Origin of the sequence: Tenacibaculum sp. IB213877 (assembly GCF_034043975.1) — a bacterium.
Classification (GTDB): Bacteria; Bacteroidota; Bacteroidia; order Flavobacteriales; family Flavobacteriaceae; genus Polaribacter.
Genome location: NZ_JAXCHH010000001.1, coordinates 1 through 230,686, shown reverse-complemented (window position 1 = coordinate 230,686; position 230,686 = coordinate 1). Strand labels below are relative to the sequence as shown.

The 230,686-nt window shown below is 31.7% G+C and carries 206 protein-coding genes and 1 pseudogene (1 of these 207 cut by a window edge); 110 read left to right on the top strand and 97 right to left on the bottom strand.

The features are described from left to right. The 3 genes in view from pbpC to SLH33_RS01025 are tightly spaced (at most 33 nt apart) and all read right to left on the bottom strand, a layout consistent with a single transcriptional unit that may run on beyond the window. On the bottom strand, window positions 1-843 hold the 5' end (the start) of the coding sequence (gene pbpC, locus SLH33_RS01035) for a penicillin-binding protein 1C (protein WP_320417200.1). It extends 1,509 nt beyond the left edge of the window; only the first 843 of its 2,352 coding nucleotides appear in the window; the start codon lies at window positions 841-843; the stop codon falls past the left edge of the window. A 21-nt stretch (window positions 844-864) separates the two neighbouring features. Continuing rightward, entirely contained in the window at window positions 865-1,383 is a 519-nt protein-coding gene (locus SLH33_RS01030; RefSeq protein WP_320417199.1) for a hypothetical protein, read from the bottom strand. 33 nt (window positions 1,384-1,416) lie between these two features. Beyond that, window positions 1,417-6,918: an MG2 domain-containing protein gene (locus tag SLH33_RS01025; RefSeq protein ID WP_320417198.1), complete on the bottom strand. Its 5,502-nt coding sequence runs from the start codon at window positions 6,916-6,918 to the stop codon at window positions 1,417-1,419. Window positions 6,919-7,033: 115 nt separating this feature from the next. On the opposite strand from SLH33_RS01025, the gene SLH33_RS01020 reads away from it, so the two are divergent. Continuing rightward, a complete protein-coding gene (locus SLH33_RS01020) occupies window positions 7,034-7,615 on the top strand; it encodes a tRNA-(ms[2]io[6]A)-hydroxylase (protein ID WP_320417197.1) in 582 nt (193 codons plus the stop codon). Continuing rightward, window positions 7,615-8,052: a DUF4268 domain-containing protein gene (locus SLH33_RS01015; protein ID WP_320417196.1), complete on the top strand. Its 438-nt coding sequence runs from the start codon at window positions 7,615-7,617 to the stop codon at window positions 8,050-8,052. Before SLH33_RS01020 ends, SLH33_RS01015 begins: the two co-directional genes overlap by 1 nt. A gap of 63 nt (window positions 8,053-8,115) precedes the next feature. Here SLH33_RS01015 and SLH33_RS01010 read toward each other — a convergent pair whose 3' ends face one another. Continuing rightward, window positions 8,116-8,451: a DUF4870 domain-containing protein gene (locus SLH33_RS01010; protein ID WP_320417195.1), complete on the bottom strand. Its 336-nt coding sequence runs from the start codon at window positions 8,449-8,451 to the stop codon at window positions 8,116-8,118. 108 nt (window positions 8,452-8,559) lie between these two features. Here SLH33_RS01010 and mnmE point away from each other — a divergent pair, with 108 nt between their 5' ends. The 10 genes and pseudogenes from mnmE to SLH33_RS00960 all read left to right on the top strand — a co-directional run bounded on the left by mnmE (window position 8,560) and on the right by SLH33_RS00960 (window position 23,224). Beyond that, window positions 8,560-9,960 carry a tRNA uridine-5-carboxymethylaminomethyl(34) synthesis GTPase MnmE gene (gene mnmE / locus SLH33_RS01005; protein ID WP_320417194.1) on the top strand — a complete coding sequence of 467 codons (1,401 nt, stop codon included), beginning with the start codon at window positions 8,560-8,562 and terminating at the stop codon, window positions 9,958-9,960. A gap of 82 nt (window positions 9,961-10,042) precedes the next feature. Continuing rightward, the gene (locus tag SLH33_RS01000; protein WP_320417193.1) at window positions 10,043-10,354 is read left to right on the top strand and encodes a DUF6660 family protein; all 312 of its coding nucleotides are present in this window, start codon (window positions 10,043-10,045) and stop codon (window positions 10,352-10,354) included. Between the two features lie 94 nt (window positions 10,355-10,448). Then, the gene (locus tag SLH33_RS00995) at window positions 10,449-14,783 is read left to right on the top strand and encodes a CusA/CzcA family heavy metal efflux RND transporter (RefSeq protein WP_320417192.1); all 4,335 of its coding nucleotides are present in this window, start codon (window positions 10,449-10,451) and stop codon (window positions 14,781-14,783) included. 4 nt (window positions 14,784-14,787) lie between these two features. Further along, entirely contained in the window at window positions 14,788-15,993 is a 1,206-nt protein-coding gene (locus SLH33_RS00990) for an efflux RND transporter periplasmic adaptor subunit (protein ID WP_320417191.1), read from the top strand. 2 nt (window positions 15,994-15,995) lie between these two features. Then, window positions 15,996-16,408: pseudogene (locus tag SLH33_RS00985) on the top strand (Fur family transcriptional regulator). 59 nt (window positions 16,409-16,467) lie between these two features. Then, entirely contained in the window at window positions 16,468-18,420 is a 1,953-nt protein-coding gene (locus SLH33_RS00980) for a heavy metal translocating P-type ATPase (RefSeq protein ID WP_320417190.1), read from the top strand. A gap of 15 nt (window positions 18,421-18,435) precedes the next feature. Continuing rightward, complete coding sequence (locus SLH33_RS00975; RefSeq protein ID WP_320417189.1) at window positions 18,436-19,467, top strand: helix-turn-helix domain-containing protein; 1,032 nt, start codon at window positions 18,436-18,438, stop codon at window positions 19,465-19,467. A gap of 297 nt (window positions 19,468-19,764) precedes the next feature. Further along, window positions 19,765-19,995 carry a hypothetical protein gene (locus SLH33_RS00970; protein WP_320417188.1) on the top strand — a complete coding sequence of 77 codons (231 nt, stop codon included), beginning with the start codon at window positions 19,765-19,767 and terminating at the stop codon, window positions 19,993-19,995. A 268-nt stretch (window positions 19,996-20,263) separates the two neighbouring features. After that, window positions 20,264-22,633 (top strand): TonB-dependent receptor domain-containing protein, encoded by a 2,370-nt coding sequence (locus SLH33_RS00965; RefSeq protein ID WP_320417187.1) that lies wholly within the window; start codon window positions 20,264-20,266, stop codon window positions 22,631-22,633. Between the two features lie 6 nt (window positions 22,634-22,639). Then, window positions 22,640-23,224 (top strand): HD domain-containing protein, encoded by a 585-nt coding sequence (locus tag SLH33_RS00960; protein WP_320417186.1) that lies wholly within the window; start codon window positions 22,640-22,642, stop codon window positions 23,222-23,224. Window positions 23,225-23,555: 331 nt separating this feature from the next. Here SLH33_RS00960 and SLH33_RS00955 read toward each other — a convergent pair whose 3' ends face one another. The 15 genes from SLH33_RS00955 to SLH33_RS00885 form a co-directional block, all read right to left on the bottom strand. Continuing rightward, window positions 23,556-24,815: a SprB repeat-containing protein gene (locus SLH33_RS00955; protein WP_320417185.1), complete on the bottom strand. Its 1,260-nt coding sequence runs from the start codon at window positions 24,813-24,815 to the stop codon at window positions 23,556-23,558. A 49-nt stretch (window positions 24,816-24,864) separates the two neighbouring features. Further along, window positions 24,865-27,240: a hypothetical protein gene (locus SLH33_RS00950; RefSeq protein WP_320417184.1), complete on the bottom strand. Its 2,376-nt coding sequence runs from the start codon at window positions 27,238-27,240 to the stop codon at window positions 24,865-24,867. 33 nt (window positions 27,241-27,273) lie between these two features. Beyond that, a complete protein-coding gene (locus SLH33_RS00945) occupies window positions 27,274-28,629 on the bottom strand; it encodes a hypothetical protein (RefSeq protein WP_320417183.1) in 1,356 nt (451 codons plus the stop codon). A gap of 15 nt (window positions 28,630-28,644) precedes the next feature. Next, window positions 28,645-29,943: a hypothetical protein gene (locus tag SLH33_RS00940; RefSeq protein ID WP_320417182.1), complete on the bottom strand. Its 1,299-nt coding sequence runs from the start codon at window positions 29,941-29,943 to the stop codon at window positions 28,645-28,647. Between the two features lie 131 nt (window positions 29,944-30,074). After that, window positions 30,075-30,626, bottom strand: coding sequence for a hypothetical protein (locus SLH33_RS00935; protein ID WP_320417181.1), 552 nt, complete (start codon window positions 30,624-30,626; stop codon window positions 30,075-30,077). Window positions 30,627-30,640: 14 nt separating this feature from the next. Beyond that, the gene (locus SLH33_RS00930; protein ID WP_320417180.1) at window positions 30,641-31,225 is read right to left on the bottom strand and encodes a hypothetical protein; all 585 of its coding nucleotides are present in this window, start codon (window positions 31,223-31,225) and stop codon (window positions 30,641-30,643) included. Between the two features lie 103 nt (window positions 31,226-31,328). After that, window positions 31,329-31,811, bottom strand: coding sequence for a hypothetical protein (locus SLH33_RS00925; RefSeq protein WP_320417179.1), 483 nt, complete (start codon window positions 31,809-31,811; stop codon window positions 31,329-31,331). Next, complete coding sequence (locus SLH33_RS00920) at window positions 31,811-34,975, bottom strand: fibronectin type III domain-containing protein (RefSeq protein WP_320417178.1); 3,165 nt, start codon at window positions 34,973-34,975, stop codon at window positions 31,811-31,813. Before SLH33_RS00920 ends, SLH33_RS00925 begins: the two co-directional genes overlap by 1 nt. A gap of 139 nt (window positions 34,976-35,114) precedes the next feature. Beyond that, on the bottom strand, window positions 35,115-36,470 hold the full coding sequence (locus SLH33_RS00915; RefSeq protein ID WP_320417177.1) for a PKD domain-containing protein: 1,356 nt from the start codon (window positions 36,468-36,470) through the stop codon (window positions 35,115-35,117). After that, window positions 36,470-43,342 carry a T9SS type A sorting domain-containing protein gene (locus tag SLH33_RS00910; protein WP_320417176.1) on the bottom strand — a complete coding sequence of 2,291 codons (6,873 nt, stop codon included), beginning with the start codon at window positions 43,340-43,342 and terminating at the stop codon, window positions 36,470-36,472. Before SLH33_RS00910 ends, SLH33_RS00915 begins: the two co-directional genes overlap by 1 nt. Before the next feature lie 38 nt (window positions 43,343-43,380). Beyond that, a complete protein-coding gene (locus SLH33_RS00905; RefSeq protein ID WP_320417175.1) occupies window positions 43,381-44,787 on the bottom strand; it encodes a hypothetical protein in 1,407 nt (468 codons plus the stop codon). Between the two features lie 22 nt (window positions 44,788-44,809). Continuing rightward, window positions 44,810-46,693 carry a hypothetical protein gene (locus SLH33_RS00900; protein ID WP_320417174.1) on the bottom strand — a complete coding sequence of 628 codons (1,884 nt, stop codon included), beginning with the start codon at window positions 46,691-46,693 and terminating at the stop codon, window positions 44,810-44,812. Continuing rightward, entirely contained in the window at window positions 46,690-47,958 is a 1,269-nt protein-coding gene (locus tag SLH33_RS00895; protein WP_320417173.1) for a hypothetical protein, read from the bottom strand. The genes SLH33_RS00900 and SLH33_RS00895 overlap by 4 nt, the downstream gene beginning before the upstream one ends. A 10-nt stretch (window positions 47,959-47,968) precedes the next feature. Continuing rightward, a complete protein-coding gene (locus tag SLH33_RS00890) occupies window positions 47,969-50,074 on the bottom strand; it encodes a hypothetical protein (RefSeq protein ID WP_320417172.1) in 2,106 nt (701 codons plus the stop codon). Beyond that, a complete protein-coding gene (locus SLH33_RS00885; protein WP_320417171.1) occupies window positions 50,074-54,801 on the bottom strand; it encodes a hypothetical protein in 4,728 nt (1,575 codons plus the stop codon). The genes SLH33_RS00890 and SLH33_RS00885 overlap by 1 nt, the downstream gene beginning before the upstream one ends. 191 nt (window positions 54,802-54,992) lie before the next feature. Here SLH33_RS00885 and SLH33_RS00880 point away from each other — a divergent pair, with 191 nt between their 5' ends. From SLH33_RS00880 to SLH33_RS00865, 4 genes are all read left to right on the top strand, one after another. Further along, entirely contained in the window at window positions 54,993-56,273 is a 1,281-nt protein-coding gene (locus SLH33_RS00880; protein WP_320417170.1) for a DUF2254 domain-containing protein, read from the top strand. A gap of 96 nt (window positions 56,274-56,369) precedes the next feature. After that, a complete protein-coding gene (locus SLH33_RS00875) occupies window positions 56,370-56,771 on the top strand; it encodes a VOC family protein (RefSeq protein ID WP_320417169.1) in 402 nt (133 codons plus the stop codon). Between the two features lie 56 nt (window positions 56,772-56,827). Continuing rightward, window positions 56,828-57,094, top strand: coding sequence for a hypothetical protein (locus tag SLH33_RS00870; protein ID WP_320417168.1), 267 nt, complete (start codon window positions 56,828-56,830; stop codon window positions 57,092-57,094). A gap of 8 nt (window positions 57,095-57,102) precedes the next feature. Then, window positions 57,103-58,092 (top strand): DNA topoisomerase IB, encoded by a 990-nt coding sequence (locus SLH33_RS00865; RefSeq protein WP_320417167.1) that lies wholly within the window; start codon window positions 57,103-57,105, stop codon window positions 58,090-58,092. A gap of 98 nt (window positions 58,093-58,190) precedes the next feature. On the opposite strand, the gene SLH33_RS00860 is transcribed toward SLH33_RS00865, so the two are convergent. Together SLH33_RS00860 and SLH33_RS00855 are read right to left on the bottom strand one after the other, a co-directional pair. Further along, window positions 58,191-58,733 carry a type 1 glutamine amidotransferase domain-containing protein gene (locus SLH33_RS00860; RefSeq protein WP_320417166.1) on the bottom strand — a complete coding sequence of 181 codons (543 nt, stop codon included), beginning with the start codon at window positions 58,731-58,733 and terminating at the stop codon, window positions 58,191-58,193. 31 nt (window positions 58,734-58,764) lie between these two features. Continuing rightward, the gene (locus SLH33_RS00855; RefSeq protein ID WP_320417165.1) at window positions 58,765-59,067 is read right to left on the bottom strand and encodes an HPF/RaiA family ribosome-associated protein; all 303 of its coding nucleotides are present in this window, start codon (window positions 59,065-59,067) and stop codon (window positions 58,765-58,767) included. Window positions 59,068-59,263: 196 nt separating this feature from the next. On the opposite strand from SLH33_RS00855, the gene SLH33_RS00850 reads away from it, so the two are divergent. After that, complete coding sequence (locus tag SLH33_RS00850) at window positions 59,264-62,962, top strand: metallophosphoesterase (RefSeq protein WP_320417164.1); 3,699 nt, start codon at window positions 59,264-59,266, stop codon at window positions 62,960-62,962. Between the two features lie 3 nt (window positions 62,963-62,965). Here the strand turns inward: SLH33_RS00850 and SLH33_RS00845 are convergent, their stop codons facing one another. Together SLH33_RS00845 and SLH33_RS00840 are read right to left on the bottom strand one after the other, a co-directional pair. After that, entirely contained in the window at window positions 62,966-63,796 is an 831-nt protein-coding gene (locus tag SLH33_RS00845; protein WP_320417163.1) for an SdiA-regulated domain-containing protein, read from the bottom strand. 23 nt (window positions 63,797-63,819) lie between these two features. Then, window positions 63,820-65,571 carry an FAD/NAD(P)-binding protein gene (locus tag SLH33_RS00840; RefSeq protein WP_320417162.1) on the bottom strand — a complete coding sequence of 584 codons (1,752 nt, stop codon included), beginning with the start codon at window positions 65,569-65,571 and terminating at the stop codon, window positions 63,820-63,822. Between the two features lie 186 nt (window positions 65,572-65,757). On the opposite strand from SLH33_RS00840, the gene SLH33_RS00835 reads away from it, so the two are divergent. Then, window positions 65,758-66,312 carry a hypothetical protein gene (locus SLH33_RS00835; RefSeq protein ID WP_320417161.1) on the top strand — a complete coding sequence of 185 codons (555 nt, stop codon included), beginning with the start codon at window positions 65,758-65,760 and terminating at the stop codon, window positions 66,310-66,312. A gap of 7 nt (window positions 66,313-66,319) precedes the next feature. On the opposite strand, the gene SLH33_RS00830 is transcribed toward SLH33_RS00835, so the two are convergent. The 3 genes from SLH33_RS00830 to SLH33_RS00820 are packed head-to-tail and all read right to left on the bottom strand — an operon-like array spanning window position 66,320 to window position 68,757. Then, complete coding sequence (locus SLH33_RS00830) at window positions 66,320-67,588, bottom strand: hypothetical protein (RefSeq protein WP_320417160.1); 1,269 nt, start codon at window positions 67,586-67,588, stop codon at window positions 66,320-66,322. After that, window positions 67,585-68,610 carry an App1 family protein gene (locus SLH33_RS00825; RefSeq protein WP_320417159.1) on the bottom strand — a complete coding sequence of 342 codons (1,026 nt, stop codon included), beginning with the start codon at window positions 68,608-68,610 and terminating at the stop codon, window positions 67,585-67,587. Before SLH33_RS00825 ends, SLH33_RS00830 begins: the two co-directional genes overlap by 4 nt. A 12-nt stretch (window positions 68,611-68,622) precedes the next feature. Then, window positions 68,623-68,757: a YqaE/Pmp3 family membrane protein gene (locus tag SLH33_RS00820; protein WP_320417158.1), complete on the bottom strand. Its 135-nt coding sequence runs from the start codon at window positions 68,755-68,757 to the stop codon at window positions 68,623-68,625. Between the two features lie 167 nt (window positions 68,758-68,924). Between SLH33_RS00820 and SLH33_RS00815 the strand changes: the two genes are divergently transcribed. Next, complete coding sequence (locus tag SLH33_RS00815) at window positions 68,925-71,051, top strand: hypothetical protein (RefSeq protein WP_320417157.1); 2,127 nt, start codon at window positions 68,925-68,927, stop codon at window positions 71,049-71,051. Here the strand turns inward: SLH33_RS00815 and SLH33_RS00810 are convergent, their stop codons facing one another. The 11 genes from SLH33_RS00810 to SLH33_RS00760 all read right to left on the bottom strand — a co-directional run bounded on the left by SLH33_RS00810 (window position 71,052) and on the right by SLH33_RS00760 (window position 81,795). After that, window positions 71,052-72,296: a Pycsar system effector family protein gene (locus SLH33_RS00810; protein ID WP_320417156.1), complete on the bottom strand. Its 1,245-nt coding sequence runs from the start codon at window positions 72,294-72,296 to the stop codon at window positions 71,052-71,054. A gap of 33 nt (window positions 72,297-72,329) precedes the next feature. Then, window positions 72,330-73,691 (bottom strand): NAD-dependent succinate-semialdehyde dehydrogenase, encoded by a 1,362-nt coding sequence (locus tag SLH33_RS00805; RefSeq protein ID WP_320417155.1) that lies wholly within the window; start codon window positions 73,689-73,691, stop codon window positions 72,330-72,332. Window positions 73,692-74,082: 391 nt separating this feature from the next. Then, on the bottom strand, window positions 74,083-74,706 hold the full coding sequence (locus tag SLH33_RS00800; RefSeq protein WP_320417154.1) for a hypothetical protein: 624 nt from the start codon (window positions 74,704-74,706) through the stop codon (window positions 74,083-74,085). 21 nt (window positions 74,707-74,727) lie between these two features. Next, window positions 74,728-75,156, bottom strand: coding sequence for a hypothetical protein (locus SLH33_RS00795; RefSeq protein WP_320417153.1), 429 nt, complete (start codon window positions 75,154-75,156; stop codon window positions 74,728-74,730). Between the two features lie 42 nt (window positions 75,157-75,198). Continuing rightward, window positions 75,199-75,711 (bottom strand): Hsp20/alpha crystallin family protein, encoded by a 513-nt coding sequence (locus SLH33_RS00790; protein ID WP_320417152.1) that lies wholly within the window; start codon window positions 75,709-75,711, stop codon window positions 75,199-75,201. A gap of 101 nt (window positions 75,712-75,812) precedes the next feature. Continuing rightward, window positions 75,813-77,186, bottom strand: a complete 1,374-nt coding sequence (locus tag SLH33_RS00785; RefSeq protein ID WP_320417151.1) for an MBL fold metallo-hydrolase — start codon at window positions 77,184-77,186, stop codon at window positions 75,813-75,815. A gap of 4 nt (window positions 77,187-77,190) precedes the next feature. Then, window positions 77,191-78,030 carry a restriction endonuclease gene (locus tag SLH33_RS00780; RefSeq protein WP_320417150.1) on the bottom strand — a complete coding sequence of 280 codons (840 nt, stop codon included), beginning with the start codon at window positions 78,028-78,030 and terminating at the stop codon, window positions 77,191-77,193. A 6-nt stretch (window positions 78,031-78,036) separates the two neighbouring features. Beyond that, window positions 78,037-78,438: a hypothetical protein gene (locus tag SLH33_RS00775; RefSeq protein ID WP_320417149.1), complete on the bottom strand. Its 402-nt coding sequence runs from the start codon at window positions 78,436-78,438 to the stop codon at window positions 78,037-78,039. A gap of 142 nt (window positions 78,439-78,580) precedes the next feature. Continuing rightward, window positions 78,581-79,423, bottom strand: a complete 843-nt coding sequence (locus tag SLH33_RS00770) for a universal stress protein (RefSeq protein WP_320417148.1) — start codon at window positions 79,421-79,423, stop codon at window positions 78,581-78,583. A 68-nt stretch (window positions 79,424-79,491) separates the two neighbouring features. Continuing rightward, window positions 79,492-80,541, bottom strand: coding sequence for a response regulator (locus SLH33_RS00765; RefSeq protein WP_320417147.1), 1,050 nt, complete (start codon window positions 80,539-80,541; stop codon window positions 79,492-79,494). Between the two features lie 3 nt (window positions 80,542-80,544). Beyond that, complete coding sequence (locus tag SLH33_RS00760) at window positions 80,545-81,795, bottom strand: PAS domain-containing sensor histidine kinase (protein ID WP_320417146.1); 1,251 nt, start codon at window positions 81,793-81,795, stop codon at window positions 80,545-80,547. A gap of 168 nt (window positions 81,796-81,963) precedes the next feature. Between SLH33_RS00760 and SLH33_RS00755 the strand changes: the two genes are divergently transcribed. The 4 genes from SLH33_RS00755 to SLH33_RS00740 are packed head-to-tail and all read left to right on the top strand — an operon-like array spanning window position 81,964 to window position 85,258. Then, on the top strand, window positions 81,964-83,046 hold the full coding sequence (locus SLH33_RS00755; protein ID WP_320417145.1) for an efflux RND transporter periplasmic adaptor subunit: 1,083 nt from the start codon (window positions 81,964-81,966) through the stop codon (window positions 83,044-83,046). Continuing rightward, the gene (locus SLH33_RS00750) at window positions 83,046-84,308 is read left to right on the top strand and encodes an ABC transporter permease (RefSeq protein ID WP_320417144.1); all 1,263 of its coding nucleotides are present in this window, start codon (window positions 83,046-83,048) and stop codon (window positions 84,306-84,308) included. The genes SLH33_RS00755 and SLH33_RS00750 overlap by 1 nt, the downstream gene beginning before the upstream one ends. Further along, window positions 84,308-84,982 carry an ABC transporter ATP-binding protein gene (locus SLH33_RS00745; protein ID WP_320417143.1) on the top strand — a complete coding sequence of 225 codons (675 nt, stop codon included), beginning with the start codon at window positions 84,308-84,310 and terminating at the stop codon, window positions 84,980-84,982. The genes SLH33_RS00750 and SLH33_RS00745 overlap by 1 nt, the downstream gene beginning before the upstream one ends. A 42-nt stretch (window positions 84,983-85,024) precedes the next feature. Beyond that, a complete protein-coding gene (locus tag SLH33_RS00740) occupies window positions 85,025-85,258 on the top strand; it encodes a uroporphyrinogen decarboxylase (RefSeq protein WP_320417142.1) in 234 nt (77 codons plus the stop codon). A gap of 59 nt (window positions 85,259-85,317) precedes the next feature. On the opposite strand, the gene SLH33_RS00735 is transcribed toward SLH33_RS00740, so the two are convergent. Beyond that, window positions 85,318-86,493: a GlmU family protein gene (locus tag SLH33_RS00735; protein WP_320417141.1), complete on the bottom strand. Its 1,176-nt coding sequence runs from the start codon at window positions 86,491-86,493 to the stop codon at window positions 85,318-85,320. Window positions 86,494-86,569: 76 nt separating this feature from the next. On the opposite strand from SLH33_RS00735, the gene SLH33_RS00730 reads away from it, so the two are divergent. From SLH33_RS00730 to SLH33_RS00715, 4 genes are all read left to right on the top strand, one after another. Next, a complete protein-coding gene (locus SLH33_RS00730) occupies window positions 86,570-86,962 on the top strand; it encodes a 6-phosphogluconate dehydrogenase (RefSeq protein WP_320417140.1) in 393 nt (130 codons plus the stop codon). After that, complete coding sequence (locus SLH33_RS00725) at window positions 86,949-87,518, top strand: acyl-CoA thioesterase (RefSeq protein WP_320417139.1); 570 nt, start codon at window positions 86,949-86,951, stop codon at window positions 87,516-87,518. Before SLH33_RS00730 ends, SLH33_RS00725 begins: the two co-directional genes overlap by 14 nt. Beyond that, window positions 87,511-88,203 (top strand): cyclase family protein, encoded by a 693-nt coding sequence (locus tag SLH33_RS00720; protein WP_320417138.1) that lies wholly within the window; start codon window positions 87,511-87,513, stop codon window positions 88,201-88,203. Before SLH33_RS00725 ends, SLH33_RS00720 begins: the two co-directional genes overlap by 8 nt. A gap of 62 nt (window positions 88,204-88,265) precedes the next feature. Further along, complete coding sequence (locus SLH33_RS00715) at window positions 88,266-88,850, top strand: redoxin domain-containing protein (RefSeq protein ID WP_320417137.1); 585 nt, start codon at window positions 88,266-88,268, stop codon at window positions 88,848-88,850. Between the two features lie 64 nt (window positions 88,851-88,914). Here the strand turns inward: SLH33_RS00715 and carB are convergent, their stop codons facing one another. Together carB and rpmH are read right to left on the bottom strand one after the other, a co-directional pair. After that, a complete protein-coding gene (carB, locus tag SLH33_RS00710; RefSeq protein ID WP_320417136.1) occupies window positions 88,915-91,767 on the bottom strand; it encodes a carbamoyl-phosphate synthase large subunit in 2,853 nt (950 codons plus the stop codon). Window positions 91,768-91,883: 116 nt separating this feature from the next. Further along, window positions 91,884-92,045, bottom strand: coding sequence for a 50S ribosomal protein L34 (rpmH, locus tag SLH33_RS00705; protein WP_320417135.1), 162 nt, complete (start codon window positions 92,043-92,045; stop codon window positions 91,884-91,886). A gap of 208 nt (window positions 92,046-92,253) precedes the next feature. Between rpmH and SLH33_RS00700 the strand changes: the two genes are divergently transcribed. Continuing rightward, window positions 92,254-93,867, top strand: coding sequence for a CTP synthase (locus SLH33_RS00700; protein WP_320417134.1), 1,614 nt, complete (start codon window positions 92,254-92,256; stop codon window positions 93,865-93,867). 54 nt (window positions 93,868-93,921) lie between these two features. Here the strand turns inward: SLH33_RS00700 and SLH33_RS00695 are convergent, their stop codons facing one another. Beyond that, window positions 93,922-95,157: an ABC transporter permease gene (locus SLH33_RS00695; protein WP_320417133.1), complete on the bottom strand. Its 1,236-nt coding sequence runs from the start codon at window positions 95,155-95,157 to the stop codon at window positions 93,922-93,924. 5 nt (window positions 95,158-95,162) lie between these two features. Here SLH33_RS00695 and SLH33_RS00690 point away from each other — a divergent pair, with 5 nt between their 5' ends. The 3 genes from SLH33_RS00690 to SLH33_RS00680 are packed head-to-tail and all read left to right on the top strand — an operon-like array spanning window position 95,163 to window position 97,353. Next, window positions 95,163-96,419 carry a DUF1343 domain-containing protein gene (locus SLH33_RS00690; RefSeq protein ID WP_320417132.1) on the top strand — a complete coding sequence of 419 codons (1,257 nt, stop codon included), beginning with the start codon at window positions 95,163-95,165 and terminating at the stop codon, window positions 96,417-96,419. Next, a complete protein-coding gene (locus SLH33_RS00685; RefSeq protein WP_320417131.1) occupies window positions 96,412-96,825 on the top strand; it encodes a hypothetical protein in 414 nt (137 codons plus the stop codon). Before SLH33_RS00690 ends, SLH33_RS00685 begins: the two co-directional genes overlap by 8 nt. A 12-nt stretch (window positions 96,826-96,837) precedes the next feature. Next, a complete protein-coding gene (locus SLH33_RS00680; protein ID WP_320417130.1) occupies window positions 96,838-97,353 on the top strand; it encodes a DinB family protein in 516 nt (171 codons plus the stop codon). 8 nt (window positions 97,354-97,361) lie between these two features. On the opposite strand, the gene SLH33_RS00675 is transcribed toward SLH33_RS00680, so the two are convergent. Next, on the bottom strand, window positions 97,362-98,357 hold the full coding sequence (locus SLH33_RS00675) for a cysteine synthase family protein (protein WP_320417555.1): 996 nt from the start codon (window positions 98,355-98,357) through the stop codon (window positions 97,362-97,364). Between the two features lie 109 nt (window positions 98,358-98,466). Next, on the bottom strand, window positions 98,467-100,563 hold the full coding sequence (locus tag SLH33_RS00670; RefSeq protein WP_320417129.1) for a S9 family peptidase: 2,097 nt from the start codon (window positions 100,561-100,563) through the stop codon (window positions 98,467-98,469). A 135-nt stretch (window positions 100,564-100,698) separates the two neighbouring features. Between SLH33_RS00670 and SLH33_RS00665 the strand changes: the two genes are divergently transcribed. Beyond that, a complete protein-coding gene (locus SLH33_RS00665; RefSeq protein ID WP_320417128.1) occupies window positions 100,699-101,022 on the top strand; it encodes a YbaB/EbfC family nucleoid-associated protein in 324 nt (107 codons plus the stop codon). 89 nt (window positions 101,023-101,111) lie between these two features. On the opposite strand, the gene rocD is transcribed toward SLH33_RS00665, so the two are convergent. Next, a complete protein-coding gene (gene rocD / locus SLH33_RS00660) occupies window positions 101,112-102,356 on the bottom strand; it encodes an ornithine--oxo-acid transaminase (RefSeq protein ID WP_320417127.1) in 1,245 nt (414 codons plus the stop codon). 290 nt (window positions 102,357-102,646) lie between these two features. Here rocD and SLH33_RS00655 point away from each other — a divergent pair, with 290 nt between their 5' ends. The 10 genes from SLH33_RS00655 to SLH33_RS00610 all read left to right on the top strand — a co-directional run bounded on the left by SLH33_RS00655 (window position 102,647) and on the right by SLH33_RS00610 (window position 110,133). Further along, window positions 102,647-103,075 carry a c-type cytochrome gene (locus tag SLH33_RS00655; RefSeq protein WP_320417126.1) on the top strand — a complete coding sequence of 143 codons (429 nt, stop codon included), beginning with the start codon at window positions 102,647-102,649 and terminating at the stop codon, window positions 103,073-103,075. 100 nt (window positions 103,076-103,175) lie between these two features. Beyond that, on the top strand, window positions 103,176-104,627 hold the full coding sequence (gene rlmD, locus SLH33_RS00650; protein ID WP_320417125.1) for a 23S rRNA (uracil(1939)-C(5))-methyltransferase RlmD: 1,452 nt from the start codon (window positions 103,176-103,178) through the stop codon (window positions 104,625-104,627). A 3-nt stretch (window positions 104,628-104,630) separates the two neighbouring features. Continuing rightward, the gene (locus SLH33_RS00645) at window positions 104,631-105,089 is read left to right on the top strand and encodes a DUF6452 family protein (protein ID WP_320417124.1); all 459 of its coding nucleotides are present in this window, start codon (window positions 104,631-104,633) and stop codon (window positions 105,087-105,089) included. Beyond that, window positions 105,070-105,783 carry a DUF6048 family protein gene (locus SLH33_RS00640; RefSeq protein ID WP_320417123.1) on the top strand — a complete coding sequence of 238 codons (714 nt, stop codon included), beginning with the start codon at window positions 105,070-105,072 and terminating at the stop codon, window positions 105,781-105,783. The genes SLH33_RS00645 and SLH33_RS00640 overlap by 20 nt, the downstream gene beginning before the upstream one ends. Window positions 105,784-105,843: 60 nt before the next feature. After that, window positions 105,844-106,791, top strand: coding sequence for an isopenicillin N synthase family dioxygenase (locus SLH33_RS00635; RefSeq protein ID WP_320417122.1), 948 nt, complete (start codon window positions 105,844-105,846; stop codon window positions 106,789-106,791). A gap of 3 nt (window positions 106,792-106,794) precedes the next feature. Next, the gene (locus SLH33_RS00630) at window positions 106,795-107,118 is read left to right on the top strand and encodes a translation initiation factor (protein WP_320417121.1); all 324 of its coding nucleotides are present in this window, start codon (window positions 106,795-106,797) and stop codon (window positions 107,116-107,118) included. A 169-nt stretch (window positions 107,119-107,287) separates the two neighbouring features. Then, window positions 107,288-108,229: a DUF1835 domain-containing protein gene (locus SLH33_RS00625; RefSeq protein WP_320417120.1), complete on the top strand. Its 942-nt coding sequence runs from the start codon at window positions 107,288-107,290 to the stop codon at window positions 108,227-108,229. Next, complete coding sequence (locus tag SLH33_RS00620; RefSeq protein ID WP_320417119.1) at window positions 108,230-109,099, top strand: nucleoside phosphorylase; 870 nt, start codon at window positions 108,230-108,232, stop codon at window positions 109,097-109,099. It begins immediately after the preceding gene. After that, on the top strand, window positions 109,100-109,954 hold the full coding sequence (locus tag SLH33_RS00615; RefSeq protein ID WP_320417118.1) for a substrate-binding domain-containing protein: 855 nt from the start codon (window positions 109,100-109,102) through the stop codon (window positions 109,952-109,954). A gap of 23 nt (window positions 109,955-109,977) precedes the next feature. Next, window positions 109,978-110,133 carry a hypothetical protein gene (locus SLH33_RS00610; protein WP_320417117.1) on the top strand — a complete coding sequence of 52 codons (156 nt, stop codon included), beginning with the start codon at window positions 109,978-109,980 and terminating at the stop codon, window positions 110,131-110,133. 55 nt (window positions 110,134-110,188) lie between these two features. Here SLH33_RS00610 and SLH33_RS00605 read toward each other — a convergent pair whose 3' ends face one another. Further along, complete coding sequence (locus SLH33_RS00605; RefSeq protein WP_320417116.1) at window positions 110,189-110,830, bottom strand: protein-L-isoaspartate(D-aspartate) O-methyltransferase; 642 nt, start codon at window positions 110,828-110,830, stop codon at window positions 110,189-110,191. A 127-nt stretch (window positions 110,831-110,957) separates the two neighbouring features. Here SLH33_RS00605 and SLH33_RS00600 point away from each other — a divergent pair, with 127 nt between their 5' ends. The 3 genes from SLH33_RS00600 to SLH33_RS00590 all read left to right on the top strand — a co-directional run bounded on the left by SLH33_RS00600 (window position 110,958) and on the right by SLH33_RS00590 (window position 113,263). Then, window positions 110,958-111,917 (top strand): Gfo/Idh/MocA family oxidoreductase, encoded by a 960-nt coding sequence (locus SLH33_RS00600; RefSeq protein ID WP_320417115.1) that lies wholly within the window; start codon window positions 110,958-110,960, stop codon window positions 111,915-111,917. Between the two features lie 2 nt (window positions 111,918-111,919). Next, window positions 111,920-112,279, top strand: a complete 360-nt coding sequence (locus SLH33_RS00595) for a hypothetical protein (protein ID WP_320417114.1) — start codon at window positions 111,920-111,922, stop codon at window positions 112,277-112,279. 96 nt (window positions 112,280-112,375) lie between these two features. Next, window positions 112,376-113,263 carry a 3-hydroxybutyryl-CoA dehydrogenase gene (locus SLH33_RS00590; protein WP_320417113.1) on the top strand — a complete coding sequence of 296 codons (888 nt, stop codon included), beginning with the start codon at window positions 112,376-112,378 and terminating at the stop codon, window positions 113,261-113,263. An 81-nt stretch (window positions 113,264-113,344) separates the two neighbouring features. Here the strand turns inward: SLH33_RS00590 and SLH33_RS00585 are convergent, their stop codons facing one another. From SLH33_RS00585 to SLH33_RS00570, 4 genes are read right to left on the bottom strand one after another with little or no spacing between them, the layout of a single operon-like run. After that, window positions 113,345-114,439, bottom strand: a complete 1,095-nt coding sequence (locus SLH33_RS00585; protein ID WP_320417112.1) for an efflux RND transporter periplasmic adaptor subunit — start codon at window positions 114,437-114,439, stop codon at window positions 113,345-113,347. Window positions 114,440-114,472: 33 nt separating this feature from the next. Beyond that, complete coding sequence (locus SLH33_RS00580; protein ID WP_320417111.1) at window positions 114,473-115,711, bottom strand: ABC transporter permease; 1,239 nt, start codon at window positions 115,709-115,711, stop codon at window positions 114,473-114,475. 2 nt (window positions 115,712-115,713) lie between these two features. Beyond that, window positions 115,714-116,943, bottom strand: coding sequence for an ABC transporter permease (locus SLH33_RS00575; protein ID WP_320417110.1), 1,230 nt, complete (start codon window positions 116,941-116,943; stop codon window positions 115,714-115,716). Further along, complete coding sequence (locus SLH33_RS00570) at window positions 116,936-117,655, bottom strand: ABC transporter ATP-binding protein (RefSeq protein ID WP_320417109.1); 720 nt, start codon at window positions 117,653-117,655, stop codon at window positions 116,936-116,938. The genes SLH33_RS00575 and SLH33_RS00570 overlap by 8 nt, the downstream gene beginning before the upstream one ends. Window positions 117,656-117,813: 158 nt before the next feature. On the opposite strand from SLH33_RS00570, the gene SLH33_RS00565 reads away from it, so the two are divergent. Together SLH33_RS00565 and SLH33_RS00560 are read left to right on the top strand one after the other, a co-directional pair. Next, window positions 117,814-118,230 carry a thiol-disulfide oxidoreductase DCC family protein gene (locus tag SLH33_RS00565; RefSeq protein ID WP_320417108.1) on the top strand — a complete coding sequence of 139 codons (417 nt, stop codon included), beginning with the start codon at window positions 117,814-117,816 and terminating at the stop codon, window positions 118,228-118,230. Further along, window positions 118,230-118,892: an HAD family phosphatase gene (locus tag SLH33_RS00560; RefSeq protein WP_320417107.1), complete on the top strand. Its 663-nt coding sequence runs from the start codon at window positions 118,230-118,232 to the stop codon at window positions 118,890-118,892. The genes SLH33_RS00565 and SLH33_RS00560 overlap by 1 nt, the downstream gene beginning before the upstream one ends. A gap of 5 nt (window positions 118,893-118,897) precedes the next feature. Here the strand turns inward: SLH33_RS00560 and SLH33_RS00555 are convergent, their stop codons facing one another. Both SLH33_RS00555 and SLH33_RS00550 read right to left on the bottom strand, forming a co-directional pair. Continuing rightward, on the bottom strand, window positions 118,898-119,746 hold the full coding sequence (locus SLH33_RS00555) for a sulfurtransferase (RefSeq protein ID WP_320417106.1): 849 nt from the start codon (window positions 119,744-119,746) through the stop codon (window positions 118,898-118,900). Between the two features lie 15 nt (window positions 119,747-119,761). Beyond that, window positions 119,762-121,090 (bottom strand): dicarboxylate/amino acid:cation symporter, encoded by a 1,329-nt coding sequence (locus tag SLH33_RS00550; protein ID WP_320417105.1) that lies wholly within the window; start codon window positions 121,088-121,090, stop codon window positions 119,762-119,764. Between the two features lie 145 nt (window positions 121,091-121,235). Between SLH33_RS00550 and SLH33_RS00545 the strand changes: the two genes are divergently transcribed. Further along, window positions 121,236-121,874 carry a DUF937 domain-containing protein gene (locus SLH33_RS00545; RefSeq protein ID WP_320417104.1) on the top strand — a complete coding sequence of 213 codons (639 nt, stop codon included), beginning with the start codon at window positions 121,236-121,238 and terminating at the stop codon, window positions 121,872-121,874. Window positions 121,875-121,944: 70 nt separating this feature from the next. Then, window positions 121,945-122,268: a DUF6787 family protein gene (locus SLH33_RS00540; RefSeq protein WP_320417103.1), complete on the top strand. Its 324-nt coding sequence runs from the start codon at window positions 121,945-121,947 to the stop codon at window positions 122,266-122,268. Between the two features lie 30 nt (window positions 122,269-122,298). Here SLH33_RS00540 and SLH33_RS00535 read toward each other — a convergent pair whose 3' ends face one another. Then, window positions 122,299-122,583 carry a hypothetical protein gene (locus tag SLH33_RS00535; protein ID WP_320417102.1) on the bottom strand — a complete coding sequence of 95 codons (285 nt, stop codon included), beginning with the start codon at window positions 122,581-122,583 and terminating at the stop codon, window positions 122,299-122,301. A gap of 83 nt (window positions 122,584-122,666) precedes the next feature. On the opposite strand from SLH33_RS00535, the gene SLH33_RS00530 reads away from it, so the two are divergent. From SLH33_RS00530 to SLH33_RS00505, 6 genes are all read left to right on the top strand, one after another. Further along, entirely contained in the window at window positions 122,667-123,299 is a 633-nt protein-coding gene (locus SLH33_RS00530; protein ID WP_320417101.1) for a CoA pyrophosphatase, read from the top strand. Window positions 123,300-123,337: 38 nt separating this feature from the next. Continuing rightward, window positions 123,338-124,174, top strand: coding sequence for a lysophospholipid acyltransferase family protein (locus SLH33_RS00525; protein ID WP_320417100.1), 837 nt, complete (start codon window positions 123,338-123,340; stop codon window positions 124,172-124,174). 6 nt (window positions 124,175-124,180) lie between these two features. Next, window positions 124,181-125,272: a M42 family metallopeptidase gene (locus SLH33_RS00520; protein WP_320417099.1), complete on the top strand. Its 1,092-nt coding sequence runs from the start codon at window positions 124,181-124,183 to the stop codon at window positions 125,270-125,272. A gap of 179 nt (window positions 125,273-125,451) precedes the next feature. After that, window positions 125,452-126,723, top strand: a complete 1,272-nt coding sequence (locus SLH33_RS00515) for a phosphoribosylamine--glycine ligase (protein WP_320417098.1) — start codon at window positions 125,452-125,454, stop codon at window positions 126,721-126,723. Further along, on the top strand, window positions 126,708-127,157 hold the full coding sequence (locus tag SLH33_RS00510) for a GNAT family N-acetyltransferase (protein ID WP_320417097.1): 450 nt from the start codon (window positions 126,708-126,710) through the stop codon (window positions 127,155-127,157). The genes SLH33_RS00515 and SLH33_RS00510 overlap by 16 nt, the downstream gene beginning before the upstream one ends. Beyond that, the gene (locus tag SLH33_RS00505; protein ID WP_320417096.1) at window positions 127,150-127,701 is read left to right on the top strand and encodes an NUDIX hydrolase; all 552 of its coding nucleotides are present in this window, start codon (window positions 127,150-127,152) and stop codon (window positions 127,699-127,701) included. Before SLH33_RS00510 ends, SLH33_RS00505 begins: the two co-directional genes overlap by 8 nt. A 42-nt stretch (window positions 127,702-127,743) precedes the next feature. On the opposite strand, the gene SLH33_RS00500 is transcribed toward SLH33_RS00505, so the two are convergent. From SLH33_RS00500 to SLH33_RS00490, 3 genes are all read right to left on the bottom strand, one after another. Beyond that, window positions 127,744-128,550, bottom strand: a complete 807-nt coding sequence (locus SLH33_RS00500) for a hypothetical protein (protein ID WP_320417095.1) — start codon at window positions 128,548-128,550, stop codon at window positions 127,744-127,746. A 14-nt stretch (window positions 128,551-128,564) separates the two neighbouring features. Next, entirely contained in the window at window positions 128,565-131,051 is a 2,487-nt protein-coding gene (locus tag SLH33_RS00495; protein WP_320417094.1) for a PIG-L family deacetylase, read from the bottom strand. Between the two features lie 77 nt (window positions 131,052-131,128). Then, window positions 131,129-132,556: an ATP-dependent DNA helicase gene (locus SLH33_RS00490; protein WP_320417093.1), complete on the bottom strand. Its 1,428-nt coding sequence runs from the start codon at window positions 132,554-132,556 to the stop codon at window positions 131,129-131,131. A gap of 101 nt (window positions 132,557-132,657) precedes the next feature. Between SLH33_RS00490 and SLH33_RS00485 the strand changes: the two genes are divergently transcribed. The 7 genes from SLH33_RS00485 (at window position 132,658) to SLH33_RS00455 (ending at window position 141,619) form a co-directional block, all read left to right on the top strand. Next, a complete protein-coding gene (locus SLH33_RS00485; RefSeq protein WP_320417092.1) occupies window positions 132,658-133,392 on the top strand; it encodes a hypothetical protein in 735 nt (244 codons plus the stop codon). Continuing rightward, window positions 133,376-134,197 carry a DUF3822 family protein gene (locus SLH33_RS00480; RefSeq protein WP_320417091.1) on the top strand — a complete coding sequence of 274 codons (822 nt, stop codon included), beginning with the start codon at window positions 133,376-133,378 and terminating at the stop codon, window positions 134,195-134,197. The genes SLH33_RS00485 and SLH33_RS00480 overlap by 17 nt, the downstream gene beginning before the upstream one ends. Next, window positions 134,198-134,737 (top strand): RsmD family RNA methyltransferase, encoded by a 540-nt coding sequence (locus SLH33_RS00475; RefSeq protein ID WP_320417090.1) that lies wholly within the window; start codon window positions 134,198-134,200, stop codon window positions 134,735-134,737. A 53-nt stretch (window positions 134,738-134,790) separates the two neighbouring features. Beyond that, window positions 134,791-135,516: a sulfite exporter TauE/SafE family protein gene (locus tag SLH33_RS00470; protein ID WP_320417089.1), complete on the top strand. Its 726-nt coding sequence runs from the start codon at window positions 134,791-134,793 to the stop codon at window positions 135,514-135,516. Window positions 135,517-135,681: 165 nt separating this feature from the next. Beyond that, complete coding sequence (locus SLH33_RS00465; RefSeq protein WP_320417088.1) at window positions 135,682-136,986, top strand: sugar MFS transporter; 1,305 nt, start codon at window positions 135,682-135,684, stop codon at window positions 136,984-136,986. A gap of 1 nt (window position 136,987) precedes the next feature. Beyond that, window positions 136,988-139,312, top strand: a complete 2,325-nt coding sequence (locus SLH33_RS00460) for a GH92 family glycosyl hydrolase (protein ID WP_320417087.1) — start codon at window positions 136,988-136,990, stop codon at window positions 139,310-139,312. Beyond that, window positions 139,313-141,619: a GH92 family glycosyl hydrolase gene (locus tag SLH33_RS00455; RefSeq protein WP_320417086.1), complete on the top strand. Its 2,307-nt coding sequence runs from the start codon at window positions 139,313-139,315 to the stop codon at window positions 141,617-141,619. A gap of 26 nt (window positions 141,620-141,645) precedes the next feature. Here SLH33_RS00455 and SLH33_RS00450 read toward each other — a convergent pair whose 3' ends face one another. The 5 genes from SLH33_RS00450 to SLH33_RS00430 form a co-directional block, all read right to left on the bottom strand. Continuing rightward, complete coding sequence (locus SLH33_RS00450; protein WP_320417085.1) at window positions 141,646-142,599, bottom strand: MoxR family ATPase; 954 nt, start codon at window positions 142,597-142,599, stop codon at window positions 141,646-141,648. 125 nt (window positions 142,600-142,724) lie between these two features. Next, on the bottom strand, window positions 142,725-144,098 hold the full coding sequence (locus SLH33_RS00445) for a peptidylprolyl isomerase (protein ID WP_320417084.1): 1,374 nt from the start codon (window positions 144,096-144,098) through the stop codon (window positions 142,725-142,727). Then, window positions 144,064-144,927: a hypothetical protein gene (locus tag SLH33_RS00440; RefSeq protein ID WP_320417083.1), complete on the bottom strand. Its 864-nt coding sequence runs from the start codon at window positions 144,925-144,927 to the stop codon at window positions 144,064-144,066. Before SLH33_RS00440 ends, SLH33_RS00445 begins: the two co-directional genes overlap by 35 nt. After that, window positions 144,927-146,507 carry a peptidylprolyl isomerase gene (locus SLH33_RS00435; protein ID WP_320417082.1) on the bottom strand — a complete coding sequence of 527 codons (1,581 nt, stop codon included), beginning with the start codon at window positions 146,505-146,507 and terminating at the stop codon, window positions 144,927-144,929. The genes SLH33_RS00440 and SLH33_RS00435 overlap by 1 nt, the downstream gene beginning before the upstream one ends. Before the next feature lie 6 nt (window positions 146,508-146,513). Next, window positions 146,514-146,795 carry a DUF493 family protein gene (locus SLH33_RS00430; protein WP_320417081.1) on the bottom strand — a complete coding sequence of 94 codons (282 nt, stop codon included), beginning with the start codon at window positions 146,793-146,795 and terminating at the stop codon, window positions 146,514-146,516. 120 nt (window positions 146,796-146,915) lie between these two features. Here SLH33_RS00430 and SLH33_RS00425 point away from each other — a divergent pair, with 120 nt between their 5' ends. From SLH33_RS00425 to SLH33_RS00400, 6 genes are all read left to right on the top strand, one after another. Beyond that, window positions 146,916-147,446 carry an ATP-binding protein gene (locus tag SLH33_RS00425; RefSeq protein WP_320417080.1) on the top strand — a complete coding sequence of 177 codons (531 nt, stop codon included), beginning with the start codon at window positions 146,916-146,918 and terminating at the stop codon, window positions 147,444-147,446. Between the two features lie 3 nt (window positions 147,447-147,449). Further along, window positions 147,450-149,336, top strand: a complete 1,887-nt coding sequence (locus SLH33_RS00420; RefSeq protein WP_320417079.1) for an ATP-dependent DNA helicase RecQ — start codon at window positions 147,450-147,452, stop codon at window positions 149,334-149,336. Beyond that, a complete protein-coding gene (gene fmt / locus SLH33_RS00415) occupies window positions 149,337-150,281 on the top strand; it encodes a methionyl-tRNA formyltransferase (RefSeq protein ID WP_320417078.1) in 945 nt (314 codons plus the stop codon). Between the two features lie 187 nt (window positions 150,282-150,468). Further along, the gene (locus SLH33_RS00410) at window positions 150,469-150,741 is read left to right on the top strand and encodes an HU family DNA-binding protein (protein ID WP_320417077.1); all 273 of its coding nucleotides are present in this window, start codon (window positions 150,469-150,471) and stop codon (window positions 150,739-150,741) included. Window positions 150,742-150,859: 118 nt separating this feature from the next. Then, window positions 150,860-151,636, top strand: a complete 777-nt coding sequence (locus tag SLH33_RS00405) for a pentapeptide repeat-containing protein (protein WP_320417076.1) — start codon at window positions 150,860-150,862, stop codon at window positions 151,634-151,636. Between the two features lie 220 nt (window positions 151,637-151,856). Next, on the top strand, window positions 151,857-153,155 hold the full coding sequence (locus SLH33_RS00400; RefSeq protein WP_320417075.1) for a Fic family protein: 1,299 nt from the start codon (window positions 151,857-151,859) through the stop codon (window positions 153,153-153,155). 145 nt (window positions 153,156-153,300) lie between these two features. On the opposite strand, the gene SLH33_RS00395 is transcribed toward SLH33_RS00400, so the two are convergent. After that, window positions 153,301-154,473 (bottom strand): THUMP domain-containing class I SAM-dependent RNA methyltransferase, encoded by a 1,173-nt coding sequence (locus tag SLH33_RS00395; protein WP_320417074.1) that lies wholly within the window; start codon window positions 154,471-154,473, stop codon window positions 153,301-153,303. Window positions 154,474-154,585: 112 nt separating this feature from the next. Here SLH33_RS00395 and SLH33_RS00390 point away from each other — a divergent pair, with 112 nt between their 5' ends. Further along, window positions 154,586-155,311, top strand: coding sequence for a class I SAM-dependent methyltransferase (locus tag SLH33_RS00390; RefSeq protein WP_320417073.1), 726 nt, complete (start codon window positions 154,586-154,588; stop codon window positions 155,309-155,311). Continuing rightward, on the top strand, window positions 155,308-155,985 hold the full coding sequence (locus SLH33_RS00385; RefSeq protein ID WP_320417072.1) for a ZIP family metal transporter: 678 nt from the start codon (window positions 155,308-155,310) through the stop codon (window positions 155,983-155,985). The genes SLH33_RS00390 and SLH33_RS00385 overlap by 4 nt, the downstream gene beginning before the upstream one ends. On the opposite strand, the gene SLH33_RS00380 is transcribed toward SLH33_RS00385, so the two are convergent. Then, complete coding sequence (locus SLH33_RS00380; protein WP_320417071.1) at window positions 155,980-156,348, bottom strand: cupin domain-containing protein; 369 nt, start codon at window positions 156,346-156,348, stop codon at window positions 155,980-155,982. The two genes, SLH33_RS00385 and SLH33_RS00380, sit on opposite strands and share 6 nt — an antisense overlap. A 174-nt stretch (window positions 156,349-156,522) precedes the next feature. On the opposite strand from SLH33_RS00380, the gene yidC reads away from it, so the two are divergent. Together yidC and SLH33_RS00370 are read left to right on the top strand one after the other, a co-directional pair. Beyond that, window positions 156,523-158,403, top strand: a complete 1,881-nt coding sequence (gene yidC, locus SLH33_RS00375; RefSeq protein ID WP_320417070.1) for a membrane protein insertase YidC — start codon at window positions 156,523-156,525, stop codon at window positions 158,401-158,403. A 127-nt stretch (window positions 158,404-158,530) separates the two neighbouring features. Continuing rightward, window positions 158,531-160,984, top strand: coding sequence for a TonB-dependent receptor domain-containing protein (locus tag SLH33_RS00370; protein ID WP_320417069.1), 2,454 nt, complete (start codon window positions 158,531-158,533; stop codon window positions 160,982-160,984). Between the two features lie 280 nt (window positions 160,985-161,264). On the opposite strand, the gene SLH33_RS00365 is transcribed toward SLH33_RS00370, so the two are convergent. Continuing rightward, window positions 161,265-161,438 carry a hypothetical protein gene (locus SLH33_RS00365; protein ID WP_320417068.1) on the bottom strand — a complete coding sequence of 58 codons (174 nt, stop codon included), beginning with the start codon at window positions 161,436-161,438 and terminating at the stop codon, window positions 161,265-161,267. Window positions 161,439-161,586: 148 nt separating this feature from the next. On the opposite strand from SLH33_RS00365, the gene fumC reads away from it, so the two are divergent. The 6 genes from fumC to SLH33_RS00335 all read left to right on the top strand — a co-directional run bounded on the left by fumC (window position 161,587) and on the right by SLH33_RS00335 (window position 169,612). Beyond that, window positions 161,587-162,984, top strand: a complete 1,398-nt coding sequence (fumC, locus tag SLH33_RS00360) for a class II fumarate hydratase (protein WP_320417067.1) — start codon at window positions 161,587-161,589, stop codon at window positions 162,982-162,984. Window positions 162,985-163,138: 154 nt separating this feature from the next. Continuing rightward, entirely contained in the window at window positions 163,139-165,505 is a 2,367-nt protein-coding gene (locus SLH33_RS00355; RefSeq protein ID WP_320417066.1) for a TonB-dependent receptor domain-containing protein, read from the top strand. A 158-nt stretch (window positions 165,506-165,663) separates the two neighbouring features. Continuing rightward, complete coding sequence (locus tag SLH33_RS00350) at window positions 165,664-166,518, top strand: hypothetical protein (protein ID WP_320417065.1); 855 nt, start codon at window positions 165,664-165,666, stop codon at window positions 166,516-166,518. Between the two features lie 185 nt (window positions 166,519-166,703). Further along, window positions 166,704-167,936, top strand: coding sequence for an imidazolonepropionase (hutI, locus tag SLH33_RS00345; RefSeq protein WP_320417064.1), 1,233 nt, complete (start codon window positions 166,704-166,706; stop codon window positions 167,934-167,936). A 285-nt stretch (window positions 167,937-168,221) separates the two neighbouring features. After that, window positions 168,222-168,560 (top strand): GIY-YIG nuclease family protein, encoded by a 339-nt coding sequence (locus tag SLH33_RS00340; protein ID WP_320417554.1) that lies wholly within the window; start codon window positions 168,222-168,224, stop codon window positions 168,558-168,560. A gap of 38 nt (window positions 168,561-168,598) precedes the next feature. Next, a complete protein-coding gene (locus tag SLH33_RS00335; RefSeq protein WP_320417063.1) occupies window positions 168,599-169,612 on the top strand; it encodes a formimidoylglutamase in 1,014 nt (337 codons plus the stop codon). Window positions 169,613-169,621: 9 nt separating this feature from the next. On the opposite strand, the gene SLH33_RS00330 is transcribed toward SLH33_RS00335, so the two are convergent. The 7 genes from SLH33_RS00330 to SLH33_RS00300 form a co-directional block, all read right to left on the bottom strand. Next, window positions 169,622-169,813, bottom strand: a complete 192-nt coding sequence (locus tag SLH33_RS00330) for a helix-turn-helix transcriptional regulator (RefSeq protein ID WP_148870098.1) — start codon at window positions 169,811-169,813, stop codon at window positions 169,622-169,624. Next, complete coding sequence (locus tag SLH33_RS00325; protein WP_320417062.1) at window positions 169,803-170,222, bottom strand: hypothetical protein; 420 nt, start codon at window positions 170,220-170,222, stop codon at window positions 169,803-169,805. Before SLH33_RS00325 ends, SLH33_RS00330 begins: the two co-directional genes overlap by 11 nt. A 244-nt stretch (window positions 170,223-170,466) precedes the next feature. After that, a complete protein-coding gene (locus tag SLH33_RS00320; RefSeq protein ID WP_320417061.1) occupies window positions 170,467-171,222 on the bottom strand; it encodes a LytTR family DNA-binding domain-containing protein in 756 nt (251 codons plus the stop codon). A gap of 10 nt (window positions 171,223-171,232) precedes the next feature. After that, window positions 171,233-171,553: a 2TM domain-containing protein gene (locus tag SLH33_RS00315; protein ID WP_320417060.1), complete on the bottom strand. Its 321-nt coding sequence runs from the start codon at window positions 171,551-171,553 to the stop codon at window positions 171,233-171,235. Window positions 171,554-171,569: 16 nt separating this feature from the next. After that, complete coding sequence (locus SLH33_RS00310) at window positions 171,570-171,914, bottom strand: 2TM domain-containing protein (RefSeq protein ID WP_320417059.1); 345 nt, start codon at window positions 171,912-171,914, stop codon at window positions 171,570-171,572. A 4-nt stretch (window positions 171,915-171,918) separates the two neighbouring features. Further along, window positions 171,919-173,268, bottom strand: a complete 1,350-nt coding sequence (locus SLH33_RS00305) for a 2TM domain-containing protein (RefSeq protein WP_320417058.1) — start codon at window positions 173,266-173,268, stop codon at window positions 171,919-171,921. Between the two features lie 17 nt (window positions 173,269-173,285). Continuing rightward, complete coding sequence (locus SLH33_RS00300; RefSeq protein WP_320417057.1) at window positions 173,286-173,699, bottom strand: DUF2141 domain-containing protein; 414 nt, start codon at window positions 173,697-173,699, stop codon at window positions 173,286-173,288. Between the two features lie 450 nt (window positions 173,700-174,149). Between SLH33_RS00300 and SLH33_RS00295 the strand changes: the two genes are divergently transcribed. Genes SLH33_RS00295 through argH form a run of 8 tightly spaced genes read left to right on the top strand, consistent with a single transcriptional unit; the run spans window position 174,150 to window position 182,158 of the window. Beyond that, window positions 174,150-174,770: a GNAT family N-acetyltransferase gene (locus SLH33_RS00295; protein ID WP_320417056.1), complete on the top strand. Its 621-nt coding sequence runs from the start codon at window positions 174,150-174,152 to the stop codon at window positions 174,768-174,770. Beyond that, window positions 174,767-175,954 (top strand): argininosuccinate synthase, encoded by a 1,188-nt coding sequence (locus tag SLH33_RS00290; RefSeq protein WP_320417055.1) that lies wholly within the window; start codon window positions 174,767-174,769, stop codon window positions 175,952-175,954. Before SLH33_RS00295 ends, SLH33_RS00290 begins: the two co-directional genes overlap by 4 nt. Further along, a complete protein-coding gene (argC, locus tag SLH33_RS00285) occupies window positions 175,947-176,924 on the top strand; it encodes an N-acetyl-gamma-glutamyl-phosphate reductase (protein ID WP_320417553.1) in 978 nt (325 codons plus the stop codon). Before SLH33_RS00290 ends, argC begins: the two co-directional genes overlap by 8 nt. A 10-nt stretch (window positions 176,925-176,934) precedes the next feature. Further along, window positions 176,935-178,089: an aspartate aminotransferase family protein gene (locus SLH33_RS00280; protein ID WP_320417054.1), complete on the top strand. Its 1,155-nt coding sequence runs from the start codon at window positions 176,935-176,937 to the stop codon at window positions 178,087-178,089. 4 nt (window positions 178,090-178,093) lie between these two features. Further along, entirely contained in the window at window positions 178,094-179,029 is a 936-nt protein-coding gene (locus SLH33_RS00275; RefSeq protein WP_320417053.1) for an acetylornithine carbamoyltransferase, read from the top strand. 1 nt (window position 179,030) lies between these two features. After that, window positions 179,031-179,807 (top strand): acetylglutamate kinase, encoded by a 777-nt coding sequence (gene argB / locus SLH33_RS00270; protein ID WP_320417052.1) that lies wholly within the window; start codon window positions 179,031-179,033, stop codon window positions 179,805-179,807. Further along, window positions 179,786-180,877, top strand: coding sequence for a M20 family metallo-hydrolase (locus tag SLH33_RS00265; protein ID WP_320417051.1), 1,092 nt, complete (start codon window positions 179,786-179,788; stop codon window positions 180,875-180,877). Before argB ends, SLH33_RS00265 begins: the two co-directional genes overlap by 22 nt. 3 nt (window positions 180,878-180,880) lie before the next feature. After that, window positions 180,881-182,158: an argininosuccinate lyase gene (argH, locus tag SLH33_RS00260; protein ID WP_320417050.1), complete on the top strand. Its 1,278-nt coding sequence runs from the start codon at window positions 180,881-180,883 to the stop codon at window positions 182,156-182,158. On the opposite strand, the gene SLH33_RS00255 is transcribed toward argH, so the two are convergent. The 5 genes from SLH33_RS00255 to SLH33_RS00235 all read right to left on the bottom strand — a co-directional run bounded on the left by SLH33_RS00255 (window position 182,133) and on the right by SLH33_RS00235 (window position 186,571). Further along, window positions 182,133-182,825, bottom strand: a complete 693-nt coding sequence (locus tag SLH33_RS00255) for a lycopene cyclase domain-containing protein (protein ID WP_320417049.1) — start codon at window positions 182,823-182,825, stop codon at window positions 182,133-182,135. The two genes, argH and SLH33_RS00255, sit on opposite strands and share 26 nt — an antisense overlap. Further along, the gene (locus SLH33_RS00250; RefSeq protein WP_320417048.1) at window positions 182,825-183,274 is read right to left on the bottom strand and encodes a sterol desaturase family protein; all 450 of its coding nucleotides are present in this window, start codon (window positions 183,272-183,274) and stop codon (window positions 182,825-182,827) included. The genes SLH33_RS00255 and SLH33_RS00250 overlap by 1 nt, the downstream gene beginning before the upstream one ends. After that, window positions 183,274-184,116 carry a phytoene/squalene synthase family protein gene (locus SLH33_RS00245; protein WP_320417047.1) on the bottom strand — a complete coding sequence of 281 codons (843 nt, stop codon included), beginning with the start codon at window positions 184,114-184,116 and terminating at the stop codon, window positions 183,274-183,276. Before SLH33_RS00245 ends, SLH33_RS00250 begins: the two co-directional genes overlap by 1 nt. Further along, window positions 184,116-185,582 carry a phytoene desaturase family protein gene (locus SLH33_RS00240; protein ID WP_320417046.1) on the bottom strand — a complete coding sequence of 489 codons (1,467 nt, stop codon included), beginning with the start codon at window positions 185,580-185,582 and terminating at the stop codon, window positions 184,116-184,118. Before SLH33_RS00240 ends, SLH33_RS00245 begins: the two co-directional genes overlap by 1 nt. A 95-nt stretch (window positions 185,583-185,677) precedes the next feature. Then, the gene (locus SLH33_RS00235; RefSeq protein WP_320417045.1) at window positions 185,678-186,571 is read right to left on the bottom strand and encodes a MerR family transcriptional regulator; all 894 of its coding nucleotides are present in this window, start codon (window positions 186,569-186,571) and stop codon (window positions 185,678-185,680) included. 131 nt (window positions 186,572-186,702) lie between these two features. Between SLH33_RS00235 and SLH33_RS00230 the strand changes: the two genes are divergently transcribed. Then, window positions 186,703-187,185 (top strand): RNA polymerase sigma factor, encoded by a 483-nt coding sequence (locus tag SLH33_RS00230; RefSeq protein ID WP_413818248.1) that lies wholly within the window; start codon window positions 186,703-186,705, stop codon window positions 187,183-187,185. 4 nt (window positions 187,186-187,189) lie between these two features. Beyond that, window positions 187,190-187,804: a hypothetical protein gene (locus SLH33_RS00225; protein ID WP_320417043.1), complete on the top strand. Its 615-nt coding sequence runs from the start codon at window positions 187,190-187,192 to the stop codon at window positions 187,802-187,804. 33 nt (window positions 187,805-187,837) lie between these two features. Here SLH33_RS00225 and SLH33_RS00220 read toward each other — a convergent pair whose 3' ends face one another. After that, window positions 187,838-188,860, bottom strand: coding sequence for a GntG family PLP-dependent aldolase (locus tag SLH33_RS00220; protein WP_320417042.1), 1,023 nt, complete (start codon window positions 188,858-188,860; stop codon window positions 187,838-187,840). 36 nt (window positions 188,861-188,896) lie between these two features. Between SLH33_RS00220 and prfB the strand changes: the two genes are divergently transcribed. Next, a complete protein-coding gene (gene prfB / locus SLH33_RS00215) occupies window positions 188,897-189,994 on the top strand; it encodes a peptide chain release factor 2 (protein WP_320417041.1) in 1,098 nt (365 codons plus the stop codon). A gap of 11 nt (window positions 189,995-190,005) precedes the next feature. Then, window positions 190,006-190,347 (top strand): arsenate reductase (glutaredoxin), encoded by a 342-nt coding sequence (arsC, locus tag SLH33_RS00210; RefSeq protein ID WP_320417040.1) that lies wholly within the window; start codon window positions 190,006-190,008, stop codon window positions 190,345-190,347. A 28-nt stretch (window positions 190,348-190,375) separates the two neighbouring features. Here arsC and SLH33_RS00205 read toward each other — a convergent pair whose 3' ends face one another. The 10 genes from SLH33_RS00205 to dapA form a co-directional block, all read right to left on the bottom strand. After that, window positions 190,376-191,329 carry a glycosyltransferase gene (locus SLH33_RS00205; protein ID WP_320417039.1) on the bottom strand — a complete coding sequence of 318 codons (954 nt, stop codon included), beginning with the start codon at window positions 191,327-191,329 and terminating at the stop codon, window positions 190,376-190,378. Beyond that, window positions 191,330-192,106 (bottom strand): DUF3050 domain-containing protein, encoded by a 777-nt coding sequence (locus SLH33_RS00200; RefSeq protein WP_320417038.1) that lies wholly within the window; start codon window positions 192,104-192,106, stop codon window positions 191,330-191,332. 72 nt (window positions 192,107-192,178) lie between these two features. Next, a complete protein-coding gene (locus SLH33_RS00195; protein WP_320417037.1) occupies window positions 192,179-192,991 on the bottom strand; it encodes an enoyl-ACP reductase in 813 nt (270 codons plus the stop codon). A 52-nt stretch (window positions 192,992-193,043) separates the two neighbouring features. Further along, window positions 193,044-194,696, bottom strand: a complete 1,653-nt coding sequence (gene recN, locus SLH33_RS00190) for a DNA repair protein RecN (protein ID WP_320417036.1) — start codon at window positions 194,694-194,696, stop codon at window positions 193,044-193,046. Window positions 194,697-194,776: 80 nt separating this feature from the next. Beyond that, window positions 194,777-195,682 carry a DUF4835 family protein gene (locus tag SLH33_RS00185; protein WP_320417035.1) on the bottom strand — a complete coding sequence of 302 codons (906 nt, stop codon included), beginning with the start codon at window positions 195,680-195,682 and terminating at the stop codon, window positions 194,777-194,779. Window positions 195,683-195,729: 47 nt separating this feature from the next. After that, window positions 195,730-196,938, bottom strand: a complete 1,209-nt coding sequence (gene coaBC, locus SLH33_RS00180; protein ID WP_320417034.1) for a bifunctional phosphopantothenoylcysteine decarboxylase/phosphopantothenate--cysteine ligase CoaBC — start codon at window positions 196,936-196,938, stop codon at window positions 195,730-195,732. Then, a complete protein-coding gene (locus tag SLH33_RS00175) occupies window positions 196,938-197,258 on the bottom strand; it encodes a DNA-directed RNA polymerase subunit omega (protein WP_320417033.1) in 321 nt (106 codons plus the stop codon). The genes coaBC and SLH33_RS00175 overlap by 1 nt, the downstream gene beginning before the upstream one ends. A 2-nt stretch (window positions 197,259-197,260) precedes the next feature. Continuing rightward, window positions 197,261-198,079 (bottom strand): outer membrane protein assembly factor BamD, encoded by an 819-nt coding sequence (locus tag SLH33_RS00170; protein ID WP_320417032.1) that lies wholly within the window; start codon window positions 198,077-198,079, stop codon window positions 197,261-197,263. A 119-nt stretch (window positions 198,080-198,198) separates the two neighbouring features. Next, a complete protein-coding gene (locus SLH33_RS00165) occupies window positions 198,199-198,711 on the bottom strand; it encodes a ferritin (RefSeq protein WP_320417031.1) in 513 nt (170 codons plus the stop codon). A 100-nt stretch (window positions 198,712-198,811) separates the two neighbouring features. Then, entirely contained in the window at window positions 198,812-199,687 is an 876-nt protein-coding gene (gene dapA, locus SLH33_RS00160; protein WP_320417030.1) for a 4-hydroxy-tetrahydrodipicolinate synthase, read from the bottom strand. Window positions 199,688-199,819: 132 nt separating this feature from the next. On the opposite strand from dapA, the gene SLH33_RS00155 reads away from it, so the two are divergent. The 3 genes from SLH33_RS00155 to SLH33_RS00145 all read left to right on the top strand — a co-directional run bounded on the left by SLH33_RS00155 (window position 199,820) and on the right by SLH33_RS00145 (window position 201,943). Continuing rightward, window positions 199,820-200,569 carry a 5'-nucleotidase gene (locus SLH33_RS00155; RefSeq protein ID WP_320417029.1) on the top strand — a complete coding sequence of 250 codons (750 nt, stop codon included), beginning with the start codon at window positions 199,820-199,822 and terminating at the stop codon, window positions 200,567-200,569. 1 nt (window position 200,570) lies between these two features. Then, entirely contained in the window at window positions 200,571-201,485 is a 915-nt protein-coding gene (locus SLH33_RS00150) for a metallophosphatase (RefSeq protein WP_320417028.1), read from the top strand. An 80-nt stretch (window positions 201,486-201,565) separates the two neighbouring features. Continuing rightward, window positions 201,566-201,943, top strand: coding sequence for a DoxX family protein (locus SLH33_RS00145; RefSeq protein WP_320417027.1), 378 nt, complete (start codon window positions 201,566-201,568; stop codon window positions 201,941-201,943). Here the strand turns inward: SLH33_RS00145 and SLH33_RS00140 are convergent. The 7 genes from SLH33_RS00140 to SLH33_RS00110 all read right to left on the bottom strand — a co-directional run bounded on the left by SLH33_RS00140 (window position 201,938) and on the right by SLH33_RS00110 (window position 209,178). Beyond that, window positions 201,938-202,606 carry a lysoplasmalogenase gene (locus SLH33_RS00140; protein ID WP_320417026.1) on the bottom strand — a complete coding sequence of 223 codons (669 nt, stop codon included), beginning with the start codon at window positions 202,604-202,606 and terminating at the stop codon, window positions 201,938-201,940. The genes SLH33_RS00145 and SLH33_RS00140 overlap by 6 nt on opposite strands. Then, on the bottom strand, window positions 202,606-202,881 hold the full coding sequence (locus SLH33_RS00135; protein WP_320417025.1) for a hypothetical protein: 276 nt from the start codon (window positions 202,879-202,881) through the stop codon (window positions 202,606-202,608). Before SLH33_RS00135 ends, SLH33_RS00140 begins: the two co-directional genes overlap by 1 nt. Before the next feature lies 1 nt (window position 202,882). After that, window positions 202,883-204,880, bottom strand: a complete 1,998-nt coding sequence (gene ligA / locus SLH33_RS00130; protein ID WP_320417552.1) for an NAD-dependent DNA ligase LigA — start codon at window positions 204,878-204,880, stop codon at window positions 202,883-202,885. Window positions 204,881-204,883: 3 nt separating this feature from the next. Then, complete coding sequence (locus SLH33_RS00125; protein WP_320417024.1) at window positions 204,884-205,489, bottom strand: hypothetical protein; 606 nt, start codon at window positions 205,487-205,489, stop codon at window positions 204,884-204,886. Beyond that, window positions 205,490-206,077 (bottom strand): hypothetical protein, encoded by a 588-nt coding sequence (locus SLH33_RS00120; RefSeq protein WP_320417023.1) that lies wholly within the window; start codon window positions 206,075-206,077, stop codon window positions 205,490-205,492. It abuts the gene before it with no gap. A gap of 122 nt (window positions 206,078-206,199) precedes the next feature. Continuing rightward, complete coding sequence (locus SLH33_RS00115) at window positions 206,200-207,642, bottom strand: glyceraldehyde-3-phosphate dehydrogenase (RefSeq protein WP_320417022.1); 1,443 nt, start codon at window positions 207,640-207,642, stop codon at window positions 206,200-206,202. A gap of 153 nt (window positions 207,643-207,795) precedes the next feature. Then, window positions 207,796-209,178 carry a trypsin-like peptidase domain-containing protein gene (locus SLH33_RS00110; RefSeq protein ID WP_320417021.1) on the bottom strand — a complete coding sequence of 461 codons (1,383 nt, stop codon included), beginning with the start codon at window positions 209,176-209,178 and terminating at the stop codon, window positions 207,796-207,798. Window positions 209,179-209,313: 135 nt separating this feature from the next. Here SLH33_RS00110 and dapF point away from each other — a divergent pair, with 135 nt between their 5' ends. The 4 genes from dapF to SLH33_RS00090 all read left to right on the top strand — a co-directional run bounded on the left by dapF (window position 209,314) and on the right by SLH33_RS00090 (window position 212,416). Further along, window positions 209,314-210,090 (top strand): diaminopimelate epimerase, encoded by a 777-nt coding sequence (dapF, locus tag SLH33_RS00105; protein ID WP_320417020.1) that lies wholly within the window; start codon window positions 209,314-209,316, stop codon window positions 210,088-210,090. Next, window positions 210,090-210,617: a GNAT family protein gene (locus SLH33_RS00100; RefSeq protein WP_320417019.1), complete on the top strand. Its 528-nt coding sequence runs from the start codon at window positions 210,090-210,092 to the stop codon at window positions 210,615-210,617. The genes dapF and SLH33_RS00100 overlap by 1 nt, the downstream gene beginning before the upstream one ends. After that, window positions 210,607-211,632: an endolytic transglycosylase MltG gene (gene mltG, locus SLH33_RS00095; protein ID WP_320417018.1), complete on the top strand. Its 1,026-nt coding sequence runs from the start codon at window positions 210,607-210,609 to the stop codon at window positions 211,630-211,632. The genes SLH33_RS00100 and mltG overlap by 11 nt, the downstream gene beginning before the upstream one ends. A gap of 277 nt (window positions 211,633-211,909) precedes the next feature. Further along, on the top strand, window positions 211,910-212,416 hold the full coding sequence (locus SLH33_RS00090) for a peptidoglycan-binding protein LysM (protein ID WP_320417551.1): 507 nt from the start codon (window positions 211,910-211,912) through the stop codon (window positions 212,414-212,416). Between the two features lie 10 nt (window positions 212,417-212,426). Here the strand turns inward: SLH33_RS00090 and SLH33_RS00085 are convergent, their stop codons facing one another. Genes SLH33_RS00085 through dnaA form a run of 3 tightly spaced genes read right to left on the bottom strand, consistent with a single transcriptional unit; the run spans window position 212,427 to window position 215,019 of the window. Next, on the bottom strand, window positions 212,427-213,131 hold the full coding sequence (locus SLH33_RS00085; RefSeq protein ID WP_320417017.1) for an SAM-dependent methyltransferase: 705 nt from the start codon (window positions 213,129-213,131) through the stop codon (window positions 212,427-212,429). Further along, window positions 213,128-213,583, bottom strand: a complete 456-nt coding sequence (locus SLH33_RS00080) for a low molecular weight protein-tyrosine-phosphatase (RefSeq protein ID WP_320417016.1) — start codon at window positions 213,581-213,583, stop codon at window positions 213,128-213,130. Before SLH33_RS00080 ends, SLH33_RS00085 begins: the two co-directional genes overlap by 4 nt. Window positions 213,584-213,594: 11 nt before the next feature. Continuing rightward, on the bottom strand, window positions 213,595-215,019 hold the full coding sequence (gene dnaA, locus SLH33_RS00075; protein ID WP_320417015.1) for a chromosomal replication initiator protein DnaA: 1,425 nt from the start codon (window positions 215,017-215,019) through the stop codon (window positions 213,595-213,597). A 174-nt stretch (window positions 215,020-215,193) separates the two neighbouring features. On the opposite strand from dnaA, the gene SLH33_RS00070 reads away from it, so the two are divergent. The 7 genes from SLH33_RS00070 to SLH33_RS00040 all read left to right on the top strand — a co-directional run bounded on the left by SLH33_RS00070 (window position 215,194) and on the right by SLH33_RS00040 (window position 222,701). Continuing rightward, complete coding sequence (locus SLH33_RS00070) at window positions 215,194-215,592, top strand: thioesterase family protein (protein ID WP_320417014.1); 399 nt, start codon at window positions 215,194-215,196, stop codon at window positions 215,590-215,592. A gap of 38 nt (window positions 215,593-215,630) precedes the next feature. Beyond that, a complete protein-coding gene (locus SLH33_RS00065; protein ID WP_320417013.1) occupies window positions 215,631-216,203 on the top strand; it encodes a cob(I)yrinic acid a,c-diamide adenosyltransferase in 573 nt (190 codons plus the stop codon). Between the two features lie 101 nt (window positions 216,204-216,304). After that, complete coding sequence (locus tag SLH33_RS00060) at window positions 216,305-216,526, top strand: DUF2795 domain-containing protein (protein WP_320417012.1); 222 nt, start codon at window positions 216,305-216,307, stop codon at window positions 216,524-216,526. A 108-nt stretch (window positions 216,527-216,634) separates the two neighbouring features. Further along, window positions 216,635-219,985, top strand: a complete 3,351-nt coding sequence (gene secA / locus SLH33_RS00055; RefSeq protein ID WP_320417011.1) for a preprotein translocase subunit SecA — start codon at window positions 216,635-216,637, stop codon at window positions 219,983-219,985. A gap of 63 nt (window positions 219,986-220,048) precedes the next feature. Continuing rightward, window positions 220,049-220,558, top strand: coding sequence for a hypothetical protein (locus tag SLH33_RS00050; RefSeq protein WP_320417010.1), 510 nt, complete (start codon window positions 220,049-220,051; stop codon window positions 220,556-220,558). Between the two features lie 248 nt (window positions 220,559-220,806). After that, window positions 220,807-221,688, top strand: a complete 882-nt coding sequence (locus tag SLH33_RS00045) for a UDP-2,3-diacylglucosamine diphosphatase (RefSeq protein WP_413818247.1) — start codon at window positions 220,807-220,809, stop codon at window positions 221,686-221,688. After that, on the top strand, window positions 221,685-222,701 hold the full coding sequence (locus SLH33_RS00040) for a glycosyltransferase family protein (protein WP_320417009.1): 1,017 nt from the start codon (window positions 221,685-221,687) through the stop codon (window positions 222,699-222,701). The genes SLH33_RS00045 and SLH33_RS00040 overlap by 4 nt, the downstream gene beginning before the upstream one ends. On the opposite strand, the gene SLH33_RS00035 is transcribed toward SLH33_RS00040, so the two are convergent. Continuing rightward, window positions 222,688-223,353 (bottom strand): uracil-DNA glycosylase, encoded by a 666-nt coding sequence (locus SLH33_RS00035; RefSeq protein ID WP_320417008.1) that lies wholly within the window; start codon window positions 223,351-223,353, stop codon window positions 222,688-222,690. The two genes, SLH33_RS00040 and SLH33_RS00035, sit on opposite strands and share 14 nt — an antisense overlap. A gap of 34 nt (window positions 223,354-223,387) precedes the next feature. Here SLH33_RS00035 and SLH33_RS00030 point away from each other — a divergent pair, with 34 nt between their 5' ends. The 6 genes from SLH33_RS00030 to SLH33_RS00005 all read left to right on the top strand — a co-directional run bounded on the left by SLH33_RS00030 (window position 223,388) and on the right by SLH33_RS00005 (window position 230,549). Continuing rightward, entirely contained in the window at window positions 223,388-225,595 is a 2,208-nt protein-coding gene (locus tag SLH33_RS00030) for an endonuclease MutS2 (RefSeq protein ID WP_320417007.1), read from the top strand. Window positions 225,596-225,631: 36 nt separating this feature from the next. Further along, the gene (locus SLH33_RS00025) at window positions 225,632-226,717 is read left to right on the top strand and encodes a tyrosine-type recombinase/integrase (RefSeq protein WP_320417006.1); all 1,086 of its coding nucleotides are present in this window, start codon (window positions 225,632-225,634) and stop codon (window positions 226,715-226,717) included. Between the two features lie 148 nt (window positions 226,718-226,865). Beyond that, window positions 226,866-227,495: a hypothetical protein gene (locus SLH33_RS00020; RefSeq protein ID WP_320417005.1), complete on the top strand. Its 630-nt coding sequence runs from the start codon at window positions 226,866-226,868 to the stop codon at window positions 227,493-227,495. Window positions 227,496-227,646: 151 nt separating this feature from the next. Beyond that, complete coding sequence (locus SLH33_RS00015) at window positions 227,647-228,312, top strand: DUF4240 domain-containing protein (protein ID WP_320417004.1); 666 nt, start codon at window positions 227,647-227,649, stop codon at window positions 228,310-228,312. A 339-nt stretch (window positions 228,313-228,651) separates the two neighbouring features. Next, window positions 228,652-229,518 carry a hypothetical protein gene (locus tag SLH33_RS00010; RefSeq protein WP_320417003.1) on the top strand — a complete coding sequence of 289 codons (867 nt, stop codon included), beginning with the start codon at window positions 228,652-228,654 and terminating at the stop codon, window positions 229,516-229,518. 47 nt (window positions 229,519-229,565) lie between these two features. Further along, window positions 229,566-230,549 (top strand): hypothetical protein, encoded by a 984-nt coding sequence (locus tag SLH33_RS00005; protein ID WP_320417002.1) that lies wholly within the window; start codon window positions 229,566-229,568, stop codon window positions 230,547-230,549. Window positions 230,550-230,686: the final 137 nt, after the last annotated feature.

Here is a 230,686-nt window from a genome sequence, read left to right as displayed (position 1 = left end):
TACCTGACGCTGTACATGTACATCAATAGTAGAATGAATTCGCTCTCCCCTATGTTTCTGTCCTAAATGTTGTACAAAATGGGGTGCCGTTTGTGGCAGCGGATAAGGTTTTTGAGGTAATTCCTCCTCAATCGCCAACTCATACGTTAACTGATCTATTATTTTTTTATCAAAGAGTTTTTTGAGTAATCGATTTCTTTTTTGTTTGAGTCTTTGCTGATTCTTCCCTGGATAGATCAACGATGGAGCATTCGGCAACACTGCCAACGTAGCACTTTCTGCCCATGAAAGTTGATGTGGTTGCAACCCAAAATATCGCCACGATGCCATTTCTAATCCCACTACATTTCCGCCAAAAGGCGCATGAGAAGCATATAGATTTAATATCTTTTTCTTTGAATATCGAAACTCCAATCGGGTAGCTAACACCAATTCTTTTAGCTTCTCGAAATAGGAACGTTGTTGATTTTTGCGAGACAGACGAATAACTTGTTGTGTAAGTGTGCTCCCGCCTCTTACCACTTTTTTAGCTTTGATATTCTCCACCATTGCTTTTCCTATGGAAATAGGATTAAACCCTAAATGGTAATAAAAATGAGCGTCTTCAAACTGTAAAATACAATGTTCAAATTTGGTAGGAACCGAATCTAACTCAGGGAAACGCCACTGACCATCCTCAGCAATAATAGCTCCCAACAATTCATTATTACTGGCTGTAACGACTGTAGATGTTGGATTTTTAAAAAGTTGTTTGGGTAAGCATAAGTAATAGATAGTTAGCAAAAAACAAAGAATTACAACCTTTATTTTATGATTGACTAAAAAGTTAGAAACTCTTTGCATTTGCTATATTTTTTCAAAAATCTATTTTGCTTTCATTTTTTGATACAGCGTATTTCCTAAAATAAAGAACATCAACGCAAAGAAACCAATCGATAAATAACGAAACAGGTTTCTTTGATTTTGAAATACTTCAGCAGATTCTTCATAAGGTAAAAGCACTTCTTTATCATCCGACACTTGATACAAAGCATGTGTTTTTCTAAAAAGTCCTGCTTTTTCGCTTATCATAAGAGTGTAGTTTTCAGTTTTTTGTTTTATCCTTAAAAAATACTCATTACTACCAAGAATATTCAGACACTTCTTTTTATCAAGCTCGATACTTTTTATTTCTGTACCTTCATACCAAGCCGATAAATAGCTTTTATCTGATCTTTTTTTAAGCATACACTGCAAACTATCCGAAGGAATAGTTACCGTTTGCAAAGAGCTTTTTTCAGGCACTTTAAACGGAACGAAAAACAGAAAATAAACCGCTAATATTGAATACACTATAAATAATAACGATCCTTTAACAAGTGCTTGTAGGGGAATTTTTTTCATTTGAATTTAAATTGATTTATTCTTTATAAAAACCTACTTCACCACTTTAATCCATCGTCCTTTGGTACGTACCAAATAATCATTATCATACATGGCTTCGGCTTGAATACCCGGTAAATAATAATCACCTAAATACGACGCATTTAACAATACTCTAAACGTTTTAGACTCATTTCTATGCAATGTAAAATAGTTACTAATGCTCGCATCTCTGATATCGGTATAATCTACTTGTGAAGATGTTGTGTTATTACCAAAATCAGTAAAACGAGTATTCACAATTTCCCAACCAGACGGAATATATTGTGTTAAGGCTACATTTTCAATCTTGTTGGTTGTGTTGTTCTTCAACGTTACCTCAGCAATAAAATTGGTTCCTTGACTCAAATTATCGGGACTCATAACACTTCCATCTTTTGATTTGAAAGTAACCGTTGCTGATAGGTTCTTTTCAACTATTTTTTCTTCTCCTACTGGTAAAATTCCTCTGTTAAATACACGCGCATACAACACCCCGTTACCTTTATTGTTAATTTTAACTAAATTATCTGCTAAAACCTGACTCGTTTCCATACTGAATAACGATTTGTTCGTAGTAGCATCTTTAGTCATTCCGTTTAGGTTTATACTAGCATTGATACCTGTACTTCCGCCATTTTGCAATGCATATTGAGACATTGCTAATAAACTATAAGCCGTGGTTTGTGTACTCATCCACTGATCACTCGATAAATTAGTAGCTACCTCTTTCGCTAATTTTATAGCTTCTAATTCGTTATTCATCAACGTATAGGTTTCTAACGACATCGCCTTGTTTCGCGTTTCTGAACCGTACCCTGAATAGTAATTTTTGGTATAATCGACAGTTGACAGTGATTTCAAGATAGCTTCAGCAATAGAACGTTTACCAATCAATGCATACGCACTGGCCAAACGCATTTTTGACTCATTGGAAATACCTGCTGTTTCTCGTAAACGGTTCATTGATGCTAAATCTGCATTGTTCGCTAAAGTAAGTGTATACAGTCGGTAAGCTTGTGTTAAATCGTCATCATCATAATGCATTTTAGCTCTCCAATTTCTTGCTGCTTGTTTTTGATACGCAATCCATTTATCCGTAAAACCAATAGGCAATGCATATCCTTTTTTACTGGCTTCTAACATAAAATGACCTGCATACGAGGTTCCCCAATGACTTACATAATTTCCTCCTTGCCAATACGCCATCGCACCGTTAGACATTTGAAAATCGGATAAACGCTGAATGGCTGCTTTTATATTTCTTTCTACGGATGCTCTTTTATCGGGTGCTAAATCGAACAATTCCGGTAAATATAACTGCGGAAACACACTCGACGTAGTTTGTTCAACACAACCATGAGGATAACGGATCAAATACTGTAATCTACGCGAAAAATTCATAGGTGGTAAGGTAGAAAGCTCCACGGTAGCCGCATTAGTTCCTTTGGTACCAAAACTCTTGAAATTGATCTCACTATTTTCACCTGATTTTAATACTAAATCCAATGTTTCAGTAGTAACCGGATTCGGGTTTAACACATCAATTTCTACTTCGTATGATGCTTTTTCTGCTCCTGAACTGGCATCAACCTGCACTTTTCCAATTCCTTTAAAATCATTGATCTTTAATTGGAAATACGCCATTTTTTCATCGGGTTGTGCAAAAGACACATTTTGAGTAGCATTTCCTTCAATCGTAAATGCTTCATTCGGTTTTACTGTTACCTGTACATTTTTAATGTTCGGTTTCATGGCAAATACCGTAACCGGAAGTGTTACTGTTTCTTGTGGCGTTATTTTTCTTGGTAACGACGCTAATACCATAACCGGTTTACGTACAAATGCTGTTTTTTCATCACTTCCATACGCTTCACGTTCAGCATTACTTGCCACTACCATAGCTCTTACCGAACCGATGTACTTTGGAATTGTAATTTCATGGGACTCTGTTGCGCCCATTTTTAAATTAAAAGGACCTAAATAAGTTACCATCGGCTTGAAACGGTTGGCTTTTTTATTTTTACTTCCTGCTTCTGCCTCATCTCCTCCAATACTTAAAATCTGATTGATCTTTCCTCCGTAAGCTCCAATAACATCATCAAAAATATCCCAGGTTTTAACGCCTAATGATTGTCGTGCATAAAAGGTGTTCCATGCATTAGGTGTTTTAAATCGAGTTAGATCCAACAACCCTTCATCCACCAAAGCAATGGTATAGGTCATTGGCTTTCCGTTTTTCTCATTTACACGAATGGTAGCTTTACTTTCTGGCTTTAATTCATCTGCTAACTGAATTTGAGGCTCTAATTTGGTTTCAGTATTTTCCACCAAAATAGGCATAGAACCGTACATTCTTATTGGTAAATCGTTGACCGTTTGACTATGTGGCTGTAACAACGAAACATTTACATACACGTTAGGTGTGTATTTTGGTAAAATTGGGAAGCTGAATTCAGTTTGTTTATCCGTAGTATTTACCCAAAAATGATCTAATACTTCGGTACCGTTTTCAATAGTTAATAAAGCTCTAGCTCCGGCTGAAGACGGGAACTTAACTACCGCTTTTTCTTTTGTGGTATACTTTTCTTTGTCAGTAGTAAATATCAGCATGGTAGCGTTAGACTTGTCTTGGTCTGACTTTTTACGTCCGTACCATGAAGGCCAATCGAAATATACTATTTTTGATGTGGTATGTTTCCCTAATCTGTCGGTAACTTTTACCAAATAACGCCCCCAATCATTTTCATCAACTTTTAAAACAAATTGTCCTTTTCCGCTTGCATTGGTTTTGATATTGAACTTTTTATAGGGTTCATGGTAGCGTGTTCCGTCATAACTCGACAAACCTCCATCATCGGTATTCCACCACCAACGCCATGAAATTTTGTACACATTTACCTCTAAATTATTGGTTCCAACGCCCCTTCCATTTTCATTTACTGTAGCTACATCAAACGTGTAATTTTCATTGGTAAATAAATAGTTTTTAGATTCTTTTTCTATGGGAGATTGCACCCCAACATACGTTGGATACGGTGATACTTTTTTAGTAAAGACATCGGTACTGAAATCACCTCCATTTTCATATACTTTGGTAATAAAAGAGGCTTGTAACATTCCCGGTGCCTTGTTATCTAACCTTGGTTGCACCGAAAAACTCGTTGTTCCGTCCTGATTTAAATTACCTTGTAAAACACTAAATTCTTCAGTACCAAAGCGGCGTGTAACATCATCAAACTGATACTTTTCATAGCCTTTAAATGAGGTGTTGGTTTGACGGAATTTTCCGTTGATATCTAACTTCAATCCTTTGGCAATCGCCCCATGTAACCATTTTACCTCTACATTCCCTTTGATTGGTGAATTTGATGTAAACACCTCTTTATCAGTTGCTAACTTGATTTTTAATCGATTAGGTTTGATGGTTTCAATTTTTAGTGTTTTACTGAAAGTAGCTCCTCCAACACTTACTTTTAACTTCCAATTACCTGTTAAGGCATCGTCATTTGTTTTTGGAGCATAGCTATACATATTGTGGGTATTTTTGTATTGTATAGCACGATCAATGATTTTTCCTTGCGGATTGATCAATTCGAATTTGATAGGATGCTTTTCTGGAATCGGATTTGCTTTATCATTCAATATAAACGTTAAAAACAACTGATCTCCCGGTCGCCATACGCCACGTTCTCCATAAATATACCCTTTAATTCCTTTTTGAAGCTTTGTACCCGAAACATCAAACTTACTCATCGAGAGTGCGTTTCCATCCTCTAAACGAACATAGGTAGTGTTTTTATCTTTGGAAACTTGTGCAAAAAAAGAAGGCTTTACATCTGTAAACGTTGCAATACCTTCATTATTAGTAGTCGCTTTGGCTACTTCTTGCTGTTGTAAATTAAATAACTTTACTTGAGCTCCTTGTACAGGTTCTGTGGTTAAAATGTCCGTAACAGCAATAAACGTTGTATTATTACTTCCTTTTTTAACAATCACTCCTAAATTGGTGGCTAAAATATTGGTGCTAATCTTTTTGTTGTAGTAGTAAGATGATGTACACGCGTCTTCGCGTTCATTCCAATTATAATCTTCGTAATAGTCATCATAATAATATCCGGTTCTATCAAAAGAAGCTTCATTGATTTCTTTTTTGCCAAACGTTATTGGATTGTTAGGAGTAACTCCATCACAACTATAATTAGAATATTCTTTATTGAACGACAGTTCTACTCGGTACATCGCACCTTCTTCCACCTGAATAACATCAGCCAAATCAAAAGCAAAAGCGTTTATCTTATCTAACTGTAATCCTTGATTTGAAAGGTTAATAGTGTATTTTGCTACCGGACGCCCAACATAATGCAAATTAGCCTGCTGACTTAAATTATAGTTTTGTAAAAACTGTAAAACGTTGTTCTTGTAAATCTTATAAATAGTAGCATCAACCGCTCGTAAATTAGCAGCATTAAAGTTGATTTTTAAGTTTTTAGAATTTGGTAAAATAGCACCACTCTTAATAAAACTTACTTGAGGCTTTAACTCTTCAAAATATAATGAACGAGCATAATTTTCTTTTAAAGAATACCCTTCAGTATTTTTAATTCCCTTGAAAATTTCAATATCTACTTTATTTTTAAATTCTGTGCTTGGAAACAACGTCAACACATTGTTGTTAATTTTATAGGTAAATGTTTTTTTACTGCTATTGACAAACTGAATAAGTCCTTTTACATCTTGTGATTTGTGAATAGGATCAGAAAAACTGATTTCAATTTGCTGATTGTTACCGTTAACCACATTAACATCCAACACTTTAAAGTTGTTCTTTCCTGTAATATCGAGCGCTCTGTCTCCTTTAGAAGTAGATTGTATTGGTTTTCCGTTCCAGGTAACCACTAACTGTTTATCATCTTCAAATCGTTGTAAACTATCAATTTTAAAACTCACTCGTGACGCTAACTCACTTGAACTGGCAAATTTTACCGGTATATTTTTTCCGTTATACGTTGCCTTGACTACTTTGTTTAATTGATCGGTTTCAAACACATCGCTGGCATTTAAAAAACCCTCTACATAATTCCAATTTTTATCATACACGTAAGGTGATTGTAATGAAACATTATACAACAACTCTTTGGTTTTTACTTTCACCGTAAAATCCTTCAAATCCTCGTCAATATCATCATATAATTTTGATAAATGTAAGGTGATGGTGTATTCGGTATTCGCTTTTAATTTTTCCGCAGGTTTAAAAGAAAGCGTATTATCGGTCAAAGTTACTTCTCCCTTTACTTTTGGCTTTATACTAATAACATCTTTTGGTAATGGAGAAATTGTTACCGATTTCTTTAAATAAAACTGAATATTAGGATACACCGATACTAATTTCTCAGGAAAAACCGATACGTATTCGTTAAATTGTTGGATATTACTTTCTGCTGTTTTGCCTTTTTTACAGGCTTGAAAAACACTAAATACAATAAGTACAAGGAATAGTGAAAAGCTTTTTTTCATAATAAGTGAGGTTCTTTTTCAATAAAAGTTCGTAGGCAACCAAAGGTAACTATTTTGATAAATTAAATGGTAAACGCCTCAATATTTTTTACTTTTGCAACTCAATTACGCAATTATGTTAGGACTTAAATTTGAAACGGAAACTTCATGGGTAGATGTTGCTAAAAACGGATTACAACAGCTATTGACCGATCATGCTTTTGCTGAACAAAAAGCCGCTGCCAATGCTACTTCTATCATCATTAATTATTCTGAAGAAACTGAGCTAGTAAAAGATATGGCTGATATTGCCATTGAAGAAATGGAACATTTTAGAATGGTGCATAATATCATGATTGAAAAAGGTTTGGTGTTGGGACAAGCTACCAAAAATGACTATGCCCTAAAATTGCAAAAGTTCTTTCCACATACAGGTAACCGTACTGAAGCCTTGGTACACCGTTTATTGGTTGCTGCACTAATTGAAGCACGTAGCTGTGAGCGTTTTAAAGTTTTTGCTGATAATATGGATGATGCTGAACTTTCAAAATTCTATCTTGATTTAATGATTTCTGAAGCTAATCACTATACTTTATTTTTAGGCTATGCTCGTAAATATATGGATAGAGAAATTGTGGATAAAAAATGGAACGATCTACTAGCTTTTGAGGCTGATATGATGAAAAGTAGAGGTACTATTGCTAAAGTTCACGGATAATGTTTAGCAAAGAAGAATCAGCTCGTTTACGAAAAGAATTTTGGACTAGCTTCGGAAAATCCTTTCCGCGTAAATGGTTGTTATACAATACAAAAATCAAAGGTTTTGCTTTCAAGTTTCAAGCAGATAGAAAAACGGCTTCGGTATGTTTGGATTTTGAGCATCCAGAAGAAATAGCCAATCAACTGTTGTATGATCAATTACTTTCTTTGAAAAAGATTTTAGAAACCGAATACTTACCAGAAGTTATTTTCGATGATGCTTATGAATTGGAAAGTGGAAAATTCATTCACAGAATTTATGTTCCATATGAAAAGAAATTCAGCATTCATAACAAAAATACGTGGCGCGATTGTTATGAGTTTTTTGTTGAAATCATGACACAGTTTGAATTATTCTTTTATGAATATGAAGATTTTATAAAGCAAGCCATATAAAAAGAGGTTATCCACGTAGAACACGGACAACCTCCTTTTTTCATAATTAGTTATTTCTTTTTCTTAAAAAAATCGAATACTGAATGGGTAATTTGGTTTTTCTTCATTATTAGCTCTGATTGCATTGAGTATTGGAAAAATTGCGTAAAAAACCCCAATTACTAAGAACCCTAAAAATCCTAGTCCGAAGAAAAGAATTAACGGAACACATAACAGCAGATAAATAAACATGGTAATTCTAAAGTTTAAAATAGCTTTACCGTGCTCATCTAAATCTAACACTTCATCCTTTTTAATTGCCCATATCAATAACGGAACAATTAATCCGCCAATTCCAGTTACAAAATCTAACAGTTGACTTAGGTGTGTTAATACAATTAGTTCTTTATTTTTTTTCATCTTTTTTATTGATTAATGTATAAGTAAGACGATATATACTTCGTTTTGTTACAAATTGCTAATGTTTAACTAGAGTAACTGTAGTATATTTGCACAAAAATTTAACTTTTGCAAACAAACGTTGACGATACCATTATTGCATTAGCTACTCCTTCTGGTGTAGGCGCTATTTCTGTAATTAGACTCTCTGGTGAAAATGCTATTGAGCTAGTTGATACATTCTTCACATCAGTTACAAAGAATAAATCATTACTCAACCAAAAAACACATACCATTCATTTAGGGCATATAGTTGATAATGGGAAAATTTTGGACGAAGTTTTAGTATCTATTTTTAAAAATCCACATTCTTATACAGGAGAAAATGTTGTAGAAATATCTTGTCATGGCTCAATTTTTATTCAGCAAGAAATCATTCAATTGTTTCTAAAGAATGGTTGCAGAATGGCGGATAATGGGGAGTTTACCATGCGTGCCTTTTTAAATGGGAAAATGGATCTAAGTCAAGCAGAAGCAGTAGCGGATGTAATTGCGTCTAATTCTGAAGCTTCACACCAAATGGCAATTCAACAAATGCGCGGGGGAATTACTAATGAGCTTAAAGATTTACGTGGCCAATTGTTAGATTTTGCGGCGTTAATTGAATTAGAATTAGATTTTTCTGGAGAAGATGTTGAGTTTGCAGATAGAACTAAATTCCAAGAATTAGTAACCAAAATTTCAACAGTATTAAAACGTTTGATTGATAGTTTTGCATTTGGAAATGCGATGAAAAACGGAATTCCGGTTGCTATTATTGGTGAGCCAAATGTAGGGAAATCCACCCTACTCAATGCGCTTTTAAACGAAGAAAAGGCCATTGTCTCGGATATTGCAGGAACCACTCGTGATGCTATAGAAGATGAAATGATTATTGAAGGCGTCGCGTTCCGTTTTATTGATACTGCCGGAATTAGAGAAACCGAAGATGTAGTGGAGAGCATCGGGATTCAAAAAGCATACGAAAAAGCAGAAAATGCACAATTGATTATTTATTTGATTGATTCCAATAAATACATTCATTCTAGTGATATATTTTTAGAAGAGATTGAAACCATCAAAAACCGTTTTCCTAACAAACGTTTATTAGTGATTGCTAATAAAATTGATACCTTATCATGCCATGATTCTTCAATTTTACAGTCAGAAATTGACGATTTAATTTTACTTTCTGCAAAACAGAAAACTGGTATTGATGAACTTAAAGATGCTTTAATTTCATTGGTTAATATTGGTGCCTTAAGTAATAATGAAACCATCGTTACCAATTCTCGTCACTTTGAAGCCTTAAACAACGCCTTAGAAAGTATTCAGTCAGTACAACAAGGAATTGATATGGGTATTTCCTCTGATTTGTTTGCAATTGACATACGTGAATGTCTGCGTCATTTAGGAAATATTACTGGTGAGTACGATGTTGATAAGGATATTTTAGGACATATTTTTTCGAATTTCTGTATCGGAAAATAATGAAGTATTATATAATACTTCTTAAAACTTAAAGCAATTTTTTGCACAACCTATGCATTAAATATTTTTTATATTTGTGCGAATGAAACTTCTAACATTTATATTGTCAATCTATATCTTTGGGCTCAATTTAATGCCTTGTGAAGATAATGGTATGACTCAAAAAGATATACAAACAGAAATTTCACAAAAGCTAAACAATGACCATCAACATCAGGATTCAGATTTATGTTCTCCTTTTTGTCAATGTCATTGCTGTCATGTTCATATAACGCAATTTAAAATTGTAGATTACAGCATATCTACTTCCGTAATTTCAACACACATTTTTCTTAATTTTGAAGGAATAGAGAAAAATTTTAATACTACACTTTTACAACCTCCTCAAATTTAATGAATGCCTGCATAAGCAGGTAACTTATAAATTCTAGTAACCTATTCAAAATTGGTTGCTTATCTCTGTTTATAAATTCATTATATTTTTTTCTATGATTAATAAAATCATTGATTTTTCAATCAATAACAAATTCATTATTGGTTTGCTAACGCTTGCCATAATAGGAGCAGGTATTTGGAGTATAACAAAAGTTCCCTTAGATGCCGTTCCAGATATTACCAACAACCAAGTTCAGGTAATTACCCAATCACCAAATTTAGGTACAGAAGACATTGAACAGATTATAACCTATCCCATTGAAATTGCTATGAGCAATTTGCCCAATGTGGAAGAAATTCGTTCAATTTCACGCTTTGGTCTGTCAGTAGTAACCATTGTATTTGATGATGATATGGGTACATATCTGCCACGACAATTGGTTGCCGAAAAACTCAACGAACTCAAAGATCAAATTCCAGAAGGTTTTGGTAAACCTGCAATGGGACCTATTTCTACAGGGCTAGGAGAAATATACCAATACACATTAAAAGTAAAACCAGAATATCAAAATACATATTCTATTTCAGATGTGCGTACCATGCAAGACTGGATTGTACAACGACAAATGTCAATGGTTCCTGGTGTTGTCGAGGTCAACGCTATGGGAGGTAAAATAAAACAGTATGAAGTGGCTGTAGATCCAAATGAACTTAAATCTATAGGGATTACCATTTCAGATGTGTTTGAGGCTCTCAAAGACAACAACCAAAATATAGGGGGTGCTTATATTGAAAAAAAACATCAAGCTAATTTTATAAGAGGTGAAGGATTAGCAAGAAGTTTAGACGATATCAAAAGGATTACGGTTAAAACCATTAACAATTTGCCTATAACCATTGAAGATATAGCAACAGTGCAATTTGGTTCAGCCATTCGTTACGGAGCATTAACACAAAACGGCGAAGGCGAAGTTGTCGGTGGCTTGGTCATGATGCTTAAAGGTGCAAATTCAAATGAAGTGATTGCCAATATTAAAGAGCGAATGGTTCAAATTCAAAAATCGTTGCCAGAAGGCATTGTTATTGAGCCACTTTTAGACAGAAGTAAGTTAATTAAAGAAACAACAACTACAGTTGCAACAAACCTTATTGAAGGAGCTTTAATCGTTATTTTCGTTCTCATTTTCTTGTTGGGTAATTGGCGAGGTGGCTTAATTGTAGCTTCAACCATTCCACTATCATTACTGTTTGCATTTATTTTAATGAATGTATTCAATGTATGGGCAAACCTGATGAGTTTAGGAGCTATAGACTTCGGAATTATTGTAGATGGTGCAGTAATTATTGTGGAGTCTACTGTATTCCTTATCGCTTCCCAAATACTTAAAAAGAAAAAAATAACAACTAAGGAGCGTGATGAGGTTGCTGCATTGGCTTCCAAAAAAATGATGAATGCTGCCTTTTTCGGTCAGTTGATTATACTTATAGTATTTCTTCCCATTCTAGCCTTAGAAGGTATTGAAGGTAAAATGTTCAAACCAATGGCATTGACTTTCATTTTTGCTATGTTGGGAGCTATGGTGCTTTGTTTAACCTATGTACCAATGATGTCTGCTTTAGTATTGAGAACACCAAAAAATGATAAATTATCTTATGGTGATAAATTTGTGCATTGGGTTGAAAACAAGTACAAACCTTTAGTAGAAAAAGCCCTCTTAAAAGGCAAAGTAATTGTAGGAATTGCTGTGGCACTATTTGCTCTAACAGTCTTTATGTTTACCCGAATGGGAGGTGAATTTATCCCACAACTCGATGAAGGAGATATTGCATTTCACGCCATTTTAAAACCAGGTAGTTCACTATCTGAAACCGTAGAAACCACTACTAAAATAGAGCAAATAGTAAAGGCAAAATTTCCCGAAGTTGAAAAAATTGTGAGTCGTATTGGCGTCGCCGAAATACCTACCGACCCCATGCCTATGGATATTGCCGATGTATTCGTTATACTGAAACCTAAAAATGAATGGACTACGGTAGCAACAAAAGATAAGCTTATTGAAGCTATGAAAGAAGCTGTTGAAATGATTCCTGGAGTCAATTATGAATTTACCCAACCCATAGAAATGCGTTTTAACGAGTTGCTTGAAGGGGTACGTGAAGATATTGCCATCAAATTATATGGCGAGGATATTAATGTTCTATCCCAAAAGGCAGAAGAAATAACAAAAATAATTGCAGGAACACCCGGTATTGGTGATATGAAAGCCGAAGCCATAACAGGTTTGCCACAAATAACTATAAATTATAATAGAGATAAGTTGGCGCAATATGGACTGCATATCAACACGCTTAACAACATAGTACAATCGGCATTTGCAGGAGGAAATGCAGGCGTTATTTTTGAAGGCGAAAAACGGTTTGATTTGGTAGTTAGGTTACATCAAGACAACCGTAAGGATATATCTGATATTCAAAATCTGTTTATCAATTTACCTTCAGAGGCACAAATTCCACTTCGTGAAGTAGCTGATATATCTTATAAAGCGGGACCTATGCAAATAAGTAGGGACAATACCAACAGAAGAACTTATGTTGGTATTAATGTTAGAGGACGTGATGTAAAATCGTTAGTAGAAGAAATTAAAACAAAATTAGATGCAAAATTAAAATTACCCTCTGGCTATTTTGTACGCTATGGCGGTGCTTTTGAAAATTTAGAACGAGCCAGCAACCGTTTACAAACCGTAGTACCCATCGCCTTACTTCTTATTTTTATATTGATATACTTTGCTTTACAATCGATACCCCAAACCTTAATGATATACATTGCAATACCAATGGCAACTATTGGCGGTGTGGTGGCGTTGTGGTTACGCAATATGCCCTTTAGCATTTCAGCAGGTGTTGGTTTTATTGTATTGTTTGGTGTGGCCGTACTAAACGACTTGGTAATGATCAGTGGCTTAAATGAACTGAAAGAAGAAGGTGTTACCAGTTTAAAAGAACGGATTTTGGAAGGTACAAAACGAAGAATACGCCCCATTATGCTTACTGCTTTTACAGATGTATTGGGCTTTTTACCCATGGCAGTTTCAGCATCGGCAGGTGCAGAAGTACAGCGTCCGTTGGCAACAGTAGTTATTGGTGGATTATTAACATCTACACTACTCACCTTATTTGTATTGCCTATTTTATATCATTGGATTGAAAATAAGATCTTTAGATTAAAGTCAAACAAAAAAATAGTGAGTGCAACCGCAGTACTGGCTTTAATGTTGATGTTTACAACTCGAAGTAATGCACAACAAATCACGGATACCTTACCAAAAATTTCGTTGAACAAAGCTGTTGTTCTATCTAAAAAGAACTATCCACTATTGCAACAAAAACAATTGGAAGTTACCAAACAAGAACACCTAAAATCTACGGCATACGATTTTGGTTCTACTCAAATCTTTACAGGAGGTGAAGAAATCAAAGATGGAACAGGAATCTACACAATGGTAGGTGTTGGACAATCAAACATGAATGTGTTTGGAATCGGAGCAAAACAAAAATTACAACAACAACGCATTGAGTTATCACAAAAAATAGTACAATTATCTGAATTGGAGGTAGAACTGGAAGTGAAAAAAGCGTGGGCAAAGTGTTATCAGTCTATGCGAAATTTTCAGTTGTACAGAGAACTTGATTCCATTTACGGAAATTTTGAACAAGCAGTTACGCTGAACTTTGAAGTGGAAGCCATTTCTAAATTGGAGTATTCAGCAGCAAAAAACCAAGTATTTCAAATCCAGAATAAAAAAGAACAAGCCTACAGAGATTATCTTATAGCTATCCAACAATTGAATCTTTGGTTGTTTGAAGACGAAATTTATACTGTATCAGAAGAATTGGAAAACATTGCAGCGATGGAAACTGATAGCTTATCAACAAATGAACATCCAATGGTTATTGTTTCAGAAAATCAATTGAATGTTGCCGAAGCAGAATTAAGAGCGGCAAAAGCCGATAATTTACCAAAATTGAACCTTCAGGGTGGTTTACAAAAAGTTAATGGCAATTCAGGTTTTTATACCTATCAAGCAGGAATTTCCATTCCATTCTTATCAGGTTCAAACAAAGCCCGAATTAAATCGGCAAAAATTGACAATGCTATTGCAGAAAGTAATTTGTTATTCAAAAAACAAGAATTACAGTCACAATATGCACAAGCAAAAGAAAATTATGTAAAGTGGAAAACGTCTTGGGTGTTTTACGAAACACAAGTGTTACCGTTAACCAAAGACCAGAAATCAGGAGCATTGTTGGCGTACAAAGAAGGTGAAATTGATTATACCACATTTACACAATTGGTAAAAGAAGCGGTGCAGTCAGAACTGGAAGCTCAAAACGCTTTAATCAATTATTTAGAAAGCGCATTTCAATTACAATATTTCAATCAATAATATTATGAAAAAAACAGCATATAAACATATTACAACCATTTTCGTATTAATCTTTATAATGTCTTGTGGTAGTAAAGAAAATCACTCAGAAAATAATGGACATTCACACAATAAAACTGAACAAACCAGTGATAATGTAGAACATCACGAAAAAGGTGAAGTAACACTTAATCAACAACAGTTTGAAGCCTTAAAAATGAAAATAGATACGTTGAGCTTACGCAATATGAGTGGTTATGTAGAGGCAAACGGCACATTGGAAGTGCCACCCCAAAACGAAGCTGCTATTACTTCTGTAGTAGGTGCAAATGTAACCTCTATAAAAGTAATTGAGGGCGATAAAGTTGAAAAAGGTCAGGTTGTGGCTTATTTGTTACACCCTAACATCATTGCCTTACAGACCGATTACCTAAACGCTTATAGCAATAGTGAACTTTTAAAGAAAAATTATGAACGTCAAAAGAAATTATACAATGCAGGAGTAGGATCTGGTGCCAATTTTCAAAAAGCAGAAGCAGAATACAAAGGCTCAACTGCATTAGTAAATGGTTTGGCTGCTCAATTAAAAATTCTAAACATAAACACTGCATCAGTTCGTAACGGTACTATTGCACAGCAAATTCCATTAAAAAGTCCCATTGAAGGTTTTGTACAGAAAGTAGAAGTAAAAACAGGACAATATGTAGAACCACAAACCGAACTGTTCGAGATTGTGAATACGCATCACGTTCATGCAGATTTAATGGTGTTTGAAAAAGATGTGTACAAAGTAAACCAAGGGCAAAAGGTAACTTTTAAAGTTCAATCTATACCAAATTCAGAACTTACAGCTGAAATTTACTCGGTAAGCAAAACCTTTGAAAACAATCCAAAAGCTCTACACGTTCACGCCGAAATAGAGAATAAATCAGTAAATCTTATTCCTGGTATGTATATTCAAGGAAAAATACAAACCAACAATACGTTAACAAAAGCATTGCCAGAAAGTGCCATCATAAAAGAAAGTGACAAATTCTTTGTTTTTATAGCAGAAAACAAAGCAAAAACTTGGGCATTTACACCCATAGAGGTAATAACTGGAGAAAAAGAGGGTGACTGGAGAGCCGTTACTTTTTTAAAAGAAATACCTACTAATACCAAGTTTGCTTATAACAATGCATATTATCTTATAGCAGAAATGAAAAAAGGAGAAGCAGAACATTCTCATTAATTATGAAAAATATAGAACAACTATTAGAGTCAAAAAATATACGCGTTACAGCAATGCGTTTACTAATTTATAAGTTTCTTGCAGAAAAAAAGTTACTGTAACCTTGAGTGATATTGAAAATGCGTTTGAAAAAGCTGATAGAACAACACTGTACAGAACCGTAAAAACATTTGAGGAAAAAAGGATTGTGCATCAAATAGACGATGGTACAGGTATCATCAAATATGCCTTATGCGAACAAGGCTGTAGTTGTAATATTAAAACCGATTTACATTTGCACTTTCATTGTACTAATTGTGGTGAAACAGTTTGTTTAACAAATCATAAAATACCTCAAATTAAGGTTCCAGAAGGTTTTATTTCTGAAAATGTAAACTTGGTAGTAAAAGGTATTTGTGATAAATGTAGTGGTTAATAATGCACTTCTATTGCATCTCTTTTTTACGGAACTTTGAATGTAAGACAAATTAAAAAATGAAAAAAAAGAAACTCAATTTAAGAGATTTAAAGCCCGATTCTGATAACGGGCATAATCACAATGATGGGCACAACCACGGAAACCAACCTAATAATTTTAAAGCATGCATACCTGCTATTGTAAGCTTTACAATGCTTATAATAGGTATTGCATTCGATTATTTTAAGGTTCCTTTTTTTAAAGATTGGTTACGAATTATTTGGTATGTAGTGGCTTATGTACCTGTTGGTTTGCCCGTTGTTAAAGAAGGTTGGGTAAGCATAAAGAAAGGTGATGTTTTTACAGAGTTCTTTTTAATGTCTATAGCAACTATTGGGGCATTTATAATAGGTGAATATCCCGAAGGTGTTGCGGTTATGTTATTTTATGCAGTAGGCGAACTTTTTCAAAATGCCGCAGTTCATAGAGCCAAAGGAAACATTAAAGCTTTGTTGGATGTAAGACCCAAAGAGGCCAATGTTTTTCGAGAGGGTAGTTACAAAAGCATATCACCCGAAAGGGTCGAAATAGGCGAAAAAATCCAAATACGTGTCGGTGAAAAAATTCCATTGGATGGTATTTTGTTATCCGAAAAAGCATTTTTGAATACAGCTGCTTTAACAGGCGAAAGTAAGCCTGATAGCGTAAATAAAAAGTCAAAAGTATATGCAGGAAGTATCAATCTAGAAAATGTAATTGAAGTTGAAGTTACCAGTAAGTTTGAAGACAGTTCTATTGCACGAATATTAGATCTGGTACAGAATGCTACAGCAAGAAAGTCTAAGACCGAACTGTTTATCAGAAAATTCGCAAGAATCTACACCCCCATTGTGGTCTTCCTTGCTATAGGTGTTGCCCTTCTACCCTACTTTTTTGTAGATGATTATATCTTTAGAGAATGGTTGTATAGAGCATTGATTTTCTTGGTAATATCCTGTCCTTGTGCTTTGGTAATTTCTATTCCGTTAGGTTATTTTGGTGGTTTGGGAGCTGCTTCAAAAAATGGTATTCTTTTTAAAGGGGCTTCTTTTTTGGATGCTATGACTAAGATAAATACATTGGTAATGGATAAAACAGGAACGGTTACCAAAGGAGTTTTCAAAATCAAAAGCATAAAAACTTTTAATTGGGATGAAAAAGAATTTATGAACTATCTAATGGCAATAGAAGAGCAATCTACACATCCCATAGCCAAAGCTATTCTGGAATACCCACAAGAAACTAATAAGTTTCAAGCCAATAAGGTTTCTGAAGTTGCAGGAAAGGGCTTAAAAGGCATGGTAAATGGTAAAGAAATTTTGATTGGAAATAAAGCCTTAATGGAATCCAATAGTATAGAAGTCCCTAATGAAATTGAATCTATTGTAGAATCTATTGTTTTGGTAGCTATTGATACTTTTTTTGCTGGTTATGTAGTCATTGCTGATGAATTAAAAGAAGATGCAAAAAAAACTATTTCAAGTTTACATCAAGTGGGTATTAAAAAAATAATGATGCTTTCTGGAGATAAAGATTCGATAACTCAACAAGTAGCAAAGAATTTAAATATAGAAATGGCGAAAGGAGGTTTATTACCAGAGGATAAATTAAGGGAAGTAGAAGTATTAAAGAAAAATCCAGAAAATAAAATAGCCTTCATTGGTGATGGTATTAATGATGCACCCGTATTGGCAGCGAGTGATGTAGGTATAGCAATGGGTGGATTAGGTAGTGATGTAGCTATAGAAACAGCAGATGTTATTATTCAAACCGACCAACCTTCCAAAGTTGTGAGAGCCATTAAAATAAGTCGTTCTACAAGACAAATAGTTTGGCAGAATATTATTTTGGCTTTTGGTGTTAAAGCAATTGTGTTGATTTTAGGAGCTGGTGGTTTAGCCACCATGTGGGAAGCTGTTTTTGCAGATGTTGGAGTTGCCTTATTAGCAATTCTTAATGCAGTAAGATTACAGAAAATAGTTTGGAAATAGTATATTGCATTTCTTATGTTAAAAACCATTCAAATAATAGCGCTTGTTCAAGGGATCTTTTTATTATTTCTATTATTTCAAAATAAGAATAAATATAAAAAAGTAACTTTTTGGTTGTTTACATTTACTGTTATTTCTATTATATTTTTTATCATAGGAGATGATGATAATAACTTATTTCATACGCATGCAGATTGGTATTTATTTGATACAACTTTATTCAGTACATTCTTATTCTTATTTTTTAAGTACTTTAAATCTGGTGTAGAAAAATTTAATAAAAAAGATCTATTATTTTTTATACCTAATATAATTTATGTAATAATTGAACTGATAGAACTTAATACTTCAGAAAATAATTTAGCTATTGAAATTGTAGAACTTTTGGTAGAGTTTACCTTTTTAAGTTACTTAATATACATGTTAATTGATTTATTTAAAAATAAGAGTACTTATTGGATCTTGTATGTAGCCATACCTATTGTTCTTATATTAACCTTAGCATATACTAATGAAATTCTTTTACTTATTAATGTCCAACCAATTTTAATATCTAATGACGCATATTATAACAGCTATATGTTAATTATAATAGCCTTTCTGTTTTATTTTATAACGTTTTATTCAACCACAAAACCAGATGAGTTTTTACCAAAGAAAAAACAAAAAAAATATAAAACATCAAATCTTAACCATGCTTTAATTTCAGATTATAAAATTGCATTGATAAATGCTATGGAAAAAGATAAACTTTATAGAAACCCGAAACTATCAATTCATAAAGTATCAGAGCAATTAAATATTCCTCGTCAATATATTTCTGAAGTTTTAAATCTTCACCTTAATAAAAGTTTTTTGGATTTTGTTAATGAGTATCGTATAAACGATTTTATTGAAAAGGTACAAAACGACCAATATGCTCATTTAACACTATTAGGAATAGCTAATGAGGTAGGCTTTAACTCAAAGTCAACCTTCAACACTACATTTAAGAAAATCAAAGGATTAACACCTTCTCAATTTAAAAACTCTTTAAAGAAAGGTTAATAATTCGTCCATATTAATTAATCTGTACCTCTTCCCTATAATTACCGTTCAAAAAACAGCGTTCTTTGAATAACAATTATTAAAACAGCTGCTATAGAGTATTCATATATTTTTCGGTTTTCTTTTTGTTTGCGCAAATTAAATCTTAAAAAGCAATACTATAAGCGCATAATTCTATTTAATCATAAAAGCTATACCACGATTACTTATAGCAATTAGAATGCTAATGTTGTTTTATTAAATACATTATAAAAAATAAAAGTTATTCAATCAATGCTTAACTTTAAATTATAAATCATGAAAAAATTAAATGTTTTTACACTATTGGCTTTAGCCGTAACCATTTCATCTTGTGCACAAACTAAGAATGATAAGAAAACTCCACAATTGGTAATCTCAAGCTTTACCAAAAAGTTTCCCAATGCCAAAAAAATAGAATGGAGCAAGGAAAACGAAAATGAATGGGAAGCAGAATTTAAAATGAACCATATCGAGTATTCAGCTAATTTTTCAAATACAGGCGAATAGCTAGAAACTGAATATGAAATTAAAACAGCTGAAATCCCTTCTAACATTAAAAAAATATTAGATAAAAACTTTGAAGATTATGATATTGAAACTGCTGAAATATCAGAAACTTTACAAGGTAAATCTTATGAATTTGAAATTGAAGTAGAAGATCAGGAATATGAAGTAACCATTGATCAAAACGGAAACTTAACTAAAAAATTAGAAGAAGAAAACGAATCGGATGAAGATTAAATTTGCTCTAATAGTCATAACTAGCTTATGGTCTATGATAACGTGGTCACAAACTCAAAACGTAACAATATCTGGTAAAATTTTTGATGCCTCTTTAAACGAGCCTTTGCCATACGTTAACGTGGTTTTAAAAAATAACAATACTACCAACGAGTTTGTGAGTGGAGTTATTACCGATGAAAATGGAATTTTTTCATTGGAAAATATAGCTCCTAATAATTATAATTTAGAAGTTTCTTATATAGGTTTTAAAACCTATTCAAATACTATTTATGTTGGTGCTAATTCAAAATATTTAGATTTGGGCACCATTTCTTTAGAGGAAGATATATCTCAATTAGACGAAGTAGTAATTACCACTAAAAAGGATGCGGTTAGTAGTAAAATGGATAAGAAAACCTATGCTGTAAGTGCTAATATTTCACAAAGTGGCGGAACTGTGCTACAATCCTTAAAAAACCTTCCGGGAATAACTACCCAAGAAGGCAAAGTACAATTACGTGGTAGCGATCAAGTATTGGTACTTATTGATGGTAAACAAACGGCTATTACAGGTTTTGGCAATCAAAACGGATTGGATAACATTCCTGCATCTGCTATTGATAAAATAGAAATCATCAACAATCCGTCTGCAAAATATGATGCCAATGGTAATGCAGGTATTATCAACATCATACTTAAAAAAGAAAATCAAAACGGGTTTAATGGAACATTAGGTATAACCACTGGTTTGGGAGCTTTATGGAAACGTAAAGAAAATTTACCAGGTATAAGACCACAATACAAAATGACGCCAAAAATAAATCCGTCGGTTGCGCTTAATTACAGAAAGGAAAACATAAATTTCTTTTTACAAGCAGACAATTTATACACAGAGACTCTAAATAAAAATGAGTTTACAACTCGTAGTTATGATGATGGAACGGTGATAAATCAACAATTAAAACGTAACCGTAACACCAATTTTTTCACATCAAAAGCAGGATTGGATTGGTTTATAAACGATGATAACATCTTAACAATTTCTGGTCTCTTTAGTCAAGAACGTATAAAAGATTATGGAGACCAACCATTTTACAACCAACAATTAACAGAACAATTACGATTATGGCAGTTTTTGGAAGATGAAGTGCTAACCGCAGCAATGTTTTCGGCCAATTTTGAGCATAAGTTTTCGCAACCGGGTCATAAATTAAACGCTTCATTCAATTACACGTTTGATAGAGAGGACGAAAAATATTTTTTCACCAATACTACACCCAATTTTGTTACAGAAGAATCGTTTTTTCTTATTGCCGACCAAAAAGTAGTTGATGTGGCATTAGATTATGCTAAACCTTTAAAAAACGGACTTTTAGAAACAGGATTTAAGTTTAGAAACAGAGTCATTCCAACCGATATGCAATTCAATCCATCCGATGAGAATTCGGTTTTAGATACTGGAGCAGATGGTAAAGCAGAATATAGAGAAATTATTCCAGCAGTATATACCAATTACACGTATGAAACTGAAAATTGGGAAGCCGAAGCAGGTTTACGTGTAGAATATGTGAATTTAGAGTATCAAGTAGATCCAAATCACAACACCTACCAAAGTGATGGCTATAACTATTTTCAACCATTTCCCAATGCAAGGATTAGTTATAAAATTAATGATAAAAACAGACTTTCGGCATTTTATAACAGACGTGTAGATAGACCAGATGAAGTAGATATACGTATTTTTCCAAAGTATGACGATGCCGAAATTATTAAAGTAGGGAATCCTGCATTGCATCCGCAGTTTACAAATTCATTTGAGTTAGGTTATAAGAACCAATGGGAAAAAGGATATTTATATACAGCATTATATCATCGAATAACCGATGGAACCATAACACGTATAGCAACTACAGTTGATGATTCTAACTTAATTTATAATGTGTCACACAATGCTGGTAAAAGTTTTAATTCTGGTGCAGAAATTGTGGTTAATAAAAAATTGTCTGAAGTATGGTCTGCTAATTTAAACATGAACGGATATTATAATAAAATTGATGCTTTTACCGTAAATAATAAATATCCTATAGAAAATACAATTGCAATACAAGAACAAACAGCGTATTCAGGAAATATTAAGTTAAATATTTCAGCAAAATTACCTAAAAACATAGAAACGCAATTGTCTGCAATTTATTTAGCTCCAGATATTATTCCGCAAGGAAAAATCAAGTCTCGTTTTTCAATAGATTTTGGTATCAAAAAACCAATTCAAAATAATAAAGGAGAACTATTCTTAAATGCCACTGATTTGTTTAATACTCTGGTTGTTAAAAAAGAAGTGAATGGAGAAACGTTTAATTATACCAGTAATGATTATTATGAAACACAGGTGGTTAGATTGGGTTATAAATATAAATTTTAGTTAGATATGCTTTTAAATAAAGTTGAGTATGATATTACTAAAATGCTAAACCAACTAAATAATAAGTTGACTTTTCATAGTATTTATCATACCAAATATGTTGTAAATACTGCAAAAAAGATATGTGATTATGCTTGCTTATCCAAAACAGAAAGAGAAATTGTTATTATTTCTGCTTGGTTTCATGACATCGGTTATTTAGAGTCATATTTAGATCATGAATATTACAGTGTAAGAATTGCTGAAAACTATTTAAAAGAAAAACAACTTGATTCAGATATAATAAATGAAATAACCACGTGTATTAGTGCTACAAAAACACCTCAAAAACCTACAACTTTCCTAGCTAAAATAGTATGTGATGCAGATCTATCACACCTTGGAAGCACTAATTATTTTTATTGGCTAAGGTTATTAAGGAAAGAATGGAAAGTGTATTTAAATAAAACATTTAACAATTACGATTGGTATACATTAAACCATAGATTTCTTACTACTCATGTTTATCATACTTCGTATGGTAAAGATATATTATCGGTTAATATAAAAGAGAATGTCAATAAATTAGAAAAATTAATTAGTAGTAAGTAATGTAAAAACATAATTGTACAATAGACTACTCAGTACAGCTTTCCATAATTAATTATAAACATTTTCTTTTTGGGTTTACTTTTTATCTTTTTGAGTTAACCTTAACCATTTTACTGTCATACTTTTAAGGTTAAGAACCTTACTCATGAAAACGATCTTAAAATTTATTAATAATTGTTTTTGTTCTACTCTTTTTATACATTTTTTGTATCCTTCTTGTTACCTAAATGCTCTAATTCCAGTAAATATGAGAGTTGTTAAATATTATATCAGGAAGTAAATACCTAATTACAGAAAGTAATTAAAATTATTCTTAGTTAATTTTTTTGATTTATTCTTTTGCAGTACACCCGTTTGCATCTTTTACCTTCATTTTTTTAAGGCCTTGTGATAAGCCTGTTATAATTGATGTGCTTCTTGAAGTAAAAGGTATCCAAGTGCCTCCATTTACTTGATACTTAAAATTACCAACACCTCCAGAAGCATTAACTTGTATTGTACCGTCACTACTATCTTTACAATTCACATCATTAACTTTTGCTGCTGAAAAAACTACTGGTGGTGGATTACCAATGGTAAATCCATCTTCTGTTCCCTCTAAGCTATTCCATATCGGATTAGGTGTAGTAATATCGTATGTTTGATATCTTACCTTGTAATTCCCTGGAAATATTGGTGTATCACTAGGCCATTGATACGTATAAGTCCCATCTCCATTATCAGTAAGAACAGTAGTATCTTTTTGATCTAACAAATTAAAAACATTAGGGTTTGTAACAGGTTCAAATTCATAAAACAAACTCACTACTAACTTTTTACCTAGTTCTAAATCTCTGTTTAAAATCATACTAAAACTTCCATCATCAGAATAGGAGCATCGAGTATCTATTGGTGTAAAAGATAAAAGTTGAGGGGAACAAGGTATTATTGTATAAGTAATGACATTGGTTTCATTCGTATATGAGGAACCATTGTCATAACTTATATCTGCTTTAACAAAAAGATTTCCAGTATAACCATTTGGTAAAAAAGAACTTAAATTCGGGTTGGAATTACTTCCCCCAATCGTCGTCACTCCAACATAGGGAAAAGATGAACCATTAGTGGAATACCTCCATCTGTATCTGTAACTATTACAATCATTATGAGCACCTATCGAAAGAGTACCTTTATTACAGAATGTATTGTTTGCAGGCTGATTAAGAGTAGTTAAAGGAATCGATAATTTTGCTACTACATTCTGAGCGGAATTACTCACACAATCGCCTGATGATAAGGTTACTTCACCTGAATTTGTAAATCCAGAATAAGATCCCTCTAAAACTTGGCAATTGAAAACATGTTTTATTCGATGAGGACGAGTGGCAAAAATCCCTTTATATGAAGTTCGTACCACATTAGCGTCTGATGATACCTGGTCTAGTACATTGTTATTACTATCATAAATAGTAGTTGTATGAAAAAACTCAGAGTAATAAGCTCCTCCTGAGCAACTATAAGTACCTTCCCAATCAACATTTAGATAATATGTTTGTGAAAAACAAACTTCGTTAGTTAAAAAAATTAGAAAAACTATAATTATTTTTTTCATTTTCTAATATTTCACATTAAATACTACTATTTCATTGATACTACCGTTTCTAAAAAAACCTCTCTCTACTTTTTTCATGATACATTTTAGCAAATATTATTTCTAAGAAAACAGCAACTTCCGTTTTTGTTCTTCCATCATCTAACATCTTAAAAACTGTATTCAAATGTTTTTCTTTGAAATTATATAGCAATCCTTCTGATGCTTTTAAGTCTGTATACTTAATATCTTTTAGCTCTTCAAGCATATATTTATTAGCCAAGTAAGCGTTTTTTTTCTTTTCTAAATAAATATCAAATTTCTTATTTTCTTTTTCTTTATACTTTTTTTGTGCAGCTAATGCCTTTTCATATGTTTTTTCAACAGACCATTCTATTTTTTTTGCATCACTGTATAATTTTTTTAATCCATCAAAAGCTAAATCATAATATACCTCTAAAAAATCTTGATGCTTGTGTACATAATCCAAATAAGCAATAGCTTGTTTTTTATATTTATTTTTAGATTTTAGTTCTGCATCTTTGAGCTCTTGCTCAAGCTCTACTATTTTTTTATTTATAGTATCAATTTTTCTTAGCTCTTCAAATCTTTGATTTTTAGCTATAACTAAAATCTCAGGAGTAATCATGTTAGGCTCTCCAGAAAAAGTATGTTCTCTGTAAGAAAAACTAAACTTTCCGTCATTCTTTTTTCTTTCTCTTTTCTTTCTCGCTAAATCAAATGCATAATTATATCCAAAAGTTACAGTTAAGTCCTGAGTATTTCTTGAGGTATTCGCTCTAAATAATTGAATAGCATTTAAATTAAAATTGTGCTTTTCTTTATACGCATAATTAGCATTAACCCTAAAATTAGTTGCGCTTGCTTCACTTGTTTCACTTTTAGATTTGTTGTATGATGTACTAAACGTTGTATTTAATTTGTCTTTAAAAAATTTTTTATTAACGGCCAATGTTGGTCCCCAAGTATGAGATTCATCTCTACCAATAGTATTATATGTTCCGTTAATTGCTGAAGTTATATTAATTTTTTTATCAGGTAAACCTATGGTATAAGAAGCATTTACATTATGAAAAGTAGAACCATTTCCTAAACGCACTACTCCATTTTCTTCATTTGCTACTGTGGCTAGTGAATAATTAGCATTAAGATTTTGACTTCTTTTTTTACTACTTTCAATTATGTAATTTACATTTACATTTGCGTTCTGTGATAATTGCTTATAGTTAAATAATTCATCTTGATTGTCTAATAAATTATCATCATTTATAACTTCAAATTGATCTAATCTGTTATTCGTAAATGTGGTAAAATTTGAATAACTACCAGATATATTCACTTTTTTATTTAAGGCATAGGTAGCATTTACACTTCCTATAGTTCTAGTAGTTGCCGTTTGTTTTTGTTTAGCTAAATCGTCACGTTGAAAACCTATATTAAAAGACAAGTTTATTTTATTGTTGTACAAAGAAGTAACTCCATTTAAGGTAATATTTTCAAAATCGTTATTAAAATAATATGCTCCTAATGTTTGGTATCCAGGATCTATACGCTCATAAGCTACACCAAAACGATATTTATCAAAACTATATTCCATTTCAGTTTTAAAAGCTTCATAAAACTCAGTAGATGCTCTATTGTTAAAAAGTAAGCTTGCTAAACCATTATTATAATCTACTTTTTGGGCTCTTAAATCTTGTGTAATAGCGGTTGATGCATACTCTCCTTTAAATCGTAAGCCTTCCATTACTGTTACCGACCCTCCAATGCTTAGAACTAAATTCTCTTTAGGTAATATTTGTTTTTCTTCCGGTATACTACTTATTGAATTCATATCATCTTTTGCATAAAACCCTACCATATCAATACTATATTTTTCTTTTTGATATGATACTTTAGCTCCATACCCAATTCTTCTATATGCAGGTAACGTTTGTTCATTACCATCATCTTCAGTAGCTTTTAATAACCTACCATACATTGCAGAGAATGTGAACCCTCCTTTTGGTGTTAGATCTACTCCTCCACCAGTAAACTGATGTCCCGCTAGTGTGTAAGGAGAAAAACTCATACTCACATCTCCAATATGCCCTTGTACCCACTTATATTTTGGATGTAAACTTAATCGGTTAAAATTAAAGGGTAATTGGTACTCTAAATCTTCTCCTTGATTTGAATAACTATAACTTACTGGTATTGAAAATTCGTATATGTTAAAATTTAAACTTCCTTGTAAAAAATAGGTAAATGGTGCTCTTGCAGTATTTTGACTAGAATTATAAAAAACCGAATTAGCCGCAATATTACCACTTACTTTAAAGGGTTTTCCTCTACCAATGTTTCCAAAATCTATTTGCTGTGAATATGTTGTTTGTGAATATATAGCAATGGTAAATAATAATACTTGTAATAGTTTATACCTCATCTTAATTTTTAAAATGTACTTTTTCTTTTTTAATTATTTTTTTGCAAAACAACCCTGGTTGTCTTTAACTTTTATTCTAAATTTCTTGTTAGCTAAGCCTTCAATAATTATACTTCTTCCTGTAAACTCTGTCCAATTTCTATATAAACTAACACTGCTTCCATTCACCTCATATATTATATAAGAAAACTTCCTATCTTCCCCACTGGTAATATTAAGCCGAATTCTTCCGTCTCCTTTCTCAAAACAAGTTTCATCATTTAACTTTTCAACCTCAAAGTCAACAGCTTGTGCTGCTAATATTTCAAAATCTGGTGTTTTGATTAGCTTATCCCATGAGGAACCATCATCAATATTAGATGCTTCTATAATAGATAGGTCTATATTTTGTGTTTGATATAAAAAATAATATTTACCAGGAGGCAACTCATTTGGCCATGCATATATATAATTATCTATATCTAAGAACTCTAAAGAATCTTCTTTCACCTCCTGCCCCATTAATATTCTATCATCAACCCTATATAAGGTAACTACTAATCGTTCTGTTGGATCTAAATCTCTATCTAGCTTCAAAGAAATTTTACCGTCGTTTTTATAAAAACAAGAAGTTTTAGCTTGATTGTAATAACCCTTAAAGTTCGGAGAACACGAAATAACATTATATACTACTGCATTGGAAACTAATGAACATGAGCTTATTTGAATAAAAACATTACCTAAATGATTATTAAAAAATGACGAATTAAGAGTTAAAGAGCTATTTCCTTGATACGAACTAGGAAAATCAACCCAATTACTATCTCCTAAATGGTATTGCCATACATAACTATTGCTTGAAAAACCTTGACTAACTCCATTCGTATTAATAGTAATATCATTACAACCAATATCATTTTGTGTTTCTTGTACTACTGTAATAATTGGTTCTATTTGAATTTTATAATATGTTTCTATATTACTTCCACATGTATTATCTATGATTATTATTTCATTACAAAATAATGCTTTGTCAAACTCTCTAATTCGAGTAACACTTTTACTAATAAACTCAGGTCCACCACCGCCACTATTAATATCATCTACAAATATTTGTTCTTGTTCAAAGCCAATAACATCCGGAAATCCATCATTGTTACTATCTTTTAAATCCCATTTCGTTTTGGTAGTACCATCACATCCTGCTCCATAGACACAATTTCCTGTATAATTCATAGTCATTTCTTTTGAAAAATCTATATATTCATTTAACTGTACAATTGGCACACAATTATCCGCATCATCTTGGATACCATATTCAACAATTTTGACTTTTATTTTTTCATGCAATTGTTGTCCGATAACTTTTATTTGAATTAAACCAAAAATTAAAACTAAATACTTTTTCATTTCTTTAAATACACTCTATTCTTTCGCATAACAAGGATTACTGTTAGAATCTCTAACTTTTATTGTATACCTTGCTTTGGATAAACTGTTAATAGTTGTGGTATTATTAGCTCCTGTAAAGGGTAACCAACCACCATTAGTTCCAGCATTTTGGATTATATTATCTCTTTGTAATTGGTAAAAAAATGTACGACCACTTTCTCCATTAGCTTTTAATTCTATAAAACCATCATTTACCTCAAAACAGGTTTTATCTGCATGGGCTGTTATTGAAAAGGTTACAGCTTCTGAGGATTTTATTTCTAAGTCTACAGGAATCAAACTATTCCATGAAATATCATCAGGACTTATGTCAGATCCTTTCTTTCCTGTTTGATATTTTAGCTTATATATACCCTTGGGAAGAGTATTTGTCCATGAATGTCTATAAGTAGTTTCATCTATTTTCTCTAAGGTAGTTATATTCAAATTTTGATCTAAAATTATATCAAACTCATCTGTAAAATCATTTTTCCTATATAAAATTATTGCTAATTTTTCATTGGAATATAAACCTCTTTTTAAATCTATTCTAAAACTACCATCATTAGTATAAGCACATTTTGTTTCTTGAGGAAAAACACCTATCAATGGAGGTGAACACGATATAATAGTGTAAGCTTTTAAAGGTGAGAACACATCTCCAACTAACTTATATCTAAAAAAAATTGTTTTTCCTGTATTTTCAGAAAAATTAACTGCAAAGTTATCATAGTCTATAAAAACAGAACTTTTGTTTTGTGAATTATTTATCGTTTCTAAATTTCCATCGAATGAATATTGCCATTCTATGATATCGGAAGCTGCTACTGATGATGTGGCATTTAAATTTAGTCCATTACATTCAATTTCATTAATCTCACTAAGGTCTCTTTTTTCAAAATACAAAGCTCCAAACAGTGTTCCATCATTTCCTTTCTTTATTTCGTAATATGAATCTAAACTTTCATTTATAGTTATAGTATACCCTCCTAGACCAAATGTACTTCCACTACTAGGCCCTTCTAACCAACGACAACTTCCAAATGAAACTTTATAGTTTACAGGTCTTGTATCAAATTCAAACACACCTGATTCTTCAGAAAGAGTATCATTATTAACATCAATTATATTAATACTTCCTTTAGCTTGTATTGTAGCTAACGGATTAGCACCATAACAATTTGAAGCTGAAAGAGATATGAAATTAGTAGTAGAAGTATAATACTTATACTCTTGCCCATACCCCATACAAGCTACTAATAACAATAGTATGTTTATTATTTTCTTTTTCATGTACAATTATACTCCTAACAATTACTACGTTATAACAACAGTTTTAAACATGATTGTTATAACCTTACTTTTTCTTTTTCTTTTTTTGTTGCCTTGGTTAGCTACCAAAATAATTTTGTTTTAGTTGAAAACTACTCGTCTAAATATTTACGTAATGATGCCTTATTATCTTTTATAACTTGGGCTAGTTTTTCTATGTTTAGTACTCCATTAGCATCTTTTACCAAAGGTTTTAATTTGTTTATTTCTGGGAATTTTTCATCATCAATATCATTATAAAACTGCCAAAAAGAATTATTACTCAACTTAGATATATTAATAAATAATTCTAATAGCTTTTTGGATTCGTAAGAAAAAAAAATTAGCTTTTGATTTTCTTTCTCTTCTTTATAACTAACAACGGCTACTTCTCTGCCTTGAAAGTTTAATTTAATCATTGATAAAACCTCTAAAGACAAAGAATCTTGTTCAAATAAAGAGTTATCACTGTATTTTTCTTTCAAATCTTTTAAATAATTATTATTTTCGATCTTTTGTTTTGAAATTATATAATTGTTAAAACTACAATATGAAACATTCTTTATAGGATAACTAAAATTTACATTAACTAATTTTCCTTCAAAATTTTGCCCCATTAAATTCAGTGAAAAACTAACCATTATTGTTAAAAAAAGTGCCTTCATTATAAAATTATTCTTTATTTAAATATTCTTTTTGTATCAAGTATTTTTTCTAAATCCTTGTCTCCATTCGAAAAACCTTCTGCTAAATCAAATAAAATTCCGTTTAAGTCTAATACATCCATTTTATTTTTAGAGATGATGTTGTTTAATTTTTTGTTATTAGTAATTACTCCTTTAAAAATATTGTCAATATAATTTACATCAACCATCATCATAAAAAATGTTAATTCAAAGAAATTAGGTTCAGAAACAATAAACCATCTACTTCCTATCTTCTTCATAACTTCTGAATAACTCATTATTTTGTTATTATTGTGAAAATAATATTTAATTATAGCGTATTCAAAACCATTTGTCTCAAAACTAATTTTATACAAAAGCTCATCATAAAATTTTTTGGGTGAAATTTTTCTTATATACTCAAAATCTTGGGTGCTGCCTTTTCTTTTAACTTCTATATTATAATTATACCACTTCATACTTGAAGCAGATAAAGAAGACTGTATTATACCTTCAGGACTAGAACTATTTACCTCTTCAAAGGATTGTAGTTTCGGAAGAATTGTATTATTATATCTAAATACTCTTAAATTTTTCACATTAAGATTAAAAGATAAGTTACTTGCGCAATTAAATTTATCCGTTTGTTGCGAAAAAGTAAAGTTATATTGCATTAAAAAAAATAATACAATAAATAAATATCTAATCATTTTTTATTTTTTTTATTGTTAGAACAAGATTATATAAACAAAATATGCCTAATGAATTATAAATTAATATTTTAAACAGTGATAATATATCAAATGTATCTTCATTTATTGTTAATTCTTTCCATTTCAGAATTCTAGCAGTATTATTACTTAAAACTTTGATTTTAAGAGTATCATTAATTTGAACTTGAGCATAAAATTTTTTAATATTTCTAGGTATATTATATTTGTTAAAAATGGTCACTGATTCATATTCTCTTTTATTATAACTTGACGTTATTTTAAAATACACTTTATAACCATAATTCATATCTGCACTTTCTCTTTTTATTTTTACTACGTTTGCATTAATATGTTCTCCATAAAAAAGTATTTCATTAATTTTCATTTTGGTGTGAACAGCGCCAAATAATAATAGTAAAAAACCACATATTGAAAGTAGAAATATTTTTAAACTTGTAGGTATTATTATCATTAATCTTCTATTGTTCCTGTTTTCGTATTTAAAATTACTTCTTTTGACAAACGAGTGTCCCAAAGATTACCACTGTAAGGGAATGATTTGTCTAAAGGCCCTAATTTTACGGTAAGGTTAAAACTATACTGTAAAGGGTTTAAGAATGCTTCAAATGCAATTAAATCATCATTGTCTGAATAAGGGTAACTTACCTTTCCTCCTCCTGTTATTTGTACACCAGCAGCACCTTCAACCCCTATTAAAACATCTCCATTTTCATCTTTTATAGTTGGACCAGCAGAAATAGTAATAGAACCAGTAATTGTAAAGCTCCCATCGCCAAATTTTTCTTCTTTAAAAAGTTCTCCATTTTCATGGTAATATTTTTTATCCGTTTTTATTGAAGCACTTAAACCACACGAAATGCCTGCAGAAATTTTACCTAAACTAAGCTCTCTATTCCAATACTCAATTGATAATTCTTTTTTACAACTTATACCTGCCAAATCTGAAATACTTCCACTAAATTCAAATCTTTCAACATCAACAACATGTCTTGAATTTTCATCTTCTTTATTAAAATTTGCCCATTGAAATTTAATTCCTGTATCCAAATCTTTTATTGTAGTAGGAGTACAAGGAGCTACTTTTCCTATTTTTTCTGAGGCAGTATTTAATATTTCAAGAACTTTTAAAATATTATTTAATTTATTTCCTAGACTTTTAGTTTCAGAATTTTTATCAATCCATTTAACATCAATACTTTTTTTATTTTTTTCAGGATAGCCCGCTTCTAATGTAGTAGTTATAACATTATCACTTTCTGGTAGGTTTCTTTCAATGGTTTTTACTCCAAAATCATTGGCTTGGAAAGGAGCATAATCATAACTTAAATCTTTATAACTCCAAACAAAGCTTTGAGAGAATATTTCATCCTCAGCTAAATCATTATCAAGTAATGATTCAAACTTAACTTTCTTGTGAGTTTCTGAAAACCCAGTTGGGTTAATAAAATATAATATTTCTCCTGATAAAGCTTTTCTCTCTTCATTTTCTACTGCTACAGCACTAAGTTCCATTAGTTTAAAATCTTTCAAGTTTCTCTTTATAACAACTTTTATTTCTTTATCATTATAATTTGCCTTAGCACCTAATAAAATTTCACTTTTCATGTTAATTCCTAAATTATCATGAGTAGTTTCATTAACTACATAATTAGCTGTCACCTCTGTACCAGACTTAAATACTTGCCAATTTATTGTAGCCTCTTTAGGATAATTTTTTAATAATAAGGCAACATTATTTTGTTCTTCTGAGTAAGGTATTTCTATAATATCATTATTTATATACTCTTTACCGTTATGTACTATTACAACTTCATCAGAAGCTTCAGAAGAAGTATTACCCGATGAAGGATTATCTCCTGTATTTACATTGTCTGAACCTTGCCCTGTACCTGCAGTTGTTGTACCTCCATCATTTGTACTGTCGGTACTTGAAGTGCTATTATCAGAGTTATTAGCTGTATTACCTTCTTCAGTATCTCCAGTTGATGTATTGGTGTCATTATTTTCATCTGTTGAAGAATCAGTTGTTGTATCAGATGCATCAGCTACTTGCTCTTCTTCTTCTCCAAAAACATCTTCTATTATTTCTTTTATATCATCAATCACTTCATCTGCATCTACAATATTTGACCAATCGGCATCATAAGCTGTTTCAACCACACCTTGTGTTAGCTGGTAACTGGTATTAATTTGTACGTTTTGAAATTGTACTCTAACACGAGTGTACTTACCAATATCAATAGCTCCGTCTGAAGCGATATTAGCAGCATCAATAATTTCTTTTATATTCTCTAAAAACGGTAAGGTAATATACCCCCAACCACTAAATGAACCGTTACTACCCGTTACTTCACGTATTACTACCGGGAAATCACCCGCTGTAAAGGTTTCATTAATACCAATAGTAGGTAAAGGTTCATCATTGGTAATATTAATTTCGGGCATTAAACCACAGTTGTAATACGCTGCTTCATCATTAGTAGGCGTTATAAACTGTTGAATGTTTGAATAGGCAAAGCCTGATAGTTGTGTACACTCACCGCCTACTCTAAACTCATAAGTAGTACCGGGTTCTAAGTTATAAATAGTACCTTCATTGGTGTAACTTTTTACCTCAAACCAATCATCGTCTCCAAATCCTTGTTTACGGTACTGTATTTGATAACGCAAATGGTTAGACACTTGCCAGTTTACTTTTACCGATTGTGCATTTAATGCTTGCGAAATTACAAAGCTTGGAGCCTTACAATCTTCTAAATATTTAAACCAAAATATTTCACTTTTACCATCATTTTTAAACACCGAAATATCATCTACCCCATTATTTACAAACGCGCGCACTTGCCAACCATAAACTTTACCAGGTATTAATTGAGGTTCTGCAGGCCCTACTAAAAGGGTGGTTGAATATGTTGTTGTTTGATAAAATGGTACGCTGGCTAAAAATGCTGCTTGCGGATTCATTTGAGTGTCCCACAACTCTTTTAAGGTAAACTCATATTGTACATTGGTAGCATTACTGTGCCTTGGTGTCCATGTAAATAATATATTTTGCGGGTTGGTTGCGTTAACAATATTATCTCTAAACGGTAAGTTTAATATTGGCGGATCGTTTTGTAATAAGTATACTGTTGTACAACTTTTTGCTGATAATTTACGCCCCGTAAAATAATCGAACACTTCAAAGCAAAAATCATATCCTCCATTTGGTAAAGGTGTGTTGTATTGCTGTGGGGTAATACCTTGTAAATTATTTAATTGAAAATGCGATTGTAAATCTAAATTAGATAAACGTAAGTTAATTCCTCCATCTAAAAACACAGGAAGTTCACCTACAACTACGTCTGAGGTTGTAATTGCTAGTCCTTGACCTTCTATATACATTTTTAGCTTTACCCTGCGCCCTACTTCGTTAACATCGGTTAGCAATACGTTAACGAATAATTTTTGGCTTGAGGTAGTACCATAATCTGACACCTTTAAACTATAAGGAGGAATTAATTGAGTATTAACCTGAACAGGATAGGTTTGTGAAAATAAAATAGTATTAAAAAATATACTTAGTACTAAAAACAATTTTTGTAGCATACTTTTATAGTTAGGGGTAGTTTTCATCTATTTAAAACTTTTGGTTGCTGAAAATGAAAGAACTAAAAAGTTTCTTCACATTCAGGAATTCGCATACAAAATTTAATTATGTTGGTTGGTACACTATGATGAAATTTATGCATGCTCATTTTATATATACTTTTTCTTATCTAGCTTCTTTTTGAACTTTAATATCTATTGTTATATAAGAGTTCTCGTTGCTGTTTACAAATTCTTTTATTTTAATAGCTCCTTTTCTACCATCTGCTGTTTCAAAAATGACAATTCTTGGTACTTGTGTATTGTCAAACTCTTTAAGTCCTTCTTGGGTTGCATCAATAACTAATGAGGCTAATGTTGCATCATCTTGCATAGCATCAAAGTCAGACACTGTTATGTTTGCTGTACAATTACAAACTTCCAACGAATTAATGATTTTTGTAGTTGTGGCATTTGGTATTTCTTGAAAGGAATTTAATTGAGCTTCATCCGGACTTACAAACTTGTTATAAATAAAACTTTCATTAAGTCCAAAAAACACTATATCTATTGTTGAACCTATTTCTTCTGTTATTTGGTTTGCTGTGTATACTTCTCTTGTTACTGTTGAAAAGAATGAACCAACTGTATTGTTTTTATGTGCAGTATTTATACCTAGTTTAATATTTTCAAACGTTCTTATATTGGTGTTATCAACTACTGTTATTGTTTTGATTGCTGTTTTTTCTTCTTTACCATTAGTTGCTTTTAGTTGCAACGTATAGGTACCCGGTGTATGTAAAACTATTTCAGGGTTTTCTACTGTACTTGTTTCTGGTGTTGCTCCGGTAAAAGTCCATTCATACTCAGTTGCACTTATACTGTTGTTCTGTAAACTCACTTTTACGGGTACTTGTAAGTCATCATCTTCAAAAGCAACGGTATAATCAAAATTGGCTACTAAGTATGGGTTTACTTCTATAAACTCTTCTTTTACATACTCTTCATCACCATTACTAACAGTTAAGCTTATTGTATGTGTACCCGGTGTTTCAAAAAACACATTTTCTGGATACTGTTGTGTTGAAGTTGCAGGTTCTCCTCCTTCAAAAACCCATGTATAGGAAGTAGCACCTACTGTAGTGTTTGTTATTTTTACTTCTACCGGTGAAAAATTATCGCCTACAACATCTGCTATAAATCCAATATTTACTGCTGGTTTTGCTACAAAACTCTTTTCGTAAAAATCTTCACTTTCATCTCTATTAAATGCACTTAACCTGATAGTATACTCTCCCGGAGTATCGTATATAATAGTTCCCGGATTTCTACTTTGAGAGGTGGCTGGAGTTGCTCCTTCAAATTCCCATTCAAAAGTATCTGCACCTTCTGTAAGATTGGTAATTTTTACTTTTACAGGTACTGTGTAATCTTGATTTTCTACTTCAAAATCAAATTCGGCATTTACCGGTAATGCAACTTCTTTTACACATGAAGAACTTACCAGTAATATAACTGTTAGAATACTAAAAAATCTTCTCATTAGTTTATAATTACTTTACTAATTCTACTTCCTTTCGATGTTTCTAACAACAATAAATAAATACCTGATGGCACGTTAATGTCATAATCAACTTCATACTCTTTTTGACCATTTAATTTTTGATCTTTTACGATGCTGTTTGCACTTAAGTTATAAAGTCTAAGAGATATTTCGGCTTCTTTTTCAAGGTCAACACTTGCTTTGAATTTCCCGTTATTTGGATTAGCGTACACTTTAAATTCTTTGATAAAAGGATTTTTACTATCTCCTACATCTGCCAAGTTTCTTGCTTTTTGTACTATTACTGTTTTAGTGAGTGTTTTTTTACAATTCCCTTCAATAGATGTTAATGAAATATCATAATCTCCAGGAGCATTGAAACGAAGAACCACTCCTTCGTTAGTTTCTTGGATGATCTCAACATTTGAAGGAATTTTCCACTCAATTATAGACCCTACAGGATTTGATACATTAATTAAAACTATGTCTTCACCAGCAAATGCTTGAGAGGCAAGGATAAACTGAACATCAATTACAGCATCCGATTTTTGTACCAGTACTTCTTTAAAAATTTCACAACCTTCATTGGTTGTTACTTTTAAAGTATACACTCCAGCTTCAACTAATTCTACTATACTATTATTACTTGAAAAACCATTATCTGAAGTCCATTCATATGCTTGTATACTGTTCATGGTTACATCATATTCTATAGTTTCTCCTTCACAAAGCGTAACTTCATTTGGTACTATTTCAAAAATATATTCTTCAGCATTGTTAATAGTAATTACCTTTTCAATTGAACATCCTTTTTGATCAGTTACCGTTACTGTATAATCACCATGACATAAATTATCAATGAAGTCAGTAGTTTGACCTGTATTCCAATGTATATCATAAGGAGCCATACCTCCTTCAATAGTTAAATCAATACTTCCTGAACATTTATTATAACATATAATTTCATTTATATTGGCTGTAATAGTTAATGGATTTGGTGTAGTTAATGAAATATTTTCGGTTACTTGACAACCATTAGCATCTCTTATTACTACAAAATAATTTCCTGTTGAAACATTGGTTAAATCCTTAGTATCATCACCAGTACTCCAAAAATATGTGTATGGAGCTGTACCACCAGACACGGTAGAAATAATTTCCCAGTCATCATTTCCTCCACAACCAGAACTAACACCTTGTAATTGAACGGTTAATACATCTGGCTGTGCAACAATAAAATCTTCACTTTGTGTAATATTATTGTTGGCATCAGTCACTATTACATAATACGAACCTATACCTATGTTTACTAGTGTACTATTTGTGCTTAAAACAACATCTGAACCACTTCTATACCACTCATATTTATAAGGATTACCATTTACAAAAGGTACTCCTCCTGTTACTTCTGTATTTAAACTTGCATTTTGATCTCCATTACACAATACTATATTTTGCTGATTTATTAATACTTCCAATTTATCTGGCTGTTCAACTACAAAGTCTTTATTAATTATACAGTTTTGAGCATCTTCAACAATTAATGTATAGATTCCTTTTTTAACATTGTTTAAACTGCTACTTGTAGAAGCTAAAATATTTCCTAGCTCGTCCTTCCATTCATAAATATAAGGCTCTGTACCTCCAGTAACCGTAGTTATTATGTTTCCGTTTGTAAGTTCAAAACCTGTTACATCAGTTACCTCTCCTTCAATAACTAAAAGGTCTGGTTGTGTTAATGATACCTCTATTACTTTTGTAATATCATTTTCAACTAAAAAACAATCTTTTTCATCTCTTACCTGAATTTGATAATTACCTTTTGATAAATTTTCTATTGAAGTATTATTGTCAGCTAGAAAAACCTGCCAATCTCTATAAGATGCGTTATCTTTTTTAATTCGATAGTAGTAATTTCCTGTTCCTCCGCTAGCTTCTAAAAATATTTTACCATCTTCACTCTCAAAACACGATAAATCTTCTTGGGCGTAAGATACTTCAATTATAGCAGGTTGAGTTATTGTATAGAGTTCACTAACAGCTTCAATCCCGTTAGCATCTACTACCTTTACGTAATAAGTACCCGCGGCTAAACCAGATTTTACAACTGAACTACCAATTTCAGAATCATCAAGTGTATTATACCATGTATAGATATTACCACCTACACCTCCTTCTGTTACTAATTGTAATGCTCCTGATAGATCTCCATTACATGAAATTTCTTGAATTTGCTGTATTGATATCATCAAGGGTTCAGGTTCTTGTAACAATAAATCTGATTCAATTAAACAACCAACACTATCACGAACTATAACCTTGTACTCTCCAGTAGGTATATTATTTATTTGATTGGTTTCACTTAGTAAAGCTCCACTTTCATTAAACCATTGGTAAGTATAACCTGGAGTTCCACCAACTACACTAATAGCTATTCTACCGTCTGATAATCCTGCTCCTGTTGGTTCTTGAAAGGTATCTACTAAAATCTTATATTCCTCAGGTTGCGTAATTGTAATGGTTTCCTCAATAAAACAATTATTGCTATCTGTAACCGTAACTTTATATACACCTGAATGTAAACCCGTAAGATCTTCTATTTTTTCTCCATTACTCCAACTATAACTATAAGTACCATCAGGAAATGTTGTACCTCCTGTTACTGTTATATCTATGCTTCCTGTATTTTGATCATAACATTCAACATCAATTTGCGTATAGCTAATTTTTAATTCCTCTGGTTCTGTTAAAATAGTATCTCCATATTTTGTATTATTATTTGAGTCAGTTACTACTAACCTATAAATACCTGCTTCAACATTTAACAGCGTTCTTGTATTTGTTATCTCTGTTCCTAAATCTAGGATATTATACCATTTATAATCATAATCAGCACCTTCTTCTAGGTATCCACCTTTTATTGATGTTGGTCTTAACGAACCTACATTACCATTACAATCAATTTCTAATACTACCTCGAAACCTTCTATAATTAAATCTTCAGGTTGTTTTATAGTATATTTTTCAGTTTTAAAACATCCTTTAGCATCAGTTACAGTCATAATATATGTAATACCATCAATAGACCCTTCTATATCATCTAGATATATGGACTGTACCCCATCTGTATTAATAGTACTTATGGAATTCTTTACTTCTGAGCCATCTTCTTCCTTCATTAAAGTATACGTATAATGTGCTGTAGTTGAAGGATCAATTTTTGTACCTCCATTTATCACTATAGAAATAATACCGTTACCTAAATTATGTCCTGTAACATCTTTTACTTCTATATTGGTAATTAATAGTTCATCAGGTTCGGTAATTGTGATGTCTACTATTTTTTCAGAACCATCTGCTTCTTTAACTACACAGTCATAAGCATCACTAATTTTAACTTTGTAGTTTCCTGCATATAAATCTGAAATTAACGTTGAAGTAGCTGATGTAAACGCTTTTTCAGTACTAAATGTGTTTCCGCCATCTGTACTAATAAAATATTTATAAGGCTGTGTTCCTCCTGTAGCAGATATTTCTATTGATCCTGTATTTGAATATTTACAATCGACATGTGTTATTACTGATTCTCCATCAATTAGCAATGCTGGTTTCTCTTCTAAGCTTATTACTTCTTCTTTATAATTTCCTTTAGAATCTATTACTTTTAACTTGTAGGTTCCGGCCTTAACTTTTAATGTTGCTTCGTCTCCTATTATTGTGTCTACGTCGTCAACATTATACCATTGATAGGTGTAAAAATCATCGGTTACCTCGGTTAAAGACCCCCATCCACCTGTAACATTTGAGCTTAATTCACCTTCATACCCATTACATTCAACTATGGATGCTACTGAAAGCTCTACCAATAAATCTTTTGGTTGTTTTATTGTATAGTCACTGGTTTTTGTACATCCTTTGGCATCAGTGATTGTCATTTCATAGGTGATACCCTCAAAAGAACCAACAATGTCATCTAAATAGACTGATTGTTTATTTTCAGAATTCTTTACAGTTTGTCCACTTTTTATAATTACATCATCTGGAGTTCTAGTTAACGTATATGTATAATGGGCGGTTGTAGAAGGGGCAATTACTGTACCTCCTTCTATCTCAATAGAGATGATACCATTATCTGAATTATAACCCGTGGCGTATGTTACTTCTAAATTATTTATCTCTATATCTTTTTCTGGTTGAGTAATAGTTATTACTCTTTCTAAAGGAGTATTTGGACAATTATTGGTATCTTGAACTAGAACTCGGTACTCTCCAACTTCTAAACCAGTTAATATTTCGGATTCTTGAGTTATATATGGTGTTCCATCTTTATACCATTCAAAAATATAATTTCCTGTTCCTCCTTCAACATTCATAATTATCTCTCCTGTAGCTTCTCCAAAACAATCTACATACTGTACCACCGGATCTAATATATGTACTTGTGCTGGTTCTTCTAAAGGAAAATCTTCTAATGGATAATTTTTTATTTCTATTCCATTTCTATTCGTAACAGTAACTTCCACACCGTAGGTTCCTGCAGCTAATCCATGAATCTCTGTATTGTTAGCTCCAGAAATAAAATTTCTTGTTCCGTCTGCTTCTTTCTTGTACCAATGATATGTATACGGTTTGGTACCAATACCATTTAAAACTTCTACCTTTAAGCTTCCATCTGTATCACCATTACAATATAATTTACTAGTTGGATCAGTAAGATTTATTGTAATACCTAAACTATTTGGCTGTGTTAGTACAATATTAGATATTGTTTCTGCACAACTAGTTCCATTATCATCTGTAACGGTTACCGAATAAATACCATCTCCGACATTATTAAGAACATTACTGTTTGTTCCAACACTTACCCCTGTAATTTCATTTTTCCAAGCATATACATAGTTGCCCCAACCGTTGGATGCTGAAATACTTATTCTTCCATCTGGTGCTGTACCATTTAAATCGCTTTTATTAATAGTTGGGTGCAGAACATCTGTACCTTCATTAAAACTTATGGATAAACTTTCTGATGGCTCAGGTATAATAATAGCATCTTTTTCAATAACACAATTATTTTCATCAGTGACTATTACTTTATAAGTACCCGATCCTACACCTGTTAAATCTTTTTTATCTTCTCCTATAACAATGTCATTTACATCTCTCCATTCGTAGGTATAACTTCCTGTTCCACCTGAAACTTCAAGGCTAATACTACCATCATTACCTCCTTTGCAAGATACTTTTTTAACGTTGGGTTCTCCAATAGTTAGCGGACTTGATGGTTGAGTAATTATTATAGAATCTGGATCTTTATTATAAACATTTTCATCAACCTCTACCCCTGTGGCAAGTATAACAATTACTTTTACTTTATATTCTCCAGCACTAACTTCTGCTTGGTAATATTCATCATTTATTTTAACGGTTGATATATCATTTACCAAATCCCAAGTAACTCCATTCTTTTTATACCATAAGAATTTATATGTATTGGTTGCACCCCCTGTTACTTTAACATAAATTACACCATCATTACCATTATGGCAATTAACATTTGAACTATTATCAAATGTAACATCAAGTGGTATTGGAGCTTCTATTACTACACTTTCTGTGTTTTTACAACCATTCTTATCAGTAACTGTAAAGGTATAAGTACCTTTGGCTAGACCTTCTATGGTTACTTTATCTCCATCATTTTCAATATTTCCTTTTCGTTCAATTGACATTCCTGAAAAAATGTATGAATAGTCCTCAGTTCCTCCACTTACAGTTAACTCTGTAGAACCATCACTCCCATTTTGACTAGTAGTTTTTGTAACTGTTCCTGGATTTATAGTTAATGGGCTCGCTGGTTGATTAATAACTACTATTTCGTCAGATGTTATACACCCTCTACTATCTTTAACATTTACAAAATAGGTATCTGCATATAAATTAGAAATTTCTATACTATTTGAAAATGCAGTACTATAAGTACTTCCTTCTGGAGTAGTTCCTACATAAACACTATAGGGACCTTCACCTCCTTGTGGTGTTACCGTTATTGAACCATCTTTATTCCGATTATTACCTGTTTCTCCATTATTACAGGCTACGTGTGTTACATTAATATCATCAGTAGCAGTAAGTGTAAGTAAAGAATCTGGTTCTGTTAAATTTAAATTCTCATCAACAGTTTTAATTATATACCCATCGTGTACTTCAATTTTATAGCTACCTGCTTCTAGGTTTTCAAAAATAAATTCTTGATCTATATCTTTACTATAAGGCAAAGTTCCTCCCTTATCTGACATCAGAACTCCATCTTTAAATAGTTCAAGGGTATATACACCAGAATTTGGCTGTTTACCGCCTTTTACAAAAGCTTTAATGCTTCCTTGTTCTCCTTTACATTTTATTATTTGGTTTACTGAAGCATTTACTTCTAAAACTGGAGGATTAAATAATTCTTTTATTCCGCTAGTTACTTTATTACACGACAAGCCTGAAGAAAATTTTTCATCTCGTATTTCAACTTTATACTTACCAAACTCTAGGTTATTCAGTACCTTTTCTCCTCCATCTGTACTAGTAATATTTCCTCCTCCTGGTGTCGGATTCATTAAAACATTATCCTTATAAACCACGTAAGTATAATATGGCCACCCTCCTTCTACTTGAATTCTCAAACTTCCAGTGCCTCCGTTAACTTGAATTTCATTTTCTTCGAGTAAAGTAACACTTAATATTTTATCTGGACCATCTATAACTATTTCAACCTCTTTATCAGCTGGCTCCTGAGAAAACACATTAATTCCACAAAGGAATAAAAACATTATAAAAAATGCTTTAAATAACTTATTCATAACATGTAAATTATTTTTCTTCATAGTCATTTATTTTATTTAGCTAAACTTGCCTTTTACTTTTATTCATTTTTAGCGTAACAAGTATTAGAGTCTCTAACTTTAATCTTATAACTACCTTTATCTAACATATTTATTATTGTTGAATCACGTCCGATAAACGGAATCCAAGTTTCTTCAATGTCACCTTCAGAATATTCATCCCAACTTATTCCATTGAATACTTGAGGTACTCCATTTTTTTTAAGTTGATAATAATAATCTCGATCTTGCTCTCCTTGATTAATTTCTACTTGTACCTGTCCGTCACCACTTTCAAAACAGGTTTCATCATTTAATTTTATAACTGAGAAATCAATTGCTATAGCTGTTGGAATTGTAAAAGGATTCGATTCTAAAGCTCCAGTCCAACTGGGGTCTGTACTTGGTAAACTATCACTCACATCTTTTAATGCTTGGTATTTAACTTTATATTCTTCTACCGGATCCAAGAAACCATCATTCAAACCTAACCAAGTATAACTATAAGTTGCGTTTCCATTATCAACCAAGTTTACTGTGTCTTCTTGCTTATAAAACTCAAAATTGCCACTATCGAAATTTTTAAAATAAACAGAGATAATTAGCTTTTCATTTATTAATTGTCTGTCAAAATTAATTTTAAAACTACCATCTGAAGTATAGCTACATCTTGTTTTTATTGGAGTAGGAGTTTTATTAACCAGCTTTGGAGGGCTGGCTATAATAGTATATATGATGATTTGTGTTGTGAAATTTTCACATGTTTTTACCCTAAAATAGATTTTTTGACCAATATAATCTTCACCTCTTAAAAAGTCGTTAATAGATTGTGTTAACAAGTAACTACTTGAATTGGGTATAGAGTGCCAATCACGATCATCCCGACTTAAGGAACCTACTTGATACTCCCAGTTGTACATTGATGCATCAAAGCCACTAGTTACTTCAGCATTTATAGATTGATCTGTCATCATCGTATTATCTTCTGGTTGAATTATTGAAATGTTAGGTCCAAAACTATAATTGAAATTAATATTAACTGGATTATTATTATATGATGTACTGTTTGAAATACAAGTATTATTTAAATCTACTTGATGATCATAATAATTATTCCCTCCACTACATTCATAATCCATTGTTGAGCTATACTCGCTAACACTTAACCAAACTCTAATAGAACTTATTACTTTATCATAACCACTATTGTAAACTATACTTTTACTCAAGTTTGCTTGACCATTACTGCTAGAAAGGTTTTCTCTATAAACCTCACTCATATTTCCATCAGGATCATAAATAAAAAATCTTACTTCAGCATTAGAAATATGACAAAACTGATTAACAGTTATGTCTAAGTTATAAATAGATAAATAATACTTATCATCTTGTTGAGAATAAAATTTAAAAGTGATGAATATTAGTATTAGAATTAATTTGATTTTCATTAATTGGTATTTTGTTTATCTATTATTCTTTTGCATAACACGCATAAGAATCTCTAACTTTAATCTTATAACTACCTTTATCTAATTTATTTATCACCGTTGAATCACTTTCAACAAACGGAACCCAAGTTTCTTCAATATTACTTCCTAAATATTCATTCCAGCTTGTTCCGTTAAAAACCTGAAGTTTTTCATCTTTTTTAATTTGATAATAATAGGTTCTCCCTTCTTCTCCTTGTGTAATCTCTAATCGTATTCTTCCATCTCTTCTATCAAAACAGCTTTCATCATTTAGTTTTGTGGCTATAAATTGTATAGGTTTTGCTATAGGAACTGTAAATTCACGTGATTCATTAGCACTTGACCAAGTTTGGTCTGTATGTGGTAAACTATCTCTCACATCTCTTAAAGCTTGGTATTTAACTTTATACTCTTCTACCGGATCTAAGAAACCATCATTCAAACCTAACCAAGTATAACTATATGTTCCATTTCCATTATCAACCAAGTTTAGTGTGTCTTCTTGCTTATAAAACTCAAAATCACCACTATCAAAATTTTTAAAATAAACAGAGATAATTAGCTTTTCATTTATTAATTGTCTATCAAAATTAATTTTAAAACTACCGTCTGACGTATAGCTACATCGAGTTCTTATAGGTTCTGGCTCATCTACAAGCTTTGGTGGACAAGGAAAAACAGTAAAACTTGTTGCTTCAGAATACAGGTAAGGATGAGTAGTATAATTACCGCTGTTATAATATTTTATTCTTATTTTAACAGTTTGAATGTCAGTTCCTTCTAATTGAGCATAATCAAGATCGAAGTAACTCTCCCTTCTTGCATAGGGCAATAATGTTTTAAAGTTTAAGTTATCGGTAGAATATTCAACTGCATAACTTGAAGTTTCATTACAATCGTTCACATACACTCTAAAAGGTTCACATATTTTTAGTTCTGGATTATTAGTTACAAAACTTCCTTTGTTTTTCTCTATGTTAAATAAGTCTTTATGAATTCTATATATATTAAAATATTGTATTTCTGCTGTACTACACATAGGAAATAAATATTTATAAGGCATACACCCCCCTGGGTCTCTAATTGTTGAATTTTCAGTAGCATCTATATAACTAAAATTACCAAAATCTTCTTCTACTTGATCTTCACATTTAAGCATTGAATTAGACCTAAAACGAACATTCATTCTACCTTTAGAAGCTGTTAATGCATCTTTAAACCTAACTATACTATCATATTTAGTATTCTTTATTGATACACCACTAACTAAAGAAAAAACTGATTGATTATAAATGGTTTTATTCTCTACTCCTGTAGTTAACTGTAAAATATAGTTCCCTGTATAATTTTCAAAATTCATAAATGGAGTTGTAGATTGATTATATAAATCAATATTATATTCAACTTTATAATTGTAATTTTTCTCGACTGGGACTACTTCATAATCAAACTCAACATCAATAATAGCTTGGTTTCCTCCATTATCATACAAAGATATTGAACCAGTAGCTATACCATTATTATAAACTAAATCTTTATTATCAGAAACACTTGCTGTATGACCATTACACCACCCAACAGAGTCTTCTTCATGAATAAATGAAGAAAAATGAATACTTTTTACTTTCTTAACCAAAAATCTATCTACTAATAAAGTATTATTTTCTGTTGCTGGTTTACTTTTATAATAAAGTTGAATTGTTGTATTATCCTCATTTGTTATCCATAATTTAATATGTTTTGCATCACCACATAAACCACTAGATGCCCTCATATAGTAATCATAGTTTTTGATCATTATTCGATAATTATATTGTTGTGCTTTCACTGAAATAGCAACAAATAACAACGAGATAATAATTATGTTCTTTATAATTTGTTTCATTTTGCTAAACAACCTAAATTATCTTTTACTTTTATTCTGTATTTATTTTTTCCTAAACCATTAATAGTAGTATTATTACCGCTAAAGTTTGTCCAATCTTTGTATATCTCCATTGAGTTATCTGTGTTCACTTTAAAAACTCTATATAAAAAAGTTCTTCCATCCTCACCATCAACATCATATAATTGAATTTGTCCATCACCTCTTTCAAAACAGATTTCATCATTTAGTTTTTGAGCAAAAAATTGAACTGGATCAGAAGGATTTAAAGTAAAATTTTCAGACTCCAAACTTGCCCAACTAGAATCATTTGGAGAAATTGTTCCGGAACCTTTTAAAGTTTGATACTTAAGTCTATAATTACCTGGGGGCAAGTCTCCTTGCCAAGTATAACCATATGTTCCATCTGTATTTGAAGTTAAACTTGTTATTACTTCTTGTGGATTTGTAGCTAAGTCATACCCTGTGGAATATTCATAAAACAAGGTAGCTATTAACTTTTCGGTGTCAACTAAATCTCTATCAACACTAAAAGTAAAACTACCATCTTCAGAATAATTACATTTTGTTTTATGGGGCACTAATGATTGTAGTTCTGGAGAACACTCTGTAAGAGTTATTGTATAATTTTGAATAGAATAAATCACATCACTTGTAAACGATGCTGTAAACTTGAATCTTAATTGTAAATTCCCATTAAAATAATTCCGCCAATTCGATCCAAAAATATCTAATAAACTCACATTTAAAGGATATCTATTTTTAAAATTTGGTAATTCTTCCCATTGACCTAAATTATTTACATATTCCCAAACAAGCCCATTTACATTATGATTAATACCATCTGAATGTTGTGGAAATAACTCTTGACGCTCACATCGTCTATCAGCGGGAGCAGTTATCTTAGGTAACAAAACAGCACGGTAATCTAAGGGTAAACATTCATCAGGTTTTGATATTAAAAAATCTTGAAAATACTTAATATTTATATCTATTTCAACACCTTGACAATGGTCTTGATATTGTCCACAAGGCCCACCACATCCATAACTAGGATCATCATTATAACCATCATAAAAATCTATAATAATTGTTGTTTCACTTGAGTTAATTTCATGAATTCCTTGACGATAGAGTAATGTATCATAATTCCAATCACCATATCCACTAGAGGTCCCATCTGTAGATATAACGTACAACTGCGATTGAGAAAATCCCAAAAAATATAGCAACAAAAAAAGAAGTAAGAGTAGTTTTCTTTTCATAGGTTAATACTTAATATTTAACCTCTATTTTTTTTATTTGCCCTAAGCTTCCATCTTTAAATACAGGTCTTATGATATACGTATAAATGTTATTTGGATTAACATCTTCATCTATAATCCTATCAATGTTTGGTAACACATTTCTTAACAGGCTAGTTTTAGCTTTATCGGTTCCTTTATATACCATTATTTCTGCTATGGTACTTTCGTTTAATACTTTCCAGTACAATTCAATAAAAGCATTTGTTTTATCTACATAACTACCCACATTTTTTATGCCTGACAATAGCTCAAACCTCGGTACTTCAATAGTAACTGGCTTAGTATCTGTTGATGATAAGTTACTATCATCAACCGCTTTTATTAAATATTGGTAGTCAATTCCTCCCTCAATATTGGTATCTTTCCAATCAGTATAATCTATTTGTAACGTATCTTTAGGTAAAGTTGCTATCAAATTCCATTGAATACTATCTCTAACCCTTCTGTAAACCTCATGTTTTACAACATCATTACTTTGACTATTCGCCCAAGTTAAAAACACATTTTGCTCTTTAACTTCATATGAAGTTATAACCGGTGAAGCCGGTGGAATATAATCAGGTTTGTCTAATGTTAATACATCAGAGTATTCAGACATGTTATACCTTTGATCTACTGCAACAATTTTATAATACACTTTATCATTCAAACTCTTAACAGAGACACTATCATAGAAAGTAGTAGCTTGATGAGGATTTACGGTTATTTGACTATATTCTTCATTTTTAACATTACCCTTAAAAACTCTATATCCCAACATATCTAACTCTTTATTAGGAGTCCATTTTAATGTAACAACACCTAAACTATCAACTTTTCCTTCTAACCCTACCGGTTTAACAGGAGGCACTGAATCAACTGGCTGTACTAAAACAGGATATGAGGTTCTATTACCTCCTTCTTTACCTAAAGCTGTAATTGTAAAATAATTAGTAGCATCCAAGCCATTGTATCTTATATTTCGAGTTTTCGGAGAAATATTTTTTATGACAGTTTTATAGTCTCCATCAGCCTTATTACTTTTATTCAACTCAAAACCATTAATAAAATCATTCCCTTCTTCTAAAAACTCCCATTCTAGGATTACGCTTTTGTTATTATTAACAATTTCTTTAGTAGAGATTTTAGGCACATAAGACAATACTTTTTCTCCTTTACCTGATACAATATCAGATGGAGGACTTAATTCTCCAAAAGGAGTTCTTCCTTTTACTCTATAATAATAAGTTTTATTATTACTTATTGAATCTATATAATAAATTCTTTTTGTATCAACTTTTCCGCCACTATTTAATGTAGTATAAGGTAGCTTGTTAATAGTTTCAAATACTTTTCCATCTTCAGATTTTTCAATAAAATAACTATTATACTCTCTTACATGAATTGCATAATTCCAATTTAGCATTACTTTTCTATCTGAAAAAATTGCTGCTAAATCAAGAGGTTTCGGTAGTTGTTGATAATCTTGCATCCCAACAAATACACCTCCATCTTTTATTTTCATTTCATTTTCAGGCACCAAAGATGTTACTTTGTAAACATACTTTTCATTTACTTTTATATCAAGATCTTCATACCCTAAACCAGCTAATTTGGCTACTTCAAAATCCTGATCTGCTACATAAAGCGCCCATGTAAAACGTTGTTCTTGCTCTTGAGACATATTAATAATTCCCTGCATGGTACCTACGCCTTCAACATCAAAGCTTTCACCGAAAATGGATTGCGCCATTACTGCTGCGTTATTATTGGCATCTATAACTTTCATCCATTCTTCAGGTTGTCCGGGTTTAAAAACTCCTAAATCCTTTTCTATAGGTTTCGAAATAGTTTGTCCTGCAATACTAATAGTGTAGCGTTTAAGTCTAAAACCATACTTATTAAGCTTTCTAAACGACATTGGAGTATTAGAAGCCCATCGTAAGAGTATTTTATTACTAGAGTGAGGTCTTGCTAATACTTTTATTTCATCTTTTTCTTTTTTTTGTTGTGAAAAGCTTTGAAGTCCTACAAAAAAAATCGATAAAAAAAGTATAAAAAATCGTAATATATTCTTTTTAAAATTTAATATCATTAGAAGGGATTTTTGTATTTGAATATAGCACTTGAACCTGATACATTACCTGGCATCATGTATTGCATTTTAACCTTATACTTTCCTGATCTTATTGATGGAAAAACTCCATTTATTATGTAATTGTATTTCTCTATTTGAGATGCAAATTGAGTTGGATTATTTAAATACTTGTTAACAACTTTATATTGTATATCTATAAAGTCTCTTTTATAATAATAAGGTAAATGATATCTATAAGGTATTCTTGAACTTAACAAAGAAAAGTTAGGTTTTTCTCTTAAATAAGGAACATACCAAGTTAAAATATCTACTCCTTTTTTAGGAGGTAAGCCTAACTCTTCAATATTTCTATCTACAGTGAAATCTGCTTCAAGTGGATAACCTTCATAAATCAGTGGATAAATCTTGTCCTCATAGTAAGAATCATCTAGAACTGCCTCTACAACTACTAATGGTTTGTTATCACTGTACTTACCACCTTCTAATTCTTCTATCCCAAATCTTTCTGAATCTTTTACATCTGTTTGTATTGCATGTACATCAGAATATATAGGTTCTAAGTAATGCTTAACTATACTTTTATCTTTAATTTTTTCTGCAAAAGTATTATAACTACTAGTTGTAAAACTATATTTTAATATTTCTGTTTCTGCCGAATCATTAACTACATTTTGAACATTTTTGTTCTTAACTTTGACAGTATTTCCTTCTTGACCCGTATCATGGGTTGTATAAGTTTCATTATTTTCAGAAATTCCTTCACTTTCTGGTGCACTAACAATTCTTAAAGTGTATTTTTTATTGTTATTGAAGTTGCTAAACTTAAAATTAACTTGTCTGTTATCTCTGTCATATGAAACAGAATTATTAGAATTAAAACCTTCTTCATTTGAATATCTAATGGTTTGTTTCCATTCTGACTCTGGAGCAAATAAGTATGGCTGCCCTCTTTTTAACTTCACATAGCCCGATTCTCTTTCCTTTTGATGAAAATAAGATTGGTCCATTATTGGATAGGTGTAAACAATATTATTAACTGGTATATAATCTGGAGCTTCACCAGTTGTAAATGTTCTTTCTTCTATTTCTTGGGCTTTCTTTCCATCATCCATTATAGTTATCCACGTTCCTGATTTTAATTCTTGGAAACTAACAGCTACTTTAACTTTAATTGTTGATTTTGGAGGAAGCACATCAAAAGAAACAAAATTTACCACATCATTTGACTGACTCCACTCAAATTCTCCTTCAATATTATTTCCATCCTTAGTTACTGAAAACTCATCTAATAAAATCCTATAAGTCTTAACTCCCTCGTCATCTTCTAACTCAAATCGCTGATTAATTTTCATATTAAAAGCAGCTTGTGGAGCTGTAAAAACATCAACCCCTGCCGAGTCATTATTTGGTGTGATTCCAGAAATAATCTTCAGCCCACCTAAAGGAGCTCCTCCAATAATTTCGCATTCATCACCCAATTCAACTTTAAATCTAAATTTTCCACTTACTAGCCCTCCTAAAATATTGAAATTACCTCCTACATATCCTCTAAACCATGCTGGATTAGGTAACTTTGCTTGCAATAACACAGCAGCACCGGCTTTAATTATTGGTATTTTCTTTTTAACAAACCATAAGCTAATTTTTATACCTAATTCTCCTTCTAAATAAGCATATGCTTGTCCATTTGCATACCATCCATCAATTCCTATTTGTCCACTTCCTTTACACGCTGTCTTTCCATAATCTTTTATCATGATATCAAAACCTAAACCTGCTCTAAAACGCGCATAGAACATTAAGAAAGTCATATCACCAGTATCCATACTAAAATCCATCCCTATTGCAAAGCCTCTTCCATCTCCTAAAGCATTAAGGTCTCTCATATAATCAAGACTATTTAGATCAACATCTAAAATATCTGCAACAGCTTGTGGTGGTGGTGGACTACCTGGGATTTTATCTCCTATCATTAAGTAAGTGGTTGCTTGAACACTAAAAGATCCTATACCAACTCGAAGTCCAATTCTATCTTTTGGCGTTCCCATATGTAAGTACCAACCATCTGGACCTGTATGGAAAACTGCCCATCCTGCTCTACCTCTTGATCCAACTCCACTAATAAAATTACCAGGAGTATTTAAATATACTTCCATTTCACTATGAAATGAATGATTTTGAAAATCCATTTCCATAGAAAAATGAGCATCAATACCAACATCAAAGGTCAAACCATCTTGAGGAAAAGCAACCTTACTATATTCTACTAAATTTTTCTCTTTTAATTTTTGAATTGTAGCATTCTTTTCTCCGAAACCATTTATTTTATCTTGCATTGCGGTAAGTTTATCTTTAAACTTATCGCCAAACTTAAAATCAATAGCTTTCATTATATGTCCTTCCCCAAAGAAAAGTATGTTATTCAAGCCTCCATGAGTATTGAAGTTGATTTCAAAACCTACTTTTCCATTAAAAGCTTTTTCATTACCTAAAGCAAAGCCTAACATAGCTCTAAAACCTAGGCCTGATTTAGCGTCAGGAATATAATCCATCCCTGAAGGAGGCTTAGGCGTTTTTACAGAGATAGTGTTCCCATACTCATCTACTTCACCTTGATAAACCAACTTAGGAGGATTTGATGTTTTAGTCATGTGATAATAGGCCCCTCCACCAAAGCCGTTTACCTCAACTGGACCAATCATTGGTTTTGTTTCCATAGCAGATAAATCGGCATAAGCATCCACGTACCAATATCGAACCTCTGTTTTACCAAACCATGCAGTAGCTTTAACATTTATACTATTAAAATCTGCTTCTAACTCACCATAAAAACCATTACCATAAACAGGATCATTATCTTTAATATCAACTAAACCTTTGAATTTTACACTTCCTAGGTTTGCAGCTATATCTATTTTATGAACTTTTAATCTATCATATTTCCACCTTTGCTTATCTCCACCTTTATCAAACTTCCCTATAATTTCTAATTTAGTATTACCTGTAAAACCTTTGTTCATTAAATTAACATCTATGGCAAAACTCAATGAAATATTATTTTCATTACTTGTTACTCCAATATCAGAAATAGTAACTGGAAACCTACCTAACTTAACATCATCATCATACCCCATGTAATCAACAGAAAAATATGGAGACTCGGTTTGCAATTGCATGTTTTCAAAAGTAATTCCTTTAAAATCTACTAATCCTTTTTTATTATTTTCTAATCTAGAATTACTTGCATTAATATTCAAATTACCAAACAAGTTTGCCTTAGGTCTAAAACTACCTTTTACAACTTTTAACTCAACTTTAGAATTCGATTTCAAATGAGCTTGCGCCATAAAAAGAGGAACATCTAAACCTTCTTTACTCAAGGGCTCTAAAGCCAAACTATATTCTTCATTTTCTACATCAACCAAAGCAGTATATTTGATGGCTTTTGCTAATCCTTTTATATTAGAAGGATTTTTCACTTCTTCTTCTGTTACTTTTTTAGAAATTGGCAATACAATATGACCGCCAAATCCTCCTCCTATAAGTTTATTTGCTTCTAGTGAAACATGTAAATCCTTAACTGAGAATTGCCACCCTGAAGCATTACCCTTATCTAATGAAAGTACATTCTCAGCAAAAAACCTACCTGACAACCCCTCACCATCTAATAATAAATCAACAGCTCCAATACTAATTCTTTTATTACTATCATTTTCTTTAAATTCTTTAGGTAACCCTACTTTTAAAGATTGAATATATACACCTCTCCACAACTCTTCATTTCCAGAAATTAAATATTTACTTTTATAACTATCTGAAAACTTCACATTAGGAGAGTTTCTTACATCACTAAAATCAAAAACAGCTTTACTTACTTCAAATACTAAACCTGCCTTTCCTTTTCCACTATTATTTTTCTTGTCTGTAATTTGAAAAGGAGTCAAACTCACTTCTGCTAAAATATCATTCCAATCCCTAACCTTCGTTTCAAAAGAGCCTTTAACCCTAGCATTATTATCTTTTACAATCTCATAATTTGAGTTTAATGGTTCTAATAAATTTCTTGAAAACAATACATCAGCAGCAACACCTATTTCTTTTATTCCAGAGCAATCAATTGTAACATATGTTTTATTTTGAATTTCTCCAGTTTTCATATTAAAACCTCCTTTAAGCTGCAACAATGCATTACCTCCATTAAAAGGAATTGCCACATCACCGAGCAAAGAGATGTTCATATCACCATAAATACCTCCTGTATGTGATATTTTTATATTATCCGCTCCAAAAAACAGTTGTTTTTGTTCACCAGTAACACTAGACTGGGGGATAAGTAACTTTATAAAAAGAGTAACTTCGGTATAGTTAGGGTAAAACTTAGCTTTACTAACCCCCATTATTGTAGTTAAATTCCCAAGTTTCTTTTTAACTCCAACAGGCAAGCTAATCATATCCTCTGCTCCTAACAAATCAACATAGTTCCCTTTTTCTTCTAACTCATTGAAAACTGTAGTTGCTTTACTTATTAAACTATCAATCTTAGGATTGTTTTGATAATTCTTTAATATAAAATCTTTGTTGAATTCTGATTCTATTTCAGATAAAGAAGTTATTAATTTATCATCTACATTTGAAGTATTTAAGATACTGTCCTTTACAGAGGAAGTATTACTTAATAAAATTTGAGATAATAAAAAAAACGCTAGTAGTAATTTATATTTCATAGACAAAGGGGATTAACATAGCGCCACAAATTTAATTTTTTTTGCATTATGTAAAAATATTTTTTTATTTTTTTCCAATTTCTGTATTGGAAAGTAAATATCGTATGTTTTCTTTTTGGGTTTACTTTTTATCTTTTTGAGTTAACCTTAACCATTTTACTGCCATACTTTTGAGGTTAAGAACCTTACTCATGAAAACGATCTTAAAATTTATTAAAATTTGGTATCAAAAAGTACTTTCAAGTATTGCTTTTTATCCTATTTTAATTGGTTTTTTATTCTTTTTACTAGCCGTAGTATCACTATCTCTTGAAAGTATAAAGTTGATTTCTGAATTTAAATCAAACTTTTCTTTTTTGTTCATTCAAGATAAAGAAACCTCGCAAACCATACTTTCTACATTAATAGGCGGAATTTTATCTCTCACCGTATTTAGTTTTTCAATGGTTATGGTAGTGCTTAACCAAGCTTCTGCTAATTATTCTCCCAGACTTTTACCGGGGCTGATTTCCGACAAAAGAAATCAGTTAATCTTAGGTTTTTATATAGGTACACTTACCTATTGTATGATTATATTAATCTCTCTAGGAGCATATGGTGTTAAAACAAATAGTTTTGGTCTTTCTACCATGATTTCAGCTATGTTAAGCATTGCTTGTGTAGGCTTCTTCGTATATTTTATTCACTCTATATCTCGTACAATTCAAATAAACACCATCATTAAAACTCTTTTCAGAAAAAGTGATAGAAGTCTAAATAAAGCGATTAAAGAACAATCAAAGGAAAATACAATAGCTATTCCAAAAAATATTCAAAATAAAGAATCTATTACTGCTAATACAACAGGATATTACAAAGATTTTGATAGTAGTTTTTTAGAACAATCGTTTATAAAAAACAACAATATTCTGGAAATACTCGTCCATCAAAATCAAAAGACTTGGGAGGGTGAAACTATTGCAAAAATCAATACTAATCTTTCAGAAGAAGCTATTAAAGAAATTCGCTTATGTTTTAATATTGTAAATGATAGGTTAGAAAGTGAAAACAGCGTGAGTAACATGGTAAAACTCACAGAAATTGCTGTAAGAGCCCTTTCTCCTGGAGTTAATGATCCTGGTACTGCTATAGATGTTATTAATTATGTAGGCATTCTTTTGAAAAAAGCAGCACAATTAACCGATACCTATTGTATCAATCCTAAAGGAAACTTAAAAATAATTCACCATAACGTTCCTTTTAAAGAAATCTTCAGAAAAGTTATTCAACCTATCCGTTTGTATGCTAAATCAGATGCTTCTGTAATGTATGAACTTATCAGCATGCTTACACATTTAATGAAAACTGCTAAAAGCGCAACTACTAATTATGAGCCTATTGTTACTAACGAATTAAACAATATTAAAAACGATATAGAAACTCATATTTCAAATCCTGATGATTTAAAAAACCTGCTACAAGCAATGAAATAAGTATTACTATATCAAAATCTATTGTGTTAATCATTCTTTCAAATGAGCAAACAGATGGCGATTTTCATTTTTAATTTTGTCAAAAAACAAGATATTATGAAAGTTCAAGCCTATTTAGCCTTTAGAGGCGAATGCCAAGAAGCATTAAATTATTATGCAGATTTGTTTGATGCACAAATTGTAAACAGACAAACTTACGAAAACTCAAAACGTGATATTCCGGAAGACTATCGACACAATTTAGAACATGCCGAATTAAAAGGAAAGGGAATTCATCTAATGGCTTATGATGCCTCTCCAGACACTCCTTTAAACAACGGAAATAACATTCATTTAAGTGTAGATTTAGAAGATGAGCAAAAAGCTTTAAAAATCTTCAATAAATTATCTGAAGGAGGAATAATCCATGAAGAATTCAGAGAACATGAATGGAATGCTTTGTACGGTCGTTGTACCGATAAATACAAAGTAGATTGGATGGTTAATTGTAAACTGTAACAGTTTACAATTAGCTTCAACACTTATCATTAACATAACCTTAAAACTCAAACACAATGGAAAGTTCAGATAAAAAGAAGTATAATTCTGATGTTACAAAAGAAGAATTACAACGTTTAAACGATGATCATATCAGAAACGATGGTGGCGATGACTCTATTTTAAAGAACAGAAAGAAACCAGTTGATTTTACAGGGAAAGATTTAGATATTCCTGGTAGAAAATTACCGAAAAACACTACTAAAAAGACCTTAAAAGATGAAGAAAATCAGCTTTATAGTCAAGGTAGTGAACACAATGAAAATTTAGAAGATTCCATTTAACACAAAACATGTACTTCAGAAAAAAACATGGAAGAGGTTTTACTATTAAAAATAACCAAGGTAAAACAATTAAAAACCAAAAAATAAGAAGTTGGATAAACTCTTTGGTAATTCCTCCTGCTTGGACTGAAGTAGAAATAAGCGAAGATCCAAATGCTGATTTGCTAGTAACAGGTCGTGATGACAAAAACCGAAAACAATACATTTATCATCCAAATTATATAGAGAAAAGAAATCAAAAAAAGTTTGATCGTATAATTGATTTTGCTGATAATCTTGAACACATGCGAAGAGTTACAGGTCAGCATCTTCGTACTAAAAAAATGAACCGAAACAAAGTACTTGCTGTAATGGTTCGTCTTTTAGAAACTGCTTTTTTTAGACCCGGTAATGAATACTACTCAAGTGAAAATAATACGTATGGGCTCACCACTATTAGGAGCAAACACTTAACTATTCATGGCAATGAAATGATTTTTACGTATACCGGAAAATCAAATAAAGAACAAGAAAAACATATTGTTGATGCTCGTTTAACAAAAATTGTTCAGGAATTGGATGAAATTCCCGGATATGAAATCTTTAAATATTTTGATGAAAATAACAATAAAGTTGATGTTAAAAGTGACGATTTAAATGCCTATATAAAAGAACATATGGGAGAAGAATTCTCTGCTAAAGATTTTAGGACCTGGGCAGGAACTATTATTGCTGCCATAGCTTTGGATGACATTGGTGCTGTAGACAAGAAGGATCAAAAAGTAATTGATAAAAATATTAAAGAAGCAATTGTTACAGTTGCAGAGAAACTTGGTAACACACCTGCTGTTGCTAGAAGTTCATACGTTGATCCTAGAATAGTGGATGAATATGTAAATGGTAAAACCATTAATTACTTTAAGAATGAAGTTGATAAATTGCTTTCCGAATCAAAATCTTTATCTAGAGAAGAATTGGGTGTATTGGTCATGCTAAAAAACAGTTTAAAGAATAATTAAAATTCCCTATAATTTTTAATCCAACGTATTTTCAGCCTAACAAAAACGGTACTCTGTAATTATACAAAGTACCGATAGATTTTTATTTAATTTTAATTTTAGTGTTTTCCTTCTTTTATTTCTTCAATAAGTTTACTATTAAAATCCGGAAGATCATTAGGATTTCTACTAGTTACCAATCCCTCATCACAAACCACACTTTTATCATGCCAATTTGCTCCTGCATTGATTAAATCATCCTTAATACTATTATACGAAGTCACATCTCTTCCCTTTACAACTTCAGAACTTACTAATAACCAAGGCGCATGACAAATAGCTCCCACAGGTTTTTTAGCTTCAACAAAAGATTTTACAAAATCTAATGCAATTTTTTTAGTTCGTAATGTATCGGGGTTCAATACTCCTCCTGGTAATACTAAAGCGTTGTAATCATTAGCAGTTACTTCGTCTAGCGTTCTATCAACCGTAATTGAGTCTCCCCAATCACCGTCCTTCCATCCTTTAATCTCTCCTTTTTCTAAAGAAACTATGTGCACATTTGCTCCTTCATTTTTAAGAGCTTTCATAGGTTCAAATAATTCTGACTGTTCAAAGCCATTGGTAGCTAAAATTGCTACATTTTTAGAATTTAATTTCATAATTTTAAACTTTTAGGTTATTGTACTTTCTTTATAAATGAGGATTCATTTTTGATTTCTTTTTCTCAAGTTGATCTTTTAAATCACGTACCGTTTCATTAATAGCTTCTTCAAAACTACCTTCATCTGACGAAGCATACATCCTTGGTCCGGGTACACTCAAACGAATTCCGCAATGATGTTGCTTTCCAATATCTTTATTATCTTTTTTCAAAAAAACATCACCTCTTATAACAAACGAGAAGCGCTTTTCTATTTCATTTAAATGTTCCTGTATAATTTGTTCTAAACGATCACTTTGACTCACGTTTACATATTCATAAACTATTTCCATTTTTGCTATTTTTTAAATTATTTGGATTGTAAAATTATTTGATTTCACACTCAATCATTTGCTCAAAACCTAATAGTTTTAGCTCATATCAATGCTTGATCTAATTTTATTTTGTGAGTAAATGAGTTAACTTTAAACTTCTTAGAGCTAATTTTTACAATGCTTTAAAATTATTTTTGAACTCAAATGAGTTACTATGCCTAAAAATTATTTTACATCAATTCTATTCTCTGTTCTCTTTCTTTTATCCTCATGTGCTTCTTATAAAGCGCAATACCAAGAGGAAAAATCAAAAAATGTAACTATACCCAATAAAGAAGTTCTTAAAACCATTTATTTGATAGGAGATGCAGGATATTCACCTACTAATGACTATTCCTTAGGACTTACTGCTTTCAAAAACCATATAAAGAATAAAAAAACTGAGGGAGACTTGCTTTTATTTTTAGGAGACAATATTTACCCTGTAGGATTACCCAAAAAAGATTCAAAAAAAAGAAAAGCAGCTGAAAACAACTTAAATGCACAGTTGAATGTTGCAAAAGATTTTAACGGAGAAACCATTTTCATTCCTGGAAATCATGATTGGTATAATAACGGATTAAAAGGTTTGAAACGAGAAGAAAAATATGTTGAAGATGCATTAGGCAAAAACACTTTTTTACCCGAAAATGGCTGCCCGTTAGAAAGTGTAGATATTGATGAAAACATACAACTAATTATTATTGATACTCAGTGGTATCTTGAAAACTGGAATAATCATCCAACTATTAATGATGATTGTGAAATTAAAACTCGCGAACGCTTTTTTGAAGAAGTGGAAGGAGAACTAAAAAAAGCTCAGAATAAGACTATTGTTTTTGCCTTACACCATCCTATGTATACAAACGGAACTCATGGCGGATTTTACGGAGCATCAAAGCATTTATATCCGATGCAAAACAATATTCCTATGCCTGGTCTCGCTTCATTAATAGTACAAATCCGTTCTCAAGGTGGAGTTTCAATTCAAGATAGATATAACGAGCGTTATAATGAATTGATGAATCGATTAGAAGCTTTGTGTATTGGTGTAGAGAATCTTGTTTTAGTTTCTGGTCACGAGCATTCATTACAATACATAGAAAATGAAGGTATAAAGCAAATTGTATCAGGTTCAGGATCCAAAAAATCAGCAGCAGCATTAAATAACAACGGATTATTTTCGTATGGTGAACAAGGATTTGCAAAACTAATTATTTATAAAGACGGTAGTAGCTGGGTAGAATTTTACAGCCATAAAAACACCTCTCCTCTATTTACAAAAGAGGTTCACCCTCCATATAAACATTACGATGTTTCTCACTTACCCAATACATTTCCTTCAACAATAAAAGCATCAGTTTACTCTAAAGAAGAAACAAATGTTAGTGATTTTTTTAAAACTTTTTGGGGTGAACATTATCGTGATATTTATAGTAAAAAAATTGAAGCTAAAGTAGCTACTTTAGACACCTTGTATGGTGGATTGGAAATTGTAAGAAAAGGAGGTGGTCATCAAACAAAATCTTTACGTTTAAAAACCAAAGATGGTAAAGAACTTAATATGCGAGCACTAAGAAAAAGTGCGAATCAGTATCTTCAAACGGTATTATTTAAAGACAAAAACATTCAAGATAATTATGAAAAAACAGCGGTAGAAAGGCTGATTTTAGATTTTTACACAGCAGCACATCCTTATGCTTTTATGGTGGTTCCTGAATTATCGAATGCTATAGGAGTACTTCATACCAATCCAGAAATTTTTTATATCCCTAAACAAAAATACTTAGGAGAATATAACAAAGATTTTGGCGATGAACTTTATTTAATTGAAGAGCGTCCTGAAGAAAATTATAGTGAAGAGCGCACTTTTGGATATGCCGATGATATTGAAAGCTCTCATGATATTATTGAAAAAATAAGAAAAGACGAAAAATATAAAATTGATGAAGAAGCCTATATAAAAGCAAGGTTGTTTGATATGCTTTTAGGTGATTGGGACAGACATCAAGATCAATGGCGTTGGGCACAGTTTGATCAGACGAATGGTGATAAATTGTACCGTCCTATCCCTAGAGATAGAGATCAGGTTTTTGCAAATTTTGATGGTGGTGTATTAGATTTTATGCGTTTTATTTCAAGTTCTTCTAAACAATTACAAGTATATGATGATGATATAGAGGATGTGGAATGGATCAACAATGCAGGTATAAAATTAGACCGAACATTGGTACAAAATTCTGATGAGCAAACATGGGTTAAAATGGCCAAGTTCATTGAAGAAAACATTACAGATGAAGTAATAGAAAAAGCTTTTTTACAAGTGCCTGAAGAAGTAAGAGATACTACTCTAGAAGAAATTAAACAAAACTTAAAAGGCAGACGTGGAAACTTAGTTGATATTGCTAAAAGATATGCAGATTTTTTAAATACACTCGTCATTTTAACAGGTACAGATAAAGATGATTTTATTGATATTATTAGAGAAGAAAAAAATAAAACACACATTATTATTTCTAGAAACAAGAAAGGAAAAAGGGGCGAAATAGTAGTTGATAGAACATTAGAGAGAAAACAAACTAAAGAAATTTGGGTGTATGGCTTAGACGATGACGATCAGTTTTTTGTAAGCGGGAATCCACAAAATCCTATAAAAATAAGACTGATTGGTGGTTTAGGGCATGATAAATACACCATAAAAAATGGAAGAAAAATAAAAGTATACGATCATAAAAGTAAAGCGAACACTATAGAAAAAAATAAAGGAGCCGATATTAATTTTACCGATGTTTATGATTACAATTTGTTTGATTATAAAAAATACATCACAAAATCGGGTATGTTTGCCCCTTTAGTTGGTTACAATCCTGATGATGGATTCTCAACCGGTATTACCATTTCTAAAACGAAAAGTGGTTTTGAAAGAAATCCGTTTACTTATAAGCATCAAGTAGCAATTGGTTATTATTTTGCAACCAATGGTTTTGATATTCGATATAAAGGAGAGTATAGCTTAAACGGCCAATGGAATCTTCATTTAAACGGAGTGTACACCACAAATAGCTTTACCAATAATTTCTTTGGTTATGGAAATGAAACTGAAAATTTTGATGATGATTTAGGTTGGGATTATAACAGAGTAAAAACCAGTATTTACAGTCTAAAACTAGGTTTGTTAAAAAAAGCTCCTTTTGGTAGTGATTATGGCGTGCAAACAACGCTTGAAGGTATTAAAGTAAATCCTACAGAAGGAAGGTATATAACAGATCTATATCTTGATGAAAATAACGAATTTTATGAACGTCATTATTTTGGAGGAATTGAAGCTCTTTACACCTATAAAAGCTTTGATGATAAAATGAACCCTACAAAAGGAATGAATTTTAACTTAGAAATAGGCGCAAAAACACAATTTGAAGATACAGATTATACTTTCGGATACATCAATTCTGGAATTGGATTTTACAACAGTCTTTCTAAAAACAGAAAGCTGGTCTTAAAAACAGACGTAAACACCCAATTGCGTTTTGGTGATGATATTTTCTTTTATCATGCAGCTAATTTGGGCGGTAGAAATGGCTTACGTGCCTACAGAAATGAACGTTTTACTGGAAAACATTCTTTAGTAGGAAGTGCAGATATAAGATATAGTTTTAATCGTTTTAAAACTAGATTGATACCCATTCAAATAGGTGTTTTTGGAGGCGCTGACACTGGAAGAGTTTGGGCTGAGAATGAAACCTCAACCCAATGGCATGCTTCTTACGGTGGTGGTTTTTGGGTAACTGCAGCAGACTCTGTTTCTGGTACCTTTAATTTCTTTACAGGAAAAGAAGGATTACGCTTCTCTTTCGGATTTGGCTTTAATTTTTAAACCTTATTCATCTAAACTGAAATAATATATCTTACCTCCTTTATGCTTTGTTTTTTCATCAGCAATAAGAATTGTAGAGTCATCTTTAAAACTCATTCCTTCTTTTTGTGAATTGTGGTTAAACATTATTTCTTTTACAGAACTTTTGTGGAACTCATCATTCTTAAAATTGGTAAGTAACAATATACTTTTATGAGTAAGTAGTGCTATTTCTCTACCATTTGTAGCTATATCTGCAGCCGTTATTTCGCTATGTTTTCTTTTTAGTTTTAGCTCACCTAAATATGTAGCTTCCTGCTCTCCTACTCTATTTTCAACCTTAAAAATCTTTGTTTCACCATTTTCTTTACTAAAAACATAGAAATGATTATCCCGTATAAAAAAAGCTTCAAAATCATATGATTTTTTCTTTTTTGGTAAACTAAAGCTAATCACTTCAGCTTTAACAGTGCTATTTTCTACATTATCTAGTACAATTTTATAGATTGAATAGGTTTTTCTTTTTCGAGAATTATCTCCAAAGTCACCTATATAAAGAGTTCCGTTTTTATCTGCTGTAATATCTTCCCAATCGTTATTTTTTACATTAGTTATCCTAATTTCCTGAACTTTATTTCCATTTTCATCTAATCCGTATAAAATGGGTTTATTTCCTGCATCTTCTATCACCCAATACAAATTACTATTTGAAACTAATTGCAAGCCAGAAACTTCTTTTAAATCCTTATCTACTTTGGTAATGACTTCAATGTTTTGTGTATGTACACAGCTTATTGACATGAAAAATGTAAAAAATAATCCTAACCATTTTTTTATAGTATATACTCTCATCATAACTCTTTAAATTCTTTATTTTATTATTTATTTTTAATTTTATTTTCAGATAGTCGCTTTACCACTCCTCTAGCCCATAGTATCTGACGGTTTCCAAAACATTCAGAAATAGCATCGACTCCAAATACGCTTCCTATTGTTAATCTGCCTAACATAGATATATTTTTATATTCTGACTCATTATTGGAAACCGCTACTGCATTTTTTAAGATTTTAGTTCCTAATTTTTCATGAACACTTTTTAAAATTCCTTTTTTAACCAAATTTTTAATTAGTGGTGTTTTAACTTCCAATAAAGTGGGATTGTCTAACACAGTGTTGATCATAATATTGGCTGTAATTTCTGTATCCTCAGCATCTAACTCCCATCCTTTTTCAGTAAGTGCAATATCCGGATCATCAATTACTCTTACTGTAAGAATCTTTGCATCCATTAACGCAATTAACTGTTGTAAACTTGCTACTGGCGGGCCAAAAGTTAAACGCTTACATTTTTGATCTAACGCTATAATATCTGCCATAATTTCTGGTGGAAAATTGGTATGAGAAAGCTCTTGATATAAAGTAGGGTGAAAATGCCTCCATACTTGCCCAATACAATAATCTAGTGTTATATTGGCTTTACCGCTAGCCATTAACACATACTGTTCTAATTGAGATTTAATGGGTGTTTCTGGTGACATACATAACTCATTATTCTTATCATGCAAAACCCAGTCCACAATAAGGTTTTCAATAGATACTTCTTTTAAATCTACATACAAATGGTTTTCTAAATTAAGATAAACCTCAGCTATTATAGGTGCCATTGCTTTAACTAAAAAATCAGGAGATTGTACTTTATCTATATTCTCTTTGGCTTTTGTTATTTGGCTTATCAGTTGATTTTTTTGTTTTTTACTAGGTAAAAACCAAGAATCGACAATTTCATTGAATGGTTTAGGGTGCATGGGTAACCCGTTTAATGAAAACGGAATTAACTTCTTTGGTGTATTTCTTCCTGAGATGTAAATCATTTTATCACCTGGCTCGTTAACATGACTAAAATTTCCTCCTGATTCTACTGCAATAGCTCTTACCACATCCATCATTGACAACCCAAAGCCACGAAGAGCTATTTTACTCTGTGCATTGATAATTTTACCATTTAAGAATTCATTAATCGGGTAAGGTTTTTGAAAAAATGAGGTAGAATCATTCTTATTCGCATACTCAGTCCAACGCTTTATTTGTTCATGAGTTTCCGTGTTTTGATGACCAATTGTTAACAATACCTCATCTGCCAAGTACTCATTTTTTTGAGATGTTAGTAATTTGACTTGGTTATTCTTACATTCTATGTCTATTACCTCTTCTTGTTGTTTCTGTATTACTCCTGCTTTTGAAAGTCCTTCATACAAAGTAGTAAAACGTTCATTTAAGTAGGTTCCTAACTCACTTCTTTTTGGATAATAATCAGCTTTTGTTTTATCAGTTTTTTCTAAGTTTAACCAGTCTTGAAAAGAAGGAAAACTTGGTATTTCATTCTGATTATAATTAAAAGATTCTCGCTTTTCAATAGCAACTTCTCTACCTGCTACGTTTAACCAATTAGCTGAATTTTGCTCACAATTATACACTTGTCCATTTCCGAAGTTACCTGTACGCTCAAAAACAACTGTTTTTACAAGAGTTGAAATGGTGGATTTTGATAGCTCAGAATATAAGCTTTCTAAAGCTGAAAGTCCGCGAGGTCCACAACCTACAATAGCTATTTTTTTTTCAGTAGTGCTCAAAAGTGAAGATTAAAAAATTGAGTTACTAATTTACTTATAATTTCATGTAAGTAATTGACTCATATAGTTTAAAAAGTAACTATAAAGAATTACTCCAAATGTGTTAATATTTTTTTCTTTAGGACAAATAAAACAGCTTAATAAGCATAAAATTTGTATGATTAAGAAAAGTTAAATATGTAAAAAATGAATTTATCATTAAAATTAACCAGGTATATGAAACGAGCCATTTTAGGCGGAGTCATTGCTTTAGGCGTACTGAGTGTGGGTGCCTATATTATAGGACATGTTAGTGGCTACGAGGCTAAAGTACTTCTTCAAAAATCTTTATCGGGTATCAATGTACTTTCCAACACTATTATTCTTGCGTCTGCAACTATACTCGCTTTACTATTAACTGTATTAGGATTAAGTTCAAATATCAACAATAAACTTAAAAAAGCACATTATCATCATATTCTTTTGGTTGCCAAATTTGATACTGTAGTTTTTATCGCTTCTTTGGTTAGTTTTTTAATTTTTAATCTTCCTATAACCGAATCTGATAATGTGCCTCAAAACTGGTTTACTATTATTTATTACACCACATTAGGAGTATCAAGTGTTCTAGGTTCTTCTTTAATTGTTGTAGTTATCATGTTGTACAACACTATTTCTAGTATGATTAGAACTATTGGTTTAAACGAAAGTATTCTTATTCATGCCGAAGAAGATGAGGATGACGAAAATAATGAAAGGTAACATTGTTCTAACACTCAAAACATTTTAAAAGATTCTCATCAACATCTTTTCTTTCGCATCCTTTTAATGGCGAATTTAACAATGGCTTTTTATCAATAGCTCTTTTGAATCTTTTTGAAATATTGATAAGGTTATCTCTTCGTGTTTTTATTTTATGAATAATACTTGCTCCATCATGTTTATACAATTCTTCATTCCAGACTGAAAAAGCTTTTTCAATAGCCTCATCGGTCAACAGCTCTTGTAATTTTTGCGCTTGTTGGATAAATTCTATTTCGGATGTTTGGTATAAAAAATACACATCAAAATCATACACTAAACCATCAATATGCTCTATTTTTTCATCAAAAGGTCTTAACTGTTCCAGTACATTCTTATTTGATATGATAGACGGAACAAAACCATCCATCTTAAAAAAAGCATTGTCTCTATCCGTTGCAATAGGATATGCTGTATATTTTTCATTTATTTTTTGCACTGCCCATCCCCACTGTTTTGCATGTCTATCCCAATCGCCAATTATAAGATCAAACAATCTAGCTCTTATGAGAGTTGGCTTATGAATGTGTAAATTCTTTCTGCTTTTCATTTTTAACTCCTGAAGATCTTCTGTATCAATAATGGTAAAAATACTGTCAATAGTGGTCCAGTTCACACTTCCTTTGTTTTCATACTCTAAATAATATAATCTATTTCCATAATTATCATTGTATTCTTTTAATGATTCTTGCTTTGGAACAAAAAACATTTTAGGATGTGTATGTAAAATTTTAGCATTATTGGCTAACTCAGCTACCACAGGTGCAGCATAAGGATGTTGTGAAGAAATACCGTCAATAACAATATTTTGCAATCCCAACGTTTTAGCAAATTCTGGTATTAATGGTGCCGGATTTTTATTTATACTTCTTAACGTATAGATTATTCCGTTGTTAGCTTGTAATCGCAACGATTGCGTTTGGTGTCCGCCTCCTTCTTTTAGTATTTGTATACCTCCATAAAGTGTATCCAGAAATAAAATGGGAGTTTTTACCGGTGTGTTCCATGCATCTCTATAATTTTCTCCTTGCATCAGTTTTTTAATAAAACCCGCTTCATATAAATTACTGGCACTAACAGTAACGGTTTTATAATTTTTAAAATTTACAGTATCAATTTGAGAGAAGTTTAATATATGGCAGGTATCTTGTTTTTTTGAAGTACTTCCTACAGATATGTATAACAATACAATTATTAAAATTATAGCAATTGCCAGTATGCCTACAACCTTTTTCATACCGTAGTAATTAAATTATTTTTTGCAGCATGTTCTATGGCTTCCTCAGTATTTTTAATAAGCTTTACTTCTACATGGGTATTATTTTCAATGAGTTTTTCAATTACCTCCATTTTCTTTTTATCATTTACCGTTCGTATATAAATGACTTTGATTCGGTTTGGAAATTGTTTTGCTACTTCAATATAAATTTCGCTATCAATATCCACAGCATCTCCAATAAGAATAAATGGTAAATAAGGGTAAGCATTGAGTATATGTGAAATTTTTAAAAATTTATTCCTTTCTAAAAAAGAGCTTTTTCTTTTGTTTTCAAAGCCAATGTCTCTGAGAAGTAACGGACCTTTAGGAAAATGATGATACGCTAAAAAACGAGTTAAATATTCATGAAGATTCCAAGGACTGTTTGAAAGATAAAAAAACGGATTTTCTTTTCCGCCTGTAGATCCTTTTGATAATTTCTGATAAAACTCTTGCACTCCTTGTAAAGGTAGTCTGGCATTACTATGTTTAAAAAAAGAATTGACAATTACTTTCCATTTAAATCGAGAAGTGAGCCCTGTTTCAATAACAGTTTCATCCATATCGGTAATAATACCGTAAGAAGCGTCTTTGGATGGATATAATACGTAATCTACTACTTTAAAATCAGGTTTGTTATTGAGGTAAAGTTGATAAGTAACAGGAATCCATTGATTTTTATTCTGATTGATCAGCTCAAGATTGTGCGGACTTTCTAAATAGATGTAACCTTCTTTATCTGAATGTAAGTCAGCAATTTTTTTCTTATCGATTAAAACTTTCACATTTGAGTCCGGAATTTCATCCGTTTCAAATCGTTTGTAAGAATTGTATACGTTTCTTATACATCCTCTGTCTTCTTTATCTTCAATTCCCTCATCTTCAAGTACGCGTGCCTGTGAAAAAATATGTGTATCATTAGCATATCCTCCAAAAGGCATGATGATAATAGGATCATTATCTTTAAATAAATTAGATATGAATTTAAACACTTTTTCCATTAATACTATTCGTTATAAACGGATGAATAACTCCCTATAAGCAAGTAGGTATTGTAAATAAATAAGCAATGTTATTGTTAACCCATGCTTTAAGCCCACTACCAAAGGAGGAAAAATTATATTTAATATAATACTAAACAATGACATAGTTATGAGTTTTAATATCATTTACAAAATTAATGAGCATTTAAACAAAAGATTAACTCAAAACATTTGAGTTTTAACTCTATCATTCTACAGAAAAAAATCTGGTTTTAAAATGATTACATTTGTAGTAAGAGTGTTACTAGTAACACTGCAAATAAAAACTGACTATGTTAGAACTACCCTTTGTTATTGATTTAGAAGCACCTACAAACATTGAAAGTTTATTTCCGGAGGCGCTATCTGATTTAGAAATTAAAATGGCGGGAGCTCCGTATAATAATCACTATGTACATGCCACTAAAGCTTTTCAAGGTGTTTTTTTATCAGAAAACAAAATTCTCGATTTAAATTATGTAAATAAATCGCCTGCTCAATTATATATTGATGCATGTAGCTTAATTTTAAGTAAGTACTATCAACAAAATGCTCAAATTTTTGATGATGCTATCGTAGTAATTAAAAATGGAAGTTTTAAAACCTTTTACAAGGTATCTTTTATACATGAATTTGCTTCCATTCAGCCTCAAAACAAAACTATACCTCTTAGTAATGAAGATATAGCATTATTAATGCAGAATTATGATAATATTGATTTATGGAAAGAAAAATTCCCTATTAAAAGCTATATTTTTAAAGGCTTTAGTATTCTGAATTTTACAGATATTACGGATCAATATTACAAAAACAAACTTTCAACTTTATTACTTAAAGACGGTAATCATACAATACAAAAAATTGAGTCTATTTTAAAATCTTTATTTAAAATAGAGAATTTTTCATTGGGTGTTTCTGTATTTAAACTGAAAAAAAACAAGTGGATGTATTCTCCTTTTAATACGGATGATAGTTTGCTTTTCAATCCCAATACTAAAGAAATTGAAAATTACTATAATAGCACTATTGGTTATCAGCTTTTTGATGTTTTTAAACCTTTAATAATACAGACCTCTAATAAAACTTATCATACCACAGAAAATGAAGAGTTTTTAAATACAGTTGCAGATAAAAAGCTAAAAAGCATCGTGTTAATTCCGCAATTATTTCACAATAAAAAGCATGCATTTGTAGTGGAATTAGGTTTTAATAATGATGAATACCTAACTAGTAAACAGTTGTTTTTGATAGAAAGCTTTTTACCTTTATTAAAAATTAATTTTGAAAGACAACTACAAAAATATGATTACTTGATAGATGCTGTAATACAAAGAGAATGTACTGCAATACACTCCAGTGTAAAGTGGAAATTTGATGAGGCTGCTAAAGAATTTATAGAAGAACAAGAAAAATATGGAAGTGTTGTAGATTTTAAAGATATCGTTTTTAAAGATGTATATCCTCTTTACGGACAGATAGATATTAAAAGTTCTTCAAAAAAAAGAAATATTGCTGCTGCTAAAGATTTTATTCTACATTTTAATGTTTTGGATAAACTGTTGGATAATTTGAATGAAAAACATTTGCTTATAAATTATAAGTATTTAAAAAGAAATATTAAGAAGCTAAAGAAAGAACTCAATATTAAAATAGATGCTCAATTAGAATCAACTATTCATGAGTTTTTAAATGAATATGCACACCCTACTCTAATTGATTATTTGAAAAATTATGAAAAAGACAGCCATGAAATCCTTTCATATTTTGAAAAGCTTGATGATACAGATTCCGTGTATTATTACCGAAAGAATTATGATAAAACAGTGAATGTTATTAACAAAAGATTAGCTACTTTTTTAGATACAAAACAACAAGAAGCACAGTTAATTCATCCACATCTTTTTGAACGTTATAAAACAGATGGTGTAGAACATAATATTTACATAGGAAGTTCCATTAATGAGGATATAAAATTTAAACCCGAACATTTAGAAAAACTTCGTTTATGGCAACTTAGAACAATGTGCCAAATGGAACGTTTTTTTAATGATAATAAGCATCAATATCCTGTTTCTTTAGAAATGGCTTCTATGATATTGGTATATAACAAAACACTTGACATTCGTTTTAGAAAAGACGAAAAGCTTTTTGATGTTGACGGTTCTTATAATGTTCGTTACCAAGTAATGAAAAGTCGTATTGACAAAGCCTTTATTAAAAACACCGAAGAAAGAATTACTCAACCTGGAAAAATAACTATTATGTTTGATCATACAGATGTTGAAGAACTATACAGAAAATTCATCAATATCTTACAACAAGAAAATCTTTTAAAAGATGAAGTTGAACTTTTAGAAGTTGAGCAATTAAGAGGTATTTCAAGTTTACAAGCTTTACGTGTTTCTATTGCCTATAGTTAATTATAAAGTAATGGTATTTCTTAGGAAAAAAGCCAAAGTAAAAGCCAGTACTGAAATAATGATACCAGACATAAACGTTAAATAGGTATACCTAAGCAATCGGTATTTTTCATTTAAAACCACACCTAAGTAATATAAATCTTGTGTTAAAGTATTGTACACATTCTCTTTCTCTTCTATCATTGCATCAAAAGCTTCTTTGAATTTATCAAATTCCATTTTATGAAAATTTCCAAAAAAAGCTAAATTTACTTTTTGTCTTTCCAGTTCTTCTTCTGTAAACTCTCCTCTGGTTACATTTGGTTGTGTCGCTTTAATAGACATGATCATAGACATGATTGAAAAGAACACAAAAATAATAGTAGGTAGTAATAGATACCTATTTGATGGGTCGTTAAGTTGTGATAATAAATTGGCAATGATTAATGATATAATAATAGCATTTACTGAAAGTAAGATATTTGCTTTTGAATCTGCTATATCACTTAATTTTATATGGTTTCTTAAAGCTACCCTATACAACGTTTGAATACTTCTTTCTGGGTTTTCTTTTCTGAATTTTTCTTTGTAGTAAGCCTTTTTTTTCTCCTTTTCTTCGTTCTTTTTTTCTTTTTTGCTGTCTTCTATAAGTTTACTGATGTTTCGTTGCTTTCTATTTTCCCAATTCTTGACCGCGTAAGTACTGTAAAATCGATGTTCTTTAGTATAAAATGTAAGTTGTTTTTGTCTCCATTCAACATCCGAAAAAGATTCATTAGCATGCACTTCTAATTCACTTTTTATCAGTTCATTAAAATCTTCAAAACGTTTATGAGCCACTGCAAAATGCTTCACATCTTTACAAATATTTTCTAATTCATTAGAAGACGGTTTTAATTCATCGGATGCTTTTATGCATTGCAAAACAGTATTTTTTACTTCTTCTTTAATATCTGTTGATTGTAAATAGCCTTTTGCTATACCAATACTTTCTTTTGTAGGCTCTTTAAAAGAAGCTATATAACCCGTATCTTGAAACAACACAGCAAGCCTTAAAATACGCTTCTCTTGCTCTGTAAAATCTTCTTCTTTAAATATGTCTTCTAGCCTTTCTAAACTTCTCTCTGTATGTAAATAATTATGATACAACATAGTTGTAGGTAACGACTTTTTGAACAACTCAATGATATATTGTTGAGCATTAAGAAAAACTTTATCTTTAATAATTTCTTTTTCTTCATTGTTGGGAGTAGTTTCTTTTGCCATTATCTACAATTTAGATTAGTAATTACTTATGATTTATTTAATATATACCGTTTTTTTGTTTACAAACTCATGAATCCCTTCTCTTGAAAGCTCTCTTCCGTAACCTGAGTTTTTAGTCCCTCCAAACGGTAATCTAGGATCTGATTTTACCAGTTCATTGATAAAAAAAGCTCCGTCGTTAATATCTCCTATACGTTTTCTAGCTGTTTCTATATCTTTGGTAAACATCATAGTTCCTAATCCGTATTTTGTATCTGAAGCTATTTCAATAGCTTCCTCCAAATCTTTAACTTTTATTATGGCTGCAACGGGTGCAAAAGTTTCTTCATCATAAATTGGCATACCTGGTTTTACATTGGTAACTATTGTTGGTTCAAAAAACGACTGAGATATTTTTCCTCCTAAAACCACTTTAGCTCCTTGTTTAACGGATTCTTTTACTTGTTTTTCGGCAGTTTTTAATGCTTTTTCGTTTACTAAAGGTCCCATATCTGTATCATCATCCATAGGATTTCCTAATTTTATTTTTTCAGATTTCTTTTTAAACTCTTCTAAAAAACGATCATAAATTCCCTCAGTAACTATAAACCTTTTAGCTGCAATACAACTCTGTCCCGCATTTTGCATTCGCGCATTTACTATTGTGTCTATATGCGTATCTAAATCAGCATCATCTAATAGTATACAAGCATTATTCCCTCCTAACTCTAACACACATTTTTTAAGATTTTTAGCTGCTAGAACTGCCATTTCCTTACCTGCTTTTTCGCTACCTGTTAAAGATATGGCTTTCACAATATCACTTTCTACCATACTTTCTATAGATTTATGATCTGCAACTACTGCTTGATACACAAAATCTGGATAACCTGCTTCTTTAAAAAGAGATTCTATTGCTAACGAGCACCCTGTTACACTGCTAGCATGCTTGACAATAACCGTATTGCCCGCCAATGTGGTGGGGATAGCAAATCTAAATACTTGCCAAAAAGGATAATTCCATGGCATAACGCCTAAAATACAACCTAACGGATCATAGCTTACAAAACTTTCTTGCGCTTCTGTTTTTATAAGTTCATCAGATAAAAACTGCTCTCCATTCTTTGCATAAAAATCACATAACCAAACACATTTATCTATTTCTGCAATGCTTTGTGATAAAGGTTTTCCCATTTCTTCAGTAATGAGTTTTGCATAAGTTTCTTTTTTATCATTTAATAGCTCTGAGAGGCTATTTAACAATTCAACTCGGTCTGAAATGCTTACATATTTCCAATCCTGAAAAGTGCTATCTGATTGTTCTAAAATTTGATTTAGATCTTTATTGGTATAAGTAGAATATTGTTTTATCTCTTTATTTGTAAAAGGATTTATGGAAGCGATCTTATTTTTCATTACGTAACGTTTTGTGTGTATAAATTAACTAATTATATAGAAATGCTATATAAAATACTGACTACAAATTTATTTTTGTTGTCTTTTATGAATTGACTCATTTAAAAATATTATTAACGCTTTTATAATTCTTGACGTAATAAGAAATAATTAATCATCTTTCAATTTTAAATAGTCCACGACTTAAAAAACTCCAAAAACATCTTATACAAAGAGGTCAGTGGAGTTCCTTTATCTTATCCTGTGCAAACTTATAAATGATGTTAAAGTTAGAGTGTTTTTACAAGAAAAGAATCATTTTTTTGATCGTTTGTTCTATGGTTCTGAAACCATAAAAACTACAAACAACAACTTCATTTCTATGTTAGTTTTTTATGTAAATCTATAAAAATTATTCAACTACATGTATTAAGTTTTGTTCATCCATTGCTAATACTACCAAATTTACATAATCTGAAACAGTATCTTCTATAGATATAGGATCCGTAATATCAACATAACCTTTCCAAATTAATCTTTTAGCTTCTGTTTCACATACACAAAATAATTCAGTTTCTGCATGGTATATTTGGTAGTTTTCATAATACTCAGGATTATGAATAATATCTTGGTAACTGTAATATTCTTCTTTAAAATCTCTGTAAGTACCTTCTATGTTTTTGTAGGATTGAGCTAATCTAGTCTTACTATCAGAACCAATTACTTTAGTAAATAAAATAGTATCAAAACCATCATTAATTATTTGTTGTTCCATTTTATCAATATCTTGTTCTGTTTTCTTTTCAGAATTAAAATATTCATAACTTGCTACTGCTATAATACCTCTACGCTCATATTCACTTTTAAGCTCATTTTCAAATTTCTTACGTGCATTATCATTGGACGTTAAACCTATAATCAACACTTTATTAGGGGTATAAACCTCAATATCTGGGTTTTTCCAATTGTTGATTAAATCAGCGCTTGAACAACCAAAAAGTAAAACGAAAGCAAGCAAAAATTGTAAGTTTTTCATATTGATAAGTTTCTTAATTATTTATGGATTTAATGATTTTTTATCTAAAAAAGGTTTTACCGTTTTAAATAATTGTTTTTTGTAGTTCTTATGATTTTTAAAATGTTCCTTTAACTGAAAAGCAAGCTCTTTATGATGAATTTTGTATTCTTTTTCTTTTTCAAATTCATCTACTCCATCTACCAATATTTCAAGCTTATTTTTATGCTTAATTACTTCTTTTTTGAGTTCGGAATTTTCCTTTTTCAAGTTGCTTAAAAGCTCTGCTAAGTCTCTACTAACTGAAAAATCTTCATTTTTTAACAACTGTAATGTAAACAGCAACATTAATTCTTCAAAAAAATAGTGTTCATCTTCTATAAATTGAAGTTCAGACTCCCATTCAATAGTAGCTACATGCATATCCTCTGGACTCATCCATTGAATATATTTGATAGTATTTGTAATCATAATGATAAAAAAAGCAGGGATAAACTCCCTGCCATTTTGTTTTTAGTTTACTTTAATTACTTTTTTAACCGGAGTTTCATCATCTTCTTCTCCTTTTATCAACTTCAACTTTAAAATTCCGTTTTCGTAATTTGCTTCAATATTCTCGTCTAAATCTACTGAATCTGGAATAGATATTGAACGTTTGAAAGACCGATAACTAAACTCTTTTCTTGAGTATTTTTCTTCATCTTTTTCTTCTTTCTCTTCCTTTTTTTCTGCACTTACTTGCAACACATCATTTTCTACTGACACCTCAAAATCTTCTTTAGAAAATCCTGGAATAGCAAATTCAATTTCAAAATTTTTCTCATTCTCTTTAACGTTCATTGCTGGCATTTGAGTTTCTTTTTTAAAAAACTCATCATTAAACATACTATCTAATTTCATGAAATCTGGAGAAAAGAAATTATCTCTTAAAGAAAATAGTAGGTCATTGCTCCAAGGAGAACGAAAACGGTTACTCCATGGAGATACATTTTTATTTGTGCTCTTTCTTTTAGCTAGTGTACTCATTTTTTCTTGTATTTAGATTAAACTTACTTTTTTATATTAGTACCTCTAATTTACGCTAAGAACATTGAATTTTAAATGATAATTATCAGTTTAACAGTATTTTAAACATAAAATTCTACTGCTTCAAAAAGTTTAGGTATAGTTGTTTTCCAGTTATATGTATCTTTAATTTTTACTCTAAAAGCATCACATGCGGGTAATTCTCCATGAATTAAAAAAACATTCTCTGGAATGTTCTTAATTTCACTCATCCAATCTAACAATTCACTTTGATCTGCATGTGCTGATAAACTTTCTAAAAGTTCTATTTTTGCTTTTACAGGGTAATATTTTCCGAAGAATTTTATTTCATGTGCGCCATCTTGTAACTGTCTTCCTCTGGTACCTTCAGCTTGATACCCCACTAATAAAACCGTTGTTTTAGGTTCATCTATTAGTTGTTGCAAATAAGTTAATACTCTCCCTCCGGTTACCATACCGCTACCCGCAATTACAATTTTAGTTCTAGGATCGTCAATAGTTTCCCACGTTTCTCTGTAGGATTCTATAATATTTACATGATTACACATGGCATTATATTCTTCCATAGATAGTTTGTGCCATTTCGGAAACTGCTTGAAGACCTCTAAAACATTATTTCCCATAGGACTATCAATAAAAATAGGAATAGCCGGAATTTTATTTTTTTTATACAACTTCCATAAAACATAAATTAACGTTTGTAACCGCTCTACAGCAAAACTCGGAATAATTAAATTTCCCTTTTTATGGATGACTTCATATATTATTTCAGATAATTTCTCTTCTACGTCTTCTGTTGGATGCAGTTTATAACCATAAGTACTTTCTACAAATAAATGATCTGCCCACTCTGGTTTTTGTGGCGGATGTAACAAATAATCTTCTTTTCTACCAATATCTCCAGAAAATACAAATCTTCTTTTATTTATCTCTAATTCAATAAAAGTTGCACCAATAATATGACCGTTATATTGAAATCGGAAAGATATTTCATCAGTATATTGAATCCATTCATCTTTATTAATTGACTCAAAATGCTTAATGGCTTTTTCAGCATCATGTGTATTATAAAACGGTAATGCCGGTTTATGACTTGTGTAGTGTTCTTTATTTGCTTTTTCTGCCTCTTCTTCGTGTATTTTAGCGCTATCTCTTAAAATAATTTCTGCTATAGCTAAAGTTGGTGCTGTTGCTAAAATCTTTCCTTTAAACCCTTGCTGAACCAATTTTGGCAAATATCCAACATGGTCTAAATGTCCGTGAGTTAACAATACAATATCTATATCTTTTACAGAAACAGGCAACGGACTCCAGTTTAATTCACGTAATTCTTTAAGCCCTTGAAACATGCCACAATCAATTAAAATTTGCTTGTCAAAAGCTTCTACCAAAAACTTGGATCCGGTAACAGTACCCGCTGCACCTAAAAAATGAACTTTAACTTTATTTCTCATAACTTTAAATACCACACAATGCACTAATTTCGTTTAAAATTCTTTCTTTTCTTATTTCAGAAACTCCCAAATGATCTAAAAAGAAAGCATCTCCAATCAGTTGTCTACACAAAACAACATCTCTACTCAATAAAAATTGTTTTTCTCTTTCTGTTAACAAAGTTGAAACAGTTATGGGATACAATCCTAATCTATCAATTCGGTCTTTAATTGCATTTCCTTCGGGAAAGTCCCAACTAAGTAAATACAGTCCTACACAATTGCCATACTGAATTGCATCTTTAGTAAAACGAGTGTTAGTTACCACCCAACCATCTCCTAAATTGGTAACATTATTAGCGTTTTTTTTCCAATGTTGTTTTACATCATTATATCTGGAATGAATATAAAGTGGAATTTTAACGTTACAGGTTATTCCTTCTTCGCTATGAAACTTACATTCTATAATATGAGTTTCATCTTCTTTTTGTGCAACCACATCAATTTCATGGGTAACACAATTTCCTTGCACTATTGCATTGAGTTGTGTTTTATACCCAGAATATTGCAATATTGCTGCTACAAAACGTTCAAAAGGAAAACCTGTAGGTCCTAACTCATAAATAGCTCTTTTTAACTTATATTTTGAAGCAAAATGGCTTGCTTTTTTTTTCAATAAAGCAAATGCTCTGTTATAAATTTCTTTGGTTGAAATACCTTGATACAACTCATCTCTAACCGTGTCAAGTATTCTTTCAACCGTTTTTTTATCTGCTCCAGATCGTAATAAAGAAGCGCGTAATTTTGTTAATGAAAACTTTACTTTTTCACCCGAAGTTTTTATGATTTCTATAGATGAATTCATGTTAGGCTAATTGAAAAAATTTCTTATCAACGCTTTCACTTGATTGTGAGTCATACTATCAACTACAGATACGGTTTTTACCTTTTTATCTACATCTTTATAGTTGGACTCCAGCTCTTTTTTGAATTTCATTTGCGTTTCTGCTGGTCCATAAATAGCAATAGCATCTGCATCTTTTATTTCTTGGACTAAATTTTTGAAATAGTTTTTTAACTGATGCTTTTCTCTCTCTAAGTACTTACTGTCTTGAACTACATCTTGTGGCCCTCCTTTCATACGAGTACCTGATCCACCATGTACATGAAAATTTTCAACCTCGGAAGAGATGGTTTTAAAATCTTCATTTCCGTTTTCTAAAGTGACTAAATGTGCTTTTTCCTTGTCTAACCAAATTCCTAAATTTTTCATAATGTAAAGTTTTAAGTGTTAGCAAATATTTACTGATTGATGGTATACTATATTTATAAAGGAAATAAGTATTCTATCAATTGAGTTAAAATTAGGATTACTCACCTATACTTACAATGATAATTGTCAGATTTTAAAATGGTTACTCATGTAAAACCAAGAAAGGAACATCTACATGGTAACTTATTTTTTCAATTCTTGGATGGAAAAGAATTTGTTGAAAATAATTAAGATTTTTAGCTACCATTACTATCAAATTTATATCTCTACTTTCTACAAAGCATTGAATAGCATCTTCAATTTTTGAATTAGTTAAATAATGAAAACTATACGAAAGTTCAGCAAAGAAATCTTCAATTAATCCTTTATTTTCTAACTGGTTATCATTCATATCTTCTCTATTCTCTGTTACATGAAGTATGCGCATAGAAGAATGATGATCTCTCATTATTTTATGTAACGGATTCAATGTTTGAATACTATAGGATAGCGAAAAATCTGTAGGAAATGCAATTTCTTTTATTTGAGTAAAATTGGCATTTTCAGGTACAATTAATGTTTTGCACTGTACCTTTCTAATAACATCTCCAGTATTTGTACCTATAATTACTTCTTTAGCTCCTGTAGCACCTTTGGTACCCATAACTATATAATCAATCTTTTTATCGGCTACATGTTTTCTTATAGACTCTATAAAGAAATTATAATCGGTTAGTGTATAAAACCTATGGTTTTTATTATCGGGTAATTCAACAGCTATTTTCTTTAAAATTTCTTTTAACTGGTTTTTAGCTGGTTTTATATAATAAGTTTCAATCTCTTCTGGCGTAGGTACGTAAGTTGAATTACCATCTGTAATGGTAGTTAATCTATTTACATGAAGTAAATAAAAATTACATGCCTCATTTTCAAAAAAATGTAATGCATATTTGATAGCGTTCCACGCGTTATCAGAAAAATCTGTAGGTAATAATATATTCTTCATCTGTAATAAAGCTTAAAGCAAAACTAAGATGAAGAAACATGATGAAAAATGATTTTCATCATGTTTAGTTAATAAACTTGTTGAAGTTTATGTATATCTAAAATTTTAATGTTCCTTCCTTCAATTTCTATCAAACCTTGTTTTTTGAAATTAGACATGGTTCTTATGAGTGTTTCTGTTGCTATTCCTGCTACACTTGCCAAATCACTACGTGATATTTTGATTGGATCTTCTGGTTTCCTATTCAATTTTTCAGCAAATTTTAAAATAGTTGTTGCTGTTTTTTTGGTAACAGAACTGTACGCCATTTCTAACAATTGATCTCTTACCGAGCTTAAGTCATCTGCTAAAAGCTTTACCAATTCAAAAGTTAGTTTAGGGTTTTTATCAAGTATTATTTTTAGTTCATCTTTTGATATTCCAACTAATTCTACATCTTTAATAACTGTTGCTGTTTCTTGATAAGGGATGTTTTGCATGAAAGATGTATACCCAAATAAATCATCTTCTTTATATAAACCTGTAGTAAGTTCTTTTCCTTGCTCATCTAACTTATGACATTTTACTACACCTTTATTAATCAAAAAAATGTAATTTGAATTGTGTCCTTCTGAATAAATAATTTCATCCTTTGTATATGAAAATTCTTTACCATTATCATCAAAGAAATTTTTAAGATCATTTAAAGAACTTAATTGATCGTCATTTTCTTCTGTTTTTGGCTCTGCACCTCTTTCTTCTTTTAAAATAGCTACTTTGGCTAATCTGCTTTCAATAGCACTAATCAACTCCTCTTCTTCAAAAGGTTTTGTAATATAATCATCAGCTCCTAAATCCATTCCCTTTCGAATATCTTTTCGTTCTGTCTTTGCTGATAAAAAGATAAATGGAATATACCTGGTGACTTCATTTTTAGATAATGCTTCTAAAACGCCATAGCCATCTATTTCTGGCATCATAATATCACAAACAATAATATCTGGCATTTCTTTTTCTGCTTTTTCAATACCTACTTTTCCATTAGGAGCTGTTTTTACCTCATAATTTGATAATTCTAACAACTCAGCAGTATTCTCTCTTAATACAGCATCGTCTTCTATAAGCAATATTTGTTTCATTTTTTAAAGCTTTGTTTGATATTTATTGGGTAAACTAAACCAAAAAGTTGTACCTTGATTTTCTTTACTGTTGAAATAGATATTTCCTTTTAAATTTTCAAGATGACTTTTTACAATATTAAGTCCTATACCTGTGCCTTGAGTTAATAAAGCATTTTCTGCTCTATAATAACGTTTAAATATGTTTTTTTGATCTTTTTCTGGAATACCTATTCCGTTGTCTTCAACAATAAATGTTGTTGAATCTAAATTTTGTTTGATTTTAATATCAATTACAGTATTTTCAGAAGAATATTTTATGGCATTGTATACTAAATTAGATAAAGCTAATTCTACTATTTTTTCATCTTGATAAATTGAATAGTTATCTATATTTTCAGGATAATTAATTATTTGTCCATCTTTTAGCATCATATTAGCATTGTATATTACTTCATTTACTACTTTACTAATTTTAAACTGACTAGGATTGTATTGAATTTTTCCTCTTTCTAACTTTTCAATGGATAAAAAATCATTTAATATATTGTTTAAATAATGTACTTTATCTGTAATTGTTTTAATATGTTTATCTCTTCTTTGTTGCTGTTCTTCCAATTTATACTTACTAAGTAACATTGCAGATGTTAAAATACCACTTAACGGGGTTTTAAATTCATGTGATACCAAGGATAAAAATTTAGTTTTCAACTCATTTAGTTCTTTTTCTTTTTTTAACGCTTCTTTAGCTTTATTCTCTGCTTTAAGTCTTTTTTTATTTTCATCATCTAGCTCTGCATTAACTTCCTTTAATTTATTAACTGCTTCACTTAATTCTTTGGTTCTTTCTATAACTTTTTGCTCTAGTTTGGCATTTAATTCTTGAATTTGATCTTGGTGCTGTTTTCTTAAGGTAATATCAACCACCAACGCCATTACAAAGGTTTCTCCTCTAACTGTAAAAGGATTTAGCCCTACTTCTACAGGAAAAATATCACCATTTTTTTTTATTCCAAACAAGTCTCTTCCTACTCCCATTTGCCTGCTTTCATTCTTCTTCATAAAACCATTAACATATGTATGGTGATTATGATGGTAATTTTTCGGAATTAATTGAATTAAAGGAGCTGTTTCTAATTCCTTTTTATTATAGCCAAACATGTTTTCGGCTGATTGATTTGTAGCCACTATATTTTGTTGAGTATTTACAACAATAACTCCTTCTGAAACTGCTTCAAATAAAATAGAAAAAAATTCTTTTTCTTTTGTAAACATAAATAATAAACCAAGTAAATAATTAAAGCTTAAAAATATAAATAATTATTAGCAAAATTAGTATCCTGACCAATATCATTATTCTATTTATACCTTCTGAATATTTTTGTAGTTAACAACAAAATGTTGAAGTGATTAACTTCCTTAAAAAATTAATTCATTTTGCTTATGAGAAAGCTTACTATATTTCTTGGTGTTTTGCTCTTCTTTATTTCTTGTGGTAAAAAGAAGGACAGAATTTTACCTGTTGAAAAAAACTTAACAGAATCGGTGTATTCTTCAATAACTGTTCAACCTGATAGTTTATACCAAGTTTATGCAATAGTATCAGGAATTTTAGAAAGTAATCTAGTAGAAGAAGGTGATATAGTTAACACAAACACACCTTTAATTCACATTACCAACAATGCTCCTAAATTAAATACAGAAAATACCAGATTAGCATTACAATTAGCTAAAGAAAACTACAGCGGTAGTGCAGATATTTTAGGAAGCATTCAAGATGAAATTGATGCAGCAAAGCTCAAATACCAAAATGATTCTATCAATTTTTTTAGACAAAAGAATTTATGGGAACAAAACATTGGATCAAAAGTTGAATATGATACTAAAAAACTGAATCATGAAATAGCATCTAACAATTTAAAACTATTAAAAAACAGGTATTACAGAACTAAAAATGAGCTTTATACAGCAGTGCAACAAGCACAAAACAATTATCAAACTGCACTAATTAACACCAAAGATTTTACTGTAAAAAGTAAAATAAACGGTAAAGTGTATGCACTCTATAAAGAACCGGGAGAAATTGTAAATACCATGGAACCTATTGCTTCATTAGGTAGTAGTAACAGCTTTATTATTGAAATGTTGGTTGATGAAGTAGATATTGTAAGAATTTCTAAAAACCAAGAGGTAATAATCAAGTTAGACGCCTATGAAAATCAAGTTTTCAAAGGAAAAGTTTCTAAAATATATCCTAAAAAAGACGAACGTAATCAAACTTTTACAGTAGAAGCTACCTTTATAAATGCTCCAGAAAAATTGTATCCCGGATTATCTGGAGAAGCTAACATTATTATAGCCACCAAAAACAATGTACTTACCATACCAAAAGATTACCTAGTTAATAATTCTCAAGTACAAACAGATGACGGACTGGTTAATATTACCATTGGTTTACAAAATTTAGAATACGTTGAAATTATTAACGGAATAACCAAAAACACATACATTTATAAATCTGAATAATGATTAGCTGGAGGATTATTTTAGGCATAGCCAAAACTCATTTGCTTTCAAAAATTAAGCAAACTGCTACCGCTGCACTTGGTGTAACCTTTGGTATTGGTGCTTATATTACCTTGGTGTGTTTTATGACCGGACTTAACAATATGTTAGACAATCTCATATTAAACCAAACGCCCCACATACATATTTACAATGAAATTGAACCCTCTAAAAAACAACCTATTTCTTTGTATGAGGATTTTGAAAACAGCTTCAATGTAGTTCATTCCATCAAACCTAAATTAAGTCAAAAAAAAATACACAATGCCTTACCCATAATTAATTATTTAGAGGAAAAAGACAATGTAAAAGGTGCTTTACCACAAGTAAAAACTCAAATTTTTTATATAGCAGGATCTATAGAGATTGGAGGAAATTTAACAGGAATAAATGTTATTGATGAAGCCAACCTTTTTAACTTGAGTGATTATATAGTTAAGGGATCTCCAGAGGCATTGCACAATAGTGATAATGGAATTTTGTTGGGAATTGGAATTGCCGAAAAAATGTCATTAGATATTGGAGACAGAATACAAATAAGTACTATAAAAGGTGATATTTTTCCTTTAAAAATTGTTGGTATATATCAAAGTGGTATTGCAGATTTAGATGCTATTCAAAGTTTTGCCAATGTTAAAACTGTTCAACGTATTTTAGGGGAAGCTGAAAACTACATAACAGATATTAACGTTAAATTACATAATATTGAAGATGCTCTACCGCTTTCAAAAAAAATAGAGCAACAATTCAACTTAAAAGCTATTGATATTAAAACCGCCAACGCACAGTTTGAAACAGGAACCACTATCAGAAACCTAATAACCTACGCAGTTTCTATAGCCTTATTAATTGTTGCCGGTTTTGGTATTTACAACATTTTAAATATGCTTATTTATGAAAAAATGAATGATATAGCTATTTTAAAAGCAACGGGGTTTTCTGGTAAAGATGTACAATTCATTTTTTTAAGTCAAGCAATGATTATTGGTTTAGTTGGTGGTGTTTTAGGTTTAATAATTGGGTTTAGTCTAGCAAGTATAATTGACACACTTCCCTTTCAAACACAAGCACTTCCAACGGTAGAAACTTTTCCGGTAAATTTCAATCCATGGTTTTTTGTTATTGGATTTACCTTTGCAATGATATCAACTTTTTTTGCAGGCTATTTACCTTCAAAAAAAGCAAAGAAAATAGATCCTGTTAAAATAATTAGAGGTCAGTAATGAGTGTAGTTTTAGAAGCAAAAAACATTAATAAGTACTTTAGAAAACCTGTACTATTTCATGTTTTAAAAGACATAAATTTTACAATAAAAAAAGGTGAATTCACCTCTATTATGGGAAAATCGGGTTGCGGTAAATCTACATTGTTGTACATTTTATCTACCATGGACACCGATTATGAAGGACAACTTTTTTTAAATAATGAGCTAATTACAGGACAAGATCATGATTATTTATCCTTTATCAGAAACAAACACATTGGTTTTGTTTTTCAGTTTCATTATTTGCTTTCTGAATTTTCTGTGTTGGAAAATGTGATGTTACCCGCTAAAAAACTAGGAGAAAAATCGTTTAAAGAAATTGAACACGATGCTTATGAAAAACTTAAAATGCTAAAAATTGAACATTTAGCTAAAAAAAGAGCATCCCAAGTTTCTGGAGGGGAAAAACAACGTGTTGCTATTGCCAGAGCATTGATTAATAATCCGTCAATAATTATGGGAGATGAACCTACCGGGAATTTAGACAGTCATAACTCTGAAAACGTTTTTAACATCTTTAAACAATTATGTGTCGACCAAGATTTATCTTTATTAATTGTAACTCATGATGATGATTTTGCTAAAAAAACCGACAGAATTATTACTATGGAAGATGGTAGAATTATAGCATAAACAATTTCTTTCTTGTTTCGTGTAAAATTCTATTTTTGCGCCATGGATTTATCAGCAATAACATTTACAGATTGGGTGGGCTATTTAGCCTCTGCACTTTTAATCATTTCTTTTATGATGAAGAATGTAAAAACTTTACGAATTATTAATTCGTTTGGGTGTGCAGCATTTATTTATTACGGAATTTTATTAGGAAATGATTTACCTATTATTATTACCAATAGTTTTATTGTAGCCTTTAACCTTTATTATTTATTCATCAAAACTGATGCATAAAAACAAAAATTAACTACATAAAAAAACCTCATTTCAGCTGAAATGAGGTTTTCTTTTATTTAATAGTTTCTGTATTCTTTGGTTTCTTCAAAAACGGCGCTTAAAATTCGTTGTTCAACTTCATCATATTCTATATTTCTACGTTTCATAACTACATCTACAACTTCATTTACTTTATTCAATTTATACTCTGTAAACCCAGAAGCTCCTCCCCAACTAAACGACGGAACGAAATTTCTTGGAAAACCACTACCAAAAATATTAGCAGATACTCCAACTACAGTACCGGTATTAAACATTGTGTTAATTCCACATTTTGAATGATCTCCCATAATCAAACCACAAAACTGTAAACCTGTTTTGGCAAAGCGCCGTGTTTGATAACTCCACAATCTTACTTCTGCATAATTATTTTTAAGATTAGAATTGTTAGTATCTGCTCCTAAATTACACCACTCGCCTAACACTGAGTTACCTAAAAATCCGTCATGACCTTTATTAGAATAGCCAAGTAATACTGAGTTACTAACCTCTCCTCCTACTTTACAATATGGGCCTAAAGTGGTAGCTCCGTAAATTTTGGCGCCTAATTTTAACACAGAATGCTCACACATGGCTAAAGGACCTCTAACAACACAACCTTCCATAATTTCAGCATTTTTACTGATGTAAATGGGTCCTGTACTAGCATTTAAAGTACAAAATGTAAGTTTTGCTCCTTCTTCAATAAAGATATTTTCTTTTCCAACGCACTGTACAGTATCTGGTATGGGGTCAGATTTTCTTCCTTCAGTAAGCAGTTCAAAATCTGCTTTTATAGCTTTATCATTCAATGAAAAAATATCCCAAGTATTTTTTACCTGAATAACTTCTTCTTCAAACTCTATTTGTTTATAGGCTTCAAAATCAACCTCTTCTTGATTTTCGGTAGTATAAAAAGCAATAACATCTTCTCCTTTAAAAACAGCTTCGTTCTCTTTTAAATTTTTAACCATTTCAACCAACACCAGATTAGGCAAAAAAGATGCATTGATCATAACATTTTGTTCCGTTTCTACCATTGGAAATTTTTCTTCTAAATATTCCTCAGTTATGGTTGAAGTGGTAAAACCTAAGTACTTTTCCCATTTTTCTCTAATGGTTAAAATACCAATTCTAATATCTGCAACCGGACGTGTAAAAGTTAGTGGTAACAATGCATTACGTACATCTCCATCAAATAAAATATAATTCATTTTTTGTGTTTTTTGAAGCTTTACAAACTTACTATTTTCGTGTTCAAGTAAAAATATAAATCTTATTTTTGTTACTATGAAAAAAATATTAGGACTTATTTTACTGGGTATCTTGCTAGTAGCAGCTACCTATTATGCTTTTATTTATTATGCTACTTATAGTGAAGGGATAAGATCTGGAGAATTGATAAAATTTAGCCGAAAAGGAATGTTAATAAAAACTTGGGAAGGTGAAATTAGCCAAGGAATTTCGGGAGCTCAAATTTTTAAATTTTCGGTAGAAAACAATCAAAAAGAAGCTATTTATGATCTTCAAAAGCTTCAAGGACGCTATGTAAAAGTATATTATAAAGAACGATACGGAACGTTTTTTTGGCTAGGAGACTCTAAGTATTTTATTACCAAAGTAGAAGAAGAAAACTCACCTCATTTTAGAGGTTCAAGTTCAACTAAAGATGAAGAAGAATAAATACAAACACGTTGAAGAAACTCGTATTTCTATTTCCGAGTTAATGCTTCCTTCTTTTGCCAATTTCAGTGGTAAAATTCACGGTGGTTATATTTTAAGTTTAATGGATCAAATTGCGTTTGCCTGCGCCTCAAAACATTCTGGAACTTATTGTGTAACAGCTTCTGTTGATACGGTTGATTTTTTAAATCCGATAGAAGTTGGAGAATTGGTTACTATGAAAGCTTCTATTAACTATGTTGGAAAAACTTCAATGGTTGTAGGCATACGTGTTGAAGCTCAAAACATTCAAACAGGAAAAGTTAAACATTGCAACTCATCTTATTTTACTATGGTAGCTAAAAATGATAAAGGAAATAGCATTCAAGTTCCTGGGCTGATTGTTAATGACGATTTAGAAGTACGTAGATTTTTAAAAGCGGTTAAAAGAATTGAAATGAAAAGAAACCGACAAGATGAATTTGATAGAGAAGACTTCATGTCTGAAAATTACCTTAAAGATTTAGAAAACTACAACGTTAAGATAGAACTCAACAATTCAAAAATAAATGGTTGAAATTATTGATCTAAGTCAAGAAATTTATGAGGGAATGCCTGTATATAAAAGTCTTCCACAGGTAAAAATTTCAGTACACAACACTCATGAAGAATGGGATAATATTAAAAACCCTACTACCTCCACTCCTGCTGTTTATAAATTAGAAATGGGAGAGCATACTGGTACTCATGTTGATGCTTTAAATCATATGGCAAAAGAGCATGTAGAAAAATCAATAGATACCATGCCTCTTTCTATGTTTTATACCGAAGGTATTTGTTTAGATTTTTCTCATAAAACATTTCAAGAGTTAATTACGTCAAAAGAACTAAAAAACGCTCTTAAAAATGACGATTTAGAGATTAAAAAAGGAGATACTGTGCTAATTTATACAGATCATTACAGAAAAGCGTTTCATACAGAAAACTGGAGCAAAGGCCCTGGTATAACTGCTGAATGTGCCAGATGGTTGGGGGAACAGAAAATTGCAGCTTTTGGCGTAGAAACCATGTCTCCTGGGGTTCCGGGTATTTCAAATAAAGAAGTGCATCATATTTGTGGTGAATTAGGTTTTACTCATTATGAAAATATGATCAATCTCCATAAATTAATCGGTAGAGGTCGTTTTAGGTTTATAGGTCTTCCTTTAAAAATAAGAGGAGGAACAGGTTCTCCGGTAAGAGCTGTAGCTATTTTTGAATAATTAAAAAATAAGTGTTGTAAGGTATTTTCTTTTTACTGACTAAAACGGAAAATATTTTTACAATGAAACAATTATTATCAATTACTGCTTTTTTACTTGTTTTTCAATTTTCAAATGCACAAATTGCTACATCTGCAGAAGATGTTTCGCCTTTATTAATCGGTGAAAAAGTGCCAACCACTGAGGTGTTAACTTCAAAAAACGAAAAAACTACTACTAATGAACTTTTTAAAAAGAAAAATACGGTCTTAATCGTTTATAGAGGTGGATGGTGTCCCTACTGCAACCGACAATTAGAGGGATTACGAAAAATTGAAGACAATTTAATTGCATCAGGATATCAAATCATAGCTGTGAGTCCGGATGCTATACCAGAGGAAGCCAACAAATATTCTTCAAAATATCAGTTAATTTCAGATAGTTCAACCAAATTAATTCAAAACTTAGGAATCGCTTTTCAAGCTCCCACAAAATATGGTGATATTTTAAGCAAAGCATCAAAAGGAATGAATTCTTCAGTTCTTCCAGCTCCGTCAGTATATATCATTAATAAAAAGAGTGAAATTTTATTTGAGTACATCAGTCCCGATTATAAAAACAGAATTGATGAAAAATTGTTATTAGCAGCAGCGAAAGCTTTAAATTAAAATTTCACGCCCCTTGTCTAGAGAAAATCCGAAGTCAGCTTACACTAACTTCGGATTTTTGTTATTATTTACTTAAGTACATTTTTCTTCTTGCATACAGCTCATAAAAAGCATCGTCTCGCAAACTTTCTATAAACAAGATACTTTCACCAGTACTCTTCATCTCAGGTCCTAGTTTCTTATTTACATTCGGGAATTTATTGAATGAGAATACCGGTTGTTTGATTGCAAATCCTTCCAATTGCGGATTGAATGTAAAATCGGTTACCTTATTCTCTCCTAACATAACCTTGGTTGCATAATTTACATACGGTTCTTTATATGCTTTCGCTATGAATGGAACCGTACGTGATGCACGCGGATTTGCCTCAATAATATATACTTTATCATCTTTGATAGCAAACTGAATATTGATCAATCCAACCGTATTCAATGCTAATGCAATACGTTTAGTATAATCTCTAATTTGCTCCATTACCAACTCACCTAAGTTAAATGGTGGTAAGGTTGCATTTGAATCTCCAGAGTGTACTCCACAAGGTTCAATGTGCTCCATTATACCGATGATGTATACATTTTCACCATCACAAATCGCATCTGCTTCTGCTTCAATAGCGCCTTCTAAATAGTGATCTAATAATAACTTGTTGTTCGGAATTTTACGTAGTAAGTCAACCACATGCTCTATTAATTCCTCTTTGTTGATGACAATTTTCATTCCCTGACCTCCTAATACATATGATGGACGTACTAAAATTGGAAAATCTAATTCATCTGCCAACGCTAAAGCTTCATCAGCATTTGTTGCTACTCCAAATCTTGGATATGGAATATTGTTTTCTTTTAATAATGTTGAAAAGCTTCCTCTATCTTCAGCTAGATCTAAGGATTTATAGCTTGTTCCGATGATTGGAATACCGTATCTATCAAGCTTTTCTGCTAATTTTAAAGCGGTTTGACCACCTAACTGAACAATTACTCCTTCTGGTTTTTCATGCTTGATGATGTCGTAGATATGTTCCCAGAAAACAGGCTCAAAATATAATTTATCTGCTGTATCAAAATCGGTTGAAACCGTTTCTGGGTTACAGTTGATCATTATGGTTTCGTAACCACATTCTTTAGCCGCATAAACTCCGTGAACACAACAATAATCAAACTCAATTCCTTGTCCGATTCGGTTTGGACCAGAACCTAACACGATTATTTTTTTCTTATCAGTTACTATACTTTCGTTAGCCGGCAGCTTATTACCGTCAGCAGTTTCAACTTCATTTTCAAACGTTGAATAGTAATATGGTGTTTGCGCCTTAAATTCGGCAGCACACGTATCTACTAACTTGTAAACACGCTTAATTTTTAATTCTTCACGCTTTTTATACACCTGACTTTCTAAACAACCCAACATATGCGCAATCTGACGATCACCATATCCTTTTTGTTTAGCTTCTAGCAACAACTCTCTATCAAGCGTATCAATTGTGTATTTAGAAATTTCTTTCTCTATTTCATAAAGCTCTTCATATTGCTTTAAGAACCACATATCAATCTTAGTTATTTCGTGGATTTTACTCAACGGCATTCCTATTTGAATTGCGTCATAAATAGCAAAAACACGGTCCCAAGAAGCATATTTTAACTTGTCTTTAATTTGATTGTAATCTCTGTAGCTTTTACCGTCTGCACCAATTCCGTTACGTTTAATTTCTAACGATTGTGTTGCTTTGTGTAATGCTTCTTGGAACGAACGCCCAATTCCCATAACTTCTCCAACAGCTTTCATTTGTAACCCTAACGTTCTGTCAGAACCTTCAAACTTATCAAAGTTCCAACGAGGAATTTTTACGATTACATAATCTAAGGTAGGCTCAAATAATGCTGATGTTGACTTGGTAATTTGGTTATCTAACTCATCTAATGTGTAACCAACGGCTAATTTTGCTGCAATTTTTGCAATCGGATATCCCGTTGCTTTTGATGCTAATGCTGATGAACGCGATACACGCGGATTGATTTCAATGGCTATAATATCTTCTTTTTCATCTGGAGAAACCGCAAACTGAACATTACATCCACCTGCAAACTCACCAATAGAGCGCATCATTTTTATCGCCATATCACGCATTTTCTGATACGTTCTATCAGAAAGTGTCATAGCCGGAGCAACGGTGATAGAATCTCCTGTGTGGATTCCCATCGGATCCATATTTTCAATAGAACAGATAATAACAACGTTATCATTATCATCTCGTAAAAGCTCAAGTTCAAACTCCTTCCATCCCATCATTGCTTTATCTATCATTACCTCGTGAATAGGAGAAATTTCTAATCCTCTTGATAATGATTCTTCAAACTCCTTTTCATCATAAACAATTGATGCTCCTGCGCCTCCTAAAGTAAATGATGCTCTAATACACAACGGAAAACCATACTCTTGCGCAATTTCTTTTCCTTTTAAAAATGAAGTTGCCGTAGCTTGAGGTGCCATTGGCACACCAATTTCTTCCATTAACAAACGGAACTTATCCCTATCTTCAGTAATATTAATAGCATCAATATCTACTCCAATAATTTCTACTCCAAAATCTTCCCAAATCCCTTTTTCATCTGCTTCAATACATAAATTCAATGCTGTTTGTCCTCCCATAGTTGGTAAAACGGCATCAATTTGAGGGTGCTCTTTTAAAATTTGAATGATTGATTTGGTGTTTAATGGTAATAGATACACATGATCTGCCATTGAAGGATCGGTCATAATCGTTGCAGGGTTAGAATTGATTAAGATAGTTTCAATTCCGTCTTCACGTAATGAACGCAAAGCCTGAGAACCCGAATAGTCAAATTCACATGCTTGACCAATAACAATTGGTCCAGATCCAATAATTAAAATAGATTTAAGGTCTTGTCTTTTAGGCATTGTTATTATTTAAATTGTGTGTTGTTTGGTGTATAAAAATACTATTATTTAATAGTTATAAAAAAAGGTGTTACTAAAAAATAGTAACACCTCTAAATATTAACGTTTGTTAATCATTATTTCTTTGGTCTTGGAGCTGAAGATACTGTTAATGCTTTTCTTCCTTTTGCTCTTCTTCTAGCTAATACTTTTCTACCATTAGCAGAAGCCATTCTTTCGCGGAAACCGTGTTTGTTTCTTCTCTTTCTCTTCGATGGTTGATATGTTCTTTTACTCATTTTAAATTATCTTAAAATCTTAAATAAATATGATACTTGCTAATAGTGAAATTCCGACTGCTAAAAGCGATTGCAAATATACAATCATTTTTTATTCTAACAAGTCTATTTTTTGAATTTTTTAAATATTTTTTTGAAGCTAATTTTTGTCACAATTTATTTGAGCTTATTGTCAAACTCCTTACTTTTGCCCAAACCTAACAACACCATGAACAACACTAAATATGTATTTGTAACGGGAGGCGTTACATCATCCTTAGGTAAAGGGATTATAGCCGCTTCGTTAGCAAAACTACTACAAGAAAGAGGTTACTCTGTTACCATTCAAAAGCTTGACCCTTATATTAACATTGACCCCGGAACTTTAAATCCGTATGAACACGGAGAATGTTATGTTACCGATGATGGTGCAGAAACCGATTTAGATTTAGGGCATTACGAGCGTTTTTTAAACATTCCAACCTCACAGGCTAATAATGTTACTACAGGTCGTATCTATCAATCGGTAATTGATAAAGAGCGTAAAGGTGAGTTTTTAGGAAAAACGGTACAAGTAATTCCTCATATTACTGATGAGATTAAACACCGAATTCAAATTTTAGGAAATACTGGTGATTACGATATCGTAATTACAGAAATTGGAGGAACGGTTGGTGATATTGAATCGTTACCATATATTGAAGCTGTACGTCAGTTAGAATGGGAACTAGGTGAACACAACACCCTTGTTATTCATTTAACCCTTGTACCCTATTTAGCAGCTGCTGGTGAATTAAAAACAAAACCTACACAGCACTCAGTAAAAATGCTAATGCAAAGTGGTGTGAGTCCTGATATCTTGGTATGCAGATCAGAACATGAGATTTCTGATGATATTAAGCGTAAATTGGCTCTATTCTGCAATGTTAAAAAACAAGACGTTATTCAGTCTTTAGATGCTGAAACTATTTATGATGTACCAAATTTAATGTTGAAAGAAGGATTAGACAAAGTAGTTCTAGACAAACTAAAATTACCATCTGATGCTTTACCTCACATGGAAAAATGGAACAACTTTTTACAAAAACATAAGAATCCAAAAAATTGTGTAGAAGTTGGACTGATTGGTAAATATGTTGAATTACACGATTCATACAAATCAATTACTGAAGCTTTTATTCATGCAGGCTCTACGCATGAAACTAAAGTAAACGTTCGCTGGATACACTCTGAAGAATTACAACCAGAAACAATTCCTGAAAAATTAAAAGGATTAAACGGAATTTTAGTAGCTCCTGGTTTTGGAGACAGAGGAATTGAAGGAAAAATAGCTGCTGTACAATATGCGCGTGAAAATAACATCCCTTTTTTCGGAATTTGTTTAGGAATGCAAATGGCTGTTATTGAATATTCTCGCAATGTATTAGGACTTGCGGGGGCAAATTCAACTGAAATGAAAAAAGGCACACCACATCCTGTTATCAGCTTAATGGAAGAGCAAAAAGATATTACCAATAAAGGCGGTACAATGCGCTTAGGTGCCTGGGATTGTGAAATAAAAGAAAACTCAAAAGTTTTTGATGCTTATAATTCAACAATGATCAGTGAGCGTCATCGTCATAGATATGAATTCAACAACGAGTATAAAGAGCAAATTGAGGCCGCTGGTATGATTGCTACCGGAGTAAATCCAAAAACAGGTTTGGTAGAGATTGTTGAAGTACCTTCACATCCTTGGTTTGTGGGAGTTCAATATCATCCAGAATACAAGAGTACAGTATTAAATCCGCATCCGTTATTTGTTAACTTTATCAAAGCTGCTTTAGAACAATCTAAAAAATAAAGTCAACTAAAAATCTATAAAAAAACCTTAATGATTTTCATTAAGGTTTTTTATTTATGCGAATTTTATCGACTTAGACGGATGAATTTTAGCTATAATCATTGATGGAATAATCAACATGATCAAACATAAAATCAACGTTCCTACATTCAACAGTAAAATGTGGAATATATTGAAATTCACTGGAACTGTGGATACATAATAGGTTTCCGGATTTAAGGTAATTACTTTAAAAAAGTGTTGAATTAGCAATAAAGCTATTCCGATTAAATTTCCCCAAAATAATCCTTGAAGTATCAAATAACCGGCATTATATAAAAATATCTTTTGAATACTCCAATTTTGACTTCCTAACGCTTTTAAAATACCTACCATTTGCACGCGTTCTAGAATCAACACCAGCAATGCAGTAATCATATTAATTCCTGCTATCAATATCATAATAGCTATAATAAACCAAACGTTATTATCAAAGAGTTTGATCCATTCAAAAATGGCTGGATATTGATCGGTAATGGTAGTACTGTTTAGTGTTGCTCCAATATTTGAGTATATTTCATTTCCTTTCTGCTTTAACGTATCAAAATCATCAATCAATACTTCAAAACCACCTACTTGATTTTCTGTCCAGCCATTTAAACGCTGTACTTCTCTAATATCTCCTAAAACAATTGTATTATCAAACTGCTCAAAACCAGTTTTAAAAATACCCACCACAATAGGTTTACGTCTTTTAAAAGGAACTTTAGAGTTTTCTGCACTAAACCACACCTGAATAGAATCGTTAAGATGCAATTGCAATCTGTTGGCTACCGATTTTGATATAATAATTTCTCTGTTTCGCTCTTGATTAAAATTAGGCAACCTTCCTTCTACCAAATACTCATTAAAAAAGGAAAAATCATATGCTTCATCCACCCCTTTTAACACAACCCCTTCAAAATCGGTATCAGTTCTTATAATTCCTGCTTTGTTAGCAAAAACCTGAACATTTTTTATGCCGTCAATAGTTTTAAACTCCGGATAAAAATCTTGATTGATATCAATGGGTACGGTAGAAACATCCGAGTTATTATTATCGTAGTTTGTTATTTGAATATGCCCTTTAAATCCAGCAATTTTATCGCGTATTTTTAATTGAAATCCAGAAGCAATAGCTACTGCAATTAACATAATAACAATACCCAACGCAATAGCAACAATAGCAATTTTTATTATTGGAGACGATATACTATTTTTATACTCTTTGCCAGCAATGATGCGTTTGGCAATAAACAACTCGTAATTCAAGGTTTATGATTTTAAACAACATCAAAAGTACATATTTATTCTTGTTTATATGGATGAATTTTCAACTGGTTTCTTGCGCACAACAAGCAAAATCTACTACTAAACCGGTAGAAAAAACTCAAACCGCTTTAAAAACTGGGGCAGATAGAACGAATGTATACCTACCTAAACTAAAAGGTAAAAACGTAGCCATTGTAGCAAACCAAACCTCTATTTTACAAGTTTTACAACGTGCAGAAGTTTCACTAAACGTAATGGGGTCAAAATTGGTAACGCATCATTTAGTTGATTATTTACATAATTACAGAGGAATTAATGTGCAAAAAGTTTTTGCTCCAGAACACGGTTTTAGAGGAAAAGCTGATGCCGGAGAGACCATTAAAGATGGTGTTGACACCAAAACAGGATTACCGATTGTATCGTTATACGGAAAGAATAAAAAACCATCTCAAGAGCAATTAAAAGGAATTGATGTAGTTGTTTTTGATATTCAAGATGTGGGAGCTCGTTTTTATACCTATATCTCTACGCTTCATTATGTAATGGAAGCTTGTGCAGAAGCAGGAATTCCACTGATAATTTTTGACAGACCTAACCCAAACGGACATTATGTTGATGGACCTTTATTAGAACCTGAACACAAAAGTTTTGTAGGCATGCATCCTATACCGATAGTTTACGGAATGACCATTGGTGAATACGGACAAATGATTAACGGTGAAAAATGGTTAAACAACGGAATTCAATGTGATTTAACGGTAATTCCGTTAGAAGGTTATACGCATGATTACCAATACAGCTTGCCTGTAAAACCATCACCTAATTTACCAAACGATAAAGCTATTAACCTCTACCCTAGTTTGTGCTTTTTTGAAGGGACCAATGTTTCAGCAGGAAGAGGAACCGATACTCAGTTTCAAATTTACGGATCGCCATTTTTACAAAAATCAGCGTTTAGTTTTACACCTCAACCCAATGAAGGTGCTAAATATCCAAAGCATGAAAACAAACTGTGTTATGGCGAAGATCTAACGGATGCTGAACATTTGAATAGCTTAAACTTATCTTGGTTACTCAAAGCGTATCAACAAACCGAAAACAAAAAAGAATTTTTCAATTCCTTTTTTACGAAGTTAGCAGGAACAACCAAACTACAACAGCAAATTGAACAAGGATTGACCGAAGAACAGATTAAAGCCAGTTGGAAAGATGATTTGGAAGCTTTTAATACTATTAGAAAAAAATATCTGATTTATGAATAATCACTACAACCTTTCCGACACTGAATTCGAAATACAGTTTAAAAACTGCGCATTAGATCCGTCAATTTTTAATCACGAAGCGCATTTACGTTTGGCATGGATTCATATTATCAAATACGGAATTGAACAAGCAGAAGAAAATATTCATCATCAGCTTTTGGCTTATGTCAAATCGCTTGGAGCTGAAGAGAAATACAATAAAACACTCACTATAGCTGCTATTAAAGCAGTCTATCATTTCATTCAGAAATCAACTAGCACAGATTTTGAAGCGTTTATTAGTGAGTTTCCACGGTTAAAATTCAACTTTAAAGAGTTAATGCAATACCATTATGGTTTTGATATTTTTACTTTAGAAGAAGCAAAAACAACTTTTTTAGAACCTAATTTAGTTCCTTTTAGTTAAAAATACCATAAAATGAAACAGGTAAATTGGTTTGAGAGAAAATTTGATTTCTCTTTTCAACAAAATATTTTCCCTTCAATTATTGAACGCTTAGAAGGGACTTCTATTAGACTTGAACATAAAATTTCTCAAATTCCTACTGAATATTTGACCGTAAAACCAGACAATAAATGGTCAATTAAAGAACACATTGGACATTTAAGTGATTTAGAACCTCTTTGGCAAAACAGATTAGATGATATTTTAGCCAACAAAGAATTTTTACGAGAAGTTGATTTAACAAATAGTAAAACAGATTTAGCGAATCATAATAGTAAAAATGTTTCTGAATTGTTAGAAGAGTTTATTAAATTGAGAAAAAATACTCTTAACAAGTTAAAAAACCTTACTGAAGAAGACATCTATAAATACGGACTACATCCAAGGTTAAAAACACCCATGCGTACTATGGATTTATTTTTATTTGTTGCAGAACACGACGATCATCATCTATCAAAAATGACTGAAATTGTTACTTTATTAAGCTAACGTACTTCTTAGATAAACCCTTGCTCTTTCATCCATTCATCTGAATAGATTTTATTAATGTAACGACAACCGTGATCTGGAAAGATCATAACTACAAAACTATCATCAGTAAAATAGTTTTTAGCAGCATATTGCTTCGTAGCTTGAATTACAGCACCACTTGTATACCCCGCAAAAATACCTTCGGCTTTTACCAATTTACGTGCTTCTAATGCAGCATCTTTATCAGTTACCTTTTCATATACATCTACAGCATCAAAATCGGTAGACGTCGGAATTAAATTCTTCCCTAATCCTTCAATTTTATACGGAGCTATTTCACGCTTATCAAACTTACGTGTTTCATGATACTTTTTAATGACAGACCCTACAGCATCTACTCCTAAAATTTGTATATCTGAGTTTTGTTCTTTTAAATAGCGTCCAACTCCAGAAATTGTTCCTCCGGTACCACTTGCCACTACTACATGCGTTACTTTTCCTTGGGTCTGCTCCCAAATTTCCGGTCCAGTAGTAGCGTAATGTGCTTCAATATTTAATTCATTAAAGTATTGATTTATATAGATAGAGTTAGGAGTCTCTTGTTGAATTCTCTTTGCGGTTTCATAATACGAACGAGGATCATCTGCCGGTACATTTGCAGGACACACGTGCACCTCTGCCCCCATTACTTTTAAAATATCTATTTTATCTTGTGAAGATTTATCACTCACCGCCAAAATACATTTATAACCTTTTACTAAACTAATCATTGCTAAACTAAATCCAGTATTTCCTGAAGTAGTTTCTACAATAGTATGCCCTGGTTTTAGTATTCCTTTTTTTTCAGCGTTTTCAACAATATGTAGTGCAATTCTATCTTTAGCAGAGTGCCCAGGATTAAATGCCTCAATTTTAGCATAAAAATTACCTGGTAAGTCTTGTATAATTTTATGTAATTTAACAATAGGGGTTTGCCCAACTAATTCTAAAATATTGTTTTTAATTGTGGTGTTTTTCTCCATTTTATAAATTAAAAATGTCATTTTGAACTGAAGAGAAGAACTGTAAATAATGACAGATTTTTCGCTTCGCTCAAAATGACAATTCCTCAATTCGAGGGCAAAAGTAATATTATTTTTCTAACTTATCCTCTAAAGCTAAAAAGAAGGTATATTCTCTTGCTGTTTCTTTAAGTGCATCAAATCTTCCTGATGCGCCTCCGTGACCAGCTTCCATATTGGTGTGCAACAATAATAAATTATTATCGGTTTTTAATTCACGTAATTTAGCTACCCATTTTGCAGGCTCCCAGTATTGCACTTGACTATCGTGTAAACCGGTAGTAACCAACATATTTGGATATTTTTTTGCCTCAACTTGATCGTATGGTGAGTAGGATTTGATATAATCATAGTACTCCTTTACATTCGGATTTCCCCACTCATCATATTCTCCTGTAGTTAACGGAATACTATCATCTAACATCGTAGAAATTACATCTACAAATGGTACAGCAGCGATGATTCCGTTATACAATTCCGGATTCATATTCACTACAGCTCCCATTAACAAACCACCAGCAGATCCGCCCATAGCATATAAATGTTCTGGTGAAGTGTAACCGTTATCAATTAAGTATTTTGAACAGTCAATAAAATCTGTAAACGTATTTTTCTTATTCAACATTTTACCATCTTCATACCACTCACGTCCTAAATATTCACCTCCTCTAATATGTGCTAAGGCAAAAACAAACCCTCTGTCTAATAAGCTTAAACGAGTCGTTGAAAAGCCATCAGAAACCGTGTATCCGTAAGAACCATAGGCATACTGTAAAATAGGCGTATTCTTGTCTATTTTAGTGTCTTTATGATGTACAATTGATAAAGCAACTTTTTTACCATCTCTTGCAGGAACCCACAAACGCTTACTTATGTAATTGTTTTTATCAAATTTCCCTCCTAAAACCTCTTGCTCCTTTTTAACATCTTTGGTTTTATCTTTCATGTTAAAATCAATTACCGAATTTGGAGTGGTCATTGAATTGTATGAATAACGGAAAACATCAGTATCAAACTCAGGATTGTTATATACGCTTGCCGTATACGTTTCTTCACCAAATGGTAAATAATAATCATCCGCTCCGTCCCAACGCTTAATTCGGATTTTGATCAATCCTTCGTTTCTTTCTTCTAAAACCAAGTACTCTTTAAAAATGGAGAAATCTTCTAATAAAGTATCTTCTCTATGTGGAATCACATCTACCCAGTTTTCTTTTCCTGTTTTATTTTCAGGAGTTTTCATCAACTTAAAGTTGGTTGCTCCATCTTTGTTGGTTTTAATGTAAAAATCATTCTCAAAATGCGCAATTTCATATTCTAAATCGCGTTCACGAGGTTGAATAACTCTAAACTCTCCATCAGGATTATCAGCTTCCAACACTCTGTATTCTGTAGAAACTGTATTGTAAGAACCAATTACTAAGTATTTGTTTGACTTTGTTTTATAGACAAAAGTTCCAAATGTTTCATCTCCTTCTTCATACACCAACTCATCCAAAGAAGCATCAGAACCTAAAGTATGCTTATAAATTTTTGAAGAGCGTAATGTTACAGGATCTTTTTTTGTATAGAATAATGTTTTATTATCATTTGCCCATACGCTTCCTCCTGTAGTATTTTCAATAATATCTTTATAGATCTTACCAGTTTCTAAGTTCTTTATTCTGATAAAATATTGACGACGACTTACCGTATCTGTAGCAAAAGCAGCTAGCTTATTGTCTTCAGAAACATTTAACCCACCTAACTGAAAATAATCAAAACCTTTTGCTTCATTATTTACATTGAACAAGATTTCTTCTTCAGCTTCTAAATTTCCTTTTTTACGCGAATAAATTGGGTATTGCTGACCTTTTTCATAGCGAGTAATATAGAAATATCCATTTTTCTTATACGGAACCGACTCATCATCTTCTTTAATTCTACCTTTCATTTCTTGAAATAAATCCTCCTGAAACTGTTGGGTATACCCCATTACATCATCAAAATATTTATTTTCAGCATCTAGGTAGTCATATACTTTTTGGGTTTGCTTGTCTTTTTGAGTAGCATTTTTTTGCTCATCAGTCAAACGCATCCAAAAATAATTATCGGTTCTTACATCACCGTGAATTTCTAGTTCCTTAGGTTGCTTTTCAGCTACAGGAGCTTTTATGTCTTTCTTCATGTTTTTTTCTTTGCAGGATGCAAAAATAATACATAATAATAAACTAGGCAGTAGTAGTTTTCTCATTTTTTAATTTGTTTTTAATACTGGTAAAATACTAATTTTGCAATTATTAAATCTTAAAAATTATAAATTATGTTTGGAGATTTATCAGGAATGATGGATAAGCTGAAACAAGCTCAGCAAAAGGTTGAAGAAACTAAACAACGTTTAAATACTGTTTTAATTGATGAAAGCAGTGCAGAAAATAAAATTAGAGTAACCGTAACTGCTAACAGAGAAATCAAAGAAATTATTATTGATGATTCTTTATTAAATGATTCTGAAGAATTAGAAGATTACTTAGTTCTAACCTTAAATAAAGCGTTGAAGAGAGCCGGAGAAATTAACGAACAAGAAATGGCTACTGCTGCTAAAAGCGGAATGCCAAATATTCCGGGAATGGATATGTTTAAGTAGTTTTTCTCTTAAAGAAATAAAAAAAGCGACCTTTCGGTTACTGAGCGTAGTCGAAGTAAGGTCGTTTTTTTACTTTCCTATATTTAAAATTACTTTGTAAATTCAGTAATTGTCTTTTTTATAATTTCAATACAATCTCTTAGTTGCTCTTCGTTCATTACCAACGGTGGCGCAAAACGAATAATGTTTCCGTGTGTTGGTTTAGCTAACAATCCGTTATCACGTAACTTCATGCAAATGTTCCAAGCGGTATCACTATCTTCAGTATCATTAATTACCACAGCATTTAACAACCCTTTTCCTCTTACTAAAGTTACCAATTTGTTTACTTCAACAAATTTCCCTAGTTCTTCACGGAAAATTTTACCTAAACGTTCAGCATTTTCTGCTAATTTCTCATCACGAATTACTTCTAACGCAGCCATTGCTACTGCTGCTGCAACTGGATTTCCTCCGAATGTAGATCCGTGGTTCCCTGGTTTAATTACATTCATGATAGCATCATCAGCTAATACTGCCGATACAGGATATGCTCCTCCTGATAATGCTTTTCCTAAGATCAACACATCTGGTTTTACATTTTCATGATCCACCGCTAATAATTGTCCTGTACGTGCAATTCCTGTTTGCACTTCATCAGCAATAAATAACACGTTATGTTTTTCACATAAGGCTTTAGCAGCCGCTAAATATCCTTCTGAAGGAACATACACTCCTGCTTCACCTTGAATTGGTTCTACTAAGAAACCCGCAACGTTTTTATTACTTTCTAAAGCTTCTTCTAACGCTTTTAAGTTGTCATATTCAATTTTGATGAATCCTTTGGTATAAGGCCCAAAGTGTTCACGAGCTACAGGATCGTTAGAAAATGAAATAATAGTAGTCGTTCTTCCATGGAAATTGTTTTCGCAAACAACAATTTCAGCTTCATTTTCATGAATTCCTTTTACCTCATATGCCCATTTTCTACAGATTTTTAAAGCTGTTTCAACAGCTTCTGCACCTGTATTCATTGGTAATAGTTTATCAAATCCAAAATATTCAGAAGCAAACTTTTCATAACGCCCTAACATATCGTTATAAAAAGCACGTGATGTTAAGGTTAAAGTTTGTGCTTGATTAACCATTGCTCCAACAATTTTTGGATGGCAATGCCCTTGATTTACTGCCGAATATGCAGAAAGAAAATCATAATATTTTTTACCTTCTACATCCCACACATACACACCTTCTCCTTTACTCAAAACCACTGGAAGTGGATGATAGTTGTGTGCTCCATACTTGTTTTCTAAATCGATCGCTTGTTGCGAAGTTAATTGGTCTAAAACAGCCATTTTAATAATTTTTAAGTGAATAAAATAACCATTCCTTATCTACCTTTATCCTTTCGTTTCTCCGAAGTATCGGGACGAAAATTCAGCGTGGGAAAGAAATCATCCCTATGAGGGTGCAAATTAGTAAATATTCAGAATGTTATAAAATGTTCTTCTATATTTTATATAAATACCTATAAACACCTACTAATCAATATATTTTAATACTCAAAAAATACTTTAAAAACCATGATAAATGTTAGCCTTTTGAGAAAAACATCAAAATAGTTTTGTCAAAAATCTTTTTAATCATGAAAACCTTTATCTATTCAATAGTACTAAGTATAACTTTTGTGCTATTTAGTTGTAGTAATAAAAAAGAAGCTCCGGCATACGGAAAACCTTCAACAACCACAAAATCTACATCTAACAAAACTGAGCCTTCGAAAACGGAAAACAATCAAATTGCAGAAGGAAAGAAATTATTTACTGAAAAAACCTGTACTACTTGTCATCAAGTAGACACAAAAGTAATTGGTCCTTCTATCAAACAAATTACAAAAGTGTATAAAGCAAAAGATGCTAACATTGTCGCTTTTTTACAAAGCAAATCAGCACCTATAGTTGACACGGATCCAGGACAAGTTGCTGTGATGAAAGCTAATTTAGATAGTTTTGTGAAAGAAATGAGCGAAAAGGAGTTGAAAGCCATTGAAGCTTATATGCTGAGCATTCAATAACAAATCATTTTATCCATTTATTTTAAAAAGCACCTTTGTATAAGGTGTTTTTTTATACTTAGTTTTCATAGCTTTGCAGTTGAAAATTTAATACTGTAAAATGCCACGTAGAGAACGTAATAAATTTGTAAAAAGAGGCGGAATTATTGAAATCTTGATTGAAGACTATGCCTTTGGAGGAAAAGGAATTGGACGCATTAGAAATGAACATGGAGAGTTTGTAGTTTTTGTTCCTAATACACTTCCGGGGCAATTAGTAAAAGCTAGAGTTGAAAAATCGAAAAAGAAATATGCCGAATGTAAATTAATAGAGGTTTTAAAAGACTCTGAAGATGAAGTTTCGGTTCCTTATCAACAAATACCTGGTGCTCCATACATAAAATTACCTATTGAAAAACAACATGAGTACAAATACACTAGTACCATGAGTTTGTTCAAAAAAATAGGTAAAGTAGCCCATATTGAAGAGCTTTTTGATGAATTTGTGTCATCTCCTAATGTATTTCATTATCGAAATAAAATGGAATATAGTTTCTCTGCTATTGGTTTTGATAGCGAAAACAATACTGATGTTGACGAATTTACTTTAGGTTTTAAGAGACGTGGTACTTGGTGGATTGGAGAAAATTTAGATAAAGACAGCGGGCTTTTTGATGCTGAACTTGAAAACAAGTTAAAAGATATTCGTAAATATTTTGAAAATACAGATTTAACACCTTGGCACGCGCCAAAAAGATATGGCTTTTTTAGGTATTTTGTAGTTAGAAAGTCATATAAAACCAATGAGTTACTTTTTAATTTAGTAACTACTTCTGAAGATTTACCTAACTTTGATTTACATAAATTTGCTGAGTTTTTAGTAGAACAATTTGGTGACAGAGTTGCTGGTTTATTACACACCATTAATGATGAAACTGGAGATAGAACTATAGCAACCTCTGGAAGTATTAAACTGGTTTACGGAAAAGATAAAATTGTTGAAGAGTTGTTGGGATTGAATTTTGAGATCAGTATGAAAAGCTTCTTTCAAACCAACCCAAAATCTGCCGAAAAATTATACTCAAAAGTTATTGATTATGCACTCGAAAACAAAGAAGCCATTGACAACACCGTGGTAATGGATCTTTTTTGTGGTACGGGAACCATTGGTCAAATCTTAGCTTCAAAAAGTAATAACACTAAAATTATCGGAGTTGACATTGTAGCGTCCGCTATTAAAGATGCTAGAGAAAATGCTAAGAGAAATAACATTGAAGGAGTAGAGTTCTTTGCTGCTGATGTAGGTAAATTCTTAACGGAGCATCCGCAGTACCAAAACAAAATCAGAACCATAATTTTAGACCCTGCACGTGCAGGAATAGCGCCAAAAACATTAAAAAAAATCATTAACCTAAAAGCAGATAGAATGGTTTATGTATCTTGTAATCCGGCAACTCAAGCCAGAGATACTGAGCAATTAATGGAAGCTGGCTATAACATAAAAAAGATTAGTTTAGTAGATCAATTTCCACACACTGCACATATAGAAACTGTGGTATTATTTGAAAAATAAGTTATGAAACGAATAGCAATCACCTTTTTAATACTCACTGTAATAATCATTTCTTCTTGTGAAAAAGATGATTTTTGCACACAAAATCCGGTAACACCTAGTTTGGTTCTCCGTTTTTACAGCAAGGATACTGTAGCTGACACCAAAAAAGCAGATTCTTTATATGTTTGGGTTGATGGTAAGGATAGTATTTATAAAAATTTAAATACCGATTCAATAGCACTTCCTTTAAACACGTTAGCACAACAAACAAAATTTAACCTATCAAAAGGAACCTTGCAAACAGCTACATTAACTATTAACTATACAACAGAAGATGAGTATGTATCAAGATCTTGCGGGTATAGAGTTCTATTTAATGACGTTTCTTTTGAAAAAACAGGATGGATTGACAGCCTATCAGTAACAGAAATACCAACAATAAATAATCAAAGTAGCGCACATGTTAAAATTTATCATTAGTATTTTTTTCCTTTTTGTAGTTTCTTTTGGTTTTTCACAAGAAAATAAACCTTCCAAAGAAACTAAAAAAGACACCATTGTATATAAAACAGGATATGGTTTACGATTGGGCATAGACGTTAGTAAGCCTGCGTTACAACTAGTTGATAAAAGTTACACAGGTTACGAAATAGTTGGAGATTATCGCGTTTCAAAAAGATGGTACATAGCTGGTGAAATTGGTCATGAAAAAGAAATTACGTTTGAAGATTACACAAAATCTACCTCTAAAGGAAATTATATTCGCTTAGGAGCTAATTACAACACTTATAATAATTGGCTAGACATGAATAACGAAATTTATGTAGGAGGACGTTACGGATTTGCCATTTTTGATCATACACTAAATAGCTACACTCCTAACGTAAGTAATCCTGATTTCCCTGGATATTACCCATCGCAGCCAAATAATACTCCTATGAGTGATACCGGTTTAAAAGCACATTGGTTAGAATTACAAGTTGGAATTAAGGTTGAAACCTTTAAAAATTTATTTATTGGCTTTAGCGGCTCTTATAAAATAGCTGTGAGTATTGATGATCAAGAAAACTTTAAAACTTTATACGCACCTGGTTTTAACAGAGTATATAGTAGTGATACTGGTTTTGGCTTTAATTATACTATTTCTTATTTAATTCCTTTTGTTAATAAATAATTTTCGAGGATAGTATTGATTTTACTAACTTTACAAATCGAAAAATAAAACTTATTAACAATGGATAAAATACCAAGCGTAAATTTACAAGACTTTTTATCAAATGATCCTGCTCGTAAGCAAAAGTTCATTGATGAAATAGGTCACGCTTATGAAAACATTGGTTTTGTTGCTTTAAAAGGTCATTTTTTAGACGATAAACTAGTGGATAATTTATATGAAGAAATTAAAAACTTTTTTGAATTACCAGTAGAAACCAAACAGAAGTACGAAATTCCTGGGATTGGAGGACAGCGTGGTTATGTTTCCTTCGGAAAAGAAAGTGCTAAAGGCAAAAAAGAAGGTGATTTAAAAGAATTTTGGCACTTTGGTCAGTACGTAGAAAATGATCCAAAGTTAGAAGCTGAATATCCTGCAAATGTTGAAGTTGAAGAATTACCACATTTTAATGAAGTAGGGAAACAAACCTACAAAATGTTAGAAAAAACAGCTAAATACGTTTTACGTGCATTAGCTTTACATTTAGGGTTAGAAGAAACTTATTTTGACCAATACATCAAAAACGGTAACAGTATTTTACGTCCAATCCACTACCCTCCTATTAAAGAAGAGCCAAAAGGAGCTGTAAGAGCAGCTGCTCATGGGGATATTAATTTAATTACCTTATTAATGGGAGCTCACGGACGCGGATTACAAGTTCAAAACCATAAAGGAGAATGGATTGATGCTATTGCACAACCCGATGAATTAATGATTAACGTTGGAGATATGTTGTCTCGTCACAGTAACAACAAATTAAAATCAACCATTCACCGTGTGGTAAATCCACCTAAAGAATTATGGGGAACTTCTCGTTACTCAATTCCGTTTTTTATGCACCCGGTTTCAGAAATGAAATTAGATGTGTTAGAAAATTGTATTGATGAGCAAAATCCTAAACAATTTGAAGACATTACAGCAGGAGAATTTTTAAATGAACGTTTACGTGAACTAGGGTTAATCAAATAATCTATGGATTTACAAGATCAATTAAAAAACCTTTTTCCTGAACATAAATTTGAAGAGCCCGCTGCGGAGAAAAAACCAGATGTATGGTTACAAGATGAACCTATCATTTGTAAATACGAAAAACGCAAAGGAAAACCTATAACCATTTTAGAAGGTTACAATGGCGCTACTGAAGATTTTAAAAAATTAACCAAAGAAATTAAAACTAAACTTTCTGTTGGAGGTAGCTTTAAGGATGAAAAAATTATCATTCAAGGAGATTATCGTGATAAAATTATGGAGCTACTTAAAAACAAAGGGTTTAATGTTAAAAGAGTTGGCGGATAACACATAATAAGTTGCTAAAATTTTCACATTTTTAGCAACTTATTTTTTAAAAGCGATGTTTTTTTAACAGTTCATTTTATAGATATTTAAAAATAAGCTGTTTAAATACTAAACATTTACTATTCAACGTTTTTTTTAGTATAATTGGAAGTTAAATCCCCAATTAATTATGAATTCTATTTTACACATAACCAACGGCGACACTACCACACAATTATTACAAAGCTTAGGTGTGGAAGGTGAAATTATCACCTGGAGAGAAATGTTGTGCGAAGGAAAAACTATTACAGAAGTAGGAAGTGAATCTTTTTGGAAAACACGTTTTGATTTTTTAAAAAGCTCATACAAAATAACCAAGAAAAAGTTTATTGATTATACTTTAAAGGAATACAGAAACCTTTGCCAACAAAAACAACAAGATGAGATTGTTTTATGGTTTGAATACGACCTTTTTTGTCAAATAAACATGTTAGCAGTTATTAGTTGGTTAAAACGCTACAGAAGTGATCGAAAAATATCCTTAATACAAGGTGGAAAAACCAAAAATAATTCTAAACTTAAAACACTATCAGAGTATACTCAAAAACAACTTTTAAATCTTTATGAAAATAGAGTTGAACTAACTCAAGATGATATTGAGTATGCCGATTATATTTGGCAATTGTATTGTTCCGACAGTCCGCTACGCTTAGAAACTGTATACAAATTCAATCCGATGTCTCCTTTTATCTATCTAGAAGAAGCCATTAAAGCACATTTGCTACGTTTCCCATCTATAGAAAACGGATTGAATAAAATTGAAAATGATATTTTAGTATTAGCTCAAGAGAAAACTTTCAGTTCAAAAGATGCGTTTGTATCAGAAATTATTAAAACCCATGGTGTGTATGGTTTTGGTGATATTCAATACGAAAACAGACTTACAGAACTTAAAAAACTTTTCACCTCTTTTAATCCAGTAAAATTAAGTAAAGTTGGTAAAAAGGTATTGCACAATCAAATGAACTATTACGGTCAAATTCGCTCTGAATTTTCGTATCTTGGCGGTGCTAAAAAATACAGCTATTTGTACGTTAATGAAAACGATAAATTGCTGAAAATATCTTCTTAAATGAGTATTAAACAATCAGAACTTATTTTAAATCCAGATGGTAGTGTATATCATTTGAATTTAAAACCAGAACATATTGCTAACGATATAATTTTTGTGGGTGACCAATATAGAGTTGATAAAGTTACCAAACACTTTGATGCTATTGAATTTACCACTCAAAAAAGAGAATTCAAAACTACTACTGGAACCTATAAAGGCAAACGCTTAACAGTTATTTCTACAGGTATTGGACCAGACAATATTGATATAGTTTTTAATGAGTTAGATGCTTTAGTAAATATTGATTTAGAAACACGACAACCTAAAGAAAAACTTACAACGTTAAACATTACTCGTATTGGTACTTCGGGTTCATTGCAATCAGATATACTTGTTGATAGCTTTTTATTAAGCACACACGCTATTGATTTAAACGGAATGTTACATTTTTATCAAATAGATGCAGTTTCACATCCAGAAATTGAAAATGCTTTTGTAAAACATACAAATTGGTCTAGTAAAAAAGCACATCCTATTGTATTATCTGGTTCTAAAACTTTAGAAAACAAATTGTCTTCTGAAAATGTTTACAAAGGAATGACAGCTACTGCGGGTGGATTTTACGGTCCGCAAGGGCGTGTTTTACGCTTACCCTTACAAGACGCTGAATTAAACCATAAAATAGATAACTTCAATCATAACGGAATACGAGTTACAAATTTAGAAATGGAAACTTCTGCAATTTATGGTTTAGCAAACTTGCTAGGTCATAATTCCTGCTCTATGAATGCTATAATTGCTAATAGAGCCAATGGTACTTTTAGTAAAGATCCAGGAAAAATAGTTACCCAATTAATTGAATATACGTTAGATAAACTAGTAGAATAAATGCTGAATTTAAAAGTTGGCGGTGTTCCTGAGCATTTTAACTATCCGTGGTACATCACCTTAAAAAATAAAGAATATACTAAAAAAGGAATCAATTTACGTTGGACAGATTACCCAGGAGGTACAGGTCAAATGACCAAAGCTTTACGTAATGGTGACGTTGATATTGCTATTGTACTTACCGAAGGTATTATTAAAGATATCATCAACGGAAATCCTTCAAAAATCATTCAAACCTTTGTAAAAAGTCCTTTAATTTGGGGAATTCATGTAGGAGCAAAATCTACATTCAAAACCATTTCAGATTTAGAACATGCTACTGTGGCTATTAGCAGGTTTGGTTCCGGATCTCATCTTATGGCTATTGTAAATGCTTACAATCAAGGTTGGGATATTAGTAAACTAAAATTTAAAGTTATTGATAATTTAGAAGGAGGAATTGAAGCTTTAACCAATGGTGAGGCTGATTATTTTATGTGGGAACATTTTACCACAAAACCGTTGGTTGATAACGGTACTTTTAGACGAGTTGGCGACTGCCCCACTCCTTGGCCTTGTTTTGTAATAGCTGTAAGAGAGGAAGTTTTAGAAAATCATCCGCAGGAAGTAAAAAAAGTTTTAGACATTATAAATAACTGTACTAAAGACTTTAAAAATATTGAAAATATAGATAAAACACTATCTATCAGGTATGAACAACAATTAGAAGATATTCAAGAATGGTTATCAATTACCGAATGGAATGACGGAAAACCTATGACCAAAAATTTATTGACCCGCATTCAAAATAAAATGGTAAACTTTAACGTTATTGAAAAGAAGATAAATTCTAGTGAATTAATTAGAAATTTGTAACTTTGACCTTTAAACTTATTAAAATGAAGAGAGTAGTATTTATTGTAATTTGTATCGTTGGTTCATTAGGATTTACTTCATGTGGTAGTACAAGCCCATGTGGTCTATCACAAAACACTAAGCAAACTCAACAAAACCATCAACCAGAAGTGTTAGTTGCAGATGCAACTGCCGAATAGTTGATTGTTCTTTTTTCAAATTCAATAAATCCGCTTTTTTCCAAGGCGGATTTTTTTAGTTCTTCTTTTCCAACATAGGTACAAATCTAAAGTTACCTAATTCGTGTTTTTCAAACTCTTTTGCCGACTTTCTAATAAACAAGGTCATTATTTGAGTACTTTTACCTACCGGTATAAGCATTCTCCCTCCTATTTTTAACTGTCCTAGTAGCATTTTGGGCACAAATGGCGCCCCTGCAGTTACTATAATTTTATCAAATGGAGCTTCGTCTGCTAGCCCTTTATAGCCATCACCAAAAATTAACTTTTTAGGTTTATACCCTAATTTTGGTAAGAATAAGGATGTTTTTTTAAACAGTTCATGCTGACGTTCAATAGAATACACTTCAGCATTCATTTCTAATAAAACTGCTGTTTGATAACCAGATCCTGTACCAATTTCTAGCACTTTATCTCCCGGCAAAACCTCTAAAGTTTCTGTTTGAAAAGCTACTGTATAAGGTTGAGATATGGTTTGTTCTGCTGCAATAGGAAAAGCCTTATCTTGATACGCATGTGCCTCAAAACTACTATCCATAAACAAATGACGTGGAATTTTTCTAACAGCCATTAACACTTTTTCATCAGTAATACCCTTAGCTTGTAAAACGGTAGCTAATTGATTTCTAAGTCCTTGATGTTTGGTTGTATCTCTCACTAATTCTCATTTTTTCAGCAAGCTAAAAGTAGTAATATTTGCCAAAAAAAAGCCATAAAAGTGTATCTTTGTTAGCGTTGATTTTAAAAATTTGATAATCAACCCATAATAAATAACTTATCAAAATATGTTAAAAGCTGGGGTTTTAGGTGCAGGCCATTTAGGTAAAATACACTTGCGCTTGTTACAACAATCTGAAAAATATGATTTAGTAGGATTTTATGATCCTTTTCAAGAAAATGCAAAAAAGGTAGCTAAGGAGTTTGGTTATAAATTATTTAATTCTGTAGATGAATTAATTGAGGCAGTAGATGTAGTAGATATTGTAACTCCTACTCTTTCTCACTTTGACTGTGCTAAACAAGCTATTGAAAAAGGAAAACACATTTTTATTGAAAAACCAATTACCAATACGGTACAAGAAGCAGAAGCTATTAGAACGTTAGCTAGCCAAAACCATGTTCGTGGTCAAGTAGGACATGTTGAGCGTTTTAATCCGGCGTTTACTGCTGTAAAAGATAAGATTGACACACCAATGTTCATTGAAACTCATAGGTTAGCAGAGTTTAACCCTAGAGGAACGGATGTACCAGTAGTATTAGATTTAATGATTCATGATATTGACATTATCTTATCTGTGGTAAAATCAAAAGTAAAAAATGTACATGCCAGTGGAGTATCCGTAATTTCAGAAACTCCGGATATTGCCAACGCAAGGATTGAGTTTGAAAACGGATGTGTTGCCAACTTAACAGCAAGTAGAATTTCAATGAAAAACATGCGTAAGTCTCGTTTCTTTCAGAAAGACGCTTATATTTCAGTGGATTTCTTAGAGAAAAAATCGGAAGTAGTACGAATGAAAGATGTTCCAAGACATCCTTCTGAATTTGCTATGATTTTACAAAATGCTGAAGGTGTTAAAAAACAAATTTATTACGACAATCCTAAAGTGGTACCAAACAATGCTATTTTAGATGAATTAGAATCATTTGCAGATGCCATTAATAATAACACTACACCTATAGTTTCATTAAAACAAGGAACGGAAGCATTGCGTGTGGCGCATCTAATAATTGATTGTTTTTAAAGATGAAACATATCAAGTCAGCACTAATTTTTTGTTTTGTATTAATATTTAATTTGGGGTGCTCAGCTCAAACATATGAATCTAGCAATACAAATTCTGTAATTTTAAACAAAAGTGTTGCTGAAAAATTCATTAATAAATACATAGAATACATCAATACATCTTCAACCATTTCAATTAACGAATGGTTGAGTACTCAAAAACTAACTACAGATAAATTCAATAAAAAAATAAAACAACTATCTGATCAAAATACTGGATTTGATCTTATTTTAAATGCTCAAGATTATCCTGAAAAAGGATTTAAGTTGATTAATCATAATTTAACCAATAATACATTTATATTTCAGGGTAATGATTGAAAAGAATTTACTTTAGAAGTTAAATTAAAGCAAGTTAATAATATCTGGCTTGTTGATGACATTACAAATACAACTAAAAAATACAATAACTAAATCATGAAAAATATTGCAGTAATTGGTGCAGGAACTATGGGTAACGGTATTGCGCATACCTTTGCACAATTTAACTACAACGTACAATTATTAGACATTTCTCAAGCAGCTTTAGATAAAGGTTTAGCAACTATTGCTAAAAACTTAGATCGAATGGTTGCTAAAGGAGCTATAACCGAAGAAGATAAAGCTAACACTTTAAAAAACATTACTCCCTATACTTCTATTCAAGATGGAGTTCAATATGCTAGTTTAGTGGTTGAAGCAGCTACAGAAAATGTTGATTTAAAACTGAAAATTTTTAAGCAGTTAGATGAAGTATGTCCTGATGATACTATTTTAGCCACAAACACCTCATCAATTTCTATCACGCAAATTGCCGCTGTAACTTCAAGACCAGAAAAAGTAATTGGAATGCACTTTATGAATCCGGTGCCAATTATGAAGTTAGTAGAAATTATTAGAGGTTACAACACTTCTGATGAAGTAAATGATTTTGTTGTTAATTTAACAGAGAAAATCAATAAAGTCCCTGTAGAAGTTAACGATTACCCAGGATTTGTGGCCAACCGTATTTTAATGCCAATGATTAATGAAAGTATTGAAACACTTTACAACGGAGTTGCCGGTGTTAAAGAAATAGATACAGTGATGAAGTTAGGTATGGCGCACCCAATGGGGCCTTTACAATTGGCTGATTTTATTGGCTTAGATGTATGTTTATCTATCTTAAACGTTATGTACGACGGATTTAAAAATCCGAAGTATGCTCCATGTCCGTTATTGGTAAATATGGTTACAGCGGGGAAATTAGGAGTAAAATCGGGTGAAGGTTTTTACGATTATTCAGAAAGCAGAAAAGCGGAAAAAGTGGCTAAAATGTTTAGTTAATCTTACGTTTTAATAAGCATAAAAAAAGGAACTCAATTGAGTTCCTTTTTTTATATAATCAGAGCACAGTATTTTAATTGTCTATTTATCTTTTGATGCTTTGTTCCAAATTTTAATTTCGTCTTCGGCAGTAATACCCTCAACAACCTCAATATTTACACCGTCAGAAACTCCTAATTTCAACTCGCGTTTTTCAAATTCATCTTCTCCGGTTTTAATCTCAACATACGGATTTTCAGTTTTTTTATCAAAACGCAATAATGCTTCTTTAATTGCTAAAACGCTGTCTTTTTTCTCTAAAACAATATCTGCATTTGCAGAATAACCCGCTCTAATAAAATAGTTATCGTCTAGAGTAACATCTGCTTTTATTTTAAATTGTACTGCTCCTCCTTCTTCTGTTCCTTTAGGTGCTATAAAATTTAATTTAGCTGGAAACTTTTTGTCTTCAATAGCTCCTAAAGATACTTGTAATTCGGTTCCTTTAACTAATTTACCTACTTCAGACTCATCTACTTTTCCTTCAAAAATCATTTTATTCATATCTGCAATAGTAGCAATGGTTGTGCCCGCATTAAAACTGTTGGCTTGAATAACTTGGTATCCTTTTTTAATAGGAATTTCTACCACCATACCTGTTGTTGTAGCTCTAATATTGGTATTCGCTTCTGATGATCCTGCAGAGCCTCTTTTAATGATTTGATAATCATTTTGAGCATTACGCAAATCGTTTTGTGCTTGATTGTATGATAATTGAGAAGCCTCAAACTCTTGGTTAGAAATTACTCCATTTTCAAACAATGCTTTATTTCTTTCATACTGTGTTTTGGCATTATCTAACTGTATTTTAACCGAATTAATTTTACCTCTTGCACTTTGTAAAGATTGTTCATTAGGCACCACTCTAATAGTCGCTAACAAATCTCCTGTTTTAACAATTTGCCCTTCTTCTGCAATTACCTTGTCTACAATACCAGCAATTTGTGGTTTAATTTCTACTTCTTCCAACGGAATTACTTTACCGGTTGCTACTGTTTTTTTTACAATTGTAGTTTTAAACGGTTTTTCTGTTTCATATTGAACAGCATTTTTTTTGTTCTTTTGTCCGAACCAAATTAGTACTGCTGCAAATAATACACCTACAACTATTAAAATAATTTTTGCTCTTTTACTCATTTTGTTTATTTATAAAGTCTGATTATTATTTTTTTATTCGTCTCTTAATGCTTCAATGGGTTTAACCATAGTTGCCATAAATGCTGGAATTAAACCAATTAGGGTTCCTAATATCATTAACAAGAAAAATGCTATTAAAATAATAGGAATATTAACTGTTGGATTCAATAAGGTGGGGTCGGGTCCTGATCCTAAAAAATAATCGATTAAGAAAAGTACGAAACCTCCAAACACAATACCTAACATACCTGCAATAGTGGTTAAAAAAACTGATTCTAATACTACTTGCTGACGTATTTCTCTTGGGGTTGCCCCAATAGCTCTTCTAATTCCAATTTCTTTGGTACGCTCTTTTACTGTAATTAAAAGAATATTACCAATAGCAAATACACCTGCAATTAATGTTGCAATACCTACAAACCATGTTAAGAACTGCATTCCTGTTAAAAATCCAGTAATTTTTCCTATTTCGGTACCCATATTAAAACTACCAAAAGCTCTATTATCTTCTGGGTCTACTTTGTGCAAGTTCTTTAGAGTTAATTTTAAATCATTTTCAAATTGATTGATATCTACTCCTTCTTGGGCAGTAACCATCATCCAACTAATTTGATTTCCTCTGTTGTACACTTGTTGAAAAGTGGTGAAAGGAATATAGGCATCATCTCCAAAATTTATATTTCCTTTTTTATAAACACCTATTACTTTGTAATTTATATTGTTAGAAATAATATACTGACCTATTGGGTATTCATCTTTTTCGAATAGCTGTTTATACATTTCTTCATCAATAACAATAACTTTTGATTTTCCTAAGATATCATTATCGTTAATGAAACGTCCGTATATTAAATCTTTCTTCTGTACTTTATCTAACACCGGATAATCTCCGCTGATATTAAAATCTCCTGATTTAATGCCATTAATTATGGTACTATTTGCTTGACTTCTTGGAGCTAAATACTTTATTTCTTTAAATTCTCTTTTAAGAATATCAATATCTTTTGTGGTTAAACGAATTGATCTTCCTTTTTGAAATCCTTTAAAAGGTTTTTCTGTACGTTGTGCCCAAATAAAAACACTGTTGGTGGCAAAGTCTCCAAAAATATTTTTAAAGTTGTTTTCCATTCCTCTTGCGGCACCTAAGAGAACAACTAAAAGAAAAATTCCCCATAAAACACCAATAATTGTAATTATAGTACGTGTTTTATTTTTACGAATTCCTCCGTAAATTTCTTGCCAAGTATCTGAATCAAATAAAAATTTAAACATAATTAATCGGCTCTTAAAGCTACAATTGGTTTTATTTCTGCGGCTTTCTTAGCGGGTAAATATCCTGCTATCAAACCTGCTACAACTAATATAATGGTAGCTCCCATTACAATTCCTGTATCTACTCCCGGATCTTTTATAAAGTACTTTTCTAAACCATCTCCTATTTGGTTAAGAATATATGTTCCTAATAAAAGCCCTAAATACCCTGCAATAGCTGTTATTAGCAAAGATTCTTTAACTACCATAGATATAATTGAAGATGGTTTTGCACCCAATGCTTTTCTAATACCAAATTCTTTAGTACGTTCTTTAATTGAGAATATCATAATATTACTAATACCAATAATTCCTGCTATTAAAGTTCCAGAACCTACAAAAATTACAATAAAATAAAGGGCTAACATAAATTGACCAACACCTTTATTTGCTTCTGCCATATTTTGCACAGAAAGTGCACTTTGGTCATCTGGATGAATCTCTAATTGTTGACGTAAGTCTCTTTCTAAACGATTTCCAAACGTAATAGCTTGGTCTAAACTTAATTTTGGATCGTAACCAATATTAATCTGACTTATATAGTCATTATTTCCATATAATTTTTGTGCTGTGGTTACGGGCATATAAGTTAATCTTTCTTCATTATCACCTCCATCATCAGAAAAAACACCTATTATTTTATATGATATTCCGTTTACATTTACCTGCTTACCAAGAGCTGGCCTTTCACCAAATAAATCTTGTTTTACCAGTCTACCAATTACAATTACTTTTGCTGCTTGATCTAAATCAAACTGATTAATATATCTTCCTTCATCCATCATTGTTTTTTCTAAAAACTGATGATCTGGATGTACCGCTCTTAAACTGTAATTATCTTGATTATTTTTATAAGCTATATTTACATTTTTATAAATACGAGCAGTTTGATATTGAATTTTATCAGCATATTTATCAGCTACATAATTGTAATCTTTATTTTTCAATTGAATTTCTCTACCTGTTTGTAAGCCTTTGTATGGTTTTGAAGTTTTCCACACACGAACAAACATAGCATTAGCAGCATCATCTACAAAGGCTTCTGCAAATGTATTTTTAAGTCCGCTAACAATACCGAATAAAAGTGTAAACAATAGAATAGCAAATGCTACTGTAAATCCTGATAAAACAGAACGTAGTTTATTTTTATTAATACTTTGAAATATTTCTCTCCAAGAGTCTACATCAAACATGATTTACATCTTTTATTTTAGCTTTCTTTTTTCCTGTTTCTGTTAATTCATCACTAATTATAACCCCATCTTTCAATCTTACAACTCTATCGGTTTGTTCAGCAACATCTTCTTCGTGTGTAATTACAAAAACCGTCATTCCTTCATCGTTAATTTCTTTTAACAAATCCATTACCGAATCGGTTGTGGTTGAATCTAACGCTCCTGTAGGTTCATCTGCAAGAATAACTTTGGGTTTAGCAACCAATGCTCGGGCAATAGCCACACGTTGTTTTTGTCCTCCTGAAAGCTCGTTAGGTAAGTGATTTGCCCATTCTTTTAATCCTACTTTTTCTAAATACTCCATAGCTATTTTTAAACGTTCTTTTCTTCCCATTCCTTTATAATACAAAGGTAAAGCAACGTTTTCTAAAGCTGTTTTGTAAGAAATTAAATTAAATGATTGAAAAACAAACCCGAGGAATTTATTACGTAAAATTGCAGCTTTCTTTTCATTTAAATTTTTAATGAGTTGTCCATTTAAAAAATAGTTTCCTTCATCGTGTGTATCTAACAAACCAACAATATTTAATAAAGTTGATTTTCCAGAACCCGAAGATCCCATAATTGACACAAACTCACCTTCCTTTATATGTAGATCAAGTCCTTTTAATACGTGAAGAGAATCCTTTCCTATTGGATAAGACTTGTGTAAGTTTTCTATTCGAATCATTTCGTTAGTTAATTTTATACTAAAGTAAATATAGATTTGTTAATTTTTCCAAAATTGATGTTAAATCCAATTTACTTACACACACAAGACGCTTTATTGTGAATTATGTTACAAAAACTTGTTGTAATTTTGACTAAATTATTTTGAATAGTGTATTAATGACTGATTTTCCTACCAATAAAAAAATAATTTTATTCGATGGTGTATGTAACTTATGCAATCATGCAGTTCAAAAAGTGATTCAGTTTGATAAAAAAAATGAGTTTGTATTTGCAGCTCTTCAATCTGAAACAGGAAAAAAAATTACCGATTATTTGGGTATAGACACAATCAAAACTGATTCTATTGTACTTTATGTTCCTAATCAAGCTTATTACACTAAATCTTCCGCAGCATTGAAAATAATGAATGAATTGGGCTTTATTTGGAAATTAACTCAAGTCTTTTGGGTATTTCCTGCTCTTCTCCGTGATATTATTTATGACTATATTGCAAAAAATAGATATAAATGGTTTGGTAAAAAAAAGCAATGCATGATACCAACACCAGAACTAACCGCAAAGTTTTTAGATTAATGATAAAAAATTTACAATGTGTAATTTTTGATATGGATGGTGTTATTATCGATTCAGAATTGATACACAAAAAAGCATATTATGGTACTTTTGAATCGTTAGGAATTACGGTTTCTCAAGAAATTTATGACACTATTACCGGATCTTCCACCATCAATGCTTTCCAAAAATTAGTTCGTATTTTTAACCTAACTGAAAACCCTGAAGATTTGGTACTTCAAAAACGAAAAAGATATGTTGATTTTTTTGAAAATGATCCGAATTTACATTTGGTAGAAGGCGTTGAAGACATTATCAAATATTTTTATCAAAAAGGAATTACGCTAGTGTTGGCTTCCTCATCTGCAATGGTAAACATCAACCGTGTTTTTGACAGATTTGATCTTCATCAATATTTTAAAGCAAAAATTAGTGGTGCCGATTTAAAAGAATCAAAACCTCATCCTGAAATTTTTGAAAAAGCAGCTATTTTAGGTGGTTTTCCAAAAGAAAATTGCATTGTAATTGAAGATTCTGACAACGGAATTAAAGCTGCAAATGATGCAGGTATTTTTGTTTTTGGCTATAAAAATCCGGAGGTTCATAATCAAACCTTGCAAAATGCTAATGCTGTTATTGAAAAATTTGATGAATTAAAGCATCTTTTTCAAATGATTTCTTAGCAAAATCAACTTGTTATAATAGGCAAATTTGGGTTGCTACCCCACTCTGTCCATGATCCGTCGTATATAGAATATTGTACTTCAGAATCAATAAGCTCAGAAGCCAATGCTAAAATACAAGCTGTTACGCCAGAACCACAAGTAAAAAAATATGGATAATTATTTTTGTTAATATTTAAAAAGATAGTTTGTAGTTTTTCTTTTGATAAAAAAGTACCATCATGATTGAACAAAGAAGTATAAGGTAAATTTACCGAATTAGGTATATGTCCACTTCTCAGCCCTTTTCTAGGCTCTGGAACTATACCCGAAAAACGATCTTCAGAACGTGCATCAACAATACAAAAATCATTTTTAATGGCAGTTAAAACCTCTTGAGTATTAACTAACAAATCAGATTTAAAACTAACCTTAAAATTTCCTTTCTTAATTTCTTTTTTTGAAGGTTTAACAGTAGAAAAACCTAATTCTTTCCATTTAGGTAAACCTCCATCTAAAACAGCAATATTATTAAATCCGAAAGTTTTAAATAACCACCAAACTCTAGCAGATGAATATATACCCCAATTATCATAAACCACAATAAGACTATCAGTATTAACTCCTAATTTTTGAGCCTTTAATTCGAATTCTTCAGGAGATAATATTGTATTCGGAAATTCTGATAATGTATTTGAAAACACGTTTTTTATATCAAAAAAAAGAGCATTTGGTAACTGCTCTTTTTTTAACTCTTCATTTCCTGACACCTTAGGTATTGTAGCATCTAGGATAATTAAATTTTCATTGTTCAACTCCTTTTGCAACCAATTTACAGAAACTAATGGATTTGATATGTTTTTTATGGGTGTCATTACATTTTTATCTTTTTATTTTACCTCATCATAATGATCGTCCCAATCTTTAGCTTTAGGATGATCATGTAATTTACCTACTGATTTAGCTACAATCATAGATACCGTAGCATCTCCAGTAACGTTAATAGTGGTACGCAACATATCTAAAGGTCTGTCTACCGCAAAAATCAATGCCAAAGCTACCGGATATAATTCTTTTGGAAACCCTACAGATTCTAATACAATTACCAACATTACCATACCTGCTCCAGGTACAGCTGCACTACCAATGGATGCCAATAAAGCTGTTAATACAATTGATATTTGATTTGCAAAACTCAATCCTTCAGGCCATAATACTTGCATAGCAAATACGGCCGCAACTGCCTGATATAAACTGGTTCCGTCCATATTAATAGTTGCACCTACAGGTAACACAAAACTCGATACTTCTTTATCAACTCCAATATGTTCTTCTACTCTTTCCATAGTAACTGGTAATGTTGCTGCACTTGAACTGGTTGAGAAAGCTAATAACTGTGCAGGGCTTAACTCTTTTAAAAACCAAAGCGGATTTTTTTTGGTAAAAACACTTACTAAAACACAGTAAAAACCAATCATTAATAACAAACCAGTTACCACAGTTCCAACATATTTTAATAGTGCTACTAAAATTTCAGGATCACCAGATGTTACCACTACATTTGCTAATAAAGCAAAAACTGCATAAGGTGATATTAACATAATTAAATCTACCATTTTTAAAACCACGTCATTCAAACTATCAAAAAACTTTTTAAGTGGTTTTGCATTCTTTTCTCCAATTAATAACATTGAAATTCCAAAGAAAATGGTAAAAAAGATTACTTGAAGCATAGCTTTGTTGTTGCTCATAGCATTCATAGCGTTATCTGGCACCATATCTACCAAAAACTGTAATGGGCCACTACTTTTCTGTTTGGCAGCTTCAGCTACTTTAGATGTTACTCCCGAACTTGATGCGTACGTATTTGTTAACTTATCAACTGTAGCTTCAGAAATACCCTCTCCAGGTTGTAAAACATTTACCAACAACAATCCTAAAGTAATAGCAATAACTGTAGTTCCTATATAAATTAAAATAGTTCTAACTCCTATATTTTTAAACTTAGAAATATCTTTTAGATCAGAAATTCCTTTAATTAGCGAAGCAACAATAAGCGGAACCGCAATTAATTTTAAAAGTTTAACAAAAATGGTTCCTAAAGGTTTTATCCAGTTTCCAACAAATTCCGCCCATCCAAATTGTAAAGCGATAAAACCAAAAAGTAATCCGGCAAGCATTCCTATTAAAATTTGCCAGTGCAGTGCTAATTTCTTCATTCTAATAATTGTTTGTTTTGTGTAGGACGGTAAAGATAGAAAATCAATATCAATTGATAAAAATTAAAACTTTTGTGTGACTTTATTTTCGTATATTGGGTCTCACTATTAAAAACACATTAATTAATCTATAAAAAATCAGAAAATGGAAGGAATTTTAGACTTATTAAACAGCCCTATGGGTAAAACTATTATTAATGGTGTTGCGGGTTCTACTGGAAACGACAGCAACAAAACCAGTAGTGTTTTAACCATGGCTTTGCCTGTTTTAATGAAAGCTATGCAACGTAACGCTGCTACCCCACAAGGTGCAGAAGGTTTAATGGGTGCTTTAAATAAACATGATGGTGGTATTTTAGACAACCTTGGTGATTTATTTGGAGGTGGTGTAAATTCTGATGTTCTTACTGATGGAGGAAAAATTTTGGGTCATGTATTAGGTGGTAAGCAACAAGGGGTACAACAAGTAATTGGCCAAAAAGCCGGTATGGATGCTAGTGCTGTAGGTGATATTTTAAAAGTTGCTGCACCAATTTTAATGGGAGTTTTAGGTAAACAATCTCGTCAAAGCGGAGTGAGTAGTGCTGGTGATTTAGGTGGTTTGTTAGGAGGTTTATTAGGCGGTAATAGCGCACAACAAGATCAAAGCTTTTTAGAAAAAATATTAGACGCTGATGGAGATGGAAGTGTTATTGATGATGTTGCTGGAATGGTTTTAAATAGCGGTTCTAAAAAAGGCGGGTTATTAGGCGGGTTATTAGGCGGAATCTTCGGAAGAAAATAATTTTCTAATTAACAATATATTATAAGGGCAAACTTTTGTTTGCCCTTTTTCTTTTCGATATTTTTGTTGTATGGAAAAATTAAAACAAAAATGGGGGTTAAAAACCAATTGGGATATTACAGCAGTATTATTAGTTTTTGCTATTAATGGTTCTTTTTCTGCTTGGGTTGCCAAACCTGTAACAGAATTTATTGGACTGTCATCAGAAACTCTAAATCCTTGGATTTACTATCCTATTAGATTTTTATTAATATTTCCTATTTATCAAACTACCTTACCCATAGTGGGCTGGTTATTTGGTAAATTTGACTTTTTTTGGGAATTTGAAAAGAAGTTTTTGTCTTTATTAGGGCTGGGTTTTTTATTTAAAAACCAAAAAAAAACACGTTCATAACGTGTTTTAATTTTATAAATAAACAGTATTTTAAACCTCAATAGTTTTTTTAATTTTCTCTGCAGTTGCCCCTTTAAAAACATAAGTATACACCCACATAATAGTAAAAGTAGGTATTACATCTAAAAATGGCAAAGCCTCTTCAATAAAAGAAAAAACTGCTGCAACCTTACCTTCTTTTCCTTTATACATTTTAGCCATTAAATAGGCAGATGTAGGTGCCCATACTATATCTAAAAACGGAATGAAACCAATGGCATCAAAAATTAAACTTAAAGCTAGTTTTTTGTATTTATCTTCTATATTCATTTTCATAATTTAAGTTACACTACTTTCAAATCAAAATTCAAGCCAAAAACAAAAAATTAATTAATATGTTTGTGACAAATGCTTTTTGAATGAAATTTACGAATTTTATTAATAACATATCATTATTAGAATCAATTGAGTTAGGAGGACAAACCTCTCAATTTAAATTAGTGCCTCAAATTCGCATAAAATTTTCAGAAGAAAAAATAAAAAATAGTAACCCAAGGCAAGCCTCTGTTTTAGCTCTTTTTTATCCAGATGAATATCAGCAAACCCGTTTTTTATTAACACAAAGAGCCAGTTACAACGGAACACATTCTGCACAAATAAGTTTTCCGGGAGGTAAATCAGAACCTAATGAAACCCTACAACAAACAGCATTACGAGAAACAGAAGAAGAAGTAGGTGTGCAAAACACTCATATAAAAATTATTAGAAAATTATCAGAAACTTATATCCCTCCCAGCAATTTTTTGGTAACACCTTATATTGGTTTTACAAATACAAAACCTATTTTTACACCCAATCATGAAGTATCAAAAATCATTGAAGTTCTAGCTACCGATTTAATTGATGATGTAAACATATCATCTGTAGAAATGCAGACTTCATACATGAAAAACATTGAGGTTCCGTGCTTTACCTTAAACTCACATGTGGTTTGGGGGGCTACAGCTATGATACTGTCAGAAATTAAAGACCTGCTTAAAGAAGTACAATAAAAACTTTTGTATTTTTGTTAATCTTAAACCTAATATATATGCCTTTATTTAAAAGGAATCCTTTTGGACATATTTTATTTTTAAAAAGAATTATTATTCAAGTTATGGGAGTAATTTCCCATAGCAGATATCGTAAGTTTAACAACTTACAAATAGAAGGTTCAGAAATTATACGTCAATTACCCGATAGAAATGTACTATTTATATCTAATCATCAAACCTATTTTGCAGATGTTGCTGCCATGTTTCATGTATTCAATGCAGCGTTAAAGGGAAGAGATGATAATATAAAAAATGTAGGGTATTTATGGAAACCTAAATTAAATTTATATTACATAGCTGCCGGTGAAACTATGCGTTCTGGTTTACTTCCTAAAATATTTGCCTATGCAGGATCTGTATCTGTAGAAAGAACATGGAGAAATGCAGGACAAGATATTAATAGACAAGTTAAAATGTCAGACATTTCAAATATAGGTAAAGCTTTAGATGATGGTTGGGTAATTACGTTTCCTCAAGGCACCACAACGCCATTTAAACCTATTAGACGAGGTACAGCTCATATTATAAAAACTTACAAACCCAAAGTTGTTCCTATTGTTATTGACGGTTTTAGACGTTCTTTTGATAAAAAGGGACTGATGATAAAAAAACGTAACGTTTTACAATCTATGGTTATTAAAGAGCCATTAGAAATTGATTATGAAAACGAAAATATTGATAGTATTATTGAAAAGATAGAATTTGCTATTGAGCAACATCCTTCTTTTTTAAAAGTACTAACTCCAGAACAATTACGAGAACAAGAAGAATTTATAGAAAGTAGAAGCTTTTGGGGAAGTGATAACAAAAAAAAAGAAACAAAGAAAGCATAATAAATTATGGCTACACAAAAATCAATATTAAATAAAAAGTCGTTAGATTTCTTAGAAAAATACTTAAATAATGCAGCTCCTACTGGTTATGAATGGGAAGGTCAAAAAATATGGATGGATTATTTAAAGCCGTATGTAGATGAATTTATTACAGATACTTACGGGTCTGCTGTTGGAATAATCAATCCAAAAGCTAAATACAAAGTAGTTATTGAAGGGCATGCCGATGAAATTTCTTGGTACGTAAATTACATTTCTGAAAACGGATTAATTTACGTGATTAGAAATGGTGGAAGTGATCATCAAATAGCTCCAAGTAAAGTGGTAAATATTCACACTAAAAATGGTATTGTTAAAGGCGTTTTCGGTTGGCCAGCTATACATACCCGTAATAAAGCTAAAGAAGAAGCACCTAAGCCAGATAATATTTTTATTGATGTGGGTTGTGAAACCAAAGAAGAAGTAGAAGAATTAGGAGTACATGTGGGTTGTGTAATTACCTACCCAGATGAGTTTCATGTATTAAACAAAAACAAATTTGTTTGTCGTGCTTTAGACAACCGAATGGGTGGTTTTATGATTGCTGAAGTTGCTCGTTTATTACATGAGAACAAGAAAAAATTACCTTTTGGGTTATATATTACTAATTCTGTACAAGAAGAAATTGGGTTACGTGGTGCAGAAATGATTACACAAACTATAAAACCAAATGTTGCTATAGTTACAGATGTAACACATGATACTACTACGCCAATGATCGATAAGAAAAAAGAAGGTCATTTAGAGTTAGGAAAAGGTCCAGTTGTTGCCTACGCACCAGCAGTACAACAAAAGTTACGCGATTTAATTACTGAAACCGCAGAAGCTAAAAAAATACCTTTCCAGCGTTCAGCCTTATCAAGAGCCACAGGAACCGATACCGATGCTTTTGCTTATAGTAATGGTGGAGTTGCCTCTGCATTAATATCTTTACCTTTACGTTATATGCACACCACGGTTGAAATGGTACATCGCGAAGATGTTGAAAATGTAATTAAAATGATTTACGAAACATTATTAAAAATAAAAGACGGAGAAACATTTTCATATTTTAAATAACATAAAAAAATCCTGTTTTAAGAACAGGATTTTTCTTTTTATACCATATTTTCATATTAAATAATTTAGTAATTTTGATATAGATTTTAAGTCACTAAAAAACTATATGGTTACACTTTTTTGCTAGGTCTATGGCGTCTTCAAAAACAAACAAAACAGACCTAAAAACAACTAAAAAAATGAATTTTTTAGTTGTTTCTAAGTGGGGAGAATCGCTAGATATTACCTACAAGATTAAACAAGAAGGACATCTTGTAAAAATGTTCATTGAAGATAAGTCTTCTAGAGAAATTGGCTACGGCTTTGTACCAAAAGTAAACGACTGGAAAAAACACATTGATTGGGCTACTATTATCATTTTTGACTATACAGGTTATGGCAAAATTTGTGATGAATTAAGAAGCTTAGGAAAATTAGTTTTTGGAGGCTCTGAATACACCGATTTACTTGAATTAGATAGACATTTTGGGCAGGAGGAACTTAAAAAACATAAAATTAAAATTCTCCCATCAAAAGAGTTTTTCAATTTTCAAGATGCTATTAATTATGTTCAAAAAAATCCAGATGCCTATGTGGTAAAACCTTGTGGAGAAACACAAGATTTAAAGCAATTACTGTTTGTAGGAAATGATGATAAAGGTTTAGACGTAATTCGAATGCTAAAAGCCTATGAAAAATCATGGGGAGATAGCTTTGGCAACTTTCAATTACAACGAAAAGTTAAAGGAGTTGAAATTGCTGTTTCGGCTTTTTTTAATGGAAAAAACTTTATAAAACCTTACAATATTACTTTTGAGCACAAAAAATTCTTCCCAAAAGAATTAGGTGTTTCTACAGGAGAAATGGGAACTAGTATGTTTTGGTCGAAAGACTCTCCTATTTTCGATCTTACATTAAAAAAATTTGAATCCACCTTATCTAAAAAAGGATTTGTAGGTCATATAGACATTAACTGTATTGTAAATGGTAACGGAATTTATCCGTTAGAGTTCACTTCTCGTTTTGGATATCCGCAAGTATACATTCAAAGTGATGGAATTAACGAACCTTTAGGCTATATGTTTTACAAAATTGCCTCAGGAAAAAGTTTTACAATCAATACTAAAAAGGGTTTTCAGGTAGGTGCCTATATGGTTGTACCTCCTTTCCCTTTTAAAGACAAAAAAAGCTTTGAGTTATTTTCAAAAGACTCGGTTATTCTCTTTAAAAAAGAAATGAAAGAAGGTGTACACCCTATTCATATAAAACAGGTAAATTCTGAATGGTTAATAACCGGTAATGATGGTATTGCTCTTTTGGTTACAGGTGTTGGTGTTACGATGAAAGACGCTCAAAAAATGATGCAAAACAGAATAAACAACATCATTATTAACAACAGTTATTACCGAACAGATATTGGAGACAGATGGTTAGAAGATTCTGACAAGCTATGGGCATGGGGACTTTTATAAAACCTATTTCTAACCAAACCGAGCTTTTTTCAATACTTTCTGATGAATGGAAAGAGTTAATAACTCCTGTTTGGCAACTCCATGCTTCGTCTTCAAACATATACGGTTTGTTTTTAAACGATCAGCTTATAGGTGGCGGTATTTTATTTTACAAAATGCCGCCTTATGCTACATCCTTCGAATTAGAAAATGAAAACTTATTTAAAAAGGGTTATGTATATTTAGGGTATGTTTGGATAAGTGAAAATCATAGAAATAAAGGATACGCAAGTAAATTTTTAACTTTATTAAAAAAAGAAAATCCTTCTCAAAAATATTGGCTAACTATTGAAGAAGAAAACTTACGCTATTTTTATGAGCAAAATGGTTTTACAATGTATGCAGAAAGCGAAAACGAATACCCAAAAGAATGGATCTTAACGTATAATGGATGAATTAATAGACATTGTTGATGAATTTGGTAAGTACACAGGTAAAACCTGTTTAAAATCGGTTGCTCATAAATACGGATATTTTCATCCCACCGTTCATATTTGGTTGTATACCATGGATGAGAAAATTCTGTTGCAAAAACGTGCCTTGACTAAAAAAGTATTTCCAGGTATGTGGGATATTTCGGCTGCAGGTCATGTAGCTGCTGGGGAGGATGTTGTAGTTTCTGCGGTTAGAGAAGTAGAGGAAGAAATAGGCTTTCAAATTTCGACCAATGAGTTGATTAAAATTGGTACACGCAAGCACATGGTTAACCACCCAAACGGAATTATTGACAATGAATTCCATCATGTTTTTGTTGCTGAATTAACCACACCCATTAATAAACTTATCATACAAGAAGAAGAGGTTGCTGCGCTACAATTATTTGATTTAGATACACTTTTAAACACAAAAAATCTCGATAATATACTACTCCCGAGATTTCATGATTATTATTGTTTTGTGTATGATGAGATTGTAAGCAAAATAACGTTATTGAAGTAGAGTTTTAATCATGAGTAAGATACTTGCGCTAGCGAGAGTTCATTATTTATTGAGATAACTTAATATTTTATTTTTCTGCTTTTCTAAATATTTTAAATCTTCATTCAAGGTAAAATATTTACTATTTAATATATCCTCTAATGAAAATTCCCCAACACCTCGATAACCAGAAAGAACCGTACCATTTATAAATATTTTATCTGGAACCTTACATTTTAAATCAACAATAAAATAATGTAATGCATTTAAATTTCTTGTAGACAAACAGAAATAAACAATATTTTGCATGTAATTTTCTTCATCATTATTTTCGTTTAAATCTATTTTTTCAAGCTTAGTTGTCAGCAATCTAAGTATATCAATACAACATTGTTCTGTATCATAATCATTGAAAAACATGATAGTCTCAAATAATGGGTCATAATGACCTGAATTACAAATCCTAAAAAAGCCAGGGTTTAAGTTTACATCATACTTCAATAACTCTTCTATAAAAAACAAATCGCAATTTTTATTAAGTCTAATAGCTGTTATTATTGGACTAAAGCAATTGTCAACACTGTAATAATTAGGATTAGCACCCAATTTTAATAACTCTTTAAATGCTTCTTTTTTATCATTTGCTATTGCAAGAGTCAATAATGTCTTATCATATTTATCATCAGTCAAATTAATTTTAGCTTTTTTTTCTAAAACTTCTTTTCTTATACCTTTTAAATCATTATTCTTTACAGCTTGTGCTAATTCATATATCTCCGAATTTTTAAAATTAGAAAAATTATAGGCAGGAAGTTGATGTTCACAAGATGAAAATATTATACAGATAAGAATAGATAAGATAAATCTCATACATTATTGTTTTATTACTCTCTCTTTACTGACAATAAATTAGCAAATAGCTTATACGCTCCGGGTACACCTGCGGGTAACTCTCTAAAAAAGCTTAAACCGGTATACACATAGTTTCCTTTTCCGTATTTAGCGACTAACAAACTTCCTTGTTTTGGTGTTTCGTCTTTATCATTCATGGATAAAATTGGCGTAAATTCTTGTCCCCATTTATCAGGAAAATAGAGCCCGCGTTCTTGTACCCAACCGTTAAAATCGGCTTCGGTAATTGTATTTGGATAATTTAAAACAGAATGTTCTTTGGCTAACAAGGTTACTTTAGCATTTTCATCGGTTACTCTGTCGCGAGACAAGTGTAATTCAAACGGGGCTTTAACATCTACCCTTCTGCTGGTATTATATTGCACCACTAAATTTCCGCCATTTTTTACGTAGTCTAACAAATATTTTTGCTTGAACTGTAATTCTGGTTGCGTGTTATAGGCTCTAATTCCTAATACCACTGCATCAAATTTTGCTAAGCTTTGAGTGTTAATATCCTGCGGAAGAATTTCAGTAACACTATACCCAATTTGTCGTAAACTTTCTGGAATAGCATCTCCCGAACCCTGAATATAACCAATAGAACTTCCATTCTTTTTAATATCTAATCTAACCACTTTGGCTTCTGAAGGTAATAACACCGATTGCTTTGGAATATGGTTGTAATCAATTTCAATCAATTCTTTATCAAATGTTTTTCCTTCGGAAGTTGCCACAGCTTTTATACTTCCTTCCGACTGATTTTTAGGTGGCGTTACCGAAAAACTAACAGTACGTTTATCTCCTTTTTGACTGATTGTAAACGGAGCTTTTTCAGGAGTTACTTTCCATCCGTTAGGTACTTGCAATGCTACTTCACCACTTACATTTCCTGCTCCTGAGCGAACATCTACCAAAACAGTTTGTGGTTTGTCATCAGAAAAAATAACAACCTTATTTTTAAGTTGTGTAGTCACTTTTGGTAACACTTCAAACGGTTCATAAATTTCTCCCTTATCTCCTTTGGCATATCGATACACCACATCTTTAAAAATACTTACAGATTGATCTTCAATAATCATATCAAACTGAATTTGCAACGGTCTGTTACTTTCAGGATTACCAATCAGTTTTTGGTCATTTACCTTATACATACCTAAATCCCAAGGTTGTTTTAACCAATATGGTGCGGAATAAGTAGTAGTGGTAATAGGAAATGATTCTGTAAAATTTTCTTTTTTATTAGGTGCTAAATCTAAATTCTTTTCTACTACTTTATGGTTTAAAAAATCAATAGTATTTAGCTCAATAGAAGCAGAACTTCTGTTTAAAGCCTCGACCGTAATTTCAACGGTTGAATTTGGAGTTACTGAAGATGCATTAGCAGTTGCCTCTATATACAAACCTGAACATGCTTCAATAATTTGAGTAATTTCTTTTAGCTTGATCTTTTTCCAGTGCTCATCTTGCAAATCTTCAATCAAACTATAAGCTTTTAATAACTTTGGTAAGTGTTTAGATGGATTTACAAAATCGAAATTATCTTCAACTTCGTATAAAATATCACCAATTTCTCCTCCGCCTTCTACTCTATTCCACGTAGTATTAATGCCTGAAAAAATATCTTTTTTGTCTTTCGGAAAATCACCTTTTAAAAACTCAACATATTCTGGTTGACTTCCTCGAGCACTTAATCTACCAAACCCTTGACATAAATGCTGACTACTAGCTATAGACGCTAATTCATTGTTCGACAATCCTTTTAACGGATAATACACGCCAACATCTACACTCAACATCTTGCTTTTATCGGCTTTTTCAAATGCTTCTTCGCTACCATAAAACCACCAAGATGTATTAAAAAACAATCTTTTGGGTTGCCACACATCTGTATATTTTAACTGACTTGAATATTTAGATTTATCGTTCACCAAATCAAAAGCTTCCATACTCAACATAGCTGAAGAAGTGTGATGTCCGTGCGTTCTACCAGGAGTTCTATGATCAAATCGGTTGATGATCACATCAGGTTTAAACGTTCTGATAGCCCAAACTACATCGGCTAATACTTTGTCTTTTTGCCAAATCTCTAAGGTTTCATCGGGGTGTTTTGAATATCCAAAATCATTGGCACGTGTAAATAATTGTTCTCCTCCATCTACTCTTCTTGCAGCTAATAATTCTTGTGTACGAATTACCCCTAACAATTCACGCATTTCTGGACCAATTAAATTTTGACCTCCATCACCACGAGTAAGCGATAAATATCCGGTTCGTGCATGCATATTATTAGCCAAATACGCTATTAGACGTGTATTTTCATCATCTGGATGCGCTGCTATGTACAATGCTGATCCTAAAAAATTCAGTTTTTGGATCTTTTCATAAATAGCATTTGAGGATAATTTTTGAGGTTTTTGAGCAACAACTGATGAACATATCAGCAATAAAGAAAGAAAAACAAGTGATTTTGTTTTCATAAATTAATAGTTTGATTGGTAAACAAATGTAGTTTTTTTGTTAAAAGAACAAATCAAATTAACAAAATACTAACATTTTAGCCAACAAAACTATCGTCTTTAAATCCTATTAAATACAGTTTTTCTTGGGCACGTGTAACAGCAGTATATAACCAGCGTAAATACTCAACGCTTTGTCCGTCGGGTAAATACGGCTGTTCAATAAATACTGTTTTCCACTGACCTCCTTGAGATTTATGACAAGTCATGGCATAAGAAAATTTTACCTGAAGTGCATTAAAATATTTGTTCTTTTTAACTCCCATAAACTGCTTGTACTTCGATTTTTCATGTGCAAAATCTTCTTTTACGGCTTCGTACAATCTATTACTTTCTTCATAAGTCAACGCAGGACTCTCACTTGTTAACGTATCTAATAATAAAACCGTTTCAAAAGGTTTCATATCCGGATAATCAATCATACGAATAGTAACTTCTGCAAACTTAAATCCGTATAACTCTTTAATGGCATTGATACGCATAACCTCACAAATATCTCCATTGGCAATAAAACCTGCAGAAGAAGATTCTTTTAACCAGAAATAGTTGTTTTTAACTATCATTACATAATCTCCTGTCGAAATCTCATTTTCTTGTCCGCGAATTTTAGTACGTATTTGTTGATTGTATTGGTTAGCTCTTTTATTAGAACGTACAATAATGGCAGTATCCTCTACTCCTATTTCACCGTCATAGGATGAATTTATTGCATCTTGAATATCGTACCCATCTTGCAGTCGAATGATATCAGGATAATTCACATCAAACTTAAATTGTTGTCCGTCATTTTGAATCAGCAATCGTAAATCGGTAGCATTGGCTAAAATGCCTGAATCTGCTTCTTGACGTACCACTTCATCTAATTCAATTTCGGTAACATCTTTGTTATATTGAAACGAAACGGTATCAGCATCCAAAGCTGGACTTACCGATAATTTTACAGGTGGCAACTGTGCCGTATCACCTATAAAAACAATTTTGCAGTTTTTTCCTGAATACACATACGAGATCAGGTCATCTAATAACGAACCGTTTTCGAACAACTTTGCACTCTGTGATTGGTCAGAAATCATAGATGCTTCATCTACAATAAAAATGGTATCGTTATGTTTATTAGGTTGCATTACAAAACTAACACCTCCATTACTTTGCTTTTTCGGGAAATATATTTTTTTATGGATAGTAAACGCTTGTCGATTTGAATATCCTGAAATTACCTTAGCGGCCCTACCTGTTGGTGCTAATAAAACTGCTTTTTTACCTACTCTCCACAAATTATTTACTACAGTACTTATAACCGTAGTTTTACCGGTACCTGCATATCCTTTTAACAAGAACAAGGCACGATTGTTGTTATCAAAAATAAACTCAGTCAGCTGATTTAAAAGTTCGTTTTGTTTTTGAGTAGGTTCGTACGGAAACTTTTTTAGAAGCTCTTTGTAAAAATCACCAGTGTTTTTAAGCATATTTTCATTGGAAATGGAACACAAATGTATTTATAAATATTTGTTTTAAGAATAAAAAAAAATTGTAGATTTGCGAATATCATATATTAAAAACTAAAAAAATGAATTTATTATTGATGATTTTAGCAGCAGTAGTTGTTGCAGTTCTTTTAGCTTACGTAATAGTTAAGTTTATTCCGTTAAAACTGAGATGGTTAGTTTCTATACTATTATTAGTTGCTGCAGGATATTTAGCTTATTTAATTTATGGCGGCATAATGGAGCCTATCAATTTTAACAAAGCTAAAAAAGTACGCTATGCTAAAGTTATTAAAAACTTAAAGCTAATTCGTGATGCCGAAGAAAAATACAATGAGGTTCATGGTGCTTATGCAAGTAATAAAGATAGTTTAATTGCTTTTATTGAAAAAGGTAAATTAGCTATTACTCAAACTTCTAACATAGAAAAAGAAGTTAATGTTGGTGGTGGAATTACTAAAAAAGTTTCTGTTAGAAAAGTAGATACTATTGGTTACGAGCCTGTAATTTCTCATTTTGAAGGAAAAGATTATCAAAACATGTTTAAAGTACCAGGAACTGATAAAGAATTTACGTTAGAAACTGGTCAGGTAGAAAAAGTTGCAGGGTTATTAGTGCCAGCTTTCATTGCTAAAGTTGATAAAGAATCAATTTTAAAAGGAATGAACCCACAATTAGTAAAGCAAGAATTAGAAGCTGTAGAAACAGATCAAATTAAAGGTGCATATGTTTCTGTAGGATCTTTAGAAGAAGTAAGTACTGGTGGTAACTGGCCTCCTTTTTATGATAAAGCAGACGCTATTGCAAAGAAAGAATAAAAATAGCAGTGTAGAATCACATAATAAAAAGTTATCCATCCAATTTAGTTTGGATGGATTTTCTTTTTGTATTGAAGACCTAGCTTCAAAAGATATCATCACTTTTACTGAATATCCTTTTGAAAAGACACTCTCTACACCAGAGTTACTGTATGACAATGTTTTGCAAATTTTTGCAGATGACAAAGATCTACAACAAGATTTTTCTCAAATTACCGTAGTTCATCAAAATAACCTATCCACTCTAGTTCCTGATGAATTCTTTGACAAAACAAAGCTAAAGTTGTATTTAGATTTTAACGTCAAAACTTTGTCAAATGACCATATTGTATTTGATGATCTACAAAACTTACCAGCTAAAAACGTATATATACCATTTGTAAATATTAACAATTATTTATTTCAAAACTTTGGTGAGTTTGAATACAAACATCATTCTACTTTGTTAATAGATAATCTTCTAAACCACAGCAAAAACAATCCACAAAAGCAGTTCTTTGTGAATGTTTATGGTAGTAACTTAGACATCATTGTTATAGAAAATGAACAATTATTGTTATACAATTCGTTTTCATTTACCACTAAAGAAGACTTTATTTATTATATATTATTTGTCGCGGAGCAATTACAATTAGACCCAAATAGTTTTAAGTTGGTGTTTATTGGTACTATTAACAAAGAATCTGAACTATACAGCATCACCTATAACTATGTTAGAAATATTGATTTTATCAAACCTAAATCAGTTTTTTTAGCAAATACAAATCAGTTTTCACACCATTCAAACTTTATATTGATTTCTTAAATGAGAATTATATCAGGAAAATACAAAAGTAAAAGAATTAGCGCTCCTAAAAACTTACCTGTACGTCCCACTACAGATATGGCAAAGGAAGCGTTATTTAACATACTTAATAACCTTTTTTATTTTGAAGGTATAACAGTAATTGATCTGTTTGCAGGAACTGGTAATATTAGTTATGAATTTGCTTCTAGAGGGACCGAAAATATTCATGCAGTAGATGCTAATTATGGATGTATAAAGTTCATCAACCAAACTGCTAAAGATTTAAATACTGAAATTAACACCTATAAAAGTGACGTTTATAAGTTTTTAGAGAAAACGCCTTTAAAAGCCGACATTATTTTTGCAGACCCTCCATATGATTTTAAAGAAGATCAGTTCTTAAAAATTGCAGATACAGTTTTTGAACGTGATTTATTGAATGAAGACGGAGTTTTAATCATTGAGCATTCAAAACATACTGATCTTACAAAACACCCAAAACATAGTTACGATAAACGTTACGGCGGAAATGTGTTTAGTTTTTTTGAATATCATTAAAATCTTCTAAAAGTTTATTTTACCTATTTTAGCATTACAAATAGTGGGTAAAATTGAAAGTAAACTACATTTTTATACTATTAGCTTTAGTAGCTGAAATTGTAGGAACCATAGGTGGTTTCGGGTCATCTGTTTTCTTTGTACCTATAGGTAATTTTTATTTTGATTTTTATTCGGTTTTAGGGTTAACTGCCGTATTTCATCTATCTAGTAACCTTAGCAAAATAGTATTATTTAAAAAAGGACTGGACAAAAAATTATTACTATATATTGGAGTTCCTTCTGTTGTATTTGTTATTATTGGCGGTTATTTATCTAAAATCATAAAATCTAATTTACTTGAAACTATCTTGGGTATTTTTTTAATTACTTTAAGTTTGCTGTTCCTATTAAAAAAAGACCTAATTATAAAACCCAATACTAAAAATGCTGTTTCAGGTGGAGTATTATCTGGTTTTTCTGCAGGTTTATTAGGAACTGGAGGAGCCATTAGAGGTTTAACCATGGCTGCTTTCAACTTAGAAAAAAGTGTATTTATAGCAACCTCCGCATTTATAGATTTTTTAATTGACTTTACCAGAACCTTTGTTTACTACCAAAACGGATACATTAAAACCAATGTATTAATTTACTTACCATTTTTAATTGCTATTGGAATTATAGGTACTTATATAGGAAAAAAGATACTTCATTACATTCCGCAAGAACATTTTAAACAAATATCACTTATTTTAATCCTTTTAATAGGGGTAATTACTGTTTTAAATATACTTAGATAATAAGATTTCACCATAAGAATCATATTATTTTCAACTAAAATCACACTATATTTTTTGATTATTAAACGTTTTTTACAAAAGCTTGAATATTAAGTGAATTCAAAATTCTTTTTTGTCAAAATTTTAAGTTTTTGCATATTTATAGCTTAACCATAAACTACAAATATGAATCAACAAAAATCGTATCGTTCCTCATTTATTTTATTAACCGTTTTATTTTTTTTATGGGGTTTTATTACCGTTCTGGTAGATTCTTTAATTCCAAGATTACGTGAATTATTCACTTTAACATATTTTCAAGCGGGCTTAGTTCAATTTGCATTTTTTGGTGCTTATTTCTTACTTTCTATACCTGCCAGTTATATTCTTTCTAAAATTGGTTATAAAAAAGGCATCATCTTAGGTCTCTCAACAATGGCTTTAGGTTGCTTACTTTTTTATCCGGCAGCTAGTTACCGTATATTTGGTATTTTTATGTTAGCTTATTTTATTCTAGCAGGTGGCATTACTATTTTACAAGTAGCTGCAAATCCATATGTGGCAGTATTAGGAAGTGAAGATGGAGCGTCGAGCCGCTTAAACTTATCACAAGCCTTTAATAGTTTAGGTACAGCACTTGCGCCTGCAATTGGTGCTTTGTTTATTTTAAGTGATAAAATCAAAACTAAAGACGAAATTGCTTCGCTTACCGAAACCGCAAGAGAAACATATTTAACTACTGAAGCTTCTGCTGTACAAACTCCTTTTTTAGCATTAGCAATATTTATAGTAATAATTGCCACCATATTTTCCTTTGCGAAGCTCCCTAAACTTATTAGCGAAACCTCTACCGGAACTTATGCAGATGTTTTTAAGAATAAAAACTTGATGTTAGGTGTTTTAGGTATTTTATTTTATGTAGGGGCAGAAGTGTCAATAGGTAGTTATTTAGTAAACTATTTTCTAGATATGAATATGGTAGATGTTATTAAAGAGAATGGTGTGATGAGATCTATTGCCGAAGGAATTCTAAACTCAGGATTAGCAGAAAACGATAATAAAGCTATTGTAGGTGTTTTTGTTACATTTTACTGGAGTGGCGCTATGATTGGACGTTTTATTGGATCATATTTAACTAGAATCATGAATCCAGGGAAAGTACTAGGAATTTTTGCTACAGCAGCAATTACATTAATTTTAATTTCAATAAGCACTACCGGTTTGGTAAGTATGTGGACTATTTTAGCTGTAGGTTTATTCAACTCAATCATGTTCCCAACCATTTTCACTTTAGCTATTGATGGTATTGGCGATTTAAAACCAAAAGGTTCAGGGTTATTGTGTACCGCAATTGTTGGTGGAGCTATTATTCCGCCTTCATTTGGTTTCTTAACCGATAATGTAGGTTTCAAATCAGCTTTACTACTGGTTATTTTATGCTACGGTTATATTTTATGGTTTGGTTATAGAAACTCTAAAAAAACAGCGTAACATGTATAAAAAACTAAGCATACTACTAGGACTTGTTAGTTTAATAAGTTGTAAAAACGAACAATCTACCTCAGAAAACACTACTACCTCAATACAAACAGACTACACCCAGTATGTAAATCCGTTTATTGGAACCAGTAAAATGGGACATGTGTTTCCGGGAGCTACGACTCCTTTTGGGATGGTACAATTAAGTCCGCAAACCAACTTTGAAGTAATGTTTCAAGAAGATGGAAGTTACAACAAAGAAACTTATGAGTACTGTGCAGGATATCAACACAGAGATTCGACCATTATTGGGTTTGCACATACCAATTTTAGCGGTACCGGACATTCAGATCTAGGCGATATGTTGGTAATGCCCACAGTGGGAGATTTGGTGTTAGATCCGCTTAAAACCTCCGATGATAAAAAAGGCTTCTACTCTATTTTTTCTCATGATAAAGAAGAAGCTTCTCCAGGATATTACAAAGTAGATTTAGACAGCTATAATGTTAAAGCAGAACTTACTGCCAGTGAACGTGTTGGCTTTCATCAGTATACATTTCCAAAATCTGATAACGCGCATATTATTTTAGATATGGTATACAACGTATATCATCATGACAATAAAAATGTATGGACTTTTATTAGAGTTGAAAATGATTCTTTAGTTACCGGGTATCGACAAACCAAAGGTTGGGCAAGAGACAAAAAAGTGTTTTTTGCAATGCAATTTTCAAAACCTTTCAAAAGCTACGGGCATAAGAAGTATGATAAAATCAAGTACGATGGATTTTACCGACGCTTCAAACAAGACGAGAACTTTCCAGAAATGGCAGGTAAAGATTTGAGAGCTTACTTCAATTTTGATACCGAAGAAGGAGAAAACATCAAAGTAAAATTTGCCTTATCTCCAGTAAGTTCATCAGGAGCTTTAAAAAATATGGAAGCTGAAATTCCGCATTGGGATTTTAACAAAACCAAAGAGCAAACCAAAGATAAATGGAACAAAGAACTCTCTAAAATAGAAGTTGAAACACTTACTGATGCCGATAAAATCACGTTTTACACAGCCTTATATCACACCAACCTCTCTCCTATTTTATATGAAGATGTTGACGGACAATACAGAGGCTTAGATCAAAACATCCATATTTCAGAAGGTTTTACCAATTACACCATTTTTTCTCTTTGGGACACTTATCGAGCGTTGCATCCGTTGTTTAACATAACACAACCCAATCGAAATAACGACATGATCAAATCTATGTTAGCACATCACGATCAAAGTGTGCATAATATGTTACCAATCTGGAGCCATTATGCCAATGAAAACTGGTGTATGATCGGGTATCATGCTACCTCTGTCATTGCAGATGCCATAGCTAAAAATGTAGGTGATTTTGATAAAAAACACGCTTTACAGGCCTCTGTAAATACAGCCAACGTACGTTATTTTGATGGTTTAGGCGATTATATAGATTACAAATATGTACCAGATGACAAAAGCCATTCTTCTGTTTCAAAAACATTAGAATACGCTTATAACGACTGGTGTATAGCACAAATAGCAAAAGAAGTTGGCAATACATCCACAGAAAAAGAATTTTTAGCTCGCTCAGAATACTACAACAACGTATACGATCCAACTATTGGATTTATGCGACCTAAATTAAGTGACGGAACCTTCCGAAAGAATTTTGACCCTATGGATACTCACGGACAAGGTTTTATTGAAGGAAATGCATGGAATTACGGTTTATACGTTCCGCAAAACATTGATAAAATGGTGACTATGATGGGCGGAAAAGAGCGTTTTACTCAACATTTAGATTCGCTGTTTACTATGGAAATTGCTGATAAATACATAGAAAAACACGAAGATATTACCCGTGACGGAATTATAGGTAACTACGTACAAGGAAATGAACCTGGACACCATATTCCATATTTATACAACTGGACAGGGCATCCTGAAAAAACTCAAGCTAGAGTAAGAATGATCATGGATACTATGTATGGTCCAACAGTAAACGGTTTGTGTGGTAATGACGATGCAGGGCAAATGAGTGCGTGGTATATTTTTAGCAGTTTGGGCTTTTACCCTGTAACTCCGGGGTCTGTAAACTACGCATTAGGAAGTCCGTTAGTTAAAGAAGCAACCATTCATCTTGCTAATGGTAAAAATCTAACCATTAAAGCAGAAAATCAGAGTAAAGAGAATGTGTATGTAGAAAGTGTTTCTGTAAATGGAAAAACTCTTGAAAGCAACTTACTCACTCACGATGCCATTGAAAATGGTGGTACTATTGTATTTAAAATGTCTAACAAACCTGCTAACTAAATGAGATATTTAACCCTACTACTTATATCGTTTTTAGCAGTTTCATGCAAAAATGAAACTCCACAAAAATCAGAAAAACAACAAACTTCTTTAGTGGATTATGTAAATCCTTTAATGGGTACCGATTCCAAATACAGTTTATCTAACGGAAATACATATCCTGCTATTGCAACCCCTTGGGGAATGAATTTTTGGACACCTATGACCTCAAAAATGGGTGATGGTTGGACGTACAAATACAACGAAAATAAAATTAGAGGAATTAAACAAACCCACCAACCTAGTCCCTGGATTAATGATTATGCTGCTTTTTCATTTATGGCGGTTACGGGTAAATTGAAATATAAAGAAGAAGAAAGGCAATCGTGGTTTTCTCATAAAGCGGAAACTGTTAAACCTTATCACTACAAGGTATATTTAGCAGATTATGACACCAACGTTGAAGTAGCTCCTACCGAACGTGCAGCGCATTTTAAATTTACTTTTCCAAAGGCAGATTCATCCTATATTATGTTAGATGCTTTTTACAAAGGCTCTATGGTTAAAATCATTCCGGAAGAACGAAAAATAATTGGTTATTGTCGAAACAATCGAGGTGGTGTTCCCGATAATTTCCATAATTATTTTGTGGCTGAATTTGATAAAGATTTTGAGATAACTCATACATGGACTGATGATTGGAAATTACAAGAAAATTCAAAAAACAGTGAAGGAGAGCATGTGGGTGCTATTATCGGATTTAAAACCAAAAAAGGAGAAATAGTTCATGTAAAAGTGGCTTCGTCTTTTATAAGTCCAGAGCAAGCTCAGTTAAATTTGGATAGAGAGATTGGTTCTGATTCTTTTGAAACCACCCAACAAAAAGCCAAAAATGCCTGGGAAAAAGAGTTGAATAGAATTCAAATTGAAGATGAAAATACAGACCATATCAAAACTTTTTACTCTTGTTTGTATAGAGTGTTGCTTTTCCCTCGTAAATTTTATGAGATCAATGATAAAAATGAAGTAGTACATTACAGTCCGTATAACGGAGAAGTAGTACCGGGATATATGTTTACCGACAACGGATTTTGGGATACTTTCAGAGCTGTTTTTCCATTCTTTAACCTCATGTATCCAGAGTTGAACAGTCAAATTATGGAAGGACTTGCCAACACGTATAAAGAATCGGGTTGGTTACCGGAATGGGCTAGTCCCGGACATAGAGATTGTATGATTGGTTCTAACTCCGCACCTATTATTGCTGATGCTTTTTTAAAAGGAAATGTTGCTTCAAAAGATGAAAAAACTCTTTTAGAAGCTATTTTAAAGAATGCTACTATTGAAGAAGGAAGACCTGCTACCTCTGTAGGTAGAGAAGGATTGGATTATTACAACAAATTAGGTTATGTACCTTACGATGTTAAGATCAATGAAAATACTGCAAGAACTTTAGAATATGCCTATGCTGATTTTACGATTGCTAAAATGGCTGAAAAACTAGGTAATAAAGAACTTGCTGATAAATTTTATAAGCAATCATTCAACTATAAAAATGTGTTTGATGCTTCCACCAATTTAATGCGTGGTAAAAATGAGGACGGAACTTTTCAATCTCCTTTCAATCCTTTAAAATGGGGAGATGCTTTTACCGAAGGCAACAGTTTACATTACACATGGTCTGTTTTTCATGATATAGAAGGTCTTATTAATTTAATGGGCGGAAAAGACACTTTTGTAAAACAATTAGATACTGTTTTTAGTATGCCTCCTGATTTTGACGATTCTTACTACGGAATAACCATTCATGAAATTAGAGAAATGCAAATTGTAAATATGGGCAATTACGCACATGGTAATCAACCTATACAACACATGATTTATTTATATAATCATGGACAAACACCCTACAAAGCACAAGAAAAAGTGAGAGATGTGTTGACTAAATTGTACACTGCTACACCAGATGGCTATTGTGGAGATGAAGACAACGGACAAACCTCAGCTTGGTATGTGTTTAGCTCGTTAGGTTTTTATCCAGTTACTCCGGGAGTAGATCAATATGTTATTGGAAGTCCGTTGTTTAAAAAAGCTATGCTTCACTTAGAAAACGGAAATACTTTTACGATTGAAGCTGAAAATAATTCTCCAAGCAATTATTACATCCAATCTGCAAGTTTAAACGGAAAGGAATACAATAACAGTTTTATAGAATATAACGCTATTCAAAACGGAGGAAAACTTGAGTTTAACTTGGGAAGTAAACCTAATAAAGATTGGGCAAGTAAGGAAGAAAGCGTACCTTACTCTTTAAGTTTAGAAAACTAGTGTTTACTAGTTTTCTAAACTTTTTATTAAAATAATGAAATAATAATGTCTTTAACTGTAATTCCTTCAGCTTCTGCTTTATAGTTTTTAACTATTCTGTGAGATAAAATAGGAATAGCAACTGCTTGTACATCTTCAATATCTGGTGAATATTTACCATTTACTGCCGCATGTGCTTTGGCTGCTAAAATTAGATTTTGAGATGCACGCGGACCCGCACCCCAATCAATATACGATTTTACCATTTCAGTAGCATAAACTGAATTAGGACGCGTTTTTCCTACCAAACCAACTGCATATTCTACCACGTTATCTGCAACAGGTATTTTACGAATCAATTTTTGAACTTCAATAATTTCTGAACCAGAAAACAATGAATTAACGGTTTGATTTGCAATAGAAGTTGTGTTTTTAACCACTTCTACCTCTTCTTCAAAGGTTGGGTATTCTAAATAAATTGAAAACATAAAACGGTCTAATTGAGCTTCTGGTAAAGGATAGGTTCCTTCTTGCTCAATTGGGTTTTGTGTTGCTAAGACAAAAAATGGTAGATCTAATTTATAATGATGACCAGCTACAGTTACCGAACGCTCTTGCATAGCCTCTAATAAAGCTGCTTGTGTTTTAGGTGGTGTACGGTTAATTTCATCTGCTAAAATAATGTTAGAAAAAATAGGTCCTTTAATAAATTTAAAATGACGATTTTCATCTAAGATCTCACTCCCTAAAATATCTGAAGGCATTAAATCGGGAGTAAACTGAATTCGCTTAAAATTCAATCCTAGAGCGCTAGAAATAGTATTTACCAATAATGTTTTTGCCAATCCTGGTACACCAATTAATAACGAATGACCTCCACAAAAAATAGATAATAATGTAAAATTTACCGCATCTTGCTGACCGATGATAACCTTACCTATTTCTTGTTGTAATTGTGAATATTTTTGAACTAAATTGTTGACTGCAGTTACGTCTGACATAGTTGATGATCAATTTTTGAATTTAAAAAGCTAAAATTTTAAAGCCTTTTCCTTTTTAGCTAAAATAGCAATATTATTATAATAAAAAATCCCGCCGAAGCGGGATTTTTTATTTTATGATATTTTTAGTTGATATCTTTTTTCCAATTATCTTTAAACGTACATTTTTTATAATCTTCTCCTAATTTAATATACGTTTCTTCAATCTTTTCTTTAGTCCATTTTTTAATGGTCTCTTCTTTCTTTTTTGCTAAGGCCAATTGCTGAATTTTAACATAATCTTCAACCAAATCTGCAGTATGTGTATTAGTACGATCTCTCATTAAAATCATTTTATACATCTTCTCTCCTCCTCTGGTTTCATCATAAAATACTTCAGAAAGTTCTTCTTTTTGCAATTCATTTACTCTACCATACAATGCAGGATCCATACGAGTTAGTTCGAATGTTGGTTCCATTGTATATGGATTTACAATTGTACCTCTATTATTTTTGGTTTCTTCATCTTCAGAATATTTTTTAACAGCCTCATCAAAAGTGATTTTCCCTTCTGTTATATCTACTCTTAATTTCTCTAATTGCTCTTTCGTTTCTTGTAACTTTTCATCTGCAATTTCTGGCTGCAATAATATATGTGAAACTTCACGAGCGTTTCCTTTTATTTTATGTAAAAAGATAATATGATACCCGAAAATAGTTTTGAACGGCTCTGATATTTGTCCTTCATCTAATGAGAAAGCTACTTCTTTAAACTCTTTAATAAACGGGCTATCTTTTGTTAAAGCCCCCATATTTCCACCATTTTGTGCTACTGATGGATCATCAGAATTTATAATTGCCTTTAATTTAAAACTTGCCCCTTCTTCAACTTCTTTTTTAATTTCGTTTAATTTAGCAATTACACGTTCTGTTTCTTCTTGTGTTGGTTCTGCATTCAATACAATTTGCGCTAACTGTACTTCGGCTTCAAATTCTGGCAATTCATCTTTTTCTTTTAATCCGTTAAAATACAAACGAACTTCTTCCGGAGTTACATCAACATCTTCTGTTATTTTCATTCTTTCTTTTTCGGTAAGAATGTTTTCTTTTTGAACGCGACTTAATTCTTTTTTTAGATCTTCAATATCATTAAATCCGTATGCAGCTACTACCTTATCAGTACTACCATATTCTTGTTTAAAAAATTCTATAGATCTACTAACTCTTGCATTTACCTCAGCATCTGTTATTGCAACACTATCAATAATTGCGTGGTGTGCTAATAATTTTTGCTGCATTAACTCCTCTAACATTTCACAATCAGAAAACTGAATTTTTCCTTCAGATCGAACTTCAACTTCTTGTTTAAATTTATCAATATCAGAATCTAAAACCACGTTTTTACCAACTACCACGGCTACTCCGTCTATTTTAACTTGAGCATTGGTGGTAAAAATTGCAGTTACTACTAAAATTGTGGTTAGGCTAATATTCTTTAAAAATGTTGTTTTTAATTGCATCGTCTATCAACGTTTTTTCTATCTCTCTAATTAATTCTAATTTCCTTTTGTGTAATATCAATTGTTTGATGTTTGGTTCAATATAACTTAAAGGAGCTATATCATTTCTCTTCAAAACATCTTTTACAGCGACCAAATATACTCCTAAACTATCTTCTTTTTGTATGAATTTTGATATTTTTAACAGTTTTTGTTTCGATTCTGTTCTAAATGGTGGAATTTTTTGTAAAACTTCTTCAAAAGGTATCCAAGTAGAATCGCGTAAATGGTAATCTTTAAAATTGATGGTCAAGTTTTCCAGGTCTTGTAAGTCTTCTTCTTTATCTGATTGAAATTTTTTAATAGTTTCTTTTTTATCAATAAAATCTTTACCAAAGTGAATGTATTTTAGCTGCAATAATTCTTCATTGAGCTTAAAATTCTCTTTGTTTTGCTCATAATATAATGTTATTTCTTCCTCAGTTATAATAGTATCTAATTGTTGTTTTACCAATCGTTCTTTATAATCGTTGATATATAAACTTTGCCGATAGTTTTTTACCAATTGTTCAATTTCATTACTCTGACCTTCAGAAATATTTTTTTCTGCTTTTTGTAAGAATAATTGTTGTCTTGCCCAAGAAGTTATATAACTTTTTGCTAAAACTGTGCTATCTTGTTTTGAAATACCTTTAGGCACTACTCCTTCTAATTCTGATTGGTATAATTTTTCATTTCCAACACTAGCTACAACAACTTCTTGTTGTACTTCTTTTTTAGGTTGAATTTTAATAAAATCACACGATGTAAATACTGCTATAGGAAATATGATAAATAGTTTCTTAAACATTATAGATTATATGTTTTTTTTAATTTGATTAAAGCCTTTTTTCTAATTCTCACAGCATTTTTTTCACGTAAGTCTTTTATCCAATTATCTTCTAAAAACTCTTGATAATCACTAACAACTTTTCCTTTTATTTCTTCTAATTTTTTAGAGTATTTAGATGGATTCGCTTTATAATAATTAGTCAAACCTATGGTATCGTTCATAGATTTGTTCCAAATTTTTTGCTGCATTAAATCAAACAACAACAAACCATCTTTGTACTCTTGGTACGTATATTTAAAATCAAGATTTGTTTTTTCTAAATTTTCTTTAAAATAGACTAACACTTCAGCATTGGTAAATTCTTCAAATAACTTTTGAGTAGGCGTTTTTCCTTTATTTTGAACATAAGCATGGAACTTATTTTGAGGTATTTTTTTATCATTTATAGTTAAAATTACCTCTTCTGTAACTTGTTTTTTTAATGCTTTTTGTAAAACTTTATCCCTAACTTTAATAGAGTATTTTGTCTTCAATTTAGCAATCATAGCTTTGTTTGAAAGATTGCCTAAAACTCCGCTTTTCACTTTACGTTCCAACTCTAATTGTAAATTTTCAAAAGTATCTACTGGATGATTTTTAATTAACTTAACAATATGCCATCCAAATTGTGTTTTGAAAGGTTTACTGTAATCTCCTTCATTTTTTAAAGCTAAAACAACATTTTCAAAAGGAGCTACCATTTTACCAGCACCAAATCTGGGTAATTTACCTCCTTTTACCCCTGAACTTTTATCATCAGAATATTTTTTTGCTACTTCTTCAAAAGCAATACCTGATTCTAACTTTTGATATAGCGAGTCTATTTTAGCTTTTCCTGTATTGGTTCTATCCGCATTAAAAATATGAGCAACTTCAAATTCTCCTTTGGAAGGTCTTTTATCTGTTACTTTTAAAATATGATAACCAAAACGAGTTTTAAAAGGCTCAGATAGTTGTCCGACTTCTGTGGTGTAAGCAGCTTCTTCAAAAGGATATACCATTTTAAATGCTGAAAAATAGCCTAAATCTCCTCCATTCATTTTTGCAGATGGATCTTCAGAAATTTCTTTGGCTACTTTACTAAATTCTTCACCGTTTTGTATACGCTCTCTGGCTTCGTTAAGCTTAGCAATCATAGCAACCGTATCAACTGACTCTCCTCTTTTAGGAAATGTTAATAAAATATGGCTGGCTCTTACTTCTTGCTTCATTCTATCATAAGCTTGCCTTACCATTTTGTTTTGGTATTCCTTGTCATGTAAATACGGAGCCATCAATTGTTGTTTGTAAGAATTTAATTCTTGCTGATAGCTTTTAACAGTATCTAACTTAAGCTTATATGCCTCATTTACTTTGAGTTTGTAATTGATATACAAATCTAAATTAGCATCAATGCTCTTAGCTTCTTCATCATCTACCAAATCTAAATTCTTCTCGTATATTCGTTTAAATTCCCCTACAGTAGTTGGTTGCTTATTAATTGTAAACAAAACTTCGTTTTGCGCCAGAGCTACAAAATTAATAAACACAAAAGCAATAACAAATAAGCTATTCTTCATGAAAAATTACAATGAAATGATTCCCTTTATAACTTCTGCTTTTTGGTAATATTCAATTACCTCATCAGCATTTACAACTTTTAAACGAATAGATACGCTGACATATTTTCCTGTTTTTGATTTTTTTGTATCAATTACAGCTCCCCCTTTATCAAACAAATTTTGCACTTCTTGTACTTGATTTGCATCTGTAGGTACTATAAACTTATACATATAGTCTGCCGGAAAATTAGTAGTATCTTCTAATTGTGATTTTAATTTGGTATAAAATGCTTCTCTATCTGTCATAATTCTCTTTTAAATTCAAATGTTCCAATAATATGTATCAGAAACTATACCCAATTTAAGTGGATGACAAAATTACACTATATTCTTATATATATAAACGGAAACCGCTATTTTTGCCAGATGCAACAGAAAATTGTTTTTATTGGAGGTCCAGGTACTGGAAAATCAACTATTTTAAACGAATTAATGGGTAACGGACATACATGTATGCCTGAGATCTCAAGAGAAATTACACTGCAAGCTAAAAAGGATGGCATTGAACAATTATTTTTAACAGATCCTTTACTTTTTAGTCAAAAAATATTAGAAGGTAGAGAACAACAGTACATCCAATCCAACGATTTTAATACTGATGTGGTATTTTTTGATAGAGGAATACCTAGTGTGCATGCTTATTTAAGATATTTTAAAACAGAATTTCCTGCTGTTTTTCTTGAAAAGAGCAAGCAATATAAATACACTAAAGTTTTCCAATTCTTACCTTGGAAAGATATTTATACTTCAGATAACGAACGTTATGAAACCTATGAAGAATCGGTGATAATCAGTAAATTTTTACACGATGCTTATACGGAACTAGGATATCATATTATTGAAGTTCCGTTTGGAACTATAAAAGAACGCTACGATTTTATTTTGAATTCGCTGTAAACCATGTTTACACCGCTACAAATACTGAATCAATACTGGGGATTTTCTTCTTTTAGAGAGCCTCAAGAGGAGATTATTAACAGTGTTTTAAGCGGTGGAGACACTATAGCTTTATTACCCACAGGAGGTGGAAAATCGGTTTGTTTTCAAGTTCCGGCACTAGCCAACGATGGGGTTTGTATTGTTATTTCTCCTTTAATTGCTTTAATGCAAGACCAGGTTACTAATTTAACTGATAAAGGTATAAAAGCTACAACAATACCTTCTGGAAGCTCGCAAGATGAAATTATTACTTTGTTTGACAATATTAGGTATGGTTACTACAAGTTTTTATACCTATCTCCTGAGCGTTTACAATCAAAATTCATTCAAGAAAAGATAGCGCAACTAACCGTTAGCTTGATTGCGGTTGATGAAGCACATTGTATTTCTGAATGGGGACACGATTTTCGTCCTTCCTACTTACATATTTCAGTATTAAGAAAAATACATCCTTCAGTACCAATTATTGCTTTAACTGCTTCTGCAACACAAAAAGTAATAAATGATATTTCAACGTTATTAGAGCTCAAAGATCCTTCAACTTATAAGAAATCATTTTTCAGAAAGAATTTAGCTTATCAAATTATTTTTACTGATGATAAACTATATAAGCTTAAGCAGATCTTTACCAAAACCAAAGGTTCTGCTATTGTATATGTAAACACTCGTAATAAAACTCAAAAAATAAGTGCTTTTTTAAACGCCAATGGTTTCAAATCGGGGTTTTATCATGGTGGATTATCATCTGTGGAAAAGAAAATGATCTTTAATGACTGGATGAGCGAACACACACCCATTATGGTTGCCACCAATGCTTTTGGTATGGGAATTGATAAACCCAACGTACGGATTGTAGTCCATTTAAATTTACCTGCCTCTATTGAAAATTACGTACAAGAAGCAGGACGTGGCGGGCGCGATGGTAAAAAAGCGTTTTCTGTAGTATTAACAAACAATTCAGATATAAGGAAAACAATAGATATTCAACAAAAATCTTTACCTACAATTATTGATATAAAAGATATACATAAACGATTATATCAACATTTTCAAGTGGCAAAAGGAGAGTTGATAGAATCTTCTTTTGATTTCAACTTTTTAGAATTTTGTAGTAAATATCAATTTGTGCCTAATAAAACCTTTGTTGGTTTACAAATTTTACAGAGTAATGGTATTATTCAGTTAAATGATAATGCACAACAAAAATCAACTATCCAATTTTTAGTAAGTAGCAATCAAATACTAGCCTACGCTTCAAACAATCATCATAAAAAGAATTTTATCAATTCTTTATTAAGAATGTATGGTGGTTTATTTGAACAAGCTGTTAAGATTGATGAATTTTATTTAGCTAAAAAAGCAGAGATTACATCGTGGAAAACCATTGAATATCTTGAAAAAATGTCTTTAGAAGGACTGATAGAATATAAAAAAGCAAACGATCACAGTGAATTATTCTTTTTACATCCCAGAGAAGATGATAAAACCATTAATCGAATTTCGAAGAATATTGACCGTTATTTACAATTAAAACAACGTAAAACTGATGAACTTATCGCTTTTATTGAAAACAATACAGTTTGTAGAAGCATTCAATTATTAGAATATTTTGGCGAAAAACATGCCAACAAATGTGGTATTTGTGATGTATGTATACAAAATAAGAACACCATACAAAATATAACCGGTGAAATCATATCGGTATTAAAAACAGGAAAAGAATTAAGTGCAAAAGAAATAAACGAACAACTTCCGCACAAAGAAACTGATATTTTAATAAATTTGTGCTACTTACTTTCCGAAGAAAAAATAGGATTAACAAATTACAATAAATACTTTTTGAGATAAATGAAAGATGTACGTATCGTTTTTATGGGAACTCCAGATTTTGCAGTTACCATTTTAAAACACTTAGTTGACAATGATTATAATGTAGTAGGTGTAATTACCGCACCCGATAAACCTGCAGGCAGAGGTAGAAAAATACATCAATCTGCCGTAAAAGAGTACGCTTTATCTCAAAACTTGCCTATTTTACAACCTACCAATTTAAAAAATGAAGGTTTTTTAGAAAATCTAGAAAAATGGAACGCTGATGTGCAGATTGTAGTTGCGTTTAGAATGTTACCAAAATCCGTTTGGGCAATGCCAAAAAAAGGCACCTTCAACTTACACGCTTCTCTCCTACCAGAATATAGAGGTGCTGCACCTATTAACTGGGCTATTATAAATGGTGAATCCAAAACAGGAGTCACCACTTTTTTCATAGATGATAAAATTGATACCGGTGAAATTATTCTTCAGCGTGAAATTGACATTAAAGAAGATGAAATTGTAGGCGAGTTACATGATAAATTGATGTATGTAGGCGCAGAATTAGTAGCAGAAACTGTGGATCTAATAGAAAAAGGAGGCGTAAAAACCACCAAACAACCCGAATTAGAAGAAAAGTCGGCACCAAAATTATTTCCGCACAACTGTAAAATAGACTGGACTAAACCTTTAAATGATATTTACAACCATATTAGAGGATTAAATCCATATCCTGCTGCGTGGACAACCATAAAAAATGGTGAGGAGGAAATATCAGCAAAAATTTACGGGGTTTCAAAAGAGTTTGATTCGCATGATTTTTCTACTGGAAAGATCATCACCTCAAAAAAAGAACTAAAAGTGGCAGTATCAGACGGTTATTTAGTAATAAATGAAATTAAACTTTCTGGCAAGAAAAAAATGGATGCAGTAAGCTTATTAAACGGTTTTTCGTTTGACGAGAATGCTATAATGCTGTAGCCCTTTGTTTATGGGCTTTACAAAGATTCTAGCTATTTTTTAACTGAGGTTATTAACAAAAGCACCCTATTTATTAACAAAATGCCTGTTTTTTTAGGGTAATACTTGCGCAATTCCGCATTAAATCTATATTTGTTGAGCTATTAAGCAAGAAAAACATTAATTAATTTTAAAATCTATTACAATTATGAACAAGTCAGATTTAATCGACGCGATGGCTGCTGATGCAGGAATTTCTAAAGCTGCTGCAAAAGCTGCATTAGATTCTTTAACTGGTAATGTAACTAAAGCTTTAAAAAAAGGAGATAAAGTTGCATTAGTAGGATGGGGAACTTGGTCAGTATCTAAAAGATCTGCTAGAACAGGTAGAAACCCTCAAACTGGTAAAGAGATTAAAATTGCTGCTAAAAACGTTGTAAAGTTTAAAGCAGGAGCTGGTTTAAGCGATTCAGTAAACTAATCTACTGTATAAAACATAAAAAAGCGTTCGAGCAATCGAGCGCTTTTTTTATTTCCAAAACTGTCACAACTTCGTTTTTACTTTGTCTCTTATATAAAACGATTTAAACTTTGTTATCATGAAAAAAATAATTACTACACTAGCATTTTGCATTTTAGTTGCTACCTCTTTTGCACAAAAATCTGTAAATGCTTCTGATCTGTTACGAGATATTAAAGCAGGAAAAGATGTTGTGATCAATAACGCTGTAATTGACGGTATTTTAGACCTTACTTACATGGATGAAGCCTTACCTAAGTTACCTAAGCGTAAAAAATGGTGGAACAATGGAGGCTCTAACACCGTTGAAAAACAAATTACCGGTAAAGTAGTATTTACCAACTGTACATTTAATGACGATGTATTAGCTTATATACCAGACGAAAGCAGCGGATATACATTTGTCGCAAATTTTGAAGATGAAGTAGCTTTTAAAGATTGTACGTTTGAAAGAAAAGCCATGTTTAAGTATTCTCATTTTGAAAGAGATGCAGATTTTTCCGGAACCAAGTTCCAAGATGATAACACTTTTAAATATGCAAAGTTTGAAAAGAACAGTTCTTTTAAAAACACCTTTTTTGATGAACCTGCAACCTTTAAATATGCTGAATTTAGCCACTTTGTAAGTTTTGCCAGCTCTATTTTTAAAGACACGGCTATTTTTAAGTACACCGAGTTTAAAGACGGCGTTTCTTTTAACAATACCAAGTTTGAAGAAGACCTAAATATAAAATACACCAAAGTACGTGGTGAATTTGACATTACCAATATGGAAGTAGCCTATGATATAGACTCTAAATACACCGAAATTAACGGTAAAAGTTTTAGCAACTATTTATTAAAAAGCAGAAAATAAAGAACTCTATACAACTTTATAACAACTCGTTACCTAACCGTAACGAGTTTTTTTGTTAAAAACTTAGTTTGATTCTTAATTTAAAAATAATAACTTAGTATCGGATGATATCTATCATTGAAACGATGGATAACATAACTCGTTGGTAATAACACCCAAAATGTTTTGACAATCAATATAAATATGTTAATTTTGAATTCATATTTAACATATTTACACAATGAAGTTCGAAAATCCACCTCAAGCATTAATGACTAACCAATTAATTGACGATTACTTTGATAAGAAATATGCGGACTTTTTAAAAGCTTCTGATGATAGATATTTTTATTGGGACGAGCTTAAGCACAGGAAAAAGTTACCTTATAATGATCCTCACAAAGCGTGGAGTCTAATTAAACTTCATAGAAGAGGTAATTTTAAAAGAGTAAAGTTTGGTAATACTGAATTCAATTATTGTTTGACTGAAAATATTCAGGAAAACCTTCACGAATTTGATTTAAAATTAATAGGAGGTTTATACAAAAACCCAATAACACCATTTCATAAGGCAGAATATCTAAAAAACTCAATATTAGAAGAAGCTATTTCAAGTTCACAAATCGAAGGTGCCGCTACAACAACTAAAGTTGCATTCGAGATGCTAAAATCTGGCAGAAAACCTAGAAATGAATCAGAACAGATGATTTTCAACAATTTAAGAAGTATTAAACTTATAACTGAAGAAATTGATAAACCTTTAGATTTTACACTTATAATAGAATTACATAAAACTATGACCGCAAGTACCAGTGCAGAATATTGTGCAGGTGATTTTAGAGATAAACAAATCTATGTTCAAGACCACGTGGATGGGGAAATAGCACACACACCACCAGATCCCAAGTTAGTTAAAAAATTTATGGAAGATTTATGTGAATTTGCAAACTCGGAGAAACCTTTTATTCACCCAATCATAAAAGCTTCAATAATCCATTTCCAAATTGGTTACATTCACCCTTTTATGGATGGAAACGGGAGAACAGCAAGAGCTTTATTTTATTGGTTTTTAGTAAAAAAAGAATATACATTAATTAAAAACATTTCAATATCAAGAGCAATTCTTAATTCTCGAATTCAATATGATAAAGCATTTCTGAAAACGGAAAATGATAATAATGACATGACTTACTTTATCAATTATTCAATTAAAAGTTTACGCGTTGCTTTCGAAAGTTTAATTAAGTATCGTGATAAAAAGAAAAAAGATATCGAACAAGCCAATCTGATTTCATATAAAATTCTTGATAAAGGATTAAACAAACGACAAGCTGATTTAGTTGGTTTTTTATATTCTAAAGAAAATGCTAAAATTAACATTTCTTCATATTCTAAAAAACATGATATTGTTCGACAAACAGCACGAAAAGATTTAAATGAATTGGTTAACGCTGGTTTAATTATTGAAGATAAAGACGGGAGAAACGTAGTATTTAAAATAAAGACAAAAGAAAACATTGATAGGTTTTTAGAACAATAAGTACTACTATCAACAAAGATGTATAGAAAATAACCGTTTAACAACTTATTATCAAAACCAAAAAGCAAAAGACTAAAACACGTTACAAACATAATAGAAAAACATCTTTAAAAACAACAAAAAATCCGCTTTTCAGCGGATTTTGTTATTCTTCAAAGGTTGGTTGTTTACTGGCTTTTTTACTACCTTCATACAACTCATATTTTACAAATCGGCAATCTAAATCGGCGTTTTTAATCGGTACTCGTTTTGACGTTCGTAAGCCTACAAACTTCAATGCTTGTATATCCGAAGTAATTAACCATGCTGTAGAATTAGGATAATTATGTTTTAAAGTATCTCCTATTTTTCTATAAAACTCTTCTACATCAATATTTAAACGCTCTCCATACGGTGGATTGAATAAAATAGTGGTTTTACCAAATACCTCTTTTTTAGAATTGAAAAAGTTAACATGGTGTACCCCAATAAACTCTTCTAAATTGGCATTGATAATGTTTTGACGTGCTTTCTTAACTGCTGATGGCGCTTTATCAAAGCCCATAATTTTAAAATGAGAACTCTTGATCTTTTTGAGTAATGAATCTTGAATAATGAAGTACAGATCTTCATCATAATCCTTCCAATTTTCAAACGCAAAATGCTTACGGTTAATATTTGCCGGAATATTATTGGCAATCATTGCCGCTTCAATCAACAAAGTTCCAGATCCACACATTGGATCAATAAAATTCTCATCTCCGGTATATCCAGAAAGTAAGACCAATCCAGCAGCTAATACCTCATTAATCGGTGCAATATTGGTAGCGCTTCTATAACCACGTTTGTGTAACGATTCTCCAGAACTGTCTAAAGAAACTGTTAACCATTCTTTATGAACATGAATATGCACTTTAACATCTGGATATTTTAAATCTACATTCGGACGCTTTTTATACTTATGCGTAAAATAATCGGCAATTGCATCTTTAGATTTTAATGCTATATAATGTGAATTTGTTGTGAAATTTCTTGAATTCACCACCGCATCAATAGCAAATGTACCATCCACATCTAAAAAACGTTCCCATTTTATACGTTGAATAGCTTCGTATAGATCCTCTTCATCAAAAATTTTACTTCGCTTGATCGGTTTTAAAATTCTGATAGCAGTACGCAACGCAATATTAGCTTTATACATAAAACCTTTATCACCTCTAAACTCAACGCTTCGCACGCCTTCTTTTACATTTTGTGCGCCTAATTTACGTAGCTCATCTGCTAAAACCTCTTCTAATCCGGCTATGGTGGTAGCCACCATTTTAAAATCTTTATCCATTCGGTACATTTAGGCTACAAAAATACACTTAAATTGTTGGATTTGTTAACCTCAAAAAAAGAATGATTACTAAACAGTAAGTTTTCGTTACTTTTGCGGACAATTAAGACACATGAAAACAAAAGATTGGTTTACTTCTTGGTTTAATACCCCGTATTATCACGTTTTATACAAGCATAGAAATGATGCTGACGCACAGCTTTTTATGCAGAATTTAGTAAGCTATCTTCAACTTCGTAAAAACGCTCATATTGCTGATTTACCGTGTGGTAAAGGACGTCATTCTATTTTCTTAAACTCGTTAGGCTACCGAGTTACGGGTGGCGATTTAAGTAAGAATAGTATTGAGTACGCTAAACAATTTGAAAATAACAGTTTGCATTTTGAGGTGTGGGATATGCGTAATCCGTTGGAAAACAAATACGATGCTGTGTTTAATTTGTTTACTAGTTTTGGTTATTTTGATAATGATACGGATGACATTTCAGTACTAAAAGGCATGAAAAAAGGTTTAAAACAAGACGGTTTTTTAGTGTTGGACTTTTTAAACGTCATCAAAACTGAAAGAACTTTAGTAAAAGAAGAAACCAAAGAAATTGATGGTATTTCTTTCCATATTAAAAGAGAAATTAAAGACGGATTTATACAAAAACATATTTCTTTTATTGCTGATGATAAGCAGCATTCGTATACAGAAAAAGTAAAGTTTTTAGATATAAACACCATGAAAAGCCACTTTTCAAAAGTTGGTTTAACAATTATTGATACTTTTGGTGATTATCATTTACATGCTTTTGATAAAGAAAATTCTAACCGATTAATTTTAATAGCTCAATGAGTTACATCCTGTTAATTTCATCTGTTTTAGTGGGTTCCTTACTAGTTTTATGGCTTAAACCTCAAAAAGAATTTGTAAGATTATTATTAGCATTTAGTGGAGCTTACCTTCTATCAGTTACTATTTTACACTTATTACCTGAAGTGTATGAGCACAACCACAATACTAAATTAATCGGAATTCTTATTTTAGTAGGAATTGTAGTACAATCGGTATTAGAATCCTTATCTAAAGGAGCTGAGCACGGGCATATTCATATTCATTCCAACTCAAAGCAATTTCCATGGCTCTTGTTTGTCAGTTTATGCATTCATGCCTTTTCAGAAGGATTACCCATTCATGGTTCTAATAACAACTTGTTATGGGCTGTTGTGGTACATAAAATACCCATAGCCATTGTACTAACTTCATTTTTTGTACACGCTAAATATTCAAAAACAATCGTTTTAAGCTTTATAGGAATATTTAGCTTAATGAGCCCGTTAGGCTATTTTTTAGCAGATAGTGTTTCATGGTTAGCACATCATCATGCAGAAATTACAGCATTAATTATTGGGGTTTTCTTACACATTTCAACTATTATCTTATTTGAAAGTTCAGAAAACCATAAATTCAACCTTAAAAAGTTTACCGCAATTTTATTAGGGATTATTTTAACAATCGTTACGCTATAATTCTTCCCTATTCACCAAATCCATAGAAAATGCGGGTAAGCAAATAGCTAGATACTCACATTCTTCTTTAAATGGATTGGAATATTGTACACGCACATTTTTTTCAATCTTAATCGATTGTCCTGCTTCCAACACAACTGTTTCTCCATCAACAATAAATTGTTTTTTTCCTCTAATAATGTAGGTGTACTCTTCAAATTTAGGAGTTTGAAAAGGTTCACTCCATCCTGCCGGGGCTATCATATGGGCAATACTAATTTGTGAGTTTTTATTAGTAGCGTTACCAAAATGTTCTTCTATTAACTTCCCGTCGGTTGTAGGAACTACAAACGGACTTTTTTGAATGGTATATTTTTTTGTCATCTGTTTATTTTTTTAACAAAGTTACTACAAAACGGAATGTTGTTTGCGCTATTACTTGTTTATAAATTAATATGAGTAAAAGAGCTAAAAACAGGGCTAATTTTACTACTTTTGTCGCGTTTTTCTCAATCAGATTTTTTGAGAGAGTGACATATTGACATTTAACATATATCGATGGAAGAAAAAAAATTTGATGTTAATTCCTTTATAGGAATGATTTTATTAGGTGGTATTATTTTTTGGTGGATGAGTACCAACAAACCTAAAGTAGAACCTGAACAAACAACTACAACTGAACAGGTTACCGATAGCACTACTACTCCAACTACTTTACTTCAAAATCCAACTTTTGAAAACGACTCGTTAAAACAAATTGCACTTCAAAATAAATTAGGTGCTTTTGCTCATAGCGGAATGTATGGTAGCGAAGGAGAAACAATTATTGAAAACGAATTGGTACAACTTACCGTAAGTAATAAAGGTGGACAAATAAAGAAAGCCTTATTAAAGAATTTTAGAACTTACGATTCTTTACCTGTGTATTTAATTAAAGAAAATAATGCTTCTTTTAATATTAACTTCGGAACTACAGACAACCGTATTTTAAACACCAAAGATTTATTATTTGAACCTAACGTAACTAAAAACGGAGAACACACAGTACTTTCAATGAAATTGAAAGTTTCTGATACCCAGTTTTTAGAATATCGTTATGAAGTAAAACCTAATGACTATCGTATTGATTTTGCAGTTCGTTCACAAGGGTTAAGTAATGTTATCAACAGCTCTCAAAAAATCAATTTAGATTGGAATTTAAAAGCTTTCCGTAATGAAAAAAGTATGCGCACAGAAAACATGTACTCATACTATTACTACAAAGCAAATGATGATGTTGAATACCTAAGAATGAATGATGATGAAGTTGTAAATAATGTTGATTGGATAGCTTTTAAACAACATTTTTTCTCTTCTGTATTAATGAGTAGCACTCCGTTAAACGACGCAAAATTAAAGTCAGTTGATTTTGCTGGTGAAGACGTAGATAGCGTATATTTAAAAACCTACGCTGTTTCCGCTCCGTTAGCACTACAAAATGGTGAGTTAAACTACAACATGCAATGGTTTTACGGACCAACCAATTACAATTTGTTAAAAAAGTATGAGAATACTAATCTAAACGAAATAGCTGATTTAGGTTGGGGTATTTTCGGTTTCTTAAACCGTACTGTTTTTTACCCTGTATTTAACATGTTAAAAGGTTTTATTGGTAACTACGGATTAATCATTATTTTAATGACCATTGTAGTACGTATTATCATGTCTCCTGTGTTATACAAATCGTACTTATCAAGTGCAAAAATGAAAGTAATTCGTCCAGAAATGGAGGAAATTAACAAGAAATACCCTGGTAATGAAAACGCAATGAAACGCCAGCAAGAAATTATGGCGGTACAGCGAAAAGCCGGTGTAAGTATGATGTCGGGTTGTGTACCTGCTTTGTTACAAATGCCTGTTTTCTTTGCTTTATTCAAGTTTTTTCCAACTAATATAGATTTCCGTCAAAAAGCATTTTTATGGGCCAATGATTTATCATCCTATGATACAATCTTTAAGCTGCCGTTTAAAATTCCTTTCTACGGAGATCACGTAAGTTTATTTCCAATTTTGGCTTCTATTGCTATTTTCTTTTATATGAAAATGAATCAAAGCCAACAGATGAATATGCAAGCTCCTACACAAGAGGGTATGCCAGATATGAGTAAAATGATGAAGTGGATGATCTACTTCTCACCTATTATGATGCTTTTCTTCTTTAACAACTATGCTAGTGGATTAAGTTTATACTATTTCATTTCAAACTTATTAACCATTGCTATTATGTTTGTGATTAAGAATTATGTAATTGATGAGGATAAAATTCATGCTCAAATTCAAGAAAACAAGAAAAAACCAGTAAAGGTAAGCAAGTTTAGAGAGCGCTTAGATGCTGCTATGAAGCAAGCACAAGAACAACAAGAAGCTCAAAAACGTGCCTCTAAAAACAAAAAGAAGTAATTGTATATCAACCTTATAAAAAGCCGCTAATTAGCGGCTTTTTTACTTTAACACAGTTTTAACACAGAGTGATTAAACCATTACGGAACTTCGCCGTCAAATAGTTTTATACTATCAAACATCAACTATGAGAAAACTTTTACTTTTAGTATGCTTTACAAGCATTACATCTATGTTTGCACAAAAAACTGCAAATGAAAGGTCTAGCCAATCTATAACCATAACAGGTAAAGTGATTGAAGCTAAATCTAAACAACCTTTAGAATATGCCACATTGGTTCTAACCAATATAAAAACTCAAAAAGTTTTAGGTGGAATTACTGATATTCAAGGTAATTTTTCAGTAGATGCTGCTGCAGGCACCTATGACATGAAGGTAGAGTTCATTGGTTTTAAAACCAAGACCTTACCACAAAAAACTATAACAGAAAACTTACATTTAGGAACTATTCTACTCTCTGAAGATTTAGAAACTTTAGATGAAGTTGAAATCATTGCAGAAAAATCAACAGTAGAAATACGTTTAGATAAAAAGATATATAACGTTGGAAAAGACATGACCATAAAAGGTGGTAACGCTAGTGATGTGTTAGATAACGTTCCGTCTGTAAACGTAGATGCTGAAGGAGCAGTAAGTTTACGTGGTAATGAAAATGTACGTATTTTAATTGACGGAAAACCATCTGCACTAGTTGGCTTAAGCGGAACTGATGCATTAAGAAATTTACCTGCAGATGCCATTGAAAAGGTAGAAGTTATTACTTCACCGTCTGCACGTTATGATGCAGAAGGAACAGCAGGTATCCTAAACATCATTTTAAGAAAAGGTAAAATTACCGGATTTAACGGCTCTACCAACCTTTCTGTAGGAAATCCTGATCTTCTTCAAGTTTCAACTAACTTAAATTACAGAACTAAAAAGTTCAATCTATTTTCTAACTTAGGGTATTCTCACCGTAAAGGTCCTGGAAATGCTAATAGTGATTTTACATATTTTACTAATGGTGTAATTGACAGTTTAAGTACTGAAACTCGAAAATACGATCGTAAAAATAACAACTTTAACGGTTCTTTAGGTTTAGAATACTATTTAAACAAAAATAGCTCATTAACTGGTACAATTTTTTATCGTAAAAATAAAGGTGATGACATTGCAACTAACAACACAGAGGTTTTTGAACCAGATGGTACTGAAAGAGATCTTCGTACTAGAAGAGAAAATAATCTAGAAGATGATGTTGACACTCAATACTCTTTAAATTATACAAATAATATTGATGATAAGGGTCAAAAATTAATGATTGACCTACAGTATAGTGAAAACGAAGGAGATGAAAACTCTCTTATTACCAATAACGGTATTTTGGTTGAAAGAAATTCACAATTAACTAATTCCATCAGTAAATTATTACAGATAGACTATGTATTACCTTTAGGTGAAAAAAGTCAATTAGAATTAGGTCATAAAGCCGACTTACAAGATTTAACTTCTGATTTTAGAGTACGAAATGCAGATGGAACTCCTAAAGATCCAGACATTTCAAATGCTATTGATTTTAAACAATATATTTACGCTTACTATGCTCAATTTGGAAGTAAAATTGATAAGTTTTCTTACTTATTAGGTTTACGTGCAGAATATACTGATGTTGATTTGCTACTATTAAATACAGGTGAATTTTCTGATAAAAACTATACCAAATGGTTTCCTACTGTAAATTTAGGGTATGAATTTAGCGAAACTAACAATGTTACATTAGGATATGCCAGAAGATTACGCAGACCTCGCCACTGGTTTTTAAATCCGTTTGAAACCCGTAGTTCTGACACTTATGTATTTAAAGGAAACCCGGATTTAAACCCAACCTATACCAGTTCTTTTGACTTAGGATATACCACAAGAGTAAGTAAAGTAACCTTAAACTCTTCTTTATACTATCAATTTTCTACAGATTTGATTAGAGCTGTTTCAAGAGTTGAAACCAGAGAAAACGGTAATGTATTTGTACGTCAGTTTTTAAACATAAATGATGAAAACCGTTATGGATTCGAACTAACCACAAACTACAACCCTACAAAATGGGCACGTTTATCAGCTACTTTTAACTATTTTAAATTTAAAACAGAAGCTTTTAATTATACCTATTCTTATATTTCACCAGAAGACGGTAGTACAATAACAGAAACTGAAGTTTTACCTGAAGTAAATAGCGATAGCTGGTTTGCTCGTTTTAACTCGCGTATTACATTACCTGCTAAAATTGAGTGGCAAACAAGAATTATGTATCGCGGACCTGAAGACGATGCTCAGGGTTCAAGAGAAGGAATGTTTGTAACTAACTTAGCCTTTAGCAAAGATATTTTACAAGACAAAGGTACGCTGGTGTTAAATGTTAGCGATTTATTTAACGATCGTAAACGCAAAAGCTATACAGAAACTTCAAGAGTTATTTCAAACCAAGAGTTTCAATGGAGAGAGCGCCAAATAACTTTAAGTTTTACCTATAGATTTAATCAAAAGAAAAAAAGAGATCGACAACAAAATGGCGATTATGACGGTGGCGAAGGATTTAATCCATAAATCATAAAAAAAAGAGACTTTCTCTAAAAAGTCTTTATCAATGTCATTTCGAGCGGAGTCGAGAAATTTAAGTAGTTAAATACTAATATATTTCGACTGCGCTCAATATGACATTTTTTGTTTTTCTAACTTTTTAAACAATCTCTTTTTTTGCGTTAGGCGTTAGAGCAAGTTACCATGTTTGACCTAGTATGATGAGCTTAATAAACATACAACGCCTAAAATTATAGCATAAAAAAAGCTCGCATTAGCGAGCTTTTATAAATTATGATGTAAAAAACTACTTACCTTCTGCAGCTTTTTTTGCTTCTCTTTTTAATTTAAGGTTTTCCCAAATAGTTCCTCCAATCCAATAAGGAACCACAAACGTTAATAAGAAAATTAACAACCAAAATCCGGCTGTAAAGATAAACATAAACAATACTAATCCTGAAAATTCTGAAAAATCTAACATTTGTTTTATTTGAAAAATTTATACACGACAAAAATAACACATATTTTCAATTATCAAGGAGAAATTTAAAAATATTTCAACTCCTATTTCACCAGTCAATTCTACGAGTTTTCTTAAATTTGACCTTTCTTTAATTAATATCAACACAATGAAATATAGAATTGAAAAAGACACAATGGGTCAGGTAGAAGTACCTGCAGATAAATATTGGGGTGCGCAAACAGAGCGTTCTCGCAACAATTTTAAAATTGGACCTGCTGGTTCTATGCCTTTAGAAGTAGTGTACGGATTTGCTTATCTAAAAAAAGCGGCTGCCTATGCTAACTGTGAATTAGGAGTGTTATCTACAGAAAAACGTGATTTAATTGCTGAAGTTTGTGATGAAATTTTAGCGGGTAAGCACAACGATCAATTCCCGTTAGTAATTTGGCAAACAGGTTCAGGTACGCAAAGTAACATGAACGTAAATGAAGTTATTGCCAATAGAGCGCATGAAATTGCTGGTAACGTAATTGGTGAAGGCGAAAAAACCATTCAACCAAATGATGATGTTAACAAATCTCAATCATCAAATGATACATTTCCTACCGGTATGCATATTGCTGCTTATAAAAAAGTAGTAGAAGTTACCATTCCTGGTGTAGAAAAATTAAGGGATACGCTTCAAAAGAAATCTGAAGATTTTAAAGATGTAGTAAAAATTGGTCGTACACACTTAATGGATGCAACCCCGTTAACTATCGGACAAGAATTTTCAGGTTACGTAGCGCAATTAAACTTCGGATTAAAAGCCTTAAAAAATACCTTGGCTCACTTATCTCAATTAGCATTAGGAGGAACTGCTGTGGGTACTGGATTAAATACACCTGAAGGTTATGATGTATTGGTAGCAAAATATATTGCTAAGTTTACCGATTTACCTTTTATAACTGCTGAAAATAAATTTGAAGCTTTAGCAGCACACGATGCGTTGGTTGAAACTCATGGAGCGTTAAAACAATTAGCGGTTTCTTTAAATAAAATTGCGAACGATATTCGTTTAATGGCATCTGGTCCTCGTTCTGGAATTGGAGAATTGATCATTCCTGCTAATGAACCAGGTTCATCAATTATGCCAGGGAAAGTAAACCCAACCCAAGCAGAAGCCATTACTATGGTTTGTGCGCAAGTTATGGGTAACGATGTTGCGGTAACCGTAGGTGGAACACAAGGTCACTACGAATTGAACGTATTTAAACCTATGATGGCAGCTAACGTATTACAATCGGCTCAGTTAATTGGAGATGCATGTGTATCTTTTGACGAAAACTGTGCAGTAGGCATTGAACCAAATTATCCGCGTATTAAAGAGTTATTAAACAACTCGTTAATGCTGGTAACTGCTTTAAATACCAAAATTGGCTATTACAAAGCGGCAGAAATTGCCAATACAGCACACGCTAACGGAACTACGCTAAAAGAAGAAGCAATTAACTTAGGTTATGTTACTGCCGAAGAGTATGACGAGTGGGTAAAACCTGAAGACATGACAGGAAGTTTGAAATAAACTTTTTAACTATAATTTTAAGAAAGTCGGACGGTTTTGTTCGACTTTTTTGTTTTAACATTGTTCATAGTTTTGTAGCTAAACTTATTTTCAACTAATTTAGCTACAAAGACCTTACTCATGTCAGTTTTAAGGAAAAATTCTAAACAAAAAAATGAAAAATTTCACCAAACATATACCCTTTTTTTTAGTCTTACTTTTTACTAGTGTTTCTCAAGCGCAGAATATAAAAATTACAGGAACTTTAGTAGAACAAGAAACTGCTCAGCCTATACCCTACGCAACCGTTGCAATATTCAATAAAGACACTAAAAAAGTAATTACTGGAACAACAACAGATGATAACGGTACGTTTGATGTAACTGTATCTAATGCTAATGTTTACTTTGAAATTAGTTTTATGGGATATAAAACAAAAACTATCAACAAGTTTACTGCTTCTACTAACAAAATAGACTTAGGAACCATACAACTTTCACCTGATAGTCAAGCGCTAGATGAAGTGGTGGTTACTGGTGAAGTTTCTAAAACTACCTTTAAACTAGACAAACGTGTTTTTAATGTTGGAAAGGATATAAGTAGTACGGGTGTTAGCGCTTTAGAAGTCTTGAACAATGTTCCTTCTGTAAATGTAAATATTGAAGGAGAAGTTAGCTTACGCGGAAGCGGTGGTGTACAAATTTTAATCAATGGTAAACCTTCTGTGTTGGCAGATCAATCAAGTAATGCATTGGGTACCATTACTGCTGATATGATTGAAAGTATTGAGGTAATTACCAATCCTTCTGCAAAATATGAGGCGTCTGGTACTTCAGGAATTTTAAATATCATCTTAAAAAAAGAAGAAAAGCAAGGATGGAACGGATCAATTTCTGCAAATACAGGAATTCCAGATAATCATAGTATTGGAGGAAGCATTAACCGTAGAACAGAAAAATTCAACTTGTTTACACAGTTTGGTGCGGGTTATCGTTCATTACCAAGAGATACCGAAGCCAATAATTTGAACAAAACCAGTGGAAAAACAATTGCCAGCGAAGGAGAAGAATTTAGAAATGAAACCTTTTTCAACGTTACACTGGGTACCGATTATCACTTAAACGAATACAATGTGTTTACGCTTTCAGGGAATTTCGCCTATGAAATTGAAGATCAACCTTCAGAAACTAATTTCAGCGCTTATACAGGAAGTAATTTAGACTCTCTTTGGGTACGAAAAGAAACGACTGAAGCTACCAACCCAAAATGGCAGTATGAATTCAACTGGAAAAAGACTTTTAAGAATAATGAAGATCACACATTTCAGTTAAGTGCTTTGGGAAGATTTTTCGGAAAAGACCAATCATCTTTGTTTACCAATACCATAATTGAAGGCGGTACTACAGATAGCAATCAGCGTACAGCTACTAATTTTCAACAATCAGACTATACTTTTAAAGCAGATTATGTAAATCCGATTTCTAAAGAATACACCTTAGAAACAGGTGTACAATACGTTATTAATGATGTGGGTAACGATTTTGAAGTCGAAAATTTTGTAAATGGTGCGTATGAAATTGATGAAGATCTTACCAACAACTTTGAGTGGAGCCAAAAAGTCTTAGGAGTTTATGCAACTGGTGCTTATGAAAATGATGCTTGGGGTGTAAAAGTGGGATTACGCGTTGAGAATACCGACCTAAATACGCTGCTCACCAATACTGATCAAGCAAACGCGCGAAACTTTACTAATCTATTCCCTACCCTACATACATCCTATAAATTGAGTGAAAATTTTTCATTACAAGCAGGATACTCAAAACGTATTTTTAGACCACGATTATGGGACTTAAATCCGTTTTTCAACATTAGAAATAACTTTAATGTAAGAGTTGGAAATCCGGATTTGCTACCAGAGTTTACACACTCTTATGAATTGACCAGTATTTATAAAATTGGAAAAGCATCGTTAAGCTCAAGTTTATACCACAGATATACCACTGATGTAGTTGAACGTGTATCTACTTTTGAAAACGATGTAACATATACAACTCCAGAAAACATTGGTACAAACGCAACGTATGGTTTTGAAACCAACGGAAAATACAGTCCTGCTAAGTGGTTAACGTTTAACGGAGATTTTAACTTCAATTATTTTGATAGAAAAGGAACTTTTGAAGATCAAATTTTTGATTTTACCGGTAGCCAATGGTCAACAAGATTAGGTTCTAAAATAGGATTACCGGCAGACATCGATTTAGAATTGAATGGAAATTATCGCTCCGGATTTGAAACCGTACAAGGAGAACAAAGTGGTTTTGCTTTTTTAGACTTAGGATTACGTAAAAAAATATTTAAAGGAAAAATAGTAGCTAATTTGGGTATTAGAGATGTGTTTGCCTCAAGAATTCAAGAGCGATTTGTAAACCAACCAACTTTTTCAACCTATGATTATAGCTTACGCGGACGCTTTATTACGTTTGGTATTAGCTATGGTTTTGGTAAAGGAGAAGCTATGACCTATTCTGGAAGAAGGAGGTAATTACAGGAAGTTTGAAATATTTTTTAACTGTACTTTCAAAAAGTCAAGCTTTTTTGTTTGACTTTTTTTATATTCGGTGATTATAGTTCATTAAAAAAACTATAATCTTTAAACATTGTGCGTCATACATCTGAGCTAAAGAAAAGTAAGCAAAAAAAATGAAAATTGACTTAAAAGAGAATATAGATTTTTTAAAATTTTTTAAAAATAATACTTCATTAATTCTATTAGGGGTTTATATATTAAGTTTCATTAACTATTATATTTATTACAAGAGTTTTAAAATACCAATCTTCAATTATATTGGATTAAATGATATGCTTTTTTTTACTTTGGAGTATATTTTTAAAATTATATTAATAATCTTTTTGTCTGAAGTTTTTTTGTTCTTCATTTTTGGAATTCTTTTTATGTTTTATGAAAAGATTGTAATATTTTTAGTCAAAAAGAAAGGTAAATTATATTTAAAGTCAGATAACAAAAATAGAAATCGAATTAAAGATTTATTTATCAAACCATTTAATAAAGGATTAATTAATTTTCGATTTTCAATCGTTTTTATTTCAATTTTCTTCATTCCTACATCTGGGAATGTTTTATTACTTTTTCCTACTTTACTTGTTTATTTAATCTACTATCTTGAAAAAGTATCTAAAGAAAAGATGTATAATTTAACTTTTATCTTTTTTTGCGGAATAATCATACTCTTTTTAACATTTACAACTTTAGTAAATTTGTATGAAAAGAGATCTATTAAAGATGACTACAAAATATCTTTTATAGAAAATTCAAATTATATTTCAACAGATAGAAGTATTAGTTGTTATAATTATCTTGGAGAAACTTCATCTCACATTTTCTTATACAACATTGAAAGAAAGGAATCAAGAATTTGTTCAAAATCAAATATTACTGAATTAATAATAAAAAATGAGAATTTTATAGATTCATTAATTACAAGAATTAAAGAAAATAGTATGTTTAAATTTCTGAAAGAAAGTTTGAAATTATAAAGGAATAAGTACCAATTCACAACAACGAGCATAAAAAATTGCGTAGTTTAATGCTTAAACAAAGTCAGTTTCAATTTTATTACGTCTGATTTTCCTACGGAAAATCCTCGCACACAAAACCGATAGCGAAACCTCCCTATAATCGTCATCCTTTTTACTTATTTTTGTCTGTAAGTAAAAACTATATGACAACACTTTTCACCAACATAAAAGAACTTATTCAAGTTAGAGACGCATCTGTAAAAAAAGTTTCGGGTAAAGACATGAGTACGTTACCTACTCTAAAAAATGCTTTTTTACTAATTAAAAACGATACCATCATCGATTTTGGTTCCATGGAAAATGCACCAACTTCAGCAGATAACACTGTTGATTGTTCCGGAAAAATGATTTTACCAACGTGGTGTGATTCTCATACACACATTGTATACGCTGGTAATCGTGAGCAAGAGTTTGTAGATCGCATTAACGGATTAACCTATGAGGAAATTGCCAACAAAGGTGGCGGAATTTTAAATTCTGTAAAAAAACTGCAAGAAACAACTGAAGAAGAGTTGTATCAGCAATCGGCAAAACGTTTAGAAGAAGTGATGCAATTAGGTACCGGAGCAGTTGAAATTAAATCGGGTTACGGACTTACCGTTGAAGCAGAACTAAAAATGCTACGCGTTATTAAAAAACTAAAAGAAAATTATAACATTCCTATCAAAGCAACATTTTTGGGTGCGCATGCTTTTCCGAAGGAATATAAAAACAATAAAGAAGGTTATATTAACCTGATTATTGAAGAGATGTTACCCAAAGTTGCCGAGGAAAACTTAGCTGAATTTATTGATGCTTTTTGTGAAACTGGTTATTTTTCGGTAGCAGATACGGATAGAATTTTAAAAGCAGGTGTTGCACTCGGACTCACACCAAAAGTACACGTAAATCAGTTTACAACCATTGGTGGTGTGCAAGTAAGTATAAAACACAACGCACTTTCGGTAGATCATTTAGAGGTGATAAATACTGAAGATATCAAAGCTTTACAAGGCACCGAAACCATGCCTGTTGCCCTACCCTCTTGTTCGTATTTTTTAAGTATTCCGTACACACCGGCACGCGATATGATCAACGCTGGTTTACCATTAGCCTTAGCAACCGATTACAACCCGGGATCTACACCCTCAGGAAATATGAATTTTGTGGTTTCAGCTGCCTGTATTAAAATGAAAATGACTCCGGAAGAAGCTATTAACGCTGCCACCATTAACGGAGCGTATGCCATGAACTTATGCGATGAAGTAGGCTCAATTTCCAAAGGAAAAAAAGCGAATTTCTTCCTTACTAAAGAGATTCCTTCTTACGGATTTTTACCCTACAGCTTTGGTAGTAATTTAATTGAGAGTGTTTATATTGGTGGTGAGAAAATTTAAAAGATTACTTCGTCCTTCGTCCTCGTAATGACGTCATTGCGAATGAAATGAAGCAATCTCATCAGAAAAAGTAAAACTGTACCATCATTCCTGTGAAGGCAGAATAAAAAGAATAAAAAAACTCAAATAGAATTTGTCATTCCTGTGAAGGTAGAATGAAAAAACTCAAATAGAATTTGTCATTCCTGTGAAGGCAAAATAAAAGAATGAAAAACTCAAATAGAACTTGTCATTCCTGCGAAGGCAGAATAAAAGAATGAAAAACTCAAATAGAACTTGTCATTCCTGCGAAGGCAGGAATCTCATCATAAATATGAAAAAGTGTATAAAACCAATCATCAATATTATGTTTATATCATCACAAACAAAAAAGATGGTGTTTTATACATCGGTATAACAAACAATTTAGAAAGAAGAATTTTTGAACATAAAAATAAATTAGTCAAAGGATTTTCATCAAAATATAATTTAGATAAGTTAATTTATTTTGAGACGCATCAACTTGTTGATGAAGCCATAAAAAGAGAAAAGAATATGAAGAAGTGGAAAAGAGAATGGAAAATAAATTTTATTTTAGAAGAAAACCCTGATTGGAACGATTTATCAAAAAATTGGTTTAACTAAAAAAAAGATTCCTGCCTTCGCAGGAATGACTCAAAAACATGCTACACATTTTTACACAAAACGATATTAATGATTTGGTACACACAAGAGATGGTGAAACCAAACTAGGTGAAACAGTTACTGTTTTGGATGATAAAAAAGACTTTTTTGAAGAAGTTGAAAACAACACTTCAAAATTTGTTTTGATTGGTGTTCCTGAAGATATTGGTGTAAAGATGAACAAAGGAAAAGGTGGCGCGCATTCGGCTTTCTTTCCTGCTTTAGAAGCTTTTTTAAACACGCAAGAAAATCAGTTTATCACTGGAAAAGACGTGTTGGTTTTAGGCTATTTAGATTTTTTTGACACCGTAAAGACCTTTGTGGCTGATGATGCTGAAAAAGGAGATTATTTGGTGAAACAGATTGATAAAGAACTCTCTGAACTGATACATTTTGTGGTTTCTATGGGAAAAACTCCGATTGTAATTGGTGGAGGACATAACAATGCATACGGAAACATTAAAGGAACCTCTACAGCATTAAAAGAACCTGTTAATGTAGTGAATTTAGATGCACACACCGATTTACGCAAACTAGAAGAACGTCACAGTGGTAACGGATTTTCATACGCAATACACGAAGGTTTTTTAGAGCGTTATTTTATGTTTGGTTTGCATGAAAATTATACTCCGCAATACATTTTTGAATACATCCATGAACATTTAAACCTTGAGTATAATATGTTTGAAGAAATGGAAGTATATAAATCTACTTCTTTTGAAAACGAGTTACAACGTGCTCAAAACTTTGTAAACACAAAGCCTTTTGGTGTTGAAGTTGATTTAGATTGTATTCAAAGTTTTCCTAGTAGTGCTATGACACCGAGTGGATTTACACCTCAACAAGCCCGAAGATTTGTTCATGCTTTTGGAAAACAACAAAACGCTTATTATTTACATGTTTGTGAAGGTGCTCCAGCAGTTATGAATGAACCCACTGCTGCTACTCAAGTAGGAAAATTCATCAGCTATTTAATTACAGATTTTATAAAAGCGAAGAGTTTTAGTGGTTAATTTTTCTGATTATTCCATAATAAAAACCTCTTCAATTTTCATATTAAATACTTTAGAAATATCATACGCAAGTTTAAGAGAAGGATTGTATTTTCCTTTTTCAAGAAACACTATAGTTTCTCTGCGCACTCCTACTTTTTGAGCAAGCTCAATCTGTGTCAAATTATCTTTGGCACGTAGTTCCTTAATTCTAGTTGTCATCTATTCCTACTTTTGAAAGGTACAAGCGAATAAAAAGAAAAATGAGAGTCATACCCATCATACCAATCGCTATTACAAATTTGGCTTTATTTACCGAATCAACAGAAAACATATCTAATGCAAACAAACCAATCAGCCACATATAAATCGATATGCTAAAAGCCATAGAAGCTGCTTTTTGAGTTATCTTTTTTGAGAGTTCATCCTCAGGATTTAACCCTGATTTTGCGTCTTTTAATGCTTGAATACCAGAATAAATTATAAATCCAACTATAAGCAACATCACTCCAATGGTTCCGTAAGCGAATTCATTAAATGGCTTTGTTGTATTAAATATCCAAAAGCCCATTAAACCTAAAATAAAGGCTGCTACAGTAAATTTTACTATAGCAAATTTTTTTGCTTTCATATTATTGTTATTTATTTCTAACACAAAGTTAGATATTTATAACATTACAAACAAATAAATCTTGAATAAACTGTAACTTATTAGATATGAATATAAAATCGAAAAAAATAAAACAAGGACTGAATTCTATTTTTTATAGATTATCATGAGTAGAAATAGATTTCTTTTAATATTTCAGTGCTTCAAACACGAAAAAGTATATCTAAATGGCTATTTATTGTTTAAGCATACCTTATTCTATTAATTAATCAATCCAATTTTTAAAATCTTTAACACGTTCTCTACTTACAATTATTTCTTGCTCGTTATACGAATGGAGCTTTAATTGCAAACGAGAGTTGGTATACGAAACAATGTCTTTTATAGCGTTAATGTGCACAATAAACGTTCTGTTCACTCTAAAATAGTGTTCAGGGTCAAGTTGGTCTTGCCAATGCTCTAAAGAATAATCTATTAAGTAATTTCTATTTTCATTACTGTGTATGTAGGTAGCTTTATTTTCGGAATACAAACACTCAATATTATCGGTATGAATTATTTTAATATGTTGCCCTATTTTAATAGTAAAGCGCTTCTTGTATTTTCTGTCAATCGGATTAATTAGCAGCTTTCTAATCTCATCAATATTAACCTGTAAATCGCTTTTTTGGGGTTGTTGTTCTTTGTATTTATCAACCGCTACTTTTAACTCATCTTCATCAATCGGTTTTAACAAATAATCAATTGAATTAAGCTTAAAGGCTTTTAGCGCATATTCATCATAGGCCGTAGTAAAAATAATTGCCGATTTAACAGGCACTTCTTCAAATATTTCAAATGAAAGTCCGTCAGATAGTTGAATATCCAAAAAAATCAAATCAGGATGCTCGTTATTTTGAAACCAGTTAACCGCCTCTTCTACCGAATGTAACATGGTGTTTACATTAATATTTTGAGTAGCTAACATTCTATTCAACCTTCTTGCAGCAGGCTTTTCATCTTCAATAATTAATACGTTCATTATTTCTTTATTAAGATTTATCATTAAAAAACTGTATTTTTCTCTGATTTTCTTCTTGCATTAACTCTTTTATTTTACGCTCTTCCCAATCTTTTCCTAATCCTATAAAATTCTTTCCAAACACAGTAAACCAATGAATTAAAATTGCTGTTGCCCAACCTAAAACCGGAAACCAAAACCAGTGAAATTGAGGTACAAAAATTAAATTTACTGTAACCACAATGGGCATTGTTAATACATAGGCTAACAAATGTGTATAAAATGTTTTTATTTCTTTTACTTTTTTCTTTGCTCTTAGAAATTGTTGTTCTTTTACAAATTGAGTTTCCATTGTTTTGCTTTCTTAATTATTTTTTTAACATTCGGTTTTTTCTTTCCTCTTCTTGCTCCATTAATTCTTTGATCTTACGTTCTTCCCAATTTTTGGTTAGTAAATGTGGGTACCCATATACTCCTAACCAATGAAAGAACAATCCAATTCCCCAAAATATCCACGTAGAATAGGTTCCGAAGTGAGTTAAGGCTTCAATAAAGCTACTTTTACTATTGCTCATTATACCATAAATAACTACTGCACTTATAAAAATATTAATAACTAAATACCAAAATAAATGTGCATAAAATCCTTTTACTTTTTTAACATGTCTTTTTGCTAAAATATATCTTTCCTCTTGTGTATAATCTCTTTCCATAATTCTAAAACTTATTCTTATTCATCATTTCTTTAATTTTACGTTCTTCCCAATCTTTTCCTAAGAAAAGGTTGTAACCAAAAGCTTCTAATCCATGAAAAATTACACCTATTCCCCAACCCGCTACCGGAAACCAAAACCAATGAAATTGAGGTGAAAATTTTAAATTAATAAATATTAAAAGCGGTATAAAAATAACATAAGATGTTAGGTTTTGGTAAAATTCTTTTATTTTTTGAACTCTCTCAACAGCCTTTACATAACTGTTATTCTCAAAGTTATTATCTGATGTATTCATAATATTTTCTGATTTAACTAATAGTGGTAAACTCACTATAAATGTTTTACGATTATTTTCTATTTGTATGTTTTGTTCAGAAATCAATCCATAACGATCTGCAATATTTTGTAATCCTACCTTGGTACTTTTACCTATAGCCTCTTTTGGATTGATATTGTTCTGAATTTTTAAATATCCTGCTTCCTCATAAATAGCTATTTTTAATGGTTTTGAGGAAGAAACTACGTTGTGTTTTACTGCATTTTCTAGTAATAATTGTAATGATAACGGTACTATCTTCAAATCAGGATTGGTAACTGAACTCGGTAATTGAAATTCCAAAGCATCTTCAAAACGCATTTGCAATAATTCCATATACGTTTTTGCAAACTGCAACTCTTCTTCAATAGGAACCAATTCTTTATTTCTTTGCTCTAAAACGTATCTGTAAACCTTTGAAAGTTTGGTTGTAAATCGTTCTGCCTGATCAGGATTTTCTCCAATTAATGAGGTTAATACGTTTAAACTATTGAATAAAAAATGAGGATCAATTTGACTTTTTAAGGTTTCAAATTTGGCACTTTCTGTTTTGGCTACTATTTGTTGTTGCGTGGTTTCTTGAGAAACCGATTTTTTCCACTCGATCATAAAACCTCGCGCATGAAAAAAAGCTGCGATACCTAACGATAACACAATAGCAAATACATGAGCAAACATTACTTTGTCTGAAAAAAGTACAGAAAAACTATTTTTAAAAATCACTACATATTGTACATAGTGTATAAAGAAAACTGCTATAACAGTATACAAAACAGTAGCTACAATTCCCGCCCAAACTCGTTGATTTGTTTGTGCAACCCAATCCCATTTTGTGTTCAAAAATTGGTTAACAAAACCATTTCCTAAAGCTAAAATAAAAGAATACATAGCTGAAAACAAGAATACTATGCTGGCTCCTTTTAAGGTGAATCTTTGATTAATGATTGTAAAAATTACCCCAAAAATTAAGGTCAATTTTAAGCAAACTATTAAGTCTTTTTTTAGCTCTTGTTTCCAATTTTTGCTAGTATTCATATTCTAAGTACTAATTTTTAAAATCTGATTTCTAAAGATACATCTTTATTGGTAACCTCAAATTTTGCATCATTGTATTGTGGTGGACCAAAATTCATCACGTTATTCGATGCTCCGTAGTCTTCTATAGGCATTCCGTTAGGTTGAAAATCCATTTTTCCATTATCATTTTTATCATGATAACACGTTATAGCATATTCTCCTGACGGAACATTTTTAAATATAACTGTACTTTTCCCTTCTTTAACAATTGCTTTGGCTTGTTGCAATGGTATTTTCATAAAATTGTCTTTGGTGAATAATGCAAAAGACACTTTACCTTCATTAGAAGTAGCATTAACAACGCTTACTTCTATAGTTTGAGCATTACTTGTATAAAAGCCTGTTAAAAACATAACTAAGCTAATTACTATGGCTTGTATAATTTTCATTTTGTTTGGTTTTAATGATTAATAACACCTCAAAATTGCATCAAAAGAAACTGTTTTAAAATTAAAAACTACCGAACTGTATTTTTTTATGGATGAATTGTATTTTATTTTAAAAAAAGTTTTGTGTATTGTTTTTTTATATACATTTGTGTTATGCATTTAGCAAAAAATAATATATATACCATTTCAGTATTACGTGTCCGACGTAATCGACGCCGCTAGTCTACTTCTATCTAGCTAAGTTCATCGTATACATTTATTTTTATCTCAAAGTGCAAAACAATCATACAACATATATCCATTATTCTTTAATTATCGCAACCGATAACAGGAATACTGCACGCCGATTTTTCCGTCGCCCTTAAGGGCTAATACTATTTCTAGGAACCTAGGTGAGTCCGGTTCTTTACTCCAAAAAACACATAAAACAAAATTTAAAACATCAAATTAGTGAATATCATTATTGCTAATGCGTCGCATAGTATTTACGCGCAAGAAATTTGTTTAGCTATAGAAGAAGCTGCCAAAGTAAGAGGTACTGGAATAGCTAAAAGACAACCGGAATACATCATTACTAAAATGGAAAAAGGAAATGCTGTTATTGCTTTAGACGGAAACAAATTTGCAGGTTTTTGCTACATAGAAACATGGAGCCATGAAAAGTTTGTGGCAAACTCTGGTTTAATTGTTCATCCTGATTATAGAGGTATTGGCTTATCAAAAAAGATAAAACAAAAAGTTTTTGAGCACTCTAGAGCCAAATATCCTAATGCAAAAATTTTTAGTATCACTACTGGTTTAGCAGTTATGAAACTTAATAGTAATTTAGGTTACAAACCCGTTACTTTCTCTGAACTCACAGAAGATCAAGTGTTTTGGGATGGTTGTAAAACTTGCGTTAACTATGATGTTTTACAAAGAACGCAACAAAAAATGTGCTTATGTACGGGTATGCTATACGATCCTGCTACAGAACAGCAAAATATTCCCAATAAAAAAATAAAAGAGTCAACTTTTAAAAGACTTAAAAGTATTAAGCAACATTTGTTGTTAAAAAAAGATAAAAAATGAAAAAATTAGTTTTAGCCTACAGCGGTGGTTTAGATACATCATATTGTGCTGTACACTTATCTAAAGATAAAAATTTTGAAGTTCATGCTGTAAGTGTAAATACTGGCGGATTTACTTCATCTGAAATAAAAAATATAGAAACTAAAGCATATAATTTAGGTGTTACCACCTATAAAAATATTGATGCTGTAACTAACTATTATCAAAAAGTAATTAAGCACCTCATATTTGGTAATGTTTTAAAAAACAATACCTATCCCCTATCTGTAAGTGCAGAAAGAATTGTACAGGCTATTGAAATTATTAATTACGCTAAAAGTATCGATGCAAAATATATAGCTCACGGAAGTACTGGTGCAGGTAATGATCAAGTTCGTTTTGATTTAATTTTTAATGCTTTAGCACCAAATATTGAAATCATCACACCTATTAGAGATGAAAAATTAAGTAGACAGCAAGAAATTGATTATTTAAAAAATCACGGTATAGATATTCCTTGGGATAAAGCTAAATATTCTATAAACAAAGGCTTATGGGGAACTAGTGTTGGTGGTGATGAAACGCTTACCTCTCACCTATCTTTACCTGAAGAGGCTTTTCCATCACAATTAACAAATACCACACACACAACTATTAAACTAAGTTTTAAAAATGGTGAACCTATTGGTTTAAATGATGAATTGGCTGCTCCAGAACAAATTATTGAACAACTTAACAAACTTGCTTCTCAATTTGCTATTGGTAGAGATATTCATGTGGGCGATACTATTTTAGGTATTAAAGGTAGAGTTGGTTTTGAAGCTGCTGCGGCTTTAATCATCATTAAAGCGCATCATTTATTAGAAAAACATACTCTTACCAAATGGCAAATGCAACATAAAGATTATGTAGCCAACTGGTACGGAACGCACTTACATGAAGGACTGTATTTAGATCCGGTAATGAGAGATTTTGAAGCTATGCTTAGCAATAGCCAGAAAAATGTAAGCGGTGATGTTTTCATTACCCTAAAGCCTTATCATTTTACGTTGAACGGAATTTCATCTAAACACGATTTATTGCAATCAGACTTTGGTAATTATGGTGAAATGAATAAAGCTTGGACCGCTCAAGATGCTAAAGGGTTTATAAACATCTACGGAAATCAAACTAAAATCTATCAAAATACCAATGGATATGATTAAAGCAGGAATTATAGGTGGTGCAGGTTATACTGCTGGAGAATTGATTAGAATATTGATCAACCATAAACAGGTAAGTATCGATTTTATTTACAGCACATCAAATGCAGGAAACTTTGTGTACGAAGTACATCAAGACTTATTAGGAACTGTTGATTATAAGTTTACCAATAAAATAAATGCTGATGTTGATGTCGTTTTTCTTTGTTTAGGACATGGTAATTCATCAAAATTCTTGAGTGAGAATCAGTTTTCTAAAAACACAAAAATCATCGATTTAAGCAATGATTTTAGATTAGAAAAAGATGCCGTTTTTCAAGAGAATGAATACATTTATGGTTTACCGGAATTATATAAAACTGCTATACAAAAAGCAAATTATATTGCTAATCCGGGTTGTTTTGCTACTGCAATTCAACTGGCTATGATTCCTTTAGCTTTGAATAATTTTATTGAAGATGACATTCATGTAAATGCGGTAACAGGTGCTACGGGAGCAGGCACCAGTTTATCTTCAACTACACATTTTACATGGAGAGACAATAATTTTTCACACTATAAGCCTTTCACGCATCAGCATTTAGGTGAAATTCATCAAACAGTACAAAAATTGCAACCAAATTTTTCAAACGAAATTCACTTTTTACCCAATAGAGGAAATTTTTCAAGAGGAATATTTGCCACGGCTTATACAAAATTTGATGGATCGGAAGAAGATGCAAAATCTATATATGACGAGTTTTATAAAGATGCTGCATTTACGTTTGTTAGTGAAAACCCATTGCATTTAAAACAAGTAGTAAACACCAATAAATGTTTAGTACATGTGCAAAAACTCAACAACCAATTATTAATTACTAGTTGTATTGACAACCTTTTAAAAGGTGCTTCCGGACAAGCAGTTCAAAATATGAATTTGATGTTCGGATTCGAAGAAACAGAAGGATTACAACTAAAAGCTAACTTTTTTTAATCGATTAACTATGAATTTATTTGATGTATATCCGTTATTCAACATCACTCCTATCAAGGCAAAAGATGTGTATGTATACGATGAACATAATACTGAATATTTAGATCTATACGGTGGTCATGCGGTGATTTCTATTGGTCATTCGCATCCAAATTATGTATCAAAATTACAAGAACAAGTAGCTAATATTGGTTTTTATAGCAACTCAATTCAAAATCCGTTACAAGTTGAACTTGCTGAAAAACTAACACAAATGAGTGGTTGTAATGATTATCAACTGTTTTTGTGTAATTCTGGTGCAGAAGCCAATGAAAATGCTTTAAAACTAGCTTCTTTTCATACTGAGAAATCAAAAGTTATAGCGTTTAACAACGGTTTTCATGGTAGAACCTCAGCGGCTGTTGCAGCAACAGATAATCCTAAAATTGTAGCACCCATCAACGCACAGCAAGAAGTAGAATTTATTGATTTTGGAGATATAGATTCGGTAGCAAAATCATTAGCCAACAATGATGTTTGTGCAGTAATTGTAGAAATTATTCAAGGAGTTGGAGGTTTAGACGAAGTTTCCACTGAATTTTACCAAGCGGTAAGTACTTTATGTAAAAATCACAATACTTTATTTATTGCTGATGAAGTTCAAGCTGGATTTGGTAGAACAGGTGATTTTTTTGCCTTTCAAAAGCATAACATTGAGCCTGATATCATTTCAATAGCCAAAGGAATGGGAAATGGTTTTCCGGTTGGCGGAATATTAATACACCCAAAAATTAAGGCTTCTTACGGATTGTTAGGCACCACTTTTGGCGGAAATCATTTAGCATGTACTGCAGCCATTTCGGTTTTGGACACCATTAAAAATGAAAACTTACTGGAAAATGTGCAAGAGGTATCTACTTACTTTATTGAAAAAGCTAAAACAGTATCAGCTATAAAAAATATAAAAGGAAGAGGTTTAATGTTAGGATTAGAGTTTGATTTTCCAATTTCTGAATTAAGAAAAGAGCTTATTTACAAGCATAAAATTTTTACGGGCAGTGCTAAAAATCCGAATTTATTAAGAATTCTTCCATCCTTAACATTGCAAAAACAACAGGTAGATGTTTTTTTCGAAGCGTTATCAAAAGCGTTAAAAAACAACACTATTCATGTTGATAAAACCTAAACTCATGAAAAAATATACAAACATAGATGATATTCAAGATGTTTCAGCAATAATTTCAGAAGCTAAAACATTAAAAAGTAATCCGTTTGCACACAAAGAACTTGGCAAAAACAAAACCTTGGTAATGTTATTTTTCAATGCAAGTTTACGCTCACGTTTAAGTACTGAAAAAGCGGCCAAAAACTTAGGAATGGACGTGATGAGTTTGAACGTAAACGATTCATGGAACATTGAGTTTGAAGACGGAACTATTATGAACGGAAATACTTCTGAACACATCAAAGAAGCTGCACAAGTAATTGGGCAATATGCTGATATCATTGCTATTCGCTCTTTTCCTGGTTTAGTAAACAGAAATAAAGATTATAAAGAAATGGTCATCAACAGCTTTGTTAAATATTCAGGCAAACCTGTTGTTAATTTAGAAAGTGCTACGGCGCATCCGTTACAAGCCTTGGCTGATGCTATTACTATTGAAGAGTTTTCTCAAAAAAAGAAACCGAAGGTAGTACTTTCTTGGGCTCCACATCCAAAAGCATTACCACAATCTGTTGCCAACTCTTTTGTAAGTATGATGCAACTTTTAGAGGTTGATTTTTCAATTACACATCCAAAAGGTTATGAATTGGCTCCAGAAATTGTCAAAAACACTCCCGTGAATTACAATCAAGAAGAAGCTTTGCAAAATGCTGATTTTGTATATACCAAAAACTGGAGTAGTTATTCTAGCTACGGAGAGATATTGAATAATGATAAAAAATGGATCATCACCAAACAAAAAATTGGTGCTGCAAAATTTATGCATTGTTTACCTGTACGAAGAAATGTAATTGTTGAAGATGCTGTATTGGAAAGTGAAAACTCAATTGTAATTCCGCAAGCAAATAATAGAACCTATGCTGCACAAGTGGTATTAAAAAACATTTTAGAGAATTTATAATATGGAAACTTTAAAAATTATAAAAATAGGCGGAAATATTATTGATAATCCCATTCTACTAGATGAGTTCTTATCAGATTTCTCTAAACTTGATTCGCCAAAAATATTGGTTCATGGTGGTGGTAAACTAGCTTCTGAACTTTCTTTAAAAATGGGAATTGCTCCCAATTTAATAAACGGAAGACGTGTTACAGATACTGAAACCTTAGACATTATCACTATGGTTTATGCTGGTAAAATCAACAAACAAATAGTAGCCAAATTGCAAGCTAACCAATGTAATGCTTTGGGTTTTTCTGGAGCTGATGGAAATTCCATCATCGCTAAAAAAAGACCTATTACTGATATTGATTATGGTTTTGTGGGTGATGTCACTAAAGTAAACACCGAGCTTATAGAAATGCTGCTTCTAAATGGAGTTTCACCAGTATTTTGTGCGATTTCTCATGATGAAAACGGACAATTACTCAATACCAATGCAGATACCATTGCTACAGAATTAGCAATAGCTTTAGCTTCAAAATATAATGTAGAGCTCTTGTATTGTTTTGAAAAAAATGGTGTGTTACGAAATGTAGAAGACGAATCTTCGGTTATTACAAAGATCAATCAGCAACAATATGATAATCTGAAAGCAGAAAAAGTGATTCACAGTGGTATGCTACCAAAAATTGATAATTGTTTTTATGCTGTAAACAACGGCGTAAAAAAAGTAAGTATCGGCAATAGTAAAATGCCTTTTAATTCAACAGAAAAATGCACAACAATTCAACTATAACAACACAAAAAGAATTAACCTACAGCGCTATCGATTTACTTAAAAAATTGATAGAAACACCTTCTTTTTCATCTGAAGAAGATAAAACTGCCAATTTATTGGCTTTTTGGTGTGAAGCGCACGACATTAAATTCAATAGAAACAACAACAATATTTGGGCTGTAAACACTCATTTTGATGATACAAAACCTACCCTTTTATTGAATTCACATCACGATACGGTATATCCAAATAAAGGATACACTAAAAATCCACATAAAGCCATTGTAGAAGATGGAAAATTATACGGTTTAGGAAGTAATGATGCTGGTGGATGCTTGGTTTCTTTACTAGCAACATTTACTTATTTCTATAATCAACCAGATTTGAGCTATAACTTAGTTTTTGTAGGCTCTGCCGAAGAAGAAAGTAGCGGACCCAACGGATTAAATAGTATGCTATCCATCATTCCAAAAATTGATGTAGCTATAGTAGGTGAACCTACGCAAATGCAATTAGCTATTGCCGAAAAAGGTTTGGTTGTTTTTGATGCTAAAGTGAAAGGAACTCCTAGTCATGCAGCGCATCCTAACAACGATAATCCTATATACAAAACCATTAACGTTTTAGAGTGGTTTAAAAACTATTCATTTGATAAAACTTCTGAAGTGTTAGGTGATGTAAAAATGACTGTGACACAAATTAATGCCGGCAAACAACATAATGCTGTACCATCGGTGGTAGATTTGGTGGTGGATGTACGTGTAAATGATAAATATACCAATCAGGAAATTGCAGATATTTTAAAAGCAAACGCACCTTGTGATGAGATTGTACCAAGAAGTTTACGTTTAAATTCGTCTTCAATCAACAAAAATCATGAATTGGTGCAAGCTGGAATTGCTTTGGGCAGAAAAACCTATGGCTCTCCTACGCTCTCAGATCAATCGGTATTGAGTTGTGAATCGATAAAACTTGGTCCTGGAGACAGTACGAGATCGCATACTGCTGATGAATTTATTTACATTGATGAAATTAAAGAAGGCATTGACATTTATATCAAATTATTAGAAAAAGTCTTAAAATCTTAAGCTATGAAACTCTGGGAAAAACAATTTACAGTAGATAAAATCATCGAAAATTTTACCGTTGGGAACGATAGATTAATTGACATTCATTTAGCAAAATACGATATTATTGCGTCAAAAGCACATGCAAATATGTTGCTAGCTGTTGGAATTATTACTGCTGATGAAAATAACCAATTACAAGAAGGTTTGAATTATTTGTTGGATGAAGTTAAAAACGGAACTTTTACTATTGAAGATGATTTTGAAGATATGCACTCTAAAATTGAGTTTGAACTGACAAAAAAACATGGCGATGTTGGTAAAAAAATTCATACTGCTAGGTCAAGAAACGACCAAGTTTTAGTGGCCTTACAATTGTATTACAAGGAAGAGATCAACAGTATTATTAGTCAAACCAAAACACTGTTTGATACTTTAATTTCATTGGCAGAAACACATAAAGAATCATTGTTGCCTGGTTATACGCATTTGCAAGTAGCAATGCCATCTTCATTTGGGTTGTGGTTTAGCGCGTATGCAGAAAATTTGATTGATGATGTAATTTTATTACAATCAGTAGTAAAAATTGTAGATCAAAATCCGCTAGGTTCAGCTGCTGGTTACGGAAGTTCTTTTCCTATAGACAGAAAGTTAACTACAAATGAATTACAGTTTTCTACCTTAAAATACAATGTGGTTGCTGCGCAAATGAGTCGTGGTAAAAACGAACGTATTTTAGCGAGTGCTTTAGGTAATTTAGCGAATACATTAAGTAAATTCTCTATGGATATATGCTTGTATATGAGTCAGAATTTCGGATTTATCTCTTTTCCTGATGAATTAACAACAGGAAGTAGCATTATGCCTCATAAGAAAAACCCTGATGTTTTTGAATTGATTAGAGGAAAATGCAATCAAATTCAAGCTTTACAAACAGAAATGTTATTACTAAGTAACAATTTACCAAGTGGATATCATAGAGATTATCAGCTTTTAAAAGAAAACATCATAAAAGCTATTGAAAGCCTAAAAGAAATACTAACTATTTTTAATTATGCTATCGCTCAAGTACAAGTAAAAAAAGTTGATTTAAATGATGAAAAATACAAGTACTTATTTACGGTTGATACTATTAATAATTTAGTTACAGAGGGTACGCCTTTTAGAGAAGCTTATAACAACATTAGTAAAGAAGTGGAAAACGGAACGTATGTACCTGATAGTTCTAAAAAACATACGCACATAGGTAGCATTCATAATTTATGTTTAGACGAGATTAAAAATAAGTTTCCTTCTCTTTAAAATATTCAATTAGTAAAACATTGGTAAAAAGCATAGAAAAAGCATAGCCAATATCTTCAACAGGAATGGTAAGTAACCGTATACCTAGGTTTTCATTATCGTTATACCAAACAACGGGTTCTTCTATTCCTGTTCCTGTTAATACCCCATTTACAATAAAGAATGGTATTAAAATGATTACAAAAGCAATATAAAAACGTTGTAAGTATTGTACTCCGTAGAAATAACCTAAAATTAGCACTAAACCTAAAAATAAATAATTTACAATCGTATACGCTTTATCATAATTGTATAATCCAACTGTTAAAGCTATTAGAATAATACATACTGTAAGTATTTTTGTAAGTTTTTTAGAAAGCAACCAATTAGGTTTAAAATAAGCTAACGCATAGTGTATGAAGACGCTTGCATAAGGAATACAAAAGAAAAACAACCACTCTTCAATAGGCATTCCTAAGAGGAAAAATGATAAATGGTAATCGGGATTAAAACCCCAAACGCCATTTTTAGTAAAAATAGCATCCCAAATTAAAAAAACTGCAGCTACAATAGTAAGTGAAGTTACAACAGCCTTCCAATGTTTGATAAAACGCATATCCTTTTCAAAAGAATAAAATAACGGAATGCTCAATGAGCCTAAATTTAGAATTAAGTAGAGGTAACTCACTATTTTTTATATTCTTTAAAATATTTAAATGGCACAAACAACATTCCAAAACATTCTCCATCGTTCTTCCCCAAATGTTTGTGATGTATTTTATGTGCTTTTCGTAAGCCTCTAAAGTACCAATTATTTATTTTATCAAACCACTTAAATCTACGATGGATCAATACATCATGCACCAAAAAATATGCTATCCCGTAGAATAAAATACCTAAACCTATAAAAAACAAAGCGTTTAGCTCAGGCCTAATTCCGAAATAGAATAATAACATACTTGGTATAGCAAAAACCACAAAAAAAGCATCATTCTTTTCAAAAATATGTGGGTATCCTGGTTGGTGATGATCTTCATGTAAATACCATCCAAAACCATGCATTACAAACTTATGTGTGCACCAAGTAATTCCTTCCATGGTAATAAATGTTGCTATGGTTACTATTGCAAATACCATTAAATAAGATTTAATTTATACTTCACATAACTACGAGCTAACAAATTTATCTTCATCGGATTAGAAATCCTAATTCTCGAATCCATAATTTTTGTTGAAGGTGTATTTTTAAGCTTTTTTAATAACTTTTTATAGTATCTGTAAGCCATATACACACCAAATTTTGCTTCTACAGGTAATAACATTATTCCGTTTTTAAAAGCAAAATCAAAATCTTGTTCAATTTCTTTAATTATTCTCTCTTTTGATTGTGCATCAAGCTCTTTTAAATTTACATTCGGAAAATATGAGCGACTTAACAACTCATAATCATCTTTTAAGTCACGTAAAAAATTAACCTTTTGAAAAGCAGAACCCAATCGCATAGCCGGAGCTTTTAGTTGTTTGTACTTAGCTTCATCTCCTTTTACAAACACCTTTAAGCACATTAAACCAACTACATCTGCAGAACCATAAATATATTGGTCATACTCTTCTTGAGTGGTATAATTGGTTTTATGTAAATCTGCTCGCATACTTTTTAAAAACGCCTGTACCAAATCATCCGTAATATTAAACTCATTTACCGTATGCACAAATGAATTTAAAATTGGATTTAAGCTAATTCCTTGTTCTTTTGAAAGGTAATAGTCTTGCTCAAATCTATCTAACAAAGCTTCTTTGTTATAGTCATGAAACGTATCTACAATTTCATCTGCAAAACGAACAAATCCGTAAATATTATAAATGTGAGAACGAATACTTTTAGACAACATATTGGTTGCCAACGAAAAAGAAGTACTGTATTTTTTAGTTACTAGCTTACTACAATTGTAGGAAACTTGATCAAATAAATGCTTCATTATTTGTGCGTTTTTAAAATTAAATCTGATGCTATTTTACCCGAAATTAATGACGGTGGTACACCCGGTCCTGGAACGGTTAGTTGTCCTGTAAAAAATAAATTCTTTACTTTTTTACTTTTTATTTTTGGTCTTAAAAATGCTGTTTGGGTTAGTATGTTTGCTAATCCGTAAGCATTACCTTTGTATGAATTATAATCTTTAATAAAATCATTTACACAATAACTTTTTTTAAAGATAATATTTTCTTTGACTTTTTGATTGGTCAATTTTTCAAGTCTATCAATAATAATTGTAAAATATTTCTCTCTAAGCTCTGGAGTATCTTCAATTCCTGGAGCTAGCGGTATTAAAAAAGTTCCTGCTTCTTTTCCGTCGGGAGCAAAATTTTCATCTGTTATACTTGGAAAACTAGCATAAAACAAAGGGTTTTCTGGCCATTCTGGAGTATCATAAATAGATTTTGCATGCACATCAAAATCGGCATCAAAAAATAATGTATGATGTTGAACATTTTTTAGTTTTTTATCAAAACCAACATAAAAAAGTAGTGATGACGGAGCAAAAGTTCTGTTATTCCAATAATCTTCAGAATATTGTCTGAATTCCTTTGGAAGTAGTGTTTCTGTGTGATGATAATCGGCACCACTTAAAACTAAATCGGTATACACTTTAGTGCTATCTATGAATAATCCAGAAACTTTTCCGCGGTTATCAACCTCTATTCTTTCAACATTTGCATTCGTAACGAATTTGACACCTAATTTAGTAGCTAGAGTTACCATTCCTTCTATAACCTTATACATTCCACCTTTAGGATGCCATGTTCCCAAGCCAAAATCGGCATAATTCATAAAATTATAAAAAGCGGGCGTATTGCTAGGTTTTGCTCCTAAAAAAAGCACAGGGAACTCTAAAATTTGAATTAGCTTATTACTTTTAATATGCTTTCTTACCTGTTTTCTGATAGTTGAAAAAAATTGACCAACTCTCAACGTGGTTTCTGGAGTAATCAATTCTAACGGAGAAACACCTGGACGATACACAATATCTTTTACTGCTATATTGTAATTCTCTTCTGCATTTTTAATAAATCTTTTTAAATGAAGAGAACTTCCTCTTTCCTCTTGCTCAAAAATTGAATAAATCTCCTCTAAATTTCCTGGAATAATAATACTGTCATTTTCTCCAAAATAAACTTGATATGCAGGATCTAACTTTTCAAGCGTATAATAATCGGAAGGTTTTTGACCAAAATCGGCAAAAAATTTTTCAAACACATCAGGCATCCAATACCAAGTTGGACCAATATCAAAAGTAAATCCCTTATTTAAGTATTGTCTAGCCCTTCCTCCTAGCGTATTATTTTTCTCATACACACATACTTCATATCCGGCTTTTGCTAAATAACAAGCTGAAGAAAGTGATGAAAATCCTGAACCAATTATTGAAATTTTTTTATTCAATTATATTTTTGTTTAACTTTTATAGTTCAAATATAAACAAAATAGTTTGAGAAAAAATATTATCTCTCAAATTATATTTATTCTTACAAGTATATTTATAAATTATTAAGCATATCAATTACAGATGTATACATGATAATATCTGATTTGAATTTATTTTGCATTAATGTAGTAGTTCTTGACCCAATACCTATAAATTTATGATTTGTATTGAATAATATAGTATCAATTTCATTAAAAAATTCTTGTACTTTATCTTCAAAAGGTTTTACTGTTATAGAGGTTATAAAGCATACTTTTAATTCACCATTAAAAAAATAATTTAAATTATCTAAAGGTAAACTCTGGCCTAAATATATAGTTTGACATCCTCTTAAGACCAATTCATAATTCAAATACAGCAAGCCAATTTCATGAATTTCTCCTTCTGGAAGGAATAAAACATACGTATAATCTGTATTTGTTGCTGAATATTCGAGTTTTTCAGTATTAATTTGAATTTTTTGAATAATTAAATTAGAAATAAAATGCTCATGAGCAGGCAATAAGGTATTTGTTTGCCATAATAAACCAATATGATTTAAAAAAGGAATAAATATTTTTTTAAATATCTGGCTAAAAGTCATTTTATGTAACAACTTATTATAAGTATTATTAAACAACACTTTATCAAATTGAAACATAGCTAACTTAAAAGCATTGATTGCCTCATCATTAGCCGCTAATTTAAAAGCTAGTTCACGAGCATTCATAATAATTTGCTCATCACTCATGTCAGCAATTTTAGATATTTTATAATTATGTTTATTTAAAAGTGCTACATTCAATAACTTTTGTAAACTTTCTGCTGAATAAAATCTGATATTAGTATCTGTTCTATTAGGTTCTAAAAGATTATATCTTTTTTCCCAAATTCGAATTGTATGTGCCTTTATTCCAGAAATATTTTCTAGATCTTTGATGGTAAATGTAGTTTTTATATTGTTCAACTTAACAGCATTTTATTTAAACAAATATAAAAAATACTTTTCAACTATAATTTTTTACATTTTAGTGTAACATTTTTTACATTTGATACACTTATACTATAACTAACCAAATCATCAGCGTGCAAGAAAGTTTGAAAGAACAATTTTTAAACGATTTTGAAGCAAATCAAAACATTGCTCATAAAATTTGTAGGATTTATACTTCAAATGAAAGTGATCATAATGATTTGTTTCAAGAGATTACCATTCAACTTTGGAATAATTATTCAAAGTTTAGAGGTGATGCCAAATTTAGCACCTGGATGTATAGAGTTGCTCTTAACACAGCAATTTCTTTGTATAGAAAATCAACTAGAACTATTAAGACCCAAGACATTTCTGATGTTGCTTTTAAAATTAGATCAGAAGACTATGATGACACACAAGAGCAACAATTAAAATCTTTGTATAAGGCTATTAGAGGATTAAGTGATATTGACAAAGCTCTTGTTTTCTTGTATTTAGAGGACAAATCTTACAAAGAAATATCAGAAACATTGGGAATTAGTGAAGTAAATGCTCGAGTAAAAATGAACCGAGCGAAAGATAAATTAAAAAAAATACTTAACCCATAACATTATGGATGTATTAGACAAGTATAAAAAAGCATGGGAAAATCAACCTGAAGACACAAAAAAAGTTTCTAAGGAAGATATTTATAAAATAACTCATAAAAAATCATCATCAATAGTAAAATGGATTTTTATTATTGGCATATTAGAGTTTGTGCTGTTAAACTCGTCATATTTTTTCTTAGATATGAAAAAATCTTACGAATTATATAAAAGCTTAGGTTTATATCAATTTGCTTTTTACTCTCAATTCGTAGTTTATGCTATTATTTTTTATTTCTTATATACTTTTTATAAAAATTATAAAAATATATCTATAGTTGAAGACACTAAAAGCTTAATGAATAAAATTCTTAAAACCAGAAAAACAGTAAGAAATTATGTTTTTTTTAATATTGGATATCTGGTGTTAATTTATATACTTGTTGTAATTGCCTCTATCATGAAAATGAATGGTGAAGTTACTAATAGTAAATTAGCTGGTATAGTTATAGGTTTACTTATAGTTGCGGTTGTAATGGTCATTATTTTTTGGTTATTCTATCAATTACTTTACGGAATTTTACTTCGTAAGCTCAATAAAAACTATAAAGAATTAGCTAAATTAGATGAACTAAACTAAAAAAAGCGGGGTTTTACCCCGCTTTCTATTTATTTATTGGTAAGACTTTAACTCTTTTAAAAGTTTTTTATGCATCTCATCAGTATAATCTAAGTGCGTAACTATACGTATTTTACCTTCTCCCATTGAAATCATTAAAATATTTTTCTCCTCCATTTTTTTGATAAAATCTATTGGATCTAAACCATCGTTTACATAAAAAATAATAATATTAGTTTCAATAGGTTCTACTTTTTTTACAAAGGATGCTTGTTGTAGAACCTCTCCTATTTCTTTTGCTTTTTGATGATCTTCTGCTAAACGCTCCACATGGTTATCTAACGCATAAATTCCCGCAGCCGCTAAATAACCGACTTGTCTCATAGCCCCACCTAGTAGCTTTCTTATTCTAAAAGCTTTGGCTATATGCTCTTTACTTCCTATCAAAACAGAACCTACCGGAGCTCCTAATCCTTTTGACAGACAAATAGAAATGGTATCAAATAACTCTCCGTATTGCTTTGGAGTTTCGTTTTTAGCTACCAAAGCGTTGAATAAACGCGCTCCGTCCAAATGAAATGCTAAATCATTTTCTTTTGCTATTTTCTGAATCTTCTGTAACTCTTCAAAATCCCAACAAGCACCACCTCCTTTATTTGTAGTATTTTCAATACAAACCAAACTTGAAAACGGGACATGGATATCTGCTCTACCTTCAACAGCTTCTTTTAACTGATTTGCAGTAAACATTCCTCTATTTCCATCAATCAATTTGCAAGTTACACCTGCATTAAATGCTGCTCCACCTCCTTCATAATTATACACATGTGCCCATTTATCACAAAACAGTTTGTCTCCGGGTTGCGTATGTAATTTTATAGCTGTTTGGTTGGCCATTGTACCCGACGGAAAAAACAATGCTGCCTCCATACCAAACATATCGGCAACTTTTTGCTGTAGTTCGTTTACTGTTGGATCCGCATTAAAAACATCATCTCCTACCTTAGCATTCATCATTGCTTTTAACATTTCAGGAGTAGGTTTTGTAACCGTATCACTTATTAAGTTTATTTCCATTTTTAAGTACGTTTTTAAAGTGTATTTTTGCATTATATGATTACACAAGAACAGCTAAAAAATATCGCTGAGCGCGTTGACAAGTTAAAAGGATATCTGGAAATTGACAAGAAATTAATTGAAATTTCTAATGAAGAAGAAAAGACTGCCGATCCTGATTTTTGGAACAATCCTAAAGAAGCCGAAGTACTTATGAAATCGCTTCGTTTTAAGAAAAAATGGGTAGAAGATTATAATACCATCGTTTCTTTAAATGAAGACTTAAATGTGCTATATGATTTTTTTAAAGAAGGAGATGTTGAGGAAACTGAAGTTGAAGAACAATATGAAAAAACTAGTTCTTTATTAGAAGATATTGAATTTAAAAACATGCTTTCTGAAGAAGGTGATAGCCTAAGCGCCACCATTCAAATTACTGCGGGTGCAGGTGGAACAGAAAGTTGCGACTGGGCAGAAATGCTAACCCGTATGTACACCATGTGGGCAGAAAAACAAGGATATAAAATCAATACTTTAAACTACCAAGAAGGTGATGTTGCTGGTATAAAGACGGTAACTATGGAAATTGACGGTGATTATGCCTTTGGATGGTTAAAAGGTGAAAACGGAGTACATCGTTTGGTTAGAATTTCACCATTTGATAGCAATGCTAAACGCCATACATCATTTGCATCGGTATATGTATATCCTGTTGCCGATGATTCTATTGAAATAGACGTAAATCCTGCTGATATCGAAATCACTACAGCTCGTTCAAGTGGTGCGGGTGGACAAAATGTGAATAAAGTTGAAACTAAAGTTCAATTAGTGCATAAGCCTACAGGAATTCAAATTCAGTGTTCTAATTCGCGTTCTCAGCATGATAACAGAGCCACCGCTTTACAAATGTTAAAATCGCAGTTATATGAGATTGAATTACAAAAGCGTTTAGCTGCGAGAGAAGAGATTGAAGCAAACAAGATGAAAAACGAATGGGGAAGCCAAATTCGTAACTATGTAATGCATCCATATAAACTGGTAAAAGATGTTCGTACAGCACACGAAACAGGAAATGTAGATGCAGTTATGGACGGGAATATAAATCCGTTTTTAAAAGCCTATTTAATGATGATGGGGCAAAAAGAAACTAATTAAAATATATTGAAATGATCAAAATATACCACAATCCACGTTGTTCAAAATCGCGTCAAGGACTTGCTATTTTAGAAGAAAGCAACCAAGATTTTGAAGTTGTAAAGTATTTAGATGAAATTCCTACAGAAAAGGAATTAAAAGAAATCATTTCCCTTTTAGGAATCAAACCAATGGAATTAGTTCGTAAAAATGAACAAGTTTGGAAAGATAACTACAGAGGTAAAGAACTTTCTGATGCCGAAATTATCAAAGCTATGATTGAAAACCCAAGATTAATTGAACGACCCATTGTAATCAACAACGGAAAAGCAGTTGTAGGTCGCCCACCAGAAACTATTAAAGAAATTATTTAAAACACTAACGCTTCCAATATGGAAGCGTTTATTTTTTCATAAACTTAGACTCTAAAAAACCCAATCCATAGCCTAAAAACTGCGTAAATGTGGTTACAATACTTAAAAAAGCAATTTTAATGTTTTTGTTTTGCAATAACGAGTCTATAAAAATAGCTAAGAAATAAAATCCATAGCAAGCTATCAACTGCCAATAACCAAAAAACCAGAATATCAAACTAATATCAAATCCAATAAGAAACAAACTCGGAAACCAATATGTGATTTTAGCCGTTTCTGGGTAACGTTTATTTAGTTGTGGTCTTGCTGTGCCAAAAGCAAAGGTTTGCTTAAAAAACTGCGATATAGTACTTCTACGCTTGTGATATACAAACGCTTTTTCTATCAACTGAGTTTTAAATCCGCTTTTCCATAATCGGAAAGTTAAATCTATGTCCTCTCCTACTCTATAATCAGCAAATCCTTGGGTAACTTCAAATGCTTTTTTTGAAATCCCCATATTAAAACTTCTAGGTTGAAACTTCCCTACAGATTTCTTTTTACCTCTAATTCCACCAGTAGTTAACACAGAAGTCATTGAATAGTTAATTGCTTTTTGTAAATTGGTAAAATTTTCATGTGAAGCATCTGGTCCTCCAAAAGCATCTGAGTAATTTATTGTTAATGCTTTTTTTACTTCGGATAAATAGTGTAGCGGAACAATCACATCAGAATCTAAAATGATAAAGTAATCACCCATCGCTCGTTGCATTCCGTAATTGCGACTAGCTCCAGGACCACTATTCTTTTTAAAAAAGTATTTAATATCCAGTTGAGAAGTGTATTTTTCTACCACTTTTTCAGCAGTATTTTCTGATCCATCTTCAACAATAATCACCTCAAAACCTTCTTGAAAATCTTGTTTTGTAAGACTTTCAAGTAGCTCGTCAACTTCAGCAGGACGATTATAAACAGGTACTATTATTGAAAATTTCAAATTCATTTACACTAAAACAGATTGGTTTATTTCACGGGTAATTCCGTTCCACAACTCAATTCTTTTCTGTAAAGATTCTTTTGCGTAATACAGAACTTCCTCCCATTTTTTATCGTCATTCCCACACAATTCTTCAATCATTTGTAACGATAAAGGCCCATGTTCATCTCCGTCTAATTCAATATGACGATGTAAATAATAGGTCAACTTATTATAGTTAGTATTATCTTTTTCCTCTGCTTTTTTAACTATTTCTAAAAACATATCCGGAATTACATCTTCCCTACCAAAGGTAAAACTTGAAGCTATAATGTGAGGTTGGTTAGTTTTGATGACCTCAAAAGTGAAATTTACGAAGTCTTTAACCTCTGCAGAAGCGTTAACCATATCCAAAGCTTCCGAAATTTCTTTTCCTTCAGAAATAAGAGAAATGAATTTTGAAATTGTAGAGACACCTGCCCCAACTTGGTTCATAGCATCTACATACATTTCAAAATGACTTTTAGGTTCCCCTAATTCGTTTATATCAGTTTCTTCTCCATGAACAATTTCATTGATAAAACGAGCAGTTACCGGGTTTTTAACTGGAGTCCAAGGTACATTTACACAAGTTAGTTTTTGTTGCAAAGCTTTTAATAGCGACATAAAATCCCACACAGCAAAAACGTGTTGCTCCATAAAAATTTTTACATCTTCTAACTTGTTAAGTGAATTGTATAATGTATGTTCTTGTAAAGCTTTTCTATAAGGTTGTAACTCTCTTTCTAGGTCTGAAATATTCATCTTGCGGTATTAATTACAATAAAAAATGCAAATCTAACGATTTGCATTTTAAGATATTGATTTGAAAATGTCTTATTCTTCTGTAAAACGATCCATTACTAAATCACTTACTCCCATATTTGAGAATCCTCCATCATGGAATAAGTTTTGTAACGTAACTTTTTTAGTTAAGTCTGAGAATAACGAAATTGTATAATCAGCACACTCTAAAGCTGTTGCATTTCCTAATGGCGACATTTTTTCTGCATACGCTAAGAAACCGTCAAAACCTTTTACACCGCTACCTGCTGTAGTTGGTGTTGGCGACTGAGAAATGGTGTTTACACGTACTTTATGATCACGTCCGAAGAAGTACCCAAAACTACGAGCAATCGACTCTAAATATGCTTTATTATCTGCCATATCGTTATAATCTGGAAATACACGTTGCGCAGCCATATAGGTTAAAGCTACAATACTTCCCCACTCATTCATGGCTTGTTTGTTATATAAAACGTTCATAGTTTTATGAAAAGATAATGCCGAAACATCAAAACCTTTCACTGTGAAATCGTAGTTAGAATCAGTATAATGTTTTCCTTTACGTACGTTAACTGACATACCAATTGAGTGTAAAACGAAATCGATTTTACCTCCTAAAATTTCCATAGATTTTTCAACTAAATTGGTTAAATCTTCCATAGAAGTGGCATCGGCAGGAATAATTTCAGAACCTGTTTTTTTAGCTAACTCATTTATTTGCCCCATACGCATAGCAATAGGTGCATTGGTTAGTACAAATTGAGCTCCTTCTTCATGAGCACGTTCTGCTACTTTCCACGCTATTGAATTTTCATCTAATGCTCCAAAAATAATTCCTTTTTTTCCTTTTAGTAAGTTATACATATTTTAAAATATTTTAGTCTTTTGTTGTTCGTTCAGTAAGCAAATATACTCTTTAATTTAATAATTCTTTGGCATGTGTTATAGCACTTTCAGATAAATCTTTACCTCCTAACATTTCCGCTATTTCAACCACTCTTTCTTCTTGAGTTAATAATTTTAAGTTTGAAGAAGTTACTCCTTCTTCATCATATTTATATACTTTATAATGCTGGTTTCCTTTAGATGCAATTTGAGGCAAATGCGTAATAGTTATTACCTGCATATTTGCACTCATATCTTGCATTATTTTAGCTATTTTATTTGAAACTTCACCAGAAACTCCAGTATCTATTTCATCAAAAATAATGGTTGGCAATTGAGTATTTTCTGATAATACTTTTTTAATAGACAGCATAATTCTTGATAATTCACCCCCCGAGGCAACTTTTTTTAACTCTCCAAAATTTCCTCCTTTATTTGCTGAAAATAAAAAAGATAATTCATCTTTTCCATTAGATAAATAATTGTTTACCGGATTAATTTGAATTGCAAAACGTGCATTTGGCATTCCTAATTCGGCTAACAATTCTTCTAATTCTTTTTGAAGCGAAGGAATTACACTTTCTCTAGCTGAAGTGATCATCAAAGCAACTTCATCTAACTTTGAAGCCACCTCGTCAATTTCTGCCTGTTTTTTATTGATAATATCAGAAGCATTTTCAACCGCACCAACTTTGTCTGAGAGCTCTTCATGAATTTTTTGCAATTCTTCAACTGACGCTACGTGATGCTTCTTTTGTAAGTTGTATATCAATTGCAAACGATCGTTAATTTCCTCTAATTCATTCGGATTAAATTCAACATCTTCATTGGCATTTTCAAGTTCAGTAACAATATCATCAACTTCTATTTTTACACTGGTAATTCTTGCATGTAGTTCTTCATACTCTTTTGAAAAAGAACTTATTTTTTGAAGATTATTTTCTAATGAATTTAACAATGTTTGTACCCCAACCTCTTCATTTACTCCTATTTGAAGTGCTTCTGAAAGATTCAGCTTTATTTCTTCTATATTATTTAACTTATCTAACCTTTCTTCTAATTCTTCTTGCTCTCCATTTTGAAGTTCTGCTTCTTCTAACTCGTTAAATAAATGCAGATTGTATTCATATTGCTGATTTGCCGCTTCTTGATTTTCTTTTAAATCCCTCAACTCTTTTAACAACGAATTATACTTTCTTAATCCGCGTTTATAAGAGGCTATTTTTGCTTGATTTTTAGCTAGAGCATCAATGATTGAAAACTGAAAATCAACATCTGATAATTGTAAGGTTTGATGTTGAGAGTGAATATCCATCAGTTTACTTTTAAGTGCATTTAACGCACTTAAAGTTACCGGAGTGTCATTTACGAATGCTCTTGATTTTCCGGAAGGTAAAATTTCTCTACGGATGATGGTTCTGTCTTCATAATCCAAATCATTTTCTTCAAAAAACTCTTTAAGATTATAGTTTACAACAGAAAATTGTGCTTCAACAATACATTTTTTATCAGTGTCTTTTAAAGATGATAAATCAGCTCTGTTACCCAAAACCAACCCTAAAGCACCTAATAAAATAGATTTACCCGCACCTGTTTCACCGGTAATAATAGATAATCCGTTGGTAAAATCAATAGATAACTGATTGATTAAAGCGTAGTTTTGTATGGATAAATTAGTAATCAAATTCTATACTTTCAAGGGAATAAAAGTAAGGATTTTGGTTAAAATAAAAACGTATTTAACTGAATTTTAAATGAACGGAATTATGATTTAATTCTTTTCCACTTATCTGTTTGGGTTGGAGAAATTTTTTGCAGAACTTCTTTCATTTTTTCTTCTTGCCCTGTTGTTTTTCCATCAGAAAAAACATTAGCAATTTCATCTGATTTTGCATCTAAAAATACTCTTATCATATAATTACCAACAGTAATATTATGTAGCTTTTCCAGATCTAAAACACTGTTTAAAATTTGTTTTTTTGCTGTATTTTCGTCTTGATAGAAGTTATCAAATCCATTTCTGTGATAATTGTAGTAAACAGATCTAATGGTTGTGAATTTTGAAGATAATAAATTATCTATCAACGCAAACCTATTTTGCTTACCTATAGAATTTTGCCAACCGGTTTCGCCACTTTGTTGTGCTTGTAGCATAACACTTTCTGCTTGTTTTAAATAAGGCTCACCTCCTTTTAAGGCAAACGTATCTGCATCAACACCCAAAATTGTATACACATAAAAAACAATGGTAGAGACTAAGTTACTATCGTATAAATTAGGATTGTAAATTAACGGTTCAAATTCATTATACTGAAAGTTAAAATTGGTGTCGTTTATATTTAAAATTGGAGTTTCATAAGATGATTTGTACACAGGTCTTGTAGCTTGAACTTGCAAAGTAGCGCTAAACGCATTTCCTGCCTGTTCATTAACAATAATAGTAAAGGCACAATTTATTTTTTCTTGAGGTAAAAACTTTCTGTTTGTCCATTTAGTTTGATTGATAAACTCTGTTAATGACTTTTCTAAAGTCGAATAAACTTGTTTATTACTACTTTGTACCTTATCTGCATTAATGGTAACAATAGCATTTAATTCTTCTTGGGCATTTAAAGAAATTGAAAATAATGCTACTAAAAGAAGGCTAACAATCTTATTTTTTAAAAACATAAAGTTGAGTTTATATCTAGGTTAGTACCTCAGTACAAAACGACAAATTAAGAAATTTTAGCTACAATTTCATTAATAATATCTTTTGCTACTTCTGTTTTGGATTTTAACTCGAATGATTTTTCATTAAAATCCGCATCAATAATGGTAATTTTATTGGTATCACCAGCAAAACCAGCACCTTTATCTCGTAAAGAATTTAGAACTATAGCATCTAAATTTTTAGCTTCTAACTTCTTTTTAGCATTTGCTTTTTCATCATTGGTTTCTAACGCAAACCCAACTACAAATTGATGCTGTTTTGTTTCTCCTAACGATTTTAAAATATCTTTTGTAGGTTCTAACTCAATAGTTAACGCTGCATCTTTCTTTTTTATTTTTTGATCAGCAACATTTTTTGGTCTATAATCCGCCACAGCTGCTGAACAAATAGCAATATCCATATCATTGTAATATTGATGACACGCCTCATACATATCTTTTGCAGAGGTTACATCTATTCTATGAATCAAAGAATGATTAACTTTTTGATGTGATGGACCAGTAACTAAAAATACCTCAGCTCCTAAATTGGCCGCTGCTTTGGCTATTTCAAAGCCCATTTTTCCTGAAGAATGATTTCCTATAAAACGAACCGGATCAATGGCTTCATACGTTGGACCTGCAGTTAATAGCAGTTTTTTACCTTTAAGTGGAAGTTTTGATAAAATGTCTTTCTCAATGAAATCAACAATATCTTCGGGTTCTGCCATTCTTCCTTCACCAACCAATCCACTAGCTAGTTCTCCTGAAGTTGCCGGGATCATGATATTACCAAAGTTTTGTAAAGATTCTAAACTTACTTTGGTTGATGGATGTTTGTACATATCTAAATCCATAGCCGGTGCAAAATATACCGGACATTTAGCTGATAAATAAGTTGCAAGCAATAAATTATCACATGTACCATTAGTCATTTTAGACAAGGTATTAGCAGTTGCCGGAGCAATTAACATTATATCTGCCCAAAGACCTAATTCAACATGATTATTCCACAATTCATTTTCATCTTCTTGATCATAAAAAGTGGAATGAACAGGGTTTTTAGAAAGTGTAGAAAGTGTTAGTGGAGTAATAAAATCTTTAGACGCAGGAGTCATCACTACTTTAACTTCTGCGCCTGATTTTATAAATAAACGTACTAAACTAGCCGTTTTATATGCGGCGATACCAGCAGTAACGCCAAGTAATACTTTTTTTCCGTGTAAAACAGACATTATTTAGTGTCTGGTTCTCTGAAATAAACATCACCTTCTAACCACTCTTCTACTGCAATAGAATGAGGTTTAGGTAAACGCTCATAGAACTTAGATACTTCAATTTGTTCTTTGTTTTCAAAAACTTCTTCTAAGCTATCGTTATAAGTAGCAAACTCTTCTAATTTATCAACTAATTCTTTCTTTAGATCTGTGTTGATTTGAGTTGCTCTTTTAGCGATGATAGAAATAGCCTCATAGATATTTCCAGTTGGCTGCTCAATAGCTTCTCTGTTATACGTAATAGTAGATGAAGCTGCATTGGTATCTTTATAATCCATATTTAACTTTTAACTGATTGTAATTGCTCCTTTTCTTTTTGTAATGCCGAAAGCATATTATTTGAATCTTCCATAAATTGAGAATTTGGAAAATTTCTTTTTAATTTATCATATGCTGCTTCTGCATCTTTAATTCTTTCCTCTTTTCTTCTTTGTGTACTTTTCATGGCATAATCATGAGCCGATTTAAAACGGTAGTACAACGCTTCTTCTTTAAAAGTAGTACCTAAGTATTCTTCTAATAAATTATCAAAAGCTACAATTGCTGCTCTATAATTTCTTGAATCATATTCTGCTGTACGATAGTAAGTTTTGGCTATTTCAAATGCTTTCTTTTCTAACTTGTAACGCAAATCTCTATAGTATTTATTGGCTTCCGCCATTCTATCAGAGTCTGGATAATTATCAATAAAAGCTTGAAATGCATTTAACGCTTTGTTTGTATCTGTAGGATCTAAACTATAACGCGGTGCTGCTTTGTAGTAACTTAATGCCGATAAAAACTCAGCTTCTTCTTTTTTAGAAGATTTTGGATAGTTTTGAGCAAATCTGTCAAAATAGTAACCTGCTAAACTATAATTTTTCTCATTAAAATTAGAGTTTGCCACCATGTATTGAATACGTTCCATTTGTGGTTTACCACGATATAACGGAGTAATTTTTTCAAATAAACGCAATGCTTTACCGTACTTATTTTCTTCGTACATTTTCACCGCCATCTTGTACTGCTCTTCAGTAGTACCTTTGTTCAATACTTTTTGGTACTCACCACATGAAGTAAGTACTAAAATCATTGCAAATAAGTAAACTATTTTTTTCATTTTTTGCATTTGGCAAAATTAATAATTAATTATGGATTATTAAAACGCTATTTTCAACAGAAAATAACGCTGCAATAAACCATAATTTTGAAAATATCTTTGCTAAACGTTTGTTAAAATTATTTTGGCCCTTGTTGCGCTGTAACTACTAATTGTTTTACATCATTATCAAACAAATACAATCCTCCTTTATCATCTCCAATTAATTTTATTTTATCTAAAATAGTTCTTGCCAATGCTTCTTCTTCTATTTGTTCTGCAACATACCATTGTAAAAAGTTATGGGTAGCATAGTCTTTTTCCTCTAAAGATATATGCACCAAATCATTAATAGATTGTGAAACCATAACTTCATGATCAAACAAATTTTGGAACATATCTTTAAAAGATCCAAATTTTGCTGAAGGTGCTTGTAATGCAGGTACAGCAGCATGACCACCTCTTTCATTAATAAATTTTACCAACTTTAGCATATGCATTCTTTCTTCATCAGAGTGTGCGTACATAAATTGGGCAACTCCTTCAAAACCTTGAACTTCTGCCCAAGATGCCATGGCTAAATATACTTGAGATGATTGTGCTTCTATTTGTACTTGATTGTTTAATGCTTTTTCTATTCTTTCAGATAACATAACTTTACTTTTAATTAAGTTGATTTACATAACAAAGATGCCAAAAAAAGCTCATACTATTAAATTACGAGCTTCAATTTATTTTTTGAGCTAAAGCTTTTTATATACTGTCTATAAAATCTGAAATTTCTGTTTGCAATTCTTCGGATGCTTTTACTAGCGGTAAACGAACTTCATCAGAACAAATTCCTAAACGTTGTAACATGGCTTTGATTCCTGCCGGATTTCCTTCTGCAAAAATCATATCAATACTATCAGCTACTTTGTAATGTAATTCATAAGCTTCTTTCACCTTTCCTTCAAGCCCTAATTGAATCATTTTTGAAAATTCTTTAGGTAATCCTTCTCCAATTACGCTAATCACTCCTGCTCCACCTGCTAAAGTCATTGGTAACGCAATCATATCATCTCCAGAAATCACTAAAAACCCTTCCGGAACATTTTGAATGATTTTCATTGCCTGAACCATATCTCCTTTTGCTTCTTTTACTGCTACAATGTTTTCAAAATCATTTGCCAAACGCACAATTACTTCTGGCGACATGTTTGACGATGTTCTTCCTGGTACGTTATATAAAATAATAGGTTCATCTGTAGCTTCTGCCACTGCCTTAAAATGCTGATAAATTCCTTCTTGTGTTGGTTTGTTATAATACGGAGAAACTGATAAAATTCCACTAAAATGTGTAAGATCAGTATTTTTAATTTCTTCAACCACCGCAGCGGTATTGTTACCACCAATACCTAACACTAAAGGTAAGCGTCCGTTGTTTACCTCAATAATTTTAGCTTTTACAGCTTCTTTTTCTTCTTTAGTTAAGGTTGCTGGCTCACCGGTAGTACCTAACACCACTAAATAATTAATTCCGTTGTCTATTTGGTAATTTACCAAACGTTCTAGTCCATCAAAATCAATGGTTTTATCTTCATTGAACGGTGTTACTAACGCAACTCCTGTTCCTATAAATTGTTGCATATTTTTAAAGTTTCGTTAAATTTATTACAAAAGTAAGAATCCGCCTCTAATAGTAGTGTATTTAACGGTTTTTTATTTGATGTTATATTTTAAACGAACTAGAATATCCGTATTTTAGCGCAAGAATTATTAATGATGAAAAAAATACTTTTTATACTAAGTTTACTAGCCGTTTTTTCGTGTAAAAAAGCTCCGAGTACTCTTACTAAAATCACTGCTAAAACCATAGCAATTGATAGCACTTTAACTTCTTCAGAAGAAATTAACGAAACTATTGCTCCGTACAAAGAAAAAATGCTAGCTGAAATTGAGAAAAAACTTACTTATGCTCCTAAAGACCTGGTAAGAACTGATGGAGAAATGCAAAGTAGTTTAGGGAATTTATTAGCGGATTTATGTTATCAGGTTTCCAATCCTATTTTTAAAGAAAAAACTACCAAAAACATCGACTTTGCTATGTTCAACTATGGCGGTATTAGAGCTGGCATTCCAGAAGGAGATGTAAAAAACAAACATGCTTTTCAATTAATGCCTTTTGAAAATAAATTAGTGATTGCTGAGCTTTCCGGAGACAAAGTAAATGAATTGGTTCAGTATTTTATGAGCAATCAAAAAGCGCATCCGTTATCAAAAAACATTCAGTTAACAGTTACTGGTAACGACTATAAACTACTTATTAATAACAAACCTTTTGACAATAACAAAACTTATTTTGTGTTAACCTCTGATTATTTACAAGGCGGTGGTGATAAAATGAACTTTTTTAAAGATCCTGTTCAAGTCTTCAATCTTGACTATAAAGTAAGAGATGCTATTATCACCTATTTTAAAAATAACAATCCGTTAGTCTCAACTATAGACAATAGAGTAATTATCAAATAATATGAAACGTAGAGATTTTATAAAACAGTTTTCTTACACCTCAGCTTTTGCCATTGGTGGCGGACTCACACTACCCTCTTTTACCTCTAAGAAAACCAAGCATATTACCATTTTACACACCAACGATACGCATAGCCATATTGAACCCTTTGAACTAACGCATTATAAATATGCCAACAAAGGTGGTGTTGCTAGAAGGGCAAGTGTTGTTGAGCAAATACGAAAAGAAAATCCGAATACGCTATTATTAGATGCTGGTGATATTTTTCAAGGCACACCTTATTTTAATTATTTTGGAGGTGAATTAGAGTTTAAGCTGATGAGTATGCTAAAATATGATGTAGCTACCATCGGGAATCATGATTTTGATAATTCAATTGACGGATTATACAAACAGTTACCCAATGCAAAGTTTGATTTTGTTTCTGCTAATTACGATTTTTCTAACACCGTTTTAGACACTCATGTAAAGCCTTATAAAATCATTGTAAAAGATGGTGTTAAAATCGGGATATTCGGGTTAGGAATTCAGTTAGATGGCTTAGTAGATCCTAAAATGTATAAAGAAACCAAGTATTTTGATCCTGTTGAAATTACACAAGACATTACCAACGAATTAAAAAACACACATAAATGTGATTTAATTATCTGTCTATCGCATCTTGGGTATTACTATAAAAACAATCCTGATAAAATCTCTGATTTAAACTTAGCAAAAGTTACCAAAAACATCGATTTGATCATTGGTGGGCATACCCATACTTTCTTACCTAAACCTACCATTGTTAAAAATGTAGCTGATAAAAACATGTTAGTTAATCAAGTGGGAGCATATGGAATTAACTTAGGTAGAGTTGATTTTTACTTTGATGAAGACAATAATAAATCTTCAAAAGGAACCACTATTTTGGTATAAATAGCAATTATAAATTTTCATATTGATTGTAAGCTTGTTTTAAAAGTGCGTCTAAAACAAGGAACCAAAACTCAATCAATATGAAAAAATACGTACCACTATTTTTAAAGTTAATAGCTGCTATTATCATGCTGCAAACCTTGTTTTTTAAGTTTACAGGAGCTCAAGAAAGCGTAGATTTATTTACCAAAATTGCAGGAAATAACGAAGCTTTTATGCGTATTGGTACAGGCATTATCGAGTTAGTCGCTTCCGTGTTACTTTTTATTCCTTCAAAAACCTGGTTGGGTGCTTTTTTAACTATTGGATTAATGGCAGGCGCTATTTTTTCTCACCTCACTAAAATAGGTATTGAACACAACAATGACGGTGGCACCTTATTTATTATGGCAATCATTACCCTACTTTCCGGAGGAACTTTATTGTATTTAAATCGAAAGGAAATTCCGTTTTTATAACTCTCCTTGCTGCGTTTTAACAATCATTGCTTTAGTAATTAAATACTGTGCAACAATATAGGTTACCATAATTATAATGCCATACATAGCTTTTGATTCATAAAACCTATTAATAGCAATTAAACTATCCGAAGTAATAAAGATAATAGCTCCTAAGAAAAGCCACAAATTAGCCGTTGATTTATTGCTCATATAATTTAGTAAGGCCACAGCTCCGAATGATGAAATTGTGATTCCATACACAATTACAGGAATTAACATATCTCCTAAATTGTCTTTAATCAAGAATAATAAACCCAATAAATAAATTACAAACGGAACTGATGCTATTGCTATTTTCCCAAACGATTCTTTTTTAAGAAAGCCTGCTGTAATTTTTATATACAGAACATGCGCAAGTAAGAAAGATGCAAGTCCAAAAACAAAAAATTTGTCTTTGAATAACAAAAAAACATCGCCCCAAAACGAAAAGAACAATGCTGATAAAAACCAAAAACTAGGTTTTTTAACCGAAAAAAGATAAATAACCGCAAGCGTTGTCATTAATAACGGTTTAAAAATCATTTCTATGTTTAAGTTATGGGTTGCTACAGCATATATTTCAAATGCTGACACTAATAAAAAAGCAATGGATGCGATTAGAATTTTAGTTTGTTTGGTCATTATTTTTTAATTTTTAAGATAGTTAGACTCCCAATAAGAAGCGAAAATGGTATTAAAGTAAAAGGCGCTAAATTTCTTGCAGTATCATTGGTTACCTTTTTCATTGCTGCTTTTTGATCTTCATTTATTTCTGATGATTGAAAAAAGCCATCATTATTCTTATCAAAAGATTTTAACTGATATTCATACTTTTTATCTAATAGCACCACGGTAATATTTAGAAGCACATAAACGATAAAACTATTGATTAAAAACTTACTGATTTTATGCTTCATATTATTGAATCATATTAATAAAATCATCTTCAGATATAATTTCGATACCCAAATCTTGTGCTTTTGCCAATTTACTCGGTCCCATGTTATCTCCCGCTACAATAAATGACGTTTTTTTAGATATAGAGCTACTTACCTTTCCTCCGTTATCTTCAATTGCTTTCTTCAGTTCATTTCTACTCATTTGATGAAACACTCCGGAAACCACAAACACTTTACCTGATAACTTGTCCGTTTGGTTAGCTTGTTCTTCAGCGGATATCTCTAACTGTACTCCGTAATTTTTCAATCGGTTAACTAACTCAACATTTGCTTTGTCATCAAAGAATTGGATTACACTTTCAGCAATTTTATCACCAATTTCATCCACAGCTATCAATTCTTCAAAAGAAGCATTCATTAAATTATCTATGGATTTAAAGTGTTTTGCTAGTTTTTTAGCTACGGTTTCACCTACAAATCGAATTCCGAGTGCAAACAATACTTTTTCAAACGGAATTTCTTTCGATTTTTCTATTCCGTCAATCATATTTTGAGCAGATTTTTCTGCCATTCTTTCCAATGGAATAACTTGATCTACAGTTAAATCATATAAATCGGCGTAATTACGAATCAATCCTTCTTTATGTAATAACTCAACTGTTTCTGAACCTAAACCGTCAATATCCATGGCTTTTCTACTGATAAAATGCTGAATTTTACCGGTAATTTGAGGTGCACAACCAAATTCATTCGGACAATAATGCTTTGCATCTCCTTCGGTTCTCACCAATTCGGTATGACAAACAGGACAATGTGTGGCATATTGCGTAGGTTGAGAATCGGCTGGTCTTTTTGTTAGATCTACGCCCATAATTTTAGGAATGATCTCACCACCTTTTTCCACATAAACCGTATCACCTACTCTTACATCTAATTTTTCAATTTGATCTGCATTATGCAGCGATGCTCTTTTCACTATGGTTCCTGCCAATAACACAGGTTCTAAATTCGCCACAGGCGTAATGGCTCCGGTTCGTCCTACCTGATAACTAATTTCATTTAAAACGGTAGAAACCTGTTCAGCCTTGAATTTATAGGCAATTGCCCAACGCGGAGCTTTGGCTGTATATCCCAGTTCTTCCTGGTATTGAATACTATTCACCTTCACCACCACTCCGTCAGTCTCGTAAGGCAAATCATGCCTATGAACATCCCAATAGTTTAAAAATTCTAAAACCTCCTCTAGATTTTTACATACTTTAAGCGTATCCGGAACTTTAAATCCGGCTTTTCTCGCATTATCCAAACTTTCAAAATGCGTAGCATAATGTTGACCTTCATCCACCAAATGATACAATAAACAATCTAACGGACGCTTCGCTACCTCAGCACTATCTTGTAATTTTAAACTTCCACTAGCTGTGTTACGCGGATTCCTGTAAGGTTCTTCGCCAATATCAATACGTTCTTCATTCATTTTGTTAAAACCTTCTAACGGTAAAATAATTTCACCTCTCATTTGAAAGTCGCTAGCAAAATTAGTGTTCACCACTAACGGAATTGACCTAATTGTTTTGATATTGGTAGTTACATCATCTCCTTGAATTCCGTCACCACGCGTAACAGCACTCACCAACTGTCCGTTTTCATAGGTTAAATTGATAGAAGCTCCATCGTACTTTAACTCGCAAGTATACTCAATATCTGCAACACCTAAAAGTCGATGCAAACGCTTTTCCCAATCGATCAGATCTTCTTTAGAATACGAATTATCCAATGAATACATTCTGCTTTTATGGGTAACCGTTTCAAAGTTCTTGGTTATTTCTCCTCCAACACGTTGTGTAGGGGAATTCGGGTCATAAAACTCCGGATATTTATCTTCTAACTCTTGTAATTCTCTAATTTTTACATCGAACTCATAATCGCTAATGGTAGGTTTATCTAACACATAATAATTGTAATTATGTTGATTAAGTTCGTCTCTAAGCTCTTGTATTCTTTGTTGGATATTCATCATTTATGGAAAAACAATATATCGTTCAACTTCTCCTTTATTATTTATAAAAAAATAAGCAGCATAGCCTCCTGCTCCATCACTATTATTCATTTCAATTATTATATTTTTATCATCAATTTGATATACATTTGACCTAGTAAAATCTGGCTCCGCTAAATCCTTAAAATATACTTTATCAAGTCCAATTTTTTGATCTTTAAATAATATCTCAACAGAACTAACAACTTCATTTGGTGTATCATAGTTCACACCATAATAATCTCCATCATTAACTTTTTGACTTTTATCATATATTTTCTTACTAATAAAAACTTTAAAGTTTTTATTGTAATATGAAATTTGGTCTTTATTATTTTCTTTTCTTACTTCAAACTTATCATAGTTAAATTCAAAGTCTAAATATGTTTTTAACTCTTCTCTATCGATAAGTATATCTATAGCTGATTCTTCCTCAAAATATTTAATATTTATTTTTTTAGGAAGCTGTTTCTCTGTAATAACATCTTTATCAATTACTTCTCTTATCTCTCTTTTAGTGTCTTTTTTCTTAGACTCACAAGAAAATAGTAGCAGTGATAAAATAAAACTTAGAAAAAAATATTTCATTTACTTATTGTTTTTATAAGTTCCTGTAAACACATTTACTCCTTTTGGTAACGGGTTACCCGATGAACGACGAAAAGAAACTATTTGTCCCGTATGCCAAAGTGCATCAGCAATGGGACCATTTATAGCATTCCACATAGGAAATTCTGATGTGTTCTCTCCTCTTTTAAATATGATCTTAAACTGTGATATATCTTCGCTTGTCTTTAAAATATCGCTGGCTTTCTTTAAGTTTTCTAAGGTTTTTTTTCTTTTATCAGTGAACGATAACTGCGAAAAATCAAACTGATCACTTGCTACTTTCAATGCTGCATTCACCACTACTTGTGATAGATTTACAATATGATCAATGGTTTGCTCAGTGGTACGTGCCTCTGAATTAGGTTGAAACTGTAGATCTTTTTCAGTTAATCCTTCGGTTGCCCAATAGTATCGAAAGCCTAATCCGTCAATCATTCTACTCAATACACTTCCTGCTGTATATGTTTCCGCAGCTTCGGGTATTTCATAATAGGGTAATGTATTGTTTTGTGCGTAGCTTTTCATCATCAGAAGTAAAAATAAAAAAGATAGTAGTATTCTTTTCATTGAAATTGAATTTCGGCTAATTTAAGGAAAGTTTTATGGTGGAATTTATTCTGGCTACAACATTTTTCAACAAAAAAAGCGAAGTATTTAAACTTCGCTTTGAGATATTAGTTGTTTGTTTCCTAGTAATAGGTATATCTACGAACTTTTGCTATATGTTTTGCTAAACGCATTACTTGATGAGAATATCCATACTCATTATCATACCACACATAAATTACAATGGTATCTCCATCAGTAATTGTTGCTTTACTATCAAAGATTGATGGTGCAGTTGTTCCAACAATATCAGACGATACTAACTCGTTACTCAACTCATACTTTATTTGTTCAACTAACTCACCTTCCAACGCATATTGCTTCATAATAGCATTAACAGCTTCAGTAGTAACCTTTGTATTTAATTGTAAATTTAATACCGCTAACGATCCGTTTGGTACCGGAACACGAATAGCATTTGAAGTTAATTTACCTTCTAATGCCGGTAATGCTTTTGATACAGCTTTACCTGCACCTGTTTCAGTAATTACCATGTTTAAAGCAGCAGCTCTACCTCTACGGTATTTACTATGCATGTTGTCTACCAAATTTTGATCATTGGTATAGGCATGAATCGTTTCTAAGTGTCCTTTTTTTATTCCGAAGTTATCTTCGATAACCTTTAACACAGGTGTGATAGCATTGGTAGTACAAGAAGCAGCCGAGAAAATATCAATTTTATCAGGATCATTTTCTAAATGGTTTACTCCGTGTACTATATTTGGAACTCCTTTACCTGGTGCAGTTAACAACACCTTGCTCGCTCCTTTTGCTTTTAAATGACGACTTAAAGCCTCCTTATCTCTAAAAGCTCCTGTATTATCAATTACTAAAGCATCATTAATACCATATTGGGTATAATCAATATCTTCAGGCACATTTGCTGAGATCATATACACAGTAGTACCATTGATAATTAAGGCATTGTTATCAGCATCCACCTGTACAGTACCTAAAAAATCTCCATGAACCGAATCAATACTTAATAAAGACGCTCTTTTTTCTAAAACTGATTGCGTAATTTCTCCACGAGTGACTACTGCTCTTAAACGTAATTGAGACCCTTTACCCATTTTAGTACTCAACTCACGCGCTAATAAACGACCAATACGTCCAAAACCATATAAAACAACATCTTTTGGTTTAATTTCAGAAGCTTGAGTAGCATCTTTTAATTGATCTTTTACAAAAGCTACTTTATCATCGCACTTATTCTCATTTAAGTGGCACTCGTAAGCTAATTTACCAATATCTAATTTTGAAGGAGGTAAATTGGTAGATTGAATAGCTTTAGCAATCTCTAAAGCATCATAAATTGAAATAGGCTTAGCAACAAATGCTCCTGCATAGTCTATTAAATTCAATACTTCACTAGCTCTTTTGTCTACTAACGGATTTCTAAACAATACTAATTCGATAGATTTATCGTACCATAAATCATTTACAATGTTAATAAACTCTGTGGTAGCTCTTCTTACCTGAGCTTGACCTGCAACTTCTTTTTCGTAGTTTGCTATTGTTGACATAGTTGTGTGGTGTTGTGTTGTGCTAATTAAAAAATTTTGTGCAAAAGTATTAATTTCAAACGATTTCGCTAATCATTTTTAAAAAAAGAAAAAAACTCGATTTTGATGTGTCAAAATCGAGTTTTCAAACTAACCTAATCTAAAATTTAATATTTATTGATTGAATGCATAACGTTCACTTTGTCCGCTTAAATTAATCACCTCAATAAATAAAGGTTTATTACTTCTATTAGCAGCTGTTAATTTACGCTTAGCATCTAAAGCATCAACTACTATAGTTTTATTAATTTTTGTGATAATAAATCCTTCTTTTACACCAAAATGAGTTAAATAAGGATTTAAATTTTTAGCTATTTTGGCTCCTGATTTAATATTGTGTTTTTTTAGTTCGCTTTTAGTTAAATCTTTTAGCGTTAGTGACAATTCTAAAATTTCAACATAATCTTTTTTACCAAGTGTAACTACTTTTTCTATATTCTCACCATCTCTTAAAACAGTAACGGCTACTTTATCTCCAGGTCTTCTGGCAGTTAACTGTCCTCTTAAGTCAGAAAACTTTTCAATATTTACATTATTGACTTTTTTAATAATATCTCCTTCTTGTAAACCTGCTTTTTCTGCTCCTCCTTCGGTTGTTACCTTAGAAATTTTCACTCCTTGAATTTGATCTTCCTGCGGAGCATATTCAATCCCCATTAATGCTTCTTGTACATCTCCAAACTCTAAAATATCATCAATGATCTTTTTAGCAATGTTTGAAGGCACCGCAAACGAATACCCAATATACGAACCTGTTCTAGATGTAATAGCTGTGTTAATTCCAATTAACTCTCCTCTTGTATTTACCAAAGCTCCTCCACTATTTCCAGGATTTACTGCTGCATCTGTTTGAATAAATGCATCTGTAATTCCATTTCCATCTAAATCGCGTCCTTTTGCACTAATAATACCTGCAGTTACGGTAGATGTTAAATTATATGGATTTCCAACCGCTAACACCCACTCGCCTATTTTGGCATTATCTGAATTACCAAAAGGGATGTATGGCAACTCACCATCATAATCTATTTTTAATAAGGCAATATCATTACTTTTATCTGTACCAATTAATTCTGCTTTTACTTTTTTTCTGTTATTTAAAGTAATTTCTAAATCGGTAGCTCCATCAATAACATGGTTGTTGGTAATAATATATCCATCTTGAGAAATGATTACACCACTACCGGTACCCACTTGTTGCTGCTTCCTACGTCCGTTACCACCAAAAAACTCTTCAAACGGATTGTACACTTCTTTAATTGCTGTGTTTTTAACATGTACAACAGCATGTACCGTTTTTTCGGCGGCCTCTGTAAAATTAGTAGGTACCGACGATGAATTAATGACCGTTGGCGTATAACTAGCTTTTACAGTTTGTAGCGTTGGCTCTGAAGTTTGCTCAACAATTATTGGTTGTTCAAAAAATAATTTGTAGCCTCCAAGCGCCATGGCACCTCCTAAAAAGGCTACTCCTAAAATACCTAATATTTTCTTCATTTGCTTGAATTTATTTATATGATCAAATATACAATTTTAACAAATGGCTAAAATCTGTTTAACGCCTTTTTAACAAGTTTTAACCGCTATTTAACACCTGTAATTTCATATTGAAATACGTATCTTTGTCTCCCTATGAATCTAACATTTTTTAAATATCAGGGTACAGGTAATGACTTTATTATGATTGATAATAGAGCAAAAACCTTTCCAAAATATAACACAAAAATTGTAAAAAAATTATGTGATCGTCATTTTGGTATTGGTGCAGATGGATTAATCTTGTTAGAAGATGATGAGCAAACCAATTTTAGAATGGTGTATTATAACGCCGATGGCAACGAAAGTACTATGTGTGGTAATGGAGGAAGATGTATAGTTGCCTTTGCCAAAAAGTTAGGCTTGTTTGAAACTGACACAACTTTTATGGCTATTGATGGTATACACCACGCTATACTTAAAGATGACATTGTGTCGTTACAAATGATTGACGTAGAAAAAGTTGACATTTTTCAAAGCTATATTTTTACTAACACAGGATCTCCTCATCATGTACAATTAGTCGATGATATTGAGAATTTTGATGTTTATAACGAAGGAAGAAAAATAAGACACGAAATTTACGGCACTGAAGGTAGCAATGTAAATTTTGTGAAAAATATTGATGATAACACTTATAGAGTTCGTACTTACGAACGAGGTGTAGAAGATGAAACCTTGGCATGTGGCACCGGCGTTACAGCTGTTGCATTGGCTATGCATAGTAGTAAAAAAACAAAAGCGAACACAATTAACATGTTGGTTGAAGGAGGAAAACTATCGGTTTCTTTTGAATACAATAATGGCAAGTATACTAACGTTCATCTTATCGGATCTGCTGAATTTGTTTTTTCAGGTAATATTGAAATTTAATGCAAACCTTATCAGGAAAACATATCAACTTACGCGCTTTAGAACCTGAAGACTTAGAGTTTTTATTTAAAACTGAAAATGATGAATCTTTTTGGGAGATCAGTCATACTCAAAAACCATTTTCAAAATTTTTACTTAAGCAATATCTTGAAAATAGTCATTTAGATATTTATGAGGCAAAACAACTTCGTTTAATTATTGAAGAAAACAAAGCTAACCAACCTATTGGTATGATTGATCTGTTTGATTTTGAACCACATCATAAACGTGCAGGTATTGGTATTTTAATTCATACCGATTTTCAAGGGAACGGTTTTGCTTCTGAAGCTATACAATTACTTGTAAAGTATAGTTTTTTACACTTACATTTGCATCAATTGTATGCTAATATTACTTCTGACAATGAAAAAAGTTTGTTATTATTTCAAAAACAAAATTTTAAAGAAGTAGGCATAAAGAAAGATTGGATTTTTAGCCACGGAAATTTTAAAGACGAAATTTTATTTCAATTAATTAATGAAAAATAAAATCATTTACATTGTAATCGGACTTCTAGTAGTCGGAGGTATTATAGGTTTAAATTTTTATCAAAAGATATACGGAAAAGCAGTTACACAAGACGCTAAAATCTATATCAAATCCAACTCTACTCTTGATGATGTTACCCAAGCTATAAGTCCGTACATAAAAAATACAGACAATTTTGAATGGGTTGCCAATAAAAAGAAATACAATACACCTAAAGGCGGCATGTACGTTCTAAAAAAAGGGATGAATTTGAACAGTTTGGTAAACATGCTAAGAATTGGAAACCAAACACCTATTAAAGTTTCTTTTAACAACCAAAATACTTTAGAAAATCTAGCCGGTAGAATTGCACAACAAGTTGAGGCTGATAGCTTGTCTTTATTATCTGCGATGAGAGATAGTGCTTTTTTAGCTGAAAATGATTTTAATGAAAAAACAGTTTTAGGTATGTATATTCCTAATCAGTATGAATTTTACTGGAATACTTCTGCCGAAAGCTTTAGAGACCGCATGCTAAAAGAATACAATAGATTTTGGAATACTACTCGATTAAACCAAGCAACAAAATTAGGTTTGACAGAAGGCCAGGTGATTGCTTTAGCTTCTATAGTTCAAAAAGAAACCGCTAAAAAAGATGAACGACCTTTAGTGGCAGGTTTATACTTAAATAGATTAAAAAGTGGCTGGCCTTTACAAGCAGATCCCACCATCATTTATTGTTTAAAAGAAAAATATGGTCAGGATACAGTTATTAAAAGAGTGTTGAATAAAGACCTAACTATAAACTCACCATACAACACTTATAAAAATATTGGTTTACCACCTTCTTTAATTGCAATGCCAGACGTAACTGCTATAGATGCAGTATTAAATCCGGCACAACATAATTACTATTATATGTGTGCTAGTGTTGAAAAGATTGGGTATCATGAATTTGCTACTTCTCTTTCGCAACACAACCGAAATGCGGCAAAATATCAACGCTGGATAAGTCAACAAGGAATAAATAGATAAATTTTAACAAATTTTTATTTACAATTTATTAACCTTAACCTAAACAATATAACACAAAAAACTCCGTTATAATGTTATATTGTTAAAAAAAACTGTTTTTTGCGTCTAACTTTTCAAACCTATTAAGATACAAAAAAAATAATTCTACCTAACATTAAGAATTTATTGTAACTTTGCCCCGCTGAACAGAAAGTAAATTGTTATCAGAAAATTAAAACTTTTATTAGGATTTATTATCTTAACAAGTTTTACAATTCATCCGAAGGAAAAAGAAAAAATTACTTCAAAAAGTTCTTCAGTAAAAAGCAACAATAACGTTGCAATCCCCTTTTTACAGAAAGATTTCGTTGGATTTAAAGAAGCTTTAGCTTTTAAAGAATCTCAAGGAAAGTACAGGATTGTAAACGAACTAGGATACTTAGGCAAATACCAATTTGGTAAAGGCACTTTACGAAGATTTAAAATTTATAACACCGAACATTTTTTGAAAAACCCTGAACTACAGGAAAGGGCTTTCACTGCACTATGTAAGGTAAACAAATGGATTCTTCGCAAAGACATTAAACGTTTTACAGGCAAAAGAATTAAAGGTATTACCATTACAGAATCTGGTATTTTAGCAGCTGCACATTTAGCTGGTGCTGGTAATGTAAAAAAATTCTTACGTTCTTACGGTAATTATCAATTTCAAGACGCTTTTGGTACTACAATTGAATCGTATTTAGAAGATTTTGGTGGTTTTGATGTTTCACACATCAAAGCAAACAGATTCGCTACGGTTTAAACCATGGTGTTTATTGATGAATGATAAATATTGCAGGTCGTTTGTGTAAATCTGGTTTTTCAGATTTCCACTCTTTTACTGTAAGTGTTTTAATATACTCGGTAGGGAGCGTAATATCACATGCTACACATACAAGTGTAGTAGGCTGTAATGTTGCTCGTAAATCATCAAGTAATTTTTCATTACGATAAGGAGTTTCTATGAATATTTGAGATTGGTCTTTCTCTTTAGATAATCGCTCAAGGTCTTTGATTGATTTTTTTCGTGTAGCTTTATCAATAGGTAAATATCCGTTAAACGCAAAGCTTTGGCCATTCATACCTGAAGCCATTATTGCCATTAATATAGATGAAGGACCAACTAACGGCACTACTTGTATTCCTTTTTGATGTGCTAATCTAACAACACTTGCACCAGGATCTGCCACAGCCGGAACACCCGCATCTGATAAAACGCCTATAGATATACCTTGCTCACAAACATCTAAATAATTTCGCACTTCCAACTCATCAGAGTACTTATCTAACAACATTAACTTTAAAGATGGTTGTGATTTGTTAGGTGTTATTTTTTTGATAAATCGTCTAGCTGATTTTTCATTCTCAACTATAAAATAATCTAACCTTTCTACTACTTTCTTAACTGAAAGTGGCATTACTTCTAAAGGTTCTGTATCTCCTAAAGTAGTAGGTATTAAATAGAGTTTTCCTCTCATTTGTCTATAATTTTAGAAGCAATGATTTCACACGCCTCATCTAACATATCAAACACATTATCAAACCCTTTATCTCCTCCGTAGTAAGGATCTGGCACACTTAAATTTGAGTTAGGCTCAGCTTCATTCAAAATCATTTTTACTTTTTGTGTATCTTCTTCTCCTCTACTCAAACTAATTATATTCCTGTAATTACTCTCATCCATCGCATAAATCCAATCAAAACTATCAAAATCAGCAATTAAAAACTGTCTTGATCGCTGATCGGTAATATCAATTCCTCTTTTTTTAGCAGTAGCGATAGAACGCGAATCAGGCAATTCTCCTTGATGATATCCTGAAGTACCAGCAGAATCAACAAAAACTTTAGCTGAATTTACTTTAGATTTTAAAATACCTTCGGCTAATGGCGAACGACAAATATTCCCCAAACAAACCATTAGTATTTTCATAATAAAAAGAATTAAAATGTAAGTTTTTTTGTTAAATCGTCTACGTATTTTCTAAACTGCTTGTCGGTTTCAGTTAAATTATCAACCGTTTTACACGCATGTAATACTGTAGCATGATCTCGCTGCCCTATTTGACTACCAATACTAGCTAAAGAAGACTTGGTCATACGCTTTGCAAAATACATAGCTAATTGACGTGCTTGTACCACATGTCTTTTTCTAGTTTTTGACTGCAACGTAGCTACATCCATATCAAAGTATTTAGATACTACTTTTTGAATGTATTCTACCGAAACTTCTTTCTTTGTATTTTTAACAAACTTATCTACAATCTGGCGTGCTAAATCTAGCGTGAATTCTTTTTTATTAAAAGATGCCTGAGCAATCATAGAAATGATAACCCCTTCCAACTCTCTAACGTTAGACTTAATGTTTTTTGCAATATATTCAACTATATCCTCTGGCATTTCTACTCCGTCTCTATATAATTTATTTTGAAGAATAGAAATACGTGTTTCATAATCAGGACTTTGCAATTCAGCAGATAGTCCCCATTTAAAACGAGATAATAATCGTTGCTCAATATCTTGCATATCTACAGGCGCTTTATCAGAAGTTAAAATTACCTGCTTTCCATTTTGATGCAAATGGTTAAATATATGGAAGAACACGTCTTGTGTTCCTGCTTTCCCTGATAAAAACTGAACATCATCAATAATCAACACATCAATCATTTGATAAAAATGAATAAAATCATTTCTTGTATTCGATTTTACTGAATCAATAAATTGTTGTGTAAATTTTTCAGATGAAATATATAAAACTGTCTTATCAGGATATTTATCTTTAATTTCAACACCAATAGCATGTGCTAAATGTGTTTTTCCTAACCCTACTCCTCCATAAACCAGTAACGGATTAAAAGATGTCCCTCCAGGTTTGTTAGCTACTGCCATACCTGCAGATCTTGCCAACCTGTTAGAGTCTCCTTCAACAAAATTGTTAAAATTATAATTTGGATTGAGTTGAGATTCTATTTTTACCTTTTGAAGTCCTGGAATTACAAATGGATTTTTTAATTCTCTTTTAGACTCAATAGGAACCGTAACTTTTTGCGGTTTTAGCGGGTTTCTGTTTGCACTAGGAATTTTAACTGTTTGTGGACTATTACTACTGTACGTATTTTCCATACGTACATCATAAATCAATTTAGCTTGCTCCCCTAATTCTCTCACCAAAGCCACTCGTAATAATTTGATATAGTGTTCTTCTAACCACTCATAAAAAAACTTACTTGGAACCTGAATGGTCAATGCCTCTCCCGATAATTTAATTGGTTTGATTGGTTCAAACCAAGTTTTATACGCTTGGGGTTTAATATTGTCTTTAATAAAAGACAAACATTGCATCCATACTGATTCAGCAGTTCTATTCATTTGTGGTATAACAGATGATTAATTTGGTTAATACTAGATGGAATTGGCATTCCACTTTCTCCCTGTACGGATGAACAAAAGTGTGAATAATTTTTAGTATAAAAAAATGAAAACGCTATTGATTTTTAATTATTTTTTATGTAAGATTCGCGTATTAAAAAAACAAAACTAACCTTGCATCAACATTCATCATCTTTTAGAGTCCGATACGCAGAAACCGATCAAATGGGAGTTGTGTACCACGGAAATTATGCACAATTCTTTGAAATTGGGCGTACAGAATGGCTTCGCTCTATGGGCGTTACGTACAAATATATGGAAAAAACAGGAATAATGTTACCCGTAATTTCACTGAGTTGTAAATATTTAAAATCTGCATTGTACGATGATGTTTTAACAGTAACTACGTACCTTAAAAAGAAGCCTGCTGTTAAAATTGAATTCGATTATGAAATCACCAATCAACATAACGAGCTTATTTGTACGGGCAATACCGTTTTAGCATTTATTAACAATACAACCAATCGACCAACTCGATGTCCGGAATATATACTTGATAAACTAAATTTTTAAAAAGAAGATTTAGTATTTTCACCTTTCAAAACACACACATGAAAATTTACACCAAAACAGGCGATAAAGGAACTACTTCATTATTTGGTGGTACTCGTGTACCCAAATATCATTTACGAATAGAAAGCTATGGTACTGTAGATGAACTAAATTCATATATAGGTTTGGTTCGTGACCAAGCAATAGACAATCATTCTAAAGAAAGTTTGCTGAAAATTCAAAATGAATTATTCACTTTAGGTGCCATGTTAGCTACTCCGCCTGAAAAAGAAACATTAAAAAATGGAAAAGAAAGATTGAATATTCCTAAAATAGATGCTAAATCTATTCAATTTTTAGAACATCAAATTGATGAAATGAATAACTCATTACCTGTTATGACACATTTTATTTTACCAGGAGGACATCAAACCGTGTCATTCTGTCATGTAGCTCGCTGTGTATGCCGTAGAGCTGAACGATTATCGGTTGCCTTACATGATGAGGAAGGTATAGACCCTAATATTATAATGTATTTAAACAGACTATCTGACTATCTTTTTGTATTGGCACGAAAGTTGACTAAATATTTGCAAGCAGAAGAGGTAAAATGGATACCTAATAAACTGTAAATAAGTTCTTTTTTTTAACAGACATGAGATTTATTAAAAAAAACTTGACTTTTTAAGTTTAAATTTTATTTTTGCAAGAAAATATATAAACTGATAAAGAAATGTATTGGACACTTGAATTAGCATCATATTTAGCAGATGCCCCTTGGCCAGCCACTAAAGACGAATTAATAGATTATGCTATTCGTACTGGAGCTCCTTTAGAAGTAGTAGAAAATTTACAAGAAATAGAGGATGAAGGTGATGCATATGATTCTATTATAGAGATTTGGCCAGATTATCCTACAGAAGAGGATTATCTTTGGAACGAAGACGAATACTAAACTAAAAATAAACATTAAAAAGTCTCATTTGAGGCTTTTTTTTTGTTTACTTTTAACCCCCTAAACTAATGACATAACCGATTCATCGGAAAATAATATACATAAAACATGAGCATTTTAAACTCTATTATAAAACTATTTGTAGGAGATAAACAAGAAAAAGATTTAAAAGAATTACAACCTATTATTACTAAAGTAAAAGCTTTTGAAGCAACTTTAGAAAACTTGACTCATGATGAGTTACGTGCTAAAACAATAGAATTTAAATCAAAAATCAAAGACGCTACAAAAACTTTCGACGAACAGATAGAAGTTTTAGAAGCCGAAGCAAAAACCGCACACATTGATCGTCAAGAAGATATTTATGCAGAAATAGATAAACTGAAAGACGAAGCGTACCAAGCCTCTGAAAATGTTTTATTAGATATTATGCCAGAAGCATTTGCAGTAGTAAAAGAGACTGCAAAACGTTTTGCTAACAATTCTGAACTTGAAGTAACCGCTACTCCATTTGACCGTGAATTATCGGCAGATAGAGAACACATTACTTTAGAGGATGATAAAGCTTTTTGGGCAAATTCTTGGGACGCTGCCGGTAAAGATGTTACTTGGGATATGATCCACTATGATGTTCAGTTAATAGGTGGTTCAGTTCTGCACCAAGGTAAAATTGCAGAAATGATGACAGGTGAAGGTAAAACCTTAGTTTCTACCCTACCTGTATACTTAAATGCTTTAAGTGGTAAAGGTGTACACGTTGTTACCGTTAACGATTACTTAGCTAAACGTGACCGTGCGTGGATGGCTCCAATTTTTGAATTTCATGGTTTAAGTACCGATTGTATTGATTTTCATCAACCAAACTCTGAAGCAAGAAGAAAAGCATACAATGCAGATATCACTTACGGAACCAATAACGAATTTGGTTTTGATTATTTGCGTGATAATATGGCTAGTTCTAAAGAAGATTTAGTACAGCGCGCTCCAAATTATGCTATTATTGATGAGGTAGATTCTGTTTTAATTGACGATGCTCGTACACCATTAATCATATCTGGTCCTGTACCACAAGGAGATCTTCATGAGTTTAATGAACTTAAACCTTTAGTTGCAGATTTAGTATCCTTACAAAGTAAGTATTTAGTGGGGGTTCTGGCAGAAGCTAAACGTTTGATTAAAGAAGGAGACACCAAAGAAGGTGGTTTCTTATTACTAAGAGTTTACCGAGGGCTTCCTAAAAATAAAGCATTAATCAAATTCTTATCACAAGAAGGTGTAAAGCAAATTCTTCAAAAAACAGAAAACTTCTACATGCAAGACAACAACAAGTTGATGCCGGAAGTTGATGCAGAGTTATGGTTTACCATTGAAGAAAAAAACAATCAAATAGATTTAACAGATAAAGGTATTGCACACTTATCTGATGTTACTAAAAACGATACTTTCTTCGTATTACCAAACATCAGTGTAAAAATTGGTGAAATTGATGCAAGTGATACTACTCCAGAAGAAAAAGCAGAGCTTAAAGAAGAATTATATCGTGACTTTAGTGTAAAAAGTGAACGTATACACACTATGAACCAACTTTTAAAGGCCTACACGGTGTTTGAAAAAGATGTAGAATATGTTGTGGTGGATAACAAGGTAATGATTGTTGATGAGCAAACAGGTCGTATTATGGACGGTCGTCGTTACTCTGACGGATTACACCAAGCTATCGAAGCAAAAGAAAATGTAAAGATTGAAGATGCAACGCAAACTTTTGCAACGGTAACCTTACAGAATTATTTCAGGATGTACCGCAAACTATCGGGTATGACAGGTACTGCTATTACTGAAGCTGGAGAGTTCTGGGAAATCTATAAGTTAGATGTAGTTGAAATTCCAACAAACAAACCTATCGCTCGTGATGATAAAGACGATTTAGTTTACAAAACTACGCGTGAAAAATACAATGCTGTAATTGAAGAAGTTGTTCAATTAGTAGAACAAGGACGCCCAGTATTAGTAGGTACAACTTCTGTTGAGATTTCAGAATTATTAGGAAGAATGTTACAAATGCGTAAAATTCCTCACAATATTCTGAATGCGAAATTACACAAAAAAGAAGCAGATATTGTTGCTGAAGCCGGTAAACCTGGTCAGGTAACCATTGCAACAAACATGGCAGGTCGTGGTACCGACATTAAATTATCTGATGAAGTAAAAGCCGCAGGTGGTTTAGCCATCATTGGTACAGAGCGTCATGATTCTCGTCGTGTAGACCGTCAGTTACGCGGTCGTGCAGGTCGTCAAGGAGATGTTGGTTCTTCTCAATTCTATGTAGCATTAGATGATAACCTAATGCGTTTATTTGGTTCTGACAGAATTGCTAAAATGATGGACAGAATGGGATTAAAAGAAGGTGAAGTTATTCAGCATTCAATGATCTCAAAATCAATTGAGCGTGCTCAGAAAAAAGTGGAAGAAAACAACTTTGGTATTCGTAAGCGTTTATTAGAATATGATGATGTAATGAATTCGCAACGTGAGTTTGTGTACAAACGTCGTCGTCATGCTTTAGATGGAAAACGTTTACAAATTGATATTGCAAACATGATTTATGATACTTGTAATTCAATTGTACAAGAAAACAAACCTACTAAAGATTTCCAAAATTTTGAGTTTGAGTTAATTCGTTTCTCTTCAATGACCTCTCCAGTAACTGAAGATGAATTCAACAGCTTATCTGAAAAGGAATTAACAGATAAGTTATACGAAATTGTAACCGATCATTACAAAGAAGATAAAGAAAGAAACGCTTCACAAGCATTCCCAGTTATCAAAAATGTATTTGAAAATGAAGGTGACAAATATGAGCGTATTGTAGTGCCGTTTACAGACGGAGCAAAAACCTTACGTGTAGTAACCAATTTAAAAGAAGCTTACGAAACAGAAGGACAATCGTTAGTAAATGACTTTGAAAAGAACATCACACTAGCCATTATTGATGAAAACTGGAAAGATCATTTACGTAAAATGGATGAATTAAAACAAACGGTTCAAAATGCAACCTATGAGCAAAAAGATCCGTTATTAATTTACAAGTTTGAAGCGTTTGAATTATTTCAACAAACTATTGACAAAGTAAATAAAGAAGTATTATCGTTCTTATTCAAAGGAAAACTTCCTGCGCAAGACGAATCTCAAATTTCTGAAGCTCGTGAACAAAAACGTGAGAAGTTAGACTTACGTAAAGATGAAGTTCAAAACTCAACACAACAAGCTATTAGCAATGCTCGCGGGCAACAAACCCAAGAACAACAAGTTGTTGAAACAGTAGTAAGAGAACAACCTAAAATTGGTCGTAATGAAAAAGTAACGATTAAAAACGTGATGAACGGTGAAGAAAAAGAAATGAAGTTTAAACAAGCCATTCCTTTATTAGAAAAAGGAACATGGGTGTTACACAACAAATAATCTTATAGAATATACTTTTTTAAAACCACTCAAAAATTTGAGTGGTTTTTTTATATTTAACACATGAAAAAGATTTTTTTAATACTCATATTCGCTCTTTCAATTTCACCTTTAACTTCACAAAATAAGGAATTAATAACTATAACAAACATCACTCCACCACCACCGCCCCTTATAGAATACGATTGGAAACAAATGATTGGATTTGGTTGTTCATCTAATGGAAGTTTAACCGCATTAGTTAAGAATTATAATTTATTACTAATAAAAAAGAAATATAAAAGAATTTGCAAAAATTTAAAATCAAACAATAAGGGCAAGCAATTTATGTCGGTTTTAATTTGTGATGAGCTAACAAAAAGAAAACTAATTAAACTAAGTATAAACCAAATCAACTTAATTAACAAAATAAAAAATTCAGATAAAATTGTACCTGTTTGCTCTGGTTGTACTTCTCCTGAAGAAGTTCCATTAAAAGTTCTTTTAGACACAACAAACTTGCACCCGATAAGAGAAAGAGCAAATTCATGGTTAAAAAACAATTCCGAATTGTGGTTTAAACCTAGATTTTAATTGATAAAGTTAAATTCAGAAATCACAACCTACATTAATTTTATTTACATAGATTTTACAAACTTCACTATTTAAAAACCTCCGCTTAACAATCTATTAATTAAAGCTTTACACTAACACCTAACATAAATCCTAACTTTGGGTAAATTAAACTGTAAAAGTTATCAGTACACGTACATTTTATACCGTTGTAACTACTCAAATTAAGGTTCTTTCCTTGATTCATAAACTAACCTACATTCTTAATCATGAAGAAGATAAAAAAAAGAAAACTGGACATTGTAGTAATTTCTGATGTTCATTTAGGCACTTTTGGTTGTAGAGCTTTTGAATTACACAATTACTTAAAAACCATCAATCCGAAAATACTTATTCTAAACGGAGATATTATTGATATTTGGCAGTTTAATAAACGGTACTTTCCAAAGGCTCACATGAAAGTTATCAAGCAACTCATGTCTTTTATCACTTCAGGAACAAAAGTCTATTACATTACCGGAAATCATGATGAAATGTTACGACGCTTCAAAGGCTTCCGTTTAGGTAGTTTTGAAATTGTGAATAAACTCGTGTTAGATATTGATGGTAAAAAAGGATGGTTTTTCCACGGTGATGTGTTTGATGTTACTATGCAACACTCCAAATGGTTAGCAAAACTAGGTGGTTTTGGTTACGACACGCTTATTATGATCAATACTGCGGTAAATTGGATGAGCGAACAATTGGGTTATGGGCGTTTATCTTTCAGTAAAAAAATTAAAAACGGCGTGAAGAGCGCGGTAAAGTTCATCAATAATTTTGAAACTACGGCTGCTGAAATTGCTATTGACAATCATTATGAATATGTAGTGTGCGGACATATACATCAACCAGAAATGAGAGTGATTCAAAATGAAAAAGGAGAAACTATTTATTTAAATTCCGGTGATTGGATTGAAAACCTTACTGCTTTAGAATACAGCAATTACCAATGGAAGTTGTATGAATATGAAAAAGATGAAATTGCACACAAAATAACCAATGATATTGAAGTAAATGATCTTGAATTGGTAAAAGCTGAACAAACCAATAGTCAGTTATTTGAAGAGTTGTTGATTGAGTTTAACATTCAAAAATTTTCTAAAAAATGAAAATTTTATACGCCATACAAGGAACCGGAAACGGGCACTCAAGTAGAGCTATTGAAATAGTACCCCATTTACAAAAACGTGCAGAAGTAGATGTATTAATTAGTGGCTATCAATGCGAACTTCAATTGCCTTTTGATGTAAAATATAAGTTATATGGTTTGAGCTTTATCTTCGGAAAAAAAGGTGGAATCGACCTTTGGAAAACCCTTCGGAAAACAAAAATCAAAAACCTATTAAAAGAAATAAAATCATTACCCGTAAAAGACTACGACTTGGTTATTAACGATTTTGAGCCTGTTTCTGCTTGGGCATGCAAATTAAAAAATGTTCCGCTTATATCTTTAAGTCATCAAAACGCAGTAGCAGATGATAACGCCCCAAAATACGGAACCTTTAAACTAGAGAAATTACTTTTAAAATATTATGCTCCTGCTAAAAACAAATTCGGATTTCACTTTAAAACCTATTCTTCTGCAACTTTCTTACCTATAATTAGAAAAGAAATTCGCCACAGAAACATTACCAATAAAGGACATTACACAGTATATTTACCTGCGTACGGAGATAAAAAACTACTCAAATTATTATCAACTTTTAAAGATGTTAAATGGGAAATTTTCTCCAAACATACACAACAATTTGAGCTGCATAACAACATCACCATTCGTCCTATTGATGGCAAAGACTTTATAAAAAGCATAGCTTCATCAAATGGCGTGTTATGTGGAGCTGGTTTTGAAACCCCTGCCGAAGCATTGTATTTACGTAAAAAACTAATGGTAATACCCATGAAAAATCAGTACGAACAACAATGCAATGCTTTAGCTTTAAAAGAAATGGGAGTTCCGGTATTGAAAAAACTCAACAAGAAACAGTTGTCAAAAATTGAAAAATGGTTAAAATCTAAAGAAACAGTCAAAGTTCAATACCCAGATGTTACCGAAGATATATTAGACGCACTTATTTTACCTTACTACAACGAATCTATTTTACCTGAAATTACCATTGGATAGGTTTCTTTCCTTTAGACACTAAAAATTGATTGGTTTGTGAAAAGTGCTTATTACCAAACCATTTATTTTTATTAGCACTTAAAGGTGATGGGTGACCATGTTTTAAAACAAGATGCTTATTCTCATCAATGTACTTTCCTTTCTTTTTAGCAAACTCTCCCCACAACAAAAAAACAACATCATTTTTTTCTTCTGATATTTTATTTATCACAAAATCTGTAAATAATTTCCATCCGCATTTCTTATGACTATTAGCCTTTCCTTTTCTTACAGTCAAAGTAGCATTCAACAATAACACGCCTTGTTTTGCCCATTTTGATAAGTCTCCAGACTTAGGATAAGGCACACCTAAATCTTTTTCTAATTCTTTAAAGATATTCACCAAAGATGGTGGATGTTTTATTTCGTTATGCACCGAAAAACATAAACCATTCGCTTGCCCTTCTCCATGATACGGATCTTGACCAATAATGACCACTTTCACATTATCAAAATCGCATAAATTAAATGCCGAAAATATATCTTCTTGTTTAGGATAACAGATGTTGTTTTCATACTCATCTTTCACAAAATCAGCTAGATTTGTAAAATACGCTTTCTCAAATTCGGGTTGTAAAATATGTTTCCAGCTTTCGGCAATATTTACTTGCATTATTTCTTATTTTTGTGCTCTCAAAAATAGGAATTTGAAAACGAATATTTCAGAAAAAACACTTCAAGATTTAGAATTTACAACGGTTTTACAACAGGTTGCAGAGTTTTGTATTTCTGATTTAGGGAAAGAAGAAGTGGCAAAAATTCACCCAATAGCCAGTAAAAAAAACTTGTTCTTTGAACTGAATTTGGTAAATGAATACTTGGCTTCTTTTCAAAATGAAAATCGCATTCCGAATCACGGATTTGAAAATATTTATGAAGCAATCAAACGCTTAGCCATTGAAAACAGTTATTTAGAAACGGATGCTTATTTAAAAATTGCTTCGGTTACAGATACTGTGAATGAGTTAAAAAAATTCCTTAAAAAATTCAACGAGTACTACCCTACGCTGTTTGAATTAAGTGAAAACATTGAGTTTACCACTTTTGTTTCAGATGCTATTAAAAAAATTATTACCTCTCATGGTGAAGTTGCTGATAATGCATCACCGGTTTTAAAACAAATACGAAAGGATATTAACAATGTTCGTGGTAAAATTTCGGAGAGTTTTTCTAGAGCTTTAAGTAAGAATATTGCTAGTGGTTATTTAGACGACATTAAAGAAACCATTATTGACAATCAACGCGTGTTGGCTGTTTTAGCTATGCATCGTAGAAAGGTGAAAGGAAGTTTATTGGGGTCGTCTAAATCGGGAAATATTGTTTACATAGCTCCTCAAGCTACACTTGCTTATAGTAGAGAATTACAGAATTTACTATATGAAGAAAAGCAAGAAGTAATTAAGATTTTACGTTCTTTAGCTGAAGAAATCAGACCATATACACCTCTTTTAAAAGAATATTTGATCTTCTTATCACATTTAGATGTAATTGGAGCAAAAGCTAAGTATGCTCGTGAGATAGATGCTTTGCTTCCGAAGATTTCTAAGCATAAAAAAGTGCTTTTTCGCGATGCTTATCATCCTATTTTATCAAGAAAAAATAAAAAACAAGGCATTGAAACCATTCCGCAGACCATTGAACTGAATGAAAAACAACAAATTATTGTTATTTCGGGTCCGAATGCGGGAGGAAAAAGTATTACACTTAAAACCATTGGTTTATTGCAATTAATGTTGCAAAGCGGATTGTTAATTCCGGTACACGAACGCAGTGAAACTACTATTTTCAGCACTATTTTAACGGATATTGGGGACAATCAATCCATAGAAAATCAACTGAGTACGTATAGTTATCGATTAAAAAACATGCGTTATTTCCTCAGAAAATGTAACGATAATACCTTATTTTTAATTGATGAATTTGGTACAGGTTCTGATCCGGAGTTAGGTGGAGCGTTAGCGGAGATTTTCTTAGAAGAGTTCTATGAGAAAAAAGCTTTCGGAATCATTACAACTCACTACGCAAACCTTAAAGTTTTAGCTAACGAGTTAGAAAACGTTACCAATGCTAATATGCAGTTTGATGAGCGAACTTTAGAACCTAAGTACAAACTATTTATTGGGCAAGCAGGAAGCTCTTTTACCTTTGAAGTGGCTCAAAAAAACGGAATTCCATATAGTTTAATCAATCGTGCTAAAAAACGTGTTGAGAGTGAAAAAGTGCGTTTAGACAAAACCATTTCCAAATTACAAAAAGAACGCAATAGATTACAAAAAACTTCAGATACTTTAGAAAAACAAAAATCTAAAGAGCAAGAAAAAATTGAAAGTTTACAAGAAACTGAGCAAAAAGTTCGTGAAAAATTAGAAGGTTTCCAAGAGTTATACGATAATAACCAACGTATGCTAACGCTTGGAAGAAAGATAAACGAACTTTTAAATAAATACTTCCAAACCAATAATAAAAAAGAATTATCGGCCAACTTCTTTAAATGGGTAGCTGCTGAAAAAACAAAGCACACTAAAAAGAATCCGCCTATAAAAAAGACAAAAACCGAGAAAAAACAAGATAAAGTAGCTGAACAAAAACAAAAAGACGCTATTAAAAAAGTAGAACAAGAAGTACTTAAAAAGGTTGTTGAAGTTAGAAAAGAAAAAGAAATTGAAGCTGAAAAAATAGCCAAGGCCAAGGCTGAATACATTTTTAGAGTGGGCGACCGAGTTCGATTAGAAGATGGAAATGCCGTAGGTACTATTGATAAAATTGAAAAGAAAAAAGCATTTATCAATTACGGTTTATTTACTACAGAAACTGTTTTGGAGAAGTTAGAATTAGTTCAGAAAGCCAAAAAATAAATTTCATACCAATCTTTTTCGTATTTTTAATCGGGCATGAAAAAGATTATTTTACATTTAATAAACCACAAAGGTTTAAAACAAATTGCTTTTAAATTTCAGTATGATACTGAAATTAAAGACCACATTAAAAAATTACCTCATTTACGTTGGAGCCAAACTCATAAAGCTTTTTACCTATCCCACACTAAAGAAAATATTCATTTAATTTTTCAGCATTTAAATAACACTCCGTGGTCTGTTATCAATAATTTACCAAAAGAGCATTTATTCTTGCCCGCTCTTACAGATGTACAAAAAGCAGAAATTGAAAAATTTACCCGTTGGCTTTCACAAAAAAGATTAAGTAACAACACCGTAAATACGTATACGGAAGTTACCATCTATTACTTGAGGTATTGTACTTTAAAAAAAATTGATTTTACTATTCCTAAAAGTATAGAAGCTTTTAATTATGATTTTATTGTGAGCAAAGAAAAATCTGTTTCGTATCAAAACCAGTGTATAAATGGCATCAAAAAATATTTGAATTATAAAGGTTTAGCTGTAGAAGAGTTGCAAATTATTAGACCTAAAAAGGACAAAAAATTACCCGAAGTATTAAGTTTAGAAGAAATAAAATTATTGCTTAGTAGTATTCAAAATCTTAAACATAAAACCTTGTTAAGTTTAATTTATTCAAGCGGTTTGCGTATTGGTGAAGCTATTAATTTAAAAGTGAATGATATTGACAGTACCAGAATGTTAATTCATATTAAAAGTGCTAAAGGTAAAAAAGACAGATATACTTTGTTATCGCATTCGTTTTTAACTCTTTTACGCACCTATTACAAAATCTACAAGCCTAAAAACTATTTATTTGAAGGACAGCATCATGAGCAATACTCACAAGTAAGTGCTCGTAAAGTTTTACATAAAGCTGTAACTAAAGCTAATATTAAAAAGCGAGTTACTTTACATACTTTACGACATAGTTTTGCTACTCATTTATTAGAATCTGGAACAGATATACGATATATACAAGAATTATTAGGACACAATAGCCCAAAAACAACAATGATTTACACACATGTTTCTAGTAATAAATTGGCGAATATTAAAAACCCTTTTGATAGTTTATAAAAAACAATTAGATTTGAGTTTTAAGAAAAAAAATAAGGATACCTAAAAAAGTGAAAAAGGTACGCTTATACCACCAAATAAGTAGTATAAGAGTATGAAAGGTATTCATATAAATAAGTTGTACCCAATTTAACCGAACTCAATCTGAATGTATAGTATCGAAGAAATAAAAGAAAATTACAAAGGATTTTCAGATTCAAAAATTGAGAATATTGCTCGGAATGAGTCTAAAGGATTACGAAAAGAAGTACTCGGAATTTTAAAAGAAGAAATCGAAAAAAGAAATTTAGACGAGAGACTTATAACTTGGGTAGATGCAGAAACCAATACGTTAACTGACTTTGAAAAGCAAACGCTGATTCGAAAGATAGAAAATTTAAAATGCCCAAATTGCGGACTAAAAGAAAGCAAATTAACTGGTCAGGAATTTAACACAATCGTTTCAGTAATCCTTTTTTGTAATGACACAACCGAAAACAGAATTCTATGCTTGAATTGTGGCAGAAATAAAAAAATAAAATCATTTCTAATAAATGTATTTGCTGGATGGTGGTCAAGACGTGGAATTTTATTAACGCCTTATACTTTGATAAAAGACACAATTAATCTCTTTTACAAAAAGAAAATTAACAATAGAATAATTGCAGAATTTATCGAACAAAATAATGGAATGTTCAGATTACACGGAACTGATGATGAAACTTTGTTCGGACTAATTTCCTGGCATAATAACGATTACGAAATTCTAGAAACAGAAGAGGAAAACAATAATGAATAAAAAACTGGGTACAACAATGTATAACCGCAATTACGGCGGATTCGACTACGTCCGAATCCACTCGGAATTGCTAACGCCAGTTCTTAACCGAAAATCATTAACTTTAAAACCGTAACTGACGGTTATACGAGACCGTTAGCTGTAAATTAAAATGAAAAACATCCTTTTCTTAATACCTATAGCATTAATATTGACTGTTAGACTTTTCAATTATCTACAAGAGTTGAAAGTTTCTAAAGAATCTGATGAAAAAATGAATCAGAATAGAAAAAATGAAATTAAAAAACTCCTTGAAAACAGAAAAGTAAGAACAAATAATCAGATTTTTGATGAAGATGAGTTTTGGGAAATTGTAACTGAAATAAGAATTAAAAGTAAAAATTCATATAAAGTTTTTATAGACCTATTTAAAGATAAACTCCTGAATTTTGACCCAAACAAACTTATTGAAATAGATAACCTTTTAATGAATTTTTATCAGAAATATTTGACTAAAGAAATTATTGGTGCTTCACAAATTATTTTTAAGAGTTCAGATATAAACTATACATTTCTCTTAATGAATTACTTAATTTCAAAAAATCAAGTAGTGTTTAAGAACACTTGTATTAATGAAGAACTTATTGACAAACTAAAAATTGAGAATTTAGTATTTACAACGATGAATGATATAATAGGAGACTGTTATTATCTTTCAACGAGAGAACTAATCCCAAAACCAGATATTGAAAATAGATCGACAAAATATCCTGAGAAATTTTATGAAGAAGAGGATTTACCTAATGTTTTTCCAAATTTATGGATGGAATACGCGTAAAATCTACAGCTAACATAGGCTATAATTAATACGGGTTTTGGTGTTTAATCCAAAGTTTAGTGTATTTTTATAGTGTCGTCAAATCATTTTGATTTGACTTTTGAATAAGAAAAGATAAAAAGCAAACAAAATGCTTCGTCTTAGTGCTAAATAGGAAAGCATCCGCTTCCCTATTCCCGCACTAATCATAGCCGAAGCCGTTGGCAGTAATATAAAATGAAAAAAGACGGAATAAATATCATTGGTTACGTTGAACAGAAATTTTCAAAGCCAAGGCCTGTTTCATATTCAAATGGAAATGGATTTGAACTAAAGTTTTCAGAAGAAAATGAAATTAGAATGGGTCTATGGGCGAGTGACTTATCAATCTTTAAGAACGAACAAAACGTTTCAAGTCAATTATTGACCAAAAACTTTTTAGCGACTGTCCCGAATAATTATGACCCGTTCTCCTATAGTGGTAGATACTGTCTAATTCCGACTTGTCCTATTCTTGGCAACCCTTCTCTAATTATCATAGACACCGAAAATTTAACAAAAGAAGAATTGAACATAAAAGGAGCTTTAATGAGTAATCAATTTGCTCCTAATTCAGAAACAGTCTTAATCTCAGGTTACACAAAAATCTTTCTTTTTGATTGTAGAAGCAACGAATCGGCAGAAATTGAGATACCATATAAACCAAATGAAATTGACCATTCATACTGGATTGACTCCGTTACAATTAGATTAATGGTTTCACCTAGAACCGACAGAGTTCAAAGAATATTAAACTATAATACTGACACTAAAGAATATGAGACTTTTGAGATTATTTCTCCAAGTGAAGTATTTGGTTTTGAACCTTTGGAAGAAATCGTTAAATCGGACAACTTCTGTATGTTCAATGCAAAAGGATATTCATCTGCCGCAGTTGGTAGACTTCTAAACCAATGGACATTTATCAATTTTGACACTGAATCAAACCTGTATAATCTAAGAACAAACGTTCCTGTTTCTGGTATCTTCTACAGTAAAAATTGGAAAATGAAAGGAATAAAGACAATTCAACAGGATGTGGAGTTTAACTTCAATGAAAAAGGAATAAGTGGAAAAGAAAATACTACTGCCAACATTGGCTATACGGCAATGGCGGATGAAGTGGAAGAAGAAAAGTCAGGAGTCAAATCAAACATTTGGTCAAAACTGAAACGTATGTGGTCTTAAACCGCCACTGCGCATAGCCGAAACCGTTGTGCGTCATTTAACAGAAAATGAAAAAATATCTATACTATCCAAATTTAGAACCGCCTAACACTGAATGGCTAAAGTTTTCTCTGCTATATCTCGAGAAATTTGAAAGTATAGTTCCGTACAATCGTCAACATTTGATTTCGGACAATTATAGACAGATTTCAAATGAAACAGATTTAGTTGAACTTTATCCACCAACATATCAACAAGGAGAAAGAGCTTCGGAAAAAGCGATATGGCAAGCGGAAAGAATTTTAGAAAGACCTTATAGAACAAGTGGCAGGTTTAACAGGATAAACCTGTACAGAGATTGGACAAATAGAGCAAATTGGAACTATCAAATATTCTCTGAAAAATTTTCTTATCAGTTTGGGCAGTTTTGCGTAGAAAATAGAATTGGACAACAAAACGTAGACGGACTATTATTGCCCAAAGAATTGGCCTTTATGTTTATGACACATTTGGCTCAAGAAATTTCATATGAAAGAGATGGTTCAATAATAACAGACAATCGTGAATTTGATAATTACACGAACTATTCGAGAGTATTTCGTCCGTCAGTAAGGAAAAGACACGAATTCATTAAAGGAATACTGAATTTACAAGTTCCAGAAAATATTTCGGAAATAAGCTTTGATAGATTAATTGAATTTAGAAATAAAAACAGAGAACGAATTTCAGAATTTAATAGACAAATTGAACTCGTTGAAGATTCTATTGGCAACGGACTAACTGAACAAAATTTCATTGATAGCTTTAATAATGCTAATAAAGAATTAATGGAACAAATTTTATTACTTGGCACAAGGGCTTCAATGATACCACTTGCAACTTATATGCTAATAAGCGACCCAAATGCGTTGAGTGAAGAGTATGCAAGAAATATTCTAACTTCTCTTGGAATTGGATTAGGTGGATATTTTGCGGTTAAGAAATCTTTGATTAATACTCAAAGTAAAAGAAGTTGTAAAAAGTATTTGACTAACGTATCATTATTAAAATAAAAAAAACGAACGCACAACAATGGTAACCGTTGCACAAGTGTGTAAAAACCAAAAATATTAGATTAAAACAAGCCTTTTTAGGGCTTGTTTTTTTATAGATGACTAAATGATGGTCTAAATTTAGAAGGCTTTATTCT

What these genes read in the sequence shown, in the direction of transcription:
- fmt (WP_320417078.1), top strand. Translation starts at nt 149,337, where the DNA reads ATGAAAGATGTACGTATCGTTTTTATGGGAACTCCAGATTTTGCAGTT.
- SLH33_RS00785 (WP_320417151.1), bottom strand. Translation starts at nt 77,186, where the DNA reads ATGAGAAATAAAGTTAAAGTTCATTTTTTAGGTGCAGCGGGTACTGTT.
- SLH33_RS00865 (WP_320417167.1), top strand. Translation starts at nt 57,103, where the DNA reads ATGTACTTCAGAAAAAAACATGGAAGAGGTTTTACTATTAAAAATAAC.
- SLH33_RS00750 (WP_320417144.1), top strand. Translation starts at nt 83,046, where the DNA reads ATGATTAGCTGGAGGATTATTTTAGGCATAGCCAAAACTCATTTGCTT.
- SLH33_RS00170 (WP_320417032.1), bottom strand. Translation starts at nt 198,079, where the DNA reads ATGAAAAAAATAGTTTACTTATTTGCAATGATTTTAGTACTTACTTCA.
- SLH33_RS00610 (WP_320417117.1), top strand. Translation starts at nt 109,978, where the DNA reads ATGAAGAGAGTAGTATTTATTGTAATTTGTATCGTTGGTTCATTAGGA.
- SLH33_RS00225 (WP_320417043.1), top strand. Translation starts at nt 187,190, where the DNA reads ATGGATGTATTAGACAAGTATAAAAAAGCATGGGAAAATCAACCTGAA.
- SLH33_RS00760 (WP_320417146.1), bottom strand. Translation starts at nt 81,795, where the DNA reads ATGTTTACAAAAGAAAAAGAATTTTTTTCTATTTTATTTGAAGCAGTT.
- SLH33_RS00280 (WP_320417054.1), top strand. Translation starts at nt 176,935, where the DNA reads ATGAATTTATTTGATGTATATCCGTTATTCAACATCACTCCTATCAAG.
- SLH33_RS00545 (WP_320417104.1), top strand. Translation starts at nt 121,236, where the DNA reads ATGGAAGGAATTTTAGACTTATTAAACAGCCCTATGGGTAAAACTATT.
- SLH33_RS00195 (WP_320417037.1), bottom strand. Translation starts at nt 192,991, where the DNA reads ATGTATAACTTACTAAAAGGAAAAAAAGGAATTATTTTTGGAGCATTA.
- SLH33_RS00110 (WP_320417021.1), bottom strand. Translation starts at nt 209,178, where the DNA reads ATGAAGAAAATATTAGGTATTTTAGGAGTAGCCTTTTTAGGAGGTGCC.
- SLH33_RS00665 (WP_320417128.1), top strand. Translation starts at nt 100,699, where the DNA reads ATGTTTGGAGATTTATCAGGAATGATGGATAAGCTGAAACAAGCTCAG.
- SLH33_RS00300 (WP_320417057.1), bottom strand. Translation starts at nt 173,699, where the DNA reads ATGAAAATTATACAAGCCATAGTAATTAGCTTAGTTATGTTTTTAACA.
- SLH33_RS00805 (WP_320417155.1), bottom strand. Translation starts at nt 73,691, where the DNA reads ATGAAAAATAAGATCGCTTCCATAAATCCTTTTACAAATAAAGAGATA.
- SLH33_RS00885 (WP_320417171.1), bottom strand. Translation starts at nt 54,801, where the DNA reads ATGAAATATAAATTACTACTAGCGTTTTTTTTATTATCTCAAATTTTA.
- coaBC (WP_320417034.1), bottom strand. Translation starts at nt 196,938, where the DNA reads ATGTCTGTTTTACACGGAAAAAAAGTATTACTTGGCGTTACTGCTGGT.
- rlmD (WP_320417125.1), top strand. Translation starts at nt 103,176, where the DNA reads ATGCCACGTAGAGAACGTAATAAATTTGTAAAAAGAGGCGGAATTATT.
- SLH33_RS00905 (WP_320417175.1), bottom strand. Translation starts at nt 44,787, where the DNA reads ATGAAAATCAAATTAATTCTAATACTAATATTCATCACTTTTAAATTT.
- dapA (WP_320417030.1), bottom strand. Translation starts at nt 199,687, where the DNA reads ATGCAACAATTTATAGGAACAGGAGTTGCGTTAGTAACACCGTTCAAT.
- SLH33_RS00765 (WP_320417147.1), bottom strand. Translation starts at nt 80,541, where the DNA reads ATGAAACAAATATTGCTTATAGAAGACGATGCTGTATTAAGAGAGAAT.
- SLH33_RS00880 (WP_320417170.1), top strand. Translation starts at nt 54,993, where the DNA reads ATGAAAACGATCTTAAAATTTATTAAAATTTGGTATCAAAAAGTACTT.
- SLH33_RS00430 (WP_320417081.1), bottom strand. Translation starts at nt 146,795, where the DNA reads ATGACAGATAGAGAAGCATTTTATACCAAATTAAAATCACAATTAGAA.
- SLH33_RS00925 (WP_320417179.1), bottom strand. Translation starts at nt 31,811, where the DNA reads ATGATAATAATACCTACAAGTTTAAAAATATTTCTACTTTCAATATGT.
- SLH33_RS00655 (WP_320417126.1), top strand. Translation starts at nt 102,647, where the DNA reads ATGAAAACCTTTATCTATTCAATAGTACTAAGTATAACTTTTGTGCTA.
- SLH33_RS00385 (WP_320417072.1), top strand. Translation starts at nt 155,308, where the DNA reads ATGAGTTACATCCTGTTAATTTCATCTGTTTTAGTGGGTTCCTTACTA.
- SLH33_RS00495 (WP_320417094.1), bottom strand. Translation starts at nt 131,051, where the DNA reads ATGAAAACAAAATCACTTGTTTTTCTTTCTTTATTGCTGATATGTTCA.
- SLH33_RS00355 (WP_320417066.1), top strand. Translation starts at nt 163,139, where the DNA reads ATGAAAAATTTCACCAAACATATACCCTTTTTTTTAGTCTTACTTTTT.
- SLH33_RS00315 (WP_320417060.1), bottom strand. Translation starts at nt 171,553, where the DNA reads ATGGAAACTCAATTTGTAAAAGAACAACAATTTCTAAGAGCAAAGAAA.
- SLH33_RS00220 (WP_320417042.1), bottom strand. Translation starts at nt 188,860, where the DNA reads ATGGAAATAAACTTAATAAGTGATACGGTTACAAAACCTACTCCTGAA.
- SLH33_RS00310 (WP_320417059.1), bottom strand. Translation starts at nt 171,914, where the DNA reads ATGGAAAGAGATTATACACAAGAGGAAAGATATATTTTAGCAAAAAGA.
- SLH33_RS00165 (WP_320417031.1), bottom strand. Translation starts at nt 198,711, where the DNA reads ATGTTATCTGAAAGAATAGAAAAAGCATTAAACAATCAAGTACAAATA.
- SLH33_RS00380 (WP_320417071.1), bottom strand. Translation starts at nt 156,348, where the DNA reads ATGACAAAAAAATATACCATTCAAAAAAGTCCGTTTGTAGTTCCTACA.
- SLH33_RS00965 (WP_320417187.1), top strand. Translation starts at nt 20,264, where the DNA reads ATGATAACGTGGTCACAAACTCAAAACGTAACAATATCTGGTAAAATT.
- secA (WP_320417011.1), top strand. Translation starts at nt 216,635, where the DNA reads ATGAGCATTTTAAACTCTATTATAAAACTATTTGTAGGAGATAAACAA.
- argB (WP_320417052.1), top strand. Translation starts at nt 179,031, where the DNA reads ATGGAAACTTTAAAAATTATAAAAATAGGCGGAAATATTATTGATAAT.
- SLH33_RS00645 (WP_320417124.1), top strand. Translation starts at nt 104,631, where the DNA reads ATGAAACGAATAGCAATCACCTTTTTAATACTCACTGTAATAATCATT.
- SLH33_RS00450 (WP_320417085.1), bottom strand. Translation starts at nt 142,599, where the DNA reads ATGTCAGACGTAACTGCAGTCAACAATTTAGTTCAAAAATATTCACAA.
- SLH33_RS00050 (WP_320417010.1), top strand. Translation starts at nt 220,049, where the DNA reads ATGAAAAAGATTTTTTTAATACTCATATTCGCTCTTTCAATTTCACCT.
- SLH33_RS00510 (WP_320417097.1), top strand. Translation starts at nt 126,708, where the DNA reads ATGGGGACTTTTATAAAACCTATTTCTAACCAAACCGAGCTTTTTTCA.
- SLH33_RS00800 (WP_320417154.1), bottom strand. Translation starts at nt 74,706, where the DNA reads ATGAAAAACTTACAATTTTTGCTTGCTTTCGTTTTACTTTTTGGTTGT.
- SLH33_RS00485 (WP_320417092.1), top strand. Translation starts at nt 132,658, where the DNA reads ATGAATTTATTATTGATGATTTTAGCAGCAGTAGTTGTTGCAGTTCTT.
- SLH33_RS00330 (WP_148870098.1), bottom strand. Translation starts at nt 169,813, where the DNA reads ATGACAACTAGAATTAAGGAACTACGTGCCAAAGATAATTTGACACAG.
- SLH33_RS00010 (WP_320417003.1), top strand. Translation starts at nt 228,652, where the DNA reads ATGGGTCTATGGGCGAGTGACTTATCAATCTTTAAGAACGAACAAAAC.
- SLH33_RS00675 (WP_320417555.1), bottom strand. Translation starts at nt 98,357, where the DNA reads ATGGAGAAAAACACCACAATTAAAAACAATATTTTAGAATTAGTTGGG.
- SLH33_RS00395 (WP_320417074.1), bottom strand. Translation starts at nt 154,473, where the DNA reads ATGGATAAAGATTTTAAAATGGTGGCTACCACCATAGCCGGATTAGAA.
- SLH33_RS01020 (WP_320417197.1), top strand. Translation starts at nt 7,034, where the DNA reads ATGTTAGGACTTAAATTTGAAACGGAAACTTCATGGGTAGATGTTGCT.
- SLH33_RS00205 (WP_320417039.1), bottom strand. Translation starts at nt 191,329, where the DNA reads ATGAATTTGAAATTTTCAATAATAGTACCTGTTTATAATCGTCCTGCT.
- SLH33_RS00250 (WP_320417048.1), bottom strand. Translation starts at nt 183,274, where the DNA reads ATGGTATTTGCAATAGTAACCATAGCAACATTTATTACCATGGAAGGA.
- SLH33_RS00290 (WP_320417055.1), top strand. Translation starts at nt 174,767, where the DNA reads ATGAAAAAATTAGTTTTAGCCTACAGCGGTGGTTTAGATACATCATAT.
- SLH33_RS00370 (WP_320417069.1), top strand. Translation starts at nt 158,531, where the DNA reads ATGAGAAAACTTTTACTTTTAGTATGCTTTACAAGCATTACATCTATG.
- SLH33_RS00690 (WP_320417132.1), top strand. Translation starts at nt 95,163, where the DNA reads ATGATTTTAAACAACATCAAAAGTACATATTTATTCTTGTTTATATGG.
- SLH33_RS00670 (WP_320417129.1), bottom strand. Translation starts at nt 100,563, where the DNA reads ATGAAGAAAGACATAAAAGCTCCTGTAGCTGAAAAGCAACCTAAGGAA.
- SLH33_RS00025 (WP_320417006.1), top strand. Translation starts at nt 225,632, where the DNA reads ATGAAAAAGATTATTTTACATTTAATAAACCACAAAGGTTTAAAACAA.
- SLH33_RS00615 (WP_320417118.1), top strand. Translation starts at nt 109,100, where the DNA reads ATGCTGAATTTAAAAGTTGGCGGTGTTCCTGAGCATTTTAACTATCCG.
- SLH33_RS00680 (WP_320417130.1), top strand. Translation starts at nt 96,838, where the DNA reads ATGAAACAGGTAAATTGGTTTGAGAGAAAATTTGATTTCTCTTTTCAA.
- SLH33_RS00425 (WP_320417080.1), top strand. Translation starts at nt 146,916, where the DNA reads ATGCAACAGAAAATTGTTTTTATTGGAGGTCCAGGTACTGGAAAATCA.
- SLH33_RS00935 (WP_320417181.1), bottom strand. Translation starts at nt 30,626, where the DNA reads ATGAAGGCACTTTTTTTAACAATAATGGTTAGTTTTTCACTGAATTTA.
- SLH33_RS00850 (WP_320417164.1), top strand. Translation starts at nt 59,264, where the DNA reads ATGCCTAAAAATTATTTTACATCAATTCTATTCTCTGTTCTCTTTCTT.
- SLH33_RS00960 (WP_320417186.1), top strand. Translation starts at nt 22,640, where the DNA reads ATGCTTTTAAATAAAGTTGAGTATGATATTACTAAAATGCTAAACCAA.
- SLH33_RS00625 (WP_320417120.1), top strand. Translation starts at nt 107,288, where the DNA reads ATGAATTCTATTTTACACATAACCAACGGCGACACTACCACACAATTA.
- SLH33_RS00955 (WP_320417185.1), bottom strand. Translation starts at nt 24,815, where the DNA reads ATGAAAAAAATAATTATAGTTTTTCTAATTTTTTTAACTAACGAAGTT.
- SLH33_RS00085 (WP_320417017.1), bottom strand. Translation starts at nt 213,131, where the DNA reads ATGAGAGGAAAACTCTATTTAATACCTACTACTTTAGGAGATACAGAA.
- prfB (WP_320417041.1), top strand. Translation starts at nt 188,897, where the DNA reads ATGATTACACAAGAACAGCTAAAAAATATCGCTGAGCGCGTTGACAAG.
- SLH33_RS00405 (WP_320417076.1), top strand. Translation starts at nt 150,860, where the DNA reads ATGAAAAAAATAATTACTACACTAGCATTTTGCATTTTAGTTGCTACC.
- SLH33_RS00060 (WP_320417012.1), top strand. Translation starts at nt 216,305, where the DNA reads ATGTATTGGACACTTGAATTAGCATCATATTTAGCAGATGCCCCTTGG.
- SLH33_RS00145 (WP_320417027.1), top strand. Translation starts at nt 201,566, where the DNA reads ATGAAAAAATACGTACCACTATTTTTAAAGTTAATAGCTGCTATTATC.
- SLH33_RS00435 (WP_320417082.1), bottom strand. Translation starts at nt 146,507, where the DNA reads ATGAAGAATAGCTTATTTGTTATTGCTTTTGTGTTTATTAATTTTGTA.
- rpmH (WP_320417135.1), bottom strand. Translation starts at nt 92,045, where the DNA reads ATGAGTAAAAGAACATATCAACCATCGAAGAGAAAGAGAAGAAACAAA.
- fumC (WP_320417067.1), top strand. Translation starts at nt 161,587, where the DNA reads ATGAAATATAGAATTGAAAAAGACACAATGGGTCAGGTAGAAGTACCT.
- SLH33_RS00445 (WP_320417084.1), bottom strand. Translation starts at nt 144,098, where the DNA reads ATGCAATTAAAAACAACATTTTTAAAGAATATTAGCCTAACCACAATT.
- argH (WP_320417050.1), top strand. Translation starts at nt 180,881, where the DNA reads ATGAAACTCTGGGAAAAACAATTTACAGTAGATAAAATCATCGAAAAT.
- SLH33_RS00275 (WP_320417053.1), top strand. Translation starts at nt 178,094, where the DNA reads ATGAAAAAATATACAAACATAGATGATATTCAAGATGTTTCAGCAATA.
- SLH33_RS00640 (WP_320417123.1), top strand. Translation starts at nt 105,070, where the DNA reads ATGTTAAAATTTATCATTAGTATTTTTTTCCTTTTTGTAGTTTCTTTT.
- SLH33_RS00735 (WP_320417141.1), bottom strand. Translation starts at nt 86,493, where the DNA reads ATGAATTATATTTTATTTGATGGAGATGTACGTAATGCATTGTTACCA.
- SLH33_RS00005 (WP_320417002.1), top strand. Translation starts at nt 229,566, where the DNA reads ATGAAAAAATATCTATACTATCCAAATTTAGAACCGCCTAACACTGAA.
- SLH33_RS00920 (WP_320417178.1), bottom strand. Translation starts at nt 34,975, where the DNA reads ATGAAAACTACCCCTAACTATAAAAGTATGCTACAAAAATTGTTTTTA.
- SLH33_RS00390 (WP_320417073.1), top strand. Translation starts at nt 154,586, where the DNA reads ATGAAAACAAAAGATTGGTTTACTTCTTGGTTTAATACCCCGTATTAT.
- SLH33_RS00770 (WP_320417148.1), bottom strand. Translation starts at nt 79,423, where the DNA reads ATGAAGAATATATTATTACCTACAGATTTTTCTGATAACGCGTGGAAC.
- SLH33_RS00630 (WP_320417121.1), top strand. Translation starts at nt 106,795, where the DNA reads ATGGATTTACAAGATCAATTAAAAAACCTTTTTCCTGAACATAAATTT.
- SLH33_RS00065 (WP_320417013.1), top strand. Translation starts at nt 215,631, where the DNA reads ATGAAAATTTACACCAAAACAGGCGATAAAGGAACTACTTCATTATTT.
- arsC (WP_320417040.1), top strand. Translation starts at nt 190,006, where the DNA reads ATGATCAAAATATACCACAATCCACGTTGTTCAAAATCGCGTCAAGGA.
- SLH33_RS00325 (WP_320417062.1), bottom strand. Translation starts at nt 170,222, where the DNA reads ATGAAAGCAAAAAAATTTGCTATAGTAAAATTTACTGTAGCAGCCTTT.
- SLH33_RS00875 (WP_320417169.1), top strand. Translation starts at nt 56,370, where the DNA reads ATGAAAGTTCAAGCCTATTTAGCCTTTAGAGGCGAATGCCAAGAAGCA.
- SLH33_RS00975 (WP_320417189.1), top strand. Translation starts at nt 18,436, where the DNA reads ATGTTAAAAACCATTCAAATAATAGCGCTTGTTCAAGGGATCTTTTTA.
- SLH33_RS01030 (WP_320417199.1), bottom strand. Translation starts at nt 1,383, where the DNA reads ATGAAAAAAATTCCCCTACAAGCACTTGTTAAAGGATCGTTATTATTT.
- SLH33_RS00420 (WP_320417079.1), top strand. Translation starts at nt 147,450, where the DNA reads ATGTTTACACCGCTACAAATACTGAATCAATACTGGGGATTTTCTTCT.
- SLH33_RS00890 (WP_320417172.1), bottom strand. Translation starts at nt 50,074, where the DNA reads ATGATATTAAATTTTAAAAAGAATATATTACGATTTTTTATACTTTTT.
- ligA (WP_320417552.1), bottom strand. Translation starts at nt 204,880, where the DNA reads ATGAATATCCAACAAAGAATACAAGAGCTTAGAGACGAACTTAATCAA.
- SLH33_RS00825 (WP_320417159.1), bottom strand. Translation starts at nt 68,610, where the DNA reads ATGGAAAAAGTGTTTAAATTCATATCTAATTTATTTAAAGATAATGAT.
- SLH33_RS00200 (WP_320417038.1), bottom strand. Translation starts at nt 192,106, where the DNA reads ATGAATATTTCAGACCTAGAAAGAGAGTTACAACCTTATAGAAAAGCT.
- SLH33_RS00980 (WP_320417190.1), top strand. Translation starts at nt 16,468, where the DNA reads ATGAAAAAAAAGAAACTCAATTTAAGAGATTTAAAGCCCGATTCTGAT.
- SLH33_RS00555 (WP_320417106.1), bottom strand. Translation starts at nt 119,746, where the DNA reads ATGACACCCATAAAAAACATATCAAATCCATTAGTTTCTGTAAATTGG.
- rocD (WP_320417127.1), bottom strand. Translation starts at nt 102,356, where the DNA reads ATGGCTGTTTTAGACCAATTAACTTCGCAACAAGCGATCGATTTAGAA.
- SLH33_RS00305 (WP_320417058.1), bottom strand. Translation starts at nt 173,268, where the DNA reads ATGAATACTAGCAAAAATTGGAAACAAGAGCTAAAAAAAGACTTAATA.
- SLH33_RS00140 (WP_320417026.1), bottom strand. Translation starts at nt 202,606, where the DNA reads ATGACCAAACAAACTAAAATTCTAATCGCATCCATTGCTTTTTTATTA.
- SLH33_RS01025 (WP_320417198.1), bottom strand. Translation starts at nt 6,918, where the DNA reads ATGAAAAAAAGCTTTTCACTATTCCTTGTACTTATTGTATTTAGTGTT.
- SLH33_RS00410 (WP_320417077.1), top strand. Translation starts at nt 150,469, where the DNA reads ATGAACAAGTCAGATTTAATCGACGCGATGGCTGCTGATGCAGGAATT.
- SLH33_RS00040 (WP_320417009.1), top strand. Translation starts at nt 221,685, where the DNA reads ATGAAAATTTTATACGCCATACAAGGAACCGGAAACGGGCACTCAAGT.
- SLH33_RS00830 (WP_320417160.1), bottom strand. Translation starts at nt 67,588, where the DNA reads ATGAAAAAGGTTGTAGGCATACTGGCAATTGCTATAATTTTAATAATT.
- SLH33_RS00505 (WP_320417096.1), top strand. Translation starts at nt 127,150, where the DNA reads ATGGATGAATTAATAGACATTGTTGATGAATTTGGTAAGTACACAGGT.
- argC (WP_320417553.1), top strand. Translation starts at nt 175,947, where the DNA reads ATGATTAAAGCAGGAATTATAGGTGGTGCAGGTTATACTGCTGGAGAA.
- SLH33_RS00365 (WP_320417068.1), bottom strand. Translation starts at nt 161,438, where the DNA reads ATGTTAGATTTTTCAGAATTTTCAGGATTAGTATTGTTTATGTTTATC.
- SLH33_RS00320 (WP_320417061.1), bottom strand. Translation starts at nt 171,222, where the DNA reads ATGAACGTATTAATTATTGAAGATGAAAAGCCTGCTGCAAGAAGGTTG.
- SLH33_RS00515 (WP_320417098.1), top strand. Translation starts at nt 125,452, where the DNA reads ATGAATTTTTTAGTTGTTTCTAAGTGGGGAGAATCGCTAGATATTACC.
- SLH33_RS00400 (WP_320417075.1), top strand. Translation starts at nt 151,857, where the DNA reads ATGAAGTTCGAAAATCCACCTCAAGCATTAATGACTAACCAATTAATT.
- SLH33_RS00635 (WP_320417122.1), top strand. Translation starts at nt 105,844, where the DNA reads ATGGATAAAATACCAAGCGTAAATTTACAAGACTTTTTATCAAATGAT.
- SLH33_RS00915 (WP_320417177.1), bottom strand. Translation starts at nt 36,470, where the DNA reads ATGAGAAGATTTTTTAGTATTCTAACAGTTATATTACTGGTAAGTTCT.
- SLH33_RS00015 (WP_320417004.1), top strand. Translation starts at nt 227,647, where the DNA reads ATGAAAAACATCCTTTTCTTAATACCTATAGCATTAATATTGACTGTT.
- SLH33_RS00940 (WP_320417182.1), bottom strand. Translation starts at nt 29,943, where the DNA reads ATGAAAAAGAAAATAATAAACATACTATTGTTATTAGTAGCTTGTATG.
- SLH33_RS00780 (WP_320417150.1), bottom strand. Translation starts at nt 78,030, where the DNA reads ATGAATTCATCTATAGAAATCATAAAAACTTCGGGTGAAAAAGTAAAG.
- SLH33_RS00725 (WP_320417139.1), top strand. Translation starts at nt 86,949, where the DNA reads ATGAAGAAGAATAAATACAAACACGTTGAAGAAACTCGTATTTCTATT.
- SLH33_RS00790 (WP_320417152.1), bottom strand. Translation starts at nt 75,711, where the DNA reads ATGAGTACACTAGCTAAAAGAAAGAGCACAAATAAAAATGTATCTCCA.
- carB (WP_320417136.1), bottom strand. Translation starts at nt 91,767, where the DNA reads ATGCCTAAAAGACAAGACCTTAAATCTATTTTAATTATTGGATCTGGA.
- SLH33_RS00540 (WP_320417103.1), top strand. Translation starts at nt 121,945, where the DNA reads ATGGAAAAATTAAAACAAAAATGGGGGTTAAAAACCAATTGGGATATT.
- SLH33_RS01015 (WP_320417196.1), top strand. Translation starts at nt 7,615, where the DNA reads ATGTTTAGCAAAGAAGAATCAGCTCGTTTACGAAAAGAATTTTGGACT.
- SLH33_RS00810 (WP_320417156.1), bottom strand. Translation starts at nt 72,296, where the DNA reads ATGGCAAAAGAAACTACTCCCAACAATGAAGAAAAAGAAATTATTAAA.
- yidC (WP_320417070.1), top strand. Translation starts at nt 156,523, where the DNA reads ATGGAAGAAAAAAAATTTGATGTTAATTCCTTTATAGGAATGATTTTA.
- SLH33_RS00970 (WP_320417188.1), top strand. Translation starts at nt 19,765, where the DNA reads ATGAAAAAATTAAATGTTTTTACACTATTGGCTTTAGCCGTAACCATT.
- SLH33_RS00570 (WP_320417109.1), bottom strand. Translation starts at nt 117,655, where the DNA reads ATGATTCGAATAGAAAACTTACACAAGTCTTATCCAATAGGAAAGGAT.
- SLH33_RS00175 (WP_320417033.1), bottom strand. Translation starts at nt 197,258, where the DNA reads ATGGATTATAAAGATACCAATGCAGCTTCATCTACTATTACGTATAAC.
- SLH33_RS00745 (WP_320417143.1), top strand. Translation starts at nt 84,308, where the DNA reads ATGAGTGTAGTTTTAGAAGCAAAAAACATTAATAAGTACTTTAGAAAA.
- SLH33_RS00525 (WP_320417100.1), top strand. Translation starts at nt 123,338, where the DNA reads ATGCCTTTATTTAAAAGGAATCCTTTTGGACATATTTTATTTTTAAAA.
- SLH33_RS00120 (WP_320417023.1), bottom strand. Translation starts at nt 206,077, where the DNA reads ATGAAAAGAATACTACTATCTTTTTTATTTTTACTTCTGATGATGAAA.
- dnaA (WP_320417015.1), bottom strand. Translation starts at nt 215,019, where the DNA reads ATGAATAGAACTGCTGAATCAGTATGGATGCAATGTTTGTCTTTTATT.
- SLH33_RS00350 (WP_320417065.1), top strand. Translation starts at nt 165,664, where the DNA reads ATGAAAATTGACTTAAAAGAGAATATAGATTTTTTAAAATTTTTTAAA.
- SLH33_RS00460 (WP_320417087.1), top strand. Translation starts at nt 136,988, where the DNA reads ATGTATAAAAAACTAAGCATACTACTAGGACTTGTTAGTTTAATAAGT.
- SLH33_RS00895 (WP_320417173.1), bottom strand. Translation starts at nt 47,958, where the DNA reads ATGAAAAGAAAACTACTCTTACTTCTTTTTTTGTTGCTATATTTTTTG.
- SLH33_RS00755 (WP_320417145.1), top strand. Translation starts at nt 81,964, where the DNA reads ATGAGAAAGCTTACTATATTTCTTGGTGTTTTGCTCTTCTTTATTTCT.
- SLH33_RS00575 (WP_320417110.1), bottom strand. Translation starts at nt 116,943, where the DNA reads ATGTTTGATGTAGACTCTTGGAGAGAAATATTTCAAAGTATTAATAAA.
- SLH33_RS00795 (WP_320417153.1), bottom strand. Translation starts at nt 75,156, where the DNA reads ATGATTACAAATACTATCAAATATATTCAATGGATGAGTCCAGAGGAT.
- SLH33_RS00520 (WP_320417099.1), top strand. Translation starts at nt 124,181, where the DNA reads ATGGCTACACAAAAATCAATATTAAATAAAAAGTCGTTAGATTTCTTA.
- SLH33_RS00080 (WP_320417016.1), bottom strand. Translation starts at nt 213,583, where the DNA reads ATGAAAATACTAATGGTTTGTTTGGGGAATATTTGTCGTTCGCCATTA.
- SLH33_RS00595 (WP_320417114.1), top strand. Translation starts at nt 111,920, where the DNA reads ATGAAACATATCAAGTCAGCACTAATTTTTTGTTTTGTATTAATATTT.
- SLH33_RS00490 (WP_320417093.1), bottom strand. Translation starts at nt 132,556, where the DNA reads ATGCTTAAAAACACTGGTGATTTTTACAAAGAGCTTCTAAAAAAGTTT.
- SLH33_RS00125 (WP_320417024.1), bottom strand. Translation starts at nt 205,489, where the DNA reads ATGAAATATTTTTTTCTAAGTTTTATTTTATCACTGCTACTATTTTCT.
- SLH33_RS00855 (WP_320417165.1), bottom strand. Translation starts at nt 59,067, where the DNA reads ATGGAAATAGTTTATGAATATGTAAACGTGAGTCAAAGTGATCGTTTA.
- SLH33_RS00245 (WP_320417047.1), bottom strand. Translation starts at nt 184,116, where the DNA reads ATGAAGCATTTATTTGATCAAGTTTCCTACAATTGTAGTAAGCTAGTA.
- SLH33_RS00590 (WP_320417113.1), top strand. Translation starts at nt 112,376, where the DNA reads ATGAAAAATATTGCAGTAATTGGTGCAGGAACTATGGGTAACGGTATT.
- dapF (WP_320417020.1), top strand. Translation starts at nt 209,314, where the DNA reads ATGAATCTAACATTTTTTAAATATCAGGGTACAGGTAATGACTTTATT.
- SLH33_RS00045 (WP_413818247.1), top strand. Translation starts at nt 220,807, where the DNA reads ATGAAGAAGATAAAAAAAAGAAAACTGGACATTGTAGTAATTTCTGAT.
- SLH33_RS00565 (WP_320417108.1), top strand. Translation starts at nt 117,814, where the DNA reads ATGACTGATTTTCCTACCAATAAAAAAATAATTTTATTCGATGGTGTA.
- SLH33_RS00455 (WP_320417086.1), top strand. Translation starts at nt 139,313, where the DNA reads ATGAGATATTTAACCCTACTACTTATATCGTTTTTAGCAGTTTCATGC.
- SLH33_RS00870 (WP_320417168.1), top strand. Translation starts at nt 56,828, where the DNA reads ATGGAAAGTTCAGATAAAAAGAAGTATAATTCTGATGTTACAAAAGAA.
- SLH33_RS00700 (WP_320417134.1), top strand. Translation starts at nt 92,254, where the DNA reads ATGAACAACACTAAATATGTATTTGTAACGGGAGGCGTTACATCATCC.
- SLH33_RS01000 (WP_320417193.1), top strand. Translation starts at nt 10,043, where the DNA reads ATGAAACTTCTAACATTTATATTGTCAATCTATATCTTTGGGCTCAAT.
- SLH33_RS00335 (WP_320417063.1), top strand. Translation starts at nt 168,599, where the DNA reads ATGCTACACATTTTTACACAAAACGATATTAATGATTTGGTACACACA.
- SLH33_RS00500 (WP_320417095.1), bottom strand. Translation starts at nt 128,550, where the DNA reads ATGAGATTTATCTTATCTATTCTTATCTGTATAATATTTTCATCTTGT.
- SLH33_RS00950 (WP_320417184.1), bottom strand. Translation starts at nt 27,240, where the DNA reads ATGAGGTATAAACTATTACAAGTATTATTATTTACCATTGCTATATAT.
- SLH33_RS00715 (WP_320417137.1), top strand. Translation starts at nt 88,266, where the DNA reads ATGAAACAATTATTATCAATTACTGCTTTTTTACTTGTTTTTCAATTT.
- SLH33_RS00475 (WP_320417090.1), top strand. Translation starts at nt 134,198, where the DNA reads ATGAGAATTATATCAGGAAAATACAAAAGTAAAAGAATTAGCGCTCCT.
- SLH33_RS00560 (WP_320417107.1), top strand. Translation starts at nt 118,230, where the DNA reads ATGATAAAAAATTTACAATGTGTAATTTTTGATATGGATGGTGTTATT.
- SLH33_RS00550 (WP_320417105.1), bottom strand. Translation starts at nt 121,090, where the DNA reads ATGAAGAAATTAGCACTGCACTGGCAAATTTTAATAGGAATGCTTGCC.
- SLH33_RS00580 (WP_320417111.1), bottom strand. Translation starts at nt 115,711, where the DNA reads ATGTTTAAATTTTTATTTGATTCAGATACTTGGCAAGAAATTTACGGA.
- SLH33_RS00535 (WP_320417102.1), bottom strand. Translation starts at nt 122,583, where the DNA reads ATGAAAATGAATATAGAAGATAAATACAAAAAACTAGCTTTAAGTTTA.
- SLH33_RS00835 (WP_320417161.1), top strand. Translation starts at nt 65,758, where the DNA reads ATGAATTTATCATTAAAATTAACCAGGTATATGAAACGAGCCATTTTA.
- SLH33_RS00860 (WP_320417166.1), bottom strand. Translation starts at nt 58,733, where the DNA reads ATGAAATTAAATTCTAAAAATGTAGCAATTTTAGCTACCAATGGCTTT.
- SLH33_RS00115 (WP_320417022.1), bottom strand. Translation starts at nt 207,642, where the DNA reads ATGTCAACAATAGCAAACTACGAAAAAGAAGTTGCAGGTCAAGCTCAG.
- SLH33_RS00600 (WP_320417115.1), top strand. Translation starts at nt 110,958, where the DNA reads ATGTTAAAAGCTGGGGTTTTAGGTGCAGGCCATTTAGGTAAAATACAC.
- hutI (WP_320417064.1), top strand. Translation starts at nt 166,704, where the DNA reads ATGACAACACTTTTCACCAACATAAAAGAACTTATTCAAGTTAGAGAC.
- SLH33_RS00265 (WP_320417051.1), top strand. Translation starts at nt 179,786, where the DNA reads ATGCACAACAATTCAACTATAACAACACAAAAAGAATTAACCTACAGC.
- SLH33_RS00530 (WP_320417101.1), top strand. Translation starts at nt 122,667, where the DNA reads ATGAAATTTACGAATTTTATTAATAACATATCATTATTAGAATCAATT.
- SLH33_RS00910 (WP_320417176.1), bottom strand. Translation starts at nt 43,342, where the DNA reads ATGAAGAAAAATAATTTACATGTTATGAATAAGTTATTTAAAGCATTT.
- mltG (WP_320417018.1), top strand. Translation starts at nt 210,607, where the DNA reads ATGAAAAATAAAATCATTTACATTGTAATCGGACTTCTAGTAGTCGGA.
- SLH33_RS00995 (WP_320417192.1), top strand. Translation starts at nt 10,449, where the DNA reads ATGATTAATAAAATCATTGATTTTTCAATCAATAACAAATTCATTATT.
- SLH33_RS00135 (WP_320417025.1), bottom strand. Translation starts at nt 202,881, where the DNA reads ATGAAGCATAAAATCAGTAAGTTTTTAATCAATAGTTTTATCGTTTAT.
- SLH33_RS00730 (WP_320417140.1), top strand. Translation starts at nt 86,570, where the DNA reads ATGAAAAAAATATTAGGACTTATTTTACTGGGTATCTTGCTAGTAGCA.
- SLH33_RS00740 (WP_320417142.1), top strand. Translation starts at nt 85,025, where the DNA reads ATGGATTTATCAGCAATAACATTTACAGATTGGGTGGGCTATTTAGCC.
- SLH33_RS00620 (WP_320417119.1), top strand. Translation starts at nt 108,230, where the DNA reads ATGAGTATTAAACAATCAGAACTTATTTTAAATCCAGATGGTAGTGTA.
- SLH33_RS00465 (WP_320417088.1), top strand. Translation starts at nt 135,682, where the DNA reads ATGAATCAACAAAAATCGTATCGTTCCTCATTTATTTTATTAACCGTT.
- SLH33_RS00155 (WP_320417029.1), top strand. Translation starts at nt 199,820, where the DNA reads ATGATGAAAAAAATACTTTTTATACTAAGTTTACTAGCCGTTTTTTCG.
- SLH33_RS00685 (WP_320417131.1), top strand. Translation starts at nt 96,412, where the DNA reads ATGAATAATCACTACAACCTTTCCGACACTGAATTCGAAATACAGTTT.
- SLH33_RS00020 (WP_320417005.1), top strand. Translation starts at nt 226,866, where the DNA reads ATGTATAGTATCGAAGAAATAAAAGAAAATTACAAAGGATTTTCAGAT.
- SLH33_RS00900 (WP_320417174.1), bottom strand. Translation starts at nt 46,693, where the DNA reads ATGAAACAAATTATAAAGAACATAATTATTATCTCGTTGTTATTTGTT.
- SLH33_RS01010 (WP_320417195.1), bottom strand. Translation starts at nt 8,451, where the DNA reads ATGAAAAAAAATAAAGAACTAATTGTATTAACACACCTAAGTCAACTG.
- SLH33_RS00185 (WP_320417035.1), bottom strand. Translation starts at nt 195,682, where the DNA reads ATGTTTTTAAAAAATAAGATTGTTAGCCTTCTTTTAGTAGCATTATTT.
- SLH33_RS00585 (WP_320417112.1), bottom strand. Translation starts at nt 114,439, where the DNA reads ATGAGTAAAAGAGCAAAAATTATTTTAATAGTTGTAGGTGTATTATTT.
- SLH33_RS00990 (WP_320417191.1), top strand. Translation starts at nt 14,788, where the DNA reads ATGAAAAAAACAGCATATAAACATATTACAACCATTTTCGTATTAATC.
- SLH33_RS00035 (WP_320417008.1), bottom strand. Translation starts at nt 223,353, where the DNA reads ATGCAAGTAAATATTGCCGAAAGCTGGAAACATATTTTACAACCCGAA.
- SLH33_RS00775 (WP_320417149.1), bottom strand. Translation starts at nt 78,438, where the DNA reads ATGAAAAATTTAGGAATTTGGTTAGACAAGGAAAAAGCACATTTAGTC.
- SLH33_RS00720 (WP_320417138.1), top strand. Translation starts at nt 87,511, where the DNA reads ATGGTTGAAATTATTGATCTAAGTCAAGAAATTTATGAGGGAATGCCT.
- SLH33_RS00845 (WP_320417163.1), bottom strand. Translation starts at nt 63,796, where the DNA reads ATGATGAGAGTATATACTATAAAAAAATGGTTAGGATTATTTTTTACA.
- SLH33_RS00440 (WP_320417083.1), bottom strand. Translation starts at nt 144,927, where the DNA reads ATGTTTAAGAAACTATTTATCATATTTCCTATAGCAGTATTTACATCG.
- SLH33_RS00150 (WP_320417028.1), top strand. Translation starts at nt 200,571, where the DNA reads ATGAAACGTAGAGATTTTATAAAACAGTTTTCTTACACCTCAGCTTTT.
- SLH33_RS00820 (WP_320417158.1), bottom strand. Translation starts at nt 68,757, where the DNA reads ATGTCATTGTTTAGTATTATATTAAATATAATTTTTCCTCCTTTGGTA.
- SLH33_RS00815 (WP_320417157.1), top strand. Translation starts at nt 68,925, where the DNA reads ATGTTAGAACTACCCTTTGTTATTGATTTAGAAGCACCTACAAACATT.
- SLH33_RS00945 (WP_320417183.1), bottom strand. Translation starts at nt 28,629, where the DNA reads ATGAAAAAGTATTTAGTTTTAATTTTTGGTTTAATTCAAATAAAAGTT.
- SLH33_RS00100 (WP_320417019.1), top strand. Translation starts at nt 210,090, where the DNA reads ATGCAAACCTTATCAGGAAAACATATCAACTTACGCGCTTTAGAACCT.